The following is a 230,686-nucleotide window of genomic DNA, read 5'->3' on the forward strand; positions in this document are numbered from 1 at the left end:
CTCGTTTTCCTGTTTTTTTTATAAATACTTTGGTATCTATATTGGCAACCAATAAGGTGTCGTCTGAACTAACCAGAGGAGAAAGGCTAGACATCATTTTTAAGTGGCGAGTAGAACCCAAAACAATCAATTGATTGGGTAAAGTCGTATATTTTAAAGGGTTAAATTCAAACCCTTTTGGGTATAAAACTTTACCATTTTTATCTTTAACTTCAAAAGGTAAAGCAGCGGTAGGTGTGTAATAATATGATTTGTCTTCTTGAGCGATTGGCAAATATGCAATTTCCTGAGTAAGCTTCATACTTCTTTGCAATGCTTGCCAATCAACTTGTTTAGCTTTTTTCTGAATTTCAACCAACAAATCGGGTTCAATAATTTTATAAGTTGTGCCCTTTGAAATAGAAATAGCGTTACTAACACCGCTCAACACATATAATAAAATAATAACAATATTAACATAGTTTTTCATTATTTTTTAATTTGCTTATAGTAATCAGTAACACTATCAGTAATATTCTTTTGAATTAAGGAATCTCCTTTAGACTTCATGTCGCCATAGTACTCGGTTAGGTCGATACGACTAAAATCTAATGATTGAAATTCGTCAGGAGTAAAACCACCGCAAGATGGGCTTTTTGCACTACCCCAACTTTTACCCATTTGGGCTCGCCCTTGCTCTTGCAAAATACGGCCAAGTTTTGAATTAAAACAACAATAACTTTTAGATCGTTGCACACAACCAATAGTCCATTCTTTAGAGCAATAAGTACCTATCAAATGACAATAGCCCGATCCATTTAGCATAGCGGCTTCAGTGTCTTGTTGACCGCAAGATATAAACTTTGAAATAACCTGTATTGCTATTACTACAGCAACGGTATAAGGGTCAACACCAACAAATGCAGATTGTGCAGCACTTGAAGCCGCCGCACTTGAGGCTGCGGCTGTTGCTCCAGTTGCGGCTGAGGCAGTATAAGCAGTATATGCTGCAGAAACAGCGCCGTATGTTTGGACTATTGCCATACTTTTAGCAGTATTACTCAACATACTACCCGAAGAATCCCTATAAACAACACCTGTATCTTTGCAGCAATTCTTAGTTATTCCTGAATACTTGCACGATAAATTACGCCCTGAAAACATTAATGCCTGATCCATGCAGGCACCATCCACACTCCTTTCACCATCATCAATTTCTATAACTGATGGTGGCGTAACATCCTTAGGTGGCGTCACATCTAAATCTATACAGGGATTTATAGAGCATTTTTGAATGCCATCAACATTAACGCAACTATTGCCGGCAGTAGGACAGGAGTATGTGTTGTTAATATTGTTTTTAGAGCAATAATTAACTCTAGAAGACTCCATTAAAGTTGTTGCGGTGCCATTGTATTTCAAAATAAAATAAGGTGTGGATGCGTCAGGATAATTCTCTTTTTTTATAAGTAAAACTTTCTTAAACTTGACCTTATCTTTAGTATATTCGTCCCAATTACTACTTGCTGGAAAAAATATAAATTGCCGCCCTTGGAAGCGTACAGCAGAGAACCAAAAAATTGACGAGTTATAGTAGAAAATATCTATAATTTCTATTACTTGTGCATTATTTTTACACGAAGATTTACAAGTGTTTTCATCATCATAAAATGATTCATCAAGGTCGCATTTATAGTTATAAGTTTGCACAACATCACAAGTTTGCGCGCCAACACTACAGAACTGCTCGGTGCCGATGACCTGGCAACTAGCATTTTCACCTATGCCACCAATGTCTCCATTACCATCAATGTCTTGACCACAAACAAAATTACTTGCATGCACTGGATTTAAATAAATAAACACAATGCATAGGGCAATTCGTATTTTGCTATTTAACTTTATCATCTGCTTTTTTCACTAAACGCATTAAATATTCTCCAACATATTAAGACCCCTGCATAGCACCCTAAAACCAACCATCAAAACCCAAAACCCTCAATTTTTGACTTTTCAAAGTCAAAAAACATATAAAACCCAGCTTTCATTAAAAAAATCATCAATATCAACTATAAATCGCTCATTTTTTACTCTTTCCACAAAAAAGACACAATAATCCCTAGGTTGTATTTAATCCCTTGTTAATATAAACATTCGCCGCTCTAACTAGATTATAAGCAATAGCTTTAAGATTAACTTCGCTGGCAACTTTCTCTAAACCAATATAACGACTTCTTGCCAAACCATAAGTGCGTTTGAGCGTACCAAAGGTGCGTTCAACCACAAACCTTCTTTTGCTGATTGCTTTATTGCGTAATTTATTCCAATGACTCATTTGCTTGCCTTTGGGTTTTTTGCGCATAATACCATCTCTTAACTTTTGTGCTTTAAGTGCTTCACTATTAGCTTGAGAGGCTGCTCCTTTGTCGTATAAAACTCTTACGCCTTTTTGATTGCCTGCCTGTTTAACATTTTCTTCAAAATGAGTCATTTCACTATCATTAGCAGGGTGCGTAGTGGCTTTGTTAATTAATCCATTGGCATCAGTTGTTACTACTGATGAATATCCATAAGTGTATTTTCCCGCCTTAAATGTCCATCTTGCATCTTTATCATCTGAATATTGAATTGGGTTACTATCAATCTCATAAACCTCACCAGTTTTGTGTGTTGTAATAATCTTCTTAGTGCGTCTAGCACTTTGAATTAAGGTTGCATCCATGGCAACATGTTTGCCATTAGAGAGTTTGAGTTGATTGTTCTCAAGCATAAGATTGATGCTACTCAAAAGTCTATCAAATAGATTTTGTTTGATTAGTTTGGTTCTAAATCTGCCAATGGTTGTGGCATCAGGTTTGTTGCCACTTAGGCTAAAGTTGCAAAAGTTAATAAAGACTAAATCTCTACTAAGACTATCAGCCAACTTCTCATCAGAGAGATTGTGCCATGTGCCTATTAATAGCGCTTTAAACAGACTAACAGCAGAATAGTCAACTTTAATATGAGACAGATCTTTGGCTATAACTTCCCAATCGATAACTTTGTTAATGATGTCTAGCTGGGAGTTTGGTATGTTGATAAAACTATCAGCAAAGGTTTGTTCTTGAGTGGTTTTAACTCGCATTTTTTTGTAAGTGTCTGATAATTATAGTATTTTATCATAAATGCTAATGTTTGCATAAGGTTTTGAGAGTTGATTTGTGATTTTTTGTTGGGTTTTTTAGTTTAATGCAGGGGTCTTATATTTAATAATTTGACTTCTTTTAAAAAATCCAGGTGTGCTAAATTTAGCAATTTTTCCACTCAACATGTTTTGATAAGTTAATTGGTATGTTGTGCCAGTAAAAACACCAAAATCTAATTTCGTAATTTTTAAATAAATGCCATCTGCACTAGGTTTTGAGTAACTAAGTTTTTTATACTCATTTGCATCTTTTGTCAAAGCAACGATTTGACAATTGTATTTATCGTTTCTTTCCCTGAAAGAATCACACACTTCTTTGGCGTTGACCTCTCCTATTAAAGTATCAAAGCCAATATAAACAGATTGTTTGTTTTTCAACCCATCATCTATCAAGCCAAAATCTTCTTTCGAAAATGAGGTTCTAATTGCATCTGCGCTAACATCGCCGATAATCGCTGGCACTACTGTTTGCAATGTTGTTGCAACACAACCTTGTAATAAAGTTACGCTCAATATGACTACTGACAGTGTTATTTTTGTATTAATGTTTTTCATTTTTTACTCCATTTTTTTGTATTTATATTTTTATTCTCATTTACTTTGAGCAAATAAGTTCCTGTGCGGCTTGGCGTAATGATTGCATCATCGTGCTGGCCGTGTCAAATTCATTTAAACACGAGCAAGAAGTGGTAACTTGTTCACCTGCTTCATTTGGGCAAATATTTTGATTCTCTCCAGTACATTTTCGATAAAGTATTTCCCAATCTTCATTAATTCTGTTGGTAACTGGTCCTTGGGCAGAAACTGAGACTTTGTCTTTTTTGCGCTTCACTTTGCACGCATTAGTACAATTTGATTGTGTTTCAATATCGGGTAAAATCAATTCGTTTACTTTTGTTACGCCATTTATGACATCGTTAAAACCGTCTTTTTTGGCAGAGGTTTGGACAATTGCATTGCGTGCGATACCCTTGCTAAAATCAAATTCTGAATTAGTTATACATTCGTATTCACGCTCTACTTTCCACCAATTGCGTTTTATTTTCGCATCGCAACTATTGCTAATACTGCGCTCACTGGCAATTGGCGTTTTTCCTGTTGGATGATAGTCTTTATAAGTTTGCACGCCATCAATAGTTTCGTTTTTAAGTTTGCAGTTTTTATCTTCATCTATCACTTCACAAGAATTTGCTATCCACTCCTGATCTAACCCACAAGACTCATCAACAAGCACTTGAGCGTAAGCATAACCTTCTCCAGAGCCAGCAATTTGAACATCAATCTTAAAATCAATTCTGCCCTTTTGTTTGATTAAATCTGTAAAGTTAACATTAGGGCGTGCGCTCCAACTAGTTGACCATTCGCACCTCTTACCGTCAATAGTTTGTCCGTCCCAATCGGGATAAGGGTATGCATAAAGTTTTTGATTATTTACGGAAACCCTTATCCAATCATCCCACTTGGCACTTACCAAAGTTGCTCGTTTAATTCTTTCCGGCATATTGACATAAAATGATACTTTTTGATGCCGTATATCGCAATAACCACTCCAATAATCATTACCAATCCTTCCTAATGTTAATTCCAAACAACCATCACCTGCACAACTATGCACACCACCATCACCGCCACTATAACTCACAATATCAGACAGTCGCATCGCCCTATCGCTTGTGTTGCGATTAATTGTGCAAAATTGGCGTGTCGTTAATGAATTTTTGGCAATATCAGAATTAGCAATTAATTGATAAATACCATTCGCATCAGTCTTATAACTATTCGCTGCACTTTCTATATTTTGTGGATTTTGATAATAACTTGCCATCGTTGTTGCGGAACCCTCACCGCAACCTACTAATTTTTGTCCATAAAACTTTGCAATTGACCCAGTTGTTTGTGCTCCGCTGATAGAATATTGCGGATTGTTATTTGCCAAAGCACTAGCGGCAGCAGTACCTAGGTCAGTTACAATAGATGAAATAATTCTTTGACTTCTACTACTGTCGCCACAGGACTGATTAATGCAATAACACCCCCCGAGATTTCCAATACCTGTTTCAATTAACGAAAGATTGTCATCTTTTCCGTTCCATTTATAACCAACACAGTCACTCCAAGTGCCAGGAGTGCAACTAATAAGCCCTGTTGTGCAAACACCACTCACCATTTTTGGAAATCTTTTAACGCTATCAATGACGCCATCCACATCTTTATCTCTACTAAATTGCAAAAATGATATATCTCCAGTCGAGGAGGTCTGTGCCATTACCTCCAAAAAAGCATTAGAGGTAGGACAGGACAAACTCACATCAAATTTAGTGCCACTTGGTGTTGATAGTTGTTTCTCGCCAATCATAGGACTCATATATGCCTTTGAAAAACTTTGGCTATCAACTGGTAATCCCTCGATAGTGTTTTTAGCAAATTCTTTAGTCGTTATAGGGTTGTCGGCATGAATTAACCAGGAAAAGATACCGACAATAAATATAACAATAATTTTGCTATTCGCTAACATTGAGACCTCGTGCTTGTGCGAATTTCTCCAAAGCCTTATCAACCTCTAAGCCTTGCTCTTGATATTGCTCAATTTCGTGAACCTCATCGGCATCTGTAGTTGCAACAGCATGCCCATACGGGCTGACCATTAGACGAGAAATACCAACGCCACCTGGTGTATCCATAAAAATTTCTGAGTAGTGTGGCCTATTTGATTTTAAAGAAAGCAGTAATTCTTTAGCAATGCCGTCATAACTTATTAACTTAGATTCTATAGCCTTAGCATAATCTCTACTCTCTAAATAAAATTGAAAGGCTGCATTGTTACGCATCACTTCTCCAACTCTGCCAAAAAGTTGAGTATCTAAAATTGATTGAAAAATTGTGCCAAAAGAACCATTATATTTTCGTGCCCTCCGATACCCATCTTCCACCACTTTTGCTAAGCGTTGCGATGAACCAAACATAAAGGCAACCTCATCAAAAATAGACATTTTCTTTTCACTGCGATCTCCCTGATACATTTCTTGCGTCATCATATTAATAATTTGCAATGACACAACTTTCATTAACGCTGGCTTAGCACTCAAAGACTCTAGTTCTAATACAACAAAGGGGTTGTCTTGCCACGAATTTTCACTCACACCATTGAAATAATCGCCATAGTCGCCACTAGAGCCGAAATCGCAAAGATTAAAAGATAATTCTTTTGCACGATCATGAAGCGTATTTGGAATACTATCATTAGAACTGTATTTTTCTAAATTCACTAAATAATCTTGCACAAGGTCAATTGAATTCTTAAACTCTCCTTGAGCAACAACATGCTTAACGGCATGTGTTAGCAATCCGATTTCTTCATCAGATAAAGTTATGTCGCTTTTTGAGCAGCACATTTCACCCAAAACCATTGCAATGGTTTCAACATCGGCATTTTTGTCTTCATCATCAAGCCCTTTAATGCTTTGAAAGGGGTTTAAATTAACACTTCTATCTGCTATATCAATATAAACACCATCGACAATAGACGCTATTTTTTTATAACTACCGCCAATATCATTAATTCTGATTTTTACACCTGCGGCAAAATAATGCAAAAGCATCCAGTTGACAAAAAATGACTTTCCAGAACCTGAAGTGGCACAACACAAAAAATTATGGTTATTTGAACCTTTTGAAAATATATCTAGACCTTGTACTTGGCCTTTACGACCAACAAATGGAACAATTGGATAACCAAAGCCAAAAAAATCGGCTTGAATTGGCAATTGATTTGCCACTGCTTTTGCAGGTGCAATAAAGTGTCTATCCATCAGACCAATATTGCTATTATTTTTTCCAGCAATCAGTCCAAATGGTAATGCCGATAAAAACAAAATATGCTTTATGTGGTTTTCATGCTGCATTAGGAAGCCCTGCGATTCCCACAAACGCCTTGCTTTAGTAGTTGCAATTGACAAATCTTCTTCACTATCAGCAAATAAAACTAGCGTTGGAATGAATTTTAGATAATAATCTGAATGTATGTTTTTAGAAGCATGAGACAAAACGCTAATGCGGTCATTGATATTATTCGATTGTTTTGCACCCATTCTTTGAGCGCTAGCAAGTAATGACTTTTGACGAATTTCCCCATCTACTTTATCAAGCAAAATATTGCATGACCACAAAAACCGAGAAGTGATTTGCTCTAAATCGTTAATACCACCTTTGTAAGAACCCAATAACTCGTTAACTTGATTTGCATTTAACTTTTGATCATTCAATGACTCTGGAAAATCTTTTGGCGAAACAACGCTAACAAACTCATCCCCAACAGTTATGTAATCTTTATGTCCAAAGTCAATTTCTGTATCTGACTGAATAACCTGCTTTGCAATAGATGTATTTTCATCATAATGTTTTGAATTATTCTGCGAATTATTAAGCAATTGGCGCAACAGAGAAAGCAACTCTTGAGCTTTAATCTGTCTTGGTGCCAATCCAGCACCAATTAAACTTTCTTCAAAGGCTTTAACAGTCAATTTTTTAAGGCTTTCAGATGTCTTTAAGAAAATAAATAATCTAAAATTCTTAAGCTTGTTTGCTTTAATTTTTTGACCATAAGCCTTTGGATTATTTAAAAAATCAGCGTGATATTTACTCATTTTTTTTGTCAGTGGTGTTTGGCGAATATCGCCCCGTTTTACTTGGCTACAATAATTATCAATGTTAGTATCGGCAAATAAAATAAATTGTAAAACTGCCCCCTTACCGTAATCTTGACGCAAGATTGACGCAATCGTATCAATTGTTTTTGTGCCAATGAAATAAAACGGCGAACACTCAAATGCATAACCAAATGTATTGTCAGCATTAATAAACTCATTTTTGTCTTCATCAAAAGCCAAATGTGGCAAATAATCAGAAAGTTTATTTCGCTCTAAATCTTTTGTAGTATGCGTTTTATTCATTTTCTATCAAAATAAGTTGAAGGAACCTTGTGTTTCCTTATGTTTTTCCACAAGGTCAAGCGCCCATTGTGGTTGTTGCTCAATATAGTAAACATTTGTCGCCTCATGCCATATTTTTGAGTCTGCTGACTTGTATGAATTAATAAAGACTCTATGCACTATCGCAGGTTTTAACAATGGCACTTCTATTGGATTTACTAAATTTTGTGTTTTTTGATAAATTAGTTGATTTTGTGACTTACCATTATTAACATCAATAGCCCTCTTATCATTAACTGCATTAATTTTAGTATTTCGTATTTTTCCATTTACAAAAATACCACCTTGATCAACATCTGTAACCGCCTCTTTGTAGGCTTTATCAATTGGCAAACATTTGCCCAATCCATTAAATTTACAAGAAGATTCTTCTTGATACGGCATAATTGAACAACCCTGAGTGATTACCGTGATTAATAACATTGTTAATAATTTTATTTTCATGATTAAAGTTCCTGTATTTTTAGTTCGACAAGTTCGGTTATAACTACTGATATTTTCTTTGCAGCGCCAATCTCTATAATGGGTGATGACTGTTTGGCTAATTGCAGAAACAATGACCTTACATCTTTGGCACCTGCGGAAATACCGCCACCTAAAGCAGCTTTTGATAAATTACTACTCGGAGTGCTATTAGTGTTACCTAGGGCGGAAATGCTAGTAGTTTGCGCAGAACCCGTAATTGCATTGCCAATACCCTCAAACGCTCCTGCTATCATACTTCTTGCTATTAATGCACCGGCTCTATGTACAGGAACACCTTTAATGCCCCGCTTACCATCGCCATCTTGGACATATCCTTTAATTTTCTCGAATATAACACTATTGCCCCTCAAGTTAATGCAACTTAAACTCCTGAGTCTAGCATCCACACGATGTGTTGCCAGATTTCCATAACCTTCGGCCACCACAAAGCAACCTTTTAAGTTCGCTTTAACATCATTTGGCAGCATGGCAGGCGCTTGAACACGAATCATCATCGGCTCTGGGGTGTCGTTACTACCTTCTATTGTCATTGCGTCCATACCAGTAAGCAGGAAGCCCTTCATGAAACTCGGAGGAAGTTTGATTATTCTTTTTTTTTGAGAATCTTGTTTACTTTTGGCTATTTCTTCTTCTGCTTCATATTCTTCATGCACGATGCCACCAATCCACCGTGGTTGTATTAGTAAATCTGTATTCTGTGAATAATCATTATTCATTCCAGAAATAGGCGGAAAGCTTTGGATTGATTTTTTAGTTTCGACTTCTTTTTCTTTGCTATTTGCTTGTTGATTATCCTGTGTCTGCAAAAGGAACAACTCTTTAAGTTGCTCAATATCTTTAGTTTGTTGCTTTATAATTTCTTGAGATTCTCTTAATTTTTCATCTAGCGCATCACTAATATCATCTTCAAATAATGCCGAATCTGTATTAATAACAAAGTCTTTTTTTGTGTTTTCTCGCGCAACTTTCTGTTCTTTTTCTTTCGTCTTATTGGCGTAAGACAACAACAATACAATCACAACAGCAATTACAATGATTGCCTGTTTGATTCTTAGTTGTGTTGTTTTTTCTAACTTCTTATACTTTTCTTTAAATTTATTCATTATTGTGCTCCCCAATTTTCAACAATCAAATAAAGATATGTCCAATTTTTATCATTATTAAGGTGAAAATCATCTAATGAAATGGCAACAATTGGATACTTGCTTAACTGTGTATTTAGAAATTGCTTTTCAATTAAAGTCACATTATTGCCAATTACCACAAACTTATTTACTTGATAATTGGTGCCATAGATATTCTGTTTATTAAGTAGTTTTACTTGTAAATTATCAAAATAGACGCTGGGTTGATTTTTCATCACACCAGAGATTTTTTTACGAGAAGACTTGATTAAATCAATTAACACCTCCTCGTGTGTCTTAACTGTGTTTTCTTGATTATTTTTGCGAGCCTCAGACTCAAGGCTAGAAGTTTGCAAAAATATAGATTGAGAGTCGATTTTTTGAGGATCTAAAATCAAAGGATAATATTCGTTACCACAACCAATCAGCATGTTAATCTTTGCATTAATGATTTTTCGTGTGCGACCATCATCCAATTGCTTAAACAGTATCACAACATTCTTTTTATTTTTATGTGTTTTATGTGTTAAGCCTGTATTAGAGGCATAATCAATACTACTAATTAACCCACTTTCACAACTAATACGATTAATATCTGCTTGACTTACTGACACGGTTGTTCTAACTTCTGGCATTATATTGACCGTATAAGCGTTAGTGCAAAGTAAGAATAAAGACATTGCAAATAGTTTTAACTTCATAATTTTTCCTCTATAAGTGATGTAACTGAAAAAGTTGCGTTATTGATTTGATAGTCAATTGCAAGTCTGAGTTTTTCTGATGGTTTCTTGCCATCCTTGGTCCAACGAGACCTGACGCCAGTAATAATAATTTTTTTTGTTTTGGTGTTAATCTGTGCTTTCGTTTTTCTGAAACTATAAGAATTGCGGTTGTAACGCTTTATAAGATTTGCCTTTTCTTTTAACGACTTTTTTATAGCCGGGTAGTTCTGAGCATTGACCAGTTCCAACAATTTAGCAAAATTTTGCTCAGTATTTGCTGGAGTGCGATTCTGCCAAAGCTGAACAATATACAAGCCAAGATTGGTTAAATATAATTCGCTGGCTTCGTTGGCGCTAATCCAAAATTGTGAAGATTGGTTCAGCGGAACAATGATGTTACGCTCATTGTTTTTAATGCTTTGTATTGAAACATAATTTATCATACTAATGATAATTACGATAATTAGGACAAACCTCAGTAATGATTTTTCATCGCTAAGTTTTGCTTGAATTTTTCTTAGGTGTGCTATGTTCATTATATTTTTATTGGTGAAACAAAGTAATATTAATGGGAGGATAACCTTCTGCCTTGTCAACGCCAAGAGCGTATAAGGCGTGACGAACAAATCCTCTGTTGGCTTTTTTCTCTTCCATTAAAAAGATAAAAAATAAAGGCACACAAATGAATAACGAATACAGTGTTGTCATTACCACGATGCCATACATTGAAAAAACAAACAGAAAACTATTTAGGTCTAAGCCAAAAATCTTGTGCGCCTTGTTTAATTCATTTGTATATCTCATTTTTATATTAATCCAATAGTAATGCCTACGCTGGTAATAATAGTATCCGCACTAGCAAGCAGCCCACCGCCAACCCCCATAGGGATAGCGTGTCTATAATCTCCCTGGGCTCCAGTGATAATGCCACCAACAAGTAATGATCCACCTGCTATGTAGCCAGGTGCACCCTTTAAGAAGTCATTTATCACCATATCATAGGCTTTAAAGAAGAAAGTTCCTGATGCTGGAGTTGCCCATGCACTTGCATCAGTTCCAATAAGCATTAAAGTTAATCCTAATGCGATATTTCCTTGATTTTTATTTAAAAATTGTTTTGTTTTTTGTAAAGTTTTCATTTTCATATCTCCTGATATTATTTGTTATTAACAGCGTCTTTTTAACGCTTTTCTTGCTTTAAAAGCGGCCACCATTGTGGCAGCGATTTCAATTGTGGCACCATTTTTCGGATTGCAACCCGTGCGTGACACACGATTTCTAACCATAAAATAACCAAAGTTTGTTAGTTGCAATTTGTGCTATTTCATCAATTAATTCTGGTTTTTTCATCTTATTTATTCTCCAATTTAGTAAGTTGTTGTTTTACGATAGCCTCTAGTTTTTGCTGATTAAACCCCTGTATGACTTGTCCAGCAATTATTAAAGTTGGGGTGGCGGATACGCCAAATTCTTTAGCAATTTTTCTATGTTGTACCAATGTATCTTTGCCCTTTTGGCAAGAGTCCATGTCTGCATAAGAAATTTTTGATTCTAATGTTTTGGTTATTGTGACCTCCCATTTATCAGGATTTTGACAAATGATATGCACAGATTCTTTATGTGCGTTTGGATGTAATTGGTCAATCGGTGTTAAAACTAACTTACGAGTAAAAAGATCTTTGCCATATTTACTTTTATAATCGTTATTTTTTGTTGTTATCCACTTGTTAAATCGTAAACAAAACGGGCAATCAGTATCGGTAAATTCAATAATTTCAATTAAACCGTTACCAATAGAAAGCGCAGCGCTTACATCAAGATTGTCCGTTCTTTTTGACTGCCACTTTATGCGTGTTTGTTCTGATAAAGAAACGCCGTTTTTGGTATAAACTTCACCGAAAAACATTAACTCTTGCTTATGGCTAAAATAAACAACTTGATTGCTTATTTCGGCCTGATACCAGCCATCAATTGGTGCGGGCTCAAAATTGGTAAATGTTGTTTGATTGAATGTTGCTTTCAATTGTTCAGCAGCTATTTTTTGAGCGCCCTTATCAATATCTTGAGTGCTTACCACTTCACTTGACAGACATAGTGCTAATAGCACACTGCTAAATATTTTTTTTATGTTATTTGCCATACTTATCTCCTTATTTTTTGAATACTAATCACTTCCTTGGTAGGAAAAAAACACTCTTGCCCATATGCGTCATCAAACCAAAAATGAAGACTGCTAAAAAAACAATCAACCAATTCAGCCTTTGTTTGATGAATATACTGAATTAAAGTAAATGGGTCGATGCAGCGTATTGTTATCCAGTAATGACTTCCAATTTCCATGTTTAAATTCCTTTCTCAATTTTTGAACCATCAGGCAAGATAATAAACTTCGATGGGCTTCTCTGTATTTTTATCATTTTTTGTTTTTTGTTAACTCCAATTGGCATTATTATCCAAACACCATTTTTATTAACAATTTCAAATCTTATTTTTTGGCAATTCGTACTTTTTTTTAAATTTTTTTGGGTTTGTAAATTGACATCCGTTTCTTTGTTTTCCAAATCATTAGAAAATAAAGACAAGCCGATAATTAAAATTAAAATTTCCATAAATTTTTTTGCTCGTTATTTACCTTGTATTATTTCAATCCGCTTAAGGCGCACACTTTCCCAATCATCAATTGGATCTAATTGATGCCAAGCATTCATTAACTTTTTTGTTTGCATTGACAAGTTAAGTCCATATTTTTTAAACATATAAAAATAAATACGAGCGATATCGCCACGCACACTGGGTGCTGGCTCTACTTTTCTTAAATTTCTTGCGCCACTAATATTAATTTCAATATCGCAAGCGCCATAGTTCCTTATTTCGCCTGATACCAATCCAAATTGATAATTTGATCTGTCGCCATTTACTTCGCCAATAGATGGCACTAAATTCATTAAGTCGTTATAAGCCTGTTTGAAAGTTTTATTGGTTTTTAAACAGTATTTACGACCATTCGTGCCTTTGCGCTTTGTGCCTTCTAACCAACAAGAACGACCAAGTGGTGTAAGTTGTGCCAACCAGTACGCAGGCACAATATGCTCAGCTTCAGTTCGGGAAGCCCGAGATTTGTTTTTACGCACTTGGTATCCGCAACTGTTTAGATCAACCTTGCGATTTGAATAATCACAACCACAGTAAAATGTTTTTTGGTTGTCGTAATAAATTTTTCGATACATTAGTTTTTTTGCATTATTAAAACTTGATGGGCTATTGGCAAAACTGGTGTTTGCAACAACCAAGATATTGAGGGTTAAAGCGTATGAAATTATGAAATTTTTCATCTTTTATTTATCCACTAGGTCGGTTTCGATTTTTTCAACTTCATCCATGAAGAACTGATAAACATTGTTATCGTTAATTTCTTCATTTGCCAATGCTCTTAAACATTTATTTGCTAAAGCCAAAAGTACGCCATTGTAATTCTTGAGTTTATCTTGTGCTCTTTCAATGTTTTCGTTGCTTAGTCCAAAACTTTTGAGACAGTTCGCCACTTCGTTTGCTTTAATTTGCACTTGTAATTGAGGCTGTTTGCCGCTTCCCAATATTTTGTAGATATATCCACCAGCATTAGATTTTTTATTTTTTGGTCGATTGAGTGTTTGGGTAATTGCGTTATTCATTGTTTTTTTGCTTAGATTGTTCAACCAAGTGTTAATTTGCTCCTTACTCACACCCCACTCAGTTAACTGCTGGCGAATATTTAACTTATTCCCTTCAATAACTTTTGTATTTTTAATATTTTGAGTGTTGTTTTTTTGTTTTTTAAATTCAGAATGAAACTGATATCCAACAGTTGTGCCAGTTGTACCGTTTTTTTTGATTGGCATTACCATAAGATTTATATCGGTTTTTTTCGTGACTTGCAGGCATATTTGTTTAATTCTCATTGTCAGTGTTCTTGGCACTATATATGCGGTATCAACAACCCTTAGATAAAGTCTTAAATCTGAAATACTGATATTAAAATCAGGTGAATTTTGTTTGGCATAAGGTTGTGTTAACGAGTAAATCACAGTTACTTGATTTCCATTGCAGCCCCTTAGTTGATTAAGTGATTGAATGGTGTAATTTTTTTCAGATTTAAAGACATCAAACATATTTACATCAAAGTGAACTATTAAATCTTTAAACAAATCTTTTGTTAATGCTGTTTTTTGAATCAACCCTTGTCTAATATCTTGCAATCCTGAATTTGGACTATAAAGATTGAAAAAGTTGTGTTTTTCTAAGTCTTTTCTAATTAAATCAATTAAATTATTGATACCAATTTTTAAATCATTTCCTTTGATTAAACTTTTAATTTCTAATCTTGATATGATTACCAAGCCTTCTTTATGTGCACCAATTTTGATTTTTTGAATTGCTAAAGCGATTATTAAAAAACTAATCGGTTTGTCATAATGAAATAAAGATTTGATAATATTGTTGTTACGAGCAAGCGCATCAATTGCTCTTTCTTGTTTTTCTAAGATCAGTGCGTTATCTTGCATATTGCCTTCCTTTGAACTTTAATACTAGTTTTATAAAGAATTTTAGTAGTTTAAGGATTGGCACTGTTTTTGCCTTTAAAGTAGCACCTATAGAGCAACAAGTGCAACTAATTACGGATGAAGTGTAACTAATTACGGGAAAAAGTGTAACTAATTGTGGATGAAGTGTAACTAATTTCGGATAGGTGTAACTAATTGTGGGTGAAGTGTAACTAATTGCGGATGAAGTGTAACTAATTTTTTTAAATGTTGCCACAACAAGATTTTTTAATTGAGCGTGTTTGCTGTTTTCGATACAAAGTGTAACTAATTGCGGATAAGTGTAACTAATTGCAGGTGAGGGGAACTTTGCTTTGGTAACAACGATTTCAATAGACGAAAAGAAACCCGCAAGGTCATTACAGTTCTCTTTAAATATTGATTTTTTTCGCATTTTTATCATACATTTTTTAAATTAATTAAAAAATCGTACAAATTAAGCGAGAATATAAATTATAATTAAAAAGCTTTTTAACTATAATTTATGAGTTTGGCTCCTCGAGCTGGGCTCGAACCAGCGACAAATGGATTAACAGTCCATTGCTCTACCAACTGAGCTATCGAGGAATTAAGTGAGATATTATAACGACAACTGACGCTTATAATCAATTATTTTCACTAAATTAAACAATAAAAAAAAGGACGCAAAAATGCGTCCTTTTTTTATTGTTTTCTAGCGGTAGTTAACGGTTGTTGTTGTTGTTAATACCACCTTTAGCCATAGCATCTGCATAGCCTTTAGCATAAGCGTCTGCTTGGCCTTTGGCAAAAGCGTCTGCTTGACCTTTGGCGAAGCCATCAGCTTGACCTTTGGCGAAAGCATCATAAGAGCCAGAGCCTTTACCATCGGCAGTACCAGAACCGCTAGCGTCGTTTTTATTTTTGGTATCGAATTTAAGTCCAAAATCTGTGTCATTCATCCAGTTGTTAGCACCGTTGAATGGACCCCAATTTGATCCGCCGTTAAATGGGCCAGCGTTAGAGCCGCCGTTAAAAGGACCCCAATTGTTACCGCCACTGAATGGGCCAGCGTTAGAACCACCATTAAAAGGACCCCAATTGTTGCCACCACTCATAGGCCCCCAATTGTTACCGCCATTCATAGGACCCCAATTGTTGCCGCCCCAGTTATCATTACCATTGCCATTGCCAAAGAAACCAGCTGATGCTGATGTTGCTGCAATTGTAGTTGCAATTGCGATTGCTTTTACTAATGTTTTCATCTTATACTCTCCGTATTGTAATTAAGATATTGACAAAAATATCAATATCTACAGATTCAATTGTAATCAAAAAATGATTAAAAGTCAAATGGATCAATATATCAGACATAAAAAAAACCACCCATAAGGTGGTTTTTTTATTGTACTAAAATTAATCAGTAATACTGACTAATTATTTAGCATTTAAAGACTGTGCTTTAGCGGTTGCATCTGCATAACCTTTAGCATAAGCGTCTGCTTGTGCTTTAGCAAAAGCATCAGCTTGACCTTTAGCGTACGCATCAGCTTGACCTTTAGCGGTCATATCTGCAACGCCTGTGCCTTTAGCATCAGCAGAACCAGAAGCTTTAGCGTCATTTTTATTCTTGGTATTGAACTTAAGTCCAAAATCAGTATCGTTTAACCAGTTGTTGCCGCCTTTGAAAGGACCCCAGTTATTAGAACCGTTAAAAGGACCAGCGTTAGAGCCGCCATTGAAAGGACCCCAATTGTTGCCGCCATTTACAGGACCCCAGTTAGAACCGCCATTCATAGGACCCCAATTAGAACCGCCATCAAAAGGACCCCAGTTATTGGAACCGTTGTAATTATTACCATTGTTGCCATTGTTGAAAAAACCAGCTGAAGCTGATGTGGCTACTACGATAGTAGCGATTGCGATAATTTTTTTCATAATATTTCCTAATTTTTTTTAACACACCATTATTGTTGTGTTTTCCGTCAAGCTTTTGTCTTGATAGGTGCGTATTATACTCAAACTATATTAGAAGTCAATTATATTCTAATACATAGTAATATGGAATCCAATAAACCCTTTTGTATCAGCATTAAAACCCCATGAAAAAAATATTATGTAAATAAAAAACTAGATAAAATGAAATTTTTGCGTCAATATGGACAGTTAGAAAAATTCATTTTTTTGCCAATTCGGCAAAAAATCTTACCCCAAGGGAAGTCTCCTACATTAGGCACAAATATCAACTAAAGACCAAATTTTATTCAACGCCCATGTCTAATGCAGAGACTTTCAAAGATAAAAGGTAAATTCTTAATGATTATCCACAAAGACTTCTTTGCAAATAAAAAAAATCCATCTACAAAGAGATGGATTTTTTTACCAACGATTCATTTTTTTCAGTTATGGCAGAGAATCAATCATTGCATCGCCGAACTCAGAGCAAGACAACAAAGTTGCGTCTTGCATCAGTCTTTCTAAATCATAAGTGACGGTTTTATTTTGAATAACCGTTGACATTGCCGTTAGCACCATATCTGCCGCTTCAGTCCAACCCATATAACGCAACATCATTTCTGCTGAAAGAATAATGGAGCCTGGATTGACTTTATCTTGTCCTGCATATTTTGGTGCGGTGCCGTGTGTGGCTTCAAATACTGCTGTGGTATCAGATAAGTTAGCGCCCGGTGCAATGCCAATACCGCCCACTTGTGCGGCTAAGGCATCTGAAATATAATCGCCATTTAAATTAAGGGTGGCAATCACTGAGTATTCCTCTGGGCGCAATAGTATTTGCTGCAAAAAAGCATCAGCGATCACATCTTTAATCGTGATAATGGTGCCTGTGTTGGGATTGGTAAATTGACACCAAGGGCCGTTATCAATGGTTTTGGCGCCAAATTCATCTTGTGCAAGTTGATACCCCCAATCTCTAAACCCACCCTCAGTGAACTTCATAATATTACCTTTATGCACCAAAGTAACGGAATCCTTGTCGTTGTCAATGGCATATTGAATGGCGGCACGAACTAAACGCGCTGTGCCCTCTTGGGAAACAGGCTTAATGCCAATGCTGGAAGTTTGAGGGAAGCGAATTTTAGTAACACCCATTTCATTTTGTAAAAAATCAATAACTTTTTTTACCTTGTCGCCACCTGCTTGGTATTCAATCCCCGCATAAATATCTTCAGAATTTTCTCTAAAAATAACCATATCAACTTTTTCAGGCGCTTTAACAGGCGAAGGCGTACCAACAAAATATTGTACTGGTCGCTGACAAATAAACAAATCCAGTTCTTGACGAATGGCAACATTAAGTGAGCGCATACCGCCCCCTACTGGCGTGGTAAGTGGGCCTTTAATAGAAAGGGTAAACTCTTTAATGGCATCAAGCGTTTCTTGTGGCAAATATTCACCATAAATATCGTTGGCTTTTTCGCCGGCGTAAATATCCATCCATTGAATTTCTTTTTTTCCATCATAAGCTTTATCTACAATCGCATCAATGACTTTTTTCATCACTGGAGAAACATCACTACCAATGCCATCACCCTCAATATAGGTAACAATTGGTTGATCTGGCACTTGAATGACGCCGTTTTTAAAGGTGATTTTTTCGCCATTAACTGGCATGTGGATACGCTTTTGAGTCATTTTTTATTATTAATTACTTATTAGGAAACGCAGTATTTTAGCATCTTCACCATCTGAATAATATTTTTTACGAATGTTAATCACTTTGAACCCCAATTTCTTGTAAAACAACAAGGCGTTATAATTGGTTATACGCACTTCTATAAACACCTCCTTAATATCCGATGTATCTAACAAGTGATTAAATAGTTGAGCGCCCAAGCCTTGGTGTTGATATGTAGGGTGAATACATATATTAAGCAAATCAGTAAACTCTAATGTGTGCAAAGCAATGCTGTAGCCCACTATTTGATTATCTTGCAGGATTAAATGCGCCAAAATATTCGAATTACTCAAACTCTGAATAAATTGCACCTCACTCCAAGGCGTTTTATAAGCAAGTCGTTCTATCGCTAAAACAGCATCTATATATTGTGGGTCAAATACCCTAAAGGAAATATTGATAGGCTTTGTTGTTGGTTTCATTTTGATAAAAGTAGCCGAGTTCGTCAAAACTACGCTCTATAGCTGCAATATCATCCACTTGTAATCCGATTAACACACGGCCAAAATCAGCACCATGATTGCGATAGTGGAACAAAGAGATGTTCCATTTGCTACCGATTTTTTTTAAAAAATTCAACAAAGCACCGGGGCGTTCAGGAAATTCAAAACGATACAAAACTTCATGGCTGGTTTCTGCACGGCCTCCCACCATATAACGAATGTGGGTCTTTGCAATTGAATTGTTACTCATGTCTAATACATCAAACGATTTGGCAAGTTTGCTTAACAACGCCTCTTTTTCGCTTAGCCCTTTGCTCAGTGCCACACCCACAAAAATACGCGCTTGATTAGAAGGCGTATAACGATAATTAAATTCGGTAATTGCATGCTGGTCAAGTAATTGACAAAATTTTAAAAAACTGCCCGGTTGTTCGGGAATAGTTGCAGCAATAATAGCCTCACTATGTTCACCTAAATCAGCACGCTCTGCAATATAACGCAAACGGTCAAAATTAACATTTGCCCCTGACACAATAGCAATCAAGTTTTCGTTTTCAATGTTATTCTGCGCTACATACTTTTTAAGCCCTGCAGTGGCTAAGGCACCAGATGGCTCCGCAATAGAGCGCACATCCTCATAAATGTCTTTAATCGCTGCGCAAATTTCATCGTTACTTACCAATATAACATCGTCCACCACTTCTTTAGCAATTGGATAGGTTTTTTCACCAATTTGCTTAACCGCTACACCATCAGCAAAACGCCCCACTTCAGACAAGATAATGCGTTCTCCAGTTTTGAGTGCTTGGTAAAGGGTTGGTGAGTCGCTTGGTTCAACGCCAATCACTTTAATATTAGGGGCATAATGTTTGAGATAAGTCGCCATACCTGCAATCAAACCGCCACCGCCTACAGGGATAAATACCTTGTCCATATTGGGCAATTGCTCTAACAACTCTTTGGCAATAGTTGCTTGACCTGCCATCACTTCGATATCATCATACGGATGGATAAACACCAAGTTTTGCTCTTGTTCCAATTGCTTGGCATATTGATACGCATCATCATACACATCACCATGCAAAATTACCTTGCCACCTAATTGCTTGACGGCATTAATTTTAATTTTAGGGGTGGAAAATGGCATAACAATGACTGATTTAATACCAAGTTTGGTTGCAGACATTGCCACACCTTGCGCATGATTACCTGCACTGGAAGCAATCACGCCTTTGGCTGCCTGTTCAGCTGACAAACTGGATATTTTTTGATAAGCGCCTCTTAACTTAAAAGCATGAATCGCTAACTTGTCTTCACGCTTTAAGTGAACCTTGTTTTTATTGCGTTCGCTTAACTGATACGCCAAACTCAATGGTGTTGGGCTAATAACATTATAAACGCGTGTTGAATTAACCAAATCAACAATATTCTTCATGCAACTCCTTTAAATAATCAACACTTACATAGGTAGCATCAGTGTCATCACCTTCTATAATAGTAAAAGGCTTATTCGGCTCACCTAGATTATTAAGAACAACCATTGCATTATCAAAACTGTGCGACTTGGTATATTCATTCACAGTAACCAATGTTTTTAAATTGGCATCTGTTGCGGCAACAATGCCATTGTATGAATCTTCGAAAACAATACATTCATTAGCCTCTAAATTCATTTTTGCCAATACCCAATGATAAATATCCCCTGCAGGCTTAAGGTTTGACACCACATTACCTGCGCCAATCACCTCAAACCAATCCAAAGCCTCACGCCCTAAAGTATTAACAATCAACGCATCAACATTCGCAGGCGTGGTGGTGGTAGCAATTGCCAATCTCAGCCCCGCTTCACGCGCCTCATTAAATAAACGCACTACACCGGTTCTTAAAGGAATATCGCCTGCATCTACAAGACGCACATAGATTTTGGTTTTTAGCGCATGTGTTTCTTTGGCAAATACATCAATATCATCACACGCAAACTCAGGCTTGTGCGTTTTTATATAATGCTTGATGCGTAATTGACCGCCCGTTACATCTAGTAATTGTTGATAAAGTTCGTTTGACCAGTGCCAATCAAGCCCTAGCGTTTCAAAAGCAAGATTAAAAGCAATTAAATGCCCATCACGCTCGGTATTTGCCAGTGTTCCATCGACATCAAAAATAAGTGCTTTTAATGACATTTTTAAAAAAAAACAATAAATAAAAATTGCTATTTTAAGGCAGTTTAGGTAAAAAGGTTATTTTTTTCATTAAAAACAAAAAAATACTATGTCAGAACCTTATTTTCAAAATATTCCCAACTATCAATCTAAAAAAAATGAAGAGTTTATGAGTAACGCACAAATTGAACACTTTAAGATCAAACTCAACGCCTGGAAAGAACAGTTAATCAGTGATGCCGAAACAACCATTACCCACATTCAAGAAGACTCCTCAAAAGTGGCTGATATCAACGACAGAGCGACACTTGAAGAGGAGTTTTCGCTTGAATTAAGAACGCGAGACCGTGAAAGAAAACTCATTAGTAAAATCGAAAAAACACTACATATTATTGAGTTAGGTGATTATGGCTATTGCAGGACTTGTGGCGCCGAAATCTCTCTGATGCGCTTAGAAGCTCGTCCAACAGCAGATGAGTGCATAGATTGCAAAACTATTGCCGAAAGAAAAGAAATTTAAAGCCACATAAAGAGCTTTAGAAGGGGTAACTGCTGGATTTTTATACATTTTTTTTAAAAAGTGAGACCTTTGCATAAATATGCATAATCATCAAGAATCCATATTTATGCAAAGGTCTCAAGTATTGCTTTTAAAAATGCTGATAAGACTGGCACCCCCCCTCTAATCCTTTTATTTCTAACCCCCGTTCCTCGGTAATAATGCCAATCTTGGTGATAACGATGTGCAATTTTTCTGCAATGAGCTGAATGGCGTCCATTTGTGTTTTTGGTGCAGTAAAGCACAATTCATAATCATCACCCCCTGCCAATGCTACACACCAATCTTGTGTATTGGCAATATGTACAGTCACCTCTGCTGATAATGGCAAGGCATTTATATCAATGCTGGCACCCACCTTTGAATGTGTCAAAATATGTGATAAGTCTTGTTCCAGTCCATCGGAAATATCAATACAACTATTTGCAATGCCCAACAAAGCCTGCCCTAATTTTACTTGTGGTTGTGGGCAGTTGAATTGCGCCAATAAGGATGTTGATGGAATTTGTTGTTTTTGAATTTGCCACCATGCTAGTGCGGCGTCGCCAAGTGTATTGGAAACAAATACATTGTCGCCCACCTTTGCACCTGAGCGCAACAAGGCTTGATTTTTTCTCAACATTCCTGTGGCATTAATGGTAATACTCAACGCCCCTTTGGTAGTATCGCCACCAATCAAATAAATATTGTGTTGCTGGGCAAGCGCTTTTAATGATTGGGAAAAGCCTTTAAGCCATTGCTCATCAATACTCGGCAAAGTAAGTGCCAACGAAAAATACCAAGGTGTTGCGCCCATGGCTGCCAAATCACTTAAATTAACCGCCAAGGCTTTATAGGCAATATCTTGTGGCGTGGTGTCTATTGGAAAATGTACCCCTTCAATTAAGGTATCGACAGTAATGGCAAGCTGTTGCTGACTACTAACGGAAACCAAAGCGCAATCATCCCCGACACCAAGTCCGTCTAAATCGGAATTTTTCCAAGTAAAATATTTTTCAATTAAAGAAAATTCATTCATTCGCACAAAAACGCTACATATAAGCGTTTTCTTTCTGCGTATGATCCGTTACATCTAAAATATTTTTGATTTCAGGATAAAGGGCTTTGAGTTGCGCTTCTACGCCATTTTTAAGTGTTATCTTAACTGATGAGCAACCTTGGCAGCCACCACCAAAATTTAAAATAACATCCATATCCTTGGTAATTTCTACCAAATCAACAAAACCGCCGTGCGAAGCAAGTTGTGGATTGACTTCAGCGGCAATAGTATATTTGATTCTTTCTTCAAGCGGTGCATCGTCTTTTGGCACTTCACCCTTGGCATTTGGTGCGGTAATAGTGAGTTTTTTACTTGACCCTTCTTCTTTAAGTGCCACTTCAGAATCTTTTAAATAGTCAAAATTGGCTTCATCAATAAAGGCAATAAAACCCTTGTATTCAAATTTAGAATAAGCCTTGCTCAAGTCTTTAGAATAACAAAAGTTAAAGGTAACAGCGGCGGCAGGTGTACCCGCTTTTTCGATATCAACCTTGAGCCCCAAATCCTCTTCACCTTGTTGTGTGAATAAATCAGCCACATAAGTTTCAGCTTCGTCAGTAATGTTAAACATAGTAATCCTTGGTAAATTATTTGGTAAAAATTATATTGTCAAGCAAACGCGTTGATCCTAAAAACACCGCACATAATATCGCAATTTTACTCGTATTATCAGTAATTTGTTTAAGTGTATTTGCATCCAACATTGCCAAATAATCCAATTCAAAGTCAGATTGCAATTGCTCGGTAGCGGATTTTATACCCAATTCCCCCCGTTGCAATTGACGCAGAATTTTATACAAATTTGGTGCAATCAAGCGCTCGTCCATATTCAAATACTGATTACGCGTACTCATTGCCAAGCCGTCTTCTTCCCTTACAATTACCCCTGTAATCACCTTAACGCCCGAAGTAAACCGCTTAATAATTTGCAATTGCTGATAATCTTTTTGCCCGAATACAGCAACATCAGGACGCACAATTTCAAACAAACGACGCACCACCTGCAATACTCCGTAAAAAAAATGCGGACGCGTTTTGCCACACAAAGTTTCAAACAAGTAGCGCTTTTCCTCAAACCCAGCCCGAGTAAAAACCACTTTATCAGGATAAATCACCTCAACATTAGGGACAAATGCACAATCTACTTGATGTTTTTCCAGTAATTTCAAATCACTATCTAGCGTGCGTGGATAATCAGCAAAATCCTCATTTTCACCAAACTGTGTCGGATTCACAAAAATACTCACTACCACCCTATCCGCATTCTCCCTCGCCAAATCAATCAACGACAAATGCCCTTGGTGCAATCCTCCCATCGTTGGCACAAAGGCAACCTTCTCGCCCTCGTTTCGCCACTTTTCCATGACATTTATATCGCTAATAATTTCCATAATTTTACAAAGATTGTGGTTTACTCGTATTTTTAAAAGAAGCAGTTGCTCGTCTAAATGTTATTTTAAGGGGTTTATTGACAATATAAAACCTAAATTGAGAGACTCTTGCATTAAAAAATGTTCTAATTTCAACAAACACACTTAGATTGTTTACTAAAAAAACTTTGCAAAAAAATACACAGTCTCAATAAAAAAATCTTTACCTTTCATCTGCACCAATCCAACATAACTTATTGAACAATATCTGGCAAACTTAAGACACTTGACAAAATATCAGTAATACATTAATATAAAGTTGTCAGTTAAAAAAGGAAAACACAATGAACTTAATGTCTATCAACAAAAATTTCAGTCGTACTTTGCTATTAATATCATCCCTCATCACCGTTACAGCCCACGCTGACAAGGATTCAAACTACAATAATTTGGCCTTCGGCAAACATGCTACTCAATCCAGCGACTATTCTGCCACATCGTACCATGCCACAAATGCAGTTAACGGCAGAACCGAGGGTAAACACTGGCGGAACAATATCACTGTCACCAAAAAAGAACAAGGTGCCTGGTGGAAAGTTGATTTGGGCAATGAACAAAATATCAAGCAAATCATCATCTACAACCGTACCGATTGTTGCTCGGACAGACTAAAAAACTACCAAGTCAGTGTTTCTACCAAAAAAGACTTTAGTATGATCACTTACCAACAAGACTTTCATGTTACGCCTGGCCCCAAACAAACCATTGAATTTGGCGCACAAGGAAAACAAGGTCGATATGTTAAAATTCAACTACTTGACGAGAACTTTCTATCCCTATCAGAAGTCCAAGTAATGGGAGGTAAATTTTGTAGTGCAAAAGCAGAAAATTGGCGTATTGCTGAAACAAATTACTCTAATGTTTATAATGATTTTGGTGGGCGTTGGAATGCACCAAATTACCCCAGTAGTGGCGCCTTTGCCGCCCTTAAAGCTGATGGTTCAATCATGACTTGGGGTTCAACCAAAATCTGGGGTAGTACAGCAAATAAGCGCGCACCTAAGGACAACGGTTATATTAAGATTTATTCGGCTGCCAATGCTTTTGCCGCTCTTAAAGCTGATGGTTCAATCACGGATTGGGGTGACAGAACTTATGTAAGAAAAAGGGCACCCACTGATAATGGCTATACCAAGATCTATTCAACTCATGACGCTTTTGCTGCCCTTAAAACTGATGGTTCAATCACGACTTGGGGCGACACAAGGATTGGAGGTAAAAATGCACCCACCGACAAGAACTACATCAGGATCTATTCAAATTATGGCGCTTTTGCTGCCCTTAAAGCTGATGGTTCAATCACGGCTTGGGGTAGTCCATATCATGGAGGCATAAAAGCACCTGATGACAAGAACTATACCAAGATTTATTCAAATGCGTACGCCTTTGCTGCCCTTAAAGCTGATGGCTCAATCACGGCTTGGGGCGACCCAGAGAAAGGGGGTGAAGGAGCACCTAAAGGCAATGATTATGTTAAGATTTACTCAACTAATAGCGCTTTTGCTGCCCTTAAAGCTGACAGTTCAATCGTAACTTGGGGCGACTCAGATGCTGGAGGCACAAACGCACCTACTGACGATGGCTATACCGAGATTTATTCAAATAATCGAGCATTTGCCGCCCTTAAAACCGATGGCTCAATCTCAGCTTGGGGTAAAAAAATCTTTGGCGGTAATAATGCACCTAAAGATAGCGGTTATACCAAGATTTATTCAACTTACAATTCTTTTGCCGCTATTAAAACCGATGGCTCAATCTCAGCTTGGGGTAGCAGACCCGATGGTGGTAGGGGTGCACCTAAAGATAGCGGTTACACCAAGATTTATTCAAATTTTAGTGCCTTTGCCGCCCTTAAGGCTAATGGCTCAATCAGGGTTTGGGGTCAAGCAACTCATGGAGGTCGAGGTGCACCTGAAGATAGAGGTTATACCAAGATTTATTCAAATTTTAGTGCCTTTACCGCCGTTAAAGCCGATGGCTCAATTACGGTTTGGGGTTATAAGGTTAAATTACCTGATTAACATTCTATATGTTTTTAGATTGACGGATTAAAAATAAAACAATATTTTTTAACTTCAGCAAACAACCCAAGTTTTTTTTACTTGGTTTTTTACTTGGTTTTTTTTGTTGTGTGACAACAAAAAAGTTAAAAAAAGTCTGTATCGCCATTTGTAAAAAATAAAATGCATAATACAATGAAACCTTTGTACTTATAATGTTGAATTCAAGATAAACAATCATCAAGAGTCCACTTTTTTATCTATTTGACATTTTTTCCAGCAACACCCAGCAGTCCTCGCTTTAGATCTGACAAGACGGGCTGTATAAAAAATTACAAAATGAGTGGAAGTTGCGATTCATATCCAATGTCCGTCAAATTTAAAACACTTGACAAAAACTCAATAATACACTATTATAAAGTTGTCAGTTAAATAAGGAAAACACGATGAACTTAATGCTTATCAACAAAAACCTCAGTCGCATTGTGTTACTAACAATGTCTCTCATTGCTGCTACAGTTCACGCTGGTATTGATTTAGCCTACGGCAAACATGCTACTCAATCTAGCCAACACTTCTCTGCACATGGTCAGGCCGAAAATGCAGTTGACGGTAATACTGACGGTAACTGGAGTGACAACAGTATCACCCACACTAACAATGAACAAGGCGCTTGGTGGCAAGTTGATTTAGGCAGTGAACAAAACATTAATCAAATCATCATCTACAACCGCACCGATTGTTGTTCGAGCAGACTAAGCAACTACCAAGTTAGTATTTCTACTAAAGAAGACTTTAGCATTAACTCTTATCAACAAGACTTTCATACTGCACCTGACCCCAAGCAAATCATTAAATTAAACAAACGAGGTAGACAAGGTCGATATGTTAAAATTCAACTACTTGACAAGAACTTTCTATCTCTAGCAGAAGTTCAGGTTATGGGTGGCGATCTTTGTAGTGAGACAATAGAAAATTGGCGTTTTCCTGAAGTAGATTATTCTAGTGCTGGTAATGATTTTGGCGGAATTTCTAATGCGCCATTTCGCCCTAATAAAGGTGCCTTTGCTGTTCTTAAAGCTGATGGTTCAATTACAGCTTGGGGTCGCCCAAATGTAGGAGGTCGAGGTGCACCCACTGATGGTGGTTATGCTAAAATTTATTCAACCGCCAAAGCCTTTGCTGCCCTTAAAGCTGATGGTTCAATTACAGCTTGGGGTGAACCAACTCATGGAGGTGAGGGCGCACCTAAGGGCAAGAGTTACACCAAAATTTTCTCAACTTATGGTGCCTTTGCCGCCCTTAAAGTTGATGGTACAATCAAAGTTTGGGGTAAATCAAACCAAGAATATGAAAATGCACCGCCCACCGATAGTGGTTATACCGACATTTCTTCTTCCAACTTCGCCTTTGCCGCCCTTAAAGCTAATGGCACAATCACGGCCTGGGGTGACACAGACTCTGGAGGTGGGCACGCACCCACCGACAGTGGCTACACCAAAATATATTCAAATGTTTTTGGTTTTGCCGCCCTTAGAATCAATGGCTCAATCGCAACTTGGGGTAACTTAGGGGGAGGAAACAAGTCTGCGCCTAGTGGCCACGACACTGGTTACATCAGAATTTATTCAACCACTAGTAGCTTTGCCGCTATTAAAGCCGACGGCTCAATTACCGCTTGGGGTGGCTTAGGTGCTGGAGGCAAGGGCGCACCTAGTGACAACGGTTATACCGAGATTTACTCAAATGATGCCGCCTTTGCCGCTCTTAAGGCTGATGGCTCAATCACAGCCTGGGGGCATCCAAATTATGGAGGCAAAGGCGCACCTGAAGGCAGTGGTTACACCAAAATTTATTCAACCAGATATGCTTTTGCTGCTATTAAGTCCGATGGCTCAATCACGGCATGGGGGAATCTAAATTATGGAGGAAAAGGCGCACCTGAAGACAAAGGCTACACCAAGATTTTTTCAACTTATGGCACCTTTGCCGCCCTTAAAATTGGTGGCTCAATCACAGGCTGGGGTTGGAATTGGATTGATGCACCTGCTGGCGCTAAAAGTGCGCCCACTGACAATGGTTATATCAATATTTATTCAACTGAAGATGCCTTTGCCGCCATTAAAACCGATGGCTCAATGACGACTTGGGGTAATTTAGGCAAAGGAGGTGCAGGTGCACCCGCTGATTAATTATACTGACAGCTTCCAATTTATATCATTTTATTTTTAAAAGTGATATAAATCCACCTAGCCTAGTAAGATCTAAGAAAGTTGAAAATATGAATCTTTCTAATCCGTTCATATTTATACAGTTGGTGACTAAATGCACAGTTGAAGACTGCTATCATTTTCAAAAATAAAATGAATAATATAGTGCTTAATACTTGGGGTGAGAATGGGGAACATGACATAAGTCAATTAACATCTTATGCTTTAGGCATTTAAGCAAATATTTGACTATATGTGGACGAAAAAAAACCACCCCAAAAGGTGGCTTTATGCTATTTCAAAATAAATAATATGGTGCTTGCAATCACCCAAATATTAACAGTATCAACTATGCTATTAGGGTTGTAAAAATCTCCTGTTTATTTGAAAACACCCTTCATTTTACTTGCGAAAAACAGCCCCTACAACACACCAAAGGCATTTAGAGAAAGCGACTCCACATTATCGAAAAAATGATGGGAGTAAGCCCCTGGCTCTATAAAATAATGGGAGTAAGCCCCTGACCCTATAAAATGATGGGAGTAAGCCTCTGGCTCTATATTGAAATAATCGGGTTTTCCCATAAATATATGATTAATAAGGTCAGCATCAACCTTGTCAATGGGAGCCGTATGGTCACTATTTTTTTCATGACTCTTGCTAGTATCAATTGTTGAATAATTAACCATGCTTGCAAAAGGATATTGGGTAAAAAATGCATGACCTTCTGTATCAGTAATACCAGCCATTAAAGCGTTTGTGAGAGGTGTTCCATTCACTACTAAAGCACCATTGTCACCCGGTGCAACCGTGTAAGTTAATGTTCTAGAATTTTCACCATCAATACCACGCCAAACAGCGTCAACCGCTACACCGCCAACAGTAAAAATGCTATCTGTAAGACCAGAGGTTAAACCTTTAACTGCTTCATTAAAGCCAATAACCACGATAACAGTATCACCAGTATGGAGGTCATCACCTGTACGCTCCATAGACAGTTTTGTTAATTGCAGGTCATTATCAGCAGTGTTAATTGTTGAATAATTAGCCATGTCTGCAAAAGGATATTGGCTAAAAAATGTATTACCTTCTGTATCGGTAACACCAGCCATTAAAGCATCTGTGAGAGAGGTTCCGTTCACTGCTAGAATACCATTGTCGCCCGATGCAACCGTATAAGTCAATGTTCTAGAATTTCCGCCATCAATACCACTCCAAACAGCGTCAACCGCTACACCGCCAACAGTAAAAATGTTATCTGCATGACTAGAGGTTAGCCCTTTAACTGCTTCATTAAAGTCAATAGTCAAGGTAACAATGTCGCCAACACTGGTACCCTCGCCTGTATGCTCCATACGCAGTTTTGTGAATCTTAGGTCGTCACTAACAGTGTTAATTGTTGAATAATTAGCCATGTCTGCAAAAGGATATTGGCTAAAAAATGCATTACCTTCTGTATCGGTAACACCAGCCATTAAAGCATCTGTAAGAGAGGTTCCGTTCACTGCTAGAATACCATTGTCGCCCGATGCAACCGTATAAGTCAATGTTCTAGAATTTCCGCCATCAATACCACTCCAAACAGCGTCAACCGCTACACCGCCAACAGTAAAAATGTTATCTGCATGACTAGAGGTTAGCCCTTTAACTGCTTCATTAAAGTCAATAGTCAAGGTAACAATGTCGCCAATACTGGTGCCCTCGCCTGTATGCTCCATACGCAGTTTTGTGAATTCCAGGTCATTGCTGACAGTGCTAATGACTGAATGATTAACCATGCTTGCAAAAGGATATTCGGCAAAAAATGCATGACCTTCTGTATCAGTAATACCAGCCATTAAAGCGTTTGTGAGGGGTGTTCCATTCACTACTAAAGCACCATTGTCACCCGGTGCAACCGTGTAAGTTAATGTTCTAGAATTTTCACCATCAATACCACGCCAAACAGCGTCAACCGCTACACCGCCAACAGTAAAAATGCTATCTGTAAGACTAGAGGTTAGTCCTTCAACTGCCCCATCAAAGTTGATAACCAAGGTAACGGTGTCACCAACATTGGTACCATTACCTACATGCTCCATAGACAGTTTTGTTAATTGCAGAGTTGAGTGACTAACGACATCCTCTTCCTTAGTTTTATCATGTTTTGCTTTCATTGTATTCTCCAAATTGTTATATTTTTTTAAAACAAATCAAGATCATTTTTAACGCATAAACTCTTCTTACAAAGAAACGCAAACACTTAAAAATCAATCTTTACTTTTACAGAAATGCCATTCAACAAAGAGTAGAACTAGATTTAAAAAACTGCTAAGTTGGTAAGATAAACCCTTGATTAATCAGGCCTATATAGACACTAAAGAATTTAATTATACCTCAATTTATTTTTCTAAATAACGCTATTATCAATAAAAATATTGTGTTAATCAAACGCCTAAATTTAGACGATAATTTTGTTTATAAAAATAAACTAAAATCCAGAAATGGCTTGTAATTCCCCTCTTTCCATCCCGCTAAAAACATTATTTATTACCCTTATTTCATTAAAAACTCAACCACAACATACACGCATATTTTGGGTGCAATTACAGTGATGATAATTTTTAATTCTATTGGATTTTATTTGCTTTATGCTTTCAAAAAAAGGATGGGTTGCAAACCTCTGTCTATGGCGGTTGCATGTATTCCGAAACAAAGACTAGGATCGAAAGCAACCTATTCAAATCTAATCGCCTCAATTGCTTGACTGTATGGCAAATCATATACAATTTAATCAACACCATTATTCATCTCGAAGATCTAAAACAACCAGTGAATTAAACTCTTTAAGTTCATCTTTAAAACTCTCTTTATATTCTTGAGTTTTAAAATGCCCACTCTCCAAGAAACGAGTCACATACGGAGGGATATTATTGGTTTCATACTTACCCAGTTCTTCAGTGTCACTGTCCTTATTGTAATAAAACTTTATATATTCATAGAATGACAGAACTGATGGCTTTCCTTCATGTATTAAACAACACGCCATACAGTGCAATGGTTTTGATTTTGACAATATATCATCAGCCTCCACTTTGGTTTTTCCATTTTTAATATAGCTGTCAAAAAGAACTTGAGCCGATGCAATGAACACACCTTGTTTCTTTGCTGATTTTGGGCAAATTACTTTTTGAGTTTTTGTGGGTGCACAATATAATGCATAGAATGGTATAAAATTATTTGCTTTTGCATCTTGAATTAACTTTTCAATTTGCCGCCCATGTTTATTTTCATAAGCTAAACGCTTATAATTACCCTTATCCTCACCCTCTATAATTTTCTTTGCTTGTATTCTCATGCCAATAGAAAATTTATTACCTATTACCCACCACTCCCAATCTGCTCCTGTAGTGCAACCCTCCTGCTTCCGTGTAAATTTTATATACTTCAACTTTGACTGTGGAAAGTCCGACAAGGTAAAAAGAAGCCAGTCTGTAATAGACTCCTCCCCAGTTGCTGCCTGCTTACCAAGCCATTTATGTATAAATTCAGATGATTTTTTGAATTCTGAGCAATGTGTATTTGTCATCTTGCTTTCCTTAGTTATATTATTTTTTTGCAAAATATTAGATTACTAATGCTAACAATTATTATAACAAAAATGTGGAAATTAACACAGAAAACCTTGGTGTGTACATTTACCTAGAGACCTTTGCTAAATATGGATGATTAGCAAAATTCAATTTTTGCCCACTTGGTAATTTTCTTAAACCTTGTCCTAGCGGGGCTAAGGCTGGGTTTAAGAAAATTACCAAGTGGGTGAAAAGTGGATTCTTAATGATTATTCATATTTATGCAAAGGTCTCACTTATAATAAATAAAAAAATATTTTATATTTAATGCCTTTTTTACACATGTTATCAATTGTCCTTGACGCCCTATGTTGATACACTTTTTTTATTCTGACAAAGGTAAATATATTAATGGCGTCTCACTCCTAAATTGCACCTAAGGATGAGAAATTTATACAATCATGATGCTTGAGTTAAATAAATCCTACATAGGACTTGTTTAAACAATTTGCCACTCTCCTTCTCATTCCAAATAACAATATTTTCAATTTCTGCTTTTTGCAAGATATACCCTTTATCTTGTTGTTTTCTTATCTTATTGCCCATAGACTTTGACAAGCGAGAAATTTGATGCCCATTTTTCATAATGTTAAAGTAAAAATTATTCTTCTTTACTTGCACTTCTTCTCCAGTTACAGGTAAAACTTTGTCAATGCCATTTTTACTGTAATCATTGCTTAAGGCCACATCTTCTAAGCCTACTGACAGGATAATTGTTTTAAGTTCTTTAAGGGCGTCATTGCAAATATCATGTTCAATAAAATTATTAAAAAATGGTAATTTAGAGTGGATGTATAAATTATTTTTTGCCCTAGTAATGGCAACATAAGCCAAGCGTTTATCAACTTCTTTATCATGACTGAAAAAATCTTTATTAACGCAAAAATAAACATCATTCCACTCCTTACCTTTGGCTTTGTGTATAGTCGAAACAACAACTTTGGTTTGACTTTGCTCGAATTCATCAAATTCAATTTCAGATAAATATCGTCCAAAGATGTTAATAAAATGCACTTGACTTTTTTTAATTTCCGCCTGATATTCTTCTTCAAACCTATCCAACACTTGATTTTTTAGCAAATTATTTGTCGATTGTTGATATTTTATATCTGAATATTTTCGACTTTTTTCAAAATTTTTGGTGTCTTTCCAGTCTTGTAAAAAGTCGTGTAATTCAAGTAAGTTGCCTAATGAAAACCCATGATTTTTAATAATATAATGCGCTTTTATCCCATGGGAAACCAATAGTGAATAGATGGACAAAACTTCGTCATTATTTCTTACTAAAATGGCAATATTATTAGATTCATTTTTCTGAATGCTGGCTAATATATTGTCGTAATAATTACTAGGTTCATAATAAGTCAGGGAAACACTTCCTGATAGCCTTTTATGTGCCTGCAATGGTTTATCTTTTAGACGGGTGACAATCGTATTGCTAAACTGAGTAAAAAAATCTACAATAGTAGTGCCACTTCTATAATTGGTCAACAGTTGATATTGAGAAAACTTAACCCCTATTTGTTCGCTAGAAAAATATTGCCCAAATTCTTGAATGTATCTTATATCTGCCTTATCTTCACCAAAGTTTTTAATACACTGGTCATCATCGCCTACCGCAATAATTTTCTTGTCCTTGTCATCTCCCATTTGTTCGTAAATAGCCTTAATAAAACAATAACTTTGTTCGCCCACATCCTGATACTCATCAATTACCAGCATATTGAAAAAAGGTATAGAAATGTGTTTATCGTTAAGCAATTCTGTGGCTCTTGCTAATACTTGTCTCAAAGCATTATCATCGTCAATATTTTTTCCTAATAATAAAATAGCAAAGGCGTGAAAAGTATAAATTTTCACCTGATAAACTTGATTGCCAATCAATTTTTTTAATTTTTCTCTAAAGTCAGCGACTGCGACGCGTGAATGTGCTAACATTAAAAAATACTCTGGCTTATTGTTTTCAATGGTAATAAGAGAGGCTATTTTATGCACTAAAGTTTTGGTCTTTCCGCTACCTGGTCCAGCCAAAACCATGATGGAGTTAGAGTCTTTATCGTCAAAAATTTGCTTTTGTTCTTCATTTAAATCATGCAATATTTGTTTATATTTTTCTTCAGTAACAGGGCGTTGTATTATGGCATTCTTAAACTTGTAAGTCCGCTTAAAATTCCCGTATTCCATAGAAAAATAATCTTTAACAAAAAGTTTGGTATTTTCCCACCCTTCTTGTAATAATTTTTCTAAAAAAGCAATTTGAATATGAATTGCCTCAATTTTTAATTCATAATAATGTTGCAAACTGTCTTTATAGTCGGACTTATAATAAGGCGTTTGCTCTTCTATTTTGTCCTGTTTTTTTAAATCTAAAGTTTGATAATAAATCAAACGACCTCGACGCAGTTCAAAACTCTTTAACATATCATGTAAATACACAAAAGTATGGTGATATACCTCTAGCGTCAACTTATTAGAAGAATAACTTGCTTTTAACTGATTGCTTGAAAATTCGACTTCTTTTCCCTTGTTATTACCCCCTATCTTTTGCAACAATTCAGTAATAATGAAATCGGATAACTTTTTTCTTGCCTCTATTAACCTTTTCAACCTATCCAAATTTTTGCATTCAAAAACACAAAAGTCTTTTTTAAATGTTGCCAACAAATCATTCCTATCTACCTTAGACAAAAGCACCCAACTTTGAATAATTTGCTTAAACAAAGACACCTGATTATCGCCCTCTTTGTTTAATAATCGCAAATTAATGCTCTTTTCATACTCTTGACTTTCCTTAAACGCTTCAAACACCCTTTCCTCTATCTCAAAATGTTTTTCAAACTCTTTTTCAACCGATTTTTTAATAAAAACACTAATATCATTTTCAAATTTCAGCAGCCCGTCTTTCTGCAACTGATACAAAACTTCAAACATTTCTTTTTTCTTAACGCCAACAATATCAGACAAATCATCCACTTCAATCACATCAAGTTTAGAACGCTGAATAACATTTTGCATGACCAAAATCATAGATTGATAAAGTTTTTTATAGGGCTCTTGTTCTTTTTTTGGATCTAAAATTTCATGCACATGGGGCATGCCTTGTTTTTCTTTACTCTGGTTAATTGAGGTTGCAAATATTTTGTACCCATCTCTGCCTCGTTTAATAATTTTATGCTTTTCTAACTCTAATAACGCTGTTTTAATAATCACATCATAATCAACTTTACTGTCTTCAGTATCTACGCCCATTTGTCTGGCAATATCTTTAGGGGATAAATAAAGTTGCTTGTTTTCATGTTTTTTAAGTGCCCTAATAATGCGTTTAATTTCACTAAAATCAACTTTTGAACGGTTAAGCTGGGTAAATGAGCGATCAAAATCATCTTTAGAATATAGGACAAAACATTGTGCCTTTATATCTTCACTACGCGCACCTCGTCCTGATTCTTGCAAATAAGACTCTAGGCTGTCAGACTGTTGATAATGAATAATAGTTTGAATATTGGCCTTATCAATTCCCATACCAAAAGCAGTTGTTGCAATCACAATATCAATCTTATCGTTGATAAAATCTGCCAATATCTCGCTTTTCCCTCTAGCGTTTTCATCTCTTTTATTGTCTTCCTTGTCCTCGTCAAGTTTGGCGTAAAAAGGTTCTATTGTTAAATCTAATAAATGTAAGCGCTCATCTTCTTGTAAGTTTTGACATAATTCTTTACATTGTTTGGCATTTTGAGGAATATAAATAATGGTAGGATTTTTTCCATTTTCATCTCTTTTTAAATCTTCTAAAATTTTAACAAGTTCCTCGTATTTAGATTTTTTATCCTCCACTCTTATGACTTTATATATCAAATTATAACGCTCAACAGAAGAGATAAACTCATTTAAAGTAACGCCTAACTCCTTTTTGAAATATTTTTTAATATCTTCAACCACTTCTGGCTTAGCGGTCGCTGTAAAACAAGACACAGGTATGGTCGGCTGAAATGCAGACTGTTCCAATTCTTTAATAGTTGTTGCTATAAAATGATAATCATGCCTAAAGTCATGCCCCCATGAAGAAAAACAATGTGCTTCATCAATAATAAAGCGTTCAATAATTCTATGCTTCAATGCCTTAAAAATTGTATTAGAACGCAATGATTCTGGTGCTAAATATAAGATATCAACTGCACCATTTTCCACTTCAACAATGGCATTTTTTCGCTCTAAAGGTGTTAAGTACCCGCTAATAGCAATAACTTTAAAATTGTTGTTATTGCGTTTAAAACTATCTACTTGGTCTTTCATTAAAGCCTGAAGTGGAGATATGACCACACTTAAACCTTTGTATGCCTTTGCCTTGATTAAGGCAGGAATTTGAAAAGTCAGTGTTTTTCCGCCACCTGTTGGCAAAATAGCCAACAAGGATTCTGAGCCAATAGAACTCTTGATAATATCCTCTTGGGATATTTTGCCGTTATCCAGTTTATCCTCAAACAAATCGCCAGTGCCATTGGCAATATTTTTATCAAATGCTCTAAACTCACCAATACCAAACTCAGCTATGGAAAACTGATGAATATCGACCACTTTTTCATTAAAAACCAATTGCTTTAGCAATCTTACAATATCAGGGTGCCTATTCAAAATAACGGGCGAAATTGACCCTTTATCTCCAAATAATAAATAAGCAACAATAAAGGCAAGTTCGATTGGATAGTGACTCTCAATATCTAAATATTGCACCCTATCAGATTTAATTAAATGCTTAATTTGCTGATAAATATCAACCGTTTTTCTGGTCATGCTTTTATAAGAAAAAAATCCAGAAAAATACTCGCTATTTTCGAGTAAATAGCAAAATAATTTTTGCTGTTTTTCATCTAATGCATCAAAGTCTTGGTTTAATTTTTCAAATAGTATTTTGGTTTGTTCTGCATCAATTAGAGGGTAATTCTCAATATTAATCAAGTTATCTTTATAAGGTTTATTTAACTTGTGTGTGCTTTTGTTTGGAAACAAGAGCATTGACAAATATAAAGTATCAATAATTTTAGTTTGCTGAAAAACCTGGTTAAAATTAGTTTTTTCTAAAAAATGCTTGTCATGATCAACGAAATTATGTCCGCAAATAAAATGAATATTTTCAAGTAAACAAATCTCTTTTATTTTACTTACTGATGTCTCATCAACATTTGATTGTTCAGATAAATACCCTAGTCTGTCTATTTTGTTGCTGGTTGTTCCAACCTCGATATCTAAAAATGCAATCTGATTAAACACCTAATAACTGTGTTTATCAGTAGGGAAATCTCTATTTTTAACTGCTTGAATAAAATCTTTAGTGGCGGACTGAATGCTGCTATTTGTTAAAAAGTTTTTAACGAATTTTGGTGGGTTTTGGGTGATGCCGAGCATATCGTAACTTACTAATACTTGTCCATCGCAATCAACGCCTGCGCCGATGCCGATGATGGGGATGGTTAGGGATTGGGATATTTGTTTGCCTAATTTGGCGGGGACGCATTCAATGACGATGGTTTTTACACCCCAGTTTTCAAGGGCTTTGGCGTCGGTTAGGATGCGTTCGGCGCTGTGTTGGTCTCGGCCTTGGACTTTGTAGCCGCCTATTTTTAATACCGATTGTGGTTGTAATCCTAGGTGTCCACAGACGGGAATGTTGTGGTTTTGTAAGAGTTTGAAGCATGCTTCGAACTCACGACCACCTTCAAATTTGACCATATCTGCGCCTGCGTTGATTAGGCGTTGGGCGTTTGCTAGGGTTTGTGCGGCGGTGGTGTAACTTTGATAGGGCATATCGGCGATTAGTAGGGCTTTGTTGGTGTTTTTTGCGGTTGCTTGGGTGTGGTAAATCATATCGTCCATACTAACGCCGAGTGTGTTTTTGTCGCCTTGAATGACATTGCCTAGTGAGTCGCCTACTAAGATAATATCAATATTGCATTCATCGAATAATTGGGCAAATGAGGCGTCATAAGCGGTTAAACAGGTGATTTTTTCGCCTGATTGTTTTAGGGTTTTTAGGTCATTAATGTTCATAATTTTTTCAATCCTGAAATGTCTAATTTATCAATCAAATCTTGTACATTGCCTAAAATTGGCACCTTTAAATCGGGTTCAATTTCTGCTAATGGTACGAGTACAAATGCTCTGTTCATCATTTCTGGGTGGGGAATGATGAGCTGTTTTGAGGCAACTACTTGCACGCCGTAAATGATAATGTCTAAATCGATTGTTCTTGCGCCCCATTTTTTCTCACGCACACGGTGCTGTTTTACTTCAATGGCTTGGCAAACATATAATAATTCTAGTGCTGTTAAATGTGTATCCACTTGGCACATGGCGTTAATATAATCGGGCTGTTTTGAACCGTCGATGGGTGGTGATTGGTAGAGGCTTGATAGTGCTACCACCTTCACATCCTGAGTGTCGTTTAGTGCAATTAATGCATTTTTAATTTGTTGTTTTGGGTTGTTTAGGTTTGACCCCAGTCCGATATATGCCAGCATAATCTTTATGTTTGTTTAGTTGAATGATGAACTAGATTGCAAAATAATATGCCATCAGTCATTATAATTTTAGCCATTATACTGTTTTGGGGCTTTGCATAAATACGATTAATCGTCAAAAATTTACTTTTTATCTGCTTGGTATTTTTTAAAACCTGTCTTGATGTTGTTAAAATGAATATACTCAACTGGAGAAAAGTGGATTTTGACGATTGTTCATATTTGTGTAAAAGTTTTATTTATTGATATATACTGTGAGGCTTTTGTATAAATATGGATGATTAGCAAAATTCAATTTTTGCTAAATGGGTATTTTTTATTCAATTTTTTCCTAGTGGGGCTGAGGGGAGTTAAAAAATGGCTAAGTGGATTTTTGATGATTATTTACACAAAGGTCTCACTTTTTTTAAAATAGATTTGTGGAGGCTAGCGTTGCCACAAATAGTATGAAAAAAAATATTAGCGCTTATGTGGATTTAAGGCTAATACAAATACAGGATTTAGCGGTTAAAAAGCATGGTATTTAATTATTGGATAAACGGTATAACAAAGAGGTTTTTAAAGTGATAAATTATCTGAATTGGCTGGTTGTCTTTTTCTTAGGCCTGAGTATTGGCAGTTTTTTAAATGTGATTATTTATCGCTTACCTCTTGCGATTAAAGGCGAAGATATTAGCCTAATTCATCCAAACAGATCTTTTTGCCCAACCTGTAAACATCAATTATCTTGGTACGATTTAATACCTGTTTTCAGTTATGCTATTCAGTATGCCAAATGCAGATACTGTCAAGCAAACATAGCCAAGCAATATCCAATCATTGAATTAACTGCCGGCATATTGAGCGTGTTAATCGTTTATCAATGGGGCTTTACACTACAAAGTGTTTATTTGCTGGCTTTGGCTTATGGCTTGCTCACTTTGTTTGTTATTGATGTTATGCACCAATTATTGCCCGATATAATCACTTTGCCTTTATTATGGCTAGGGCTTTTATACAGCATTAGTTACAAAGAGGCGGAAAGTGCCATTATAGGTGCCATTGTTGGGTATTTATTTTTGTGGGGGATTTATTGGGGATTTAAGCTTATTCGCAATAAAGAAGGCATGGGTTATGGCGATTTTAAACTTACTGCTGCTTTGGGTGCTTGGCTTGGTTGGCAAGCGTTAGATCAATTGCTGTTAATATCCTCAATACTTAGTATTGCATTTGTCTTATTAAGCAAACAATCCAAACATAAGAAAATCGCTTTTGGCCCTTTTTTGATATTAGCAACTGTTTTCATTATGATAACAAATCACTGATTCAAATGCCTTCTTAATATAATAAGAGTGATTGGCAATCATTCAATTTTTTGTCCTTTTAAGGGGTTCAATCTAATTGGAGACCTGCATTAGACATAAATACTAACTAAAAGTCCAACTTTCACTCAGTTGTATTTTTTTTAAACCTTATTCTCGCAGCAAGAAAGGAACGGCTGCAAGTCATTCTCTACGATTGAGTTTACTTTTCTGCAAGGACTGTTGCTGGGAAAAATTGTCAGATAGAGAGGGGTATTTGACGATTATTCATGTTTATACAAAGGTCTTTGCAATGTCAAATAAAAAATTTAGAACCAAGTTTATGTTAAAATATTGCATTGCTTTCATTTGGCAAAAAGAAGCATAAATTTACTACCAATCCTTGCTATCATAATATTTACATTTTTTAGGTTAAACACTGAGGACATTGTGCTATATGTTTAAAATATCCCAATTATTGTTATTATCTTTATTTGTATTTATCGCTAGTTGTAAAAGTGCTAGCGAAAATCCTGTTATGCTAGCGGGAGATAATCCTATGAGAATTGCAGTAGGCACCCCCTATGTTGAACCAGGTCTCATCTTTGGCGTTAACGAAACAAACCTACCTATAATTGACGATTCAGCACTTGATATCAATATAGCAGGCACTTATTCAGTTGTATATACTTATACAAAATCAAATAACTCAAAAATAATACTAAGAAGAGTGGTAATAGTCGGCGATGACGCTATTATCGCTGGAGAGGAAGATCCACTTTATAAATATCAATGGCATTTGCACAATACCAAGCAAAAGAATTTTGCACAAGAGCCAGGTGTTGCAGGCGAAGATATTAATATTAATGGAATCGTTACAAAGGATGAATTCAATGGTGAAGGTATTTTAATTGCTGTAGTAGATACAGGTCTAGAAATTAATCATATGGATTTAAAAAATAATATCGTTCCAGGTGGGTCTAGAGAGTTTACCGAAGGGAGGAATTACCTTACTTCTAATATTTCCCCTTCAAGGCATGGCACCAGTGTTGCTGGCATTATTGCTGCTGAAGGCTGGAATGGCGTGGGTGGCAGAGGTGTTGCGCCAAAGGCCAAAATGATTGGATTCAATTTGTTGAAAAATCAAAATATCGCAAATTTTATCTCTGCATTAGGCGGTGCTGACTTTTCAAAAGAGGTTGATATATTTAATCAAAGTTACAGCACAAATACCAATCATGTCATACACAGTTATCCAGAGATAGAAGCTCAATATAAATTTGGCACTTTGGGTAAGGGAAACATGCCTGCCTTGCGTGAAGGCAAAGGGGCAATTTATGTTAAAGCGGCAGGCAATGGCTTTTCATCAATTAAAGATAGCGACAACAACGATATTTCAGAATGCATTGCCAGTAAGCGACACCAATTAAGTTGTAAAAATACCAATATGGATCCAAAAAACACCTTACCTTACAATATTGTCGTGGGTGCAATCAATGCAAAAGGTAAAAAAAGTAGTTACTCCTCCGCTGGCTCAAGTATTTGGATAAGTGCACCCGGTGGAGAATATGGGGTAACAAATCCAGCAATTTTAACCACTGACCAATCTGGTTGTAACCAGGGTTACTCAGCAAGTAGTGGCAGTAGTAATTGCAACTACACTTTTAAATTTAACGGCACTTCAAGTGCTGCACCTATAGTGAGCGGTGCAATTGCCGTTATACTCAATGTCAACCCTAAGCTGACTTGGCGTGATATCAAATATATTCTAGCAGAAACTGCCGAACAAGTAGATCCTGAGGCAATGGACACCACCATTACAATTAACAGTGAAAATGATTATATCGCCGAATCAAAATGGATAACCAACAAGGCCGAAAGGGGCTCAAAAGGAGGATATAAGTTTCATAACTACTATGGATTCGGACGAATTGATATAGACAGAGCAGTAAAATTTACTCAAAATTATACCATTCCTGATACTCCTGCTCCTTGGGTAGAAAAAGAATGGGTGCATAGCAACGCTATTAATCAACCCATACCTAATAGCGATAAAAATGGGCTCAAGCGTATATTACCCATAGGTATGGCCGATAATCTAACTATTGAAGCGGTGCAAATTAATCTTAATGTTGAACATACTTATGCAGGAGAATTGTCCATTGAACTCACCTCCCCTTTGGGAACAAAAAGTATATTGTTAAATGCCCACAACGGTTTTGAACGCACTTCATGCCCTGTAAATGATTCGAATATAGATAATTCAGATAAAGATTGCTACAAAGACAGAAACTTAGTAGATTTGAAATTACTCTCTAACGCTTTTTATGGTGAAAAATCTCAGGGAAACTGGATACTCAAAATTGTTGATGTCGTAAACTTAGAAGGCGCAACAGAAAGAAATGAGAGCACTGAAAATCCCAAAAGAACAGTGCACACGGGTAAACTTATAAATTGGTCCATTAAAATATTTGGGCATGAGCGTTAAAAAAAGGAGGGCAACATGCGTATATTCAATAAACACCTAATACTTTCATTATCTTTGCTAATTGCGATTAACATCAATGCTTTAACATTAGATAGGGGCGTCAATAGCGTCATACAAAATGACAATGAAGCAATTGGTTTTTCTGTTGCTGGGGATAAATATTGGTTGATTCAAGAAGGCTATGCAACAACTGACGAAGCCACTTGCCCATCTTCAAAAAAAATGGGTTATTATCAAATCGTTATCAGCGGATGCCCAAAACCAAATAATGCCAAAGAAATTGCCGTCAATGAAAGGACGGGAAATATTGCCGTTCTCACAGGACAATTAATCATTAAATTAAAAACATTTAACAATCAAACGCTGACAGCATTAGAAAACGAATACAATTTAACCATCAATAATAAATTTCCACATTTAGACCTTGTATTTGCCACTACCAATAAGGTTGTTACTGCAAGCAAAGAGGTTGCTGAACATGACAATGTTAGTAGTGTCAAAATAGATTTAATAAAATATATGTTGACATTAAATTAACTCTGTAATTGCCGTAGGAAAATGTTATGCCATTTTGAGACCTCTGCATTAGACATAAATATTAACAAAACAACTTTCACTCATTTTTAAAAAAATAGCAAAAAAAAAGTTAGCAATAAATTGAAGTGCCGATGCGTTTACCCGCTTGTAAATGAGTTAGCACATTGTCAATTTTACCTGAGGCAATAATGGTATTGGTGTTAGTCTTAGCGGCAGTTTTAGCGGCCAAAACTTTGGTATACATACCGCCAGACCCTAACGACCCACCCGTTCTGCCAGCAACTTTTTCCAGTTTTTCATCGTTTACATGGATTTCATCAATTAACTTAGCATTGGGATTTTGGCGTGGGTCGGCATCATATACGCCCCCTTGGTCGGTTAAGATAATCAGTTGATCTGCTCCCACTAAATTTGCCACAAGTGCCGCCAAAGTATCGTTATCGCCTAATTTAATTTCATCCGTGGCAACGGTGTCATTTTCATTAACAATCGGTACAATGTTTAATGCTATTAGATGGTTTAAGGTAGCACTAACATTTTCGCTCTGCTTGAGATTGGCAAAATCATCATGAATTAACAACACTTGTGCGGTGTGAATATCGTGTTTAGAAAATAAAGATTCATAAGTTTGCACCAAACCCATTTGCCCAACGGCAGCAGCAGCCTGTAGTTGGTGAATGTTGTTTGGTCGAGTTGTCCAACCTAGGCGTTGCATACCTTCGGCAATCGCCCCACTGGACACCAACACCACATCAATATTCTGATGCTTAAGTTCGCTGATTTGTGCCACCCATGCGGCAATGGCAATTTTATCCAAGCCTTTGCCATCATTCGTTAGTAACGCAGAACCTATCTTAATTACCCATCTTTTATTCATCATTTAGTGATTTTATTAACGCAAACAGTCCTTCGATTAAATCCTTACAGCCCAAGCCATTTAAGGCAGAAATATGGAACACTTCACCTTGGTATTTAATCGCCTTTACAATATCAGCAGTAATCTTTGCTCGCTCATCTTCTGGCAATAAATCCATTTTGTTAATTGCCAATAACCGAGGTTTGCTTGCTAATTCTTGGTCATATTTTGCCAATTCATTTTCAATGATTAAGAAATTTTTCACCGGATCTGAGCCATCAGCAGGCATCACATCTACTATATGTAATAATGCCTTGGCACGAGACAAATGTTTTAAAAATTCAAACCCCAAACCCACACCTTCACTAGCATCCTCAATCAATCCGGGGATGTCTGCCATAACAATATGTTCGTCATAATAAGACACCACACCCAAAGACGGATGCAAGGTGGTAAATGGGTAATCTGCCACCTTGGGTCTGGCACTAGAAATTTGGCGAATTAAACTTGATTTGCCTGCATTTGGCATACCGAGCAAGCCAATGTCTGCCATTACGCTCATTTCTAAACCAATTTCACGCACCTCACCCGGCGAACCCGGTGTGGTTTTTCGTGGTGCACGATTGATACTGGATTTAAATCGTGTGTTGCCTAAACCGTGAAAACCGCCTTTGGCAACCAACATAACTTGCTCGTGTGTAATCATCTCGCCAATTAATTCATCGGTTTCTAAATCATACACCTTAGTGCCTAACGGGATCTCAACAGTTAAATGTTGTGCCGATTTTCCTCTTTTATTTTGACCTGACCCAGGTTGTCCATTTTTAGCTCTAAACAGGCGGTTAAAACGAAATTCACTCAGCGTGTTTAATCCCTCCTGCCCACGAAAATAAATATGTCCACCGTCGCCACCGTCGCCACCGTCAGGCCCGCCATCGGGAATATATTTTTCTCGACGAAAACCCAAACATCCTGCACCACCTTTGCCAGCTTCAATACGAATACTAGCAGAATCTACAAACTTCATAAAAAACCATTAAAATACAATGAATGAAATTATACCATCCATAAATGAATCAAACCCTATACAACCTAATTGGATATTTATTATTACCCATTATGCTATTACGCTTATTTTTTAAAGGCTTAACAACGCCTGCTTACGGCAAAAGAATCGGTGAACGACTGGGGTTTGTCAGTAGCATTCCTGAGGGTGTTATTTGGGTGCATTGTGTTTCAGTAGGGGAATTTAGAGCGGCAACTGTATTGATTGATGCGCTAATAAAGCAATATCCACAGTATCAAATACTGATTACCAGTACAACGCCCACTGGTTCACAGGCCATCCAAGACACTTATCAAAAAAAAGTGCTACATTACTATTTTCCTTTTGATTTACCGTTAATTGTGAATCGTTATGTTAAAAAAATCAATCCAAAAATCTGTATTTTGTTAGAAACGGAAATTTGGCCGAGTTTGTTTTACACTTTACACAAAAACAAAATTCCAAGTTTACTGGTAAATGCCAGGCTTTCTCCTCGCTCACTAGAAAGATACCAAAAATTTGCACCAAAATTGGCAAAAAAAACGCTAAACAAACTCAATGTCATTGCCACACAAAGCCAAAACTCTGCCCAGCGTTTTATCAAACTCGGTGCAAACAAAGACAAAGTTATGATGGCAGGCAATATCAAATTTGAACTAAACCCTACTGTAAACAAAGCCATCTCCAAGCAACTCAATGACTTAGTAGGCAAGCGTAAAGTGGTGGTTTTTGCCAGCACCCACAAAGGCGAGGAAGTGCAAATCATTGAAGCCTACGCCAAACAAAAAAACAAAATTGACGCCCTACTCATCATCATCCCCCGACACCCTGAACGCTTCAATGAAGTTTACAAACTTGCACAAAAAAACAAAATTAACATTATCAACCGTTCCGACAATCAAGTTTGCACCCACTGTGACATACTTTTAGGTGATTCCATGGGTGAAATGATGAATTATTTTGATGTTGCTAATGTGGTTTTTATGGGTGGTAGTTTAGTCAAAACAGGGGGGCACAATATGCTTGAACCTGCCGCCCTCGCCAAGCCCATCCTCTTCGGCACCCATGTCTTTAACTTCGCCGAAATATCAACCGATTTACTCAATCAAAATGCGGCTATTCAAGTGCAAAATGCCGATGAACTGTTTGTCAAAATTGCCCTTTTATTAACCCACGAAGAAACTGCCCAATCCCTAGGAAATAACGCTCAACAATACCTCCAATCCAAACAAGGTGCGACCAGCAAACTTATGCAAAAAATTACTTCATACCATTTTCAAAAATAAAATGAACAATATATTGCTAACACTTAGGCGATTATAAGTGCCATATTATTCATCTTGAGACCTTTGCATAACTAAAGAAATTTTAGCGTAAATGCTTGTTAATAAAATCTGCTGTTCTTTGATTGGCATCTTTGGTTGCCAAATCATCAGCAAATGTTCTGGATTGCATTCTAAAATCAAATCCCCTGCCCACACCCGGATAGACAATCAACTCTGCTGGTACGCCATTATTTTTTAAAATATCAATACCCAAAAAAATGGGGCGCATTCTTTGGTATTGCTCATGCTCGCCGATAAAAACCAGCGTTGGCACTTTAAGTTGATTAAGTTGCGATGCATATTGATACACTTGCTCAACTTCGGGTGCATTTGGGTCTTGCCAATGTGGATAATACGACACATAGCATGCCACCTTGTTTATTTGCCGATTGTGCGTTACTAAAGCCTTAAGCGTCATATAACCGCCACGAGTGTGTGAAACAACGCACGCTTTATCACTGCTAATATCAGTGCGTTGTAATAGCACATCAATACCTTTGGCAACATGCTTGTCGTAAATTTCATTGTGCTGAATTGGCATGGGCGATTGCATATAAGTGCCATACATATCAGGGGCAAGCACAATAAAGCCACGCGCTGCTAAACGCTTTACCCGTGGTAAAACCAAATCATCAAGCCCTCGACGACCATGTTGAAACAACACGGCTGGATATTTACCTGGCTTGATTGGCTTAAACACATAGCCTTCAACAGTTACACCGTCATCGTTATAAGTGATTTCTTCGGTGGTAACTTGATAATTTTTTGGCGTAGGCAATTGCCCTTGCTGCCACCATGCATCGTTCCACCATGATTTGTCTTGGTCTTGCGGGTAGTTAATTTCAATCCAAGGTTTTGACGGATGCACACCTGCAAAAGCCATATTGACAAATAATAACGAAACCAATAAATAAATAATTTTTTCCATACGATTGATTATAATGATTAAATGGATTGTTGCAATGAAAAAATAGACAAAAAACTGCTGTGTTATTGTTTTAACATTAGTGAGCACGCTTATTTCGAAGCCTTAAAACAAAACAAAGCACATATTTTAAAAGAATTCGTGGTTTTTCAAACGAAGCACAATTATTGTCATTGCAAAAATCTTAACCCTTCAAAACAATGCTGTTTGAAAGATTTTAAAGCACTAGAAAAAGCAAAAAGACCAATCCAGCACAAGATAAAGCGCTAGATTGCCATCATAAGTCCATTGACACTATACAAGCACCAAGTTGCCCTCAGCAATCATATCATTCAACAAATTGGCACTATAACCAACATCTGTTAAAGTAATGGTTACTGAGCTATTAAGCACACCAGTGCCGTCATGGTCAATAGTCAGTTTAGTGCCAGTACCACTAGCGGCAGCTGTTACAAAATCACTCAGATGAGAGGCAAAACCATGCCCTATCAACAAATCCTTAAGGTCAATAACATCTGCATTGGCATTTGTATTTGTGTTTCCCACAATAAAGTCGGTAATAATGTCGTTACCTGCGTTTTTAAAACCGTAATCAAAGACATCTCTGCCACCTTCACCCGTTAAAGTATCATTGCCTGCACCACCAACTAAGATATCATTTGTAGCGCCACCTTTCAGCGTATCATCACCGCCTAAGCCATGTATCGTGGTTTTTGTGCTAATTGCAGTAAGTGTATCAGCATCAGCAGTACCTTGTATCGTCTTACTGCCATCAAAGTTGTCATTAATAATCCAACTATAGGTGTCTATCAAATATTGCCTAGCAGTGGCGTCAGTGTAGTTTGCAATACCCCACTCGACATTACTTTGAATGGCAGTCTCTCCTGCCTCAGTATCAAGTTTTGCCCAGCCGCGTAAAATGTTATCCATATTAGCCATTACTGATTTTTCGGTAAACATAGACTTTGCCTTTATTAAACTTGAAATATCCCAACTACCAATGTCTTGGTTAAAGGCGCTTGCACCTGCAAACATCAACTGCATGGTGGTCACTTTGCCAACATTCCAGTTACCAATATCTTGGTTAAAGGCAGTGGCTTCCCAAAACATACTAGTCATATCAGTTACCTTACCAACATTCCAACTGCAAAGATCTTGATTAAAGGTAATTGCTCTAAAAAACATAGAGTCCATATTGGTCACATTGCCAACATCCCAACTGCCAATGTCTTGGTTAAAGACAACTGTACCCCCAAACATAAGAGCCATATCAGTCACTTTGCTAACATTCCAGTTGCCAATGTTTTGGTTAAAGTCAGCTGCATAATAAAACATCCCAAACATATTGATCACTTCGCCAACATTCCAACTGCTAATGTCTTGGTTAAAGACGATCGCCCTGCGAAACATATCGGTCATAATAGTTACATTACCAACATCCCAACTGCTGAGGTCTTGGTTGAAAACATAGGCATTACTAAACATCTGATGCATATCAGTCGCCCCACTAACATCCCAACTGTTAATGTTTTGGTTGAAATCGTCTGTGCGAAAAAACATGCCAGACATATCGATCATATTGCTTACATCCCAACCGCTAATGTCTTGGTTAAAGAGGTTAGAACTGGCAAATGCTCTGCCAGCATTAGTCACATGAGACACATCCCAATCCGTTAAATCAAAGTAAATGACGCCATACTTGCACTTACCTGGCTGAGTATCAACCAGAGTTTTTAAATAGTAAAGTTTGGTGGTATTTTTAGTGGTAGCATTGGCATTACCAGCAATATCTGTAAAGGCGCCTGCTGCAACCGTAATAGCAACATTAGAATGCATTCCGCCTAGGCTTGGGGTTACTGTAATAGTGTATTTAGTGTCACTTACTTTGGTAAATGAACCTGAATTAATAGTGCCATTGACAATATCAATATCATCTACGGTGAACGACCCATGCTTAATAACTTCATTAAAATTAAATGTGATTGTGTTAGCGGCAGCATCTTTACCGCCACAACCCACAATCGTCAGGGTTGGCTTAACAGGCTCAAGCACCAAGTTGCCATTAGCAATCAAATCAATTAACAAGTGAGTGCTATAGGTAACATTTGATAACGCAATGGTTATTGAGTCATTAAAGTCTTTAATACCGTCATGGTCAATAGTTAACCTAGTGCCACCAGTGCTATTAGCAGCCGCTGTTACAAAATCACTCAGATTTACAGCAGAACTATATCCTACCAATAAGTTACTAAGGTTAATAACATCTGCATTAGCATTTGTACTCACCTTGCCCACGGTAAAATCGGTAATAATATCATTGCCTGCATTTTCAAAACCGTAATAAAAGGAATCTCTGCCACCTTTACCCGTTAAAGTATCATTGCCAGCACCGCCAACTAAAGTGTCATCTGTGGAGCCACCAATTAGCGTATCATCGCCGCCTAAGCCATGCAGTGTGGTTTTTGTGCTAATTGTGACAAGTGTATTAGCGGAAGAAGTGCCCTGCATCGTCTTACTGTCATCAAATTTTTCATAGTTAATATACCAATCATATGTGTCTATTAAATATTGTCTAGCAGTGGCATCGGTATAGGTTCCAATACTCCACTTAACCTTCTCCTGAATGGCAGTCTCCCCTGCTGCAGTATCAAGCTTTGCCCAACCACGCAAGATGTCATCCATATTATTTGTAGCACCATAAAACATATCTTCTGCATGTGTTAAACTTGAAATATTCCAATTGCCAATATTTTGGTTAAAGGCGCTTGCCGAATAAAACATACGAGACATATTGGTCACATTGTCAACATTCCACTTGCCAATATCTTGGTTAAAAGAATGTGCCAACTGAAACATCTTAGACATATCGGTCACTTTACTTACATCCCACCTACCAATGTCTTGGTTAAAGGCTTGTGCACCATCAAATGCTTTGCTGGCATTATTTACATGAGACACACTCCAATTCGTTAAATCAGTGTCATGACCTTTGCCATCAATATCAACCCGATCTTTTAAAGTGTTAAGTTTGGTTGTATTTTTAGTGATGACAGTATTGATATCACCAGCAACATCCACAAAGGTGTTTGCTGCAACCATAACAGCAACATTAGAATGTTTTCCGCCTAGATTTGGGGTAACCTGAATGGTGTATTGAGTCTCACTTACTCTGGTGAATGAACCAGCGTTGATGGCGCCATTTTCAATATTGATATTATCGACAGTAAACAACCCATCTTTAATGGCTTTACTAAAATTAAATGTGATTGTGTTAGCAGCAATATCTATCCCGCCACTACCTGCAATCGTCAGAGTCGGACTAACGGCCTCAAGCACTAAATTGCCATTAACAATCAAATTAGCCAACAAGTCATCGCTATAGGTAACATTTTTCAAAGTAATGGTTACTAGACTATCAAGTGCCTTAATGCCATCATAATTAATAATCAATTTAGTGTCATCACCATCAGAAACTGCTGTGATATAATCACTCATAAGAGAATAGGCTTCGTACCATGGAAATGCATTGCCATTAGCCAATTTAGTGCTATCACTAAACATTGATGAGACAAGATCATCAAAACTAAAAGCGGATCTATACCCTATTAATAAATCGCTAAGGTCAATAGTGTCTGCATTTGTATTTGTACTTACATTTCCTATAGTAAAGTCAGTAATAATATCATGGCCTGCGTTTTTAAAACCGTAATCAAAAATATCTCTGCCACCTTTCCCTGTTAGGTGATCATTACCTGCGCCACCAACTAAGACATCATCTGCAGCACCACCAATCAGCGTATCATTGCCACCCAAACCATGCAATGTCGTCTTTTGAAAATTTGCGATGAGTACATCAGGGGTATTTCTACCCTGTATCGCCCTACTACTATCAAAAAATCCACCATCAATAGTCCAGCCATAGGTGTCTATTAAATATTGTTTGGCAGTGGCATCGGTGTAGCTTACGATAGTCCAAGTAACATTGCGCTGAATAGCAGCCTCTCCTGCAAAGGTATCAAGCCTTGCCCAGCCACGCAAGGTGCTGTCCATATCGGCGATATTCATTGCACTACCATGGAGCATATATGTTGCATTTGTTAAACTTGAAATATCCCAATTACCAATATTTTGGCTAAAGGAGCGTGTAAGTAAAAACATCTCACGCATATTAGTCACATTGCTAACATCCCAACTGCCAATGTCTTGGTTGAAGGCAACTGTACTAGAAAGCATTGCCCTCATATTGGTCACATTACTTACATCCCAACTGTCAATGTCTTGGTTAAAGGCGGTTACACCAAAAAACATCTCTTCCATGTTGGTCACATTGCTAACATTCCAACTACCAATGTTTTGGTTAAAGTCGCTTGCTCTATAAAACATCCTATACATATTGGTCATATTACTTACATCCCAACCGCCAATGTCTTGGTTGAAGCCTTTCGCACCATTAAATGTGTTACTTGCATCACTTACATGAGACACATCCCAATTCGTTAAATTAACATCGAGATGAGCGCCGCCTTTACCACCAATATCAAACAGTTTGTCTAAAAAGGGAATTTTAGTTGTATTTTTAACAATGGCATTAGTATTACCAACAGCATCTACAAAAGTGTTTGCTGCAACCGTAATGGCAATATTAGAATGCGATGCACCTAGATCGTGAGATACTCTAATGGTGTATTGAGTTTCACTGACTTTGGTAAACGAACCTGCATCAATAGTACCATTTGCAATACTAATGTCGTCCATAGTAAACGACCGTTTTCCAATAGCTTCATGAAAATTAAATGTGATTATGTTGCGACCTCCACCACCATTGCCTACAATCTTCAGAGTTGGCCTAACCTTCTCAAGCTCTAAGTTACCATTAGCAATCAAATTAGCCAATAGATCTTTGTTATAGGCAACATTTATCAAAACAATGGTTACTTTGCTATGAGATTCTTCAGCGCCGTTATAGTCAACAATCAATTCAGTGCTACCACCATTAGATTCTGCTGTTATAAAATCACTCAGCTTAGAAGCGCTATACCCTACCAATAAGTTGCTAAGGTCAATAATATCTGCGTCGGTATTTTTATTGATATCGCCTACAGTAAAGTCGGTAATGGTGTCTTTACCAGCATTTTCAAAACCAAAATAAAAAATATCTCTGCCACCTTTGCCTATTAGGTGATCATTACCTGCACCACCAACTAAGACATCGTCTGTAGTGCCACCAGTTAGTGTGTCATTACCCCCTAAGCCATGCAGTGTCATCTTTTTGGCATCTGTGTGGAGTGTATCAATTCTATTGCTACCCTGTATTGTCTTGCTGCCATCAAATTTACCACCATTAATATGCCAGCCATAGGTATCCATTAAATATTGTTTAGCAGTAGCATCGGTATAGTTTGCAATAGTCCAGGTAACATGGAACTGAATATCAGTCTCTCCTGCAGCGGTATCAAGCTTTGCCCAGCCACGCAAGGTATTGTCCATACTGACGACAGTCATTGCACTGCCACTAAACATATCTGTTGCATACAATAATCTTGAAATATTCCAACCGCCAATATCTTGGTTAAAGGCAATTGCACCAGAAAACATCTTTTGCATATAGAACACCTTGCTAACATCCCAACTATTAATGTCTTGGTTAAAGGCTCTTGTTCCCACAAACATATCTCTCATATCGACCACCTTGCCAACATTCCAGTCACCAATATTTTGGTTAAACATATTTGCATAGCAAAACATCCAAGACATATCGACTACATTACTAACATCCCAACCACCAATATCTTGGTTAAAGGAAGATGCCTTATAAAATGCTTGACTTGCAATATTCACATGAGACACATCCCAATTCGTTAAATCAACATCAGAGTTACTGCCATCAATAGCAAGCCGATCTTTTAAAACGATAATCGTGGTTGCATTTTCACTAGTAATATTGGAGTTACCAGCAATATCTGTAAAGGTACCTACTGCTACTGTAATGGCAACATTATCATGCTTTCCACCTAGACTTGGGGTTACCGCAATGGTATATAGAGTCGCATTTACCTTAGTAAACGAACCCGGATTAATAGTGCCATTTACGATGTCAATATCATCAACAGTAAACGACCCATCTTTAATGTCTTCACTAAAATTAAATGTAATTATATTGCTAGAACCTGAGTTACCACCGCCTGTAATCCTTAAGATCGGTCTAATAACCCTAAGTACCAAGTTACCATTAGCAATCATATCACTCAACAAACGATCGCTATAAGCAACCTCTGACAGCGTAATAGTTACTAAATTATGAAGCGCTCCATTACCGTCATGGTCAATGGTTAATTTAGTACCAGTGCCTTCGGCAGTCGCTGTTACAAAATCACTCAGCTTAGAATTGGCTTTATACCCTATCAACAAGTCTTTAAGGTCAATAATATCTGATCTAGTGTCTTTTATTACATCTCCTATAAAAAAATCAGTGATAATATCATTACCTGCGTTTTTAAAACCATAATCAAAGACATCTCTGCCACCTGCACCCGTCAAAGTGTCATCGCCTGCACCACCGACTAAGATATCATTTGTAGCGCCACCTTTCAGCGTATCATTGCCTCCTAAGCCATGTATCGTGGTTTTTGTGCCAGTTGTAGCAAGTGTGTTGGCGGCGGCAGTACCCTGTATCGTCTTACTGCCATCAAAATTACCCATATTAATAGTCCAGTTATAGGTGTCTATTAAATACTGTTTGGCAGTGGCATCAGTGTAGTTTGCAATGCCCCAAGTGACATTACCTTGAATAGCAGTCTCTCCAGCAGCAGTATCGAGCTTTGCCCAGCCACGCAAGGTATAATCCATATTAATGATACTCATTGCGTTACCATTAAACATACCTGTTGCATTGATTAAACCCGAGATATCCCAACTGCCAATGCATTGGTCAAAGGCGTGTGCGTTATAAAACATATAAGACATAGTGGCTACCTTGCTAACATCCCAACTGTTAATACTTTGGTTAAAAGCGTGTGCATTATAAAACATGTTGGACATATCAGTCACATTGCTAACATTCCAGCTGCCAATATCTTGGTTAAAAGTGTGTGTATTAGAAAATGCTCTATTTGCATTACTTACATGAGATACATTCCAATTCGTTAAATCAGCATTAGCAGTAACGCCATCAATATCAATTTTATTTTTTAAATAACTAATTTGAGTTATATTTCTAACGACAACAGCATTGGCATTACCAGCAATATCTACAAAAGTGTTTGCTGAAACCGTAATGGCAACATTAGAATGTACTCCACCTGGGTGTGGGGTTACCGCAATGGTATATTGAGTCGCGCTTACTTTGGTAAATGAACTTGGATTAATAGTGCCATTTTCAATATCAATATCATGAATAGTAAACGACCTGTCTTTAATGGCTTTACTAAAATTAAATGTGATTATGTTGGCAGCAGTATTTATGCCACCATTACCTGTAATTATCAAAGTTGGTGCAACTGGCTTCATTGATTTAAAAGTCACCATGATTCGCTCTCCATTGTTGTTCGATAAGTTTATTTTTTAGTTGTATCAATATTTAACTAGGAATAACATTTAGATTGATTGCTATAACACCCTATTTACCCCACTCTTTCCAAACTTTGCACTGGTATTTAATGCACTCTAAAAATATTATTGTTCTCTATGCTACCATAATTATCCTAAGCACATTAGGTTATTTTTATTTTTAATTGAGGTCTTGGTGTCAATATGAATAATTAGCAAAATTCAATTTTTTCCTTTTTTTAAACCTTGCTCTAGAAAGCCCAAGGTTGGGTTTAAAGAATCTACAACTGAATAAAATTCACCCTTTATTCAACATTCATATCTAAGGCAAGGGTCTCACAGACTCATTCGCAGTTTTGCTAGCTTTGTGGACAAGATAGAGTTCAGCAAGGGTGGTAAATTTACCTTTATGGCTTGCACCAATGAGCCAAACCACACCAGTGTCAGCGTAAATATCAATCTTGCTTAGTAAAAAACACCTTGATGGTCGTCTTTACTATAGAATTTTTGATATTTTTTATTGGTGGTGTAGGTGCTTGTAGGGCGAACCACTTAGCACTTTACTTTGCAAGACAAAGTAGCAGATGGCAGTAATAAGGCTATTGATACTATTCAAGCACCAAGTTATGATTAGCAATCATATCACTCAGTAAACTGTCGCTATAAGCAACATTTTCTAAAATAATGGTTACTAGACTATCAAGCTCTCCAGTGCCGTCATGATCAATAAGCAGTTTAGTGTCGTCGCTAGTAAAGACGGTCGCTATTAAAAAATCACTTAGATTAGAAGAAGCGGTATATCCTATTAACAAGTCACTAAGATCAATAATGTCTGCATTAGAATTAACACTTATCTCTCCTACAATAAAGTCGGTAATAACATCATTACTTGCGTTTTTAAAACCATAATCAAAGATATCTCTGCCATCTGCACCCGTCAAAGTGTCATCACCTGCGCCACCGACTAAGATGTCATTTGTAGAGCCGCCGATCAGCGTATCATCGCCACCTAAACCATGTAGTACAGTCTTTGTAGTGGTTGTAGTAAGTGTATTGGCAGTAATAGTACCTTGTATCGTCTTGCTACCATCAAAATTGACATTAGAATCGCCGTCATTAATGTTCCATCTATAGGCGTCTTCTAAATATTGTCTAGCAGTAGCATCAGTATAATTTGCAATACCCCACCAAACAAGATCCTGGATAGCAGTTTCCCCTGCTACGGTATCAAGTTTTGCCCAGCCACGCAAGATATTATCCATATTATCGACAGTTATTGCTGACGCTTCAGAAAACATAAGAGCTGCGCCTTTTAAACTTGAAATATCCCAATTACCAATGTCTTGGTTGAAGGTGCTTGCGTGATTAAACATATTGTGCATATGCACTACTTTACTAACATTCCAATTGCCAATATCTTGGTTAAAACTGGCTGCACCATCAAACATGTGACGCATATCAGTCACATTACTAACATCCCAACTACCAATGTCTTGATTAAAGTTGATTGTATTAGAAAACGCTTGCCTTGTGTCGCCTACATGAGACACATTCCAATTCGTTAAATCGGCATTAGAATCGCTACTATCAATATTAAACAAATCTTTTAAATGGCTAATTTTGGTTGTATTTTTAGTGATGCTAGCATTAGCATTACCAGCAATATCTATAAAGGTGTTTGCTGCAACCGTAATGGCAACATTAGAATGCTTTACACCTAGGCTTGGGGTTACCATAACGGTGTATTTAGTCTCACTTATTTTAGTAAATGAATCTGCGTTAATAGTGCCATTTACAATGTCAATATCATCTACAGTAAACGACTCGTTTTCAATGGCTTTACTAAAATTAAATGTAATGGTGTTGGTGATGGCATTTGTACCACCACTGCCTGTAATCATCAGAGTTGGCTTAGTAGAATTAAGCCTTAAATTGCCATTAGCAATCAATTTATCCAGAAAATCGCTTTTATATTCAACATTTAATAAGGTAATGATTATTAGGCTATCGGACGACCCAGTGCCATCATAGTCAATAGTCAGTCTAGTATCAACACTTTCAAAACCAGTAACTGTTACAAAATCACTTAAATTGGAAGTGGAGCGATACCCTAATAATAAGTTACTAAGGTCAATAATATCTACTTCAGTAGCTTCATTGGTGCCTTCTATAAAAAAGTCACTAATACTGTCATTGCCTGCATTTTTAAAACCGTAATAAAAGACATCTCTACCACCGCCACCGACTAGAAGGTCATTGCCTGCACCACCGATTAAGATATCATCTGTAGTGCCACCTATCAGCGTATCATCACCCCCTAAGCCATGCAGCGTCGTCCGTTTGGCATCTGTGTTGAGTGTATCAACACTATTGCTACCCTGTATCGTTTTACTGCCATCAAATATGCCAACATCAATATCCCAGTTATAGGTGTCTATTAAATATTGTTTGGCAGTAGCATCAGTATAGTTTGCGATACTCCACTTAACATCACGCTGAATAGTAGTCTCTCCTGCAGCGGTATCAAGTTTTGCCCAACCACGCAAGGTATTATCCATATTGGCGATATCCATATTGGTGGAAGCCACTGAGATGCCAGTAAACATACGCTCTGCATTTGTTAAACTCGAAATGTCCCAACTGCCAACATCTTGATTGAAGCCTGTTGCGCTCCGAAACATGCCCTCCATATTAACCACCTTACCAACATTCCAACTGCCAATGTTTTGGTTAAAGAATGCCGTTTCCTTAAACATGTTTTGCATATTAGTCACATTACCAACATTCCAACTGCCAATATTTTGGTTAAAAGCGACTGCACCATTAAACATGTGTTTCATATCGGTCACATTACCAACATTCCAACTGCCAATATTTTGGTTAAAGTTATATGCAGAACGAAACATATCAGTCATATCAGACACTTTAGTGACATTCCAACTGCCAATATCTTGGTTAAAGATGTGTGCGCCATTAAACATGCTTTGCATATTAGTCACATTACTAACATCCCAACCGCCAATATTTTGGTTAAATTTCTTTGCGTTAAAAAATGCTTGAAATGCGCTATTTGCATGGGACACATCCCAATTGGTTAAATCAACATCAGAGCCATTACCATCAACATCAATATACCTTTGTAAACTGTAAAGCGTGGTTATATTTTTAGCGATGGCAGTATTGGCATTGCCAGCAAGATCTACAAAGGTATTTGCTGCAACTGTGATAGCAACATTAGCATGCAGTCCACCTAAGCTTGCTAACGCCACAGCAGTATATTGGCTTGCACTTACTTTGGTAAGTGAGACCGCATTAAGAGTACCATTTTCAATGCCAATATCATCTGTGGTAAACGACCCATCTTGAATGGCTTCACTAAAATTAAATGTGATTGTTCTGGTATCTTCACCACCACTACCTGTAATCGCAAGAGTTGGTGTGCTGGTGTTTAGCGTGAAGGCAATGGTTTGCTCATCGGAAACATTTCCTACTCCATCTGTTTGCCTTACTTTTACTGTGTAAATGTCGTCCTCTGTAGGCTTGGTATAAATTTCACTCCAAGCACCTGTGTTGATTTTGTATTCTACTATTGCATTGGTTTCTACATTGGTAGGAGCGCTGATGGTGGCATCATTAGTGATACCGTCCATTGCATTACTACCACTGTCTGTTAATGTAGCGTTTGGTGTTGCTGGTTTTGTCTTGTCAAACTTTTGGATAAATTGTGTGGCAGCAATATTGGTTCTACCTGAATCTACACTTGTTACTGCATCAGCAGCGATATCAACGGCAATGTTGCCATCTCTTAGCGTCACTTCTGGCGTGACCATCAAGGTAAAAACTTTGTTGTGATCAGTGCCCGAAGATGCTGTCGTTAAAGCGCCTGTACTAATGTTTTTGTCATTGGTGGCACTTGCACTTGTAAAAATAATATCGTCAACCTCAAAGCCGCTTACCTGTTCAGTAAAGGTAAAGGTTAGTTCAAATGCGCCATTGGTACCGTTAGGTTTGTTACTGGTAATAGCAACTATTGGTTTGTCCATTACTGTTATTTCTACATTGTGAGTTTTAGCATTACCTGCAATATCAGTAGCGGTGATGACGATGTTGTCTGTCGTTATACCTGGAATGGTTTTGTAAACAACGATACCGGTATCTACATTGATGTTAAATTTGACCAAATCAACCGCTCTAAGTGTATATTTAACATTTGCATCGCCACCATCAACCTCTGCGTCATAAACGGGGTTATTTTGATTGGCAATACCTGCGCCTGCATTGCTACTGGTGAAAGTAGGATCTGTGCTGTCTACGCTAATTGATAAAGCGCTAGAGATTAGGCTTGTATTGCCAGCAGTATCGGTTGCTTTGGCAGTGATATTTGTTGTTGCGTTTGTCGCTAGAGTAACTTCTTTGCTGAAATTTCCGCTATTGTCAACAATGATTTTTTCACCTAACAAAGTAGTGCCATTAAACAGCTCTACCGTTGAACCTGCTTCTGCTTTACCAGTAATGGTTACAGTGTCTTTGTTGGTTATGTTATCGCTATCGCTAGAACCTGTATCATCAATGGCTGCTAGTGCCAAACTTTCTGGGGCAGCTGGGGTTTTAACATCGTAGGCTTGGATAAAGTTTATTGCTGAGGCATATTTGCCAGATTTGCCGGCAATACTTATTGTTATGTTGCCTTCTGTATCTGTATTTGGAGTAACGATTAATTCATAAACAGTGGTAGTTGCACCTGTTTTAAAAGAACTAGCCGCAGTACCGCCAGCAATGACAATATCGCTAACGGTAAAATCTGATAAATCTATTAACGCTGGACTAAGGGTAAAAGTAAAGATGATTTCGCCAACTGCAGTGCCTGTCTTATTGCTAGTGATAGTAACCAGTGCTTCAGCTGTAATACTACCGCCACTACCATCACTAGTTAACGCTGTATTTAAAGGAACATCATTAATTTCATCATTGTTTGCCACTACTTTTGCAGCGCCATTAACAAATTCTTGTTTTACCACATTCTTAAAGATACCGTCTTTTGTTGCAGCATCCCATTCACCCGTAGTATCGTATTTTTCAACAACATTTTTAATAGTGCCCGCACCAGAAACTGCTGCCAAAACTTGACCATAAGCATCGGCATCCTGAGTGGCTTTACCATCTTTGTCAATCACAGCTTTTGGCACATTGGTAATATCATCAATACCAAATGCCTTACCAACACCTTTATTTTTTGCATTGACGATTGTGTCAGTTAATGCAGTTAAAGAAACGGCAATACCACCAGCCTCAGCCTTACCATCGTCCGTAATACCTGCTTGTTTTGCAGCTATTGTGGTGAGCACGGTAATTGCTGCTTCACTTTTTTCCTCTGTATTAACAACTACCAATAAGGCAATGTCTAAATCCATTTTATCGCCTTTTTCATCTTGATAGTCAACAGTGTCATTGGTGTCATAGGCTTTAAAAATAACAATGCCACTCATCTTGCTCTTATTAAATTTATAACGGCCATTTGTTTGCTTTTCGCCTTCAGCTATAAACTTTCCATCTTTATCATAAGCAGCAATTTTAATTCCCGTGTTATCTAATACTGGGCCCGCTACAAGTGTAACAAAAAAGTTATTATCACCATCATCATTGTCACTGCTGCTGCCAGCAACCACAACGGCTGCAACCACAACGGCAGCTACAATTCCTATATTTGAGGTGATAACATCCATAAAACTTTGATTGTCGCCCATATCTATGGCACTGGATTCTGTAGAAATAATAGATTGTTCGCCGTAGAAATATACAATTTGTGTGCCATCTTCTAAAGTGAAGAAAATATCAGCGACAATATGATAAAGTCCACCGTCTTCGGTAGGAAGAGAAACTAAGCAAGATAAACCAGTTGTGCAAACTTCGAAATAATTATCAAACACAACAACGCTGTCTTCTAGGAAAACCTCTAAGTCGTTACCAACTTTTTTGGCAATTAGGTTTGCCTCTTGAGTGTCAGAGTTTTTAGTGCTTAATTGGTAAGCTATGCCCGCTTGAACTTGGATGTGTTGTTTGCCTTGGGTAACAACAACGACTTCTTGGTTAAGTTGGTCGGCGGTTTTTTGTATCCTGGTTTGCGTTACTTTGATTTGTTTTTGTGTTTGTACTTGCATAACCACCTCTTTTGTTATTTTTATAAGTTGCGATATACTTCATTTAGTTGAATATAATCATTATACCTAAATCCAAAAATAGAGTTATCAACACTCAAAAAACTGTTTTCTAACCAACGCCGTACATACTTGTTTAAACATTTTTTTTCATTGACTGCCTTATTGATAATAATGTCTTTTGAGAATTTGACACATCTTTACACAAGTGGCAAGGCCAATATTTTGATTAACACAAGTAACTGCCCGCTTTCATGTTGGTTTAAATATTTAAAGCTTTGAGTGCACGACTACTATCAAAAAAAACCTGTACCTAGCAACACTACTCAAGCACTAAGTTACCATAAGTCGCTATCTTGCCCACTAATTTGCTTAAAGCCATTGCGTCAACCAAGTTTTATGTGTTTTTTTAATTTCTATATTTGGATTATAGGGCTATTTAAAATTAGTTAGTGTATAATTTTCGAACGCCCATTATAATCCGAATGTAAAAATATACTATAACTATTGGGTTTGCCCTTTTCGAGGGGGAGTGAGTTTTATATTAGAATTTAATAAAGACAGCCCTATAATAATTCGGTAGAAATTATTATAGTTTATAATTAAGGGAGAACAGTGAGAACAATAAAGTTAAGTATTTTGAGTTTGTTACTTTTTGGTGGTTTTAATGCGCGAGTTTTAGCCAATGAATGTAGTCGTGAGACTAGTGAAGGAAATATTCCGCATTCTTTTTATGATGAGAATACGAATCCACCCTCCTGCACATGTATATCTGGGTATGGAGATAACGGGACCATTAAAAGAAACAAAGATGGTAAGTTTAGCGGGACATGCACCCTTATTGAAGACTCCACAAGTTCATCGTCAGCCACATGGGCTGTTCCTGTTGCTGCAATGGCGATTGCAGGCATTGGCGGTGTTGGCTACTACATTTATAGAATCAGACAAGTAAATGTAGAAAGTGGAGGCATAGAAAGTGAAAATATAGAGATCGTAGAGAATGTGGAGAATGTGACAATGACTCCAGAAGAAAGAATTAATATGGAATTTTTGACAAAAACTTTTATGCGATCCATAAACGACAAAAATGTTACTTCCTTTAATACTGATGATTCATATGTCTGGGAGATTGATGACCCAGAATCTGTTACCTCTGAAATCGAACAAATACACTCTGATTTAACCTCTGCTGAATCCAACAGCCTAAGCATGGTAGATGAGACTTACACACTACCAAAATCCATAGACCAACTTCCAATTGAAACACATGAAGTGATGATTCACAACGATCCTTCCTCTGGTGAGCTTCCTGGCCCATCTAATCCAACAGCACCCTCACCTGAAAATGAGGCCAGTGGTGGTGACTATACATATGTCGAAATAGACGAAAATCATCAAGCAGAGTGGGATTTTCGACTTGAAAGTGATTCAGACGATGAAATAAGTTTAGATGGACTCAGCAATCAAGTGAAAGATGTCCAAGAAAATGTTCTTGAAGACGCTAGATTAGATGAAGTAAATGTCGAAGGAGAGGTAAGGGTAAATGTAGGAGATTATTTTGAAAGTCAAACAACTTCCAATCCTGGCGCATCTAATCTTGGTGAAACAGATACCATTATCAGCGATCCCGCATACGAGGATATCAACAAATGGAACAAAGAAAAAGCATTAGAGGATAGCGACTCAGAAGGTTGTGAGTAGCAAACTAAAGGCGCTATATTAAGTTACTTATCGAATTCAACACATTAAACAAAAAATAACGCAAGTTTGATTAGGCTATTTATATTAAAAAAAGCCTATTTTTTTTAAAATTACAATGTGAGACCTTTGCATAAATTATGAATAATTATCAAGAATCTACTTTTCACCCACTTGGTAATTTTTTAAACCCAGCCTTAGCCCTGCTAGGACAAGATTTAAGAAAATCACCAAGTGGGCAAAAATTGAATTTTGCTAATCATCCATATTTATGCAAAGGTCTCATAAAGTATAAAATTGAATCAGAAAAAAGGGCTTCTTGAGGTTTGCCGTATAAGAAAATTTAAAAAGTTGTTTGAAGTTTTGCTAGATTGATAAATTCTGTTTAGGTGGTTATTATTAATATAAGTTGTTGATATATAATATATTTTACTATAAATATGGTTTTTTTTGGTGTTTTATTTTCAACAGTCTCTTAAAATGCTAACAAAGGCTGAGACTTTGAGTGCATGATTACTATCAAGGTTGGAAAAGTGTTGGCCGGTGGCGTTGGGCAAGCCCAATGGCATTGATTGTATAGGCAATGGCAAGCAGTCTAATACGAAAGGTTAAAGTTCATTGACAGGTAGTGTGTGAGACCTTTGATAAATACAGTGCTACTTAGTTGCGTGAAAGAGAGGTGGTTATTTTTGTATATTTACTACTTTTTGGTTAAAACTATATCAACTAAGTTTTTTATATTTGAATTAGGAGGTTAATTATGATTAACCAGTGTATAATTTTCTAAAAAAAAATATAATGCAAAAACACCCTCTTTATCTTTAAAGGGGGTGTTTTTTATATTTGAATTAGAATTTAATTAAAGATACGCCCCATAATAATTTAGTTAGAGACTAAATTATTATAGTTTGTAGTTGAGAAGAATAGTGAGAACAGTGAGAACAATAAAGTTAAGTATTTTGAGTTTGTTACTTTTTGGTAGTTTTAATGCGCGAGTTTTGGCTAGTGAATGTAATAATGGGTCTAGTGAAGCAAATATTCCATATTCTTTTTATGATGAGAATACGAATCCACCCTCCTGCACATGTATATCTGGGTATGGAGATAATGGAACTATTAAAGAAAAAAAAGATGGTAGTTTTAGCGGGACATGCACCCTTATCAAAGACCCCACAAGCGTATCGTCAGTTGCATGGGTTGTTCCCACTGTTTCAATAGGGGTTGCCATTGCTGCTGGCACTGGTTACTATATTTATAAAACCAAAGTAGCGAAAGCAACGGACATAGAGGAGAGCCTACCTGAGGAGACTGAAATGGATACTCTAGGGGAGGAGGTTCAATCTGTTGTTAATCGTGGCTTTGAATTTGAGACAGATGACACAGGATATATTGTTATGTCTGAGGTTCCTCCTGAAGTAAATGAATCAGAATATATTACTATTGACGAAATTAACGAAATACGCGCTGATTTCAACTCCATTAATACCCCGTCCGAACCTCAACTGATAGACAATACTTATTCACTAGAAAAACCCATCAATGAACTTCCAATTGAATCAAATTATTCTACGCCGCAGGATACTGGTCCTGTGACTTCTGAGGTGTCGCCTGAAGGAGATCCTGTGTATGCCGTAGTAAACAAATATCGCAAAGAGTGGGAGCCTCAAGATCTAGATGAAGACAAAATCAATTTAGATGGACTTGGCAAACAAGTAAAAGATGTTAAGGAAAATATTCTTGAAGAAGATAAGTTAGATGAAGCAAGTGGCGACAAAGAGGCAGACATAGATGAATTCTTTGATGAGCAAACAACTTCCGACCCCAACATTTCCTTTAAGACAAATACTATCATTAAAGATCCCGCATACGAGGACATCAACAAATGGAACAAAGAAAAAACATTAGAAGACAGCGAACCAGAAGAGTGTGGCTAGCATCTTAAATTCAAAATAAGTAACCAAAGGCGTTATACTAAGTTACTCATCGAATTCAACACAACACATTAAACAAAAAATAACGCAAGTTTGATTAGGCTATTTATATTAAAAAAAAGCCTATTCTTTTTAAAATTACAATGTAATTTTAATTTTTTAACAAAGATAGTTTTACTAAACAAAGACAGTTTTACTATTTATAACAGAGATTTAATTATGCAAACAGTTAAAACACTAATTATCGGTTTATTTATTTATGGATTGTCAGGTATTGGTATATCAGCAAAATCATTAGAAAACCCGTTTTATTCTGATGTTGTAACATACCAACCTAATGTGCCAATATTTACCCCTTATGACCTTAACGACCCTGCTGAGTCAATAGTACCAACAGTCACTTCTGACAACCCTAGCAATCCTGTTGACAATTCAACACCAAGCAACTTTGTACCAATAGCCACCCCTTATAGCGCTAACCCCTCTATTGAATCCACACCAGGAAATACCTCTCCCACATCAGAACTAATATCAGCACCAACACAGATACCAATACAGATACCAACACCAACACCTGCACCAGCACCAGTGCCAACACCAGGCGACACCACTGATACTGATACCGATGCACTTTCTAGAATTATGTCTGAGATGTTTGTATCCAATATGTTTAAAAACCATGACATATATACAGAATTCCTTGGACATCTGCACACATCGTTATCACTTAACGACAACTTCAAAACACTTGACGATTTTTTAAACACAAGGTGTTATGATAAATGTGACACACAATCAATTTTTGCCGTACTTGAAAAATTAAGAGTTAGAAACTTGTTCTTTTGGATTGGAAAATACCACACCAATTTAAAATTTAACGACAAAGGTCAAACATTCACAGTTTTTATAACAAACGGCGCCAAAGTTAATAACGGCAAAGTCGAAGATGGCTCTGTCTTTATAAACAATATCCCCATTTATAATGCCACATTTATAAACAGACAACTAACTTGGGACTACAACCCCAACTTAATACAATCTAATAAATCTAAAGGCAACCTTACCTTCTCTGATTTTTTCCTTGAAGATTCTTACATAGGCCACAGTTTTCTTGGCACACTGATGGTTAACAGCAAAATCACAGGAAAGGAAGAAACCCATAAATTCATAGGTTTCTCTCATGTTCGCACACCCACCAAATTATCAGCAAAGAAAAAAGGTCACTCAAAAAATGACTCAAGCAACAACTCAGGTGGCACCTCAGGAACAGACAACGCCTCAGGAAGTGGAACAGGCAACGCCTCAAACGACCCAGGCATCTCAGACAATAACCCAGAACACGACTCCGACTTTGGCCCAGGCATCAACTACCGTCCAAAACCAATGGGCGTTGGCGCAATTGACTACAAAACCCACATTTTCGGCTCACAAGTATGGACCGTTGAAAACATGCGTCATTTCCCAGACGGACGCATGACAGGTGTGTCACTTGGCAGCAGCGATGATGTCAAATATTATGAATGGTCTGCCGCCATGAACGCAGAACACAAAGAAGAATCACGAGGCATTTGTGCCTCAGGCTGGCATATTCCAACAGATGCAGATTGGAAAAAACTAGAAGGCTACCTCCAAATGAGTAAAGCCAATCAAGATAAAGACAACGCTTATCGTGGCAAGGATCAAGCCAGCATGCTTCACCAAGGTCGTTTTAACGCTGAATTATTAGGATTTTTCCAAAGTAACAACCTAAAGGAAGAAGGCAACAAAGCTTACTTCACCAGTTCCACCAAATCCACCAAGGCAGGAAACTTTACAGGTCGTAAAATCTCCACTGTGCCTGTATCCGCTACGCGTTTTATATTAATCAGACAAGTTACTTTTAGCGAAATGGCAATAGGCGAAGTAGAAGTAATGTACCAAGGCAAAAACATTGCACTCCATAAAAAAACGACCGCCTATGAAAGTAGCCCCTTACCTTCCAAACCCTCCGCCCTTTCCAAATTCTTCTCTCCCACCCCAAGCAAGACAAATGTTGCCACTGGTGGTAACAAAGATTCCCAGAATGACAAGATAGGTCCCGCACCTTTCGTTCGAGCAAATGTAGATGCCATCGTTGATGGCAAAGTAAGCACCGGCTTCTTAGGTAACACTTACTCAAATGACGGATGGATAGCCATTGACCTAGGTGCAGAATACAAAATTGACAGCATTAAAATTAAAGATTTAATCCGTAATTCCAAGCGCATTTCAGCCAAAGAATTAGCCATCTTTACTTCTAAAAAAGCAATAAGCACTCAAAAAACATTACAAGAACTTAGAGTTGACCCTGAAGTTAGCAGTGTTGGAATCAGCATCATGAGACCTTCAACCGACCCTGATCATAATTTTATCATCGCCGACACAACACTAGACTTGTGGCGTGGTGATATAGACAACAGCATTGGCTCCAGTGTACGCTGTGTTCAAGACGACACCACACCAGCCTTAGTTGCCACTAGCACTGAAAACAATCTTCAAATTGGCAGACCCATGAAATCCCCCATTCGAGTTTTTAATCTTGCATCAGGCTTAATTAACAGCTGGTCAATCAAACCCGCACTTAACAATGGCTTAGCATTTGACATTAAAACAGGCACAATCTCAGGCACTCCTAACAAACTTCAAAACAGAACAAAATATGAAGTTACCGCCACCAATGACAAAGGCGCAAGCCCTATTGCCGTGTATATTACAATTTCACCAATATTTGTAAATAGCATTGAAGTATCAGGCAAGAGTGTTCTAAAAATCGGCGAATCCATCCAACTTAGTGCCACTATCAGCCCTAGCGATGCCAGCAATAAAACCCTTTCATGGTTGGTAGATAAAGCAGCAAGTATTGACAGTAAAACAGGTAAAGTAACTGGCCTTAAAGAAGGTATTGCCAGTATCAGAGCTGTTTCTAATAGCGGCCTTGTAGTCGGCAGATTCGAAATACTGGTTGTCAATTCACGAACCGTTACTATCAATAAAAAACCTTATAAAATTATTTTATCCGAAGCAACAGGAAAAGCTTGGCTAGACAGAAACTTAGGTGCATCTCGAACTTGTAAAACCCTCAAGGACGCTAGTTGCTATGGTAATTTATACCAATGGGGCAGAGGCAACGATGGCCACCAGCTTAAAACATATGTGAAAAAAACCGCGATTTTAGCAAGTAGCATTACACCAAATCATGGCAATTTTATAATGAACAGCGCCACGGACACTAATTCAAACGGCCAAATGACAGCCAACACTGAGGGAGGAGACAACAATTCAATCATTATTGTTACCAGCCCAAGCAACGACTGGACAGCAGCAGGCGTTGACGAATCAGGTGACAAAAGAATAGCAGCTTGGAGCAAAACTGGCGTTAACAACATTTGCCCAGCAGGCTTTAAAGTACCAACTTCCGATGAGTTAAAAGCTGAAACTGAAGCCAGCACCGCAGCCGGAAAAACAGGCGTAAACACTTTATTAAAATTACCATTAAGTGGCAATCGCAACACCAAAGGTAAATTAAAGAATCTTGGACAAAAAGGCTTTTATTGGACCAAAAGCATTGTCAATCCAGCACCTGGCAAATATTTGGTCGATAGCCTTGAACTTGATGACAGCGGCAACACCTCCTTTTTAGGAAAAGATCGCGTTCAAGGTTTTAGTGTGCGTTGCATAAAAGACATTGATTCTAGCGCCCCCATTATTCTCCCTAGTACCAATCAGCTAAACACCCAAATTGGCGAAAACATTACCCCAATTACCTTCGCTAATTTTGGCACCGATGTTACTCAATGGTCTATCAGTCCAATGTTTTACAATGGCCTATCTTTTGACAGCCATACCGGCACAATTTCAGGCAAACCAAATAAAGTAACACCAAAAGCCTACTATAGCATTACTGCCACTAACGACTTTGGCACAGACACTGTAACAGTTGGCATTACCATAAACTCTGTTGAGGTACCCGTTACCAATATTCAACTGAGTCACAACACCATGCAAGTCGCAGGCAAGAATGTTCTTAGAGTAGGAGAAACCGTCCAACTTAATGCTGAAATTACCCCTAATAACGCCACCATCAAAGATGTCTTATGGAAAGTAAAATCTGATCATGCAATCATTTCTGGATCACATGGCGTTGCGACACTTACAGGTATTAGCACAGGTATGGCAGAAGTTTATGCCACTTCTCTAGATGGAGAATATGTGGTTGCCAAACTCACTATCCATGTTATTAACACTGTATTTAAAGGAAAAATCTACAACACAGTTGTCTCGCCAAAAACCAAACGAGTTTGGCTAGATAGAAATCTAGGCGCAAATCAAGTTTGTGTCGATAACAACAGCAGTGAATGTTATGGTGGTTTGTATCAATTTGGACGATCTACAGATGGACACCAACGACGCATAAACACAAACATGAAGCGCAAACAAGCAGACTCCATCCAACCGAGTGGAAATACATTCTACACCAATCAAAATCAAATTACATCTTTGACTTATGAAACAGACCCGTACAACATAACAGTTCTAGAGATGCAAAGGCTCAATTATGATGACAAAATACATGCATCACAAAAATATGATTGGACAGTAGCCGACACAGAAGGTTCTTCTCGCATTAAATTCTGGTCCAACAATAAAAACGGCATTTGCCCAGCTGGTTTCGAAGTGCCCAGCATAGACGAACTAAAAGCTGAAATGGGATATTTCTCAGCATCCAGCAGCACCACAGCACTCCAAGGTTTCTTAAAATTACCAGCAGCAGGTAAACGCCGATTGTATGATGGCGCCATAAAAAGCGAAGGTATTGAAGGATATTACTGGAGTAAAACACCCCTTCAATCTCACCACACACAAAGTTTGGTTTTCTCTCCAGCCAGCATGAAGGTATACAATGATTTCAGCGAGGATCCAAATTACTACATGGATAGGCAAAACCTAGGTAACGAAAGCCCTATTGAAGGATTCTTTGCTGATGTTGGTAATTTCTTTACTGGCAACTCATCCCCTATCATTAATAAATCAGTCACAGGAAAATCCCCCGTCAGAACACACACAGCCAACGCCAATGGTTACAGTGTTCGCTGTATAAAAAGTGAAGTAATGACGGCTGGTGGCATTAACTATAGTGCTGTCAAAATTGCCGGTCAAGTATGGACAATCAATACCATGCGTCATGGCGATGGCACGACCCCTAGCTACAGTAGCGCAAAAGCTGGATTAACAGGAAAAGTATATAAATACGGTGCTGCTGTAAACTATTCAGAAGAAAGCAACACACAAGGAATTTGCGCATCAGGTTGGCATATCCCAAGTAAAAAAGATTGGAACACCTTAAAAGAATACATAAGTGCCAGTCATGACAAAATGGCCTCCTCTTTATTTCCTGGCGTGGAAGCAGGTGTACTTAAACAAGGAAACCATATTATATTAGAAGAAGGCAACAAGCATTTCTTCCTATGGTCTTCTGGCTATCAAAAATCAATGATAAATGTAAAAAATGCCCAAGTGCGTTGCATAAAAGATGTAGAAGCAATGGAAGTAGGCGGCATTCAATACAAAACCGTTAAAATTGGCGCCCAAGTATGGACAGCTGAAAATATGCGCCATATTAGTGGCAGCACCAATGGCGTGCATTCCCATAATAACGACGCAAGTAACGACAAAATATACGGAAAATACTACACTTGGCATGCCGCCATGAAAGGCACCATTAAAGAGGGCGCACAAGGAATTTGCGCATTAGGCTGGCACATCCCAACAGCTCGTGATTGGAGAATATTGCAAGAGTATCTAGGTGTAAATGTTGCTGAATTAAATTCAAACAAAGCATCATGGCGCGGTACCGATCAAGGCAAACAACTCAAAGTAGGCGGTGCCAGTGGATTTGGCGCAATTATGACAGGCATCATCAACAATGGCACTGTACAGTTATTCAGCAAGACCATCAAACAAACCTATTTTTGGTCCTCCAGCCAAAAGTCCTCTGATACCAGCACATCTTGGAAACTGGCATTAGACCTCTCAAAATCTGAAGTCTATTACGGAACTGCTTATAAAAATAGCGGTGCCAGCGTGCGTTGCATCAAGAATAGCGAAGCCGAAATGGAAACAGGTGGCATTACCTACAAAACCATCAAGATTGGCGACCAAATATGGACAGCAGAAAATATGCGCCACGGCACCAACAGTGCAGAAAATGGCATTTATTCTTATGACGACAAACCAAGTAATGATAAATTATATGGCAAAATCTACACATGGTCTGCCGCCATGAAAGGCGCCACTGTAGAAGGCTCACAAGGAATTTGTGCAAAAAATTGGCGCATTGCAACAGACAATGACTGGAAAAAATTAGAAAGTTATTTAGGTATGAGCAAAGAATTCACCAACGCAGAAAACGCTTGGCGTGGCACCGACCAAGGCGCCCAACTCAAAGAGAGTAGCGGCATTGGCTTTAGTTCCCTTCTCCGAGAAGGCGACGGTCCTTTCGGTGTCTCCGCCCTAGTAGCATCCATGTGGACCTCAACATCAGCCAGCGATTCTAGTACCGCTTATTCAAGAACATTAGAAGGTGGAAAAGGCCAAATTTATAGAGGCGCTAATTCCAAAATTTTCCCTCTTGGTGTGCGCTGCATAAAACAACAAGCAATGATAGACACCAATGTGGCTTTGCATCAACTAACCACACAATCTTCTTTCCGCAATAATTCTCACAAGGCTATTGATGGCATAACTCACGGTGACTACTTCAAAGCAGGTGCCGGTACCAGCCATACTGACTCAGAAAAAAATCCTTGGTGGATGGTAGACTTAGGCAAAGAGTATCTTATTGACAAAATCAATATCTTCAATCGAACCGACTGCTGTAAAGACAGATTGGATAATTATCGAGTTGCCATCTCTAACAACCCCGGCATTCATGAACCTAGTTATACACATGATTTCCATGGCTCTCCCGATCCCAAGAAAACAATTGATTTATCCAGACATCATGCAAAAGGTCGTTATGTCAGAATTACACTCCTTGGAGACAACAAACGCGTTTTATCCTTAGCAGAAGTTCAAGTTATGGTGAAAGAAAATATTTTCACCATCACCGAAGATGCAAAGAAAGCATTGTCAGCAAGATCAATAAATATGGCATTGAACAAACACACAGCACAGTCTGCCTTTGGATTGTCTGCTAGCAAACGAGCTGTTGATGGCGACACCAATGGTGACTATTTCCATGGCAGTATCTCCGTAACTGGATCTAGTACACATAACACTTGGTGGTATGTTGATTTAGGGGAGCAAGTGCATATTGAAAAAATCAATATCTTCAATCGAACCGACTGCTGTAAAGGCAGGCTGAAAGCTTATAGAGTTACTGTTTCCGATGATGAAGACTTCCTACAGATTAAGTATATAAACGAGTTCCACACTGCTCCTGATCAAAAAGCAACCATTGACTTATCTGAATATAAGGTAATCGGTCGTTATGTTAGAATTGAGTCAATTAAACTTGTTGGCGAAGAATCATTTTTATCTTTAGCAGAGGTTCAAGTGATGGGCGTTCCCGCTCCCGATTAGAAAACGGGTAATATTTGATTTTTGAAACAGTGTTGCCTGTCAGAAATTGCATAATATAAGACAAATCACAGGCACCAAGAAGCGTAATTGTATTTACAAAGTAATATAGGATATTTTATGATATTAACAAAATTTAATTTTTCAACACTCATTTTTAGTGCTTTATTGACATTCAATATTAATGCCACTATATGCACACCATCAGAGAACGATGAATTTGATGAAGAAATATCGCAACAAGAAGGCGCCGATCCAAGCATTGAAGAAGAAATCATGCCCACAGAAAGTGAGTATGTTAGTTCTGTTGAAGAAAATGTCAGCTCAGTAGCAGCAGAAACCTCTGAACTCTTAGAAGATGCCGTAATGGATACAGCCATGATAACAGCAGAAGAAGCCGTAGCAGTTTTAGGCGTTATTGGCATAGTTGTGGTAGTAGGAATAATGGTTTACCGAGTGGTAACAGTCTTTTCAAACCCTGCATCAACCACAAAGGACAAAGTAATAACTGTGCTTTCTGTACTCTCTCCAGTCGCTGACTTCTTTTCGACAATAGTTAACGATTTTGGTCTTTCACCAGGCGACAAGGCAAGAAAAAAAGTTGACGATGCATTATCTGACGCTACCACTGATAGATACAGTTACAAGGTCAACACTCAAGAGACCTCAAACCTAGATTCATTGGTATCAAAAATCGAAAAACACCTTACAGACTCAATAAACAACACAAGCAGCATAAGAGGAGTTCGAATTAATTATGACCAAATATTACTGCGTCATTATGCAGAAAAATATTTGTTAACCGCTAAAAACATGTATAGCAGTTTACCCAATATATACGCAAGACAATGGATGAAAGCCTCACCAGATTTTATCGCCCTAGATAACGCCCTTGAAAGCGCAGTTAAAGGTGAAAAATTTGACTTACCCGATATCATTTCCAGCAAAACGCGCACACTTTGTGGCATCAACGACGACAATGATTCTCTAAGTCTTAGTAACAAATCTGCCAATCAAGTAAAGAGATGTGTAAACGGTATTTTTTATGATTATAAAACCCATTTCAGCGCCTATTCTTTAGACGATTTAATCACAATCAGCACACCTGACCTTGGACAAACCCCTCCCGTGGAAGTTGTTAAAAGTACCACATTTCGTGACTTCCTAGTCGCTTATGCAGGAACTTATAATCATTTTTTAAGCACTATCAAAGTCAGTTATGCCAGTGGCATCTATAAAGAAAAAGCCAGAGTAGAAAGAATGATTTGCGTCAAACAAAAAACTGCCGCAGAGGACTTCTTAGTAAAAGCAAAAGCAAATGTATGGAGCCTAGCAAGCCTTATATTTAGTGCAGCCAATAACATTGATGGCTCTGGACGAAGCAAAGCCCCTATTTGTTGGGATGGTAAACGCTATATGTGTAGCTCATATATCAAATATAATCGCTCTAAGGACCCCTCCGTTCCCCTAGCATTAGATAAAATAGACACACTACAAGTATTAATAGATGACGCATACAATAGCTGTACTGAAGGAGAATATGACGGCGGAGCCTCCCATGGCGCACTTATCTATGCCTTAAATACAGATCGTTTTTACCCCATGCTTGATAAAGGCGATACCGCCAAGTTATTCACCAATATATTCCGTGGCGTCAAAACAAACCTCGTGCTTTCTGTTAAACAAAAACTCAAAATCTTGTATGAAAGCAAAAAACAGAAGTAGTATAGGCAAGTTTGATTCTATAAGTACTACAGTGCTGTTTAAATAAATATAGGTTTTTTAGGGGCTCTATTCTATATGGCTTTATGTGAATTTATGTGATTCTATATTGAATTTTGCTAATCATCCATATTTATGCATATGCAAAGGTCTCTATATGTTTTATTTGTTAAAGATTTTGAGCTGAATACAACAACAAAGTGTATTGTTGTGTGATGTGCTTATTCCTGAGATTTTGTTTGGGGGTGTTTTTAGTGTGAGGAAATGTAAGGTGGTTTTTTCTTTTGAATATTTGAGTGATTAAAACTCCTGCATTAGGCATAAATATTAACCAAAAGCCAACTTTTACTCAGTTGTAAATTTTTATAAAGCCCATCTTGACCCCCGCTAGAATAGACTTTATAAAAATTTACAACTGAATAAAAAATTTCTAATACAAACCTCCAAGGCTGTCACCACTACTCAAGCACTAAGTTACCATAAGTCGCCATATTACTCACCAAATTAGGATGATAATCAACACCCTCCAGGGTGATGGTTATCAAGATATCCTCTGCTCCAGTACCGTCGTGGTCAATCGTTAGTCTGGTGAAAATGTTATCTGCAGTACTATCAGCAGCGGAGGCTGTTACAAAATCACTTAGATAAGAAGCAGAGCCATATCCTATCAATAAGTCACTCAGGTCGATAACATCTAAATCATATTTATCGCCTACAACAAAGTCTTTGATCCAGTCGTTACCTGCATTTGTAAAGCCGTAATCAAAGGTGTCACTACCACCACCACCGGTTAAGATGTCATTGCCAGCACCGCCAATCAAAATATCGTCTGTGGTGCCTCCATTTAGGTTGTCGTTACCTCCTAAGCCGTGTATGGTGGTTTTTGTGCTAGTGGTAAAGAGTGTGTCACTTTGAGTATTGCTGCCTTGTATTGTTTTGCTGCCATCAAAATTTCCAGAAGCAAGTTTTATTCTCTTCGCACCACGATAAGTGGCAGCCTCAACAGTCCAATTATAGGTGTCTATTAAATATTGCTTGGCAGTGGCATCGGTATAGTTTGCGATATCCCACGCAACATCTCTCTGGATGGCAGTCTCTCCTGTGGTGGTATCAAGCTTTGCCCAACCACGCAAAACATTATCCATATTGACGGTAGTCATTGAGGTTGCAACAAACATGCCTTCTGCATCTATTAAACTCGAAATATCCCAACTGCTAATGTCTTGATTAAAAGCAGTTGTTTCATTAAGCATCTTATGCATATTAATCACCTTGCTAACATCCCAACTGCTAATGTCTTGGTTAAAGGCGGTTGCTTTAAAAAACATCCATTCTGCATTAGTCAAGCTACTAACATTCCAACTACTAATGTCCTGATTAAAGGTGGTTGCGTCAAACATACCCAGTGCAATGGTCATTTTGCTGACATCCCAACTGCCAATATTTTGGTTGAAGTTAGATGCTTCAGAAAACGCATAAGTTGCATTACTTACATGAGACACATCCCAATTCGTTAAATCAACATCAGAACCGATACCATCAATATCAACATGAGTTATTAAATTGTGAAGTTCGGTTATGTTTTTAGCGATAGTAGTATTAGCATTGCCGGCACTATCTGTAAAGGCATTTTCTGCCACTGTGATGGCAACATTACCATGTATTCCACCCAGGCTTGAGGTTACCGTAATGGTGTATTGAGACTCATTTACTCTGGTAAATGAACCCAGATCAATAGTGCCATTAATAATATCAATATCATCTACGGTAAATGACCCATGTCCAATGGCTTCACTAAAATTAAATGTGATTATTTTATTAACAACACGCCTACCACCACTACCTGTAATCGTTAGGATCGGTTTGACAGTTCCAAGCACTAAGTTACTATTAGCAATCATGTCATCCAATAAATTAGCCCTATAAGCAATATTCCCTAAAATAATGGTTACTGGACTATTAAGCTCTCCAGCGCCATCATGGTCAATAGTCAATTTCGTGCTAGCACCATCAGCAGTTGCTGTTATAAAATCACTCAAATTAGAAGTAGATTCATACCCTATCAACAAGTCTTTAAGGTCAACAATATCTGCATCAGCATTTGTGTTTATGTCTCCTACAGTAAAGTCACCAATGAGATCATTGCCTGCGTTTTCAAAGCCGTAATCAAAGGTATCTCTACCACCTTCGCCAATTAAGGTGTCGTTGCCAGCACCGCCAACTAAGATGTCATCTGTGGTGCCGCCAATCAGTGTGTCGTTGCCACCTAAGCCGTGTAGTGTAGTTTTTGTGCTAGTTGTAGCAAATGTGTCGGAGATGGCAGTGCCCTGTATCGTCTTACTGCCATCAAAATTGCTGTCACTAATAGTCCAGTTATAGGTATCTATTAAATATTGTCTAGCAGTGGCATCGCTGTAGTCTTCAATACCCCACTCAACATTACTTTGAATGGCAGTCTCTCCTGTAGTAGTATCAAGCTTTGCCCAACCACGCAAGGTGTTATCCATATTAGCGGTACTCATACTATTGGTTCTAACAAACATGCCACTTGCATTTGTTAAACTCGAAATATCCCAACTACCAAAGTTTTGATTTATCATGGTTACCCAATCAAACATTTCAAACATATTGGTCACCTTGCCAACTTGCCAACTACTAAGATCTATGTTGGTGAAATACGATCTCTTAAACATACTGGACATATTAGTCACATTGCTGACATCCCAACTGCCAATGTCTTGTTCAAGACTCCTATTGCTATTATGAAATGCATGGCTTGCATCTGTTACATGAGACACATCCCACATCGTTATATCGGTATTATCGTATTGATATTTATCCCAATAAAGATCAAACAATTCTCCTAAACGATTAATTCTAGTCTCATTCTTAGCAACAACAGTATTAACATTACCAACAATATCCGCAAAAGCGCCTGCTGCAACCGTAATGGCAACATTAGAATGCTTTCCGCCTAGGTTTGGGGTTACTTTAATGGTGTATTGAGTTTCATTGATTTTGGTTAATGAGCCTGCATTAATTGTGCCGTTGATAATGTCAATATCATCTACGGTAAATGAGCCGTCTTTGATGGCTTTACTAAAATTAAATGTGATTGTGTTGGCGGCGCTATCTTTGCCACCACTGCCGCTAATAAGTAGGGTTGGTCCGGCGGCATCAAGTACTAAGTTGCCGTTAGCAATCAAATCATTTAATAAGTGGGTGTTGTAAGTAATATTTTTTAAGGTAATGGTTACTGGGCTGTTAAGTGTGCCAGTGCCGTCATGGTCGATAGTCAACTTGGTGCCAACGGTGTTAGTGGTGGCAGCAGCGGTGACAAAGGCGTTTAGATTGGAAGTGGTGCTATATCCGATTAACAAATTGCTAAGGTCGATAACATCTGCGCTGGTGTTGGTATTTATATTGCCTACGGTAAAGTCGGTAATGGTGTCGTTGCCTGCGTTTTCAAAGCCGTAATCAAAGATGTCTCTGCCACCTGCACCGGTTAAGGTGTCGTCGCCTGAGCCACCGACTAAGGTGTCATTTGTGGTGCCGCCAATTAGTGTGTCGTTACCGCCTAAGCCGTGGAGTATAGTTTTTGTGCTGGTTGTGTTCAGTGTGTTGCTGGCAGCAGTGCCTTGTGTTGCTATGTAGCGGTCAAAACTGCCCATATTAATGGTCCAGTTGTAGGTGTCTATTAAATATTGTTTGGCGGTGGCATCGGTGTATTGTGCAATGCCCCAAATAACATTTCTTTGAATGGCGCTTTCCCCTGCACTGGTGTCAAGTTTTGCCCAGCCGCGTAAAATATTATCCATGTTGTCGATGCTGATTGCGGTGTCATCAAGCATCCACTCTGCGTATTCTAAATTTGAAATATCCCAGTTGCTAATGTTTTGGTTAAAGGCGCTTGCGGCATTAAACATCGCATGCATACTGATCACTTTGCTGACATCCCAGTTGCTAATGTTTTGGTTAAAGGTGCTTGCACCTCTAAACATCTGAAGCATACCGGTTATCTTGCTGACATCCCAATTGCCAATGTCTTGGTTAAAGCTGGTGTTAATGAATGCATTGCTGGCATTGTTGGCATGTGATACATCCAAATCTGTTAAGTTGTTACTATTGACATTAAGCCAATCTTTTAAATCGCTAATTTCAGTTGTATTTTTAGCAATGGCAGTATTGACATTACCTGCAAGGTCTTCAAAGGTGCCCGCTGCCACTGTGATGGCAACATTGGCATGCTGTCCGCTAGGGCTTGGGGTGACTGTCATGGTGTATTGGTTGGCACTGACTTTGGTCATTGAACCTGCGTTAATCACGCCATTGACAACACTAACATCATAGGCGGTAAATGAGCCGTCTTTGATGGCTTCATTAAAGTTAAATGTGATGGTGTTACTGGCAGTATCTCTACCGCCATTGCCTGTAATTATTAGAGCAGGTCCAATGGACTCAAGTATTAAGTTGCCATTGGCAGCCATATTATTCAACAAATTGGCGTTGTAGGCAACATTGGATAAAGTGATGGTAACGAGGGCATTAAGTGCTTCTGTGCCACCGTAGTTAATGGTTAGTTTGGTGCCAGTACCAGCGGCAGTGGCTGTTATAAAATCACTCAGATAAGAAGTGGATTTACATCCTATCAATAAGTCGCTAAGGTCGATAGTGTCTGCGTTGGCATTTGTCCTGATGTTTCCGACGGTAAAGTCGGTGATGGTGTCATTGCCTGCATTTTTAAAACCGTAATCAAAGGTGTCATTGCCATTGCCACCAGTTAAGGTGTCGTCGCCTGCACCACCGACTAAGGTGTCATCTGTGGTACCGCCAATTAGGATATCGTTACCGCCTAAGCCATGTAGTGTGGTTTTTATGCTGGTTGTGGTGAGTGTGTTGGCAGTGGCAGAGCCTTGTATTGTCTTGCTACCATCAAAAGTGCCAACTTTGATAGTCCAGTTGTAGGTGTTTATTAAATATTGTCTGGCAGTGGCATCGGTGTAGTTTGCAATGCTCCATACAACATTTCTTTGAATGGCAGTCTCTCCTGTAGCGCTATCAAGTCTTGCCCAACCACGCAAGGTGTTGTCCATATTGGCGCTGGTCATTGCTAGGGTATTGGTGAACATGTGATTTGCATTGGTTAAACTTGAGATGTCCCAGTTGCCAATGTCTTGATTAAAGGCGTATGCGTCAAAAAACATTCTATACATACTGGATACTTTGCCAGTGTCCCAATTGCCAATGTCTTTATTAAAGACACTGGCGCTTAAAAACATCTCAGACATATGGGCTACTTGGTCAACTTGCCAATTGCCAATGTCTTGGTTAAAGGCGCTTGCATAGGCAAACATCTTGTACATATTAGTTGCGCTACCCATTTGCCATTTGCCAATGTTTTGGTCAAAGGTGGTGGCTCTATAAAATGCATAACTTGCATCGCTTGCATAAGACACATCCCAATGCGTTAAATCCACATCAGAACTGCTACTATTAATGTTAAACCAATTTTTTAAATTGCTAATTGTGGTTGTGTTGCTAGTAAGGGTGGCATTGGTATTACCTGCAATATCTGCAAAGGTGTTTGCACCAACTATGATGGCAACATTGGCGTGTTCTCCTCCTAGGCTTGGGATTGCGATAACGCTGTATTGGGTTGCACTTATTTTGGTAAATGAGTTTGCATTGAGGGTGCCATTTATAATGTCAATATCACCAATGGTAAATGATCCGTCTTTGATGGCTTCGCTAAAATTAAAGGTGATGGTGTTGGAGGTGTATTTGCCACTACTGCCTGTAATCGTTAGAGTGGGTCGAATGCTTTCAAAGATTAAGTTGCCATTGGCAACCATATTGTTTAACAAATCGGTGTTATATTCAATACCCTCTAAGGTAATGGTTACCAAGATATCCTCTGCTCCAGTGCCGTCATGGTCAATCACCAGTCTGGTGAAAATATCATTTGCAGTACTATTAGCAGCGGAGGCGGTTACAAAATCACTTAGATTGGAAGTGGCACTATACCCTATCAATAAGTCTTTAAGGTCTATAACATCTGCATTGTCGCTTGTTCCCATGGTGAAGTCTTTGATCCAGTCGTTACCTGCATTTGTAAAGCCGTAATCAAAGGTGTCATTGCCAGCACCACCCGTTAAGATGTCATTGCCAGCACCGCCAATCAAAATATCGTTTGTGGCACCTCCATTTAGGTTGTCGTTACCTCCTAAGCCGTGTATGGTGGTTTTTGCGCTAGTGGTAGAGAGCGTGTCATTTTGAGTATTGCTGCCTTGTATCGTCTTTTTGTCATCAAAGGTGTCAGCATTAATATTCCAGTTATAGGTGTCTATTAAATATTGTCTGGCAGTGGCATCGGTGTAGTCTGCAATGCCCCATACAACATTGTTCTGAAGGGCGGTTTCTCCTGCGGCGGTATCAAGCCTTGCCCAGCCACGCAAGGTGTTATCCATATTGGCAACTGTTATGGCACTGTGCTTAAACATATCTTGTCCGTTGGTTAAACTTGAAACATCCCAACTGCCAAGGTCTTGGTTAAAGGTGCTTTTGAAGGCAAACATTCTGTACATACTGGTTACACTGCTAACATTCCAAAAGCCGATGTCTTGGTTAAAGGCAGTGGCGTTTTCAAACATTCGATTCATATTGACTACATTGCCAACATTCCAATTACCGATGTCTTGGTTAAAAGATGTGGCATTGAGGAACATACTTTGCATATTGACTACATTGCCAACATTCCAATGTCCGATGTCTTGTTTAAAGGTGGTGGCATTAAAAAATGCTTGTATTGCACTGCCTGCATGGGACACATCCCAATTTGTTAAATCAACATCAAAGCCGTTGCCATCAATATCAATGTGATTGCTTAGTTGAAAAAGTTTGGTGGTGTTTTTAGCAGTGATATTAGTATTGCCAGCCAAATCTACCAAAGTGTTGGCTGCAATTGTGATGGCAATATTGTCATGTTGCCCCCCTAGGCTTGGGGTAACGATAATGCTGTATTGGGTTGCGCTTATTTTGGTTAATGAATCTGGGGTAATAATACCATTGACAATGATGATGTCATCTATGGTAAATGACCCATCTTGAATGGCTTCACTAAAATTAAAAGTGACTTCACTGCCGCCAGTACCGCCACTACCTATGATTGTTAGTGTGGGTGCTTGTGTGTCAATGTGAATTTCATTGTTGCTGGTATCGGTGATTTTGTTGCCTGCTGCATCGGTTATGGTGGCAACTACACTGTAGTCGCCATCAGTGAGTGCTGTTAAAGTGCCACTGATTGGGTTGATGTTCAAATCAACACGCCAAACACCATTACTATTTGGAACGGCGTTGTAAGTTGCACCAGAGATGGTTACACTTAGGCTTTCACCGGTGGCAAGTGCGGCGTTGGTGCCCATTGTGCCTGTAATTATTGGCAAGGTGTTGTTGGTGATAAGTGTGTCAACTTGTGGTGCTACGGTGTTAACAACAAGGCCTATTGTGGTTCCTAGCAATTGAACAGCATCAATTTCATTAAAGACATCGGTGCTGTCGCCAACTGTTAAGCGAATGGTGTTTGATGAGTAGTCAAGTTTGTTGTTAAGTGAGATTTTTGTGTTGCTAACCTGACCTTCGACAACACCTGACATGATGCCCCCTGTTTCGGCGCCATTAGATTTGGCATAAACTATTACAAAGACACCTTCTCTCATTACCTCTACTTTACTAATGGTTCCTGCATTGTATGTTTCTCTAACGATAATATCTTTGATATAAACCGATTGGTCGTAGGTTAGGATGAGCGTGTTTGCTTTGGCTCTGTCACTGGTGTTTTCTGCCCATGCATTTTTATGTTCGGCCTGAGAATCGCCGACATTTAATCCAGTATCGGGTGCACCTTCTACTTTGTTGTCGCTATAAGAGTCTAGGCTCCATTGGCTACTGGCCACAGTTGTTTTGGCCCATTGCATACTATCATTTGTAATGGCAGGTGTTGTTAGTGAGGCGTTATAACCTATATTATTTTTAAGTGTGCCGCCTGCTAAGAGTAATGCATCAACGCCAGCGGTAATATTGCCAGTGGGGTTGCTGTCGCCAGAAACAATGGTGTAGTTGAAGACCAAAGTAGTGCTAGAGGGGCTTGAGGTGTAAGTAGCGGTTTTTTCTACACCGCCTACGTTAATCGTATAAGTAGGTGTGCCAGTTACCACAACGGCCTCATCCATCGTTAGGGTAACAACAATTTTATCGCCTATACCCAGTGTGCTTGTCTTGGCGGTGCCAGTGGCGTTTGTTGCGGTAATTACTACGGTGCTAACTGTAGGTACATTACTGTCAATGGTAATCTCATTGTGGCTGGTGTCATTGATGCTGTTGCCTACTAGGTTGGTTACAGTGGCAACCACGCTGTAGTTGCCATCAGTGAGTTGTATTAAGGTGCCGTTGGTGGCGGGTGTGCTTAAATCAATGTGCCAAATGCCTTGGTCATTTGGGATAGCACTATAAGTGGCACCAGAGATAGTCACACTTAGGCTTTCACCAGTGGCAAGTGCGGCGTTGGTGCCTGTTGTGCCTGTAATTATTGGTGTGGTGTTATTGGTAATGAGTGTGTTAACTGTTGGTGCTGTTGGAGGGGTGGTGTTTAGTGTAAAGGCTTGAGTGGCATCACTTGTATTGCCAGCAATATCTGTTACAACTACTTTCACTGAATAATTGCCATCTTTGTTGCTGGTGGTGATATAAGTGGTGTATTCTGCTGCTGTCATGGTAGCAAGTGGTGTTCCGTTGTTTTTGGTAACAATGTAGGTTAAGGTTGCATCGTTTGCTACATTGGTCACTGTTAATCTGCCATTGTTGGTAATGCCGTCGTTGTTTAAGCCAGTGTCTGTAAAGGTAAGTGTTGGCGCTGCTAGGGGTGTGGTGTCTAGGGTAAATGTTTTAGTAACATTGCTTGTATTGCCAGCAATATCTGTTGTGACTATTGTTACTGAATAGTTGCCGTCTTTATTGTCTCCAGTTATGTAGGTGTTATACTCTTCTGCTGTCATGGTAAGAGGGTCTTCATTGTTTTTGGTAACAAGGTAAGTAATGGTGTTGTCGTTTGATGCATTGGTAACGGATAATTTGCCATTCTTGGTAATGTTATCGTTGGCGAGTAGTCCGGTGTCTGTAAAGGTAAATACTGGTGTTTCTGGGGGAGTGGTGTCTAAGGTAAATGTTTTGGTTATGCTGCTTGTATTGCCAACAATGCTGGTTGCGACTATGGTTACCGAATAGTCACCGTCTCTATTGTTTTCAGCAATGTAAGTGTTATACGCTTCTATTGTCATGGCAACAGGATCTGCATCGTCTTTGGTAACAAGGTAAGTGATGCTGGTGTTGTTTGATGTATTGATAACAGGCAATTCACCATTTTTGGTAATACCATCGTCACTTGATGAACCCGTGTCTGTAAAGGCAAGTATGGGGGTTGCTGGAGGGGCGGTGTTTAAGGTAAAGGTTTTGGTAACTTGGCTGGTGTTGCCTACCGTGTCTGTTATAACCACTTCTACTGAATAGTCGCCGTCTTTGTTGCTTCCAGTAATGTAGGTGTCATATTCTTCTACTGTTAGGGTAATGGGGCTTTCGTTGTTTTTGGTAACAAGGTAAGTGACAGTGTCGTCGTTTGATGCATTGGTAACGGGTAATTTGCCATTGTTAGTAATGTTGTCGTCATTTAAACCTGTGTCTGTGAAGTTAAATGTTGGTGTTGCTGGAGCGACGGTATCAATTGTTACTGCTGTTGTTGTTACGCCTTGACCTGTAACACTGCTATTGTTGCCATTGTTGTTGTTATTGTTGTTGTTACTGTTACTGTTGTTATTATTACCAGCAAGATTAACGGTTACTGTGTAACTGCCGTCATTAAGTTGTGAAGTCCAGGTGGCGTTATTGGCTAATGTCCAAGTGCTGTTATCGGCACTTGTAATGATATTTGGGAGGTTGGAGTCAAGTGTATAAGTAGAGTCTGTACCTTTTTGTTTGAAGACGATACTGGTAATGCTTAAGTTGGTTATTGTGCCAATGATATTAACTGTGCCACTTAAAGTGGCTGTTGCCAGTTCACTGCTGTTGATATAATTGTCATCGCCAATATTGTTCCAAGTCACTGAGGTGGATAAGCCGATATCTGTTGCCAATACTTTAACCACTTGTCTGGTCTCATTGCCTGCACTATCGGTGGCAACAATAGTAACATTGTGATTTTCTATTTGAGTTTGTTTTTCTTGATATTTTAATTCACCGGTATCGTGCTTAATCGTAAACTTGTTATTTTGATTGCCATCTAAAGTGTAAGTGACTGGAGTGTCGTCTGTTGCTACGGCTGTGTATATTATTTCTGAAATGGCTGTGTTTATTTCGACCTGAACCGTAGTTGTGCTGGTAAATACAGGACCTGTGGTGTCGACTATAATGGTTGCGGTGTTTTCAGCAATGCTTGAGACATTGCCAGCGATATCGGTTTGTTTAATCTGAATGGCATTCTTAGCGTAAGTGCCTTCATCTAGCGTAAAACTATGACCTGTGCCATCAATAAAGTTGGTGCCGCCATCAACAGAGTATTGCCAAGTGGCACCGGGTTCTAGTTTTTCAACGGTTATTGTGTTGTTATTGGTAATGCCATCATTATCTGATGAACCTGTATCTGTCAACTTAAAGATGGGTGTTGGAGAGTTGGTGTCTAAGGTAAATGTTTTGATTGCATTACTGGTATTGCCAACTGTATTTGTAACAACCACTAGCACAGAGTAATTGCCATCTTTATTGTCCCCAGTAATGTAGGCTATATATTCGGCTGCTGTCATGGTGGCCAGTGGCTCTTCGCTGTCTTTGGTAACAATGTAGGTTATGGTGTCGTCATCTGATACATCGGTAACAGTCAATTGGCCATTGTTGGTGATGTGATCGCTTGTTAATCCGCTGTCTTTTTGTAAAGTGACTATTGGCGAACTTGGGGGAGTGTGGCTTAATGTAAAGGTTAGTGTGTTACTGCGAATACTGATATTACCTGCGTTGTCTATGTCGGTAATAGCAAGTGTGTAAGTGGCTTCATCTGCATTTGCCATATAGGCAATATAGCTTTCTTCATTGGTAACATTGGTAACTTCGACATCGCCTTTTTTTAAGTGATAAGTGCGAGTGCCGTTTACTTCAAGAACTGAGATGGCAACTGCACCGTCTTTGGTGATATTGGGCGTGTTGTTTGTGCTATTCGTTAAAGCAACAGTAGGTTGGGTTGGGGCAATTGTGTCAATTGTTGTTGTTAAGGTGCCTGAGCCTTCAATTGTGGTACTGTCGCTATTGCCAGAGAGGTTAACGACAATGGTGTAATCGCCGTTAATCAGTTTTGAGGCCCAAGTGTCATCATGAGTTAAAGTCCAAGTGTTGTTGTTATCGACATTGGGGAGGTTGGTGTTGATTTCATGAACGGTATTGCCATTTTTTTTGAAGACAATGCTGGCAATGCTGATTGAGTCAACGGTACCAGTAACAAAAACTGTGCCGCTTAAAGTAACTGTTGTTAGGTCACTAGTGCCGATAATGTTGTCATTATTGCTAATATTGCCCCACACAATGGAAGTAGTCAAACCAATATCTTGTACTGAGACAGTAATAAGTTGTTCTGTGGTATTGCCTGCGTTATCGGTGGCAATAATGGTAGCCATATCGTTGTTATGTGCTGATGTTTGTAGGGTTTTGTAGGTTACTTTTCCAGTGTCGGCGTTGATCTTAAATTTACTGCTTGTTGCCTCTTTTAGGCTATAAGTAATGCCATTATCTGCATTGCCACCCTTTAGATTGATTGCTTGGGCGTCATAAACAGGGGTTGTAATGGGGGTGTTGGTGGCGATATTGATTATAGTGGGAAGTGATAGCTCAAATGTGGGGACTGTGGTGTCCACTGTGATGACCTTGGTGTTTGATAGGGTTACTTTTTTGTCAGCATCAGTTGCTGTTGCGATGATACTGACGGTTTTGCCTTCTATGGCAGTAATGTCGGCATTTGTTAAGGTGTAATGCCAAGTTGTGCCTGAGACACTTGTATTTTTGTCTCTGCCATTAATAGACAGTACAACAGTGCTGCCAGCTTTTACTGTGCCGGTGATGCTTGTGTTGTCTTTTTCAGAAAAGTTAATGACATCATCTGTAGCCACTGTTGCAATTACTGGCATAACCTCTATTGCCTGCAGGTTGTTAAAGTGGTCGTTGGGCACCATGTCATATCTTATATCTGCCATGGCCTCTGCCTTTCTGAGTTCCATTCTCATGTTATTATCGGCAATGTTGACCTTTGTAGTACTTGTGTTTGCATTGACAATGTCAATGGCATCAGCAATGTCTTTATTAATATCGCTGGTACTTATGGTGTTGTTGTGTTCTTTGGCATTTTTTTCAAAATAAGAAACAATGGCCAGTGCTTTGCCATAGGCATTACCAGCAACGACTTCTCCCTTGTTGTTGATAACGGTTTTAACCATTTCCGTGGTGACATCACCAAATATGTTAAAGACTTCTCCTACTTGGGCATTAATACTAGCAACAAGTTCTTCGGTAAGACTTGTTTCTTTGTCCATGATTTTGGCAGCAATATCGGTTAATGGTGTGATATTGACTTTTGTATTATTAGATTGAATGACAATAATTGCTTTTAAATCACTGTTTAAGTCTTCGGCAATACCTGAAGCTTCGTTTATATAATCTGCAGTGGTTGTGGTATCTGTTAATTCAAGGGTAACAATCGTACCTTGGCTATATAACTTGTTTAAGGTAATGGTAAATTTACCATTGTCGTCAACGACAAATTTTTCAGAAATGGCAGTTCCATCAACAAAAGCCTGAATCTTTAAACTGTTGCTAGTAACTAACCCCAGATTAACATCACCTGTAATGAGTGTTTTATTCTCATTATCGCCACCACCACTACCACCACTGCCACTACCGCTGTCGCTACCACTACCCACAACAACAGCCGCAATGGCAACAGCCGCAACTGCAGCTACGATTCCCATATTAGCAGTAATCATATCTTCAAATGAAGTAACAACATCCTTTGAACTTTGATTGTCATCTGCACTTACTGCACTAGATTCTGTAGCAATAATAGATTGTTCGCCATAAAAATACACAATTTGTGTACCGTCTTCTAAAGTGAAGAAAACATCGGCAACAATATAATAAAGTCCACCGTCTTCAGCAGGAAGAGAAACTAAGCAAGATAAATCAGTTGTGCAAACTTCAAAATAATTATCAAATATAATAACACTGTCTTCTAGCGTTACTTCTAAATCATCGCCGATTTTTTTGGCAATTAAGTTTAACTTGTTAGTGTTAAAGTCTTCGGTGTTTAATTGATAAACTGTACCTGCTTGGACTTGAATGTGTTGTTTACCTGGGGTGGTGGTGATGACTTCTTGGTTGAGTTGGGTGGCGATTTTTTGTGCTTTGGTTTGTAGTGTTTGGATTTGTTTTGATGTTTTTGCTTGCACAATTGCCTCTCTGGTGAGTTGATAAAATAAAGTGTAACGAGCTCAACCCATAAGTACAACACTTCCATTTAAAAACAGTCTTTACCAGCCATCTGTGCAAAAACCTTAAATGAGGCTTTAAATCCCAAACATTTACTAGGCGTATATTATTCATTAAATTCACTATCATAAACACTTTTTTACTGATTTTATCTAGCATTATTCACTCTAACAAACTATTAAACTTTGCTTTTCCCCTGATGCCGCTCACAAGTAAGCCTACTGGTTTGCTTGTATTAATAACCTTTTTTACCCGTATTGGGAGATAATTCTCTAGAAATGGTTAACTCGTTGCCCATTGATTTAGCAATCAAAATTTAACCATACCCTTGTTTATTCAAATTAAGGCACCAAAAACTAAACATCTTTTATGTAAATTTCACTGTCATTGGCTAAAAATTCTGCGGATTTATTGTCCATTTCGATTTGAATGGCGTTGATTTTTGCGATCTCTTCATCGTCCATGGTTTTGATTTCTTGAGTGATTTTCATTGAACAAAATTTTGGCCCACACATTGAGCAAAAATGTGAAGTCTTTGCGGCTTGCTTAGGTAGAGTTTCATCATGATATTTGCGAGCAGTGTCTGGGTCTAAACCGAGATTAAATTGATCTTCCCATCTAAATTCAAACCTTGCTTTTGACAAAGCGTTGTCACGAATTTGTGCACCCGGATGACCTTTGGCAAGGTCGGCGGCGTGGGCTGCAATTTTGTAAGCAATAATACCTTGTTTCACATCGTCTTGATTGGGTAAACCTAAATGCTCTTTTGGCGTAACATAACAAAGCATTGCACAACCATACCAGCCGATTTGTGCCGCACCAATGGCACTGGTAATATGGTCATAACCGGGGGCAATGTCAGTGGTAAGTGGGCCTAGGGTATAAAATGGCGCTTCACCACACTCACGCAATTGTTTGTCCATATTTTCTTTAATCATTTGCATTGGCACATGTCCTGGGCCTTCGATAAAGGTTTGTACATCGTGCTTCCAGGCGATTTTGGTAAGTTCACCCAGTGTTTCTAATTCGCCAAATTGGGCGGCATCATTAGCATCAGCAATACAGCCGGGGCGCAGTCCGTCGCCTAAGGAAAAAGTAATATCATAAGCTTTCATAATTTCGCAAATTTCTTCAAAATGCGTATAAATAAAACTTTCTGTGTGGTGCGCTAAACACCACTTTGCCATAATTGAACCGCCTCTGGAAACAATGCCTGTAATTCTATGAATGGTAAGCGGCACATGCTTAAGACGCACACCCGCATGAATCGTAAAATAATCCACACCTTGCTCGGCTTGCTCAATCAAGGTGTCACGAAACACTTCCCAAGTTAGGTCTTCTGCGACGCCATTCACTTTTTCCAAAGCTTGATAAATTGGCACGGTGCCAATTGGCACAGGAGAATTGCGAATAATCCATTCACGGGTTTCATGAATATTTTTACCTGTAGATAAATCCATAATCGTGTCAGCACCCCAGCGAATGCCCCATACCATTTTATCAACTTCTTCATCGATACTTGAACCCAGTGCAGAATTGCCAATATTACCGTTAATTTTAACCATAAAATTGCGCCCGATAATCATCGGCTCGCTCTCAGGGTGGTTAATATTAGCAGGAATCACTGCGCGCCCACGGGCAACTTCATCACGCACAAATTCAGGGGTGATCTCATTGGGAATGCTGGCACCGAATGACTCGCCTTTTTGTTGTCCAATTTGGTCTTTGTAATCTTGCCATTTGCAGTTTTCACGAATAGCAATATATTCCATTTCAGGCGTGATAATACCTTGGCGTGCGTAGTGCATTTGTGATACATTCTTACCTTGCTTGGCGCGTCTTGGTGCTTGCAAGTGTTCAAAACGAAGTTCGTCCAACGCTTCGTCATCACGGCGTTGGTTGGAGAAATTTGAACTTAATTCACCCAATAATTCTGTATCGTTGCGCTCTGCAATCCAATTTGAACGAATATTATCCAAACCTTTGCGTAAGTCAATGTCCGCTTTAGGATCTGTGTAAGCACCTGAGGTGTCATACACATGGATAGGGTCGTTTTTTTCAGCCAATTCACCGATGGTATCGGTAAGGGTAATCTCACGCATTGGCACTTGAATGTCGGGGCGAGAGCCTTCAACATAGATTTTGTGAGAACTGGGAAATGCGTTTAAGTATTTTTGGTTTATTTTATTCATATTTTTTTTATTGTTTAATAGGCTTTATTATGTGTCAATGCTGATAAGGTTTATTACCTTGCCAGCAATCATTTTTATGTAAAGGTCTCTCTAAAAATTATAGGTGTCCAGAGGTGAAACGAATTGTGCAATAATCAGGTCTTTCGAACGCTTTCATTATTACCTCGTGCATTTTCAACTCCTGTATAATTTTTCAACTATGAACATTTTAACCCATAGACCTCGTCGTATGAGAAAACACGCACATACCCGTGAATTAATGCGTGAAAATACTTTAACAACGGACGATTTAATTCTGCCAATTTTTGTCATAGAGGGGGAAAGCCAACGCCAAAAAATTGACTCTATGCCTGATGTTGAACGCCTAAGCATTGATGAGTTATTAATTGAAGCGCAAGAATTAGTCGCATTAGGCATTCGTGCCGTGGCATTATTCCCTGTCGTTAGCGAAGAGAAAAAATCACTAGATGCCAAAGAAGCATTTAATGCAAACGGCTTAGCCCAGCGCGCTGTGCGGGCGTTAAAAGAACAATACCCTGAATTGGCAGTCATTACCGATGTTGCGCTTGACCCATTCACCACGCATGGTCAAGATGGGTTAATCAACAATGAGGGTTATGTATTAAATGATGAAACCGTTAAGGTTTTAGTCAAGCAAGCGCTTTCTCATGCGCAGGCAGGTGCTGATATTGTTGCCCCAAGTGATATGATGGACGGTCGCATTGGCGCTATTCGGGATGCCTTGGAAGAAAATGGTTTTATCCACACCAACATCCTTGCCTATTCTGCTAAATATGCCTCAAATTATTACGGCCCCTTTCGAGATGCAGTTGGCTCGGCTAAAAACTTAGGAAAATCCAGTAAAGAAACCTATCAAATGCACCCTGCTAACTCCGACGAAGCCATTCGTGAAGTTGGTTTAGATATTGACGAAGGTGCTGATATGGTAATGATTAAACCCGGCTTGCCTTATCTTGATATCGTTTATCGCATTAAACAAACTTTTGGCATGCCAACCTTTGCCTACCATGTCAGTGGCGAATATGCCATGCTCAAAGCTGCCAGCCAAAACGGCTGGATTAACGAGGAAAAGGTCGTGTTAGAGACATTGTTGTCTTTTAAGCGAGCAGGTGCGGATGCGGTGCTAACTTATTATGCTAAGCAAGCGGCAATTTGGTTAAAAAATTCTTAGAGACAAATTAGCGTTACACCCTCTTATTACTTCTTAATACCATTTTCAAAAATAAAATGAATAATGTAGCGCTTATAATCACCCAATTGTTTGGTTTACTTTTAAAGATGGTACAATATTTATTCAAGAGTACCTCTAAAAACCCCAATACAATTTATGAAAAGTATAAAACAGCACCTTTTTCATCCAAAAATTCATCAAATAGCGGGCTATTCTCCTCATTTTTGGCTAAAAAATGCACTATTTTTTAATTTCCCTAAATCGCACTGGGGTTTCTGGAGGTGTCCTCAACTTTATTTTTAATAAGACTTTCCACCACTTCTGGCTCTGACAGCGTAGAAATATCGCCTAAATTATCATAATCATTTTCAGCAATCTTGCGCAAAATACGACGCATAATCTTGCCACTGCGAGTTTTTGGCAATCTAGGTGCAAATTGAATTTTATCCACAGTGGCAATCGCTCCAATCTCGCTACGCACCAACATTACCAATTCGGCTTTAAGCGCATCTGTTGGCTTGATTCCGTTCATAAGGGAAACATAAGCATAAATCCCCTGCCCTTTAATCTCATGTGGATAACCAACTACCGCCGCCTCAGCAACACCTTTATGCAACACCAAAGCCGACTCAATCTCAGCTGTGCCTAAACGATGTCCTGAGATATTTAACACATCATCCACTCTGCCTGTAATCCAATAATAGCCGTCTGCATCACGCTTCACACCATCACCTGAAAAATATTTACCTGGAAAAGTTGAAAAATATGCCTCCATGAAGCGCTCGTGATTGTTATAAAGTGTGCGCATTTGCCCTGGCCAAGACTTGGCTATTACTAAAATACCTTCAGCCTCACCTTCCAGCACTTCGCCCTGCTCATTTACCACTTGTGGTTCAATGCCAAAAAATGGTTTACTGGCTGACCCCGGTTTCAGCGCAGTGGCATACGGAAATGGTGTAATCATTTGTCCACCCGTTTCTGTTTGCCACCAAGTGTCAACGATTGGACATTGGCCTTTGCCGATTTTATGATAATACCACTCCCACGCCTCAGGGTTGATTGGCTCACCTACTGAACCCAAAATTCTTAAACTAGAGCGATTACTTTTATCCACAAATTCATCCCCTGCACCCATTAATGCTCGAATGGCAGTGGGTGCGGTGTAAAAAGCATTTACCTGATGTTTGTCAATCACTTGCCAAAAACGAGCGGCATCTGGATAAGTGGGAACCCCCTCAAACATCAGTGTCGTTGCGCCATTTGCTAACGGCCCATAAACAATATAGGAATGCCCTGTTACCCAGCCAACATCAGCAGTACACCAATAAACATCACCTTCTTGATAATCAAACACATATTTATGCGTCATTGCCACATACAATAAATAACCACCTGTGGTATGCAACACGCCCTTAGGTTTTCCCGTTGAACCTGAAGTGTAAAGAATAAATAAGGGTGTTTCCGCATCAAACGGCTCACACGGACATTCATTTGACATATTTTCAACCAAATCATGGTACCAAACATCCCTATCATTCCATGCCACTTTCCCCTCAGTATTACGCACAACAATCACATTATCTACACAATCACAAGTGGCAATCGCCTGATCAACACTTGCTTTAAGCGCTGTTGTTTTACCGCCACGCATACCTTCATCAGCTGTAATGACAATTTTACACTCAGAATCTAAAATCCTGTCTTTTAAAGCCTCGGGTGAAAACCCGCCAAACACAACTGAATGAATTGCACCAATTCGTGCGCATGCCAACATTGCATAACTTGCTTGCAAAATCATCGGCATATAAATACATACCCTATCGCCTTTTTTAACACCCAACTGCTTCAGTCCGTTGGCCAGTTTTGCCACTTCATCATGCAATTGTTGGTAAGTAACTTTTTGACTCACTTCGGGGTTGTCACCCTCCCAAATAATCGCCGTCTGCTCCGCACGCTCAGGCAAATGACGGTCAATGCAATTATAAGCCACATTCAACTCGCCCCCTTTAAACCACTCAATCAAGCCCTGATGATAATCCACATTAGAAGTAACCTCCCAATCCTTGTCCCAATCTAAAAATTCCTTGGCTTTCTGAGCCCAAAATTTATCAGGATTCTGAATTGAATGCTGATACATTTTTGCGTAAGTTTTTTCATCAATAAGTGGGGTTTTGTCTGATTTTGCAATTGGATACATGGGTTAAGATACCTTTAAATAAACATCGGTAAATAATACCTAAAAATCATTTTTTTACAAAACAATTTTTTAAGAGACCTTTGCATAAATATGGATGATTAGCAAAATTCAATTTTTGCCCACTTGGTGATTTTCTTAAACCTTGTCCTAGCAGGGCTAAGGCTGGGTTTAAAAAATTACCAAGTGGGTAAAACGAGGATTCTTGATGATTATTCATATTTATGCAAAGGTCTCGGTGCTTATAATCGCCCAAGTGTTGGCGCCAGATTGCTTGGTTTATTTTTGAAAATAACATATGGCAAAGGCCTTATGGAAAAGGCGCTTTATAAATAAAAATTGCAGGAATTTCAGCATAAAAAACACTTTCATTAACAGAGATTGCAAATTGCAAATAATCCGATTTTGTAACATTGATCTGCGATGATTGCCAAGCGGTATAAGCCGCATTAAGTGCCGTCATTGAATATGGTTCAGAAGTTTTATTTTGCGCCTCAACCACAGCAAATTTAATGCCTCGCAAATTATTTGAAGCATCAACAAACAGTCGGTTAAGCCCATAAGTTTGCGAATCTGAGGTTATGTTAATTTTTAATTCTCCATTAATCAAATCGCACACACCACTTTCCCAGCGACAATTAGATTTGACCAGCATTTTATACGCCTGCCCTTGTTTGGCTTTATGTGGCACTTCAGCAACATAATAATCCACAGCAAAATAACTAATAAGTGCCAAAATTGGCGCAACAATCAATGAGGTAATAATGTGTTTATTTTTAAAAAACATAAGCAAGACTCATTTCAACAAAAAAAAACGCCCAGTAACACCGAGTGCTTAGAATAGTATTTAACAAAAATATCAATTAGACGCTGGAATACGCATATTTTCAACCATTTGCTCCACCTCTTTAGGCACTTTGCCTGTGCGACTCATAACCAAAAATGCCACTGCAAAGTTGACCATTGCACCAATTGCACCAAAGGCATTCGGTTCAATGCCTAAAAACCAGTTAGGGTCCATATCGCCTAAAAACGAAGTTGACTGCACAAACATAATGCCTTTGTGTTGAAAAACATACAGCAGCGTGATGCCAATACCTGAGAGCATACCTGCAATTGCCCCTTCTTTATTCATTTTCTTAGAAAAAATACCCATCATTAATACTGGGAAGAGACTTGATGCCGCCAAACCAAAGGCTAATGCCACTGTCCCTGCGGCAAAATCTGGTGGATGAAAACCATAATAACCCGCAATCAAAATAGCGCCAATCATTGATATTCTGGAATACATCAACTCATCTTTTTCAGAAATATTGGGTCGCCAAACACCTTTTAGTAAATCATGCGAAATTGATGAGGCAATCGCCAACAACAAGCCAGCAGCCGTTGACAATGCTGCCGCCAAACCACCAGCTGCCACAATGGCAATCACCCAATTTGGCAAACCTGCAATTTCAGGATTGGCCAACACCATAATGTCTTTATCTACTTCAACCATTTCATTGGTTTTCTTGTCGCCCGTGTATTGAATTAAACCATCGTTGTTTTTGTCTTCAAACTTTAATAAGCCTGTTTTTTCCCAGTTTTTAAACCATGCTGGTCGATCTGCATACGCCAAGTTTTGCGCTTGAGTCGGCTGGTCAATAGTGGTGATTAAATTAAGGCGCGCCATAGCTGCAACCGCAGGTGCTGTCGTATAAAGCAGAGCAATAAATACCAACGCCCAACCCGCAGACTCACGAGCCGCCTTCACCGAAGACACTGTGAAAAATCGCATAATAACATGTGGCAAACCCGCTGTACCAATCATCAAAGACAATGTGTAAACAAACATATTGGTTGTACTCAGTCTTGTGTGTGTGGTGTATTCAGAAAATCCAAGTTGGACAACAACCTGATCAAGTTTATCCAATAAATAAGTTCCATCTGCCATTTCACTGCCTAATCCCAATTGTGGAATCGGATTACCTGTTAGCATAAATGAGATAAATACCGCTGGAATTGTATAGGCGATAATCATAATTACATATTGTGCAATTTGCGTATAAGTAATTCCCTTCATACCACCCATCACCGCATAAAATGCAACAATAACCATGCCCGTTACCAATCCAGTTTCGTAATCAACTTCTAAAAACCTAGAAAATGCCACGCCAACACCTTTCATTTGACCAATAACATAAGTTACAGAGACAATAATCAAGCAAATGACGGCAACAATGCGTGCAGTCTTTGAGTAATAACGATCAAAAATAAACCCCGGCACTGTAAATGAACCGTGTTTTCTTAAATAAGGCGCAAGCAACATCGCCAAAAGCACATAACCGCCTGTCCAGCCCATTAAAAATACCGAGCCGCCATATCCGTAAAAAGCAATTAAGCCTGCCATCGAAATAAAAGACGCCGCACTCATCCAGTCTGCCGCCGTTGCCATCCCGTTTGCTACAGGATGAATGCCACCGCCTGCTACATAAAACTCATGTGTAGATTTGGATCTCGCCCAAAAGGCAATACCAATATAAACTGTAAAGGTTATGCCTACAAATAAAAATGTTAGTGCTTGTAAATCCATAACTACCCCTCTTTATTGCTCGTGAACATTAAATTTTTCATCAATTTTTCCCATGCTTTTTGCATAATAAAAAACCAATATTACAAATACATAGATCGAACCTTGTTGCGCAAACCAAAATCCAAGTTTGTAACCGCCAATCTTAATGGTATTAAGTGCATCTACAAATACGATACCACACAGGTATGACACCACAAACCAAACGCACAAACACTTTAAAATTAATGCAATATTGGCTTTCCAATACTTATTATTAGACATTTAACACCCCTCTTTTGTTAATCATTTTCAACAAGACCCTTGCGTCAATATGAATCATCAAAATCCATATTTATGCAGAAGTCTCAATCTGGCAATTAAATATCGCACCTTTGAGGTCTTTAATAAAAACCTTGTTATAAACAAGCCAATATTTAATAAGCAAAAAAAATGACGCGTCTGCGTCATTTTTAAACAATAACCAAATAAATTAAGCGTCTACCACTTCACTCATTTCATCCGCTGACTCATCAACTGCAGTTACCGATAACTCTTTTTCAATTTCTACCATTTTAGCATTATCTACTTTTTTCTCTTGTGCTGATAGCTCTGTTTCCATTGCATGGGCTTCAGTTAAGATTGATGCATTAACCAAACCTGCTTCAATTTCCCTAAGCGCAACAACAGTTGCCTTATCTTTGCCAACATCCAAAGTTGATTTATATCCACCAGAATTTAATTGGTGTGCACGCTTAGCTGCAACCAACACTAATTCAAAACGATTATCAACAAACTCTAAACACTCTTCAACAGTTACTCTTGCCATGACTTTAACCTTCCGCTTCAAATACGATAAAATGAAGCAATTTTACACGAAAAACAAAGGCAAAAAAATACAATGGAACGACTAATTGTTTTAGATACCGAAACTACAGGCATTGAACCTTCTGAAGGTCATCGTATTATTGAAATCGGCTGCACAGAAATCATCAACAGAGAAATCACCAAAGACAACGAATATCATCAATACATTCAGCCAGACCGTTTGGTCGGTGACTCTGAGCGCATTCACGGTATAAAAGATACTTTCTTAAAGGGTAAGCCAAAATTTGAAGAAATTGCCGAAGAATTTTTAGACTATATTGAAGGGGCAACTTTGGTTATTCACAATGCACCCTTTGACCTTGGTTTTTTAAATCACGAATTAAAATTAATGGGCGCTGAACAGCGTATTGAAGACAATTGCACGATTATTGACTCGCTAGAAGTCTCCAAAAAACAACGCCCCGGTGGTATGCACAACCTTGACACTTTGTGCAGACGCTTTGAAATTGACGCCAGTGAACGGACTGTTCACGGTGCATTGTTGGATGCAAAAATCTTGGCACAGGTTTATCTTGCCATGACTGGCGGTCAATTTAACTTATTCGGAGAAGGAGACAACACGCAAAAGAGCAGTGTTTCAATCTCCAAAGTCGACTCTAATCGCGCTCAAATTAAAGTAATTTTTGCCAATGAAGCCGAACTTAAAGAGCATGACACTTATTTTGAACATTCTTAACATTCAATTTTTGAGACCTACATTAAGCATGGATGTTGCGTAAAAGAGCAAATTTTATTTCGTTATAATTTTCTATAAAGCCCACCCTAGTTAGAGTTGAAATGAACTTTATAAAAATTTACCAATGGGTGAAAGTTGGCCTTTAATCAATATTTATACTTAACACAGGGGGTTCATTTTTTGCCAAATTAGTGATTTTCCAATAAAATCAAGGTGAATTTTAAAAATAAATAAATCAAACACTCAATCGTTTAACTAAAGTATAATTGCTGTTTTTTCGGAGTGTAGCGCAGTTTGGTAGCGTACCTGGTTTGGGACCAGGTGGTCGGGGGTTCAAGTCCCTCCACTCCGACCATTTTATTTGTCGCTTTTTGAAACCCTTTATACACTTGTTATTAATAACAAGTGCAACCTCTTAAGGCACCAATTTGCGCCCTTAGCTCAGCTGGATAGAGCAACGGCCTTCTAAGCCGTAGGTCAAACGTTCGAATCGTTTAGGGCGCACCATCTAACTAACCCTTGTTTTTACAAGGGTTTTTTTTACCCGTCTTAATATGGCTGTATATGCCATTTTCAAAAATAAACTAACGCCCATTCTCATCTCAAATATTGAGCACCATTGAGACCTTTGCATAGATATGGTTAGTAAAATTTAATTTTTGCTAAATTAGCGAAAGGTGAATTTTTGATGGCTATTCATAGTTGTGCAAAGATCTTAATAGATTTTATTGATTAATATTGTTCTTGATTATCCCTATAATTTTATCACTACTAAATTGCGTTGCAAATTTAACAGAAATGCTGTTATCAATATTATTAAAAAACTGCTCTGCATGCTTTATTCTTTGGTTTTCATCAGTGGATAATCCTCTTTTTTCTTTACCCTTAGTTTCCACGATTAAATTTAGACTTTGATTGCCTTGTGAATCTTTAACCACATAAGCAAAATCAGGTGAATAACTAAAGCCGCCAACAACAGGTATTCTGATAGAATTTTTAGGTATTTTTGTAAAAACTATTATCTCTTGCACATTTTGTAAGATGTTTTCTTTTTCCAGATTTGAGTCATAAAACAACTCTTCAAACAAATAATTATCAGCAACTCTATCATTACCATCAAAAACACCTACATCAATTGCGTTAATCTCTTCCAATGCATTACCCTTGCCATCAGTTAGTTTTGTCGGGTGAATTGTATTGGATATTTTCTTGTATCCAATATGAAATTTATCTATCGCATTATCTAGCAGGTATTTATTAAATCCCTTTTCAATAATGCGCACAGTTTGTTCATTCATATAGTCATTAATATTAAATTCATTTTTTAAAGCAATTAGCACTCGGTGAATGGTATTAATATTGACATTAATTGTAGTTGCAAGTTTTGTTAAAAAAACTTTATAACTCATTGTTGTAATAGGCAATAATTTATTTTTAACAATGTCTAAATCTTGATGGTAAGCAACAGAATTGTTAAATTGTATTTTTTGAGTTGTGGACAATATACCTTGCGACTTAAATTCATTCAAATTATCTTTAAAATAATGTTTTAATAAATCGAAAAACCCTTGCTCATTATCTATCTTATATTCCAAAACAACCTTTTGATTAATCGCCTCCCATAAGGCTTTTAGCTCTTGATACTTCGCTTGTCTTATGGTGGTTTTTGATTTTATTGTGTTGGCAGTCCTAACTTTGCCTTTGTTTAGTGCGTTATTAATTGGGTATAAGTTTTGTAATTTTCTATACCCACCATCTTTAAAATTATTACTTCGTTCAATCGCACCTAATGCATCTAACTCTTCTAGCAAAGTGTTTTCATCAACACCATAAGTGCTGGAAATATCATTTATCATTGCTTGGGTTAGCTTGGATGCTTCTTCTATCCAGTCATTATGAGATTTTTTATTTATCTCACTGACTAAATTATCAACAAAATCACTTTCAGTGAAATCTACATAATAATGAAGGTCAAAATCTTCATCCTTAACCCGTGCCATATATTCATTCACGGGCAATCGCAAACCCCTACCAACTTCTTGTAATTTTGAAGTAACACTGCCGCTACTTCTTAATTTGCAAATTTGAAAAACATTGGGGTTATCCCAGCCTTCTCGCAGAGTCCACTTTGAGAAAATAAAACGGCGTGGATTGTCCAAACTTAGCAGAGTCTCTTTATCGTGCAAAATTTCATTAATCTCTTTTTGGATTTTTTCATCTTTATCGGTGTTGTCTTTAGAAAAATAACCGCCACTGACATTTGATATATCAGTCAAAGATTTTTGCAAATATGCTTTATAAAAAGCATTAGTTTCGGTTATTAAAAGTTTTTTAATGTGCGCTTTTACCGTTTTCTCAAAATAAGTTCTTAATTGCCCCTCTTTACTTCTAAAGCCTTCAATATCATCAATAAAAAATAGCGTCAAAGGCTTTATTTTGACATTTCTAGTCAAGAGATCCTTTTCTATTTCAAAATGTTTGGCTATAGCCTCGCCCATCATTTTTTCTTGAATACTTTGGGCATAACTATATGGGTTTATTTTGTTGCCTTTTTTTAATTCTAAGCCATTAGATAAAAGCACAATAGTTTTGTTTAAATTCTCAATAGTTAAACCAGTCATTTCAGGATGAATAGCTTTTAAACTGTCTTTTTTTAATAATTTATGTGTGGTTTTTTTGCCCGCTAAATTAAGTTCAAATTCTGCCTCTGTGCCATTGGTTTTTTTTAAAGTAACAAAACAATTTTTGCCGTCGCTAAATTTTTCTATATGAGCAATGACACCTTTAACCAAATTTTTATTAAAAGACTCAACGGCAGTTAATTGGTATAAAAGATTTTCGTAATTTTCATTAAAAGTTGCCCCATATCTAAATATATATTGAGATTTTAATTTTTCAATATTACCCCATGTTTTCTTGCCTTTGGCAAACTTATGTGGTTCGTCTACAATGGTTATCGGCTTGATTGATTGAATGGCTTCAAACGGACTAGAATATTTATCAAACAAACTCACATCGAAAATCTTATTCATCGTGTCGGAATTAATCATTCCTCCGTTGATAATGAGAATATGAATATTGGCATTCATACTGCCCCTAGCCTCTACAAATTCTCGCACTGCTTGAGGTATTACATCTTTTTTGCATTTGCTGGATTTTTTACTTTCAACAATATAAGTTTTTATCTCTTTTTGATAATCTTGCCTAAAATGTTCTTTGGTGGCTTTGGCATTTAAAAAATTCACCGTACCTGCTTTGATTGACAAAGTAGGCACGACAATAATAAATTTTGAGAGTTTTAGCGTTTTATTTAACTCAAAAATCATCTTAGTATAGGTATAAGTCTTACCTGTACCTGTTTCCATTGATATGTCAAGCACATTGCTTTCTCGATGACTATATTCTGGATTTATTGCGTTATCTTTCTGTATTTTTTTAATGTTTAGATAAAAACCTGCAGCATCATCAAACGCCAGCATAGGGTTAGATATATTGGCTTGCGTGGTATCTTCTAATGGTTGTGCCGATACTTCGTTAAACACTTTAAGCACGCTATCCACAGCCTGTTGTTGGTGCGGTAAATCCCGTTCAAAATTAAAACCTGCCATGTTAATACCTAATTATTCTATCTAATTCAATTTGTTTTTTATTGGTGTAATTATTAAGTGCCTCGCTAATTTCTCTTTGGTGTTTACTTTTAAAATTATAACCAAATAATACTAATTTAGTAGGTTGAAAGTTTTTATTATCTCCATCAACACTGTCTAGTTTTTCAAGCAAAAATTTTAAATCATCAGTGGTAAAACCTTTGTCCATTAAATACAGGTTTTTATCTACATAACAAGCAGTGTATTTATCCAAAACAACTTTCTCTACTTTGGCAGTAAGTTTAACGCCATCATTCGCCATCCACGAAGTTAAGAGTGTTTGTAATTCATCATCTGATAATTGCGAGCCATCAAATAAAGCCTGTTGTTCGTCTAATTCATCCATCTCACCAAAAAAACCTTCGAACATTGGCAATATCTCAAATACTTTAAAACCAAAATCTTGTTTAGACAAATCCTTCGGCTCTTTGCTTGCTTGATTGTCTTTTTGGATTTTTGCCCCTGCGCGTAAAATTCGCTCTTTGGTAATATCGAAAATCGTCGGGTTGTCTTGCTCTAATTCGTCTTTAACAAAATCATAAGCAATTTTATTTTTCTTTTCATTAATTGACTCATCTAATTGCACAGAAATACACCTTCGCTTACCGCCATCAACTGCATTAAATTGCATAACTGCATCAGCAGTTGTCCCACTTCCAGCAAAAAAATCTAAGACAACATCTTCTTTACTGTTAGATACAGACAAAGACAACAATCTGTTTATCAAATTTACTGGTTTAGGGAAGTCAAATATTATTCTATCTTCAAACAGTTTTTTCAATTGATTCTTACCTGTTATAGATGTTTTACATTCATTGAAAATTGAATTTTGAATACTAAAAGACGGTTCATTTTTGAACATCTTTAATCTTGGAACGCCATCACCATTACGGGCAAAATAAATCTTATTATCATTTAATAAGTCAATATACTCTTCTTTTGATAAAGTCCAATTTCTTGTGTATTTCCTGCCTGTCGGCGTTGTAATTGTAAAATATTGACTTCCAGTAGTACTTTTTATTCCATTTCTTGAAATATTGCCTGAAAACCACTTTCCCCTTGGGTCATTATCTATATTTGACAAATCCTCTCTTTCTCTTAACCTATATTCTTTATATTTCCCTAATTTTTTATGTTTTTTATAGCAAGCTATTATATATTCATGCTCAACTCTTACTGTGTGCGATGCTGTTTTTGTAAAAGAGCTTTCTGTGAAATCAGAAAGATTCCAAATGTACGCTTCAACATTTTTTTCCCCAAAAATCTCATCACAAAGCATTTTTAATTGCGTTTGCTCATTGTCATCAATACTAATAAAAATTACACCATCATCGCTAAGTAGCTCTCTAGCAACATAAAGCCGTGGGTACATAAAAGTAAGCCACGCACTATGTGAGTTTGATTTTGAGTTAGTAAACTCCAGTATTCGTTGAGCCTCATCTTCATCAATACCTGCAAGTTGTGATAGTTGCTCAGTGGTAAATTTACGATTATCAGCATAAACAAAACCATCATTCCCAGTATTATAGGGTGGGTCAATATATATCATTTTTACGCTTTCACTATAAGCATGACGCAGGTGTTTTAATACCTCTAAGTTATCACCTTTAATGAGTAGATTTTCACTGTTTTCATTTTCAGGTTTTTGGTTATGCTCTGCGTCTTCTTTTAACAAAGTGAGTGGCGTTTCATTTGCCAGTAGTCTTGCATAAGATTTACCCAACCAATTAAGGCTGTAACTTTCTTTTGAGAGATTAACACCCTCTTTAGACACAACTTCTTGCATTTTATGTGGGATAAAATCACCATTTTTATCAAAGCACTGTGGGAAATTGGCTGTCAATATTGCCAATTGCCTGCTGTTGATTGTGGTATTTGAATTGTCAGATGTTTTTTCTTTTTTCATATTTTTTATAGGTAAAATTTTTCATTTTTTTCAACACAAATTCAGCCTATGAGACCCCTGCATTAGACATTAACGCCGAATAAAGAGCAAATTTTATTCAATTGTATTTTTTTTAAAGCCCATCTTAACAGGGCTAAGATGGGCTTGATAAAAATTTACAAATGAGTAAAAATGGCCTTTAGTTAATATTGTATGTCCAATACAGGGATCTCCCTATGTTGAATTTAAAAAAAATATTTTAACATAGTTAAAAGTTATGTTAATTCTACATTCCCCCTTCTTAGCCCTGTTAAAAGCTCAATATTAATATGAGACCTTTGCATAAATATAAATAATCATCAAGAATCCTTGTTTTACCCACTTGGTAATTTTTTAAACCCAGCCTTAGCCCTGCTAGGACAAGATTTAAGAAAATTACCAATTGGACAAAAATTGAATTTTGCTAATCATCCATATTTATGTAAAGGTCTCAATATAAAAATTACTATTTTTTTATTTTGGTATTTTACCTCCCTAAATACGCTATTTAATGCACCCAATATACATTTGCACTCAAGTCCAAACTCGTGTCTGAACTATTGCAAAACGAACAAACCTTAGTGTGGATTGCCAGCAAGTTGGTTAGAGAAGGCATAAAATAGACAACAATCTAAGTCAACAATAGAGAATAATAGCCTAAATCACATTTAAATCTTGATCAATCCACAATTCTGCAGTGGTGGCTTTAGAATTGCTATAAACATTATAAGTAACACCATCTTCTGTTGCTGAAGGGCCCATCATAAAATCATAGATGCCATGCTGTATATTAACTGTATCGCCTGTATTGCCAATGATTTTAAGAACATTGGTTTCGCTGGAAATGTCCAGCAAGTCACTAAGATTAAGGTCTAAACTGTTGTTTCCTGAACCTGTTAAATCAATGATTTCAATGTCTTGAATGCGACCATTGTCTATTTTGGCAAGGTTAAGGTTGAGATTGCTGCCTTCTAATTTTAGAGTGTCGGTATTACTGCCGCCGTCAATACGAGCGAGTAAATCGCCACTAAGTTTGTTGCTGTAAAGTTTGCTAAGGTTGTTACCATTAATGATAATGGTGTCATTACCTGCACCTGCATTAAAGACATCGGTGCCGCCGTTGCCTATTAAGATATCGTCGCCTATGCCGGCAACAAATAACTCGTTGGCGAAGGTACCTACCAATGTGTCGTCTTTATTGTCGTAGTAAGTGTCACCTTGGAGGTCAATTTCATGGGAAATGATGCGTTTGTCATTGTTAATATTGTTAATGTCCATTAAATCAATGGCTTGTGTATCGGTTTTTCCAAATACTACAAAAGATTTACCTGCATCAGCATGACCAACAGGGTCTGCCCAATAAGCGCCGACTATTAAATCATCTAAGCCGTCGCCATTAATATCACCTGCTGAGGAGACTGAGATGCCATTTTGATTCCAAGCATTCTCGCCATTGATAACAAAGCCACCTGTGCCAGCTGCTATGGCTGATAAATTGACGGCAGTTGTGTCAGTTTTGCCAAATACTACAAAAGCTTTACTTGCGGTATCATTGCCAGCGGAATCTATTTGATCAGCACCAACGATTAAGTCATCTAGGCCATCGCCATTGACATCGCCTGCGGAGGAGACTGACCTGCCGCTGTCATGAGCCATTTCGCCATTGATGACAAAGCCACCTGTGCCAGCTGCTATGACTGATAAATCAATGGCAGTTTTGCTACTCTTGCCAAACACCACATAAGATTTACCTGCACTAATCCCACTAGTGGGGTCTGCACGATAATCGCCAATAATCAAATCATCTAGTCCATCGCCATTGACATCGCCTGCTGAGGAGACTGAGTTTCCGTTATTGTTATAAGCACTTTCACCATTGATAACAAAGCCACCTGTGCCAGACACTATGGCTGATAAATCAATGGCAGTTGTGTCATTTTTTTTGCCAAACACTACATAAGACTTAGCTGCATTAGTGTGAGTAATAATGATATCTGTGTAAAAAGAGCCGATAATCAAGTCATCTAAGCCGTCGCCGTTGACATCGCCTGCGGAGGAGACTAAGTAACCACCGAAATTCATTCCATTCTCTTCATTAATAACAAAGCCACCTGTGCCAGCTGCTATGGTTGATAGGTTAATGGCAGTTGTGGCAGTTGTACCAAACACGACGAAAGATTTATTTGTATTGGTGCCAATAATCAAATCGTCTAAGCCGTCGCCGTTGACATCGCCTGCGGAGGAGACTGAGGTGCCAATATTGTCATTGGCATTCTCGCCATTGATAACAAAGCCACCTGTGCCAAAGGCTATGGTTGATAGGTTAATGGCAGTTGTGGCAGTTGTGCCGAACACCACGAAAGATTTGCCTGCATTGACGCTGCTAGTGGAGTTTTCCCAATAAGTGCCAACAATCAAATCATCTAAGCCATCGCCGTTGACATCGCCTGCGGAGGAGACTGAGTAGCCACTCTTATCATTAGCATTCTCGCCATTGATAACAAAACCACCTGTGCTAGAGCCTGAGGCTATCTCTGATAAATCAACAGCAGTTGCGCTAGTCTTGCCAAATATCACAAAAGATTTGCCTGCTTTGTTGCCACCAGCAGAGTCTGCACGATAAGCACCAACAATCAAATCATCCAAGCCATCGCCGTTGACATCGCCTGCGGAGGAGACTGAGAAGCCACTATAATCTCCAGTATTCTCGCCATTCATAACAAAGCCTTGTGCGATAGAAGTAGAAACGATTAAGTTTTGTTGTACCCATAATTTTGCAGTAGGGGTGTCTGTGTGGGAATAAACTTGATAGGTAACGCCATCCACTGTTTTATCGATATTTGATTTTTCAAATCCAACTGCCTCAACATTGGCGCCTGAATCGCCAATAACTTTAAGAATATTGGTTTCACTGGAGAGGTCTAACAAGTCATTAGAACTAAGTTTTAAGGTGTTGCTGCTTAAACTTAAATCAATAATTTCAATGTCTTGGATGCGACTGTTGTCTATTTTAGTTAGGTTTAAAGAGAGGTTGTTGCCCTCTAATTTTAGGGTGTCAGTGTTGCCACCACCGTCAACACGGGCGAGTAAATCGTCACTAAGCTTGTTACTGTAGAGTTTATCAAGGTTGTCGCCATTAATGATAATGGTGTCATTACCTGTGCCTGCATTAAAGACATCGGTGCCACCGTTACCTCTTAAGATATCGTCGCCTAGTCCAGAAACAAACAACTCATTAGCAAAGGTGCCTACTAGCATGTCGTTTTTGTTGACATGAATGTCGCCTTGAAAATCAATGGTATGAGCAACGATACCTTTGCCAGCGTTAACATTTGCTAAATTAACAGCTGTTGTGTCGGTTTTACCAAACACCACATAAGATTTACCTGCGTTGGCACCACTAGTGGGATCTGCCTTATGGGCACCAACAATCAAATCGTCTAAGCCGTCGCCGTTGACATCGCCTGCGGAAGAGACTGAGGCGCCACTTTGATTCCAGGCGTCCCCACCATAGATAACAAAGCCACCTATGCCAGCGACTATGTTTGAGAGATTAATGGCGGTTTCATCAGCCTTGCCAAATACCACGAAAGATTTGCCTACTTTACTGTTACTAGCAGAATCTGCTTGAGCGGCACCAACAATCACATCATCTAAGCCGTCGCCGTTGACATCGCCTGCGGAAGAGACTGAGTAGCCACTGTTGTCTCCAGTATTTTCACCATTGATAACAAAGCCACCTGTGCCAGCTACTATAGTGGATAGATTGATGGCAGTTGTGTCGGTTGTGCCAAATACTACATAAGATTTGCCTATGTTAGCACTGCCAGTGAGGCTTGCCCAAAAAGCACCAACAATCAAATCATCTAAGCCATCGCCGTTGACATCGCCTGCTGAGGAGACTGAGATGCCGCTTTGATCATCCCTATTCTCGCCATTGATAACAAAGCCACCTGTGCCAGTAGCTATAGTTGATAGATTGATGGCAGTTGTGTTGGTTGTGCCAAATACCACATAAGATTTGCCCGTCTCGTTGCTTGCCCCAGGAGTGCCAACAATCAAATCATCTAAGCCGTCGCCGTTGACATCGCCTGCTGAGGAGACTGAGATGCCGCTTTGATCATCCCTATTCTCGCCATTGATAACAAAGCCACCTGTGCCAGTAGCTATAGTTGATAGATTGATGGCAGTTGTGTTGGTTGTGCCAAATACCACATAAGATTTGCCCGTCTCGTTGTTTGCTTCAGGGGCACCAATAATCAAATCATCTAAGCCATCGCCGTTGACATCGCCTGCTGAGGAGACTGAGATGCCGATCTGATCATTGGCATTCTCGCCATTGATAACAAAGCCACCTGTGCCAGCGGCTATGGTTGATAAGTTAATAGCAGTTGTATCGGTTGTGCCAAATACGACGAAAGATTTGCCTGCTTTGCTTTTGCCAGCAGAGTCTGCCTTGTAAGCACCAACAATCAAATCGTCTAAGCCGTCGCCGTTGACATCGCCTGCTGAGGAGACTGAGAAGCCACTATAGTCCTCAGCATTCTCGCCATTGATAACAAAGCCACCTGTGCCAGAGTTTGAGGCTATATCTGATAAATTAATGGCAGTTGCATTGGTTTTGCCGAATACCACATAAGATTTGCCTGCTTTGCTTTTGCCAACAGGGTCTGCCTTGTAAGCACCAACAATCAAATCGTCTAAGCCGTCGCCGTTGACATCGCCTGCGGAGGAGACTGAGCGTCCACTATAATCATAAGCATTCTCGCCATTCATAACAAATCCTTGTGCGATAGAAGTGGAAACGATTAAATTTTGTTGCACCCATAATTTTGCAGTGGGGGCGTCTGTGTGGGAGTAAACTTGATAAGTAATGCCATCAACTGTTTTGCTGGTATTTGATTTTTCGAATCCGATTGCTTCAACATTGGCATTTGAATTGCCAATAACTTTAAGAGTATTGGTTTCACTGGAGAGGTCTAGTAAGTCATTAAGTTTAAGTTTTAGGGTGTTGCCGCCTGTGCCTAAATTAATAATTTCAATATCTTGAATGCGACCGTTGTCTATTTCAGCAAGGTTTAAGATTAGGTTGTTGCCGTCTAGTTTTAAGGTGTCGGTGTTGCCACCGCCGTCAACACGGGCTAATAAATTGCTGCTAAGTTTGTTGCTGTAGAGTTGGGCGAGGTTGTCGCCGTTGATGATGATGGTGTCGTTGCCTGCGCCTGCATTAAAGACATCGGTGCCGCCGTTGCCTGTTAAGATGTCGTCACCTAAACCAGCAACAAACAATTCATTGGCAGAGGTGCCTGTTAGTGTGTCGTTTTTATCGGTATTGGTGTCGCCTTGGAAATCAATTGTATGGGCGGTGGTGCCTCTGCCTGCGCTAATATCTGATAAATTGATGGCTTTTGTGTCGGTTTTGCCGAATATTACATAGGATTTGCCTGCTAAACTTTTACCAGTAGAGTCTGCCCAATCAGCACCAATAATCAAATCATCTAAGCCGTCGCCGTTGATATCGCCTGCGGAGGAGACTGAGTAGCCACTAAGATCATTAGACTCCTCACCGTTGATAACAAAGCCACCTGTGCCAGAGTTTAAGGCTATATCTGATAAATTAATGGCAGTTGCGTTAGTCTTGCCAAATACCACATAAGATTTACCTGCCCAGTATTTACCAGCAGAGTTTGCCATATAAGCGCCAATAATCAAATCGTCTAAGCCGTCGCCGTTGACATCGCCTGCTGAGGAGACTGATTGGCCATTAGAGTCCCTATTAGCATTCTCGCCATTGATAACAAAGCCACCTGTGCCAGAGTTTGAGGCTATATCTGATAAATTAATGGCAGTTGCGTTGGTCTTGCCAAATACCACATAAGATTTACCTGCTGAGTCACCCCCCCTCCCATAACAAGCACCAACAATCAAATCATCTAAGCCGTCGCCGTTGACATCGCCTGCTGAGGAGACTGAGTAGCCACTAGAGCCCCCAGCCTTCTCACCATTGATAACAAAGCCACCTGTGCCAGAGTTTGAGGCTATATCTGATAAATTAATGGCAGTTGCATTGGTTTTGCCGAATACCACATAAGATTTGCCTGCTTTGCTTTTGCCAGCAGAGTCTGCCCCGCGAGCGCCAACAATCAAATCATCTAAGCCGTCGCCGTTGACATCGCCTGCTGAGGAGACTGAGATGCCGCTTTGATCATCTTCATTCTCGCCATTGATAACAAAGCCACCTGTGCCAGAGTTTGAGGCTATATCTGATAAATTAATGGCAGTTGCGTTGGTCTTGCCAAATACCACATAAGATTTACCTATTGAATTTTTGCCAGCAGAGTCTGCCCCAAAAGCACCAACAATCAAATCATCTAAGCCGTCGCCGTTGACATCGCCTGCTGAGGAGACTGAGTGTCCATTACAATCTCCAGCCCCCTCACTATTGATAACAAAGCCACCTGTGCCAGAGTTTGAGGCTATATCTGATAAATTAATGGCAGTTGCGTTGGTCTTGCCAAATACCACATAAGATTTACCTATTGAGTCAACCACCCCATAATAAGCACCAACAATCAAATCATCTAAGCCGTCGCCGTTGACATCGCCTGCTGAGGAGACTGAGACGCCACTACGCTCATAAGCCTCCTTACCATTGATAACAAAGCCACCTGTGCCAAAGTTTGAGGCTATATCTGATAAATTAATGGCAGTTGCATTGGTTTTGCCGAATACCACATAAGATTTGCCTGCTTCGTCTTTGCTAGCAGATTTTGCCATATGAGCGCCAATAATCAAATCATCCAAGCCATCGCCGTTGACATCGCCTGCGGAGGAGACTGAGTTTCCACTACAATCATAAGAATTCTCGCCATTGATAACAAATCCTTGTGCGATAGAAGTGGAAACAATTAAATTTTGTTGCACCCATAATTTTGCAGTAGGGGCATCTGTGTGGGAGTAAACTTGATAAGTAATGCCATCAACTGTTTTGCTGGTATTTGATTTTTCGAATCCGATTGCTTCAACATTGGCATTTGAATTGCCAATAACTTTAAGAGTATTGGTTTCACTGGAGAGGTCTAGTAAGTCATTAAGTTTAAGTTTTAGGGTGTTGCCGCCTGTGCCTAAATTAATAATTTCAATATCTTGAATGCGACCGTTGTCTATTTCAGCAAGGTTTAAGATTAGGTTGTTGCCGTCTAGTTTTAAGGTGTCGGTGTTGCCACCGCCGTCAACACGGGCTAATAAATTGCTGCTAAGTTTGTTGCTGTAGAGTTGGGCGAGGTTGTCGCCGTTGATGATGATGGTGTCGTTGCCTGCGCCTGCATTAAAGACATCGGTGCCGCCGTTGCCTGTTAAGATGTCGTCGCCTAAACCAGCAACAAACAATTCATTGGCAGAGGTGCCTGTTAGTGTGTCATTTTTATCGGTATTGGTGTCGCCTTGGAAATCAATTGTATGGGCGGTGGTGCCTCTGCCTGCGCTAATATCTGATAAATTGATGGCTTTTGTGTCGGTTTTGCCGAATATTACATAGGATTTGCCTACGTCGCTTTTACCAGCAGGATTTTCCCCATGAGAACCAACATCTGCCCCATAAGAACCAACAATCAAATCGTCTAAGCCGTCGCCGTTGATATCGCCTGCGGAGGAGACTGAGTGTCCACTATAATCATAAGCATTCTCGCCGTTGATAACAAAGCCACCTGTGCCAGCCACTATGTCTGATAAACGAATGGCAGTTGTGTTAGTCTTACCAAATACGACGAAAGATTTTCCTACCCAAAATTGACCAGCGGAAGCTGCCCCAGAAGCACCAACAATCAAATCATCTAAGCCGTCGCCGTTGATATCGCCTGCGGAGGAGACTGAGATGCCACTAAAATCTCCCCTATTCTCGCCATTAATAACAAAACCACCCATACCAAACGCTATGTCTGATAAATTAACAGCAGTTGTGTTAGCCTTGCCAAACACCACATAAGAGTTGCCTACTAAGCTTTTGTCAGCAAGATTTGCCATATAAGCACCAACAATCAAATCATCCAAGCCGTCGCCGTTGATATCGCCTGCTGAAGAGACTGAGTAGCCACTATTGTCCTCAGAATTCTCTCCACTGATAACAAAACCGCCTGTGCCAGAGGCTATGTCTGATAAATTAATGGTAGTTGTGTTGGTCTTGCTAAATACCACATAAGATTTACCTATCTGCTCTTTATCAGCAAGATCTGCCCCATAAGCACCAATAATCAAATCATCTAAGCCGTCGCCGTTGATATCGCCTGCGGAGGAGACTGAGTAGCCATTATAGTCCTTAGCGTTCTCGCCATTGATAACAAAGCCACCTGTGCCAAGTGCTATTTTTGACAAATTAATGACATCTGTATTGGTCTTACCAAACACAACATAAGACTTACCCACATTAACCAAGCCAGTAGAGTCTGCATAAAAAGCACCAACAATCAAATCATCCAAGCCATCGCCATTGATATCGCCTGCGGAGGAGACTGAGAAGCCACTAGAATCTCCAGCATTCTCTCCATTGATAACAAAGCCACCTGTGCCAGAAACTATGGTTGATAAATTAACAGCAGTTGTACTAGTCTTACCTAATACCACATAAGATTTACCTTTATTACTGTTGTTATCAGTGGGATCTGCTAGCCAAGCGCCGACGATCAAATCATCCAAGCCGTCGCCGTTGACATCGCCTGCTGAGGAGACTGAACGGCCACTATTATCCTCAAAATTCTCACCATTGATAACAAAACCTCCTGTGCCAGAAGCGATGTTTGATAAATTAATGGCAGTTGCATTGGTTTTGCCAAACACGACGAAAGATTTACCTGCTTTATTACCAGAAGCGGGATCTGCCCCAAAAGCACCAACAATCACATCATCCAAGCCATCACCATTCACATCACCTGCTGAAGAAACTGAAAAGCCACTATAATCCTCAACATTCTCCCCATTCATAACAAAACCTTGCGCAACAACAGTCACCACACTACGACTATTAAAAGCCTGAGGTACCGCAATAGTAAAAGGATTTTCAAGATTGATTACAATGTTTTTGTTACTGGCATTACCAGCGGCATCCGTGGCGGTGATGGTAATATGGTGTGTTGCGGTGGTGCCTTCGCTTACTGTGGGTTGTTTGGCATTGTATTTAATTTCGCCACTGTTTTTATCAATACTAAATTTATCTGCATCTGCACCGCTTAATTTGTAAGTAACGGCATTGGCATCAGTGGTAACTGCGATGTAAATAACAGTTGCCTCAAGGTTTTCGTTTTGCGGGATATCTATTGTGGATGCATTGCTAGTATCAAATACTGGGGCGCTGCTGTCATAGATGTAATTGTGACTGGCGATACCGCCGTCTATATCGTCTTTAATCTCTGAGGGGGTGGCGGTTGTGGTGGTGAGTGTTTTTGTAATGGCGAATTGAACGGAACTGTTGGTGTCTGCTGTTAGGGTTTGGCGCCAAGCAATTGTTTTGTTGTCGTTGCTCCAGATGATATCTGTATTGGTGGTGCTAATGTCTGTCCAAGTTTCGCCGTTATCGATGGAGCCCCAGAGTTTTTTGCCTGTGGATAGTGCGTTGTCTAAGGTGGCGCTAATTGTTAGAGTGCTGTCGTTGGTGATAAAACTAACAACGCCTGTATTGTTGCTAATAGTGATGTTTGAAATGGGGATTATTAGATTGTTAAAATGAGTAACGGTGTTGGTGGCTAGTTTGACAAAACTTGTGGCTTCTTGGTTGGCGCTAACGGCTTTGTTGTATGCTTCTTGAGCGGTGGCAAGGGCTTGTTTTTGTGCGTTTGTAGCGGTGGTGCTGGCTGTTGTTACTGCGTCTTTAGCAATTTTTAATGCTGCTGCTGCGCTGCCAGCATGGGTTTCGTCGATATCGGCGGTGGTGATGGCTTTGTTTGCTTGTGCTTGTGCTTGAACGGCAATGGCGCCAGTTGCGAGTGCTGTGGAGGTGGCTTTGTTTAAAGCGCCGTTGTTGGCGATGACATCGGCTATTTGCTCGATTACTTTTTCGAATGTGTTGGTGGCGGTGGTGTTTCTCATGCCGGAGAGTGCGGCGGCTACTTGTCCTGCTTGTTTGGCGAGTGTGTTGCTTTCATCGCCTGAACTGTTAATGGTGTCAACATTGGTGTCAATTGCGCTGCCTGATAGGCCAAATGCTGCGTTGACTTCTTCGTTGCATTTGTTGATATCTGTTTCGTTTAAGGTGATGGCTGTGGTGGTTTTATCTACGCCGAGGATTTTGGCGGCGATGGAGGAACGGACAGTGATGTTAATGGTGTTTGCGCCTGAGTTGAGATAGGCGACAGCGAATAAATCGCTGTCTAGTGCTTCGGTGCCGTTGAGTTCGTCTTGGTGGGAGATGCCAGTTTTTGTTAGTTTGATGTAGACGGCGCCGGTGTAGTTGGCGTTGGTGCCGGTTAAGGTGATTGTGATTTGGCCGTTGTCGTTAAAAGAGCCGGTGCCTATGAGTGTGCTTGAGCCGTCGGCTTTGTATACTTTAATTGAGTTTGTGTCGCCTTCTATGTATTTGCCTGCTGAGAAAGTGCCTGTAATGGTGGTGGGGTTATTATTATTGTTGCTAGTTGTGGGGGTTTTAATTGTGGGGGTTGTATTGTTGCTAATGTCTGAGGTGGTAATTTCAGAAGGGCTTTGATTGGTGCTTGTGCTTACGGTGGAAGTGCTAGATTGCTTGTCGTGAAAGTGAACGGTTTGTGTGTCGTTTTGTAAAGTTGTTTCTGAGTTGTCGTTAGTTTTTTTGGTTATTGGGTTTGGGTTTTTAGAATTGAAGTCTTTGGTGTCTGGTTGTTGGGTTGTGTCTATTTGATTTTGAGTGTGTTGTGTGTTGTGGGTTTTAAAATCGATGTCTTTATGGGCTTTTTTTGTAGTTGATTGTGCTGTGACTTGGGGTGCTTTTGATTGTGTTGTTTTCATGGTTTTTATTCCTAATTTTGATAAATGATAATGCTTTATTTTTAAATTAGAGACTTTTGCATAAAATATTAAATAATTATTAAAACTTACTTTTAACTCACTTGGTGATTTTTTTAAACTTTAACTTGACTTTTTTAGGGTAAGGTTTAAAAAAATTATTAAGTTGACAAGGGTTGAATTTTGCCAAATTATTTATGTTTATACAAAAATTTCTATGTGAAAAATTAGGATTATACTACAAGAATTTGATTTGAAATGTAACTTTATTAATGTTTTTTTAATTGAGGATTTTGCATAAATATGAGCGGCTGGCAAAATTCAATTTTTACCCTTCTTTAGAGGATTACTATCTAGTATTAACTTTTTTAAACCTTGTTCTGGCAAGAGAGGATCGGTTACAAACCACTCACTACGACTGGGTTTACCCTCCTAGGGGCTGCTGTGTGTTGTTGGAAAAATTACCAAGTGAACGAAAAGTAGATTTTTAATGATTATTCATCATTTATGCAATGATCTTGAATAATCTAACACCCTCTTTAAAGAAAGTTTTTTTTGATTTTTTAGTTTGACATTGATTTGAATACCCATTTCCTTATTGCACACTCGTTTAGCTTACTTGGGGTGAAAAAATTTAGATTATTATCTAGAATTACTGAAATATAGTTTGAGTTGTTTAGACAAAGAAGTCTAGTATAATTTGCAACAATTGTTTCTTTTTCAAAGGAGTTAGATATGGATTTCATAATACAAAACTGGTTGTTAATTACAATTGTTGGAATTTTGGTTATTTGGGTGGTTAAAATTTATAACAATTTGGTGTCTTATAAAACACAGTATCAAAATGGTTTTGAGCAAATTTCAGTACAACTTAAACGACGCTTGGATTTGATTGGTAATTTGGTCGATGCAGCCAAAAAGTACATGGAGCATGAAAAAGAAACATTGATGGCAGTAACACAAGCAAGGTCTGGCTTACTACAAGCTACGCAAGCGGCTGAAAATAATCCAACTGATGCCAATGCAATGGCAACACTAGCAAGTTCACAGGTAGCGTTAGAAGGGGCAATGGGTGGGTTTAACTTAAAAATGGAAGATTATCCAGAGTTAAAAGCCAGTGAAAATATGATGCAGTTGTCAGAAGAATTAACTTCAACAGAAAATCGCATCGCTAGCGCTCGTCAAGGTTATAACGATTTGGTGCAAAAGTTTAATGAATATAAAAAATCTTTCCCGAATGTTGTTTTGGCAGGAATGTTTGGTTTTGGTGCCGATGCACAAAATTTAGAATTTAACGAAAGCGTCCAAGAGCTTAACGAAGCACCAAAAGATTTATTTAAATAGCGATCCTTAAATAGAGGGCTTTATATAAAGGGCGCCTCCAAAAACCCTAATACAATTTATGAAAAGTATAAAACAGCACCTTTTTCATCCAAAAATTCATCAAATAGCGGGCTATTCTCCTCATTTTTGGCTAAAAAATGCACTATTTTCTAATTTCCCTAAATCGCACTGGGATTTCTGGAGGTGCCCTAAATATGGATTTTAGAGAGCACCAAGACCGTGCTAAAAAAAACAGCCGAATTATTTGGTTTTTGTATCTTTTATTGCTGTTACTTTCTTCCTTTCTAATTGGCTGGACTCTTGCGGTCGGGCTGAATTTGGCAGAACTTTATCAACCCGGTTATGAGCAATATAGTTTTGGACAAAAATTCATTTCTAGTAATGCTTATGCTTTTGACGAAAACCGTATCCAAATTTTAATCGGTTTTTCTGCCATTGCCTTTATTGTCCAAGGTCTAACCACAGTATTTGGCTTTATCAAAAAATCAAATGGGCATAAGGTTGCACTTGCATTTGGTGGCAGTCTATTAACCGAAGACACAGTGGATTCCTTAGCGCAAAAACAAGCCTTAAATATTGTTACCGAGCAAGCTTTGGCAGCCAGCATACCGACCCCCAGTTTGTATCTTATCCCAGAACAAGGTATCAATGCTTTTGCCGCTGGAAAATCTAGCGAAAACGCCATAGTTGCTATTACACAAGGTGCATTGGATAACTTTAGTCGCAACGAACTTTCAGGTGTTATTGCTCACGAAATAGGACACATTACCAATCAGGATATTAAATTAAATATTCAAATATCTGCTTTTGTTTTTGGCTTTACCGCTCTGTTCTTTTTAGCAAGATTCATCTTTTACAACGCAGCGTATAACCGTAGAATGGACGGACGCGCCAAAATGGTTATGTTTGCTATGGCAGCCATTATTGGTATTATTGGCGCACTCACTGTATGGCTTGGTAGAATTTTGCAAGCCGCTATGAGCAGACAAAGAGAATATTTAGCTGACGCTTCTGCGGTACAATTTACACGCTATCCCGAGGGTTTGGTGCAAGCCTTTGAGGTGCTGGAAAAGGGAGGAAAGTCAAGTAAAATAGAAAACCCTTCTGCCAAAGAATACGCTCATGCCATGATGTTTGGCATTGGTGGTGAGTTATTTGCTACACACCCACCGCTTAAAGAACGCATCGCTAGAATTCAAAATAAAAAAACACATGCCAATTGATATTAAATCTACTATTGAAATAGAAAAAATGCGCACTGCCGGTCATTTGGCAGCTGCTGTGCTGGATATGATTGCACCTTATGTTAAATCAGGTGTTAGCACTGGAGAATTAGACAAAATCTGCCATGACTATATTGTCAATGTTCAAGACGCCATTCCTGCACCACTCAATTACCACGGGTTTCCAAAATCAATTTGCACTAGCGTCAATAACACCGTGTGTCATGGTATTCCCAATGAAAAAATACTAAAAAAAGGCGATATTATCAATATTGATATTACTGTTATTAAAGACGGTTATCACGGCGACACTTCCAAAATGTTCATTATCGGCAAATCCAGCGTCAAAGCGCAGCGCATTTGCCGTATCGCACAAGAATGTTTATATATTGGCATTGAAAAGGTTAAACCCGGTGTTCATTTGGGCGAAGTTGGTAAGGCAATTGGCGCACATGCAATCAAAAATAATTGTGCCGTTGTGCGTGATTATTGTGGGCATGGCATCGGTAGTATATTTCATGCTGAGCCACAAGTGGTGCATTATGATAATGGAGAATCTAACATTAGCCCTATTCTTGAAGCGGGCATGACCTTTACCATTGAGCCAATGATTAATCTCGGTAGTTTTGAAGTTACCACTTCTAAACTAGACGGTTGGACGGTAACCACAAAAGACCGTTCACTTTCTGCCCAATGGGAGCACACAATTTTGGTCACAAAAGACGGCTGTGAAATCCTAACACTTAGAGAGGAAGAAAGTTTAAAATGATATTCTATTTGCAAATATCGCTATACAAGTGTTGAAAAAACTCAGCAACTATTTTATCGCTGGCTTGCTTTTTTGGATTCCATTAGGGTTAAGCATCGTTCTTATCAAATTCTTTTTAGAATTTGTCGATGGCATAATACCTGAGCAATACCTACCCAAGGAATTGCTGGAATTTAGTAACATCGTCCCCGGCTCTGGCATTATTTTAATCTTAATGATTATGCTTGTTACAGGTGTATTGGTAAACAATTTTATTGGGCGCAAAGTGTTGCAACTGTGGGATGGATTGTTAAATAAAATTCCAGGTTTTCGTGGGATTTACAACGCCTTAAAACAATTATCAGACACGGTACTAAGCCCGTCTAGCAATAGCTTTAAAAAAGCATTGTTGGTCGAATACCCACGCAAAGGCATGTGGACAATCGCCTTTCAAACAGGGGATTATCATGGTGAAATTGAACAAAAAATTGGCAAAGATATTGTCAATATTTATGTACCAACGACACCCAACCCAACCTCTGGATTTTTTATCATGCTACCCAAAAAAGAGGTTATTGAATTGGATATGCATGTCGATGACGCATTTAAACTGATTATTTCTACCGGCGTAGTAACGCCAAACAACATTAAAAAGGACTAAAAATGAGAACATATTGTGGTGAATTAAACAAAGAACATATTGACCAAACCGTCGAAATTTTCGGCTGGACAAACCGTCGCCGTGACCATGGTGGCGTGATTTTCTTGGATGTGCGTGACAAACGAGGCATTGTGCAAGTTGTCATTAATCCAGATAACAAAAATTTTACTTTAGCTGAAACCATTCGCAACGAGTTTGTATTAAAAATTAGCGGCAAAGTTATTGCCAGAGATGACAATCTTATTAACCAAAAACTTGCAACAGGCGAGATTGAAATCGTTGCCGACACCATTGAAATTCTGAACGCCTCTAAACCGGTACCTTTTCAAATTGATGCTGTAGATACTTCAGAAGAAGTGCGCCTCAAATATCGCTTCTTAGATTTACGCACCAATGTCATGCAACAACGCATGCGCTTACGCTCAAAAGTTACACACTTTATGCGTGATTTCATGGAAAAGCATGATTTCTTAGACATTGAAACCCCATTTTTAACCAAAGCAACCCCCGAAGGCGCACGCGATTATTTGGTGCCTTCACGCACTTACCCAGGTGAATTTTTCGCTTTGCCACAATCGCCACAATTATTTAAGCAATTATTAATGATGTCAGGTTTTGAGCGCTATTACCAAATCGTAAAATGCTTTAGAGACGAGGATTTGCGTGCCGACCGCCAACCAGAATTTACCCAACTTGATGTTGAAACTTCGTTCATGAATGAAGACGAAATTATGGCACTGATGGAGGCACTGACTCGTGGACTGTTTAAGTCAGTTATTGATGTCGATTTAGGTGATAAATTCCCCACCATTACTTACGCCAATGCTTTGGATAAGTACGGCGTTGACCGTCCCGATATGCGTATTCCACTTGAAATTATCGGCATTGATGAGTTACTTGAAAACATCGAATTTAAAGTTTTTGCCGAACCTGCTAAAAACCCAAATTCTCGTGTAGCAGCCATGAAAATTACTGGCGGTAGCAACATTTCACGCAAACAAATCGACAATTACACCAAATTCGTCAGTATTTATGGCGCCAAAGGCTTGGCATATATTAAGATGAACGAAGAAGGGCCTGTCTCCCCTATTCTTAAATTCCTAGGCACAGAAGTAACCCAAAATATCATCAATAAAGTCGATGCAAAAACAGGCGACATTATTTTCTTTGGTGCCGACAAAATTAAAATCGTCAACGAAGCCCTAGGCAACTTGCGTGAAAAAATCGCCAAAGATTTAGATCTATATACCTGCAAATGGGCACCAATTTGGGTAGTCGATTTCCCTATGTTTGATGCCAATGATGACGGCTCTTTGAGTGCCATCCACCACCCATTTACCGCACCCAGCGTTGATGCCAAAACCCTAGAATCCACTGCCACTACCGCCCTATCTCGTGCTTACGATTTGGTCATTAACGGCTCCGAAGTCGGTGGTGGATCCATTCGTATTCACCAAGTTGCAATGCAGCAAACCGTATTAAAATTATTAGGCATTAGCGACGAAGAAGCACAAGACAAATTCGGCTTTTTACTCAATGCACTTGAATACGGCTGCCCCCCTCACGGTGGTATGGCATTCGGCTTAGACCGTCTGGTTATGATTATGACCGGCAGCGATTCCATCCGTGATGTCATCGCCTTCCCCAAAACCCAAACCGCCGCCTGCTTACTCACCAACGCCCCTGCCAGCGTCCCAAACAAGGTGTTAAGAGAATTGGGTGTTAAAATAAGTTTGCCTGAAAAAGACTAACAAACACAAAAAAACACTTAAAATTAAATTATTTATCCTTGAAGTGCAATGAAACTAACCATAAAAAATATTGGCGTTATTAAAGAAGCAGATATTGAATTATCGGGTCTAACCGTTATCGCTGGTGAAAATGATAGCGGAAAAAGCACTGTTGGTAAATTAATGTTTTCCATTACCAAAGCAATTGGAAGATATGAAGATGAGCTAGAAGAAAGCAAAGAGAGTGATATTGAAAAAGCAGTAGAGAGAATTTATTTTTCCATTAGAATAGTTATATTTAGGGGTAACAAGCACGAATATGAACAATTAAAAAAAATGTTTCATCCGCACTATTTCATAGATGAAGTAAATGACAATGGTATTGAAGCGATAAAAAGCAGAATTGAGTACCTAAAAGAAAAAAATATTTACAACGATAGAATCGAAGAATTATTTACCAATCTGCAAGATGTTGTCAGGCGAGACTACGATAAAAAATCCGCCATTAAAAGAGCCTTTAATAAAGTTGCTTATTCAGAGTTTAAGGGGGTAATTTCCAGCAATAAAACTAAAACCTCTAGTATAAAAATCACCGAAGGGAATAATTGCATTTTAAATATAGAACTTCACCAAAATCATGTGTCTGAATTTGATTTACAAGATGATTTATATTTTAACGACAGTGTCATCATTGAAACGCCAATGATACTTAACTTTAACGAATCAATCCAAAATTCAAAATCACTCTTCGATTCACAAGATAAACAAAGTCGTTTACGCTCACTAGGTAGAGCCAATATTGCCTTCCATGTTAAAGATTTGGATGCAAAACTTAAGAATTCTGCCTATGAAGAAGGTTTATTTCTTAATCTAAAAGACAATCAATTATATGAAAAAATCACTGGAATTATAAATGGAGAAATAAAATTCGTTAAAGAGCGTGACGAATTTATATATTTCAAAGGCGAAGAAAGTCACAACATTATTAATGTGGCTAGCGGAATTAAGTCGTTCGGTATATTGCAAATGTTGTTATCGGCTAATTTTTTAGATGAAAGAACATTGGTTGTATTAGATGAACCTGAAGTACATTTGCACCCTAAATGGCAACTAAAATATGCCGAAATTATTGTGCTTTTAGTTGAAAATAATATTAGTGTTCTTGTAACAACACATAGCCCGTATATGATTGAGGCATTAGAAAGATACAGCGAAAAATACAAAGTAGGGGCAAACTTTTATTTAGCCGAAGAGGCTATGATTAAATCAGAAAATAACAACAAAACTTTATCAAAAACAGTGGCTAAACTTTCGGAGCCATTTTCTGTTTTTGATAAAATGGATGCAGAAAAATTATAATGAGTGCAGAAACTAAATTTCGAACTAAGTATCAAGATTGTTTGACAGACCTCAAGACATTGAGTTACGACTCAGACAATGACGAATATTTATGCCAAAACACAACATATAAATCTTATAATTTTGATGAGATTGTTAAAGCAAGAAACCCTAAGTGCACCCCTGCCTCACCTGATACACTTATCTTTAAAGGAAATAAGGTATATTGTGTAGAATTCAAAAACTCATTCAAAAAAAGAGTTGACTCTGGAGTAATCAAGAAAAAACTTGAAGATGGATATAAAGTTTTATCAGAGATTTTTATAGAATTAGGTTTGCAGCTTACGGATTACCAACTTATTTTTTGTGTTGTGCATAAAGGTTTTAACGAAAGTGAGTTAGAAAAAAAAGAAACAAAGTGGAGGGAAATACGCTATAGAACTGAATATAAGCGCATTGCTCAGTTCGATTTAGAGCAGTATAAAGGCAAAGGCAAATATTTTGACGATATCCTTACCAACGATGTCGATTTTTTCAGAAAAGAATTTATAGAAAAAATAAACCCAACTTTACCATGCTAACTTCAATGATAACCCAAATCAAACAACTTCTAAAACAAAAAAACGCCGTATTGGTCGCACACTATTATGTTAGTGGCGATTTGCAAACTTTGGCGGAGGAGACGGGAGGGATTGTTTCTGATAGTTTGGAGATGGCACGATTTGGGCGGAATTGTGTGGCTGATACTATTATTGTGGCAGGGGTTAAGTTTATGGGGGAGACGGCAAAAATCCTGTCGCCTGAAAAAACTGTTTTGGTACTTGATGATAAAGCGACTTGTTCGTTAGATGAGGATTGTCCGATTGCTGAATTTTCAGCGTTTTGTGATCAGCATGCTGATAGAACAGTTGTGGTTTATGCCAACACTTCTGCCGAGGTTAAGGCGCGTGCGGATTGGGTGGTTACTTCGGGTAGTGCACTGAGTGTGGTTAAACATTTGCATCAGCAAGGGGAGAAAATTCTTTGGGCGCCTGACAAACATTTGGGCAACTATGTCAACAATGAAACAGGTGCGGATATGTTACTTTGGCAAGGTTCTTGCGTGGTGCACGAGCGTTTTAAGGCGGATGCTTTAATTGCTTTACAAAAGCAACACCCTGAGGCTGCCACTTTGGTACACCCAGAATCGCCACAAGCGGTGGTGGAATTAGCCACCGTAGTTGGCTCAACTACTGCACTGATTAATGCCGTTAAAAACAGAGAGGAACAAACTTTTATTGTGGCAACAGACAACGGTATTTTTCACAAAATGCACGAGGTAGCGCCGCACAAAAAATTAATTGAAGCGCCTACCATGGGTACAGGTGCGGATTGCGAAAGTTGTGCGCATTGTGAGTGGATGGCAATGAATACATTAGAAAAATTGTTAGAAACTTTAAACAACCCACAAAATGAAATTAAAATTGACAAAAATATTGCACAACAAGCACAATATTCAATACAAAAATTGTTAGACTTCACGGAGAAATAAACATGGCAGGACACAGTAAATGGCACAATATTCAACATCGAAAAGGTGCGCAGGACGCTAAACGAGGCAAAATTTTTACCAAACTAATTAAGGAAATTGTCATCGCCGCTAAAGCAGGTGGCGGTGTGATTGAAAACAACCCTTCTCTTAGAATGGTGATTGACAAAGCCTTAGCAGCAAACATGAAACGCGACACCATCGAAAGTGCCGTTAAACGAGGCAGTGGCGACCTTGATGGTGAAAATTATGACGAAGTGCGTTACGAAGGTTACGGCCTAGGTGGCACGGCTATTATGGTGGACACTTTAACGGATAATCGCAATCGCACTGTGGCAGATGTGCGCCATGCTTTTTCTAAACACGGGGGCAATTTAGGCACAGATGGCTCAGTGGCTTATTTGTTTAACAAACAAGGTTTTATCAGTTTTGCCTCAGGCGATGAAGATCAAATTATGGAAGTGGCATTGGAAGCAGGTGCACAAGACATTATTAGCAATGACGATGGCTCGATTGATGTCGTTACCGAACCCGAAGATTTTTTCACCGTAAAAGACGCACTCACCAATGCTGGACATGAACCCAGCCACGCTGAAGTGACTATGGAACCTGACAATCGTGTAGAACTCAATCTCGGCGATGCAGAAAAATTCATGAAACTCATCGACCGCTTAGAAGACTTAGACGATACGCAGGAAGTGTATCACAATGCAGATATTTCCGATGAAGTAATGGCGCAATTGTAAGTTAGAATCTTTACACGAGATGTTGGGGACGAAAAAATCCAAGCAATTACCAACAAAGACTGAGATAAATTGAAGCAACCAAAAACGCTAAATAATCCAACAAAAAACCAGTATTTTTAGGATAAAGTTATCTGTATAAATTGGAATCAGAAGAGAAAAAATGGTATTTTTCAGTGGCATTATTGCAATTACTGAAGTCATTTTTTAGGTTAATTCACTCTATGAGAGGCTTTTGCATAAATATGAACAATCATTAGGAATTCACTTTTCACCAAATTGGCAAAAATTGAATTTTGCTAATCATCCATATTTACGCAAAGGTCTCTATTAAAATGAACAAAAATATTTTAATTAATAAAAAACACAATAATGATTAAAACAATTAAAAACATTCAGGCACTCAGTGGTTTCAAGCAAGAAGGGTTAAACAAAAAACTTGCCACTTTAAACATTAAACTCAGTGGTGCAGAATTTGTGCATTTTGCAGATTGTACACATACACTGACGGCAACTGAGAGAGAGGTTTTGTCGGAACTTTTAAGTTATGAAGCACCATTTACAGAAGTGAATGAGACGCAAATTATTGTCATACCACGGCTTGGCACGATTTCGCCTTGGTCATCTAAAGCCAGTGATATTTTGCATTTGTGTGGATTGGAAAAAGTTAAGCGCATTGAGCGGGGGATTGTTTATCATTTTGAGGGGGAAATCACAGATAAAAAGGCTGTTTTGTCAATTATTATGGACAAAATGACGGAGTCTGAACTGGTGTCAATTGATGCGGCACACAGTATTTTTGATGATTTTGTGCCACAGCCTTTTAAGCAAATAGATATTTTGGCGGAGGGAAAATCGGCGTTAGAGCATGCGAACGCTACTTTAGGTTTGGCGTTGTCTGCGGGTGAAATTGCGTATTTGCTGGACAGTTTTAACAAATTACAGCGTAATCCGACTGATGTGGAATTAATGATGTTTGCACAGGCAAATTCTGAACATTGTCGGCATAAGATTTTTAATGCCGATTGGACAATTGACGGTGTGGCACAAGCGAAGAGCTTGTTTTCAATGATTCGCAATACTTACCATCAGCACCCTGAGGGGTTGTTGAGTGTTTATTCAGACAATTCAGCGGTAATGGCAGGCTATAAGGGTAAGCGCTTTTATGCGGATGACCAAGGGCGTTATGTTAGTTCGATGGAGCATAGGGCGATTTTAATGAAGGTGGAAACGCACAACCACCCTACTGCTATCGCACCGCATCCGGGGGCGGCAACGGGTTCTGGAGGGGAGATTCGTGATGAAGGAGCAACGGGTCGGGGGTCAAAACCTAAGGTGGGCTTGTGTGGATTTAGTGTGTCTAATCTTAAAATTAACCAAGCGTTACAACCATGGGAAGTTGATTATGGCAAGCCTAATCAAATTGTTTCAGCGTTAGATATTATGCTTGAAGGTCCGATTGGAGCGGCGGCGTTTAACAATGAATTTGGTCGCCCCAATATCTTAGGTTATTTTAGAACTTATGAACAACAAGCCCCTGATGGCGATGTGCGAGGCTATCACAAGCCGATTATGCTGGCGGGTGGATTGGGGCATATTCAAGAACAACATATTGAAAAAGGCAATATTCCTGTGGGTAGTTTGATTATCGTTTTGGGCGGTCCAGCAATGTTGATTGGCTTGGGTGGTGGTGCGGCATCGTCTATCAATAGTGGCGAACAACATGAAGATTTGGATTTTGCCTCGGTGCAACGAGCCAATCCAGAAATGGAGCGCCGTGCGCAAGAAGTGATCGACCGTTGTGCCAATTTGGGTGATAAAAACCCCATTATCTCCATTCACGATATTGGCGCTGGTGGTTTGTCAAATGGCTTGCCTGAATTGGTGAATGATGCAGGCAAAGGGGGGCGATTTAAACTGCGCAATATTCCCAATGATGACAAACAAATGTCGCCATTGGAAATTTGGTGTAACGAGTCTCAAGAGCGTTATGTACTGGCAATTAGCGCCGAAAGTCTTGATTTATTCAGCAAACTTTGTCAGCGAGAGCGTGCGCCCTTTGCGGTATTAGGCGAATCTACCAAGGCGCAAGAATTGATTTTAAGCGATACTTTGTTTGACAACGATCCCATTGCAATGCCGATGGCGGTATTACTTGGCAATCCACCAAAAACCACAATTGATGCACACACACAACCGCTTCATTTAAACGCCTTAGATACCAGTGCCATTCAACTGGATGAGGCAATTACAAGAATTTTACAACTGCCAACCGTTGCCAGCAAAAATTTCTTAATTACCATTGGCGACAGAAGCATAACAGGCATGGTGGCGCGCGATCAATGTGTTGGCCCATGGCAAGTTCCAGTGGCAGATTGTGCGATTTCACTGGCAGATTATGAGGGCTATCAAGGGGAAATTATGTCTTTGGGCGAGCGCACACCTTTGGCGTTGTGCGATGCCAATGCTGCTGCCAGAATGACGATTGGTGAAGCGTTGACCAATATGTTGGGTGGTTTTGTTGCCGATATTCATCACATTAGCCTTAGTGCTAACTGGATGAGTGCCAGTGGCCATACTGGCGAAGATGCCAAATTATTTGAGGCAGTTCGAGCAGTAGGCATGGATTTGTGTCCAGAATTAGGCTTAACAGTACCTGTGGGTAAAGATTCAATGAGCATGAAAAGTGCTTGGACGGAAAACGGCAAAGACAAATCTGTTACCGCCCCATTATCGCTCATTATTACCGCCTTCTCCAAAACCCCTGATGTGCGTACACAAATTACCCCTTTGTTAGACACGACAATTGACAGTGAATTGCTACTCATTGATCTAGGATTGGGCAAAAACCGTATGGGTGGTTCGTGTTTGGCGCAAGTTTATAACCAAATTGGCAATATAGCGCCAAATCTTGATGATGCCACTTTGTTTAAAAATTTCTTTACCACCATCAATCAACTCAACAAGGATGGACTCATTAGTGCTTACCACGACCGCAGTGATGGTGGCGTTATTACCACCCTACTAGAAATGGCATTTACCACACATTGTGGTTTGGACATTTTTGAAGATGCTATCAATGCACTGTTTAATGAAGAATTGGGCTGTGTTATTCAAGTAGCAAATAACAACAAGGTGGCAGTAGAAAATGCACTGGCTCAAGCAGGACTCGCAAACTGCACTCGCATCATTGCCAATATCAACCATACCGATACCATTAATATTGGCAATTTCAGCGAACAACGCAGCATCCTGCAACAACTGTGGAGCAAGACTTCTTACGAAATCGCCAAACTGAGAGACAACCCTGAATGCGCCAAACAAGAATTTGATTTAATCGGACAAGCAACAGCAGGATTGCAAATACACCCCTCATTTGACATAAACCAAGCCCCAGCAATTTTAACCCAACGCCCAAAAGTTGCCATTCTGCGTGAACAAGGGGTAAATGGTCAAATTGAAATGGCAGCCGCCTTTGACAAAGCAGGTTTTGAAGCAATTGATGTCCACATGAGCGATATTTTAGCGGGTCGCCTCTCGCTTTCTGCTTTTAGCGGTTTAGTCGCTTGCGGTGGTTTTTCGTATGGCGATGTGCTGGGTGCTGGGCGCGGTTGGGCCAGTTCCATTCTTTACAATCCACGCACCAAAGATGAATTTGAAACTTTCTTTAATCGCACCAACAGTTTTGCCCTAGGCATTTGTAACGGTTGTCAAATGATGTCTAATCTAACAGCCATCATTCCTGGTAGTCAAGATTTCCCCACTTTTAAACGCAATACCTCCGAACAATTTGAAGCCCGCTTCTCTTCGGTGAAAATCGGTGCCAGCCATTCCCTCTTTTTAAACGATATGCAGGATTCTATCATGCCAATTGCACTTGCTCACGGAGAAGGTCGCGCCATTTTTACGGGCAATCAAAACAACAATATCGCCTTACAATATGTTGACCATAACGCCAACCCAACGCAAAACTATCCACACAATCCCAATGGCTCGGACAATGCAGTGGCTGGTGTTACTAACGACTCTGGTAGGGTAACCATTATGATGCCACATCCAGAACGCGTTATTAGAGCGGTACAAAACTCTCACCATCCAAAAGAGTGGGAAGAACGCAGCCCTTGGATGCGGATGTTTGAAAATGCAAGGGCTTGGGTAGATTAAGAATCTGTAACGCCCACCTCTTTACAGATGCAATCCTATCAACTCATTCGCTCAAAACGCAAAACTTTATCCTTGCAAATTGATAAAAATGCCCAACTATTAGTGCGTGCGCCGATGCGTCTCAGTATTAAAAAAATTGAGGATTTCGTCAATGAAAAACAAAAATGGATTCAGGAAAAACAAGCAGAAATAACAAGAAAAATACCACCTAAACAAAATTATGAAAATGGCAATAAGTATTTATTTTTAGGGAAATCATACCCTTTGCAATATGTTGAATCAGGTGATCCGCTCACCTTTAACGGGCAATCGTTTCAATTTAACCATCAATATGATGGTTATAACGCCTTTCACTGGTTTTACAAGAAAGAATTTATCGAAACCGCTGTGCCAATCCTGAATCAACTGGCTGAAAAATACACATTAAATTACCAAAAAGTGCGCTTTAAGGCACAAAAAACCCGCTGGGGCTCATGCAGTGCCAGCAACAATATCAATCTTAATTATTTGTTGATCATGGCACCAATATCAGTAATTGAAGCAGTCATTGCCCACGAATTGGCACACATAAAGCACAAAAATCATAGCAAAGATTTTTATCAACTGCTAGACAGCATGATATCCACACGCAAACAAACGGATATTTGGCTCAAAGACAACGGTCAACAACTACACAATTTATAAATAAAGATATTGGTAAATATGATTATTTACTAGAAAAAGCATTGTGCAATTCTGCTTTAGAAGAAGCGATAATCCGCCATGCAGAGCGCAATAAAAGTCCTGATAAGATAATAGCAACAAAGATATCTGGCCAAAATGAATGGGTCAACCAAACTGCAATTGAAGTGATTAGTACAGAGAAATTAACCATAATATCGTTTTTAGAACATTCCCAAACCGAAGTCATATTAATGTCCTCATGACGATGACGCCATAAAATCAAAAAACAGATGCTATTTGCCACCATACTCAACAAACTAAAGGCACCCATCACCTCAAAAATAGGCACACTGGGAACAAACAATTTATAAACCACTTGCCCAATAATAAACACAGCGCTGGCAAAAATTAAAACCCCTTTTAAATAAGCGACTTTTGCCTTGAAAATCATCCCCTGAGTCAGGGCGTACAAACTTAATGCATAAGTAACTGCATCGCCAAAATTATCTAAACTGTCTGCAAGCAATGCACTGGTATTCGCATATATTGCCGCCGAACCAATGACAAAAAACATAACAACATTGATGGCGAACACCCATCTTAAACTGGTTCTCTGATTGGCTTTGGTTGTATCTAGAGAACAATTTCCTTCGCAACATTTTCCCATTGGCTTTTAAGTAGAATTATGCAGCACTAAACTTTGTGGTCGCCTCTTCCATTGCCGCTTTTAAAGTACCCATTTCTGCCATTTCGACAATAATATCACCGCCACCAACGAGTTCGCTGTTCATATAGATTTGCGGAAAAGTTGGCCAATCGGCAAAAGCCGGTAGATTTTGCATAACTTCTTGGTCGTCAAAAATATTCACATAAGCAAATTCAACCCCTGTTGAAGCCAATGTTTGTGCGGCGGTCGATGAAAAACCGCATTGTGGAAATTGCGGTGTGCCTTTCATATATAAAACGATTGCCGCACTGTCCACCTGCTTTTGAATTCTTTCCATTACTTCCATATCTATCTCCTTAATAAGTTTAATACCTGAGCATTTTACCCCAATCAAAATATAGAAATTAAAAAAACGCAGAAAGCCCTGTTGGTGTAACTTAAAAAAATGCTAAGTGAGGCATAGAGGCTGAATGAAGGATAAACTTTATTCCGTTGTCCTTTTTTATAAAGGCTATCCCGATAGAGTTAAGATGAGTTTATAAAAATTTACAACTGAGTGAAAGTTGGCCTTTAGTTAATATTTATGCCTAATGCAGGAAGCTCCAAATGGATAAAAAATTGGATGCTTAATAATTATTTATATTTGTGCAAAGCTTTTTATGCGTAGGAGTGGGCATCATTTCCACCTACAAGCACCTTGAACATCGGGCTCCCTTTGCCAACCCTGATCCAAGTAATACTGGTCTCTTATAGAATAAAGTCAAACTCTCTGATCACCTCTGTTGTTAAATATTTTAAGCTCGTAATCTAAAAGTGATGACCTTGCCCCCCCTTGACACTCCCTGTTTGACCCACTCTCATCCCCTCTGGGCTTGCTACAAGTGTATCAATTTCAGGCACCCTAGGTACTTTATTTGTCACATAAGACACGGCTTCTATGCGATCTTCATAAGTAGCAATATGAACTTCTCCTAACGAATCGCCACCAGATGCGCCATCAATTTTTTTCACTAAACCGCCTGATAGCAACGAGGAAGAATTAGATTCTTCCTCAAACGGTCTAATTTTTATTTCCCACTTAAGTAAAGTAGGCCTAACTTCTGCATTGTACAACTCTAGATCGGCTTTCAATCTTAAATTATAAGTTTTGAATCGAAAACTATCCTCTTTGATTATCTTCACTAAGTTGCCTGTCGTTGAATCTATTTGAAAGAAGTAAGGAGGAGGGCTATTGGCTAAAGGTTGATAATTTTGAAAATCAAAAAAAAGTAGTCCTCAGCAGAAAGCAAACTGCTATAAAATATGACTACTAGTAATAAGGCCTTTAAAAAACCAAAAAAGATGTTTTTAACCTTCATTGATACGCCAAAAAACTTCCAATACGATTTAAAAAACAGTGTGTTTTCATTCAAAAAATAAAAGATATATTTGTGCAATGCCTTTTTTTGTAATTTTCTACCGAAAGTGGCATTATATAACTTTCTATCAAAGACAATAAGGTCTTTGCGCAAATATGAATGATGAACAATATTCAATTTTTGCCCTCTTATAAAGATGGCTGTGTAGTGTTGAAAAAATTGGTGATTTTTTTAAACTTTGTGCAGAGAAAAGGCGATTACAAGCCACTCTCTACGCTTGGATTTATCTCCCTAGAAGGCTACTGGTGTCGCTGGAAAAATTGCCAAGAGGTTGAAAATAAATTCTTAGTGATTGCTCATATTTATGCAAAGGTCTCTAGGGGTAGAAGTGGGCATCATTTTCACTTACAAGCACCCCGACTACCGATCCTCCCTTTCCGACCCCGTTCCAAGTCCCTTTGCCAACCCCGGTCCAAGTAATACTGGTCTTTTATGGAATAAAGTCGAACTTTCTGATCGCCTCTGTTGCTAAATATTTTAAGTTCGTAATCTAAAAGTGATGACCCTGCTCCCTTGACATTTGCTGTTTGACCTATTCTCAAGCCCTCTGGGTTTGCTACAATTGTATCAATTTCAGGCATTCCAGGTACTTTATTTTTCACATAAGACACAGCTTCTATACGATCTTCATAAGTGGCGACATGAATTTCTCTTGACAAAAAGCCGTCACCAGATTCGTTATAAACTTTTTTCACTAAATCTTCTGATAACAGCGAGGAAGAATTAGATTCTCCCTCAAACGGTCTAATTTTTATTTCCCACTTAAGTAAAGTAGGCCTAACTTCTACATTGTACAACTCTAGATCGGCTTTCAATCTTAAATTATAAGTTTTGAATCGAAAACTATCCTCTTTGATTATCTTCACTAAGTTACCTGTCGTTGGATCTATTTGAAAGAAGTAAGGAGGGGGGCTATTGGCTACAGGTTGATAATTTTGAAGATCAAAAAACATGTAGTCCTTAGCAGAAAGCAAACCGCTATAAAATATGACTACCAGCAATAAGGCCTTTAAAAAACCAAAAAAGATGTTTTTAATTTTCATTGATACACCAAAAAAACTTCCAATACGATTTAAAAAACAGTGTGTTTTCATTTAAAAAATAAAAGATATGTTTGTGCAATGCCTTTTTTGTAATTTTTTACTAAAAGTGGCATTATATAACTTTCTACCAAAGTCAGTGAGACCTTTGCGTAAATATGAATGATGAGCAATATTCAATTTTTGCCCTCTTAAAAAATGACTGTGTAGTGTTTCCTTGCGCAGAGAAGGAGCGATTATAAACCACGCCCTACGGCTGGATCTATATTCCTAGAAGACTGCTGCTGTCGCTGGAAAATAGGAGTAAACATCATTCTCCCCCACAAGCACCTTGATCATTAAAATCCTCTACCTCTATCTGATAATTAGGCTCTATTTTCCAACCCCGATCCAAATAATATTGGTCCCTTATAGAAAGAAGTTGAACGCCCCTTGCACCTCTGCCTTTAAATATTTTAAGTTCATAATCCAAAAGCGCTGATCCTGCCCCCTTAACATTCGTCGTTTGACCTATTCTCATTCCCTCTGGATTTGCTGTAAGTATATCAATTTCAGGCGTTCTAGGATTTGCATTATCCACATAAGACACGGCTTCTATACGATCTTCGTAAGTAGCAACATGAACTTCTTTTGGAGGTGGACTCTTGCTAGATTGCTCTTCAACTTTGTCCACCAAATCGCCTGAAAAAAATGAGGAATAATCTGAGTCTTTCTCTAAAGGGATAATTTTTTCTTTCCACCTAAGCAAAGTAGGCTCAACTTCTATCTTATACTGCGCCAAATCAGCTTTCAATTGCAAATTGTAAGTTTTAAATTGAAAACTACCTTCTGTATCAGTCAATCTAGCCAAATTGCCTGTTGCTGGATCTCTTTGAAAGAAATAAGGAGGAGGGCTATTGGCTGTAGGTTGATAATTTTGAAGATCAAAAGTCATGTATTCAGTGGCGCAAAGCAAACCAATATAAAATACAACAGTCAGTAATAAGGTTTTTAAAAAACCAAAAAAGATATTTTTAAATTTCATTTGAGACCTTTGCGTAAATGGATAATGAACAACATTCAATTTTTGCCTCTCCTAAAAAGATGGTTGTGAGAGGTGTTGCTGGAAAAATTGTCAAGCGGGTGAAAAGTAAATTCTTAATGACTACTCATATTTGCACAAGGGTCTCTATGGATAAAAATGAGCATCAATCTCGCCCACAAGCACCCTGATCGCCAAACACATCCGTCCAACGAGCAGGCTCGCTTTTCCAGCCCCGATCCAAGTAATACTCATCTCTTGTAGAAAAAAGTCGAACTTTCTCTGCGCCTCTGCCTTTAAATGTTTTAAGTTCATAATCTAAAAGCGCCGACCCTGCTCCCTTAACATTCATCGTTTGACCCACCCTCATTCCCTCTGGATTTGCTGCAAGTATATCAATTTCAGGCATTTCAGGTTCTGTATTTTTCACATAAGACGCGGCTTCTACACGACCTTTGTAAATGGCAACATGAACTTCTCTTGGAAGTGAACCTTCAAGAGATCCGTCATTAACTTTGTTCATTAAATCGCTTGACAAAAATGAGACAGAATCTGAGTCATACTCAGAGGGGGAAATTCTTACTCTCCATCTAGACAAAGTAGGCTCAACTTCTTCCCTATACCATTCTAAATCAGCTCTCAATTTTAAATTATAAGTTTTAAATTGAAAACTATTTTCTAGGTCGGTTACTTTAGTCAAGTTGCCTGTAATTGGATCTCTTTGAAAGAAGTAGGGAGAGGGGCTATCAGCTGCAGGTTGGTAATTTTGAAGATCAAAAACCATATATTCATTGGCATAAAGTAAACTGCTGCAGAATGCGACTACCAGCAATAAAGCCTTTAAGAAACCAAAAAAGATGTTTTTAACTTTCATTGATACGCCAAAAAAACCAATACGATTTAGGCGTGGCGTGTTTTTATTTAAAAAATAAAAGATATATTTGTGCAATGCCTTCTTTATATAATTTTCTATTGGAAATGGCATTATATAACTTTCTATCAAAAATAATGAGCACTTTGCATAAAATATGGACGATGAGTAACATTTAATTTTTTTCTTCCTGGGGGATGACTGTGTAGCACTGGCTCAATTGGTGATTTCTTTAAACTTTGCCCTAGTATTACCGATGCCCCCCCTGCGTTAAGACGGCCCTCCACAGGCACCCTCCTCTGGCTCCATTTTCCAACCTCGTTTGGCATAATACTCGCTCTCTATGGCATAAAGTTGAATTCTCTCTATGCCATCCTCTTGGTAGGATCGAACGATATTCTCTAAAAGAGCCGAACCCCCTCCTTTAACAATCGTTGTTTGACCTTCCAATAATCCCTCAGGGTTTGCTATAATTGTATCAATTTCAGGCGTTTGTTTGGCATCGTACACATAAGACACAGCCTCTATATTGTCGTCGTAAATAGCAACATGGACTTCTCTTGAAGATTTACTATCTAGTGCAATATTCGTCTCCATCTGACCTGATAAATCTATGGAAAGGTCGGCATCAGTGTCGGGTGGTGCATCTTCGTTTTTCCATCGGCGTAAAATAGGCCTAACTTCTCGCCTATACAACTTCATATCAGCTGGCAAGTCTAAATCGTAAGTTTTAAATGTGAAACTATTTTGTGTGTCGGGTATTTTAATTAAGTCACCTGTACTCTCATCTCTTGCAAAAAAGTAAGGGCGGAAATCATTATTTGTATATGGATAATTCCGCAGATCAAGAAACATATGCCCACCAGTGGCATAAAGTAAACCACTGTAAAATATAACTGCCAGTAATAAGGTTTTTAAAAAACCAAAAAAGATATTTTTAAATTTCATTTATACGCCAAAAAAATTTCAATACAATTTAGGCAACGGTGTGTTTTTATGTGATGCCTTTTTGTGTCATTTTCTATTGAAAGTAGCATTATGAGACTTTTGCACAAACATAAATAATCATCAAGAATCCACTTTTTACCCACTTGGTAATTTTTTAAACCCAGCCTTAGCCTTGCTAGGACAAGGTTTAAGAAAATCACCAAGTGGGTAAAAATTGAATTTTGCCAATCATCCATATTTATGCAAAAGTCTCATTATATAACTTTCCATCAAAAGCAATGATTATTCATATTTATGCAAAGGTCTCCATGAATAGGAACAAACATCACTCTCCCCCACAGGCACCATCTTCTTGCCAAGGATCGGGTTCTCTTTGCCAACCCCGATCCAAGTAATACTGGTCTCTTTCAGAATAAAGTCGGGCTTTCACTGCACCCCTGCTTCTAAACTTTTGAAGTATATAATCTAAGAGCGATGAACCTGCCCCCTTAACATTCGTTGTTTGACCTTTTATCATCCCCCAGGGGTTTGCTACAATTGTATCAATTTCAGGGACTTCGTCTGCTGTATTTGGCACATAAGATATGGCTTCTATACGACCTTCGTAAGTGGCAACATGAACTTCCCCTGAAAATGGGCCACTACGAAGGTCATACCTAAGATCGGCAAGCATACCATCTGACAGCGATGAGGAAGAATGGAATTCTTCATCAAATGGCTCAATTTCTTCCCTCCATTTAAGTAAAACAGGTTCAACCTCTTCGATATACGATTCTATATCAACGGTTGTTCTGAAATTGTAAGTTTTAAATTGAAAACTATTTCCTGTATCGACTACTTTAATTAAGTTACCTGTAGTTGAATCCACTTCAAAAAAGTAAGGAGGGGAACCATTGTCTGCAGGTTGATAATTTTGAAGATCAAGAGTCATATAGCCATCGGCATAAAGCAAACTGCTGCAAAATATGACTGCCAGTAATAAGGTTTTTAAAAAACCAAAAAAAATGTTTTTAAATTTCATTTATACATCAAAAAAACTTCAATACGATTTAGGGGGCAGTGTATTTTCATTCAAAAAATAAAGGATGTGTTTGCACAGTGCCTTTTTGTGTAATTTTCTGTTGAAAACGGCATTATATAACTTTCTATCAAAGATAGCGAGACCTTTGCATAAATATAGATGATGAGCAATATTCAATTTTTGCCCGCCTATAGATATTATCTCCCACAAGCACTATAATCATCAGATTCCCTTTGCCAGCCTCGATCTAAATAATATTGGTCTCTTACAGAATAAAGTCGAGCTTTCACTGCACCCCTACTTCTAAACTTTTGAAGTATATAATCTAAGAGTGATGAGCCTGCCCCCTTAACATTCGTTGTTTGACCTTCTATCATTCCCCAAGGGTTCGCTACAATTGTATCGATTTCAGGCACCACAGCTTCTGCCTTTGGTACATAAGATATGGCCTCTATGCGACCTTCGTAAGTGGCAACATGAACTTCTCCTGAGAACGGGCCATCACCAAAGTCATGCCTAAGATCGATAAGCATAGCGTCTGACAGGGATGAGGAAGAATGAAATTCTTCATCAAATGGCTCGATTTCTTCTCTCCATTCAAGTAAAACAGGCTCAACTTCTTTGATGCACGACTCCATATCGGCTGTTACTCTAAAATTGTAAGTTTTAAATTGAAAATCATTCTCTATGTCGAAGACTTTTATTAAATTACCTGTGACTGGATCTACTTCAAAAAAGTAAGGAGGGAGATTGTTAGCAGGTTGATAATTTTGAAGATTAAGAAACATAAGGCCGTCGGCATAAAGCAAACTGCTACAGAATACGACGACCAGTAATAAGGTTTTTAAAAAACCAAAAAAAATGTTTTTAAATTTCATTTATACCAAAAAAACTTCTAATATGATTTAGAGAACAGCGTGTTTTCATCTAAAGAATAAAGAATAGGTTTGATGCCTTTTTGTGTCATTTTCTATTGAAAGTGGCATTATGAGGACTTTACATAAATACGGATGATTGAAAAAATTGAATTTTTGCTCAAGTGGCAATTTCTTTAAACTTTATCCTAACAAGGTTAAGGCTGGGTTTAAAAAATTACCAAGTGGGTAAAAAGTGAATGTTTGATAATTGTGCATATTTATACAAAGGTCTTATTATAACTTTCTATAAAAATAGTATGATACACCAAATTTAAACATCCAATTCAAAATATAGAGACCTTTGCTTTAAAAAGGAGGGGTATTACCACAGGCACTTCTATTTGGTTCTGCTTGCCAGCCTCGTTTACTATAATATTTGTCATTTATAGAATAAAGCCGAACTCTCCCCCTGCCCTCCGCTTGATAGCCTCGAACGATACCCTCCAAAAGAGACGAGCCTCCCCCCTTAACAATCGCTGTTTGACCTTCTAACATGCCTTCAGGATTTGCTGCCATTAGCTCAATTTTAGGCACTGGATCAGCATTATTCACATAAGACACAGCCTCTACATTGCCTCTGTAAGTAACAATATGAACTTTTCTTAAAGGCAATTTCTCCTTCAGGCAAAAATCAATACTGTCTGCCATACTTCCTGATAAAAATGAAGCGGAATCGGCCTCACTGTCAAGCGGTGCAATTGTTCCCCTCCATTCAAGTAGAACAGGTCTAACTTCTACTCTATACAGAGCCGCATCGTCTAGTGATTCTAAATTGTAAGTTTTAAATTGAAAACTGTTCTGCACATCGGGCACTCTAATCAAGTTACCTGTAGCCAGATCCCTTTCGAAGAAGTAGGGGCGGAAATCATTCGATATATATGGATAATTCTGCAGATCAAGAAACATATATTGATCAGCATAAAGCAAACCGCTATAAAATACGACTACCAGTAATAAGGTTTTAAAGAAATCAAAAAAAATGTTTTTAAACTTCATTTACGCCTCCAAAAACTCCCAATACGATTTAGGGAATATAAAAAATAGTATGTTTTCCTCTAAAAATAAAACCTCTTGATAGATTATTCATATTAATGCAAAGACCTCACTGTATAACTTTCTGTCGAAGATGATATGATACCCCAAAACCTAAACATTTAACACTTGCAATCTAGGCATGATGTTGTCTCTATAATTTGACAGCCCCCTGCATTAACCAAAGGTCAAATTTTATTCAACATTTATGCTTAATTATATTTATGCAAAAATATAGATAGAAGGGGTGTTAACGCCCACAAGCGCCATTACCAATCCCTCTTTGCCAGCCCCGATCCAAGTAATACCTGTCTCTTATAGAATAAAGTCGAACTCTTTCTGCACCTCTGTTTTTAAACTTTTGAAGCATATAATCTAAGAGCGATGACCCCGCTCCTTTAACATTCGTTATTTGACCCTTTATCATTCCCCAAGGGTTTGCTACAATTGCCTTAATCTCAGGCACTTCAACTACTATATTTTTCACATAAGAGACCGATTCTATACGACCTTCGTAAGTGGCAACATGAACTTCTCCTTGAAACAAACCTTTGATATCATGCCTAACATCGCTTACCAAAGTCTCTGACAAAGATGAGGCGCTATAGAAGTCCTCATCAAGTGGAGCACCCCCTTCCCCCCATCTAAGTAAAACAGGCCTAACTTCTGCTTTATACAACTCTACATCGGCTGTTAACCCCAAATTGTAAGTTTTAAATTGAAAACTATTGTTTGCGTCAATTACTTTAACTAAGTTACCTGTAGTTGGATCTATTTCAAAGAAGTAAGGGGAATTATTGGTTACATGTTGATAATTTTGAAGATCAAGAAACATGTGTCCATCAGCATACAGTGAACCGCCGTAAAACACGGCTACCAGTAACAAGGTTTTTAAAAAACCAAAAAAGGTGTTTTTAAATTTCATTTATACGCCTCCAAAAAAAACTGCCAACACACCAACAAGAGACCTTTGCATAAATATGAATAATCATCAAGAATCCTCGTTTCACCCACTTGGTAATTTTTTTAAACCCAGTCTTAGCCCTGCTAGAACAAGGTTTAAGAAAATTACCAAGTGGGCAAAAATTGAATTTTGCTAATCATCCATATTTATGCAAAGATCTCTATAAGAAATAGTGTGTTTTTAAGCGTGTAATGTCTATTTACATAATTTCCTGTTAAAAGTAGCAGTGTATAACTTTCCGCCAAAAACAACATAATACACCAAATTAAAACACGCTTAACTCAAAACATAGAATTAGTCAAATCTCTACTTTAATAGCCACAGGCACCTTCTACTTTCCAGCCTCGTTTAGCGTAATACCCACTATGTACAGCATAAAGCCGAACCCGCTCTATGCCTTCTTCCTGATATGTTCGAACGATACGCTCTAAGAGTGCCGACCCTCCTCCTTTAACAATCGTTGTTTGACCCTCTAACATTCCCTCAGGATTTGCTGCAATGATATCAATTTCGGGTGTTTGCTTGGCGTTGTTCATGTAAGACACAGCCTCTATATTGTCCTCGTAAATAACAACCCTAACTTCTCTTGAAGGTAAGCGATTAGTCAAGTCTCGCCTAACATATCTTTCCATCTGACCTGATAAATCTGAAGCGAGTTCGGAGTCGGTATCAGGCTCTGTAATTGTCGCCTTCCATTTAAGTAAAACAGGTTTAACTTCTGCTTTATACAGAGCGACATCGCTTTTCAAGTCTAAATTATAAGTTTTAAATTGGAAAATATTTTGTGTGTCGGGCACTTTAATTAAATTACCTGTAGTCGCATCCATAGTAAAGAAGTAAGGGCGAAAATCATTGGCCGTATATGGATAATTTTGAAGATCGAGAAACATGAAGATAGAGGCATACAGCAAACTGCTGTAAAAAATAACTGCCAATAACAAGGTTTTTAAAAAACCAAAAAAGATATTTTTAAATTTCATTAATAACATTTTTAAAACTGCCAATTAAAGCAGAGGCTGATTGTATTTTGGCAAAAATAGCGTAACAAGATGAATGTAAACAAGTCAAACTCCACTTTAAAATAGTTCAGGAAATAGAGGGGGTATCTCCAACCCTCCACAGGCGCCATCCTCTGTATCCGATTGCCAACCTCGATTAGCATAATAATTGTCATGTCTTGAAGAGTAAAGCCGAATCCTATCCACACCCTCCTCTTTATATGTTCGAGCCATACTATCTAAAAGCGCCGACCCTCCTCCTTTAACAACCGTGGTTTGATCTGTTATTAATCCCGCAGGGTTCGCTGCAATTGTCTCAATTTCAGGTGCTGTAATTTCTGGACTTTGCGCATAAGACACAGCCTCTATGCGACCTTCGTAAGTAGCCACATGAACCTCTTTTGAAAGCATACCATTATCAAGGTCTCGCTCAACATCTTGCACAATGTTGTTCGATAGGCGTGAAGCATAAACGGATTCTTGCTCAAACGGATCACCCTCTTCTGACCATTCAAGCAAAACAGGTTTAACTTCTGCGTTATACGAATCTATATCGGCTTGTATTCCTAAATTGTAAGTTTTAAATTGAAAACTATCCTGGGTGCCCGGTATTTTAATTAAGTCACCAGTGGTCGCATCTTTAGTAAAGAAGTAAGGACGAAAATTATGATTTGTATATGGGTAGCCCTGAAGTTCAAGGAACATATTTCCAGCAGCGTAAAGTAAACTGCTATAGAATATGACAGCCAGTAATAAGGTTTTAAAAAAACCAAAGAAAATATTTTTAAATATCATTCGTATCCTCTAAAAAATTCCAACACGATTTAAAGGATATAGAAAACAAGAGTATGGTCGGTCGATGCACGGTGCCTTTTTGTATATTTTTTTATTGAAGGAAAAATTATACACTGAGATACAGGGGATTGGTAAAATTCAATATTTGTCCCATGAAAAATTTCTTCAACTCTTGTTTTGGTAGAACCAAGACTGGGGTTAAAAAATACCCCTGTATTGGACATAGATGTTAAATAAAGCGCAAATTTTATTCAGTTATAATTTCCTATAAAGTCCATCCTAGTAGAGTTAAGATGAACCTTAGTTACTTTAGACTGGTTTTACTTTTTTATGGCTTGAGAAATGGTGTATTTCTGCCCTTGCTTAAGTTTTTTATAATTACCAAAAACAGATTTGAAGTTATCTTTAATAAAGTGTCGCAAGCCATTGATGGTAACAAAAGTAATCTTACCACCAGGTTTAAGCGCATCAAAAGCATCGTACAAAATAATACTTAATTGCTCTCTACCAACTTTGGCAGGAACATTTGAAATAATTTGATCAAAATACAAGTCTTTTTGAACACTCAAAAATGCATCGGATAAATAGGCTTTGGCATTATCAATATGATTCAATTTAGCGTTAATATTAGACAATTCAACAGCAACAAAATCTTTATCCACCAAATGCACTTCACCTTTGGGACAAGATTTGGCAACGGCTAAACCAATAGGACCGTAGCCACAGCCGAGGTCTAAGCACTTATCAGTTTCATTCACTTGCACATATTTCATTAACAATATCGTACCATCATCAATGGCACGAGGTGAAAATACGCCCCAGCGAGTTTTAAGGGTCAAATCGTGATTCAATAAATTCGTTTTGATACTTAAATCTTGCTTGAGTTTGTTGATGTCGTTGCGCATAAACATATTATTTTTGCGCCTCTTTTTTAGCCCGTTTTTTCGCTTTGGCATTAATTATTTGTGCGGCATTGTCGCCAATGTGTTCTTCACCACGGGCTTTTGCCAATTCAATTTGGCGTTGTCTTTCTTGATAACGATTGATTTGCTCCGCAGAACGCGTGCCGTGACAACGAGGGCAAGAAACGCCTTTTTCATAATGCTGATGATCTTTATCAGCCTTGGTAATGGGATAACGGCAAGCATGACATTGATCGTATTGCCCTTGCTCTAAATTGTGCTTTACAGCAACTCGTTCGTCAAACACGAAGCATTCGCCATCCCAAAGACTATCTGCTTCATCAACTTCTTCTAAGTATTTCAACACGCCACCATGCAGATGATAGACAGTTTTAAAACCTTGTGATTTTAAATAGGCAGTGGATTTTTCACAACGAATACCGCCAGTGCAAAACATGGCTACTTTTTTGTCACGATATTGCTCTAAATTTTCTTTGGTATAAGCAGGAAATTCTCTAAAAGTTTCAGTATTTGGATTAATGGCGCCTTTAAAACTGCCAATGCCATATTCGTAATCATTACGAGTGTCAATCAACACCACATCGGGGTCGCTAATAAGGGCGTTCCAATCCTTGGGTTTAACATAAGTACCAACCGAAGAAAGTGGGTCTATGTGTTCCACGCCTAGCGTTACGATTTCTTTTTTAAGTTTAACTTTAAGGCGTTTAAATGGCAATTTTTCACTATAAGAAAACTTAATCTCTAATCGGTTAAAACGCCCATCATTTTCCAAAAACTCAACCAACTTATCAATGGCATCTGGTGTGCCAGCAACCGTGCCATTCAAACCTTCTAACGCCAAAAGTAGCGTGCCTTTTATTTCTAAATCCACCATTAGCGCACGCAAAGGCGTGCGAAATTCTTTAAAATCGTCTAAACGCACGAATTGATAAAGAGCGCAAATAGTAAACACAGGCTTTATTGAAAACCTTTGTGTGAATATAAATGCTGGAGAGCGCTCATTTTTTGATGATTATTCATATTTATACCAAGATTCTCTTTTAATAAAAAAGAAACTATTTTACAATAAGGGTTAAATGTTTGTCGGCGTATAATACAGGTCTTAAAAAAAATATTTTAACAATGCGTGCTTGATTCAATCAATTATCCAAAAGATATTAAACAACTAGATTTAAGGCAACTACAGTCTTTAGCGGATGAAATTCGTGCCTTTTTAATCGAAAATATCCAAAAAACAGGTGGGCATCTTGCGCCTAATCTTGGCACAATTGAAATGTCAATTGCCATGCATTATGTATTCAGCACACCAAAAGACAGTTTTGTTTTTGATGTGGGGCATCAGGCTTATACTCACAAAATTCTCACGGGTCGCAAAGACAGAATACACACATTACGCCAAAAAGGCGGTATTTCAGGGTTTACCAAAAGAGCAGAAAGCGCACACGATAGTTTTGGTGCCGGACACTCTTCTACTTCAATTAGTGCTGCATTGGGTATTTCTATTGCCAATGGTATTCAGTGTAATCATCACAAATCAATTGCCGTCATTGGTGATGGGGCACTCACAGGTGGTATGTCGTTTGAGGCGCTCAATCATGCCGGTGATAGTAATGCAGATTTGCTGATTATCCTCAATGATAACGACATGAGTATTTCAAAAAATGTCGGGGCAATGAGCAAATATTTAACCAAACTTATTTCTGGCAAGATGTATTCAACCATGAAAAATAAATCATTGGGGTTTTTACAGAAAATGCCCCGTATGCACGAATTTGCCAAGCGCTCAGAAGAGCATCTTAAAGGTATGGTGTTACCCAGCACTTTGTTTGAAGAATTGGGACTTGATTATTATGGGCCAATTGACGGACATGATTTGCCAACTTTAATCAAAACACTGCAAAATTTAAAAACACAAAGCAAGCCTAGGTTACTTCATATTATTACCAAAAAAGGCTATGGTTTAGACAGTGCAGAAAATGACCCTTGCAAATTCCATGGCATCGCACCTGCAGCAGATGGGTCAAGCACATTAGACAGTTATAGTAATGTTTTTGGGCGTTGGCTAATCAATACTGCTGCCAACAACAAAGACTTAATTGCCATTACTCCAGCAATGTGTACGGGTTCTGGAATGAGTGAATTTGAACAAAAATTCCCCGAACAGTATTTTGATGTGGGTATTGCCGAACAACACGCTGTTACTTTTGCAGGCGGTTTAGCCACACAGGGACTAAAGCCTGTTGTTGCTATTTACTCAACTTTTTTACAGCGTGGTTACGACCAACTTATTCACGACATTGCTTTGCAAAATCTAAATGTTATTTTTGCCATTGACCGTGCTGGTTTGGTGGGTGCTGATGGTGCAACTCATGCGGGATGTTTTGATTTGAGTTTTTTAAGATGTATTCCAAATTTAACGATTATGGCGCCAAGTAATGGATTGGAAATGTATCAAATGTTAAACACTGCCTTTAATATGCAATCACCTGTTTGCATTCGTTATCCTAGAGGTGTGGCCAATGTAGAAAAATATGAAACTCAGGACACGGTAGAAATTGGCACAGCAAAGGTTTTGTTGAAGGGTGAAAAAATAGCTATTTTTGCTTTTGGCAATAAAGTTGACATTGCCCTTGAAGCAGGCGCAGAATTGGGCGCCAGTGTGATTGATATGCGTTTCGTAAAACCACTGGATACGCAATTGATTAAGGAAATGGCAAGCACACATCAGCGGTTGATTTCCATTGAAGACAATGTTATTTCGGGAGGTGCTGGTAGTGCTATTAGCGAATATTTACATCAGCAAAAAATAACCACGCCTTTACACCTCCTAGGCTTGCCCGATGAGTTTACCGAGCAAGGCACACAAGCAGAGTTATATCAACAATACGGATTAACAGCCAAAGATATTATTAATGCCACTAAAATATGAAAAAACTCCTAAAACACTACAGCCCCAACCAAAATGAACTTAAAAACCACAAATCACTTGGCTGGTTAAGTCAATATTTAACCAATCCCAGTTTATGGAATTTCAATCGAAAATCTGTTTCTAAGGCCTTTGCAGTAGGCTTGTTCTGTGCCTTTGTTCCCGTGCCATTCCAGATGCTATTAGCAGCACCCAGTGCCATTATTTTTTCAGCTAATTTGCCTGTGGCAATCGCATTGGTGTGGATTACCAATCCCATCACCATGCCACCGATTTTTTATGCCTGCTACAAACTTGGTGCTTGGGTTTTGGGGGTCGGGGTTGAACAAGATTTTGTTATGTCATTAGCGTATGTATGGCAGGTATTTGATGTGATTTGGCAGCCGTTTTTATTGGGCTGTTTGATTGTGTCTGTTGTTAGCTCAATCATTGGCTATTTTTCTATTCAGTTTATTTATCGGCTAAGGGTTTATAAAAGAAAATCAAAAAAAAATTAATCCTTTGGGTGCTTTAATTTACTTCTAATTTGCGCCTCAAGCTCATCAACCAAATTTTCATTGCTCACTTTGGAGTGTGTTAGCCCATCAATATACATTAAATTAGGATCACCGCCTGTTAGCCCAACTGAAACTGCTTTGGCCTCACCCGGCCCATTAACCACACAGCCAATCACTGCTGCATCAATAGGCTCATTGATATCTTCAAGTCGGGCTTCCAATTCATTGACCACCTTAATAACATCAAACTTTTGTCGTGAACAAGAGGGGCAGGCAATCAAATTAACGCCTTTTTGCCGCAAACTCAATGATTTTAAAATATCAAAACCTACTTTAATTTCATCTACCGGATCTGAGGCCAACGAAACACGAATGGTATCACCAATACCTTCTGAGAGTAACAAACCCAATCCAATAGAAGACTTCACCGAACCTGCTCTGAGTGAGCCAGCCTCAGTAATACCCAAATGCAGTGGGTTGTCAATTTGTGTTGCTAATTGCTGGTAGGCAAAAACGGTCATAAATACTTCGGAAGCTTTTAGAGAGATCTTGTAATTATCAAAATTCAATTTGTCCAAAATATCAATGTGCCTAAAGGCGCTTTCTACCATCGCCTCAGGCGTTGGTTCGGTGTATTTTTTTTGCAAATCTTTTTCTAAAGAACCTGCATTTACACCAATACGAATGGGAATATTGTGGTCTTTAGCGGATGCCACCACTTCTGCCACTCTGTCTGCTCGTCCGATATTGCCTGGGTTAATACGCAAACAATCGGCACCATATTCTGCCACTTTGAGTGCAATTTTGTAATCAAAATGAATGTCGGTAATCAATGGAATGTCCACTTGTTTTCTAATGGCTTTAAAGGCTTCCGCCGCCGCCATCGTGGGTATAGAAACACGCACCAAATCAGCACCTGCATTTTGAATGGCTTGTATTTGTGCGACAGTTGCCTCGATATCATTGGTGTCCGTATTGGTCATACTTTGCACAGAAATTGGTGCATCGCCGCCAACTGCTACATTGCCAACAAAAATTTGCTTGGATTTTCTTCTAACGATAGTGTGAGTAGATTTCATTTTTAAATAATTTCATCCAAATATTCTAAAGTTTCAGATTCTTTTGGCTGCACCTTGCGCATCTTAATGATAGGGACAACTTTGGTTTTTTCGGTTTCTGGCTCTTTAATGACAATTGAACTTATGTTTGGTTTTTTCGGTATTTTTTCATCGTAAAAAAGATAATATGCAACAATCAGGGTTATTAGCACAAGCAACAAGATTATTGTCAATTTAATAAAGCCCTTTTTGTTTCTTCGTTTTTTTTGCTGGGGGTAATAATCAATACCGTCTATCATTCCTGCGTCCGTTTGGTCTTATCAACAACCCTACCAGCCAATTGCCCACAAGCCGCATCCACCTCTTCTCCGCGTGTACGCCTAGTGGTGGTGCGAATGCCATTGTCAAATAAAACATCTTGAAAAGAGGCAATTGTAACCTTTTTTGAGGTTTGATATTGGGTTTTTGGAAAAGGGTTAAAGGGGATTAAATTCACCTTGGCTGACAATCCTTTTAACAAAGTGGCTAATTTTTTAGCCTGAGCGGTACTGTCATTTACCCCCTCCAACATAACATATTCAAATAAAATATGGCGTTCTTGAGTGCCAGCTGTTAAATAATTTTGGCAAGCTAATAGCAGTTCTTTAATAGGATATTTTTGATTAATCGGCACCAGTTCATCACGCAAAGTATCATCGGGTGCATGCAAGGAAATTGCCAAACTCACTGGCGTTCTGTCTGCCATACGCAACAATGCTGGCACCACACCTGAAGTTGAAATAGTCACCTTACGCCTAGAAAGTCCAAATGCCAAATCATCCAACAACAAATCACAAGCAACATACACTGCCTTTTCATTTAATAGCGGCTCCCCCATACCCATAAAGACCACATTGGAAATACGCTTATCTTTGGTACTCAAATACTGCTTGGCAATCATTACTTGGGCGATAATTTCTGCTGTGCTTAAATTACGATTAAAACCTTGCATCCCTGTTGAACAAAAAGTGCATGCCAATGAACAGCCTACTTGGGAGGAGATACACAATGTGCCCCTATCTTTCTCAGGAATATACACCGTCTCTATAAAATTATTTTCCCCCACATCAATAACCCACTTAATCACACCATCAAGTGCTTGATTCTGTTCGCTCACTTCAGGAAAGTTAATGCAAGCAATGTCATTCAGTTGTTGCCTCAGTTTTTTACTGAGATTTAACATTTTGTCAAAATCAAACTCGTGATATTTGTAAATCCACTGCATAATTTGCTTAACACGATAGGGCTTCTCCCCCAAAGATTCAAAAAGCTTAGTGAGCGCTTGTTGGTTTAAATTTAAAAGATTTGTCTTATATTGATTATTTGGCATAAAAGGCGTAAAAAAAGCACCCGAAGGTGCTTCTTTCAAAAAGAATTAAACTTTAACTATTTACCGCTTCTTTAAGTGCTTTTCCTGCCTTAAACGCAGCCACTTTAGAGGCAGAAATTTGAATAGTAGCACCTGTTTGTGGATTACGACCTGTGCGAGCAGCACGGTCTCTAACCACAAAAGAACCAAAGCCAGTTAATTGCACACTGTCACCTTTAGCCATAGCACTAGTGATAGCGTCAGTTGTTGCATTTAATGCGCGGCCTGCTTCTGCTTTAGAAAGATCTGTTGCTGATGCAATCGCATCAATTAGTTCTGATTTGTTCATATTTATATCCTCGAGAGTTTAAAAAAAATACTAAAAGTTTTGTTTATTTGTCAGAAGATGGAATAAAATAAAAATAAAAAATATTACTAACACCTCACTATTTTAGTGATACTGATTATAAACACAAATGTAGCTGTGTCAACGGTTTTTTAATAAAAAAGATAAGGTTGTTATTTAAAACTCTCTTTTAGCGCTCTTTGCTTATCCCTTTTCCAATCTTTTTCTTTAATATCTTGTCGTTTGTCGTGTGCTTTCTTTCCCTTAGCCACACCAATTTCTAACTTGACTTTGCCTCGAAGCCAATATAATTTAAGCGGCACTACTGTGGCTCCTTTTTGATTAATCTTATCCTTGATTCGATTAATTTCTAGGCGATGCAACAATAATTTTCGAATTCGAGTGGGGTCTGTATTGACATGCGTAGAGGCGTATTTCAATGGAGAAATGTGACTGCCAAACAAAAACAGCTCGTTATTTTTTAAAATAACATAACTCTCTTTAATTTGTACTTTATTGTCTCGCAAACTTTTTACCTCCCAACCTTCTAAAGAGAGTCCAGCCTCTAGACTTTGTTCTATAAAATAGTCGTGTCGTGCTTTCTTATTAACGACAATCGTATTTGAATTTATTTTTTTATTTTTTTTTGCCATGCATAAAATCTCTAAAAGTGCTATCGTGCCTTACTCTTGTAAGAAAATGTATCAGTTGGTTAATCAAATTGATGAATATCCAGCTTTTTTGAAGTGGTGTTCTTCTGCCAATATTTTAAATCAAACTGAAGAGGAAATCATAGCTTCGGTTACGATTAATAAAAGCGCCTTTAATCAGGCCTTTACCACCATTAATCGCTTAACCGTTGATGCGCGCATTGATATGCAACTCAAAGAAGGGCCTTTTAAACAGTTAAATGGTGCTTGGATTTTTATGCCGCTGGGTGAAAATGCTTGCAAAATTAGTTTAGAATTAGAATTTAGTTTTTCCTCTAAGTTGGTGGATATGACGATTGCCCCTATTTTTACTGCTATTTCTAACGCACAACTGGATGCCTTTGTTGAGCGTGCCAAGCAAGTTTATGCTGTTGTTTAATAAACCATTCGGCATACTTTGCCAGTTTAGTGGCGAAGAAAAAAACCTATCTAATTACATTGATGTAAAAAACTTTTACCCAGCGGGGCGACTGGATAAAGATTCTGAAGGATTGTTGTTGTTGACTGATGATGGCAAATTACAACATCAAATTTCACACCCAAAATTTGACAAAGAAAAAACTTACCTTGTTCAAGTGGAGGGGGAAGTAACAAACCAAGCCATTATTCAATTGTGCCAAGGAATAACACTCAAAGATGGATTGACCAAACCTGCCAAAGCAAAAATCGTCAAACAACCCGACTGGCTATGGGACAGAAACCCACCTATACGCCAACGGAAAAATATTCCCACATCATGGATTGAACTCAAAATTACTGAGGGTAAAAATCGTCAAGTTCGGCGTATGAGTGCTGCCGTTGGCTTTCCAACACTTAGACTGATTCGCACACAAATAGGCGCTTGGAAACTGGGTGATATTCAATTAGGGCAATATCAATATGGATAAAATGAATGGATTTGAGCTGGCATATCACGCTTTAATGAATAATACCATTGAAGAAAAAATCAAACTCACTCAGCAATTGTATGCGCTAAGTGTCAATCATCAACTGGATTATAGCGACGCTTTTCCTATTCAAAAAACGCCCAATCCTGGCAGGCCACAAAAACCTGAATTAGTAAGATTTCAATCGGTACCACGAAGAGACAGTTCAGACCTTGGCTTTATTAACACCATTCATGCTATTTGCCATATTGAATTTAATGCAATTAACTTGGCTTTAGACGCTATTTACCGCTTTCAAGATATGCCCGAACCCTTCTACCAAGATTGGATTCAAGTCGCATTTGAAGAGGCAAAACATTTTTCTTTGCTGAGTGCATATTTGCTCAAATTAGGTTATCAATACGGTGATTTTGATGCACATGATGGATTGTGGCAAATGACAACAGATACCGATTACGATGTGTTGGCACGCATGGCACTTGTGCCTAGAGTATTGGAAGCCAGAGGCTTGGATGCCACACCTAAAATTCAAAAGCGTTTTAAGCATTCAAACTTTAGTCACATGGTTGACATCTTGGATATTATTTTTAAAGATGAAATTAACCATGTAAAAATCGGCAATACTTGGTTTCATTACTTATGCCAACAAAGGCAGGTTGACCCCTTAACAACCTTTGATAAACTGGTTAAAAAACACATTGGCGCTCAACTGCGTGGCCCATTCAACATTGAGGCTAGAAAACTGGCTAATTTTTCCCAACAAGAATTAGACTACTTGTGCCATTTTCAAAAATAAATAGAGACCTTTGTTATAAATATGGGTGATTAGCAAAATTCAATTTTTGCCCACTTGGAAATTTCTTAAACCTTGTTCTAGCAGGGCTAAGGCTGGGTTTAAAAAATTACCAAGTGGGTGAAACGAGGAGTCTTGATGATTATTCATATTTATGCAAAGGTCTCTCAATATGCAAGTATTCCATTGTCAGCATAAGAAACAATAACAAAGTTGCTAAACTGCAATTATTTTTTATAAATTGCACAATCCATTCGGGACTGCATTAAACATTAATTTTATTTCCATACATATGTTGTATATTTTTCTTCCTTGCTGTTTATTTTTACATCAAAATTAAAAGAAAAATTGGTGGTTTCGGCTGCTTTTCCAGCCTTGTCAACATTGACTGGAATTTCAAGCAACTGAATATTTAGGTGTACTTGTTCGTAAATAAACTTTTTAAAGTCCTTATTGGTAAAATTCCCGTAATTAAACGCCAAAAATCCTTTTTTTGTTCTTCCAGGTAAAACCTTAAAATCGTGATCAATCAAATGAATAAGCAACAAATCTGAATGCAAATCCGCAATATTTACCGCACTATTTATCTTATCATTTGGTGCATTTTTTGCTATAAGAGCCGATCTTAGGGCTTGTTTTACATATTGCCTTGCATCTTTTTTGTTTAGCGCATCAAATATATTACCAGCACTGTCTTCTAATGCCATAATCGCATTAGAAAGTTTCATCACATGTTTGGTGCTATTGGTTATTGAAACCTCAAAGATTGGCAATGGCAACATTGGAAAATTTACAAGATTTCCATTGTGCTTTATGTTTTTCCATACATTTTGTTTGTATTTATGCGACCACCTTTTTTCTTTCTTTACAAAATTAAAAGGGATAGAGGTTTTTATAAGTTGAGGGAATTGACTTGTTGCTTTTCCGAAAATTGGCTTCATTGTAATCTTAATACCTTCATTGCGTAGTGGATTAAAATTCACCTCATTAAACTTTATTTCGGCAGTTTTAACAATTCTAGTTTTAATGACTGGAACTTTTGTTGGCAGGCAACCAGATATAACCATTGATCCAATGATTGCAATAGACAGTAATTTTATGTTCATTTTATTCTTTAAAAAATCCTCTAAAAAACAGAAGGGCGTAAAACAACGACCCAACATCAATTTATCGTAAAACATCAATGCCCTACTTTGATTATGCTCGTAATGCACGCTTAATAAAGAACCAGCAGGTTTTTTTTAATCGCCTGTGTTATTTGAATACTAAAAATAGCAAAAAAAACACAAGGTGCACACAAAAAATTAGGTGCTTCTATGTAAGACCTTTGTCAATCTTTTAAAATTTCTTATAGAGACCTTTGCATAAATATGGATGATTAGCAAAATTCAATTTTTGCCCACTTGGTGATTTTCTTAAACCTTGTCCTAGCAGGGCTAAGGCTGGGTTTAAAAAATTACCAAGTGGGTGAAAAGTGGATTGTTGATGATTATTCATATTTATGCAAAGGTCTCTTATAGAGCACTTAGTTTCAAACTTGATTTTATACCCTCTTAATACCCGTCCATTGGTTTTTTAATCTAAATAAAATGAGTCCTATAATCGTCCAAATATTAGATTTACAATGTATTCAACCAGTGAGCAACTTTAGCAGTTAAGCGCTCGGCTGCATGAGGGGTTTTATAATAATGATCTGCATTTTTCACTGTCATTTGTGTGGATTTAGTATGGTTTGCTGCTTTAATTAATCGCCCTCTATAGTTTGCCAATTTTCTCACGCCAGAAAAATCTTGCTCGGCATAAATGTCCAAAATAGGGGTTGTCATTTTATACAACGGAAAACCATTCACCAATTTTTGCTTATAATCTGTTGCCCCCATCCCAATTCCTACAAATCCATTAATCTTGCCATCGCCATATTTATCCACATAACTCATTGCCATATGTACACCGCAACCATGGGCAATCAGCACAATATTGGTAATCCCTTGTTTTTTATAAAAATCAATCGCCGCATTGATACGCGCATGTGAATAAGGGAAAATTGGCACATAGTCATAGTATTTGGCTTGCTTGCCTAGTACCGGCATTTGCACTGACAATGTATGCCAACCTGTTTTTGCTAATCCTATGCGTAAGGGTTTAATGGTGTCATTCCAATTTGCATGTTGCCCCCGATTGTGCAAGATAATCACGCCGCCTTTGGGCTTGTCTGCCTCACTTTCCATAAAGATACTGAACACTTCTTTGCCATTTTTGAGGGGTAAATATTCTACATCGCCATCCATTACTGCATCGGCTATTTCATTAACCACTCGTTGTTCTCTGGCAAAATCTGGTTCAACGCCTACAAATTGATTGAATTCAGCACGCAATTTATTTGGATTAAAATCACCAAACATAGGTAAATGTGGCAAACTTGGCATACTGGGTATTGGGAACATCGCATACGATACTTGTGTAAACAGTAAACTTAATGCCCATATTGTTTTTTTATTTAACATACTTCTTTTCCTTTAATTTCTCTAATGCAACTTGTGCATTCGGGTGTTTATTTTGGTTGGCTTGTTGAAACCAGTAATACGCTTTTTTTAAATTTTTTTGCTCTAAAAATAACGAAGCCAAATTAAATTGTGCATACTCATCATTCGCATTTGCTGCTATTAGCCACCATTGTTGCGCTTGTTTAATAGCACCTTGTCGATAATACAACATCGCCAATTCACTTTGTGCATACGGTAACCCCTGTTTTGCTGATTTTTTAAACCATTCAAATGCTTTTTTATCATCTTGTTTCACACCCAATCCATATAAGTAACTCAGTCCAATATTATTCTGAGCCGCCATATGTCCCGCCTCAGCTGCACGCATCATCCAATGAAATGCATCATCATTGCGCCCTTGCTGAGAATAATCATAACCAGTTTGATACCATTTATCAGCACGAAAATCAGCGCCAATAACTGATGTTGTAAACAATCCTAATGCGAAAAAAAAGGGCGCTATTAACGCCCTTTTTTCCATTAATAAGGTAATCAAAAAATTACTTACCAACAGTACTAAGACCTAATGAGTGCCATGCATTCATACCCTCACGATAGTACTTAAGCTTGCTCGCTGGATAACCCAAAGTAAGTAAAGATTTGATTGCTGCAGGCGATTGACCACACCACAAACCATTACAGAACAAGTACAAGGTCTTGGCTTTACCAAAGTCCAAAACGCCTGAACCGTTATCAACAGCACCAAATCGTTTGGTAAGAATATCCGTTACTGCATCTGGGTCTTTAGCAACTGCCTTAGAATTTAACTTCTTAAAGGAAATATTCACCGCACCTTTAATAGTACCACCTTTCTTAGCAGTGGTCCAAATAGGTGTTCTGGCATCAATTACCATCGCATTAGCCCCATTAGCAATATCACGAAGTGCATAGATAATGTCTAATTCAGTGACTGTATCAACGGGCGCAGGTGCAAACGGATGCTGTGGTTGAATGCAGAATGGCGGACAAGGACGAGAAGTCTTTGCAAATGCTGGATGAATCGTATTTTTACCATTTTGATTACGATAAATACCTGCAATTTCCATCACATCTTTAACAATTCCAACCGGTTTAGAGCTGGTCTTCTTAACCTCTGCAGCACTACTTTTTTTAGTATTTGTAATGCCACAAGCAGTTAGGGATAATGCAGTGGCAGCAATCAATAATAATTTTATTTTCATCATAATTTCCTAAGTTAACAGTGGTTATTTACCAACAGTGCTAAGACCTAATGAATGCCATGCATTCATACCTGAGCGGTAATATTTAAGCTTGCTTTCTGGGTAACCTAAAGCAAGTAATGCTCTAATTGCTGCAGGCGATTGACCACACCACAAACCATTACAGAATAAATACAAAGTCTTGGCTTTACTAAAGTTTAAAATACCTGAGCCATTGTCAACAACACCAAATTTACCTGTTAAAATATCTATGACTGCATCTGGATCTTTGGCAACTGCCTTAGCATTTAACTTCTTAAAAGAAATATTCACTGAACCTTTAATAGTGCCGCCTTTCTTTGCAGACATCCAAACTGGCGTACGCGCATCAATGACCATCTTGGATTTATCACCTTTGGCAATATCACGAAGTGCATGGATAATGTCTAATTCACTAACTGTCTCAACCGCTGCAGGTGCAAATGGATTGGTTGGTTGAATACAGAATGGTGGGCAAGGACGCGAAGTCTTAGCGAATGCTGGATTGATAGTGGCTTTGTTATCTTGGTTGCGAGAGATACCTGCAACTTCCATAACGCCTTTAATAATGCCAACTGGCTTAGCGGTTACAGTCGTTGACGCTAACAATGCTACTGATGCAGCGCTTATTACTAATGTTTTAAGTTTCATTTTATTTTCCTTCTTTGTTATAAAAATAACTCTTTCGAGTTGGTTATTGATAGCCTTCTAATGTAAGCAGTGCTAAAAATTCTTGTTGTTAGTCGCAACTAGGCTCTTCTTCTAAATTGTGTTGTGCAAAATAATCAACCACACAAACCTCACGCTTATCCTCATCATCAATGTCTTCGCAACGATTTTTAGCACCATCACGCACTGTTTGCATTTGTTTTTCAGTTGCATCATCATTTAAAACGGCAACCCCATCTTTCGCATCAGCAAATATATTAAAACTCAATAATAACCCAAATAATATCGCTAACTTTTTCATTCTTACTTCCTATGTTTTGACTAATTAAAAACCCCCATTATTCATAAGAAAAAATACTTTGCAAGTCTATCTACATTCAATAATATTATGATAAATTAATATTATCCATTGCTTGATTAGCCAGCAAATCTGCCATATCATTACCTTTGTCGCCACTATGACCTTTGACCCAACGCCAATTGACTTGATGTTTTTGATTGAGCTTGTCTAATTGTTGCCAAAGATCTGCGTTTTTAACGGGCTTTTTTGCAGCTGTTTTCCAATTTTTCTGCTTCCAACCAACAATCCATTGAGTAATGCCGTTCATCACATATTTTGAATCGGTGTATAAATCAATGTCTATATTTGCCGATTTAATCGCTTCTAACGCCTTAATCGCAGCCATTAATTCCATGCGATTATTGGTGGTGTCTTTTTCCGAGCCGTTGAGTTTTTTCTCACGCTTACCGTAACGCAACCACACGCCCCAACCGCCAATACCTGGGTTGCCTCGGCAGCCGCCATCTGTGTATATAATTATTTTATCCATCAATATTTATTTGTAGCCAATATTCTAATAATGCCAAATGCCATAGGCGTGAACCATTCAATGCGGTCATATAATCCTCGGGTTTGTTAATCACTTTTTTGATAAATTTTTGCTCAAACACGCCACGATTTTTGCACGCACTTGAGGTGAGAATATCACCCATAAAATCCAAAAACTCGCCACGCACATATTTCAATGCTGGCATAGGGAAATAACCTTTTTTGCGGTCAATGACACTGTCAGGTAATAATCCACGGGAAATATATTTAAGCGGATGTTTACCCTCCTCTGCCATTTTTAAACTTGGTGGCATACTCAGCGCATGCTCAACCAATTGCGTATCCATAAACGGTACGCGTGCCTCCAAACCCCATGCCATCGTCATATTATCCACGCGTTTAACAGGGTCATCAACAATCAGGCGAGTAATATCAGTGCGAAAAACCTTGTCCATAAATTCATCTGCATTGGCTTTGGCAAATTCTTTATTAAGCCATTCTTGCGTGTGATTGCCTGTGTGGTATTTGGCATTCACAGTTTGTAAATATTCCTCATACGGTCTATCAACATAGTGTTTGGCAAAGCGTTCAAATTCATTGCCCGATTCTTTTTGCATGCGTGAATACCAAAAATACCCTGCAAATGCCTCATCTGCCCCCTGCCCTGACAACACCACTTTAATGTGCTTTGACACTTGCTCAGACAATAAATAAAACGCCACTGCATCTTGTCCCACCATGGGTTCTGCCATATTCGCCACCGCCTCACCCAGTCGGGGCAACACTTGCGAATTGGCAATAACATATTTTTCATGCGTGGTGTTGAATTGCTTAACAATTTGGTCTGAATATTCAAACTCCGAGCCTGCTTCATCATCAATATCCTCAAAACCAATCGAAAAAGTGTGAATATTTTGATGCCCTGCTTCGTGCAACAAGCCCACCAATAACGAAGAATCTAGCCCACCTGACAGCAATACGCCAATCGGAACATCTGCTGCTAACATTCTTTTATCCACTGCCTTGATTAACAATTCATGGGTTTTATCGAGATAATCTTGGTTACTCAAATCCGTTCTTTGCGCACTCGGTTGCCAATAAGTTTTTTCGTCAATATTGCCTTGCATATCAATCGTTAGCGTGGTGGCAGGTTTGATTTTATGCACCCCGTTGAGAATTGTATTAGGTGCAGGCACCACGCCATGTAGTGACAATTGCTGTTGCAATGCCACTGAATTAATACTGCATTCCGCACCAATCGCCAGCAAAGCTTGGGTGTTGGAAGCAAAACTAAAAGCGTTGTTACTAAGGTTAAAATACAGCGGTTTAATACCCATTCTATCCCGTGCAACAAACAATTTTTTACCATTCCAAACACAAAAAGCAAACATACCATCTAAATGCGTAACACAATCCTCACCCCAACAATGATAAGCCTTGAGTATAACTTCGGTGTCAGAAGTAGAAAAAAACCGATACCCCTGTTTCCTTAAATCCGTGCGTAACCTTTGATAATTGTAAATCGTGCCATTAAACACCAAAACCAAACCAAGGTTATCATCCACCATAGGTTGGTGTGCATGATTAGACAAATCAATAATACTCAAACGCTGATGCCCGAATCCTATGGTTTTGTCCAGCCAAACACCCTTGTCATCAGGGCCTCTGCGTGCAATTTTTTGCATCATCGCTTGCAAGTCGGTTTGCACCACTGCTTGATTGTCAAATCTTAATTGTCCACAAAGTCCACACATATTAGAGTTACAAAGAATGTAAAATAATCTATTTTATCAAGTATTGCTACCAGTAATGACACAAACACTTTACGACAAATTGATGAGCGCACACATTGTGCGTGAAGAGGAAACCACAGCACTTATTTATATTGATCGGCAACTCATTCACGAGGTAACTTCGCCACAAGCCTTTGAAGGCTTAGCCATAGCGGGCAGAAAACCATGGCGCATTCAAGCAAATTTAGCAGTGCCTGATCACAATGTCCCAACGACTGAACGATCAAGTGGCGTAGACAGCATCACCGACCCAATTTCAAAACTGCAAGTACAAACTTTGGATGAAAACTGCAAGAAATTTGGCATTAATGAAATTCAGATGAATGACATTCGCCAAGGCATCGTGCATGTAATTGGCCCTGAGCAAGGTGCGACACTGCCTGGCATGAGTATCGTTTGTGGTGATTCACACACCTCCACTCATGGTGCATTAGGGGCTTTGGCCTTTGGCATTGGTACCAGCGAAGTTGAGCATGTATTAGCCACAGGTTGCTTGTGGCAATCTAAAGCCAAAAATCTCAAAATCGAAGTAACCGGCACACTCAACAACACGGTCAGCGCTAAAGATGTGGCACTTTATATCATTGGACAAATCGGCACAGCGGGTGGCACAGGTTACGCCATTGAATTTACAGGTAGTACCATTCAAAATCTGTCCATAGAGGGTAGAATGACCTTGTGCAATATGGCAATCGAAGCTGGCGCACGCGTCGGCATGGTTGCCGTTGACGACAAAACTATTGACTATGTCAAAGGCAAGCCACTTGCACCAACTGGCGAGGAATGGGACAAAGCCGTTCAATATTGGCGCACTTTGCATTCTGATAAAGAGGCAATTTTTGACAAAACACTACATTTTTCAGCCAGCGACATTAAGCCCCAAGTTACTTGGGGTACTTCCCCAGAAATGGTGGTGGCAATTGATGAAAGCGTACCAAATCCCAAAAATGCCAAAAACGAAGTACAGAAAACCAGCTGGCAAAACGCACTTGATTACACCCATCTAGCCGCCGACACCAGCATATCAGACATTAAAATCGACAAAGTTTTTATTGGCTCTTGCACCAACTCACGCATTGAAGATTTACGCATTGCTGCCAGCGTTGCCAAAGGTCAGCACATTGCCGATAATATTAAATTAGCACTGGTGGTACCGGGTTCTGGCTTAATCAAAAAACAAGCCGAAGAAGAAGGGTTGGACAAGATTTTTACCGATGCAGGTTTTGAATGGCGTGAAGCCGGTTGCTCAATGTGCCTAGCCATGAACGCCGATAAACTAGAAGCAGGCGAAAGATGTGCCAGCACCTCAAATCGTAACTTTGAAGGCCGCCAAGGAAAAGACTCGTTCACACATTTGGTTAGCCCCTATACGGCTGCAAAAAGTGCGATTTGTGGGCATTTTTGCTAAAGGGTACCTCCACCCCAGTGCGATTTAGGGAAGGTAGAAAATAGTGCATTTTTTAGCCAAAAATGAGGAGAAATAGCCCGCTATTTAATAAATTTTTGGATAAGAAAGATGCTGTTTTATGCTTTCCATAAATTGTATTGGGATTTCTGGAGATTCCCTAAACCCAATTTTCAACTTTTAAACCGTGAACACGCTTAAATTCTTTTTCATTATTCGTAACCAGAATCAAGCCTTCACTTATTGAATGCCCTGCAATATGCAAATCATTAACGCCTATTATGACACCTTTTTTCTCTAAATCCGCTCTAATAATGCCATATTGTTGAGCGGATTTTTGCGTGTAATCAAGGACATTTAAATGTGAAACAAAATCTTCAAGAATAAGTCGATTATTCTTTTGTTGTTGAGATTTTTCCACCCCATGAATAAGTTCAGATAAAGTAATACTAGAAATTGCCATTTGCCCTGCATTTTCATTAAAAATTTCAAGCAAATCAATAGGTTTACGCTTCATTACATAAATACAAATATTGGTATCCAATAAATATTTATTCATCAAACGATTCCCTTTCACACTCCAACTGCACCGCTCTTGTGACTAAAAAATCATCGCTAACTTGGGCATCCGAGAGAAAAAAATTGTCCCAAACACTGTCAATTGGCGATATAATCCTGTCTTTATTATTTTTACGAATAAACACTTTTTTAACCGAACTGTCCAAACGCATAGCCATTGGCAATCTGACTGCCTGAGTTTTGTTGTTAAGAAATACCGAACTAGTTATCATAATCAATCCTTTATTAAAGTATACTTGTAGTATATACCAATTTAAAAAATATATGCAAAAATCTACCCACACCTTAAATCGTAACTTTAAAACCCACCAAGGAAAAAACTTGTTTACGCATTTAATCAGCCCTTATACTGCCCCCAAAAGTGCGACTTGCGGAGTTTTGCTGATGGGTGATTTTATTAAAAAGACAGAAAGCCGCATTTGCATTCTAATTGCAACTATCATTATGAGTCATTTTTTAGGTATTTAAATATGTCATTTCTTACTATGGAACCCAGCAATCGAACCTTTAAAGCCTTAATGAGCAATGGGGTTAAGTACTATGTGCCTCGTTTTCAGAGGGACTATTCATGGGATCAAGAACAATGGGAAGATTTATGGGAGGATATTAAAAATTTAGAGGAAGAAGAACATTATATGGGCTATATCGTTCTGCAGCGTGATGAGGAAGATAAAAATAAATTCTCAATCATCGATGGGCAACAACGCCTCATTACCTTATCTTTGTTAGTTTTATCAGCAATGAATAAAATTCAAAACCTTATTGATAATGATCAAGATGCTGAAAATAATAAAATACGATTAAACGAAATGAGAAGAGGTTTTATTGGCACATTAAGTCCTGCCACACTTATCCCTTATAACAAGTTAATTTTAAATAGAAATAATGACGCCAAATTTAAAAAATTGACTGAAGATTTACAATCCCTTATCAGTAGGAATTTAACTAAAACAAATAAGCTAATGTCAAATTGTTTTAAATTTTTCTGCACAAAAATAACACATGATTCTGGCGTTAATATTGTTAATTTTATTGAACAAATAACAGACAGCATGTTGTTTACCAATATTATCGTTAATGATAACTTAAATGCTTATAAGGTCTTTGAAACACTTAATGCTAGAGGCGTTCAACTTTCAACGCCTGATTTACTTAAAAACTATTTATTTTCTCAAGTTGTTGCTAACAATCAAGCAATTGACAGTAACGAACTAGATGCTATGGATGAAAAATGGAGCGTTATTATTTCTGAATTGGGTGAAGAAAATTTTACCGATTTTGTGCGTTATTATCACAATGCTCATTACCCTTTGGTTACCAAGAAAAAACTGTTTTCAAGCATCAGGAGTAACATTCAACAAACACAAGCGGCACAAAGTTATTTAAAAAGCCTATCACAATATGCCAACATATATGCAGCACTTAACAATCCAGAAGATGAGTTGTGGAACAATTCAGAATATTTTAAAGTTAAGCCTTATTTAAAAGCATTTAAGTTATTCAATATCAAGCAACCTTTTTTATTGTTATTAACTGCTTATGATAAATTTAGTGCGGATGAATTTGTCAAACTTGCTGAATACTTATATGTATTGTCAATTCGTTACAATGTTATTGCCCATTACTCTCCCAATAAATTAGACAAAGTTTATAATGCATTGGCAATGAAAATTTCAAGTCAGGCGTTGAAACGGGCAAATCATGTTAAAAATCAACCAGAATTTAAAAACTTATATCCTGATGACAAAGCATTTCAAGCGATATTCAAATATCACACCATGCCTAGTCGACAAAGTCATAAAAAAATCCGCTTTTTATTGACCGCAATTGAAAATAAATTAGCAAAGTCCAATGTAGATTATAGTAATTGGACTTTAGAACACATTACCCCTTACAATATAACTGAAGAATGGGCGGAATACTATGAAGGACAATATCAACAAGATATTGACAGAATGGGGAATATAATATTATTAACGCCCTCAGACAACAAGGAGTGTGGAGCCCAACTGTTTGATAAAAAGAAAGTCATTTATCGACAATCCAATGTCGAACTTGCTAAAAAAATATCTACCTACGATCAATGGAACAGTGAAACACTTGAGCGCCATCAAGATTGGCTAGCACAACAAGCAACAAATACCTGGAGAATAAATTATGAATAAATTTACCACACTAACATCAATCAGTTTGCCGCTTAACCGTGCCAATATTGACACTGATGCGATTATCCCAAAACAGTTTTTAAAATCAATTAAGCGCTCAGGTTTCGGGGTTAATTTATTTGATGAATGGCGTTACTTAGACCTTGGTGAAGTGGGAATGGACAATAGCAAGCGCTTGCTTAATGCAGATTTTGTGTTAAATAAGTCAAAATATCAAGGGGTAAAAATACTTTTGGCACGGGAAAATTTTGGCTGTGGATCGAGTCGCGAGCATGCGCCTTGGGCGCTGGAAGATTATGGGTTTCGGGTGATTATTGCACCAAGTTTTGCCGATATTTTTTACAATAATTGCTTTAAAAATGGCATTTTACCTATTGTGCAAGACGATGAAATAATGGACAAATTATTTGCAATAACGAATGAAATCACCATTGACCTTGGGGCGCAAAATATTTATGCTGATGGTGAAAATTATCCTTTTGAAGTAGATTTAGAACGAAAAAGACGATTGCTAAATGGTCTTGATGACATTGATTTAACTTTGCAATATAAAGACGATATTAAGGCATTTGAAAAAAACTATTTTAGTCAATACAGCTGGCTATGATTGGCAAGCTTACCGGTGTTATTTTAGACAAAAACCCACCTGAAATTTTGCTTGATGTTGCTGGCATTGGTTATGAAATTCTCTGCCCAATGTCCAGTTTTTACGCCATGGGGGATGAAAAACAACTTTCGTTATATACCCATCTGTCCATCAAAGAAGATGCACACACTCTATACGGCTTTGTCTCCAAAGATGAAAAAACTTTATTCAGAGAACTCATTAGAGTCAACGGCATTGGCCCTAAAGTAGCACTGGCGATTTTGTCTCATCTTGACATTGTTTCACTGATGAGTGCCGTTGCCAATGAAGACGATATTTTGCTGGCAAAAACCCCCGGTATTGGCAAGAAAACTGCTCAAAAATTGATTGTTGAACTCAAAGACCGCCTAGTAAAACTGGAGCTCAGTAATAGCAGTAATCAAGTGATTAAGCCTAGTAACAATCCAAATATCAGCAAAGCGCTGTCTGCATTGCAAGCACTTGGCTTTAAGGCGAAAGAGGCGGAAAAAATGCTGAGTGTCATTACCGATTATACTTTGAGCACTGAAGAACTCATCCGTCAAGCATTGAAAAACAAGTAATCATTTGAGTGCACCCATGTCTGTCTAAAATATAGATTGAGGACTTGGAAAAATGCAATTTTTGCCCTTCTGGAGAAATGCTGTATAGTGCTTTTTGTTGAACCTTATGCAGAGAAGGAACGGTTATAAACCGTTCCCTACGGTTAAGACTTGCCCTTGTCTCAAATTGACAAAAATTTTTATTTTTTGCTAAATTTAGTTATCCAATTCACAAATTGAAAATTCATTAAATAAAGACACGGCAACAAAATAAGCGTCATTACTGTGCCGAATAATAAGCCATAACCCAAAGACAATGCCATTGGTTTTAAAATAAAATCTGTGCCACCGATACCGTAAGCCAAAGGAATGATGCCTGCCAAAGTGGTTAAACTGGTGAGTATTACTGCGCGCAAGCGGTCTTTTGCACCTTGAACAATCCATTCAAGTGCTGGCGTGGTGGCAGATAATTTCTGTTTCAAATAATTTAAATGAGTAACCATCACCAAAGAATCATTCACAATCACCCCAACCAATGCCAGAGTGCCTAGCAATGCGAAGAAACTCAGTGGCTCGCCGTGTAAAAAGAACGCCCAAATGACACCAATAACTGAGAAAGGAATAGCACTAAGCACCAATAACGGCTGGGTATAAGAATCAAATAACAAAATTAACAAAAAGAAAATGACGAAAATAGCCATAACAAATGCCTTTAGGAAACTTTGCATTGATTTTTTTGACTCTTTCGCGCCACCTTCGCTCAAAACTCGAACAGCAGGATATAAATTATCGGCATCAAATGACTTGAGAACCTGCTTAATAACCACGGGCGTACTGGCAACTTCATCATCAATACTGGCGCTGATTTTTACCGAGCGTTGTCCATCAAAATGGTTAAAATCAGGCTCGCCAACAATATGGCGAATATGGGAAAATTGCTTAAGCGGCACAGGCCTAGACTGGCGGTTATTAATTTTAAGTGTGCTGATAACTGCCTCTGATTGTTTCGGCTCACCTAAATAAATCCTAAAATCAACATCGGTATCGCCATAACGAATATCCGTCACATTAATACCGCCAAAGGTGGCTTTTAAATAGCGATTAACTGTAACAAAATCCACATTCAGCCTTGCCATTTTTTCAAAATCCAATACCACTTCAATGCGTGATTTACTTGGCTCATCGTCTCTATCAATATTGTCCACACCCTTTATTTGCTTAAGAATTTCAACCAAAGCATTTGCAGCAGTTTGACGCTGGTCATCATTATCACTCACCAACTGAATTTCAATATCTTCACCTTGTGGTGGACCAGGGCGACGCACGGAAAAAGTGAGATTTTCCGCTTCAACAACCTCTGTAGCGCGTGCTTTTAAGCGTTGAAGTTGTTCCTTAGCTTGAATTTTTCGCTTACTACTCGGTACCAAAGCAATGCTAAAATTTGCCACATGAGAAAACGATTGACCGACATTATTAGTTAAAGAATCCAAATCTACGCCAACCACATCCTTAATTAACGCCTCAACTTTATGACTCACACTTGCCGTATATTGCAACGAACTGCCCGGTGGCATCTTGAGTTTTGCAGTAATAATATCAGCACCTACTGTTGGAAATAAAGTAAGGCGCATTTGTGTTGCAGCGAAAAAAATCGATGCCCCCAATAATGCAAGAAATCCTATTACTATTAAATAGCGTATTTTTAAGATCCCCTTAAGCACTTTTTCAAACCAGTCTTCAATTGCATTAAACCAATTTTTCTTTTGAGGTTTTTCGCTCAAACCAGCAAGATGTGCAGGTAAAGCAATCGTTACTTCTAAAAAAGACAAAGTTAAGGCAAAAATTACCACCAATGGAATGACATAAATAAACTTGCCCATTGTCCCTTCCATTAAAAACATAGATGAAAATGCCAAAACCGTGGTCAATATGGTGGTGATAACTGGCATGATAACCCGTTTAAAACCAGTTACAGCAGAATGATACTTATCCTTGCCTGTTTGCTTGTGATGATGGATACTCTCTGCCACAATAATGGAATCATCCACCACAATGCCCAGCACCAAAATCATTGCTGCCAGTGATATCAAATTAATCGTCTCGCCTGCCACCCCTAATAACGCCACCGAACCCAGTAACGACACAGGCAAACTCACTGCCACCCAAAACGCTGTTTTTAGTGACAAAAACACCCCCAATACCACCAATACCAACAACAATCCAATTATGCCGTTGTTGGTCACAATCTCCAATCTATTGCGCACATATTTAGACGAATCAGAGGAGTAAAAAATGTGTACTTGCGGATATTTTTTCGCTTGCAATGCGTGTAGTTTTTCTTTGATTAAATCAACTGTGGTAATAATATCGGCATGTGCTTGCTTACGAATTTTTAAAATAAACCCCTTGGTGGCGTTAACGCGTACAATTGATTTTTCCTCAACATTGCCATCACTAATAGTAGCAATGTCTTTTAACCGCACTACTGGGCCGTCAAAACTTGATTTTATGATCACATCCCCCACTGCTTGTGCTTGGTCAAATTGTGCCAGCACTACAATGGTTTTCTCATTCTTGATATCATTATTACTACCAACGGTATAACGCTGATTACGCTTCTGAATTGCACTGATCACTTGTGGCAAAGACAATTTATATTGATACAATTTATCGGTGTCAATGCGTATCTGAATTTCACGGTCTAAATACCCTTCTTTGACCACCTCAGAAACCCCATCAACCAACGCTAATTCATCAGCAATTGCATCAATGTTGTTGCGCAATTGGGCAAAAGATAGACTGTTACTGTTGATATTAACTTTTAAAATGCTTTGCAATGAACTTTTCATGTCCACCACTTTAGGCAAATCCACCACCTCAGCTGGTAGTGATTTAATTCGGTCAACCGCATTTTGAATGTCTTGTTTTAACGCACCAACATCATCCACATCGGGCGACAGCGTTACCAAAATAACAGAAGACCCTTGGCGAGAAATGGAGTTAAATTTTTCAATTCCTATTACACTGCTTAATTCATCCTCAATTGGATTGGTGATATTTTGCTCAACATCTTCAGGAGATGCACCTGGATAACCAGTAACAATGGTTACCAATTCAAAATCAACCGCTGGAAACTGGTCTCTCTGAATATTGTTAAACGCCAACAAGCCAACCGCAATAATACTTACGGTAAAAACCAGTGCCAGTTTTTTTTGCTTAACAAAAAAATTAAAAAGATTATCCATAGAAATATCAGTATACCCAAATAGACGCCAGTTAATTTATTTACCGCGCGCCCTTTTGCGTGCCGTTTCACTCAATAAACGCTTGCGAATACGGGTGTTATTCGGCGTTACTTCCACCAATTCATCGTCATCAATAAATTCTAACGCTTGCTCAAGATCAAGTTTAATCGCTGGTGTGAGTGATACCGCTTCATCAGTACCAGAGGCACGAACATTGGTAAGTTGCTTGCCCTTCATGACATTGACAACCAGATCTTTATCTCGTGTATGAATACCAACCACCATACCTTCGTAAATATCAGTATTGTGCTCAACAAAGAATTTACCCGATTTTTGCAAATTAAAAATCGCATACGCTACTGCTTGCCCTTGCGTCATTGAAATCAGTGAGCCGTTATTGCGTTGACCGATTTCACCGTCTTTTCTAGGCTTGTAAGCATCAAATGAAGAATTCATTAAGCCTGTACCTGTAGTTGCAGTTAAAAATTCTGTCCTAAAGCCGATTAAACCACGGGCAGGAATGTTAAAGTCTAATTTCACCCTACCATTACCATCAGGCACCATATCACTAAGTTCACCTTTGCGCTCACCTAACTTCTCCATCACTGTGCCTTGATGCTGAGATTCAACATCAACGCTCAAATTTTCAAACGGCTCACAAATCACCCCGTCAATCTCTTTTAAAATTACTTGTGGACGACCTACTGCCAACTCAAATCCTTCACGGCGCATGGTTTCAATCAAGATAGACAAATGCAACTCTCCCCGACCTGATACCAAAAATTCAGAAGGATCTTCAGTATTTTCAACACGCAATGCCACATTGTAAATCAGTTCTTTGTCTAGGCGATCACGAATATTTCTTGAAGTAATATACTTGCCATCTTGACCTGCAAATGGCGAATCATTGACACGAAATGCCATTGACACTGTCGGCTCGTCCACACTAAGTGGCGGTAAAGCTTCAACGGTTTCAACATCGCAAATCGTATCAGAAATAGAAATACCTTCAATACCTGTAACACAAGCAATATTACCCGCTTCAGCACTGTCAGCCTCCACTTTCTCTAAACCCATAAAACCCATTAAACCTGCAATTTTAGCCTTGCGTTCAGTGCCATCAGCACTCACCACTATCACTTGTTGGTTTTTCTTAACAGTGCCACGGGTAATCCGTCCAATGCCAATTGCCCCAATAAATGAGGAATAATCAAGTGCTGTGATTTGCATTTGCAACGGTGCATTTACATCCACTTCTGGTGCTGCTACTTTGGCAATAATGGTTTCAAACATAGGGGTCATATCACCCGAACGCACATCGTCTTCTAGCGATGCGTAACCATTAATACTTGAAGCATAAATAATAGGGAAATCCAGTTGCTCATCAGTTGCACCTAGTTGGTCAAACAAGTCAAATACTTGGTCAATCACCCAATTAGGACGCGCCGCATCTTTGTCAATTTTGTTAATCACCACAATTGGGTTAAGCCCCTGATCAAAGGCTTTTTTAGTTACAAAACGCGTTTGTGGCATTGGCCCTTCTTGTGCATCCACCAACAACAAAACCGAATCCACCATCGACAATACCCGCTCTACTTCACCACCAAAGTCGGCGTGTCCGGGGGTATCAACAATATTAATATGATAATCGTTCCATTTAATTGCCGTATTTTTACTGGAAATAGTGATACCCCGCTCTTTTTCCAAATCGTTAGAATCCATCATTCTATCCGTGGACTCAAAACGGTCATCAAAAGTTTGTGATTGCTCTAAAAGTTTATCAACCAGCGTGGTTTTTCCGTGGTCAACATGGGCAATAATGGCAATATTTCTAAGTTTGTCGTTCATTAGATGATAATTAGTGTTTTAAAAAAATCGCTATTATCCCCTAAAGAGTGCCACCATATTAGCATTAAATAATATAAATGGTAACTTTTACATAATTCATAATTTTTCACTCTGATTTTAATGTTTGTATTTATGAGGTTTTTACACAATATAGAAACCTTTGCATAAAGCATAAAAGTATGGATGATTAGCAAAATTCAATTTTTGTCCAATTGGTAATTTTCTTAAATATTGTCCTAGCAAGGCTAAGGCTGGGTTTAAGAAAATCACCAAGTGGGTGAAACGAGGATTCTTGATGATTATTCATATTTATGCAAAGGTCTCGAATAATATGCTGTCAATACTGGGGATGAGGATAGGTGCTAGGTTGTTTGGTTTATTTTTGAAAATGGCATTAGATATGGATGCTGAATAAAAGTTAGCCTGTGGTTAATATCCCTGTCTAATGCAATGGCTTCGACTTGAAGGAGGTATTTTTTTTGCCGCCCATCATCCATTTTTATTATCTAAAAACAAATGCTTGATTTGCATCATTCAAAAAAATAAAATTAAGGTATAATTCAATTTTTATTGAAGTCTTTGCATAAAGGTGCAAGTGGTTGACAGAATTCAATTTTTGCCTAATTATTCTTGATGAATATTCATATTTATGCAGAGATTTCTTATTTACAGGAATTTACCCTGTACTTCAAAAAAATCCAATTAATTTAAGTTAGGTACGAAAAAACTAGGGGAATAAACCATGCAAATAAAAACACAAAAACAAATCACAATATTACAAAATAAAGCGCAAAAAGTCGCTGACCAACTCAACGAAGAAGTTGTTGCCATTGCCAAAGGCATTCAGCACATCCAAACCCAAACAGGTGTGGTTTACCAATTAAATGCCGAAAATTTTGACGCTAAAAAGTTAACCCTAATTGCCAAAAAAATTGGCGATGATTTAGAGGTAACACTAGAGGAAAGTGTTGTTGTCTTTGACAACTATTTTAATGTTTGTGGAACTGATTTATCCTGTTTAGTTTCTCTACCTACCGAAGATGGCGGGCTTTACCACATTGTTGCTGATGCGTTCTTTACTTTAGAAGATGGCACGCAAGTTGTGTATTTTTATGGCGAGCAATCTATTGTCACTACAGAGTCTAGTGCAGCAAGCACAAAGGGCAATCAAAGTTTTTTCGATGTTATTAATTCAAATATAAAAATCGTAGCCATAGTTACAGCTGTAGCGGTTGTGGTTGCTAGTAGTGGTGGCAGTGGTGGTAGTGGTAGTGATGATGGTGATGATAGTGATGATGATAACAAAACTCTGGAACAGCCAATTGTTCAAGTAGCAGAAGTAAACGCCACAGAAAATGAAGCGAAAGATGAAAATCACATTACGGTAAAGGCAGAACTAGGTAGTAAGGTAACCATCACCTTTTCTGCAAATGGAAAAACGGTTACCAAGATAATTGAATCTGCCTCAGGTAATCATGACAAAGTTTCTGTTTTAACAGTTGACGAACTTAACGCATTAGGTGATGGCTCGATCAGTATTTCAGCCGTTGCCGCTAAAGATGGTGTAATAAGTTCTGCTGGCACTGGTAGTTTTACACTTGATACTGTGGCACCAATATTTGATCAGCAACCTACTGCAATCAACACTGATATTAACACCCCTATTACAACCACTATTTATGATGCACAAGCAACCGACCAGAATGGCAATGCAGATGAAGGTATTACTTATAGTATAAAAGGTACAAATGCCAATAAATTTGAGATTACTGCTAACACTGGAGTGGTAACTTATAAAACAATGCAAACATCAGTGCACATTGATGCAATTACCATTGTTGCTACCGATGTCGCAGGTAACGAGAGCTTACAAAATATAACCGTTTCGGTTGTCAACAATCCAACCATTCAAGTGGCAGAAGTAAACACCACAGAAAATGAAGCACAAGATGAGAATCAAATTACGATAAAGGCAGAAGCAGGTAGCAAGGTAACCATCACCTTTTCTGCAAATGGAAAAACTGTTATAAAGGTAATTGAATCTGCCTCAGGTAATCATGACAAAGTTTCTGCTTTAACAGTTGACGAACTTAACACATTAGGTGATGGTTTGATCAGTATTTCAGCCGTTGCCGTTAAAGATGGTGTAACAAGTTCTGCTGGCACTGGTAGTTTTACACTTGATACTGTGGCACCAATATTTGATCAACAGTCCACTGCAATCAATACGAATACTCACGCCCCTATTACCACTATTTATGATGCACAAGCAACTGACCAGAATGGCAATGCAGATGAAGGTATTACTTATAGTATAAAAGGTACAAATGCCGATAAATTTGAGATTACTGCTGACACTGGAGTGGTAACCTACAAAACGATACAAACATCAGAGCACGATGACACAATTACCATTGTTGCCGCTGATATTGCGGGTAATACGGTTGAGAAAGTCGTTACTGTATCAGTAAAAAATTTGATGCACGGCTTTACTATTGATGGTGGAAATGGTGGTTATGCAAGTGGCTGGTCAACCTCCTCAGCAGGCGATGTTAATGGCGATGGCTTAGATGATTTAATTGTTAGCTCTTATTTGGATGGTACCACGCCTGATGGCTCAAGGAATCGTTCAGGTAATTCTTATGTCGTGTTTGGTAAAATTGATGAAACTATTGTTGATTTATCAGCCGTAGTCTCTGGTACGGGTGGCTTTGTTGTTCATGGTGATGGCACGTATCCAGGTGATTGGAGTGGCTGGTCAGTCTCCTCAGCAGGCGATGTCAACGGTGATGGTTTAGATGATTTGATTATTGGTGTTCGTAATGCTTGGGGGAGGAGTCCTCCAGGAGAAGACCCTAGGCAGTTTTCAGGTAATTCTTATGTCGTGTTTGGTAAAACTGATGGAACTGCTGTTAATTTATCAGCCATAGGCACAGATGGTTTTTCTATTGAGGGTGCTTCTAATCTAGAACAGAACGGCTTCTCGGTCTCCTCAGCAGGCGATGTCAATGGCGATGGCTTGGATGATTTGATTGTTGCTTCTGCTTATTTTAACACAGCAGAAGGTAGGGTTTATGTCGTATTTGGTAAAACTGATGGAGTTACCGTTGATTTAGCAAACATAGGCACAAGTGGCTTTGTTATTAAGGGCGAAGAGGTTCAGAATTGGTGGACTGGCCGATCAGTTTCCTCGGCAGGCGATGTCAATGGCGATGGTTTAGATGATTTAATTATTAGCGCTTATTATGCAAACCTTGAAGCAGGTAAATCCTATGTCGTGTTTGGTAAAATTGATAAAAATGACATTAATTTACTAGACATAGTGTCAGGCACAGGTGGTTTTGTTATTAATGGTGAAAATGATGGTGATTTGAGTAGTTGCTCAGTCTCCTCAGCAGGTGATGTCAATGGTGATGGCTTGGATGATTTAATCGTTGGTGCTCATAAAGCAACTTCTAATAATAAAGCCGAAACAGGAAAAACTTATGTCGTGTTTGGTAAAACTGACAAAAATGCCGTTAATTTATCAACTATAGCTTTAGGCACAGGTGGCTTTGTTATTAATGGTGAAAATGCTGGTGATTGGAGCGGCTGGTCAGTCTCCTCAGCAGGCGATGTTAATGGCGATGGCTTAGATGATTTGATTATTGGTGCTAAAAAAGCAAATTCTGGCAATGGTAAATCTTATGTCGTGTTTGGTAAAGCTAATGAAGACTCTGTTAATTTATCAGCCATAGTCGCTGGCACGGGTGGCTTTGTTATTAATGGTGAGAGTGCTGAGGATGAGAGTGGCCACTCAGTCTCCTCGGCAGGTGATGTCAATGGCGATGGCTTGGATGATTTGATTGTTGGTGCTTATTTGGTAAATCATAGCCTTCAAGAAGGCAAAGGTAGATCTTATGTTGTGTTTGGCAAAACCGATACAGCAGCCGTTCATTTAGCAGATGTTAGTGCTGGTCGGGGTATCATTGGGCATGCAATTGATTTTCAAGGAAATCAGAGCGAATATAGTGGCACCTCTGCTGATGAATTGTTTGTTGCTGGTGAAGGTGACAATATCTTAATAGGCAATGGTGGTACCGATGTCTTTAATGCAGGTGCGGGCAATGATACTATTATCATTGATAGCAACAACCTTACTAAACTCTACAGCAACACATTGAGCAATAATTTACTTGCTCGTGTTGATGGTGGTGGTGACATTGATATTCTAAAATTAAGTGGTAGCAACCTTAGACTAGACCTTACTCACATAGACAATGGTCGTATTCAAGATATTGAAGTCATAGATTTAACAGGATCAGGTGACAATACTTTGATACTTAATCTGAATGACTTGCTAGATATTTCAAGTTCAACTAACATTCTTAAAGTTATTGGTAATTCAGGCGATAAAGTTGATATAGAACTTAATGACAATGCCTTTGTTCAAAATTCTGCATCAGAAACAAAGGATGGTATTACTTATCATGTTTATAGCAATGCTAACGCCTCCACTGCAGAATTATGGATAGATCAAGGTTTAGGGGTGATTTAACAACTGTTCTCTACCGTTGTTCTGAGCTATCGTTTGCTTCACCCTTTCAATTAAAGGGTAATGATATTCTTAAACCTTGTCCTAGCAGGGTTAAGGCTGGGTTTAAAAAATTACCAAATGGGTGAAAAGTGGATTCTTGATGATTATTCATAATTTATGCAAAGGTCTCATAGTGCCAATACTTGGAATAAAAATGGACGCTAGACTGTTTAGCTTATTTTTTGAAAATGATATAGGATATAATTCAACTTCTTTCATTGTAGGAATTTACCTGCATTTCAAAAAAAAAGTAAACATCAAGAGGAATCAATATGCAAATAAAAACACAAAAACAAATCACAATATTACAAAATAAAGCGCAAAAAGTCGCTGACCAACTCAACGAAGAAGTTGTTGCCATTGCCAAAGGCATTCAACACATCCAAACCCAAACAGGTGTGGCATATCAATTAAACACTAAAGATTTTGACACTAAAAAGTTAAACTTAATTGCCAAAAAAGTCGGTGATGATTTAGAGGTAGCACTAGAAGAAAGTGTTGTTATTTTTGATAACTATTTTAATGTTTGCACCACTGATTTATCTTGTTTGGTTTCTTTGCCCACCAAAGACGGTGGACTTTACCATATTGTTGCTGATGCTTTCTTCACTTTAGAAGACGACACCCAAGTGGTGTATTTTTATGGCGAACAATCTATTGTTTCCACAGAATCTAGTGCCGCAAGCACAGGTAACAAACAAAGCTTTTTTGATGTTGTTACCTCTAACATAGGGATCGTGGCTGCAGTTGCGGTTGTAGCCGTTGTAGTTGCCACTAGTGGCAGTGACAAGAATGATAATGATAATGAAGATGAAACATCACTAACATTTACCTTAGCAGACACAGGTGGTGCTACCAACGATACCACGATTACTGTTAGTGGTATGAAGGAAGGGGCAACTTGGCAGTATTCTATTGATGGTGGCGCTAGTTTTACCGATGGCACAGGTAGTAGTTTTGTGTTGAGAGAAGGCACTTATGCTGAGAATATCATTCAGATTAAACAAACTGATACAGCTGGTAATACCTTAACCGTCATTAAGAATACTTCCCCTGTTGTTGTGGACACCACAAATCCTTTATTTACCAGTGCAACGACAGTTGATGTTGAAACAAACACCGAAGCATCGGAAACGATATATGAAGCAACAGCAACAGACAATAATGCAGTTACTTACACCTTAGAAGATGGCAATCAAAAAGACAAATTTACGATTAGCAAGGAGGGGGAACTAAAATATAAGCAAAAACAAACGACAGCACATAATGACGACAAAGTTACTATTATTGTCACTGATGTTGCAGGCAATAAAACAAAGCAACTTATTACCGTGTCGGTGAAAGATTCTATTTTAACCACCTCAGTTGTTTGGAATAATATTGGTGATGATAATAACATCAATATTGAAGAATTGGCAACAGTTACTTTAAGTGGTACAGTTACTTCCACTGGTAGCACACCTGCTGACTTAAATATTGCCAGTATTGTTTTCAAACAAAATAATGCCATTGTCCACACGATTAACACCGCTCTTCCCGTTATCAATAACAACACTTGGACTTTAGACCACGACAACGCTTGGACTTCAAAACTTGTTAATGGCAATTGCACCGTTATTGTTAATCTTTCTGCTAATAGTAACAGTATCACAGGTCAGGGGGAAACGGTAGTAGTAATTGATATAGTTATTCCAGGTGCACCAGTATTGAGTTTTACAGATACAGGTTTATCAAATGATGGTGTTACCAAAAATGGCACAATGACTGTTAGTGATTTAGAGACAGGTGCAACTTGGCAGTATTCTATTGATGGTGGCACTAACTTTACCAGTGGCACAGGCAGTAGTTTTATACTGAATGAAGGCACTTATACTCAAAATACCATTCAGATCAAACAAACTGATGCAGCTGGCAATGTTTCAAGCGTGGCTGCAAACACTTCAACTGTTGTTGTGGATACCACAGATCCTTTGTTTCTTAACACAGACAATACTGTTAGTGTTGAAATAAATTCAACTGTTACAACTACTGTTTACGATGCTCAAGTAGTCAACCATACTGGTGGCAATGCAGATGAAGGCATTACTTATAGCATAAAAGGAGCGAATGCCAGTAAATTTTCGATTACTACTGACACTGGAATAGTAACCTATAAAACAATACAAACGGTAAGGCGCAATGATGCAATTACCATTGTTGCTACCGATGTTGCAGGCAACGAGAGCTTACAAGATGTAACCGTTGTGGTTGTCAACAAACCAATCGTTCAAGTGGCAGAAGTAAACGCCACAGAAAATGAAGCGAAAGATGAGAATCAAATTACGGTAAAGGCAGAACTAGGTAGCAAGGTAACCATCACCTTTTCTGCAAATGGAAAAACGGTTATCAAGATAATTGAATCTGCCTCAGGCAATCATGACAAAGTTTCTGCTTTAACAGTTGACGAACTTAACACATTAGGTGATGGTTTGATCAATATTTCAGCCGTTGCCGTTAAAGATGGTGTAGCAAGTTCTGCTGGCACTGGTAGTTTTACACTCGATACTGTGGCACCAATATTTGATCAGCAGCCTACTGCAATTAACACTAATATTAACACCCCTATTACAACCACTATTTATGATGCACAAGCAACTGACCAGAATGGCAATGCAGATGAAGGCATTACTTATAGCATAAAAGATGCAAATAACAGTAAATTTACGATTACTACTGACACTGGGAAAGTAACCTATAAAGAAATACAAACATCAGTGCATAGTAACGATACAGTTACCATTATTGCTACCGATACTGCGGGTAACGCAACAGAAAAAGTCGTTACTGTTTCAGTGGTACCTCCTGCACAAGGCTTTGTTATCAATGGCAAGAGTTTTGCAGATAATGCTGGATTCTCAGTCTCCTCAGCAGGTGATGTGAATGGTGATGGACTAGATGATTTGATTGTTGGTGCCCCTCATAATCTGGTCTACAGCGATCCTACCAAGAAGGCAAGTGAATCTTATGTAATATTTGGCAAGACTAGCGCAACTGCTGTTAATTCATCAGACATAGCCTCTGGCACGGGTGGATTTATTATCAATGGCGAGGGGATTGAGGATCTAAGTGGCTGGTCAGTTTCTTCAGCAGGCGATGTGAATGGTGATGGCTTAGATGATTTGATTGTTAGTGCCACTTGGGCAAACCACTCCGTTGATAAAACAGATGCTGGCAAGTCTTATGTTGTATTTGGCAAGATTGACACAATCGCTGTTGATTTATCAAATATGGGTACGGGTGGCTTTGTTATTAATGGCGAGAATAAGGATGATCAGAGTGGCCACTCAGTTTCCTCAGCAGGTGATGTTAATGGCGATGGTCTAGATGATCTGATTATTGGCGCCCCTATAACAGGCTTAGAATTTTCAGGTAATTCTTATGTGGTATTTGGCAAGGCTAACACAACTGACATTGATTTGTCAGATGTTGTTACTGGCATGGGTGGCTTTGTTATTAATGGTGGGAATGTTGGTGATTTTAGTGGCTACTCAGTCTCCTCAGCAGGCGATGTCAATGGTGATGGCTTGGATGATTTGATTATTGGCGCTAGTAGAGCAAAAAAAGAGGCAGGTAAAACTTTCGTCGTATTTGGCAAGCAGGACACAACTACTGTTAATTTATCAGATGTAGCCTCTGGTACGGGTGGTTTTGCTATCAATGGTGAGCATATTGAGGAACAAAGTGGCTGGTCAGTTTCCTCAATATATGATATCAATGGTGACAACTTGGATGATTTGGTTATTGGCTCTTCTTTTATAGTCAAGGCATATGAGGATAGGAAAAGTAGAACTTATGTTGTGTTTGGCAAGAAGGACGACACAGATGTTGTTAATTTATCAGATGTAGCCTCTGGCACAGGTGGCTTTGTTATTATTAGTGAGAAAATTAAAGATCATGGTGGCTACTCAGTCTCCTCAGCAGGCGATGTCAATGGCGATGGCGTGGATGATTTGATTATTGGTGCCCATTCAGCTGACAACACAGGTAAATCTTATGTGGTATTTGGCAAGGCCAACACAGATGCTATTGATTTATCAGACATAGCTGCTGGCACAGGTGGTTTTGCTATTAATGGTGAGGCTGAGGATGCTAAGGATGATAGTGGCTTTTCAGTCTCCTCAGCAGGTGATGTCAATGGTGATGGCTTGGATGATTTGATTATTGGCACCCCCAGAGTAGACCCTAACGGTGACGTTACTATCGCAGGAAAATCCCATGTAGTATTTGGAAAAACCGATACAAAGACCGTTTATTTAGCAGATGTTAGCAAAGGTGAAGGTATTGCCGCCCATACAATTGATTTTCAAGGTGATACCAATACCGATAACAATGACACGCTAACAGGTACCTCTGCTGACGAGTTGTTTGTTGCCGGTTTAGGCAACGATGTCTTAAGGGGTAACGGTGGCACGGATGTCTTTAACGCAGGTGCAGGTGATGACACCATTATCATTAATGACGACAATCTTGCCAAACTTTCCAGCAATACACTTAGTAGCGATTTACTCGCTCGTGTTGATGGTGGTGGCAATACTGATACTCTGAAATTGGAGGGTGGCAATCTTAGTTTAGACCTTACCAATATAAGTAGTAGGCGCATTCAAGATATTGAAATCATTGATTTAACAGGCTCAGGTAATAATATCTTAAAACTTAATCTTAATGATTTACTGGATATCTCTAGTTCAACCAATGTTCTTAAGGTTATTGGCAATTCAGGCGATAAAGTTGATATAGAGCTTAATGCCAATGATTTTACTAGGGGTATTGTAAAAACAGAGGCTGGTATAGATTACTATATTTATAGCAATATTAACGCCTCTACTGCAAAGTTATGGGTAGATCAAGATTTAGATGTGATTTAACAACTATTCTTTACTGTTGTTCTGAGTTATCGTTTGCCCTACCTTTCAATTAAAAGGTGGAGTCTGACATAAATTGACCTTGAAAAGTTGGCGTTCAAAATAACCAAAAAACATAATTTTTTGCTCTATTTTTATGTTTTACATATTTATGAGTTTGAGAATAAAGGGCAATGATATTCTTATACCATTTTCAAAAATAAAATGAATAATATAGAGACCTTTGCATAAATATGGATGATTAGCAAAATTCAATTTTTGCCCACTTGGTAATTTCTTAAACCTTGTCCTAGCGGAGCTAAGGCTGGGTTTACAAAATTACCAAGTGGGTGAAAAGTGGATTCTTGATGATTCATATTTATGCAAAGGTCTCAATATAGTGCTAATACTTGGAATGAGGATGAGTGCCAAATTGTTTGGCTTATTTTTAAAAACAGTATAAGGTATAATTCAACTCCTTTTATTATAGGGGTTTACCTGCATTTCAAAAAAAATCCAATTAATTTGAATCAGAAATGCAAAAAAGTAAACATCGGGAGAAGTCAATATGCAAATAAAAACACAAAAACAAATTACAATATTACAAAATAAAGCGCAAAAAGTCGCTGACCAACTCAACAAAGAAATTGTTGCTGTTGCCAAAGGTATTCAGCATATTCAAGTTCAAGCAGGTATGGCTTACCAATTAAGCGCTAAAGAGTTTGATGTTAAAAAGTTAAATCTAATTGCCAAAAAAAATGGCAATGATTTAGAAGTGGCACTAGAGGAAAATGTTATTATTTTTGACAACTATTTTGCTGTTTGTGAGACTGGTTTGTCTTGCTTAGTTTCTTTGCCCACCGAAGACGGCGGGCTTTATCATATTGTTGCTAATACATTCTTCACTTTAGAAGATGGTACGCAAGTTGTGTATTTTTATGGTGAACAATCTATTGTTACCACAGAGTCTAGTGCAGTAAGTGCAAATAACAATCAAAGTTTTAAAGATATTATCACTTCAAATATAGAAATTGTAGTCGCGGTTGTAGCCGTTGCGATTATTGCTAGCAATGGTAACGATGGCAACAAAACTTTGGAACAACCAATCATTCAAGTGACAGAAGTAAACGCCACAAAAAATGAAGCACAAGATGAGAATCAAATTACGGTAAAGGCAGAACCAGGTAGCAAGATAACCATCACCTTTTCTGCAAATGAAAAAACCGTTACCAAGATAATTGAATCTGCCTCAGGTAATTATGACAAAGTTTCTGTTTTAACAGTTGACGAGCTTAACACATTAGGTGATGGTTCGATCAGTATTTCAGCCGTTGCCGTTAAAGATGGGGTAATAAGTTCTACTGGCACTGGTAGTTTTACACTTGATACTGTGGCGCCAATATTTGATCAGCAGCCTACTACAATCAACACTAATATTAGCACCCCTATTACAACCACTATTTATGATGCACAAGCAACCGACCAGAATGGCAATGCAGATGAAGGTATTACTTATAGTATAAAAGGTACAAATGCCAATAAATTTGAGATTACTGCTGACACTGGGAAAGTAACCTATAAAGAAATACAAACATCAGTGCATAGTAACGACACAGTTACCATTATTGCTACCGATACTGCGGGTAACACAACAGAACAAATCGTTACTGTTTCAGTGGTACCCCCACAAGGCTTTGTTATCAATGGTGAGAATGCCGAAGATGTTAGTGGACACTCGGTCTCCTCAGTAGGCGATGTCAATGGCGATGGCTTGGATGATTTGATTATTGGCGCCCCTCATCATCTAGACCTCAGTACACCTAACGCTAAATATACAAGTAAATCTTATGTGGTATTTGGTAAGACTAACGCAACTGCTGTTAATTTATCAGACATAGCCTCTGGCATAGGTGGCTTTGTTATCAATGGCAAGGATGCTGGGGATTATAGTGGTTTCTCGACCTCCTCAGCAGGCGATGTTAATGGCGATGGCTTAGATGATTTGATTGTTGGTGCCAATTATTCAACAAACTCTGCTGGTAAAAACCAAGCAGGCAGGTCTTTCGTCGTGTTTGGCAAAATTAACACAACTGCCGTTGATTTATCAAACATGGGTATGGGTGGCTTTGTTATCAATGGTGAAAATGCTGGAGATCGAAGTGGGGCGTCAGTTTCCTCAGCAGGTGATGTCAATGGTGATGGTCTAGATGATCTGATTATTGGTGCCCCTGCAGCAAGCACAGATTCTGTCAATTTTTTAGGCAATTCTTATGTGGTATTTGGCAAGGCTAACGCAACTGCCATTGATTTATCAAACATAGCCACTGGTACAGGTGGCTTTATTATCAGGGGCATAAATACTTGGGAGTTTAGTGGCACTTCAGTCTCTTCAGCAGGCGATGTCAATGGTGATGGCTTAGATGATTTGATTGTTGGTTCTCATGGAGCATTAACTTCGGCAGGCAGGTCTTTCGTTGTGTTTGGCAAAAAGGATGACACAAATACCGTTAATTTATCAGATATAATCTCTGGCACAGGTGGCTTTGTTATTAATGGTGAGAATGCTAAGAGTCAAAGTGGTTGGTCAGTTTCCTCAATAGATGATATCAATGGCGATGGCTTAGATGATTTGATTGTTGGTGCTTATTTGGCCGATTCTAATGATGATGATAACATAGGTAAGTCTTATGTTGTGTTTGGCAAGAAAAATGACACCACTGCTGTTAATTTATCAGATGTAGCCTCTGGCACGGGTGGTTTTGTTATCAATGGTGAAAATACCGAGGATCGGAGTGGCTTCTCAGTCTCTTCAGCAGGTGATGTCAATGGCGATGGCTTGGATGATTTGATTATTGGTGCCCATTCGGCTAACAACACAGGTAAATCTTATGTGGTATTTGGCAAGGCCAACACAGATGCTATTGATTTATCAGACATAGCTGCTGGCACGGGTGGTTTTGTTATCAATGGTGAGGGTGCTGAGGATGATAGTGGCTTCTCAGTCTCCTCAGCAGGTGATGTCAATGGTGATGGACTAGATGATTTGATTGTTGGTGCCCCTAAGGCAGACCCCACTGGTGGCACTAACGCAGGAAAATCCTATGTAATATTTGGAAAAACCAGCACAAAGTCTGTTTATTTAACAGATATCAGTAAAGGCGAAGGGGTCGCTATTCATGTAATTGATTTTCAAGGTGATGCCAATGCCGATAAAAATGACACACTAACAGGTACCTCTGCTGACGAGTTGTTTGTTGCCGGTTTAGGTAACGATGTCTTAAGGGGTAACGGTGGTACTGATGTCTTTAATGCAGGTGCAGGTGATGATATTATTATCATTAATAATGACAATCTTGCCAAACTTTCCAACAACACACTTGGTAGCCATTTACTCGCTCGTGTTGATGGTGGTGGTGGCACTGATACTCTGAAGTTAGAGGGTGGTAATCTTAACTTAGACCTTAGCAATATAAACAATGGCCGCATTCAAGATATTGAAATCATTGATTTGACAGGCTCAGGTAACAATACTTTGAAACTTAATCTTAATGATTTACTGGATTTCTCTAGTTCAACCAATGTTCTTAAAGTTATTGGTAACTCAGGTGATAAAATTGATATAGAATTGAACGATAACGCCTTTGTTCAAAATTCTGCATCAAAAACAGAAAATGGTATCAACTATCATATTTATAGCAATGCTAACGCTTCTACTGCAGAATTATGGATAGATCAAACTTTAGAGGTGATTTAGCAACTATTCCCTGTTACCCTGAGTATTCTTGCTAACCAAAAAAAAGGTAAAGCTTGGTGTAGATTGACTTTGAAAAATTGGCGTCCAAAATAACCAGAAAGCATAACTTTTGCTTTGTTTCCAAGCTTTCTTAGGTGTGTAAGTTTTGGAATGACTTAATGCTATTTTCAAGGATAAAATGAATAATATGTGTTCGTACTTGAAATGAGGAGATTGTTTGGTTTATTTTTGAAAAATGGCATAAGTATCAATGATTAGCAGAATTCAATTTTTGCCCTCCTGAAGCATTGCCATGTGGTACCAAGCCCAATTGAAATTTCTTTAAATCTTGTTTTAGCAGAAGTTTCTAAGTAAAAAGACTCGATAACTATTCATATTAAGACCTTTGCATAAAGATTTTAATTGGGCAGTATAAAAATAGCGAAACAATAAGTTAAAACATTAGAGGAGACAAGTATGCAAATTAAAACACAAAAACAAATCATAGCATTACAAAATAAAGCGCAAAAAATCGCCAGTAAACTTAACGAAGAAATTGCTGTTGTTGCCAAAGGTGTTCAGCATATTCAGGTTCAAACAGGTGTGGCTTACCAATTAAGTACTAAAGATTTTGATGCTAAAAAGACAGGTCTAATTGCCAAAAAGGTCGGTGATGATTTAGAAGTAGCATTAGCAGAAGATGTTATTATTTTTGACAACTATTTTACTATTTGTGGCACTGGTTTATCCTGCTTAGTTTCTCTACCCACCGAAGATGGCGGACTTTACCACATTGTTGCGGATGCGTTCTTCACTTTAGAAGATAGTGCGCAAGTTGTGTATTTTTATGGCGAACAATCTATTATTACTACAGAATCTAGTGCAGTAAGTTCAGGCAGTCAAAGTTTCTTCGAGGTTATCACTTCAAATATAGGAATCATAGCCGCAGTTGTGGTTGTAGCTGTTGTGGTTGCCAATAATAGCAATGATGATGGCAGTGACAATGATACAACATCTCTAGCACAAGGCTTTGCCATCAATGGTGAGAATGCTGAAGAGGTTAGCGGATACTCAGTCTCCTCAGCAGGCGATGTCAATGGCGATGGCTTAGATGATTTGATTATTGGCGCCCCTCATTATCAAAACTCCAGCTCACCTGATGGCAAATATGTAGGTAAATCTTATGTGGTATTTGGCAAGACTAACGCAACTACTGTTAATTTATCAACCATAGCCTCTGGCATAGGTGGCTTTGTTATCAATGGCGAGAATAATGGGGATCAAAGTGGCTACTCAGTCTCTTCAGCAGGTGATATTAATAGCGATGGCTTAAATGACTTGATTGTTGGTGCATTCGCTGGCAGCACTAGTGCAAGTGAAACTAATGCAGGTAAATCTTTCGTCGTGTTTGGTAAAAAGGATGACTTGAATGCTATTAATTTATCAGATGTAGCCTCTGGCACAGGTGGCTTTGTTATCAATGGTGAAAATGCTGAAGATCAGAGTGGACGGTCAGTTTCCTCAGCAGGTGATGTCAATGGTGATGGCATAGGTGATCTGATTATTGGCGCTCCTACAGTGAGCACAGATTCTGTCAATTTTTTAGGTAACTCTTATGTGGTATTTGGTAAAACTAACGAGACTACTGTTAATTTATCAGACATAGCCTCTGGCACAGGTGGCTTTATTATTAAAGGCATAGGTAATCAAGATCTTAGTGGAAACTCAGTCTCCTCAGCAGGTGATGTCAATGGTGATGGCTTAGATGACTTAATTGTTAGCGCTCACGGAGCAGAGTCTAGGGCAGGTAAATCTTTCGTCGTGTTTGGCAAGAATAATACAGAAGCTATTAAGTTATCAGATATAGCCTCTGGCACAGATGGCTTTGTTATCAACGGTGAGAATGCTGGAGATCTGAGTGGCCAGTCAGTTTCCTCAGCAGGCGATGTCAATGGCGATGGTTTGGATGATTTAATCATTGGTGCTTATGGGGCAAACTCAAATGCAGGCAAATCTTATGTGGTATTCGGCAAGAACAACGCAGAAGCTATCAACTTATCAACCATAACCTCTGGTACGGGTGGTTTTGCTATCAATGGTGAGAGCGCTTTGAATTATAGCGGATACTCGGTTTCTTCAGCAGGTGATGTCAATGGTGATGGCTTGGATGATTTGATTGTTGGCGCTTATTTGGTCAACCATTGGGCAGGAAGATCTTATGTGGTATTTGGCAAGGCTAATACAGATGCTATTGATTTATCGAACATAGCTGCTGGCATAGGTGGCTTTGTTATCAATGGTAAGGATGCTGGGGATTGGAGTGGATTCTCAGTCTCTTCAGCAGGCGATGTCAATGGCGATGGATTGGATGATTTGATTGTTGGCGCCCCCAAGGCAAACCTTATTGATAACGCTAACATGGGTAAATCTTTCGTTGTATTTGGTAAAACCAATACAAAATCCGTTCATTTAGCAGATATTGACACTGGCAAGGGTGTTGCTGCTCATGCCATTGATTTTCAAGGAGATCAGAACGAATATAACGGTACCTCTGCTGATGAATTGTTTGTTGCTGGCGCAGGTAACAACATCTTAATAGGTAATGGTGGCACCGATGTCTTTAATGCGGGTGCAGGCAATGATGCCATTGTCATTAATGGTGACAACCTTGCTAAACTCTCCAGCAACACATTGAGTAGTAATTTACTTACTCGTGTTGATGGTGGCAATGGTATTGATACCCTGTCTTTAAGTGGTAGTAATCTTACCTTAGACCTCACTAATATAGATGATGGTCGCATTCAAGACATTGAAATCATTAAAATATCAGGTTCAGGCAACAATACTTTGAAACTTAATCTTAATGACTTGCTGGACATTTCTAGTGAAACCAATGTGCTTAAAATCGTTGGCAATTCAACTGGTAAAGTTGATATAGAACTTGGTTATAATGATTTTATTAGAGGTGCTAAAATAATAGAAAATAGTATAATTTATTATATTTATAACAATACTAACGCCCCTACTGCAGAATTATGGTTAGATCAGGTTTTAGAAGTGCTTTAACTATTCTGTGTTATTATCCGCTCCACTCTTTTTAAAAATTTTCATTTCATTGAGACCTTTGCATAAATATGGATGATTAGCAAAATTCAATTTTTTCCCACTTGGTAATTTTCTTAAGCCTTGTCCCAATAGGGATAAAGCTGGGTTTAAAAAATTACCAAGTGGGTGAAAAGTGGATTCTTGATGATTATTTATACAAAGGTCTCATAGTACTTATACGCCCAAGTATTTTTACTGCTAATACTTGGGATAAGGATGGGCGCTAGATTGTTTAGTTTATTTTTAAAAATGGTGCTATATAGAGAACTCATTGTGTCTAATTTTTTATAGATAGCGCTTTTGTGCTAAAATTTGGTGCTATTAAATATATAAAACCATGAAAAAACTGAATTTAATTATCCCCTTCATTGTGATTTCTATCTATAGCACGACACACGCATCGACTTCTGCTGCTGTTTGCAAGACAGGAAAAGACCAAAAAACTTCAAAATCAATCTATTTTTCTTGTTGTTATAATCGGCACACATCTGACTATGGCCACTGGCTTCCATCATTGGCAAACAACAAAGTTTGTGAAGTTTATGGTGGATATAAGGCAGGAAATTGTGAGCTAACAGGCAATGTTCCTTTGGTAAATAGAAAAACACTAGCGAGTTTAGAGGAACAGTGCAAAAAGATTGGATATCCGTATATTTCCACCCCTTAAAATAATAATTCTATGACAAAAAAAGGCTCTTCTGGTCGCTGGATGAATGAACACCTAAATGATGAGTATGTCAAACGCTCACAAAAAGAAGGGTATCGGTCGCGTGCAGTGTATAAACTCACAGAAATTGTTGAAAAATATCGGTTTATCAAGCGTGGCGACACGGTGCTGGATCTTGGTGCAGCGCCCGGCGGCTGGAGTCAGGTGGCAATTAAAATGGTTGGAAAATCAGGGCAAGTGATTGCCAGTGATATTCTGGATATTGAGCCGATTGAAAATGTGGATTTTCTGTGTGGTGACTTTACCGAATTAGAAGTTTATGAAGCATTATTAGCGCTCACGCAAGGTAAAAAAGTAGATGTGGTTTTGAGCGATATGGCGCCAAATATGAGCGGGCAACTCTCAGTTGACATTCCAAAATCCCTATATTTATGCGAATTGGCACTGGATATGGCAATCAAAACCCTTACGCCAAACGGTTATTTCTTTATCAAAGTATTCCAAGGTGCAGGTTTTGATGCGTATGTTAAAGCCTGTCGAATGGCTTTTTCCAAAGTAGTAATTCGCAAACCTAAAGCGTCTCGTGCACGCTCTAAAGAAGTATATTTATTAGCCAGTAGTTTAAAATAGCAAACTATGGAATCATTTGCAGATATTCAAAATTTAATTAAAGCTGATGTTGAGAAAACAAATCAAGTGCTGATTCAACACTTGAGTTCAGATGTGGCACTTATCAATCAAATGAGTGGGTACATTATTAACGCTGGCGGTAAGCGCTTACGCCCCTTGTTGTTACTATTGTGCGCACGCGCTAGTAATTATCAGGGCAATCACCATTATTTAATGGCTGTGGTCATTGAGCTAATTCACACAGCCACCCTATTACACGATGATATTGTCGATGAATCACATAGTCGCCGTGGCAAGGAGACTGCTAACGAAGTTTGGGGTAATGCTGCCAGTGTTTTAGTGGGAGATTTCTTGTATTCTCGCGCTTTTGAAATGATGGTTGAGCCCGATTCAATGCAGATAATGAGAATCCTCTCTAAAGCCACTAATGAGATTGCACAGGGTGAAGTTTTACAATTGTTAAACTGCCAAAACGCCGCACTTACCGAAGCCGAATATTATCAAGTAATTGAACGCAAAACAGCCGTACTATTTCAGGCAGCCACACAAATTGGCGGTATTTTATCAGAGGTAGACGCCGCACAAGAGCAAGCACTAAGAGCGTATGGTTTACACTTGGGCAATGCCTTTCAAATTATTGACGATGTGTTAGATTACCAGTCAGATGCTGACACTATGGGTAAAGAAGTTGGTGATGATTTGAGCGAAGGAAAAGCCACTTTACCAATGATTTACGCACTCAAAAACGCCTCACCCAAAGACAGGCAACTACTTGAAGAGGCAATCAACAATGCAGACAATAGCAAAATTGAACAGGTGATTAATATTTTACAATCGGTAAATGCTTTTGATTACACTCACAAACAAGCGCAAAAATCAGCCGATCTTGCAAAACAATCCTTAGACTCACTGCAAGATTCTAAATACAAAGAAGCACTCATTCTGCTCTGCGACTTGTCGTTACAAAGAAAGTCTTAGTATATGCTCTCAGATGAATTAAAAACCCAAATTCGTAACTCATTCATTGCGTTAAAATCGGATATGGACGGCTTTCAAGCGCGTGGATCACAAAACAAAATGATGGCAGAAATCTCCAAAACTTTAACAGGAGAATATGAAAAGAGCAACAGAATCCTATGTGTAGAAGCACCCACTGGCACTGGCAAAACTTTTGCCTATTTACTCAGTAGCATCCCCATCGCTAAGGCCAATAAAAAAAAACTGATTGTCTCCAGCGCCAATGTTGCCCTACAAGAGCAATTGCTACTTAAAGACCTGCCCGAAGCGCAAAAATATTGCGCCGTAGATTTTGAATACACACTGGTTAAAGGGCGTTCTCGCTATGTGTGCATTCGCAATTTAATCAATTTAACCGAAGACAACGCTAGCAATAACAGCGATTTACTGTTTAATGAACCACCACAAGCCTACCAACTAAAACAAATGAGCGAATTGCTGGAAGATTATTCCGCCAAACAATGGAATGGCGAGATTGATGATTTAGCACGCATGCCTGATTCTACACTGTGGCAAAAAATTGCTTGCAATCGTTTCACTTGCACAGCGAGAAACTGTGAATTTTATGCCGAATGTGCTTTTTTTAAATCTCGCAAAAAAATCTCTCACGCCGATGTTATTGTCGCTAATCACGATTTGGTGCTGGCAGATTTGTCAACTGGCAATACAGTTTTACCCGATGTGGCCGATTCTATTCTCATCTTCGATGAAGCGCACCATCTCAATACCAAGGCACTATCACACTTTTCACTCAGCACCAACACTGAGTTTATCAAAAATAGCATTCGCCAAGCTCAAGGCACCAGTGAGCAAATCGCCAAACTCATGGAACAAGAGCCTATTGAAATTGATATTAAGCAAGTGGATGACTACCTGCAAGACTTGATTGAACTGCTAAAAATGCTGTCTTTTGAAGAGGATGTGTTTTTGTTTAACCAAGGGCAAATAGATGACAGTATTGCCAAAGTTAGCGCACAAATCAGCACACTCATCACTCAAATATTATCCAGATTTGCCATCTTGAAAGACACATGGACAGATTATCTACGGATTCAACCCGTTGAAAAAAGCATTGCCGACCCACTTAACAATGCCATTGGCGAATGTGAGCAGCACTTAATTGGTATTATTGAATTATTTTCATCTTTTTTGCAAACCGACGATGCCAGCAAAAGTCCGCATTCTCGTTGGATTAGCAAAAATATCGCCAATAAAAAAACCAATTACAGTTTACACAGTGCGCAAACAGACATTTCCACTAACCTTGATAACCTGATTTGGTCTAAAGCAGCAGGCTGCATTTTGACCTCTGCCACCCTCTCGTCACTCGGTAGTTTTGATAGACTCAACCAGCAACTGGGTTTAATCAAAAGTGATAACCAATATTTACGCTTACCATCGCCCTTTGCTTTTGATCAAGTAGATTTTGTGATTGCCAAGTTCGATGCCGCCCCTCAACAAGTTTATGAACATACACAAGAGGTAGCAAGGCAACTATTACAGCGCATCAATGCTAATGAAGGTTCACTGGTTTTATTCGCCTCAAACAAGCAAATGCAACTGGTAGCAGACTTGGTTGAAAACAAATTAGAGCCACATTTGTTGGTACAAGGTGAATTTTCCAAAAAACTCATTTTAGAAAAACACATCAACCTGCGCAAAAAAAACCAAGGTAGTGTGATTTTTGGCCTAGACAGTTTTGCCGAAGGCGTGGATTTAAAAGGGGACAACCTCACCCATGTGGTTATCGTTAAATTGCGCTTTAGCGTCCCCACTTCGCCGATTGACAAAACTTTAGCAGGTTATTTAGAATCACAAAAACGCAATCCATTTATGGAAATCTCCTTACCCGATGCATCACTCAAACTCATTCAAGCCTGTGGCAGACTCATTCGCACCGAAACTGATACCGGTAAAATCACCATTTTTGACAATCGCCTGGTAACCAAATTCTACGGCAAACAACTGCTTGCCGCCCTACCAAACTACAATATAGTTACTGAATAACGCTATTTTTGAAAATAAAATGAATAATATAGTGTCAATACTTGAGATAAGGATAGGCACTAGATTGTTTGGTTGATTTTTGAAAATGGCATTATTCCAATTGCCGACTAAGCCTCAGTTCTCGTGCTTTTGCTATCGCATTCTTAATTAAACCTTGTTGCTCAAAATCAAGTAATATTTTATCAACAATAGGGATGCTTTGCTTGACGCTCATACCAATTCTAAGGCGCTGGTCATATAATATCTTCAACATTAAATAATCTAGCCCTGACAATAAATCCAATACACTTTTGTCATTTGCCACCGAAGGGTTAACCCAATCAGAATCATTTGGTAAACCCATGGCTTGAGCAAGCTCCTCTACGATACAAGCAGGCAACAAACCATAACGCATAGCGTGATCAACAGGAATAATAACGGTAGCATCGACCAATTCATAATGCCTGTGTTTAATAAACAACAAGCAATTAGATTTAGTGTCAATATTTTTTATTGTAGTGCTGGTGTATTTCTCAATGGCTTCTTTGTAATATGAACGCTTGGTGAGAATAATTTTAAAGTTGGCATAATAATCACTTTTGACAATCGGCAAGGCAGTAATATCAGACAAGTCTTTAAAATGCTCATCAATCAAATTTTCAGCCATTTCAAAATCTGCTGGAAGTTCAAAATACTCAACTTTATATTGAATACGATTTTTCCAGCGCCTTAGATTACTTGCTCCTTTACGGTATTCATTTTTGTAGGCGATTTCAAAAAAGGCTTTTTTTATATAGTCTTTAGATTGCCACGATGCACCTTGCCAATTACTGGCATAAGTTATTGATAAAAAAACAACCGATAAAAACCCTAACCCAATTTTAAATAGAGCGGATTTAATAACCACTTACTTTTCGTTAAGCGCGCCGCCAAATCCACGAGAGATAGGCTTGATAAGGTAGGTAAACAAAGAGCGCGTACCAACTTTAACATCAACCGTACCTGACATACCAAGCTTCGGCTTAATTAACTTAGATTTTTCGTTTTCATCATGCTCTGGACCTTCAATTTTAATGTTAACTTGATAAAAAGCCGTTTCTCTGCCCGAGGGGTCTTTATCTAACAAAGTATCCGAACTAATATAAGTCACTGTGCCCTTTAAGCCACCAAAAATCGTATAATCAAAAGCATCAAGTTTAATCGTTGCTAACATACCAGGAATTAATCGACCAATATCTACAGGGGCAATTTTTGCCTCTAAAATCACACCACCTTGTGAGGGAGATATTTCCATCAACTGCTCACCCGAACGCAACACGCCACCTACGGTTGTTACCTTTAAATCTTTAACAATACCATTCACAGGAGAATGAACACTGGTGTATTCCAAAACACTTTGTTGTTTTTTTAACTTATGCAAAACACCTGCCAACTCGCCTTCTATTTTTTTAACTTCGGTACTGGCTTTTTCATAATACTTGTTTTCAGTATCGGCCAATCTACGCCTAAAGTCTAGCATTTTTTGCTTAACTCTTAACACTTCTAATTGCCCCACATCACCATTTTTTTCTAAGGTTTCATTGATTCTCCACTCTTCAATGCTAATATCAAGACTCTCTTTTAGAATGGATACTTCTTGTTCTAGGGAATGTTTTTGTTGTTTATACAAAGCAGTTTGAGCCTTTATAAAATCAGGATATTTTTTTGTTAGTTTGTCAAATACCAGTGGTGCTCTTAGCAAAATAGCTTGCGATCTTGCCAACTCTGACTTTAAATGTGCTACTTGAGATTCAATTTCGTAATAACCCGCTTGTGCACGGTCATTCTCTAGCGTTGCCAATAATTGACCTTGGATAACCTTCTCACCCTCTTTCACCAAAAGCTTAGACAAAACACCGCCATCTGCCACTTGAATAATTTGATTACTGCCATTTGCCACTACTTTACCTTGGGAGCGCACAGTTTCATCAATATCAAAGATGGTTGCCCACAAGATAAAAGCAAACAAGGCGCTCAACAATACATAAGGTACCGAAAACGAATGCTCAATTTTTAATAAAATTTTCTCTAGACTCATGATTTTTCCTCTTTTGGTTGCGCTTGCGTTACTTGTGCTTGTTGAGCTTGCTGCTGTGGCTGCCCTTGTTGTGACGCGCCCCCTTGTGACTTACCAGAGAGTGCTGCAATCACTTCTGCTTTTGGACCATCCATAATAATTTGATTTTTATTAACCACAATCAAGCGATCAACCAATTCTATCATTTCCATCTTATGAGTAACCAAAACCAGCGTATCTTCTGGTCTAATGGTTTTCTTAAACATAGCAATTAACAAAGCCTCTAGATTTCTATCAACCGATGCTGTTGGCTCATCTAACAACCATATTCTTGGCTCTCTCAATACCACACGAGTAAGATTTAATAACTGCTTTTGACCGCCAGACAACCCCAATCCGCCTTCAGAAATTTCATGCTCCAACCCTTTTTCACTGGCAGAAATAACGCTATCTAGTAATCCCGTTATTTTTGATACCGCTAAAATCTTTTCATCACCGGGATCAACCAGCCCAAGGATTAGATTTTCTCTCACAGTACCTTTAAACAAACGACCTTCTTGCTGTAAAAAACCAATATTTTCAGATAATACAGGTTTTGAGATGTGTGCCAAATCAATGTCATTCATTAAAATCCTGCCTGCATTGGGCTTATACATACCACTCAGCAAACGAAGTAATGAGGTTTTTCCCGAGCCAATTGGCCCTAAAACACCAATCTTCTCACCTGATTTAATAGTCATTTCTGGTAATGCCAATGCCACCTTATTGCCATAATTAAACTGTGTTTTTTCCTCAATAAAGAAATCAGTTTTTAAATTATCGGGCACAATAGGTTGTTCAATGCCATCATGGTCGCACTTTAATTCCCAAATCACATCTAGAGATTTAATCGCCGACTTGGTGTTTGCCCACTGCACTAACTGTGCTGGAATTTGCGCAACAGGTGCTAAAATTCTACCTGATAGAATCGAACAAGCAATCAATCCACCCATGGTTAAACCGCCACCACCAATCATCATTGCACCAAATGCCACCATAATCACAAATGAGGACTGCTGAAACAATGCCACCATATATTGAGATTGGTCGGTCATACGCTTCATTTCTAAGTCGTAGCCACGCCCTTCATCAGTCACATTCATCCAATTTGAAAGCATACGCCAACCGCCTTGCCCTGATTTAATGGTTTCTGCCCCTTCAACTGACTCCACCAACATACCCACTCTAAGGTTAACTGATTCGTTAATATTGTCTGCTAATTTTTCAATCTTTGCATGAAAATATAAGCCTGTTGCAGTGGCAACAAAGAAAAATGCAACCGGCACAAATGCCAATTTACCTGCAATAACAACAATCAATAAAACATAAAATAAAACAAATGGCACATCCACAACTAAATAAGTGGTAATAGAAGACAAGAAAGAGCGTACCGATTCATAGCCACGCATTTGCGATGCTAAACTACCCACACTTTTTGGCAATTGATCCATACGCAATGCTAAAAAGCGTTTATACACATCTCTGGACAGTCGTCTATCAATGTTTTCAATCAGTTTTTCATACAAACCTGCACGCGTTAATTTAGCAATAAAATCTAATAGCGTCAACACCAGCACACCAATGGTTAATACCATTAAAGTTTGGGCAGCACCTGTCGGCACAACTCGGTCATATACTTGCATTGAATAAAAAGCACTGGCTACCGCAACAATATTAATAAATACGCCTGCCACAGAAGCGTTAATCAGCCATTTTTTATGAATAATAATTTCATTCTTAACCATCTGAAAAATTCGACTTTTGCCAACATCAAGTTTTTTCTTCATATTGAGGGCAAATAATTCGTACTCCTCTAAATCCTCAATGACCAACTCTAACCAAGTGTGTTGATCCGCAGAAAACCACTCGCCAATCCACTCGCCCTTGGCATTATGACTTTTAAGCACACCCCAGCCCTGATCTTTATCAAAAATCAACATGGGTAATATTGATGGATCGTTAATAGTTTTTATTTTTTTAGGCGTTCGCAGGAGTAATTCTGAGCAAATGCCTTTTAACATTGCCAACTTGGCAACCGACTCATTAAATTCATCCTCAACGACTTGTTGAAGTTCCACCCTATCAAAACGGGAGCGCTGGAGTTGTGCTAAACGCTGAAGGCTAGTAAGTAAACTGTTTCTCATTGAATGTCCTTAATTATATTAATATTTGTCATTATTTATTTTTCACCTTTTGGCGAGAATTGAATAGACTTGTCAGATGTTTTTTTACTTGGTGACCAGTTGTCCATTTTTTTGATAAAATTACTAAAACCATTGTCTTTTACTGTTTTGATAATGTTTTGATGTGTTTCAACATCAGCAGACCAAACAATTTTATCCACTTCATCTTCATCTTTAGTAAAGATGAGATCCAATACTTTATCAGAAATACCTGCCTGAGGCACATTCTCTACCCCCGGTCGCCACAATGTTTTACTTGAATTAAGCGTCCTTTTAGGTTTGGTGTTAGAAAATGGCTTAAGAATGTTATTCATACGCTTCACATAAATAAAAATCCGCCAATTAACAGTTGCCGTTTCAGCGTAAACATTCGCTAATTGCGCTTCTAATTGCGATACCTCGCGAATGGAAGTCATCACATCGTTCCATTGCTTTCTACCTGCTAAAAACTGCCGATACCAAGACTTCTGCACTTCTTTTATATTTTCTAATGAGATCAACAACAATTCTTGTTGTTGCTTGTAAGATTTGGAAGATGCCCAATCTAATTCAATTTGCTGTGCAATTTTATTTTTTGCGTCTTGAATTTTTGACTGTGCAGATTTGTAACGATGTTTGATTTGTTTAACCTGTGACAAACTAGACAAACCAGCGCCAAAACTACTGTTTAACTCAAGGAATATACGATCCTGTGGACTGCTTTCAGCCCGCGTAAAATCACCCCATTGGCGTTCAACTCTTAGATTAATACCAGGATAAAGGCTGGCTTTGGCTTGTTTTAATTCAGACTTTAATGCCCGACTTTCAGCTTGATTTTTTTTAATTTGAGGGCTAAGTAATAAGGCTCTACTTTTAAGTTTTTCCAAGTTATTGCCAAACTCAATAATATAAAAATCTCTAATTAGCGCTTCTGGATCAAGTTTTAGGCCTAACAATTCCTCTAAATTACGCAAAGCATTTTCATGCTGAATAATCGCAGAATTTAAATTTGTACCCGATTGAGTGGTGCGTGAAGTCGCCAACTTCAGATCACTTATCGAAGACAAACCTTGTTCAATACGACGCTTTAGACGCACATTAAGCATATCATGCTCTTTTTTGCTTTTGCCATAAGCCTCTTTCTTTAAAAAACTGTCATACCAACGACTGTAGGCTTTAATTACTTTTAATGCCAAGTCACGCTCCGCAATTCTCGTTGACTCATGTGCGACAGAGAATTTTTCTCTAGAATTTTCTAATCTCGCATCAATTGCGCCACCTGCCCATAAAGGCTGAGAAAAACTAAGCAGCGCAATGCGCTCATCACCACCATAATTAATATCTGTACTAGAGGCTTTAACTTGTTTAACTGAGAAACTAGGTGTGGGAAAATAACGCCACTTAGCACCAGTTATCTCATCCTTGGCAGAATTCTCTAAAAAAACGCTACTTTTAATACTGGGATGATAAGCAATCGCTTTGTTGATTAAATTTGGCAAACTAAACGCACCATTAGTTCGCGCATTGGCATTCATCACTAAAGCGCAAAGCAAAAGTGCAGTAATTGTTATTTTATTATTTAAAATCATAAAACGATTAAATCACCATTATTTATCATAGTGGTTAAATCAATACCTGTAACGCCAGTTAAAGTAATCTCAATATCAGCCACAAATGAGCCGTCATTACCTATAGCACCATTAGCATCAACTTTTACCACTGTTTTTCCACCACTATCCTCGCTCCTGATAAAACTATCCAAAGTAGAATTTGAATCATAGCCATCCAATAAATCTTTAAAATCCAACTTATCACTACCATTGGTAAAGTTATCAATGGTATCGTTACCATCAGTTGTGGCGTTATAATCAAAGGTATCAATACCAGTGCCACCACTCAAAGTATCATTACCGCCATTGCCAATAATTGTATTGTTAACACCCGCCTTAGCTGTCAAATTATCAGCACTTGAGTCACCCACCTTGAAATCATCAACCAAATTACCTGCTTTGTCTTGCAAACTATATTTTTGATCAGTGGTACTCCCATCAGCAATTTCAGACTGTTGATACTCAATTGTTATTGTATCGTTATCTTTAAAATTTGAGCTCAGGGTAAGTATTGCATTTTTACCATTATATGCCACTTTGACAACAGTAGTTGTGATGTCATTAATCTTAACCACAAAAGCGCTTGTTACATCTGAGTCACTCGTTCCTGATGTGCTGTAAACATATAAATCTTCACTAAAACCTAATGCAATTTGTTTGCTATTTGCCAATCTTGTTTGTGACTGGTATTCAGGACTTATGTTGTCAGTTGTAATTTCTTGGGAAAAATGAGAGATAGCAGTATGATCAGAATCACCATTTGTATTACCTGTGCGATCTGTTTGTCGAACTTGAATATCTTGACTGTCATAAGTTTTATTTTGCTCCAAATCAAAAGAAAACTCATCGGTTAATGAGTGACTGGTTTTACCCCCATTACCCTCTTTCCAATTATCGCCACCATCAACAGAATATTGCCAAGTTGCGTCTTTTTCGATATTGCTTACTTCAATCTCAGCACTACTGGTTATTCTATCTGAAAAATTAACACCTGTATCAAATTTAAGATTGATAGTTGCCTGAGCAACTTGAGCATCAACAGTAAATTCTTTTAATTCAGACATGTTACTCATATTACCTGATTTATCACGAATTCTAACGCCTAATTTATAAGTTTCTCCTTCTGCTGAAGTGTCAAAATTCAATGTGAGTGATGCAATTTTGTTGTCAACATCTTGAGCAGTAAGTTCGTAGATCGTTTCTAAATTCTTCCCATCATTGTAAAAAAATAAAATATCACCTGCAACAGCATTGACCTGACTATCCTTTTCAAGAGAAACTTGAATCTGCAAAGAACTGTCATCTGTTATTTGTCCAACACCCACTTCGCCAGTAGTTGTTCCTCGATCGTCTATAATGCTGACAATACTTGGCTGTAGAGGATTTACCTTGTCAATGCTGTAACTTTTCTCTACTATGGGGGCAATACTATTGCCTGCTATATCTTGTAAATTTTCCTTAATGTCGGCTTGAACCTCATAGGCTATACTGATTTCATTTGTTGCTGATGATGACATTATGTCACCTGAGAAATAAATAGATACTTTTTTATCAATAACTTCAACTCTATCTATTGCTTGCATTGATTCACTATCACCAACTTTGATAGCGAAAGACTCCTTTCTAAAAGTAGCGGGCTTTATAATGTTCTCATCAAATGTCAATGTAATCTTAGTCTCTTTCACCGTACTCTGATCATCTTCAAAAATTCTAACAAAATCTAATTCACTGTCTAACTCATAAATGGCCTTTGTGTTATCTATTTGCCAATCATTCAAATTCCTTACATTGCTTACATTGCCAGCTTCATCAGTCTGTTTCGCCCTAATAGAGCCACGGCTATAATTACCATTTTCTTCTAAATTAATCGTGAATTTACTTGCGTTACTTGCGTTATTGATCGTTATCCAATCTCTATTGTTCAAAGTATATTCCACCACCGCATCTTCTTCAATATTATCAATTACTATCGTTTTACTATTAGTGATACCGTCATCATCTCTAAACCCTGTATCATTCAAGCGCAACTCTAACCCAGTAACTTTAGTATCGTAAGTAATTAAAAACTTCTCTGACAATATCCCTAGGTTACCCACTTGATCAATAACTCTCGCTTCGAAAATATAGGTTTTATCATCTTGGTTATCGCCAGAACTTAATGATGGTAAGTTAATATTTTTATATTTATTACTAATATCATTTTCACTCAGTGTTACATACATAGAGTGAGAACCATCTTGTAATATCTGAATTTTATCGTCTGATTTTGCATCAGTGCCTTCTAAATTAACACGAATTATTATTAAACTGTTGTTGGTTGTGTCTCCATTAGCAATATTATTTTTGTCATTAGAGGTTGCTTTTTCAATCGTTACCTTTGCTGGTTTTGTATTATCTAGCGCATAGGAACTTGCTTCAATATTGGCAATAGAATTGCCTGCTTTATCTTGCAAAAAAACTATATTATTGGCTCTTGAAGAGGACAGTTTAATGTTGTTTTCACTTATATCACCTGACACATAAATCATAACTTTTTTATCGTTTATCTCAACCCTATTGATTACTTGATCTGTAAGAGAGTCTTCGCTGTCAAAACTCTGAACAATAAAGGAATTGTTACTAAAATCAGTGGGCTTGATAATCTCTTCATCAAATTTTAGCGTAATGCGAACTTCTTTCACTTTAGTGCTATCGTTACTATTATCATCTCCTAAAATTCTGACAAAATCCAATGTATCGTCTTTTTCATAGGTGGGTGCTGTATTGTCTATTTGCCATGCTTTTGTATTGTTAACACTACTCACATTGCCAGCTTTATCAGTCTGCCTCACCTGAACACTACGACTTTCGTAACTACTGTTCTCTCCCAAACTAAACGAAAAACCATTGTTATTATTAAGTGTTATCCAATCAGTATTATTTAAACTATATTCTACTGTGGCTCCATTTTCGACATTGTTAATTTCTACTATCCTATTATTGCTAATGCCGTCACTATCATCAACTCCTGTATCATTCAAGTGCAATGTCAATGCATCAACATGACTGTCATAAGTAATTAAAAACTCAGATGACAAGGTGCCTATATTACCCGATTGATCAATAACTCTTGCTGTAAAAATATAGGTTTCATCACTATTACCGCCACCTGTATTGAATTCTAACAACTCTACAACTTTGTATTTATTGTTAATATCAACTCTATCTAAGGTTACATATTGAGAATGAAAGCCATCTTCTAGTATCTGAATTTTATCACCTGATTTTGCTCTCGCATTTTCTGGCAAATTATCGGTGTTTAAATCAATACGAATACTTACTGAACGGTCATTGGTTGTTTTTCCACTACTAAGGGAATTATTGTTATTAGCGATTGCTTCTTGAATTGTTATCTTTCCTGGTTCGTCCTGATCTAATGAATAAATACTTTGGGCAATCGTAGCAATGGCATTGCCTGCTTTATCTTGCAAAGGCTGTGCGTCAACGATTAACTTATACAATAAAGTAATATTCTTTTCAGTTACATCACCTGAAATATAAATGACAACTTTTTTGCTGTCTGTGTCATCTATTTCAACCTTGCTAATTGTTTTAGATGTTTCTACTCCGTTATTAAAACCAGAGATTTCAAAAGAATCCTTATTAAAATTATCGGGAATTTCAATGTCTTCATCAAATTTTAGTGTGATGCGAACTTCTTTCACTATAGAACTATCATCATTTCCAAAAATTCTGACAAAATCCAGTTTATCGTCTTTTTCATATTTGGCCGCTGTCTTGTCAATTACCCAATTCTCCGCATTTTTTGCAATGTCATTACTCGTATTGGTATTACCTGCACCATCTGTTTGTCTGACTTTAACGCTGCCCATTTTATAAATGGCATCTTGTGCCAAATCAATCTGCGCTATGCCTTTATCATCAGCATAATTAATCTTATTACTTGCAAGTGTTTGCCATTCGTCACCACCATCTAAAATATATTCAACTTTAGCGCCTTCTTCAATATTGCCAATTATTATTGTTTTATTGCTGGTAATTTCATCCGTAGTGCTTACACCTGTGTCTTCTTTTAATGCCAGCGTTAAAGCCTCAACCTTACCATCATAGATAATTGAATACTCGTCTGCTAATTCATTCTTATTGCCTGCTTGGTCAATTATATATGCTTTAAATTTATATTCCTTATTGTCATTATCTTCACTTGAATTCAAGGGGTTTAACTCAATTTCTTTCCAGCCTTTCTCAATATCATTCTCACTCAGTGTTACATATTTAGAGTGGGTGTAGCCCGTTCCGTCATCTACTTTTATCTGAATTCTATCGTCTTTTTCTGCAATAGTATTGTTACCATTCTTTAAGGAAATGCGAATAATTGGCGTTTCATCGTTAGTTGTTTCGCCACTAGCAAGATTAATATTGTCTTCGGTAATCACTTTTTCAATCGTCACCTTTTCTGGTGCTGTGGTATCTAATGTATAAGATTGTAAAGCAATTTCGCCTTTAACATGATAATTTACCGTTTCTTTTGTTGCTGTATCTGCAGTAATTGCAAATTGAATAATGTATTCACCCTCTTGCAAATCTACATTCCATGAAATATCACGATCACTAATTTCATTATTTTTATTAATATTTTTCCAAGTTGCACCGCTGTCTACACTACCCCAAAGCTCTTCATCGCCTGACAATGCCACCTTAAGGGTTGCAGTGATAGTCTGCTGTTCGGTGTTCGTAAGAAAATCATTGTCATTCTCACCTAATGCGTCCTTATCGTTGCTAATTTTTATTCCAGCGTAGGTAATAATGCTCTTAAATTGTTCACTATAACTGCTGGGTACATCATCTTCACCTGGGTTTGTCTCTTTATCTGCTTGATTTAAACCTGCTAAAAAATCTGCTTTTACAATTTCTTTTAGCACGCCATTATCATCAATTGCCTCAACTATTGTTTTTAAAACTTCAGCAGTGTCTTTTTCGCTGTCTAATTTACCCTTGCGGTCATAGGTTTCCATGCCAGAAATACCTGATAATATATACCCCAATGCCTTGGCGTTAGTGCTGGCAGAACTGTCATAACTATCAGCATTAATTATCGCAGGTTGAGTACTACTAATGTCTACATTGTCCATTTGGAATGCTTTGTTGACCGCAGTATTGGCAGTGGCAAGACTAGCCTCTACATCATCCACATCCTTTAACTCCCCTTGACCATTGGACGCTCCATCTACTTCGCTAAATATTTTACGCACCACAATCTCAGTTAGCGGATTTACCATGACGGTAATATCTTTTGTGCCTTCTGCTTTAATAATTGCTCTAAATGAAGTGGATAAACTTTTTTCTTCATTAGTGCCTTCATCGAGATAGTCTTTTTTTCCACCACTACTGGTAACTTTGACGATTAAATACCCTGTATATTCCTTTGTAATATTGATAGAAAACGAGCCATTGTCTTCAATAGTTGCTTTATCAGAATCTACCTCTTCGTCATATTTATCATAAACTCTTAATGTTAAATCGTGCCCTTCAACCACTTGTCCAGCACTAATATTGCCTGAAACAGTAAATTTAGTTGAGCCATCGTCATCATCAGAATTATTACTTGCTACAAATGCAATGACAGCCAATGCACCTAAACCTAATGTCGTATATGAATAAAGAGAAGAACTCTCTTCTTTATACTGCTCAACAAAATCTGCTAGAGTACCGTTATCAGGAGAGTCCGCAAGAATACCTTTTAAGGCACTAGGGTCGCCGTAAAAATAAACCAATTCGGTGCCATCATCAAGCACCTTAAATTGCGCATCAGAAACATGATACAAGCCACCTTCAGAAGGTAAAGACACCACACAACCTAAAGCGCCATCTAAGCAAACTGTAAAATAATCATCGAAGATAACTGTGGTTTGATCATCCAATAGCAGCACCAAATCACTGCCTTGTTTTTTTGCCAAGACATTAAAATCTATTTCTAGCGAAGTGTCGTGCTTTTGTAAAATTACTTGATAAGCATTGCCCGATTCAACTTTAATGTGTTTGGATTGTGTCTGTTCTATAACAATGTTTTGCTGTTGAAGCGATTCTAATTTAACAGTTTTAACCGCTCTAATTACTTGCTCTTTAACTTCCACTTGTTGCTTAACTTCCATAAAATAATCCTAAATAATCCTAAATAATATCGCCCATGCTCAATAAAATAACAAGTATGCAAACACTTCACCCTAACTTAAATTTATAAAAAAAATAAGCATTAAAGAAATAATAAAAATCAATCATTATACAGTCAATCAATTCATTATTTAAAACATCTTAAAAAAATTAAAAACGCCAAAAAGCCCTGTGTAAAAGCGCCATCAAGGTTAAAATTTCCAAACGCCCAAGAAGCATAGAAAAACTCAAAATCCATTTGGCACTATCACTAATACTACTGTAATTGGCAGCCACTTTGCCCAATCCTGGACCCAGATTATTGATACTGGCAGCAGTAGCTGAAAAACTACTAACTTGATCAAGCCCTGAAAGCATTAGTGCGACCATAATAAAAACAAAGGCGATAATATACAGAGAAAAGAAGCCCCAGACCGATACTAGCGTGTTTTCAGCAACACTACGCTTATTCAGTTTGATGTTAATTTGGGCATTAGGATGGATGAATTTTTTGATTTCTTTGGCGGCAAGTTTAAACATTAGCAATATTCTAACGACTTTAATACCGCCGCCTGTTGAACCAGCGCAAGCACCCACAAAACTAGAAAAAATTAACAATACTGGCAACATAAATGCCCATGCTGAAAAATTGGCAGAAGCAAAACCCGTGGTGGTTGCCATAGAGACGCTTTGAAAGATACTGTATCTTAGTGCTTCAAAGGGGCTTTGATATTGCCCTGTGTTGATTAAGTAAAGGGATATTACCACAATCAAAAGACTTAAAAACACCACATAAGCTCTAAATTCTGAATCGTGATAATAATGATTAATATGATTGGAACGCCAAACAAAAAAATGCAGTGAAAAATTGATACCTGCTAAGAACATAAACACCACTGCAACCGACTCTACGGCAACGGAATCAAAATACCCAATAGAAGCATCATGGGTAGAAAAACCCCCTATTGCAACGGTGGCAAAACTGTGTCCAACGGCATCAAAAACATTCATTCCTGCCAAATAATACCCCAATGCACAAGCAATGGTAAAACCGATATAAATCAACCATAAAACTTTGGCAGTTTGAGCAAGTTTTGGCGTTAATCTGTCTTTGGAAATGCCACTAGATTCAGCATGGTAAAGCTCTACCCCGCTAACCCCTAACATCGGCAAAATTGCCAATGCCAAGACAATAATACCCATGCCACCGAGCCATTGAAGTTGTTGACGATAATATAGGATTGCTTTAGGCAATTCATCCAGCCCAACAATCACAGTGGCGCCCGTAGTGGTAAGCCCTGACATTGATTCAAAGAATGCATCGCTAAAGGACATTTGCAAGGCATCTGAGAGTAAAAATGGAATGGTGGCAAAGAGTGACAATACAAACCAAAAACTTACTACCACTAAAATACCTTCACGAATCCTAAACTTTTCTTTGGTATTTTTAAATTTTAACCACAACAACAACCCGCTGCCTAATGTGAGTAATAATGCGATTAAAAAAACAGCATATTGTTGCTCGGCATAAATCAAATCCACCAATATCGGCGGCAATTGCGTTAAACTAAAAATCATTAGTAACAGGCCGATGGTTTTGAATACGATATTAAGTTGCATAAGAATTAAAAATTAATGGTTAATCAAAGTACCCCTCGAACAATTCTTCTATTTGGTGAATCTTGTTAACATCACTTAACACCAAAAGTACATGGTCGTTTTCTTGAATGACCAGTGTTCTTGATGCCATTATAACTTCATCGCCACGAACAACAGAGGCAAATACAGCACCTTCGGGTAATTTAATTTCTTCAATTGATTTACCAATCACATCAGAATGGCTTTTATCGCCATGAACAATAACTTCAATGGCTTCTGCTTTCCCTTGTCGTAGAGAATGCACCATCATGGTATCGCCTTTACGAATATGTGACAAAATACCGCTGGTGGTAATTTGGTCGGGAGATATAACCATATCTACGCCATCACTTTGAGTGGCCAAATCTTTATATACATTGCGTTTAACCAAGGCGACTGTTTTATGCGCACCAAGGCGCTTTGCCAAAATTGAAACAATAACATTAATTTCATCCGAATCGGTAAGTGCCAAGAACAAATCGGTACTTTCGATCCCTTCTTCTGTTAATAGATCTTGATCAGATGCATTGCCATGCAGAACAATGGTATCTTCTAACTCATCAGCAATTTCTTTAACCCGCTGCTTGTTGAGTTCAATAATGCGAACCCGATGGTTTTTTTCTAAAAATTTGGCTAAATTCAACCCAATCAAACCACCACCAGCGATGATGATATTCTTATAAGGTCTGTCTAAACGCCTAAACTCTTTCAACACTTCAGCAACGCTGCCTTTTTTGGTAACAAAATACACTCTATCGCCGTCTTTAATAACGGTATCTCCATACGCTGGAATGGCTTCACCATTGCGATAAATAGCAACAATACGCACGCGCGTTTTGGGTAAATGTTCGTGCAATTCTTTAATAGGTCGCCCAACAATAGGCGTGCCTTTGTAGGCTTTGGTTTCTACCAATTGTATTAATCCATTGTCAAATTCAAAGATTTGTTCAGCACCCGGCTGTTCAACCATGCGTTTGATAAAATTTGTTACCAAAACTTCTGGCGTGATAACAAAATCAATGGGAATGGCGTAATCAGAAAATAATTTATCATGATATAAGTATTCAGCAGTACGAATGCGGGCGATTTTTTTACCTACATTGTAAAGCGTGTGTGCCATTTGACAAGCCAACATATTGCCTTCATCAGATTTGGTAACCGCAATCAGCATATCCATACTTCTGATTTCTGCTTGTTCTAAAATATTAGGATATGAGCCATGCCCACAAATGGTTTTAACATCTAAATGACGCGCGATATCTGATAAATTTACCTCATCTTTGTCAACAATAGTAATATCATTTTCGGTGTCTCTGCTTAAATATCGTGCAAGTGATGCGCCAACCTGTCCTGCACCTAAAATTAGAATTTTCATTTTTTATCAATCCCTAAATCTTTTAATTTACGATAGAGCGTGGTTCGTTCTAATCCAGCTAATTCTGCCACCTTGGCAATGTTGTGGTTATTTTGCGCCAAATGGTAGTTAAAATATTGTGCCTCAAAAATATTTCTGACGGTTTTAAGGGGCAAATCAAAATTAATGCCGCTAATTTTCTGCTCGTCATTGCGATTGATTTTTTCAGACAAAAATTTACGCACTAACGGCAAAATATCATGCAACGGTTTTTTCAAAAAATCAACCGCACCGAGCTTAATCGCCTTCACCACATCTTGATGTTCTGCATGACCTGACATCATTACCACTGGCATGGAAAAATCTGCCTGCATCCATTCTTCTAACAATGACATACCATCCTGTCCTGGCATCCACACATCCATCATAATCAAATCAAAAGTTTGCTCTTTAACGATAAGTTTCGCTTGTGCAGCATTGCTCGCCAAAACAACCTTGTAATTCACATCTTCTAAAGTATCTTTTATTGTTTCAGAATTAATACTTTCATCATCAATAATAAGAATATTACCAATCACCATTTATACTCTCCTATATTTTTAAGACGAACCAATTTTAAACTCAATAGTAACAATAGCCCCGTGTGGGCTTACATTACCAGCAAAAATTTGCCCATCATGTTGTTCAATAATATTTTGCACAATTGCCATTCCCAATCCACTACCCTTCTCTTTGGTAGTAACATAAGGCTCAAAAACAGACTCAAGCACCGACCCATCAAAACCATTGCCATTGTCTTTAATGCTCAAGCGGACTATACGCTCATCTGGTAAATATTGAGTGGCAATGGTAACAATCAAATCATGTGCTTCTTTGTCTGCTTCCACTGCATTTTTAACCAGGTTAATCAACACCCGAGAAATACTGTTAAAATCCAGCAATAATTCTGGCACATCGCCCGATAAATCAAACTCAATACTCACATTTTTTTGCGCATCATACAAGGCAATTGTTTGGTTAATCAAGGTATTTAAATCTATTAATTTTCGCTCAATTTGCGGGGTATTGGCATAATCAGCAAACGCACTCACCATGGCATCTATAGACTTCACTTGGTCGATAATAACACTGGTGGTTTTGTCAACAATTTCTAAATCCTTGCCATTAAGTTTTTCTAAAAACTTATTTCTTAGGCGTTGAGCTGATAATAAAATTGGCGTTAACGGGTTTTTAATTTCGTGCGCCATACGCACTGCCACGCCACCCCAAGCGGCTTTTTTCTGTGCACGATGAAGTTTAGAAATGTCTTGAATAATAATCACATAGCCCAAAGTTTTATCACTCACATCTAACACCGCCCCTTGGCAAGATAGAATAACAGACCTGTCCGGCAATGCCAATTCAATCTCTACACTCCACTCATTTTCGCCTTGATCAAAGCGGTCTTGAATGATGAAAAATAAAGGCTCAAGATAAGTATTTTTTGCAGTAATACCCTCACACAGCCCACCCACGAATTGTTGCTCATTCTTAACCCCTAATATTTTGCCAATAACAGAGTTGATGAATTGAATATCCTTGTTTCGATTGAGTCCAATCACACCAAAAGAGTATTTTAAAATCGTCTCTAAATATAAATTATGCGTACTCAATCCTTGTCGTGATTGTTGGACTTGTACTGACATTTCATTAAATTGTTCAATTAAGCGATAAATGTCTTTATTTTCTTTTTCGCCATGGGACACAAAGCCATAGTTGCCTTTGGCAATTTCTTTGGTAGCAAGTGAGAGGTTGTGCATGGGGCGCATCAGTTGGTCAATCATTCTAAATACAATCAACAGCACACTGAGAATCGTTAATAAAATAGTGGACGAAAAATCCAATAAAAAGCGTTTTTGCGTGAGGGAAGTATTAACATCAAAAGTAAGGGTACTGGCAAAAGTATAAAAATCTTTTACCTTGGCTAAAAAACGCAATAAATGCGGGTCTGTCGCATATACTGCGGTTAGATTCAGCACTTTCTTATTGAGTTTTTCGTCTAAGTAATGACTTGACATTTGCACTTGAAACAACTTCGGCTCTTCCCCGTTAAAAGCAATAAAATCTTGCTTATTCGAAAGCGATTGATTGTCCTCTACCGCACAAGTATTGCTTTGATTGAACTCCGCAATCACTTCCTCTTTTTCATTCTTCAATATCAATAAACACGCATATTTCTTCTCAATCAAACTTTGAATGAAGATTTGCATCTTATCTTTATAATCATCCGGATTTTGTTGAAACCTAGAATAACCCTCGATCTGCTGTAACAACACCTTCGTAAAATCAATATAACGGTCATCTCTAACAACCTGCAAGCCTTGATACAAAGTATTCACTTGGTCAAGAAAAATCTTATTAAAGTTATTGTAAGTATCTTCAGAACGCTCAACATTGTCCTGCACGGTTTGAAAAGAAAACATATAAAAAGAAAAAACCGGTGCAATCGTCAACAACGGAATAATTTTAATAAACGACCAAGTGAAACGCGCACCAACAACCCCATCTTTGTTGTCTTGTTGTAATTTAACAACCGCAACAAACACATAGTAACTGGCAACAATAATGGCAACAACATTATAAGACACCAGCACCCACCACCAATCTTTAATCAGATGCGGATTGAGTCCTATATACGATAAACCACTGAGCGAAATTAGAAAAACAATCGCCCAAATCCATTTATTAGCCACTCTTCTATTGGGAAAATCTTGCTTAAAAATCATTTGCTGATTATCTCATAAAAAAACCTTAATTGTTGCCAAAATACAACAAGAGGCCTTTGTATAAATATGCGGTAACGCACATTTTTCAAAACCATAGAAGTGGGTTTTTTTTGGTAGCATATCTTTTTAAAAGGGGCTTTCTTGGTTGCCATATAACAAAAAAACCCAAGTAAAAAACTTGGGTTGTTGCTGAAATTAAAAAAATCACTCACTCACTTAAAAAAATGAGTTAATGAATATCAATCAGTAGGTGCATTTGAACCCCCTCGATTTGAATCACCCCAAGCCGTGATTGAACCGTCGGACTTAAGGGCGGCAAAAGCACTATTGGTTGAATAAATCTTGATATAACCATTGTCAGTAGGTGCATCTGAGCCACCATAAGTTGAATTTTTCCAAGCTGTGATCGAACCATCGGACTTAAGGGCGGCAAAAGCACGAAGCGTTGAATAAATCTTAATATAACCACCGTCAACAGGTGCATCTGAGCCTCCATAAGTTGAGTCACCCCAAGCTGTAATTGAACCATTGGCCTTAAGGGCAGCAAAAGCACGATCAGTTGAATAAATCTTGATATAACCATTATCAACAGGTGCCCCTGAACCTCCAGAACCTGAGCCACCCCAAACTGTAATTGAGCCATTAGCCTTCAGAGCGGCAAAAGCAAAACCAGTTGAATAAATCCTGATATAGCCACTGTCAATAGGCGCACCAGAGCCTCCAGAATCTGAACTACCCCAAGCTGTAATTGAGCCATTAGCCTTAAGGGCGGCAAAAGCACGATCAGTTGAATAAATCTTGATATAACCATTGTCAAGGGGTGCACTTGAGTCTCCAGAACTTGAGTAACCCCAAGTTGTGATTGAGCCATCGGATTTAAGAGCGGCAAAGGTATGAATCGTTGAATAAATCTTAGTATAGCCGTTGCCAATAGGCGCACTTGAACCTCCATAAGCTGAACTACCCCAAGCTGCGATTGAACCATTGGCCTTAAGAGCGGCAAAAGCACGCTCAGTTGAATAAATTTTAATATAACCATTGTCAACGGGTGCGCCCGACCCCCCATAACTTGATTCCCCCCAAACGGTAATTGAACCATCAGCCTTCAGAGCAGCAAAAGCACGCTCAGTTGAATAAATCTTGACATAACCACTGCCAGTAGGGGCATCTGAGCCCCCAAAATCTGAATGACCCCAAGCCTTGATTGAGCCATCAGCTTTAAGGGCAGCAAAAGCATAAGTGGTTGAATAAATCTTGGTATAACCACTGCCGGTAGGTGGGTTTGCACCTCCATAAGTTGAATCACCCCAAACTGCAATTGAACCATCAGCTTTAAGAGTGGCAAAGGCCTTACCATTAGAAAAATTTGGCGCATTATAAAATCCACCGAAATTATTATGAACACTAGAAACATCTATTTCAGAAAAACGCCAACGCCCTACTGGCACACTGCCAATATTCTGCCAAATATGTGCATTACAAAACTCAAGTAAATTGCTAATGGTGTTATAACGAATTGCACCTATATTGTTGACATCACACTGGCTGTTACTATTACCAACTTTAATATTTCCAGTTACCGCTAAGTCACTTGCCCCTTGAAGGCTAACTTCATCACCTATTTGAGCAAAGAACGAATCGCCATCTGCTCCATCTGCTCCATTTTCACCCTTATCTCCTTTAGGGCCCACACTGCCTGTTAATCCTCGAGGGCCATCCATACCTTGATGCCCTCTAGGGCCTTCAAACCCTCTACGGCCTTGTTCGCCTTGTTCTCCTTGTTCGCCTTGTTCGCCTTGCTCTCCCTCGGTAAGCGGACCCATAACCTCTACTTCTGCTAGAGATAAGTAGTTATTACCCAATAGGTAAATTGAAACATATTGACCTCGTATACCTTCGCCTAGATCAACAACATTTACAGGATTAGGGGCAGAAGCAAAGTTTTTGGCATAAGTGGTATACACAGCTCTGGGGGGTACTGTTCTAGGAAATGTTCGTGCAGAAATAACAACTCGATAGTTACTCAGTCTCTCTTTACAACAATCAACACGGTTATAAACAATGATTTTTTTAATGAGTCTGAGAGAGCCTAAGTCAACCTGCCACCAAGCACCTTCCTCTTTCTTCGTATGAGTAGTACTCGCATTTAAGAAGTAACCATTAATATTGCCATCTACTGCTTTGTCAGAACTAGGGTTAACAGAATGTACATGTGTGCTAGATTGCGAAGTAAATCTATGATAGGCTAAATTGACATCATAGGCATAAACGGTCGCTGGTAAAACAATGAGAATTGTTAGTATTAAAGTACGGCAAAACTTCTTTCTAGTGTTAATTGAATTCATTACAAGCTCTCCTGTTTAAAAAAAATATTTATTAAGTGATTTTTGAGACCTTTGCATAAATATGGATGATGAGCAAAATTCAATTTCTGTCCAATTGGTAATTTTCTTAAATCTTGTTCCAGCAGGGCTAAGACTGGATTCAAAAAATTACTAAGTGGGTGAGAAGTGGATTCTTGATGATTGTTTATGCAAAGGTCTTTTTTTTATTCTAGTACGAAGCTGTTAATCAGTTTAACGCCATTTTTCAAAAAACAAAATGAACAATATAATACTTATAATCACCCAAATATTAGCAGTAAAAAACTGTACTAACTTACTGCCAATACTTGGGATAAGAATGGGTGCTAAATTGCTTAGTTTATTCTTGAAAATGGTATAAGATTCACTAAAGAAATAAAAATTATTCATCATACCTTAGCAATTGTGTTTTTTACGCTTATTTCAATCCAAATCTCTGGATAGGCTTCAATCAATGTTTTAAAATCACGGTTCTTTTTAAAATAAGACCTTTGTCTCAATCAACATCCACTTTACTCTTATCCATCGCATTTTTTCAGTCAAAAAATCCAACTATAACGCAAAATACTCTTTTCCAATAAAACCAAGCAAAGCCCGCCCAAAACAAATAACAAAAAAACCCTTAAATCCGCCACCCTAAAACTAAAATTCACCCAACCAAGCAGGTCAATTCTGCCACATCACCGACCGCTACAGCATTAACAAGGCACAGTTGGCACTTACAACACACCACTTTATTTCGCCATTACTTAACAATAACACAGTAAAATGGTCATTAATTATCAGTCTTAAAAACTTTATTATGAACACATTTAATCGCTTTATTATTACCGCTTTATTGACTTTATTTGCTTCGCAAGCGTTTGCCGTTGAGCCAATGGTTATAGAAATTGAAAGAACAGACGAAACTACACTTGCCATTACGCATGACCAGCCTATTAAGCAAATACATGATGGAGGGTATTACAATATACTCATAGAGATTAATAAGAAAGTGTATGTGGGTATTAGGGACAGCCATGGTAATCTTGTAGCAGATAACAGTAAAACAATAACCGCTGTTGCCCCAGATAGCGATGGCTTTGCTGTTATTTGGAAAATGACTGTACCAGAATTTATTGATATGGATCGTGACAATCTAACGACTATTGACGACATATTCATCGCTGGCCTTGGTTGGGCTAATAATTCTAATGAATATGTGTCAAGTTATTCGATTACTAACTTTTCTCTTTGTTACCAAAATTGTAGCCTCACCATCACTTCCACCAGCGCATTCTCCACCAATGAAAAAGTAAAAAGCACCACCCACACCCTCACCGCCAGCGACCCCGCCGCCACTTTCAGCATTATTGAAAACACCAGCCACTTATTCAAACTCAGTGGCACCAACAACAAAATCTTAACCTTCGATGGCACCAATACCGACTATGAAGGCAAAAGATTCTACACCGTCAAAGTCAAAGCCAGCACAGGAGATGGAGACGATAAAAACACCGAACAAACCATCACCGTTACCATTGACAATGTCCTTGAAAAAACCATCACTATCAACAACCAACAACTATCCGTTAACGAAAATTCACCCATAAATACCGATGTTGGCACCGTCAATGCCTCAGGCGAAATAACAAATTACACCATTACGGATGGCAATAACGCTGGCTTCTTTAAAATCAACGCCACCACAGGGCAAATCCAAGTGGCAGCAACAGGCTTAAATCACGAAACCATGCCAAGTTACACCCTCACTATCAAAATCACTGGCACTGATGCCGAAGATGCAAGCGCCCAAATCACCATTAACATCAACAATGTGGACGACACCGTCCAAAAGGCCATCACCCTAACAAAACACAGTATTGCACTTGGTAGAAATGCTCACACAGTCATAGGTGTCTTGTCCACATCCAATACAGAGAGTGCCAATTTAACTTACAGCGTCAATGACACTGAGAATTTTGAAATTACAGGCAATAGCCTAAAAATCAAAACAGTTACCCAAGCAACAGGCACACACCCAATCACCATTACTGTCAGTAACGGCACTCAGAATATTGCCACACAAAACTTCACTATTACCATAACCGCTGCCCTTGCTATGCCAATAGTTGAGCAGTTCACTGTTATTCAAAATGGAAACAAAGGTCGTTTAATTAGTAAAAATGGTGGCACTGTTACTGTCAGTGTCACAACAAGTGCAGAGTCTTATGTTTGGCGTTCTGAACTTGCTAATATGGAGAGTAACAGTGGCACAACTTTTGTTTTTGATCCCAGTTCTTTGGATATTGGCACTAAAACAATTAAGTTAAAAGTTACCGCTGGCGATCTGTCATCAACAAGAGTTTTGCAACTTCAATTAGTTGCCAGTTATCCTAACGATCGAGTAGATGCAAACAGTAATGGTATTGCTGATGACAAAGAAGCAAGATATAGCGGCCATGAATTTGAATTACTCGCAGGAACGAATAAAAAAATCACCAGTTTAGCAAACACCAGAATATTGCTAGGTGCCATGGGTAAAGATTCTGGACTCTTGACCCTTGAGCAAATGAAAGAATATATCCAAAATAACGAGGCGTTGACTGATAAGTCTATGGATACATTAACCACTGGTGATATTTACGACTATGTCGTTGAAGACTTAAGCGCCGCTGGCGCTTCTGCTGAAGTGATTATTGAACTCACCACCGCAACCTCTAAAAATGCAAAGTTACGCAAATATTCGCTAGTCAATGGTTGGTCTGATTTTGTGGTTGATAATAACAATACAATTCAATCCAAAACAAGCACAACTTGCACTGATAGAAACTGGCAAACTGGGTTAATCACAGGCGCAACTTGCCTTAAGTTAACCATCAAAGACGGTGGTGAAAATGACACCGATGGTGAACAGACCAGCAACACTGGTAATGCCAATGGCGTGGTTGAAAGCACCATTTCAATAGCAACACCTATTTCTATTGATGACGATGGTAATAATAGCAGTGGCAGTGGTGGTGGTTGTGTTTATAACCCTAATGCACCTGCTAGATTTGATATGGGCTTTATTTTATTAATGACATTGAGTGCTTATTATTTAATCAGAAGAAAGCGTCGTTTTATTCGTTAAGTTATTAGCCAAAAAAAAAGCCGCTATTTAGTGGCTTTTTTGTTTAGGCTTTGGATTATTTAAAGGTTAAAAACTTGAATTATTGCTAAAATACGACGAATGAGGATGATATCGAAAGACCTTTGCATAAATTATGGATGATTGGCAAAATTCAATTTTTGCCAAATTGGTAATTTTATATAACTTTCAAAAAAATGGTATTTAAGCACAATTATCTCAAGCAAAATCCGTCCAAAACAAATAACAAAAAAACCTAAAATCCGCCACCCTAAAACTCAAATTCACCCTCAACCAAGCAGGCCAATTCTACCACATCATCGCCTGCTACGGCATTAACAACAGCACAGTTGGCACTTACCAGCACACCAATTTCTTTTGCCATTAATTATCAATAACACAGTAAAATAGTTATTAATTATCAGTCTAGGAATTTATTATGAACATATTTAATCGCTTTATTGTTACCACTTTATTGGTTTTGTTTGCTTCGCAGGCATTTGCCTATAGACCAGAGATTGCAAAAGTTGAAAGAATAGACAGCAAGACAATTCTTATTACCTTTGACCAACCCGTTGAGCCACTTCCGTTTTTTGACGCAACAGTGGGGGTAAAACTATATTCTGACACTACATACTACTTAGGCACTAGCAATTCTGGTCGCACTTATCCTTCAGAATTCATAAATCCTGTTAATAATTACAGTCAACAGATGAAAATCACACTTGAAGACGATAGCTTTAGATTAGCTGATGCTAGCGGTAAAACTTCAGTAACCGCATACCTAATTGACATTTACGTTAAAAATGCAATAGATCAATCCAATACAGATATCCACATTAAAGATCTTGTTCTTGCTTTTAATCATAGCTTCACCATAACTTCCACCAACACATTCTCCATCAATGAAAAAGTAAAAAGCGCCACCCACACCCTCACCGCCAGCAACCCCATTGCCACTTTCAGCATTATTGAAAACACCAGCCACTTATTCAAACTCAGTGGCACCAACAACAAAATCTTAACCTTCGATGGCACCAATACCGACTATGAAGGCAAAAGATTCTACACCGTCAAAGTCAAAGCCAGCACAGGAGACGGAGATGATAAAAACACCGAACAAACCATCACCGTTACCATTGACAATGTCCTTGAAAAAACCATCACTATCAACAACCAACAACTATCCGTTAACGAAAATTCACCCATAAATACCGATGTTGGCACCGTTAATGCCTCAGGTGAAATAACAAATTACACCATTACAGATGGCAATAACGCTGGCTTCTTTAAAATCAACGCCACCACAGGGCAAATCCAAGTGGCAGCAACAGGCTTAAATCACGAAACCATGCCAAGTTATACCCTCACTATCAAAATCACTGGCACTGATGCCGAAGATGCAAGCGCCCAAATCACCATTAACATCAACAATGTGGACGACACCGTCCAAAAGGCCATCACCCTAACAAAACACAGTATTGCACTTGGTAGAAATGCTCACACAGTCATAGGTGTCTTGTCCACATCCAATACAGAGAGTGCCAATTTAACTTACAGCGTCAATGACACTGAGAATTTTGAAATTACAGGCAATAGCCTAAAAATCAAAACAGTTACCCAGGCAACAGGCACACACCCAATCACTATTACTGTCAGTAACGGCACTCAGAATATTGCCACACAAAACTTCACTATTACCATAACCGCTGCCCTTGCTATGCCAATAGTTGAGCAGTTCACTGTCATTCAAAATGGAAACAAAGGTCGTTTAATTAGTAAAAATGGTGGCACTGTTACTGTCAGTGTCACAACAAGTGCAGAGTCTTATGTTTGGCGTTCTGAACTTGCTAATATGGAGAGTAACAGTGGCACAACTTTTGTTTTTGATCCCAGTTCTTTGGATATTGGCACTAAAACAATTAAGTTAAAAGTTACCGCTGGCGATCTGTCATCAACAAGAGTTTTGCAACTTCAATTAGTTGCCAGTTATCCTAACGATCGAGTAGATGTAAACAGTAATGGTATTGCTGATGACAAAGAAGCAAGATATAGCGGCCATGAATTTGAATTACTCGCAGGAACGAATAAAAAAATCACCAGTTTAGCAAACACCAGAATATTGCTAGGTGCCATGGGCAAAGATTCTGGACTCTTGACCCTTGAACAAATGAAAGAATATATCCAAAATAACGAGGCGTTGACTGATAAGTCTATGGATACATTAACCACTGGTGATATTTACGACTATGTCGTTGAAGGCTTAAGCACCGCTGGCGCTTCTGCTGAAGTGATTATTGAACTCACCACCGCAACCTCTAAAAATGCAAAGTTACGCAAATATTCGCTAGTCAATGGTTGGTCTGATTTTGTGGTTGATAATAACAATACAATTCAATCCAAAACAAGCACAACTTGCACTGATAGAAACTGGCAAACTGGGTTAATCACAGGCGCAACTTGCCTTAAGTTAACCATCAAAGACGGTGGTGAAAATGACACCGATGGTGAACAAACTGGCAACACTGGTAATGCCAATGGCGTGGTTGAAAGCACCATTTCAATAGCGACACCTATTTCTATTGATGACGATGGTAGTAATAGCAGTGGCGGTAGTGGTGGTGGTTGTGTTTATAACCCTAATGCACCTGCTAGATTTGATATGGGCTTTATTTTATTAATGACATTGAGTGCTTATTATTTAATCAGAAGAAAGCGCCGTTTTATTCGTTAAGTTATTAGCCAAAAAAAGCCGCTATTTCAGCGGCTTTTTTTTGTTTGGGCTTTGGATTATTTAAAAAACATTTGCTGGTTAAGAACTTTAATTATTGCTAAAATACGACGAATGAGGATGACATTAAAATGATTACAAACGACAAGCAATTGTGCGATTTTTTGCACAACATTAAAGACGAAACCGAACTGGCGATTGACACTGAATTTAAGCGCATCAATACTTATTATCCAATACTATGCTTGGTGCAAATTGCAACCAAAAGCGCCACAGTTTGCATTGATGTTTTGGCACTTAAAAATCTACAACCTTTATTTGACAAACTCTATCAAGCAGATTGCCTATGGATTGTACACAGTGCAAGACAAGATATTGAAGCCATGCACTGCCTCTCTGGAAAATTACCCAAACAACTGTTTGACACTCAAATTGCACTAGATTTATTAAAAGACTTACGCCCTGAGGCATGCAAACCAGGCACACAAATATCTTACCAAATACTCACTGAAATCCTACAAAATGTGCATTTGGAAAAAGCCTATACTCGACTTGATTGGACAATGCGACCACTGCCTGATGGGGCAATAGAATATGCACTGGATGATGTGCGTTATTTGATTAAAAACTACCACCAACTTAAAGCACGATTAGAAAATGAACAAAAATTATCGTGGCTACTGGAAGAAGGTCAATCTTTATTAAATCCTAATTTGTATGAAATTGATATTACACAAGCATGGAAACGCATTAAAGGCCTTTCACAATTACCCAAGAAATTGCACCCCATTGGCATACAACTTTGTGCTTGGAGGGAAGGTACAGCAATTGACAAAAACACACCTAGGAAATGGATATTAGCCGACAAAGATTTAATCAATATCGCCCTAGGGAAAGATAATTTTAGCGCTGAAATGCAGTCATCATTTGAACATTTTTTAACGCAGTATCCGCACCTGTGTGATATTGAAATTGACGCCAAACAACACACGCCAGCAACACCTGAAGAGAAAGCACAAAGGATTATTTTGCAAAAAAGCATTCAAGAAAAGGCAAATCAGTATAATCTAACCCCAGAAGTCATTGCCAGTAGCAAAACTTTGTTAAGATATATTCGTGGTAACAAATCGGTGAATTTTCTCAGCGGTTGGCGTTATCAAATACTAAAAGAGGAGTTAGAAAAATGCAAAATAGTTTAAAACCCGTCTCAGCGGGCAACATTCCCGACGAAATCAATGTAATTATTGAAATCCCTGCCCACTCATCACCCGTCAAATACGAGATTGACAAACAAACAGGCGCCATGTTTGTTGATAGATTTATCTCCACACCTATGTTTTATCCCTGCAATTATGGCTTTGTACCTGAAACGCTGGCTGATGACGGCGACCCTGCTGATGTATTGGTCATTACCCCTTATCCGTTAATTCATGACGCCGTCATTACAGCACGCCCAATTGGGGTTTTGCGTATGACCGATGAGGAAGGCAAGGATTACAAAATTTTAGCAGTGCCAACGGACAAACTTTGTAAATCTTATCGCAACATCAAAAGCATTGACGACATTGATGTCACACTAAAAGACCAAATCGAACATTTTTTTACTTATTACAAAGACCTTGATGAAGGCAAATGGGTAAAAATTGACGGCTGGGGTGATGCCAAAGAAGCCAAAGAAGAATTGACCCACTCTTTTAATACCTATAAAAAATAGTTTAAAAGTCAATCCCAGATGACAAATAGTTTCCAAATTATTGGCGGGAAACATCGGAGTAGAAAATTTAGTTTTGCCGATGCCGAAGGGTTGAGACCCACACCAAGCAAAGTGCGAGAAACTTTGTTTAATTGGCTACAGTTTGAAACTCATGGAAAAACCTTTTTAGACTTATTTTCTGGCAGCGGTGCCTTGAGTTTTGAGGCACTTTCTCGTGGTGCAAAACAAGTGGTAAGTGTGGAGAAAAACACAAATGCCTTGCGTTTTCTTGAGCGCAATAAGCAATTATTAAAAGCAGATAATTTGACGATTTTTCAACAGGATGCCTTTGAATTTTTAGACAACAAACCCAAGGCACCATTTGATTTAATTTTACTTGACCCCCCTTTTAACAAAAACTATCTAGCCAAAGCACTAAAATTAATCTCAGCACATAATTTTGTTACTGCTGGTGGTAAAATTTATATAGAATCTGAATTTGAAATAACAATGGAATTTTTGACAACACACTTTTTAACAAAAACCAACATTAGCAAACAAAAAAAATCTGGCGTCGTTCACTACTGTTTATTAGACCTTATAAAAACCTGTGTATAAATATGAATAACCCCCAAAAACTAAATTTTTCTCGCCCATATTTATACGAAGGTCTCAATTAAAAACAATGAAAAAAATTGCAATCTATCCCGGCTCTTTTGACCCAATTACCAATGGACATATTGACTTAATTAAACGCGCCAGCAAACTGTTTGATAGCGTGATTATCGGCATTACACAAAACAGCAAAAAATCGGCTTTCTTAACCATTAACGATAGGCTAAAAGGCGCCAAAGATGCTTTAATGGGTATTGATAATATTGAAGTTATAAGTTTTGATACTCTATTAGTAGATTTTGCCAAAGCACAGAATGCGCAGATTATTTTGCGTGGTTTGCGAGCGGTAAGTGATTTTGAATATGAATTCCAACTCTCAGGTATGAACAAGCACCTTAACCCTAATATCGAAACATTGTTTATGACTCCAGCAGAACAATATGCCAATATTTCTTCTTCCTTGGTCAGGGAAATCTTATCTCTTGGCGGTGATATTAGTAGCTTTGTACCTGTCAACATTGAAATTTTATTAAAAGAAAATTGCGCATAAATGAAGCCTTTACATAAATATGGATGATTAGAAAAATTCAATTTTTGCTCAATTGATAATTTTCTCAAACCTTGTCCTGGCAGGGCTAAGGCTGGGTTTAAAAAATTACCAAGTGGGTAAAAAGTGGATTCTTGATGATTATCCATATTTATGCAAAGGTCTCTATGTAAAGGTCTCTAAATAAGTAGAATTATACAAACAGCCTTAAAAGAGAAAAATTAATGTATTTTTTTACTTGAATTTAATTTTTATGCCCCTAGATATGGTTCATAATTATTTAAAAAGGAGCAGAAAATGTCAAAAATTATCGGTATTGACTTAGGAACAACAAACTCATGTGTCGCCATTATGGATGGTGGCAGTATAAAAATCATTGAAAATTCTGAAGGTGATCGCACCACACCCTCTATTATTGCTTTTCCAAAAGATTCAGAGGAAGTTTTAGTTGGTCAAAGCGCCAAACGACAAGCGGTTACCAACCCTGAAAATACACTATATGCAATTAAACGCTTAATCGGTCGTCGTTTTGACGAAGAAGCAGTACAAAAAGACATTGATTTGGTGCCTTATAAAATTGTTAAGGCAGACAATGGTGATGCTTGGGTTGAAGTGAATGGTAAAAAAATGGCAGCACCTGAAATTTCAGCAAAAGTCATTGAAAAGATGAAAAAAACAGCGGAAGACTACTTAGGCGAAAAAGTAACGGAAGCCGTTATTACCGTCCCTGCTTACTTTAACGATTCACAACGACAAGCAACCAAAGATGCCGGAAAAATTGCAGGTTTGGATGTTAAACGCATTATCAATGAGCCAACTGCAGCAGCATTGGCGTATGGTGTGGACAAATCTAAAGGTGACAAAACAGTTGCTGTATATGACTTAGGTGGCGGTACCTTCGATGTTTCTATTATTGAAATGGAAGACATTGATGGTGAAAAACACTTTGAAGTTTTGTCAACCAATGGCGACACTTTTTTAGGTGGTGAAGATTTTGATCAACGCATCATTAATTACTTAATAGATGAATTCAAAAAAGAACAAGGCGTTAATTTAAAAAACGACCCAATGGCACTACAACGCTTAAAGGAGGCAGCAGAAAAAGCCAAAATTGAATTGTCCTCTTCTGAGCAAACCGAAGTCAACCTTCCGTATGTTACTGCTGACGCCTCAGGTCCTAAGCACTTAAACATCAAAATCACCCGCTCTAAGTTAGAATCTTTAGTAGAAGATTTGATTCAGCGCTCAATTGACCCTTGTAAGATTGCCTTAAAAGATGCAAATTTATCCGCTAAAGACATTGATGAAGTAATTATTGTTGGTGGTTCTACGCGTATGCCTAAAGTGCAAGAAGCAGTGAAAAAATTCTTTGGCAAAGAGCCGAAAAAAGATGTTAATCCTGATGAAGCCGTGGCCATGGGTGCCGCAGTACAAGCAGGCGTACTTGGTGGCGATGTTAAAGATGTCTTACTTTTAGATGTAACCCCTTTATCATTAGGTATTGAGACCATGGGTGGCGTAATGACTAAGTTGATTGAGAAAAACACCACCATTCCAACGAATGCATCGCAAACTTTTTCCACTGCAGCGGACAACCAATCGGCAGTAACGGTTCATGTTTTACAAGGTGAACGAGAAGTGGCAAGTGCCAACAAATCACTGGGTCAATTCAACCTTGAAGGTATTCCTAATGCGCCTAAAGGTCAACCGCAAATTGAAGTTACTTTAGACATTGACTCTGATGGTATTTTGAATGTTTCTGCCAAAGATAAAAACACAGGCAAAGAACAAAGCATTACCATTAAAGCATCCAGTGGCTTGTCTGATGAAGAAGTTGAAAAGATGATTAAAGATGCAGAAGCAAACGCCGAGGAAGACAAAAAATTCCAAGAGCTAGTAACCACACGCAATATGGCAGACTCTTTAATCCACTCCACCAATCAAATGTTGGACGAACTCAAAGAAGAAGTTGCAGAAGACGAGAAAACTGCAATTGAAACAGCGATGACCGAACTGGAAGAAGCCATGAAAGGCGACGACAAAGAAATCATTGACGCCAAAGTGCAAAGCCTAAGTGAAGCCGCCCAACCTTTGGCTGAAAAAGCACAAGCAAAAGCAGGCACAGAGACTGATGGCAATGGCTTTACTGATGCTGCTAATGCGGGTGCTGAAGACGCTGATGTGGTGGATGCTGACTTTGAAGAAGTTAAGGACGACGATAAGAAATAAATCGTTTTATTTAAACTCATAAAAAACCTTCTGTTAAAGAGGGTTTTTTGCTTTACGAGAAATTAGACTATGTCAGAAAGAGATTATTACGAAGTGCTTGGTGTTAGCAAAAATACCGATGCAAAGGCCATTAAAAAAGCCTATAAACGATTAGCGATGAAACACCATCCTGACCGCAACAAAGACAATAAGGAGGCAGCGGAAAAGACCTTTAAAGAAATACAAAAGGCTTATGGCGTCTTATCCGATGAGCAAAAACGCCAAGCCTACGACCAATTTGGCCATGCAGGCGTCAATGGCAATGCAGGTGGTGGTGGTTTTGGCGGTGGAAATCCATTCGGTGGCGGTGGCGGTTTTGGTGATATTTTTGGTGATATTTTTGGCGGTGGTCGTCAAGCCCAACCTGATAATCGCGGCTCAGACTTACGCTATGATTTAGAAATTGACCTTAAAGAAGCAGCCGAAGGTAAGACCGTACAAGTACGCATTCCTAAAGGCGAAAAATGTAACACCTGCCATGGTACTGGCGCTAGAACAGGCACCAGTGCCAAAACTTGTGGCACTTGTCATGGTGCAGGACAAGTGCATATGCAACAAGGCCCTTTTACCGTGCAACAACCCTGTCCACAATGTAAAGGTGCTGGTCAAGTAATCGAATCACCTTGTGGCGATTGCCACGGCAAAGGCGTGGTTCGCAGACAAAAAACACTCTCAGTAAAAATCCCTGTCGGCGTTGACTCAGGCAATCGCATTCGCCTAACTGGCGAAGGCGAAGCTGGCACTCGTGGCGGACCAAGTGGCGATTTATATGTAGAAATACATGTTAGACCACACAATATATTTGAACGCCGTGGCAACGACCTTTATTGTGGTGTACCCATTGATTTTGCCTCAGCAGCATTGGGTGGTGATATTGAAGTACCAACATTAAATGGAAAATTCAAAATTAAGATCCCCTCAGGCACACAAACGGGCAGACAATTCCGCTTAAAAGGCAAGGGTATCACTGGCTTACAAGGCAGCGGCACAGGCGATTTAATTTGCCAAGTCAAACTTGAAACACCTGTTAATCTCAACGGCAAACAAAGAAAATTACTACAACAGTTTTCAGCCTCATGTGGCAAAAAACAACACCCTGAGTCAGATTCCTTCTTTGGTAAAATGAAATCGTTTTTTGAATAATGCCATTTTCAAAAATAAACGAAACAATCTAGCACTCGCCCTCATTCCAAGTATTAACCGTAAAAATCCCCGTGCTATCAATAAGTAGCACGGGGATTTTTACGGCTAATACTTGGACAATTATAAGCGCCATAATCATTCATTTTATTTTTAAAATGGTATAAGAGACCTTTGCATAAATATAAATAATCATCAAGAATCCTCGTTTCACCCACTTGGTAATTTTTTAAACCCAGCCTTAGCCCCGCTAGGACAAGGTTTAAGAAAATCACCAAATGGGCAAAAAATGAATTTTTCTAATCATCCATATTTATGCAAAGGCCTCTATAAGGCAAAAAACTATTTAGCAAGGCGCCCCTTGTTTAAAATAAAAGAGCATACAATAATTCTTAAAATTGGTATAACCCCCAACAAACTAAACACCAAATTTCATCTGCTGTTCTTTCATATCAATAGAGAAAAATAATACCATTTTGACCCCTGCACTAGACATAAATATTAGCCCAAGGATAACGGAACAATTTTTGACTAAATTTCTCGCGACATCGGTTAAAAATGATGCTTAAAAAAATAGTTTAGCAATTTTTAGAATACTGATCAGGGGCTATCCAAGGATTTGGAATGTAATTAACAGTGTCATTATTATTATATATAGTATAATCACCGCTTCACTCACAATGAGAATACCACCATGTCAATTAGACAAATAAACACAACCACGCTTAACCAAGTTAAAGCAGAGAAAGTTGCCCGTGTATCAACACCTTTACCAAACAAGCCTTGTGATAAACTGCAAGGATTAAGTACAAGTGAGGAAAGCCTGAAAGCCGCTGCTAATGCTGGAAAAAAATTGGCTAAATTATTCTCTTAGGCATTTATTATGAATTCTAAAAACACTAGTCTCAGAGTGTTTATTGGCAATATTTATGAAAATATTACTGGCATAGGAGGAGAGTTTCGAGATATTACTATAGGGCATCCATCAATTTCTCAGGACTGTGATGACATTGTCAAATCAAGTGAAGAAAAAGCTTTTATTGATTTAAATCAAGCAAGTGTCTATAAAAAATGTGCAAATATAGCCATACATATTCTATATGCTTCTCCATTAAAAACGCCAATTTCTAGAGAACCATTAAACCAGTATTTAAAAATTGAAGAATTTAAAATATTAAAAGCAACACCCAATCATCAAAATGCTATTATTGCAATCTTTTATGCGCTGCATTTATTAAATCAAGAACAGGAGACTAAACATAAAATTGAAATTTCCTGTCATTCAATGATTGAATTAACTCAGGTTTTATGTGAAATAGATCTTGATGATAAAAATGAAAACAATTTATACCAATTTTTAATTGCATCAACTAGGCATTTAGCGTTACTATTTGAGCAAGTGGTTTATAAAAACAATGCTAACTTACAATATAAACTTTGTCCAACAACAAATCTATGAAAATACAACAAATTAAAGCAAGAGAAATTCTTGATTCTAGAGGTAATCCGACTATTGAAGCGGATATTATTCTTAACGATGGCACTATCGGCAGTGCAATGGTACCGTCAGGTGCCTCAACAGGTGCACGAGAAGCATTGGAATTGCGTGATGGGGATAAATCTCGCTATTTAGGCAAGGGTGTGTTAAAGGCGGTTGCCTTTATTAATACTGAAATTGCTCAGGCATTGGTAGGTTTTGATATTGCGGATCTTGCTAAAATTGATGCAACAATGATCGCCTTAGATGGCACGGAAACAAAATCTCGTTTAGGGGCAAATGCTATTCTAGCGGTCTCTTTAGCGGCGGCTCATGCAAATGCAAACGGGCAAAACAAACCTTTGTATGACACACTTAATTTGGGTGCAAAATATAAATTACCAGTGCCAATGATGAACATTATCAACGGTGGTGAGCATGCCAATAATAGTGTGGATATTCAAGAATTTATGATCATTCCTGCAGGGGCGCCAAGTTTTAAAGAGGCATTGCGTTATGGTGCTGAAATTTTCCATCATTTAAAGGCAGTATTAGAGGCCAAAGGACTAAATACAGCGGTGGGTGATGAGGGTGGATTTGCCCCTGATTTAGCCTCAAATGAAGAGGCAATTAAGGTAATTTTAGAAGCAATTGAAAAAGCAGGCTACACTGCAGGTAAAGATATTTTTATCGGTATTGATGCCGCCAGTTCTGAATTTTATGAAAATGGCACTTACCATCTTGCGTCTGAAAATCGTTCGCTCACTTCTGCGGAGTTTGTTGATTATTTGGCAAATTGGGTGGAAAATTATCCGATTATTTCTATTGAAGATGGAATGGATGAAGGCGATTGGGATGGCTGGGATTTGTTGACTAAAAAGATTGGCGATAAAGTACAATTGGTTGGCGATGATTTATTTGTAACAAACAGCAAAATTCTTGCCGAAGGTATTGATAAGAATATTGCCAATTCAATCCTCATAAAAGTTAATCAAATTGGTACATTAAGTGAAACTTTTGCTGCCATGGAAATGGCAAATAAAGCAGGCTATACTTGCGTTATGTCGCATCGTTCTGGCGAAACTGAAGACACCACAATTGCAGATTTGGCTGTGGCAACAGGCTGTGGTCAGATTAAAACGGGTTCGCTTTCTCGTTCCGACCGTTTGGCAAAATACAACCGCCTACTCCGCATTGAAGAAGCATTGGGTGCAAATGCCATTTACCCTGGGCTTGCGGCGTTTAATCACTTGAATTAAACACAGTCATTTGGACGCACTTTCAATTTCTTGGTTAATTGCTCTTCTTGTAGGGCTTATTTTAGCTTCCGCTTTTTTTTCATCAACAGAAACTTCCATGATGGCGATTAATCGTTATCGCCTGAAAGCACTCGCCAAAACCAATAAAAATGCCAAACGCACTGAGCGTTTATTAGAGAATTTAGACCCTTTAATTGGCACGATTTTGTTGGGTAATAATTTGGTGAATATTTTTGCCTCAAGCATTGCCACCATATTGGCGATTAAATTATGGGGAGATGGTTCGGTAATATTGGCATCACTGGCACTGACTTTTATCATTCTTGTTTTTGCCGAAACCACACCCAAAACTTTTGCCGCTAAAAACCCTGAAAAAATCGCCCTACCCGCTTCGATTGTCATTGAAGCATTTATTCAAATTTTCAAACCTTTTGTTTGGCTAATTGCACAATTAAGCCAAGGGATTCTTGCAATTTTAGGCATTAAAGAAAAAAGCGACACTGGAGACATTAGTTCAGAAGAATTAAAAATGGTGGTGAACGACGCCAAACCGATTATTGCTTCAAATTATCAAAAAATGTTACTCAACATTATCGATTTAGAAAAGGTTAAAGTTGAAGACATTATGATTCCTCGGCACGAACTCATCAGCATTGACACCAGCAAACCTGATGAAATCATCAAACAACTACAGCGTACACAGCATACACGACTACTCACTTACGACACATCGAGTAACAATATTACAGGCGTATTGCATATGCGCAATGTGGTTAACTTATACGCCAAGGATGCATTCAGTGTTGAGAATGTCTTGGCACTGATTCGCAAACCGTATTTCGTGCCAGAAGGCACTTCTTTGGCACACCAATTAAAGCATTTTCAAATGCAAAAAAGACGCTTAGGATTGGTGGTTGATGAATATGGTGAAATACGCGGTTTAATTGTCTTGGAAGATATTTTAGAAGAAATTGTGGGGCAATTTACCTCCAATCAAAATGAAAGCATTGACGAAGTTATTAAACAAGAAGATGGCAGTTATTTGGTCGATCCAAGGGTTAGCATTCGAGAGCTCAATGCTCTGTTAAACACCAATCTTAGCGTTGACAAAGCCAAAACGCTAAATGGGCTTATTTTAGAAGAATTACAAAGCATTCCAAAGCGTGATGTCAGTATAAAAATTGACAACATTTTAATTGATATTATACAAATTACCGACAGAACCATTAAATTGGTTAAGCTGACAAAGATTGACCCATCTTAACCACCTGCCCAGATTGCAAATCAAATTGATGGGTATTGCTCAGTAAAATCACGGTTGAACCCATATTAAAGCGCCCCAGTTCATCACCTTTTTTAAGATATATGTCTTTGTCACTATAATCCACACTAAATTGCTTGCCATAAGGCGGGGTAATTTGACCCTGCCACACAGTCTCCATACTGCCCACAAAAATCGCACCCACCAAGACAATTGAATAAGTGTCAAAATAACAAATAACACGCTCATTTCTGGCGAAAATATTATCCACCGAACTAACGGTTTGCTGGTTTACCGAAAACAAATCGCCGCCAATATAATCCATTCTTAACAATTTACCATCAAGTGGCGCATGAATGCGATGATAGTTACTTGGGGATAAATAAATGGTGGCAAAATCTTGGAACTTTTTCTCATCATCAAGCAAAGCCTTTAAACTAAATTTTTTGCCTTTTGCCTGAATTAAATCGCCATTTTTAATGTTACCAGCTTGCGATACTGTTCCATCCACAGGGCTAATGAGTCCCACACCAAGCGGGCGCGCACTAGCTTTTAACTTGCGGGTGAAAAAATCATTAAAACTGTGATAATCTTTTATGTTTTCACGCACCGCCTCGGACAAATCAACCTGATACGATTTCACAAACCAAGCAATAAAATTATTCTTAATCCAAGTATTTTCAATGCGTGCAAAACGGAACATTAACTTTGAAAGCAAATGCTGTGGTAATAAATATTGTAGCCAAGTCATCATAATTTTGATTGAATGAAGGTAAGTGCGTCATCAAACTGCACTTCGATTTTATCTGGTTCACTTCTCGCCTTGTATTCCACATTGCCATTATCAGCATGTGTATCACTCAGCACCAGACGATGAGGAATGCCTAAAAGTTCGCTATCCGCAAACATAATACCAGCCCGTTCTTTTCTATCGTCAAGCAAAACTTCAATACCCGCAGTCAAACATTGCTGATACAACTCATCTGCCAAAGCTCTAACACGGGTAGATTTGTTATAATTAATCGGCACAATAACCAGTTGAAAAGGGGCGATACTGGCAGGAAAAACAATGCCTTTATCGTCATAATTTTGCTCAATTGCCGCTGCCACAATACGGCTTACACCAATACCATAACAACCCATTGTTACCGTTACCGCTTTACCAGATTCGCCAATAACATTGGCATTCATCGCCTTAGAATATTTATCACCTAACTGGAAAATATGCCCAACTTCGATGCCTCGTTTAATCACCAATTTACCTTTGCCATCAGGAGCATCATCACCTGCAACAGCATTGCGTAAATCGGCTGTTTCAAATTCAATATCTCCCCAATTGGCACCCGTTAAATGATAATCCCACTCGTTAGCACCACAAACAAAATCACACATAACTTCGGCAGTATAATCTACGACCAAATCAAGGCTTAATGCATTAACGCCAATAAACCCTTGCTTTAAATCTAAGCGCTTAATTTCATCATCTGTGGCAAATTCAAACTCGCCCCATAAGTTTTGCACCTTGATTTCATTCAGTTCGTGGTCGCCACGAAGTGCCAAGGCTTTATAACCGTTGGTGGTTTTAATGATTAAAGTCTTAATGCAATTTAATGGTTTGATATTTAAAAACTCAGCAACCTCTTCAATGCTGGTTTTTTTCTTAGTCAAGACTTTTTCCTCTACCGCCTTAGGAGTGCAAACACGCACTTGCTTAGAGAAAGCTACTTTTTCAATATTGGCAGCATATTCTGATTCATCTGAAAAACAAATTGCATCTTCACCACTGTCTGCCAACACATGAAATTCAATGGAATTTTCACCACCAATACTGCCACTGTCGGCTAATACTGGACGATAATCTAAACCAAGGCGTTCAAAAATTGCACAATAAGTGGCATGCATTTTGTCAAATTCTACTTGCAAACTGTCTGCGTCTAAATGAAAAGAATAAGCATCTTTCATAATAAATTCACGCGAACGCATCACTCCAAAACGAGGGCGAATTTCATCACGAAACTTAGTTTGAATCTGATAAAAATTTATCGGCAACTGCTTATAACTACGCAAATATTGCGCCGCCAAATGCGTAACCACTTCTTCATGTGTTGGCCCTAGGCAAAATTCACGCTGATGCCTATCGCTAAAACGCAACAATTCTGCCCCATATTGATCCCAGCGACCCGATTCTTGCCACAATTCTGCTGGTTGCGCCACAGGCATCAATATTTCTTGTGCACCTGCGTTGTTCATTTCTTCACGGATGATTTTTTCTACTTTTTGCAAGACTCTTAGCCCTGCTGGCAAATAGGAATACAAACCTGATGCCAATTTAGAAATGAGCCCTGCACGAATCATCAACTGATGTGAAATGATTTGTGCATCATTTGGCGCTTCTTTTTGTGTTGGGATGAGAATTTGACTGGTTTTCATTATATAATAGTGAAATTTAAAACAAACAATTTTACCTATGCTTGATTTCGCCATGCCTAATTTTCAAACTCTTTTAATTTATATTGTCCCTCTCATTTTTGCCATCACCATCCATGAAGTTGCTCATGGATGGGTAGCCAATCAACGGGGCGACTCTACTGCTAAAATGCTTGGTCGGCTGACTTTAAACCCTATTAAACATATTGACCCAGTAGGCACGATCTTAGTGCCTGGCGTTTTGTTTTTTACCGGATCGCCTTTTCTATTTGGTTGGGCAAAACCTGTTCCCATTAACTTTAACGCCCTTAAATCTCCGAAGAAAGATATGATTGCAGTCGCTCTTGCTGGACCTATTTCTAATTTTATGATGGCGCTATTTTGGCTTTTGATTCTCTCCTTTGTTCTAAAGATACCCAACCAATTTTTATTTGAAATGGCAAAATTCGGTATTGCCATTAATTTGGTTCTAGGTGTGTTCAATCTACTGCCACTCCCTCCGCTTGATGGCTCTAGAGTAGTTGCCGCCTTGTTGCCCAATTATTTGGCATATCAATACAACAAATTAGAGTATTACGGCTTGTATATTCTCCTAGGCTTGTTATTCCTAGGTGTTTTTGAACATGTTGTGCTACCAATCGTAAATATGATACGGTATGCTATGTTTACTTTAATCTAAAAAAGTTTATTCATTCTCAATTACCAAGGACATTAAGCCAATATGCACACAGAAGAAGATCTAAATAATGCTGTAAAACAAGATATTATCAGCCAATCATCCGTTGATAATTTCAAGCAATTTATAGACAAAAACAAGATTATCAATCAAATTGATGAGGAAAATTTTAAATTGATTGGCGGTTTTAATGACATTTTTGTTGTTATTGCTTGCTTAATGTTATTGTTTTCTTCGCTCTGGACATTAAATTCTATTCAGCCCCATAGTGGCAATATTGTATTTCCCATCATTGCATGGGGCTTAAGTGAGTTTTTTGTGCGCAAAAGAAAAATGTCCTTGCCTGCCATTGTTTTGTTAATTATGTTTATTTTCGGCATATTCTATCTATCTATGCTCTCGCTATTACCGCTAGCCGATGATTCTTTTAAGATAATCTACATAATTACTATTGCCGCTTCAATCTCAACACTCAGCGCATATCTACATTGGTTGCGCTTTAAGGTGCCTATTACCATTGCCATTGGCACTGTGTCGCTCATTGGTTTTTTGATTGCATTCAGTATTTCTATTTTTCCAGTAATGGAAAATTACTTATTAAGCATTTTACTATTTTTCGGCATTGTTACTTTTATGCTGGCTATGTTTTGGGATTGCGCTGATATTAATAGAGTTACCTATAAATCTGATGTTGCCTTTTGGTTGCATTTAACATCAGCACCCTTGATTATTCACCCTGTTTTTTCAATGATTGGTGTACTAGAGGGCAATAACAACATAAACAGCATGGTCATAGTCATTGCTTTGTATGTTTTTATGAGTTTAATCTCCATTGCCATTGATAGGCGGGCTTTTATGGTTTCTTCTCTGGTGTATGTCTTGTATGCCATCTCAAGTATTTTACAAACTTATGAAGACAATGGCTACAACCTCGCCTTAACAGGTATGTTAATTGGCGCTATGCTGTTACTTTTATCAGCTTATTGGCATCAAACTAGAGGTATGTTATTGAATTTATTGCCCGCATCAATTAATCAGTATTTGGCACGAACTTAATACCAGTTTCAAAAATAAAATGAATAATAATCGCTCAGGTGTGAGAATGAGCGCTAGATTGTTTGGCTTATCTTGTGAAAATAGTAAATACTACGAAGAACAACTTACCTCTAAATTTTGCGCCCAATCTGGGGCTTCATTGGTGTATTTTTCTAAGTTTGGTTGCACTTCAAAAGGTTGACTAAGTAGATTAAATAGCGTGTCAATCTCGCTATAATCTTTGTCATTTTCTGCTTTTTTAATGGCCACTTCTGCCAAATAATTACGCAGAATATAATGAGGGTTTATGCTGTTCATCATCTCAATTCTATTGGGATTATTTTCTTGTGCAATGCGCTTATCATATATTTTAATCCATTCGTTAAAATCGGCATCCTGTTCCAATTTATCCATATTGGACAACTGCCTCAATGAATTACTATAGTCTTTTTTATGTCGATACAACACTTCAAAAAATTGACCAATTAGCACATTATCTTGCTCGTCCTTTTGAACAAGTCCAAACTTTTTTCGCATCAATTCTGAATAATCCTTAACCAAATATTGCTGATAATTATCTAAGACAGTTTTGGCTTGTTTGCTTTCTATTAAACTACTCAAACTATCTGCTAATCGAGATAAATTCCACAAACCAATACCTGGTTGTGCCTCAAAAGCATACCGCCCTTCATGGTCGGAGTGATTGCAAATGAATTTAGGATTGTAAGTTTCTAAAAATCCAAAAGGCCCATAATCAATTGTTAAGCCAAGAATGGACATATTGTCAGTATTCATTACCCCGTGTGCAAAACCTTGGGCTTGCCAATTGGCAATCATTGTGGCAGTGCGTTTAACCACTTCATTGAAAAAATCAACATATTTTTGCGCACCCTGACACTGTGGATAATAATGCTCAATAACAAAATCAGCCAATTTTTTAACCTCTGTTTTTTGCCCCAGAGTGGCAAACCACTCAAAATGGCCAAACCGAATATGGCTAGGTGCAGTGCGCATCACAATCGCCCCCGTTTCAATATCTTCCCGATAAACTTCAGTATCACTCCCCACCAAAGTTAATGCCTCAGTGGTTGCAATATTCAGCCCTTGCATTGCAATGGAGCAAAGGTATTCACGAATTGATGAACGCAATACCGCACGCCCATCTGCCCCTCTTGAATAAGGCGTTTTCCCTGCTCCTTTAAGTGAAAGTTCGTGGCTATTTATCTGCCCTTTCAAAGGGGGGTTGTGCGACACTTGCCCAATAAGGCAACTGCGCCCATCGCCCAACTGCCCTGCAAAATGCCCAAATTGATGCCCTGCATAAACACTGGCAATGGGCGATATTCCTTGAAAAGATTGTTCGCCTGAGGCGATTTTAAGTAAAGTTTGATCATTCCAATCTAAACCAAGCTTATTGTAAAGCGCCTGATTTTTATGAATTAAGAAGGCGTTTTTTAACGGTTGGCACGCAATTTCTGAAAAAAAATTCTCACCTAGCGTGGCAAAATCTACAGTGCTATTGCCCAAGTTTTGACCTGAGCAATTCGTTCAATAATTTTGGATTTGCCTTACCTTGCGTGGCTTTCATCGCCTGACCCACAAAGAAGCCTAAGATTTTTTCATTGCCTGATTTAAATTGTGCAACTTGCGGCGCATTATTTTCAATAATCTCATCCACAATCTGCTCAATTGCACCCGTGTCTGTCATTTGTTTAAGTCCTTTGGCATCAATAATCTCATCTGCACTGCCCTCGCCATTCCACATGGCTTTAAACACATCTTTGGCAATTTTGCCTGAAATGGTATCGTCGCCAATACGCGCAATCAATAGTGATAAATCTTGTGCCAATATAGGGGATTTTTCGATTTCAATTTGGTTTTTATTGAGTGCGGCACTCAATTCACCCATTACCCAATTGGCACACAATTTGGCATTTGATTCGTTGCCTTTTAACATAATTTCAAAATAATCAGCCAACGATTTCTGCGAAGTCAGCACATCTGCATCATACTCACTTAACCCCAATTCCTTAATAAAGCGTGCCTTTTTTTCAAGCGGTAATTCTGGCAATTGTGCTTTAATTGTTGCCAATAACTCATCTGAGATTTCAACAGGCAATAAATCTGGATCTGGAAAATAGCGATAATCATTCGCTTCTTCTTTGGAGCGCATAGAACGAGTTTCGTGCTTGACCGAATCATACAAACGGGTTTCCTGCGCCACTTTGCCACCCTCTTCCAGAATATCTTGCTGTCGCTGTACTTCCAAATTAATGGCTTTTTCCAAAAATTTAAAGGAATTAATATTTTTAAGTTCTGCCCGAGTACCCAATTCCTCCTGTCCCATCGGACGAATAGAAACATTGGCATCGCAACGAAACGAACCTTCTGCCATATTGCCATCACAAATATCAATATATTGCACCAACGCATGGATTTTCTTGGCATACGCCACCGCCTCTTTGGCGCTTCGCATATCAGGGTCAGAAACAATTTCCAGCAAGGGTGTTCCTGCACGATTTAAATCAATGGCCGTATCAGTATCAAACATATCGTGCACCGATTTACCCGCATCCTCTTCCAAATGCGCACGAGTAATGCCAATGGTTTTCACCTTGCCATCTATCCCAATATCTATTTCTCCCTCACCCACAATCGGTAAATCCAATTGTGAAATCTGATAGCCCTTAGGTAAATCAGGATAAAAATAATTCTTCCGATCAAACACATTGCGTTGATTAATATGTGCATCAACCGCCAAACCAAATTTAATCGCCTTATTCACCACCTCAACATTCAATACTGGCAACACGCCCGGTAACCCCAAATCCACTGCACAAGCCTGCGAATTCGGTTGTGCACCAAACTTAGTCGCTGCCGCTGAAAATATCTTAGATTTTGTATTAAGTTGAGCGTGAATTTCTAGCCCGATAACTGTTTCCCATTCCATATTTAATATTTAATATTTAAACTTTAATGCATTATACCATTTTCAATAGAAAGTTATACAAAAAGGGGTTGCCTACCTGCCTTACCTTTAGAGGTAAAATCCACTGTTTTTTTACATCCTTAGAGACCCCTACATTAGATATAAATACAGAATTAAAAAGCAAAATTTACAACTGAGTGAAAACTGTATTTATGCCTAATGCAGGAGCCCCACTTGGCAAAAATAATACCATTCCAAGCATTGCAATATTTATACAAATGTCTCAAATGCGGTATGCAACAAAGGATAGCGCCCACTATAATCCCCATATTTGAGTTATGAAATTTCCCCACACTTAATATTTTTTTTATTATATAATCTATGGGCAGTAGTAAATTCTTTATTCTATTTAAAGGAAAATTATGCTTGTAATTAAATCTTT

General features: G+C 38.4%; 153 protein-coding genes and 3 tRNA genes (1 of these 156 running past the window's edge). 58 read left to right on the forward strand and 98 right to left on the reverse strand.

The window, feature by feature from the left end; all coding sequences use genetic code 11:
* From MS2017_RS06830 to MS2017_RS06955, 26 genes are all read right to left on the reverse strand, one after another.
* Nucleotides 1-469, reverse strand: partial view of a hypothetical protein gene (locus MS2017_RS06830; RefSeq protein WP_122951723.1) — the 5' portion only. It extends 116 nt beyond the left edge of the window; 469 of the gene's 585 nt are visible here — the first part of the coding sequence; the start codon lies at nucleotides 467-469; its stop codon lies off the left edge, out of view.
* Nucleotides 469-1,887 carry a conjugal transfer protein TraN gene (traN, locus tag MS2017_RS06835; RefSeq protein WP_122951724.1) on the reverse strand — a complete coding sequence of 473 codons (1,419 nt, stop codon included), beginning with the start codon at nucleotides 1,885-1,887 and terminating at the stop codon, nucleotides 469-471. The genes MS2017_RS06830 and traN overlap by 1 nt, the downstream gene beginning before the upstream one ends.
* Before the next feature lie 211 nt (nucleotides 1,888-2,098).
* Complete coding sequence (locus MS2017_RS06840) at nucleotides 2,099-3,103, reverse strand: IS5 family transposase (RefSeq protein WP_122950936.1); 1,005 nt, start codon at nucleotides 3,101-3,103, stop codon at nucleotides 2,099-2,101.
* Nucleotides 3,104-3,199: 96 nt separating this feature from the next.
* Nucleotides 3,200-3,718, reverse strand: coding sequence for a hypothetical protein (locus MS2017_RS06845; RefSeq protein ID WP_122951725.1), 519 nt, complete (start codon nucleotides 3,716-3,718; stop codon nucleotides 3,200-3,202).
* Between the two features lie 40 nt (nucleotides 3,719-3,758).
* A complete protein-coding gene (locus MS2017_RS06850; RefSeq protein ID WP_122951726.1) occupies nucleotides 3,759-5,678 on the reverse strand; it encodes a hypothetical protein in 1,920 nt (639 codons plus the stop codon).
* On the reverse strand, nucleotides 5,665-8,112 hold the full coding sequence (locus tag MS2017_RS06855; RefSeq protein WP_071563303.1) for a TraC family protein: 2,448 nt from the start codon (nucleotides 8,110-8,112) through the stop codon (nucleotides 5,665-5,667). The genes MS2017_RS06850 and MS2017_RS06855 overlap by 14 nt, the downstream gene beginning before the upstream one ends.
* A gap of 6 nt (nucleotides 8,113-8,118) precedes the next feature.
* Nucleotides 8,119-8,595 carry a TraV family lipoprotein gene (locus tag MS2017_RS06860; protein WP_071563302.1) on the reverse strand — a complete coding sequence of 159 codons (477 nt, stop codon included), beginning with the start codon at nucleotides 8,593-8,595 and terminating at the stop codon, nucleotides 8,119-8,121.
* Nucleotides 8,596-8,597: 2 nt separating this feature from the next.
* The gene (locus MS2017_RS06865; RefSeq protein ID WP_122951727.1) at nucleotides 8,598-9,740 is read right to left on the reverse strand and encodes a TraB/VirB10 family protein; all 1,143 of its coding nucleotides are present in this window, start codon (nucleotides 9,738-9,740) and stop codon (nucleotides 8,598-8,600) included.
* A complete protein-coding gene (locus tag MS2017_RS06870; RefSeq protein WP_071563300.1) occupies nucleotides 9,740-10,462 on the reverse strand; it encodes a TraK domain-containing protein in 723 nt (240 codons plus the stop codon). Before MS2017_RS06870 ends, MS2017_RS06865 begins: the two co-directional genes overlap by 1 nt.
* Nucleotides 10,459-11,019, reverse strand: a complete 561-nt coding sequence (locus MS2017_RS06875; protein ID WP_071563299.1) for a TraE/TraK family type IV conjugative transfer system protein — start codon at nucleotides 11,017-11,019, stop codon at nucleotides 10,459-10,461. Before MS2017_RS06875 ends, MS2017_RS06870 begins: the two co-directional genes overlap by 4 nt.
* A 7-nt stretch (nucleotides 11,020-11,026) precedes the next feature.
* The gene (locus MS2017_RS06880; protein ID WP_122951728.1) at nucleotides 11,027-11,287 is read right to left on the reverse strand and encodes a hypothetical protein; all 261 of its coding nucleotides are present in this window, start codon (nucleotides 11,285-11,287) and stop codon (nucleotides 11,027-11,029) included.
* 2 nt (nucleotides 11,288-11,289) lie between these two features.
* Nucleotides 11,290-11,622, reverse strand: a complete 333-nt coding sequence (locus tag MS2017_RS06885) for a hypothetical protein (protein ID WP_122951729.1) — start codon at nucleotides 11,620-11,622, stop codon at nucleotides 11,290-11,292.
* A gap of 27 nt (nucleotides 11,623-11,649) precedes the next feature.
* Nucleotides 11,650-11,796 carry an HU family DNA-binding protein gene (locus MS2017_RS06890; protein ID WP_420886037.1) on the reverse strand — a complete coding sequence of 49 codons (147 nt, stop codon included), beginning with the start codon at nucleotides 11,794-11,796 and terminating at the stop codon, nucleotides 11,650-11,652.
* A 38-nt stretch (nucleotides 11,797-11,834) separates the two neighbouring features.
* Nucleotides 11,835-12,623: a disulfide isomerase DsbC N-terminal domain-containing protein gene (locus MS2017_RS06895; RefSeq protein ID WP_122951731.1), complete on the reverse strand. Its 789-nt coding sequence runs from the start codon at nucleotides 12,621-12,623 to the stop codon at nucleotides 11,835-11,837.
* A gap of 2 nt (nucleotides 12,624-12,625) precedes the next feature.
* Nucleotides 12,626-12,823, reverse strand: a complete 198-nt coding sequence (locus MS2017_RS06900) for a hypothetical protein (protein WP_122951732.1) — start codon at nucleotides 12,821-12,823, stop codon at nucleotides 12,626-12,628.
* A 2-nt stretch (nucleotides 12,824-12,825) separates the two neighbouring features.
* A complete protein-coding gene (locus MS2017_RS06905; protein ID WP_122951733.1) occupies nucleotides 12,826-13,092 on the reverse strand; it encodes a hypothetical protein in 267 nt (88 codons plus the stop codon).
* A gap of 15 nt (nucleotides 13,093-13,107) precedes the next feature.
* On the reverse strand, nucleotides 13,108-13,815 hold the full coding sequence (locus MS2017_RS06910; RefSeq protein WP_122951734.1) for an endonuclease: 708 nt from the start codon (nucleotides 13,813-13,815) through the stop codon (nucleotides 13,108-13,110).
* Nucleotides 13,816-13,818: 3 nt separating this feature from the next.
* Nucleotides 13,819-15,024: a hypothetical protein gene (locus tag MS2017_RS06915; RefSeq protein WP_071564098.1), complete on the reverse strand. Its 1,206-nt coding sequence runs from the start codon at nucleotides 15,022-15,024 to the stop codon at nucleotides 13,819-13,821.
* On the reverse strand, nucleotides 15,014-15,457 hold the full coding sequence (locus MS2017_RS06920) for a hypothetical protein (protein ID WP_122951735.1): 444 nt from the start codon (nucleotides 15,455-15,457) through the stop codon (nucleotides 15,014-15,016). The genes MS2017_RS06915 and MS2017_RS06920 overlap by 11 nt, the downstream gene beginning before the upstream one ends.
* 97 nt (nucleotides 15,458-15,554) lie before the next feature.
* Nucleotides 15,555-15,630 (reverse strand) — tRNA-Asn (locus MS2017_RS06925).
* Between the two features lie 116 nt (nucleotides 15,631-15,746).
* A complete protein-coding gene (locus MS2017_RS06930; protein ID WP_122951736.1) occupies nucleotides 15,747-16,286 on the reverse strand; it encodes a hypothetical protein in 540 nt (179 codons plus the stop codon).
* Nucleotides 16,287-16,458: 172 nt separating this feature from the next.
* Nucleotides 16,459-16,959 (reverse strand): hypothetical protein, encoded by a 501-nt coding sequence (locus MS2017_RS06935; protein WP_071563437.1) that lies wholly within the window; start codon nucleotides 16,957-16,959, stop codon nucleotides 16,459-16,461.
* A gap of 465 nt (nucleotides 16,960-17,424) precedes the next feature.
* Nucleotides 17,425-18,675, reverse strand: a complete 1,251-nt coding sequence (gene icd / locus MS2017_RS06940) for an NADP-dependent isocitrate dehydrogenase (protein ID WP_071563436.1) — start codon at nucleotides 18,673-18,675, stop codon at nucleotides 17,425-17,427.
* 9 nt (nucleotides 18,676-18,684) lie between these two features.
* Nucleotides 18,685-19,140 carry a ribosomal protein S18-alanine N-acetyltransferase gene (rimI, locus tag MS2017_RS06945; RefSeq protein ID WP_084032261.1) on the reverse strand — a complete coding sequence of 152 codons (456 nt, stop codon included), beginning with the start codon at nucleotides 19,138-19,140 and terminating at the stop codon, nucleotides 18,685-18,687.
* Nucleotides 19,103-20,596, reverse strand: coding sequence for a threonine ammonia-lyase, biosynthetic (gene ilvA / locus MS2017_RS06950; protein ID WP_071563435.1), 1,494 nt, complete (start codon nucleotides 20,594-20,596; stop codon nucleotides 19,103-19,105). The genes rimI and ilvA overlap by 38 nt, the downstream gene beginning before the upstream one ends.
* Complete coding sequence (locus tag MS2017_RS06955) at nucleotides 20,580-21,341, reverse strand: HAD-IA family hydrolase (protein WP_122951737.1); 762 nt, start codon at nucleotides 21,339-21,341, stop codon at nucleotides 20,580-20,582. Before MS2017_RS06955 ends, ilvA begins: the two co-directional genes overlap by 17 nt.
* 88 nt (nucleotides 21,342-21,429) lie before the next feature.
* Here MS2017_RS06955 and dksA point away from each other — a divergent pair, with 88 nt between their 5' ends.
* The gene (dksA, locus tag MS2017_RS06960) at nucleotides 21,430-21,840 is read left to right on the forward strand and encodes an RNA polymerase-binding protein DksA (protein ID WP_071563433.1); all 411 of its coding nucleotides are present in this window, start codon (nucleotides 21,430-21,432) and stop codon (nucleotides 21,838-21,840) included.
* Nucleotides 21,841-21,970: 130 nt separating this feature from the next.
* On the opposite strand, the gene thiL is transcribed toward dksA, so the two are convergent.
* The 3 genes from thiL to panC are packed head-to-tail and all read right to left on the reverse strand — an operon-like array spanning nucleotide 21,971 to nucleotide 24,309.
* A complete protein-coding gene (gene thiL / locus MS2017_RS06965; RefSeq protein WP_122951738.1) occupies nucleotides 21,971-22,897 on the reverse strand; it encodes a thiamine-phosphate kinase in 927 nt (308 codons plus the stop codon).
* A gap of 13 nt (nucleotides 22,898-22,910) precedes the next feature.
* Nucleotides 22,911-23,489 carry an NfuA family Fe-S biogenesis protein gene (locus tag MS2017_RS06970; protein WP_071565393.1) on the reverse strand — a complete coding sequence of 193 codons (579 nt, stop codon included), beginning with the start codon at nucleotides 23,487-23,489 and terminating at the stop codon, nucleotides 22,911-22,913.
* A gap of 16 nt (nucleotides 23,490-23,505) precedes the next feature.
* Nucleotides 23,506-24,309 carry a pantoate--beta-alanine ligase gene (gene panC / locus MS2017_RS06975; RefSeq protein WP_122951739.1) on the reverse strand — a complete coding sequence of 268 codons (804 nt, stop codon included), beginning with the start codon at nucleotides 24,307-24,309 and terminating at the stop codon, nucleotides 23,506-23,508.
* Between the two features lie 323 nt (nucleotides 24,310-24,632).
* On the opposite strand from panC, the gene MS2017_RS06980 reads away from it, so the two are divergent.
* Both MS2017_RS06980 and MS2017_RS06990 read left to right on the forward strand, forming a co-directional pair.
* Nucleotides 24,633-26,369: a galactose-binding domain-containing protein gene (locus MS2017_RS06980; protein ID WP_071565395.1), complete on the forward strand. Its 1,737-nt coding sequence runs from the start codon at nucleotides 24,633-24,635 to the stop codon at nucleotides 26,367-26,369.
* A gap of 425 nt (nucleotides 26,370-26,794) precedes the next feature.
* Nucleotides 26,795-28,540 (forward strand): galactose-binding domain-containing protein, encoded by a 1,746-nt coding sequence (locus MS2017_RS06990; protein ID WP_122951741.1) that lies wholly within the window; start codon nucleotides 26,795-26,797, stop codon nucleotides 28,538-28,540.
* A 440-nt stretch (nucleotides 28,541-28,980) separates the two neighbouring features.
* Here MS2017_RS06990 and MS2017_RS06995 read toward each other — a convergent pair whose 3' ends face one another.
* The 5 genes from MS2017_RS06995 to folK all read right to left on the reverse strand — a co-directional run bounded on the left by MS2017_RS06995 (nucleotide 28,981) and on the right by folK (nucleotide 38,684).
* Nucleotides 28,981-30,714 (reverse strand): autotransporter outer membrane beta-barrel domain-containing protein, encoded by a 1,734-nt coding sequence (locus MS2017_RS06995; protein WP_122951742.1) that lies wholly within the window; start codon nucleotides 30,712-30,714, stop codon nucleotides 28,981-28,983.
* A gap of 626 nt (nucleotides 30,715-31,340) precedes the next feature.
* Nucleotides 31,341-32,126 (reverse strand): DUF6615 family protein, encoded by a 786-nt coding sequence (locus tag MS2017_RS07000; protein WP_122951743.1) that lies wholly within the window; start codon nucleotides 32,124-32,126, stop codon nucleotides 31,341-31,343.
* Nucleotides 32,127-32,568: 442 nt separating this feature from the next.
* A complete protein-coding gene (locus tag MS2017_RS07005; protein ID WP_122951744.1) occupies nucleotides 32,569-37,437 on the reverse strand; it encodes a RecQ family ATP-dependent DNA helicase in 4,869 nt (1,622 codons plus the stop codon).
* Nucleotides 37,438-38,214: a 3-methyl-2-oxobutanoate hydroxymethyltransferase gene (gene panB, locus MS2017_RS07010; RefSeq protein WP_122951745.1), complete on the reverse strand. Its 777-nt coding sequence runs from the start codon at nucleotides 38,212-38,214 to the stop codon at nucleotides 37,438-37,440.
* Nucleotides 38,211-38,684, reverse strand: a complete 474-nt coding sequence (gene folK / locus MS2017_RS07015; RefSeq protein WP_071563711.1) for a 2-amino-4-hydroxy-6-hydroxymethyldihydropteridine diphosphokinase — start codon at nucleotides 38,682-38,684, stop codon at nucleotides 38,211-38,213. Before folK ends, panB begins: the two co-directional genes overlap by 4 nt.
* Before the next feature lie 563 nt (nucleotides 38,685-39,247).
* On the opposite strand from folK, the gene MS2017_RS07020 reads away from it, so the two are divergent.
* The 3 genes from MS2017_RS07020 to MS2017_RS07030 all read left to right on the forward strand — a co-directional run bounded on the left by MS2017_RS07020 (nucleotide 39,248) and on the right by MS2017_RS07030 (nucleotide 42,989).
* Nucleotides 39,248-39,988 carry a prepilin peptidase gene (locus MS2017_RS07020; RefSeq protein ID WP_122952236.1) on the forward strand — a complete coding sequence of 247 codons (741 nt, stop codon included), beginning with the start codon at nucleotides 39,248-39,250 and terminating at the stop codon, nucleotides 39,986-39,988.
* Nucleotides 39,989-40,421: 433 nt separating this feature from the next.
* Nucleotides 40,422-42,452, forward strand: a complete 2,031-nt coding sequence (locus tag MS2017_RS07025) for a S8 family serine peptidase (RefSeq protein ID WP_122951746.1) — start codon at nucleotides 40,422-40,424, stop codon at nucleotides 42,450-42,452.
* A 15-nt stretch (nucleotides 42,453-42,467) separates the two neighbouring features.
* The gene (locus tag MS2017_RS07030) at nucleotides 42,468-42,989 is read left to right on the forward strand and encodes a hypothetical protein (protein ID WP_122951747.1); all 522 of its coding nucleotides are present in this window, start codon (nucleotides 42,468-42,470) and stop codon (nucleotides 42,987-42,989) included.
* A gap of 109 nt (nucleotides 42,990-43,098) precedes the next feature.
* Here the strand turns inward: MS2017_RS07030 and proB are convergent, their stop codons facing one another.
* Nucleotides 43,099-43,869 carry a glutamate 5-kinase gene (gene proB / locus MS2017_RS07035; protein ID WP_071563708.1) on the reverse strand — a complete coding sequence of 257 codons (771 nt, stop codon included), beginning with the start codon at nucleotides 43,867-43,869 and terminating at the stop codon, nucleotides 43,099-43,101.
* Complete coding sequence (cgtA, locus tag MS2017_RS07040) at nucleotides 43,859-44,872, reverse strand: Obg family GTPase CgtA (RefSeq protein ID WP_071563707.1); 1,014 nt, start codon at nucleotides 44,870-44,872, stop codon at nucleotides 43,859-43,861. The genes proB and cgtA overlap by 11 nt, the downstream gene beginning before the upstream one ends.
* 44 nt (nucleotides 44,873-44,916) lie before the next feature.
* Between cgtA and waaA the strand changes: the two genes are divergently transcribed.
* On the forward strand, nucleotides 44,917-46,176 hold the full coding sequence (gene waaA, locus MS2017_RS07045; protein WP_122951748.1) for a lipid IV(A) 3-deoxy-D-manno-octulosonic acid transferase: 1,260 nt from the start codon (nucleotides 44,917-44,919) through the stop codon (nucleotides 46,174-46,176).
* 82 nt (nucleotides 46,177-46,258) lie between these two features.
* On the opposite strand, the gene MS2017_RS07050 is transcribed toward waaA, so the two are convergent.
* The 3 genes from MS2017_RS07050 to MS2017_RS11815 form a co-directional block, all read right to left on the reverse strand.
* Nucleotides 46,259-47,143 (reverse strand): dienelactone hydrolase family protein, encoded by an 885-nt coding sequence (locus MS2017_RS07050; protein ID WP_098008826.1) that lies wholly within the window; start codon nucleotides 47,141-47,143, stop codon nucleotides 46,259-46,261.
* A gap of 291 nt (nucleotides 47,144-47,434) precedes the next feature.
* Nucleotides 47,435-54,664, reverse strand: a complete 7,230-nt coding sequence (locus MS2017_RS11810) for a BspA family leucine-rich repeat surface protein (RefSeq protein ID WP_122951750.1) — start codon at nucleotides 54,662-54,664, stop codon at nucleotides 47,435-47,437.
* 629 nt (nucleotides 54,665-55,293) lie between these two features.
* Nucleotides 55,294-60,843 (reverse strand): BspA family leucine-rich repeat surface protein, encoded by a 5,550-nt coding sequence (locus MS2017_RS11815; RefSeq protein WP_122951751.1) that lies wholly within the window; start codon nucleotides 60,841-60,843, stop codon nucleotides 55,294-55,296.
* A gap of 612 nt (nucleotides 60,844-61,455) precedes the next feature.
* Between MS2017_RS11815 and MS2017_RS07070 the strand changes: the two genes are divergently transcribed.
* From MS2017_RS07070 to MS2017_RS07090, 5 genes are all read left to right on the forward strand, one after another.
* Complete coding sequence (locus MS2017_RS07070; RefSeq protein ID WP_122951752.1) at nucleotides 61,456-62,541, forward strand: hypothetical protein; 1,086 nt, start codon at nucleotides 61,456-61,458, stop codon at nucleotides 62,539-62,541.
* Nucleotides 62,542-62,678: 137 nt separating this feature from the next.
* Complete coding sequence (locus MS2017_RS07075; protein ID WP_122951753.1) at nucleotides 62,679-62,861, forward strand: hypothetical protein; 183 nt, start codon at nucleotides 62,679-62,681, stop codon at nucleotides 62,859-62,861.
* Nucleotides 62,862-63,473: 612 nt separating this feature from the next.
* Nucleotides 63,474-64,472 carry a hypothetical protein gene (locus tag MS2017_RS07080; RefSeq protein ID WP_164707651.1) on the forward strand — a complete coding sequence of 333 codons (999 nt, stop codon included), beginning with the start codon at nucleotides 63,474-63,476 and terminating at the stop codon, nucleotides 64,470-64,472.
* A gap of 216 nt (nucleotides 64,473-64,688) precedes the next feature.
* Nucleotides 64,689-72,068 carry an FISUMP domain-containing protein gene (locus MS2017_RS07085; protein WP_164707652.1) on the forward strand — a complete coding sequence of 2,460 codons (7,380 nt, stop codon included), beginning with the start codon at nucleotides 64,689-64,691 and terminating at the stop codon, nucleotides 72,066-72,068.
* A 117-nt stretch (nucleotides 72,069-72,185) separates the two neighbouring features.
* Entirely contained in the window at nucleotides 72,186-73,790 is a 1,605-nt protein-coding gene (locus MS2017_RS07090) for a hypothetical protein (protein ID WP_122950934.1), read from the forward strand.
* A 455-nt stretch (nucleotides 73,791-74,245) separates the two neighbouring features.
* Here MS2017_RS07090 and MS2017_RS11625 read toward each other — a convergent pair whose 3' ends face one another.
* On the reverse strand, nucleotides 74,246-87,316 hold the full coding sequence (locus MS2017_RS11625; RefSeq protein WP_122951755.1) for a BspA family leucine-rich repeat surface protein: 13,071 nt from the start codon (nucleotides 87,314-87,316) through the stop codon (nucleotides 74,246-74,248).
* Nucleotides 87,317-87,712: 396 nt separating this feature from the next.
* Nucleotides 87,713-89,548 (reverse strand): phosphomethylpyrimidine synthase ThiC, encoded by a 1,836-nt coding sequence (thiC, locus tag MS2017_RS07100; RefSeq protein ID WP_071564806.1) that lies wholly within the window; start codon nucleotides 89,546-89,548, stop codon nucleotides 87,713-87,715.
* 199 nt (nucleotides 89,549-89,747) lie between these two features.
* On the opposite strand from thiC, the gene hemB reads away from it, so the two are divergent.
* Nucleotides 89,748-90,740, forward strand: a complete 993-nt coding sequence (gene hemB / locus MS2017_RS07105) for a porphobilinogen synthase (protein ID WP_122951756.1) — start codon at nucleotides 89,748-89,750, stop codon at nucleotides 90,738-90,740.
* A gap of 256 nt (nucleotides 90,741-90,996) precedes the next feature.
* Here hemB and acs read toward each other — a convergent pair whose 3' ends face one another.
* The 6 genes from acs to rpoZ form a co-directional block, all read right to left on the reverse strand.
* Nucleotides 90,997-92,937, reverse strand: coding sequence for an acetate--CoA ligase (gene acs, locus MS2017_RS07110; protein WP_122951757.1), 1,941 nt, complete (start codon nucleotides 92,935-92,937; stop codon nucleotides 90,997-90,999).
* Between the two features lie 46 nt (nucleotides 92,938-92,983).
* Entirely contained in the window at nucleotides 92,984-93,154 is a 171-nt protein-coding gene (locus tag MS2017_RS07115; RefSeq protein WP_164707653.1) for a hypothetical protein, read from the reverse strand.
* Between the two features lie 90 nt (nucleotides 93,155-93,244).
* On the reverse strand, nucleotides 93,245-93,721 hold the full coding sequence (locus tag MS2017_RS07120) for a hypothetical protein (protein ID WP_122951759.1): 477 nt from the start codon (nucleotides 93,719-93,721) through the stop codon (nucleotides 93,245-93,247).
* Nucleotides 93,722-93,793: 72 nt separating this feature from the next.
* Nucleotides 93,794-95,506: a sodium:solute symporter family protein gene (locus MS2017_RS07125; protein WP_122951760.1), complete on the reverse strand. Its 1,713-nt coding sequence runs from the start codon at nucleotides 95,504-95,506 to the stop codon at nucleotides 93,794-93,796.
* A gap of 12 nt (nucleotides 95,507-95,518) precedes the next feature.
* The gene (locus MS2017_RS07130) at nucleotides 95,519-95,767 is read right to left on the reverse strand and encodes a DUF4212 domain-containing protein (protein WP_071564812.1); all 249 of its coding nucleotides are present in this window, start codon (nucleotides 95,765-95,767) and stop codon (nucleotides 95,519-95,521) included.
* 208 nt (nucleotides 95,768-95,975) lie between these two features.
* Complete coding sequence (gene rpoZ, locus MS2017_RS07135) at nucleotides 95,976-96,311, reverse strand: DNA-directed RNA polymerase subunit omega (protein WP_071564813.1); 336 nt, start codon at nucleotides 96,309-96,311, stop codon at nucleotides 95,976-95,978.
* Nucleotides 96,312-96,383: 72 nt separating this feature from the next.
* Between rpoZ and dnaQ the strand changes: the two genes are divergently transcribed.
* The 3 genes from dnaQ to MS2017_RS07150 all read left to right on the forward strand — a co-directional run bounded on the left by dnaQ (nucleotide 96,384) and on the right by MS2017_RS07150 (nucleotide 97,553).
* A complete protein-coding gene (dnaQ, locus tag MS2017_RS07140; protein ID WP_122951761.1) occupies nucleotides 96,384-97,046 on the forward strand; it encodes a DNA polymerase III subunit epsilon in 663 nt (220 codons plus the stop codon).
* A gap of 278 nt (nucleotides 97,047-97,324) precedes the next feature.
* Nucleotides 97,325-97,401: transfer RNA gene (locus MS2017_RS07145), tRNA-Pro, on the forward strand.
* A 75-nt stretch (nucleotides 97,402-97,476) separates the two neighbouring features.
* Nucleotides 97,477-97,553, forward strand: a tRNA-Arg gene (locus tag MS2017_RS07150).
* Nucleotides 97,554-97,771: 218 nt separating this feature from the next.
* Here MS2017_RS07150 and MS2017_RS07155 read toward each other — a convergent pair.
* The 3 genes from MS2017_RS07155 to MS2017_RS07165 all read right to left on the reverse strand — a co-directional run bounded on the left by MS2017_RS07155 (nucleotide 97,772) and on the right by MS2017_RS07165 (nucleotide 113,585).
* Nucleotides 97,772-100,654, reverse strand: coding sequence for a type III restriction-modification system endonuclease (locus tag MS2017_RS07155; protein ID WP_122951762.1), 2,883 nt, complete (start codon nucleotides 100,652-100,654; stop codon nucleotides 97,772-97,774).
* Between the two features lies 1 nt (nucleotide 100,655).
* Nucleotides 100,656-102,599: a site-specific DNA-methyltransferase gene (locus tag MS2017_RS07160; protein WP_122951763.1), complete on the reverse strand. Its 1,944-nt coding sequence runs from the start codon at nucleotides 102,597-102,599 to the stop codon at nucleotides 100,656-100,658.
* 675 nt (nucleotides 102,600-103,274) lie between these two features.
* The gene (locus MS2017_RS07165; RefSeq protein ID WP_122951764.1) at nucleotides 103,275-113,585 is read right to left on the reverse strand and encodes an integrin alpha; all 10,311 of its coding nucleotides are present in this window, start codon (nucleotides 113,583-113,585) and stop codon (nucleotides 103,275-103,277) included.
* 732 nt (nucleotides 113,586-114,317) lie between these two features.
* Here MS2017_RS07165 and MS2017_RS07170 point away from each other — a divergent pair.
* The 11 genes from MS2017_RS07170 (at nucleotide 114,318) to MS2017_RS07220 (ending at nucleotide 127,745) form a co-directional block, all read left to right on the forward strand.
* Nucleotides 114,318-114,926, forward strand: a complete 609-nt coding sequence (locus MS2017_RS07170; protein WP_071564453.1) for a LemA family protein — start codon at nucleotides 114,318-114,320, stop codon at nucleotides 114,924-114,926.
* Between the two features lie 194 nt (nucleotides 114,927-115,120).
* Nucleotides 115,121-116,149, forward strand: a complete 1,029-nt coding sequence (locus MS2017_RS07175) for a M48 family metalloprotease (RefSeq protein ID WP_122952237.1) — start codon at nucleotides 115,121-115,123, stop codon at nucleotides 116,147-116,149.
* On the forward strand, nucleotides 116,139-116,918 hold the full coding sequence (gene map / locus MS2017_RS07180; RefSeq protein ID WP_122951765.1) for a type I methionyl aminopeptidase: 780 nt from the start codon (nucleotides 116,139-116,141) through the stop codon (nucleotides 116,916-116,918). Before MS2017_RS07175 ends, map begins: the two co-directional genes overlap by 11 nt.
* Nucleotides 116,919-116,946: 28 nt before the next feature.
* Entirely contained in the window at nucleotides 116,947-117,558 is a 612-nt protein-coding gene (locus tag MS2017_RS07185; protein WP_306821998.1) for a DUF502 domain-containing protein, read from the forward strand.
* A gap of 2 nt (nucleotides 117,559-117,560) precedes the next feature.
* On the forward strand, nucleotides 117,561-119,309 hold the full coding sequence (gene aspS, locus MS2017_RS07190; protein WP_122951766.1) for an aspartate--tRNA ligase: 1,749 nt from the start codon (nucleotides 117,561-117,563) through the stop codon (nucleotides 119,307-119,309).
* Between the two features lie 48 nt (nucleotides 119,310-119,357).
* Nucleotides 119,358-120,647, forward strand: a complete 1,290-nt coding sequence (locus tag MS2017_RS07195) for an AAA family ATPase (RefSeq protein ID WP_122951767.1) — start codon at nucleotides 119,358-119,360, stop codon at nucleotides 120,645-120,647.
* Complete coding sequence (locus tag MS2017_RS07200) at nucleotides 120,647-121,207, forward strand: hypothetical protein (RefSeq protein ID WP_122951768.1); 561 nt, start codon at nucleotides 120,647-120,649, stop codon at nucleotides 121,205-121,207. The genes MS2017_RS07195 and MS2017_RS07200 overlap by 1 nt, the downstream gene beginning before the upstream one ends.
* Complete coding sequence (nadA, locus tag MS2017_RS07205; RefSeq protein WP_071564445.1) at nucleotides 121,201-122,157, forward strand: quinolinate synthase NadA; 957 nt, start codon at nucleotides 121,201-121,203, stop codon at nucleotides 122,155-122,157. The genes MS2017_RS07200 and nadA overlap by 7 nt, the downstream gene beginning before the upstream one ends.
* 2 nt (nucleotides 122,158-122,159) lie before the next feature.
* Nucleotides 122,160-122,900: a YebC/PmpR family DNA-binding transcriptional regulator gene (locus MS2017_RS07210; RefSeq protein WP_071564443.1), complete on the forward strand. Its 741-nt coding sequence runs from the start codon at nucleotides 122,160-122,162 to the stop codon at nucleotides 122,898-122,900.
* A gap of 372 nt (nucleotides 122,901-123,272) precedes the next feature.
* Nucleotides 123,273-127,061: a phosphoribosylformylglycinamidine synthase gene (purL, locus tag MS2017_RS07215; RefSeq protein WP_122952238.1), complete on the forward strand. Its 3,789-nt coding sequence runs from the start codon at nucleotides 123,273-123,275 to the stop codon at nucleotides 127,059-127,061.
* 27 nt (nucleotides 127,062-127,088) lie between these two features.
* A complete protein-coding gene (locus tag MS2017_RS07220; protein ID WP_122951769.1) occupies nucleotides 127,089-127,745 on the forward strand; it encodes a M48 family metallopeptidase in 657 nt (218 codons plus the stop codon).
* A gap of 22 nt (nucleotides 127,746-127,767) precedes the next feature.
* Here the strand turns inward: MS2017_RS07220 and MS2017_RS07225 are convergent, their stop codons facing one another.
* From MS2017_RS07225 to trhO, 16 genes are all read right to left on the reverse strand, one after another.
* Nucleotides 127,768-128,391, reverse strand: coding sequence for a cation efflux transmembrane domain-containing protein (locus MS2017_RS07225; protein WP_122951770.1), 624 nt, complete (start codon nucleotides 128,389-128,391; stop codon nucleotides 127,768-127,770).
* A gap of 16 nt (nucleotides 128,392-128,407) precedes the next feature.
* A complete protein-coding gene (grxD, locus tag MS2017_RS07230; protein ID WP_071564438.1) occupies nucleotides 128,408-128,737 on the reverse strand; it encodes a Grx4 family monothiol glutaredoxin in 330 nt (109 codons plus the stop codon).
* 461 nt (nucleotides 128,738-129,198) lie between these two features.
* The gene (locus tag MS2017_RS07235; protein ID WP_164707654.1) at nucleotides 129,199-129,522 is read right to left on the reverse strand and encodes a hypothetical protein; all 324 of its coding nucleotides are present in this window, start codon (nucleotides 129,520-129,522) and stop codon (nucleotides 129,199-129,201) included.
* A gap of 628 nt (nucleotides 129,523-130,150) precedes the next feature.
* A complete protein-coding gene (locus MS2017_RS07245; protein WP_071564434.1) occupies nucleotides 130,151-130,852 on the reverse strand; it encodes a hypothetical protein in 702 nt (233 codons plus the stop codon).
* Between the two features lie 307 nt (nucleotides 130,853-131,159).
* Entirely contained in the window at nucleotides 131,160-131,912 is a 753-nt protein-coding gene (locus MS2017_RS07250; protein ID WP_164707655.1) for a hypothetical protein, read from the reverse strand.
* Nucleotides 131,913-132,036: 124 nt separating this feature from the next.
* The gene (locus MS2017_RS07255; protein WP_143108741.1) at nucleotides 132,037-132,873 is read right to left on the reverse strand and encodes a GNAT family N-acetyltransferase; all 837 of its coding nucleotides are present in this window, start codon (nucleotides 132,871-132,873) and stop codon (nucleotides 132,037-132,039) included.
* Between the two features lie 138 nt (nucleotides 132,874-133,011).
* Nucleotides 133,012-133,689 (reverse strand): hypothetical protein, encoded by a 678-nt coding sequence (locus tag MS2017_RS07260; RefSeq protein WP_071564428.1) that lies wholly within the window; start codon nucleotides 133,687-133,689, stop codon nucleotides 133,012-133,014.
* Nucleotides 133,686-133,925 (reverse strand): hypothetical protein, encoded by a 240-nt coding sequence (locus MS2017_RS07265; protein WP_122951774.1) that lies wholly within the window; start codon nucleotides 133,923-133,925, stop codon nucleotides 133,686-133,688. Before MS2017_RS07265 ends, MS2017_RS07260 begins: the two co-directional genes overlap by 4 nt.
* Nucleotides 133,926-134,014: 89 nt before the next feature.
* Complete coding sequence (locus MS2017_RS07270; protein ID WP_164707656.1) at nucleotides 134,015-134,620, reverse strand: hypothetical protein; 606 nt, start codon at nucleotides 134,618-134,620, stop codon at nucleotides 134,015-134,017.
* Nucleotides 134,621-134,907: 287 nt separating this feature from the next.
* Nucleotides 134,908-135,588: a hypothetical protein gene (locus MS2017_RS07275; RefSeq protein WP_122951776.1), complete on the reverse strand. Its 681-nt coding sequence runs from the start codon at nucleotides 135,586-135,588 to the stop codon at nucleotides 134,908-134,910.
* A 345-nt stretch (nucleotides 135,589-135,933) separates the two neighbouring features.
* On the reverse strand, nucleotides 135,934-136,533 hold the full coding sequence (locus tag MS2017_RS07280) for a hypothetical protein (RefSeq protein WP_143108855.1): 600 nt from the start codon (nucleotides 136,531-136,533) through the stop codon (nucleotides 135,934-135,936).
* A gap of 376 nt (nucleotides 136,534-136,909) precedes the next feature.
* Entirely contained in the window at nucleotides 136,910-137,584 is a 675-nt protein-coding gene (locus tag MS2017_RS07285) for a GNAT family N-acetyltransferase (protein WP_122951777.1), read from the reverse strand.
* A 350-nt stretch (nucleotides 137,585-137,934) separates the two neighbouring features.
* Nucleotides 137,935-138,513: an N-acetyltransferase gene (locus tag MS2017_RS07290; protein WP_139458274.1), complete on the reverse strand. Its 579-nt coding sequence runs from the start codon at nucleotides 138,511-138,513 to the stop codon at nucleotides 137,935-137,937.
* 186 nt (nucleotides 138,514-138,699) lie between these two features.
* Nucleotides 138,700-139,326: a hypothetical protein gene (locus MS2017_RS07295; RefSeq protein WP_164707657.1), complete on the reverse strand. Its 627-nt coding sequence runs from the start codon at nucleotides 139,324-139,326 to the stop codon at nucleotides 138,700-138,702.
* 410 nt (nucleotides 139,327-139,736) lie between these two features.
* On the reverse strand, nucleotides 139,737-140,327 hold the full coding sequence (locus MS2017_RS07300) for a class I SAM-dependent methyltransferase (RefSeq protein ID WP_071564960.1): 591 nt from the start codon (nucleotides 140,325-140,327) through the stop codon (nucleotides 139,737-139,739).
* Between the two features lies 1 nt (nucleotide 140,328).
* Nucleotides 140,329-141,291, reverse strand: a complete 963-nt coding sequence (gene trhO / locus MS2017_RS07305; RefSeq protein ID WP_071564959.1) for an oxygen-dependent tRNA uridine(34) hydroxylase TrhO — start codon at nucleotides 141,289-141,291, stop codon at nucleotides 140,329-140,331.
* Nucleotides 141,292-141,465: 174 nt separating this feature from the next.
* Here trhO and dxs point away from each other — a divergent pair, with 174 nt between their 5' ends.
* Together dxs and MS2017_RS07315 are read left to right on the forward strand one after the other, a co-directional pair.
* Complete coding sequence (gene dxs, locus MS2017_RS07310) at nucleotides 141,466-143,268, forward strand: 1-deoxy-D-xylulose-5-phosphate synthase (protein WP_122951780.1); 1,803 nt, start codon at nucleotides 141,466-141,468, stop codon at nucleotides 143,266-143,268.
* Entirely contained in the window at nucleotides 143,265-143,762 is a 498-nt protein-coding gene (locus tag MS2017_RS07315; RefSeq protein WP_071564957.1) for a DUF2062 domain-containing protein, read from the forward strand. Before dxs ends, MS2017_RS07315 begins: the two co-directional genes overlap by 4 nt.
* Here MS2017_RS07315 and ispG read toward each other — a convergent pair.
* The 5 genes from ispG to smpB form a co-directional block, all read right to left on the reverse strand.
* Nucleotides 143,759-144,841, reverse strand: a complete 1,083-nt coding sequence (gene ispG / locus MS2017_RS07320; RefSeq protein WP_122951781.1) for a flavodoxin-dependent (E)-4-hydroxy-3-methylbut-2-enyl-diphosphate synthase — start codon at nucleotides 144,839-144,841, stop codon at nucleotides 143,759-143,761. The genes MS2017_RS07315 and ispG overlap by 4 nt on opposite strands.
* 2 nt (nucleotides 144,842-144,843) lie before the next feature.
* Nucleotides 144,844-145,119 (reverse strand): hypothetical protein, encoded by a 276-nt coding sequence (locus MS2017_RS07325; RefSeq protein WP_122951782.1) that lies wholly within the window; start codon nucleotides 145,117-145,119, stop codon nucleotides 144,844-144,846.
* Nucleotides 145,116-146,189 (reverse strand): dual-specificity RNA methyltransferase RlmN, encoded by a 1,074-nt coding sequence (rlmN, locus tag MS2017_RS07330; protein ID WP_122952239.1) that lies wholly within the window; start codon nucleotides 146,187-146,189, stop codon nucleotides 145,116-145,118. The genes MS2017_RS07325 and rlmN overlap by 4 nt, the downstream gene beginning before the upstream one ends.
* 52 nt (nucleotides 146,190-146,241) lie before the next feature.
* Entirely contained in the window at nucleotides 146,242-146,517 is a 276-nt protein-coding gene (locus MS2017_RS07335) for an HU family DNA-binding protein (protein WP_071564954.1), read from the reverse strand.
* Nucleotides 146,518-146,687: 170 nt separating this feature from the next.
* Nucleotides 146,688-147,167, reverse strand: a complete 480-nt coding sequence (gene smpB, locus MS2017_RS07340) for an SsrA-binding protein SmpB (protein ID WP_071564953.1) — start codon at nucleotides 147,165-147,167, stop codon at nucleotides 146,688-146,690.
* Here smpB and MS2017_RS07345 point away from each other — a divergent pair.
* From MS2017_RS07345 to MS2017_RS07355, 3 genes are read left to right on the forward strand one after another with little or no spacing between them, the layout of a single operon-like run.
* Nucleotides 147,166-147,603 (forward strand): type II toxin-antitoxin system RatA family toxin, encoded by a 438-nt coding sequence (locus MS2017_RS07345; RefSeq protein ID WP_071564952.1) that lies wholly within the window; start codon nucleotides 147,166-147,168, stop codon nucleotides 147,601-147,603. The genes smpB and MS2017_RS07345 overlap by 2 nt on opposite strands.
* Nucleotides 147,590-148,111 (forward strand): pseudouridine synthase, encoded by a 522-nt coding sequence (locus tag MS2017_RS07350; protein ID WP_122951783.1) that lies wholly within the window; start codon nucleotides 147,590-147,592, stop codon nucleotides 148,109-148,111. The genes MS2017_RS07345 and MS2017_RS07350 overlap by 14 nt, the downstream gene beginning before the upstream one ends.
* A gap of 1 nt (nucleotide 148,112) precedes the next feature.
* A complete protein-coding gene (locus MS2017_RS07355; RefSeq protein WP_071564968.1) occupies nucleotides 148,113-148,907 on the forward strand; it encodes a ferritin-like domain-containing protein in 795 nt (264 codons plus the stop codon).
* Nucleotides 148,908-149,182: 275 nt separating this feature from the next.
* Here the strand turns inward: MS2017_RS07355 and MS2017_RS07360 are convergent, their stop codons facing one another.
* The 9 genes from MS2017_RS07360 to MS2017_RS07395 all read right to left on the reverse strand — a co-directional run bounded on the left by MS2017_RS07360 (nucleotide 149,183) and on the right by MS2017_RS07395 (nucleotide 155,898).
* Nucleotides 149,183-150,010: a hypothetical protein gene (locus MS2017_RS07360; protein ID WP_164707658.1), complete on the reverse strand. Its 828-nt coding sequence runs from the start codon at nucleotides 150,008-150,010 to the stop codon at nucleotides 149,183-149,185.
* A 232-nt stretch (nucleotides 150,011-150,242) separates the two neighbouring features.
* A complete protein-coding gene (locus MS2017_RS11425; RefSeq protein ID WP_158009419.1) occupies nucleotides 150,243-150,401 on the reverse strand; it encodes a hypothetical protein in 159 nt (52 codons plus the stop codon).
* A 122-nt stretch (nucleotides 150,402-150,523) separates the two neighbouring features.
* Nucleotides 150,524-151,408, reverse strand: coding sequence for a DUF3530 family protein (locus MS2017_RS07365; protein ID WP_122951785.1), 885 nt, complete (start codon nucleotides 151,406-151,408; stop codon nucleotides 150,524-150,526).
* Nucleotides 151,398-151,883 (reverse strand): tetratricopeptide repeat protein, encoded by a 486-nt coding sequence (locus MS2017_RS07370; protein ID WP_158009418.1) that lies wholly within the window; start codon nucleotides 151,881-151,883, stop codon nucleotides 151,398-151,400. Before MS2017_RS07370 ends, MS2017_RS07365 begins: the two co-directional genes overlap by 11 nt.
* A gap of 64 nt (nucleotides 151,884-151,947) precedes the next feature.
* The gene (locus MS2017_RS07375) at nucleotides 151,948-152,631 is read right to left on the reverse strand and encodes a rhodanese-like domain-containing protein (RefSeq protein ID WP_237731971.1); all 684 of its coding nucleotides are present in this window, start codon (nucleotides 152,629-152,631) and stop codon (nucleotides 151,948-151,950) included.
* 21 nt (nucleotides 152,632-152,652) lie between these two features.
* Complete coding sequence (locus tag MS2017_RS07380) at nucleotides 152,653-153,297, reverse strand: rhodanese-like domain-containing protein (RefSeq protein WP_071564947.1); 645 nt, start codon at nucleotides 153,295-153,297, stop codon at nucleotides 152,653-152,655.
* 88 nt (nucleotides 153,298-153,385) lie between these two features.
* Nucleotides 153,386-153,616 (reverse strand): hypothetical protein, encoded by a 231-nt coding sequence (locus tag MS2017_RS07385; RefSeq protein WP_071564946.1) that lies wholly within the window; start codon nucleotides 153,614-153,616, stop codon nucleotides 153,386-153,388.
* 85 nt (nucleotides 153,617-153,701) lie between these two features.
* Entirely contained in the window at nucleotides 153,702-154,145 is a 444-nt protein-coding gene (rnhA, locus tag MS2017_RS07390; RefSeq protein WP_071564945.1) for a ribonuclease HI, read from the reverse strand.
* Nucleotides 154,138-155,898 carry an N-acetylglutaminylglutamine amidotransferase gene (locus MS2017_RS07395; protein ID WP_071564944.1) on the reverse strand — a complete coding sequence of 587 codons (1,761 nt, stop codon included), beginning with the start codon at nucleotides 155,896-155,898 and terminating at the stop codon, nucleotides 154,138-154,140. Before MS2017_RS07395 ends, rnhA begins: the two co-directional genes overlap by 8 nt.
* A gap of 55 nt (nucleotides 155,899-155,953) precedes the next feature.
* Between MS2017_RS07395 and leuC the strand changes: the two genes are divergently transcribed.
* The gene (gene leuC / locus MS2017_RS07400) at nucleotides 155,954-157,345 is read left to right on the forward strand and encodes a 3-isopropylmalate dehydratase large subunit (RefSeq protein WP_122951786.1); all 1,392 of its coding nucleotides are present in this window, start codon (nucleotides 155,954-155,956) and stop codon (nucleotides 157,343-157,345) included.
* Between the two features lie 157 nt (nucleotides 157,346-157,502).
* Here the strand turns inward: leuC and vapC are convergent, their stop codons facing one another.
* Together vapC and vapB are read right to left on the reverse strand one after the other, a co-directional pair.
* On the reverse strand, nucleotides 157,503-157,901 hold the full coding sequence (vapC, locus tag MS2017_RS07405) for a type II toxin-antitoxin system tRNA(fMet)-specific endonuclease VapC (RefSeq protein ID WP_071564942.1): 399 nt from the start codon (nucleotides 157,899-157,901) through the stop codon (nucleotides 157,503-157,505).
* On the reverse strand, nucleotides 157,894-158,133 hold the full coding sequence (gene vapB / locus MS2017_RS07410) for a type II toxin-antitoxin system VapB family antitoxin (RefSeq protein WP_071564941.1): 240 nt from the start codon (nucleotides 158,131-158,133) through the stop codon (nucleotides 157,894-157,896). The genes vapC and vapB overlap by 8 nt, the downstream gene beginning before the upstream one ends.
* A 258-nt stretch (nucleotides 158,134-158,391) precedes the next feature.
* Here vapB and MS2017_RS07420 point away from each other — a divergent pair, with 258 nt between their 5' ends.
* From MS2017_RS07420 to ruvA, 3 genes are read left to right on the forward strand one after another with little or no spacing between them, the layout of a single operon-like run.
* Nucleotides 158,392-160,086: a DUF262 domain-containing protein gene (locus tag MS2017_RS07420; RefSeq protein ID WP_241156917.1), complete on the forward strand. Its 1,695-nt coding sequence runs from the start codon at nucleotides 158,392-158,394 to the stop codon at nucleotides 160,084-160,086.
* Nucleotides 160,079-160,693: a 3-isopropylmalate dehydratase small subunit gene (leuD, locus tag MS2017_RS07425; protein ID WP_071564938.1), complete on the forward strand. Its 615-nt coding sequence runs from the start codon at nucleotides 160,079-160,081 to the stop codon at nucleotides 160,691-160,693. The genes MS2017_RS07420 and leuD overlap by 8 nt, the downstream gene beginning before the upstream one ends.
* Entirely contained in the window at nucleotides 160,690-161,274 is a 585-nt protein-coding gene (ruvA, locus tag MS2017_RS07430; protein ID WP_071564937.1) for a Holliday junction branch migration protein RuvA, read from the forward strand. Before leuD ends, ruvA begins: the two co-directional genes overlap by 4 nt.
* A 179-nt stretch (nucleotides 161,275-161,453) precedes the next feature.
* On the opposite strand, the gene MS2017_RS07435 is transcribed toward ruvA, so the two are convergent.
* Nucleotides 161,454-164,498, reverse strand: coding sequence for an efflux RND transporter permease subunit (locus tag MS2017_RS07435; protein ID WP_122951788.1), 3,045 nt, complete (start codon nucleotides 164,496-164,498; stop codon nucleotides 161,454-161,456).
* 36 nt (nucleotides 164,499-164,534) lie between these two features.
* Nucleotides 164,535-166,346, reverse strand: coding sequence for a translational GTPase TypA (gene typA, locus MS2017_RS07440; RefSeq protein WP_122951789.1), 1,812 nt, complete (start codon nucleotides 166,344-166,346; stop codon nucleotides 164,535-164,537).
* A gap of 742 nt (nucleotides 166,347-167,088) precedes the next feature.
* Here typA and MS2017_RS07445 point away from each other — a divergent pair.
* From MS2017_RS07445 to dinG, 8 genes are all read left to right on the forward strand, one after another.
* Complete coding sequence (locus MS2017_RS07445) at nucleotides 167,089-170,883, forward strand: beta strand repeat-containing protein (protein ID WP_122951790.1); 3,795 nt, start codon at nucleotides 167,089-167,091, stop codon at nucleotides 170,881-170,883.
* A gap of 311 nt (nucleotides 170,884-171,194) precedes the next feature.
* On the forward strand, nucleotides 171,195-175,826 hold the full coding sequence (locus MS2017_RS07455; protein WP_122951791.1) for a beta strand repeat-containing protein: 4,632 nt from the start codon (nucleotides 171,195-171,197) through the stop codon (nucleotides 175,824-175,826).
* 544 nt (nucleotides 175,827-176,370) lie between these two features.
* Nucleotides 176,371-179,556, forward strand: coding sequence for a beta strand repeat-containing protein (locus MS2017_RS07465; protein WP_122951792.1), 3,186 nt, complete (start codon nucleotides 176,371-176,373; stop codon nucleotides 179,554-179,556).
* 456 nt (nucleotides 179,557-180,012) lie between these two features.
* A complete protein-coding gene (locus MS2017_RS07470) occupies nucleotides 180,013-182,601 on the forward strand; it encodes an integrin alpha (RefSeq protein ID WP_122951793.1) in 2,589 nt (862 codons plus the stop codon).
* Between the two features lie 376 nt (nucleotides 182,602-182,977).
* Complete coding sequence (locus MS2017_RS11430) at nucleotides 182,978-183,307, forward strand: hypothetical protein (protein WP_164707659.1); 330 nt, start codon at nucleotides 182,978-182,980, stop codon at nucleotides 183,305-183,307.
* Nucleotides 183,308-183,319: 12 nt separating this feature from the next.
* Entirely contained in the window at nucleotides 183,320-183,937 is a 618-nt protein-coding gene (gene rlmE / locus MS2017_RS07475) for a 23S rRNA (uridine(2552)-2'-O)-methyltransferase RlmE (protein ID WP_076982483.1), read from the forward strand.
* Between the two features lie 6 nt (nucleotides 183,938-183,943).
* Complete coding sequence (locus MS2017_RS07480) at nucleotides 183,944-184,915, forward strand: polyprenyl synthetase family protein (RefSeq protein ID WP_122951794.1); 972 nt, start codon at nucleotides 183,944-183,946, stop codon at nucleotides 184,913-184,915.
* Between the two features lie 3 nt (nucleotides 184,916-184,918).
* Nucleotides 184,919-186,961 carry an ATP-dependent DNA helicase DinG gene (gene dinG, locus MS2017_RS07485; protein WP_122951795.1) on the forward strand — a complete coding sequence of 681 codons (2,043 nt, stop codon included), beginning with the start codon at nucleotides 184,919-184,921 and terminating at the stop codon, nucleotides 186,959-186,961.
* A 91-nt stretch (nucleotides 186,962-187,052) separates the two neighbouring features.
* On the opposite strand, the gene MS2017_RS07490 is transcribed toward dinG, so the two are convergent.
* From MS2017_RS07490 to MS2017_RS07540, 10 genes are all read right to left on the reverse strand, one after another.
* Nucleotides 187,053-187,847, reverse strand: a complete 795-nt coding sequence (locus MS2017_RS07490) for a DUF2927 domain-containing protein (protein WP_071563536.1) — start codon at nucleotides 187,845-187,847, stop codon at nucleotides 187,053-187,055.
* The gene (locus tag MS2017_RS07495) at nucleotides 187,848-189,017 is read right to left on the reverse strand and encodes a beta-barrel domain-containing protein (RefSeq protein ID WP_122951796.1); all 1,170 of its coding nucleotides are present in this window, start codon (nucleotides 189,015-189,017) and stop codon (nucleotides 187,848-187,850) included.
* The gene (locus tag MS2017_RS07500) at nucleotides 189,014-191,179 is read right to left on the reverse strand and encodes an ATP-binding cassette domain-containing protein (RefSeq protein WP_122951797.1); all 2,166 of its coding nucleotides are present in this window, start codon (nucleotides 191,177-191,179) and stop codon (nucleotides 189,014-189,016) included. The genes MS2017_RS07495 and MS2017_RS07500 overlap by 4 nt, the downstream gene beginning before the upstream one ends.
* Before the next feature lie 35 nt (nucleotides 191,180-191,214).
* The gene (locus MS2017_RS07505; protein WP_164707660.1) at nucleotides 191,215-192,732 is read right to left on the reverse strand and encodes a TolC family protein; all 1,518 of its coding nucleotides are present in this window, start codon (nucleotides 192,730-192,732) and stop codon (nucleotides 191,215-191,217) included.
* Nucleotides 192,733-192,782: 50 nt separating this feature from the next.
* Nucleotides 192,783-198,959, reverse strand: a complete 6,177-nt coding sequence (locus MS2017_RS07510; protein ID WP_122951798.1) for a calcium-binding protein — start codon at nucleotides 198,957-198,959, stop codon at nucleotides 192,783-192,785.
* Between the two features lie 169 nt (nucleotides 198,960-199,128).
* Nucleotides 199,129-200,577: a TrkH family potassium uptake protein gene (locus tag MS2017_RS07515; RefSeq protein ID WP_071563532.1), complete on the reverse strand. Its 1,449-nt coding sequence runs from the start codon at nucleotides 200,575-200,577 to the stop codon at nucleotides 199,129-199,131.
* Between the two features lie 19 nt (nucleotides 200,578-200,596).
* Nucleotides 200,597-201,970, reverse strand: coding sequence for a Trk system potassium transporter TrkA (gene trkA, locus MS2017_RS07520; protein ID WP_071563531.1), 1,374 nt, complete (start codon nucleotides 201,968-201,970; stop codon nucleotides 200,597-200,599).
* On the reverse strand, nucleotides 201,967-202,530 hold the full coding sequence (locus MS2017_RS07525; protein WP_071563530.1) for a response regulator: 564 nt from the start codon (nucleotides 202,528-202,530) through the stop codon (nucleotides 201,967-201,969). Before MS2017_RS07525 ends, trkA begins: the two co-directional genes overlap by 4 nt.
* An 18-nt stretch (nucleotides 202,531-202,548) precedes the next feature.
* Nucleotides 202,549-204,714 (reverse strand): sensor histidine kinase, encoded by a 2,166-nt coding sequence (locus MS2017_RS07530; protein WP_122951799.1) that lies wholly within the window; start codon nucleotides 204,712-204,714, stop codon nucleotides 202,549-202,551.
* Between the two features lie 239 nt (nucleotides 204,715-204,953).
* A complete protein-coding gene (locus MS2017_RS07540; RefSeq protein WP_122951801.1) occupies nucleotides 204,954-207,059 on the reverse strand; it encodes a galactose-binding domain-containing protein in 2,106 nt (701 codons plus the stop codon).
* An 820-nt stretch (nucleotides 207,060-207,879) separates the two neighbouring features.
* Here MS2017_RS07540 and MS2017_RS07545 point away from each other — a divergent pair.
* The 12 genes from MS2017_RS07545 (at nucleotide 207,880) to MS2017_RS07605 (ending at nucleotide 223,180) form a co-directional block, all read left to right on the forward strand.
* On the forward strand, nucleotides 207,880-210,189 hold the full coding sequence (locus MS2017_RS07545) for a cadherin repeat domain-containing protein (RefSeq protein WP_122951802.1): 2,310 nt from the start codon (nucleotides 207,880-207,882) through the stop codon (nucleotides 210,187-210,189).
* Nucleotides 210,190-210,625: 436 nt separating this feature from the next.
* Nucleotides 210,626-212,920, forward strand: a complete 2,295-nt coding sequence (locus MS2017_RS07550) for a cadherin repeat domain-containing protein (RefSeq protein ID WP_122951803.1) — start codon at nucleotides 210,626-210,628, stop codon at nucleotides 212,918-212,920.
* 128 nt (nucleotides 212,921-213,048) lie between these two features.
* Nucleotides 213,049-214,116 (forward strand): ribonuclease D, encoded by a 1,068-nt coding sequence (locus MS2017_RS07555; RefSeq protein ID WP_122951804.1) that lies wholly within the window; start codon nucleotides 213,049-213,051, stop codon nucleotides 214,114-214,116.
* Nucleotides 214,101-214,631: an inorganic diphosphatase gene (gene ppa / locus MS2017_RS07560; protein ID WP_122951805.1), complete on the forward strand. Its 531-nt coding sequence runs from the start codon at nucleotides 214,101-214,103 to the stop codon at nucleotides 214,629-214,631. Before MS2017_RS07555 ends, ppa begins: the two co-directional genes overlap by 16 nt.
* An 18-nt stretch (nucleotides 214,632-214,649) precedes the next feature.
* Entirely contained in the window at nucleotides 214,650-215,228 is a 579-nt protein-coding gene (gene rsmD, locus MS2017_RS07565) for a 16S rRNA (guanine(966)-N(2))-methyltransferase RsmD (protein WP_071565282.1), read from the forward strand.
* Nucleotides 215,229-215,295: 67 nt separating this feature from the next.
* Nucleotides 215,296-215,775, forward strand: a complete 480-nt coding sequence (coaD, locus tag MS2017_RS07570) for a pantetheine-phosphate adenylyltransferase (RefSeq protein ID WP_071565281.1) — start codon at nucleotides 215,296-215,298, stop codon at nucleotides 215,773-215,775.
* A 294-nt stretch (nucleotides 215,776-216,069) separates the two neighbouring features.
* Complete coding sequence (dnaK, locus tag MS2017_RS07575; RefSeq protein WP_071565280.1) at nucleotides 216,070-218,001, forward strand: molecular chaperone DnaK; 1,932 nt, start codon at nucleotides 216,070-216,072, stop codon at nucleotides 217,999-218,001.
* 69 nt (nucleotides 218,002-218,070) lie between these two features.
* Nucleotides 218,071-219,183, forward strand: a complete 1,113-nt coding sequence (dnaJ, locus tag MS2017_RS07580; RefSeq protein WP_071565279.1) for a molecular chaperone DnaJ — start codon at nucleotides 218,071-218,073, stop codon at nucleotides 219,181-219,183.
* Between the two features lie 691 nt (nucleotides 219,184-219,874).
* Nucleotides 219,875-220,054: a hypothetical protein gene (locus tag MS2017_RS07590; protein WP_122951807.1), complete on the forward strand. Its 180-nt coding sequence runs from the start codon at nucleotides 219,875-219,877 to the stop codon at nucleotides 220,052-220,054.
* 9 nt (nucleotides 220,055-220,063) lie between these two features.
* Complete coding sequence (locus MS2017_RS07595; RefSeq protein WP_122951808.1) at nucleotides 220,064-220,639, forward strand: hypothetical protein; 576 nt, start codon at nucleotides 220,064-220,066, stop codon at nucleotides 220,637-220,639.
* Nucleotides 220,636-221,916: a phosphopyruvate hydratase gene (gene eno / locus MS2017_RS07600; protein WP_071563228.1), complete on the forward strand. Its 1,281-nt coding sequence runs from the start codon at nucleotides 220,636-220,638 to the stop codon at nucleotides 221,914-221,916. Before MS2017_RS07595 ends, eno begins: the two co-directional genes overlap by 4 nt.
* A gap of 10 nt (nucleotides 221,917-221,926) precedes the next feature.
* The gene (locus MS2017_RS07605) at nucleotides 221,927-223,180 is read left to right on the forward strand and encodes an HlyC/CorC family transporter (protein ID WP_122951809.1); all 1,254 of its coding nucleotides are present in this window, start codon (nucleotides 221,927-221,929) and stop codon (nucleotides 223,178-223,180) included.
* On the opposite strand, the gene asd is transcribed toward MS2017_RS07605, so the two are convergent.
* Together asd and MS2017_RS07615 are read right to left on the reverse strand one after the other, a co-directional pair.
* Nucleotides 223,152-223,928, reverse strand: a complete 777-nt coding sequence (gene asd, locus MS2017_RS07610) for an archaetidylserine decarboxylase (protein WP_237731974.1) — start codon at nucleotides 223,926-223,928, stop codon at nucleotides 223,152-223,154. The two genes, MS2017_RS07605 and asd, sit on opposite strands and share 29 nt — an antisense overlap.
* Nucleotides 223,928-225,607, reverse strand: a complete 1,680-nt coding sequence (locus MS2017_RS07615) for a proline--tRNA ligase (protein ID WP_071563226.1) — start codon at nucleotides 225,605-225,607, stop codon at nucleotides 223,928-223,930. The genes asd and MS2017_RS07615 overlap by 1 nt, the downstream gene beginning before the upstream one ends.
* Nucleotides 225,608-225,659: 52 nt before the next feature.
* Here MS2017_RS07615 and MS2017_RS07620 point away from each other — a divergent pair, with 52 nt between their 5' ends.
* Nucleotides 225,660-226,283: a site-2 protease family protein gene (locus MS2017_RS07620; RefSeq protein ID WP_122951810.1), complete on the forward strand. Its 624-nt coding sequence runs from the start codon at nucleotides 225,660-225,662 to the stop codon at nucleotides 226,281-226,283.
* 42 nt (nucleotides 226,284-226,325) lie between these two features.
* The gene (locus MS2017_RS07625) at nucleotides 226,326-227,336 is read left to right on the forward strand and encodes a hypothetical protein (RefSeq protein ID WP_122951811.1); all 1,011 of its coding nucleotides are present in this window, start codon (nucleotides 226,326-226,328) and stop codon (nucleotides 227,334-227,336) included.
* A gap of 90 nt (nucleotides 227,337-227,426) precedes the next feature.
* Here MS2017_RS07625 and MS2017_RS07630 read toward each other — a convergent pair whose 3' ends face one another.
* Nucleotides 227,427-228,842, reverse strand: a complete 1,416-nt coding sequence (locus MS2017_RS07630) for a protein adenylyltransferase SelO (protein ID WP_122951812.1) — start codon at nucleotides 228,840-228,842, stop codon at nucleotides 227,427-227,429.
* Nucleotides 228,832-230,265 (reverse strand): Asp-tRNA(Asn)/Glu-tRNA(Gln) amidotransferase subunit GatB, encoded by a 1,434-nt coding sequence (gene gatB, locus MS2017_RS07635; RefSeq protein WP_122951813.1) that lies wholly within the window; start codon nucleotides 230,263-230,265, stop codon nucleotides 228,832-228,834. Before gatB ends, MS2017_RS07630 begins: the two co-directional genes overlap by 11 nt.
* Between the last annotated feature and the right edge of the window lie 421 nt (nucleotides 230,266-230,686).

Origin of the sequence: Bathymodiolus thermophilus thioautotrophic gill symbiont, assembly GCF_003711265.1 — a bacterium.
GTDB lineage: Bacteria > Pseudomonadota > Gammaproteobacteria > PS1 > Pseudothioglobaceae > Thiodubiliella.

Excerpts from the sequence above, each read along its gene's own strand:
- rpoZ (WP_071564813.1), bottom strand. The coding sequence starts at position 96,311 with ATGGCAAGAGTAACTGTTGAAGAGTGTTTAGAGTTTGTTGATAATCGT.
- MS2017_RS07225 (WP_122951770.1), bottom strand. The coding sequence starts at position 128,391 with ATGGGAAAATGTTGCGAAGGAAATTGTTCTCTAGATACAACCAAAGCC.
- MS2017_RS07375 (WP_237731971.1), bottom strand. The coding sequence starts at position 152,631 with ATGATGAAAATAAAATTATTATTGATTGCTGCCACTGCATTATCCCTA.
- MS2017_RS06935 (WP_071563437.1), bottom strand. The coding sequence starts at position 16,959 with ATGAAAAAAATTATCGCAATCGCTACTATCGTAGTAGCCACATCAGCT.
- ppa (WP_122951805.1), top strand. The coding sequence starts at position 214,101 with ATGCAAAATAGTTTAAAACCCGTCTCAGCGGGCAACATTCCCGACGAA.
- MS2017_RS07500 (WP_122951797.1), bottom strand. The coding sequence starts at position 191,179 with ATGAGAAACAGTTTACTTACTAGCCTTCAGCGTTTAGCACAACTCCAG.
- MS2017_RS07555 (WP_122951804.1), top strand. The coding sequence starts at position 213,049 with ATGATTACAAACGACAAGCAATTGTGCGATTTTTTGCACAACATTAAA.
- MS2017_RS07120 (WP_122951759.1), bottom strand. The coding sequence starts at position 93,721 with ATGTTTTTTAAAAATAAACACATTATTACCTCATTGATTGTTGCGCCA.
- MS2017_RS07050 (WP_098008826.1), bottom strand. The coding sequence starts at position 47,143 with ATGGAAAAAATTATTTATTTATTGGTTTCGTTATTATTTGTCAATATG.
- thiC (WP_071564806.1), bottom strand. The coding sequence starts at position 89,548 with ATGAATAAAATAAACCAAAAATACTTAAACGCATTTCCCAGTTCTCAC.
- MS2017_RS06885 (WP_122951729.1), bottom strand. The coding sequence starts at position 11,622 with ATGAAAACTTTACAAAAAACAAAACAATTTTTAAATAAAAATCAAGGA.
- MS2017_RS06845 (WP_122951725.1), bottom strand. The coding sequence starts at position 3,718 with ATGAAAAACATTAATACAAAAATAACACTGTCAGTAGTCATATTGAGC.
- MS2017_RS07625 (WP_122951811.1), top strand. The coding sequence starts at position 226,326 with ATGCACACAGAAGAAGATCTAAATAATGCTGTAAAACAAGATATTATC.
- MS2017_RS07130 (WP_071564812.1), bottom strand. The coding sequence starts at position 95,767 with ATGTCTAATAATAAGTATTGGAAAGCCAATATTGCATTAATTTTAAAG.
- aspS (WP_122951766.1), top strand. The coding sequence starts at position 117,561 with ATGAGAACATATTGTGGTGAATTAAACAAAGAACATATTGACCAAACC.
- MS2017_RS07165 (WP_122951764.1), bottom strand. The coding sequence starts at position 113,585 with ATGAAAACAACACAATCAAAAGCACCCCAAGTCACAGCACAATCAACT.
- smpB (WP_071564953.1), bottom strand. The coding sequence starts at position 147,167 with ATGGCAAAAAAAAATAAAAAAATAAATTCAAATACGATTGTCGTTAAT.
- MS2017_RS07175 (WP_122952237.1), top strand. The coding sequence starts at position 115,121 with ATGGATTTTAGAGAGCACCAAGACCGTGCTAAAAAAAACAGCCGAATT.
- MS2017_RS07260 (WP_071564428.1), bottom strand. The coding sequence starts at position 133,689 with ATGAAATTTAAAAATATCTTTTTTGGTTTTTTAAAAACCTTATTACTG.
- MS2017_RS07380 (WP_071564947.1), bottom strand. The coding sequence starts at position 153,297 with ATGAAACTTAAAACATTAGTAATAAGCGCTGCATCAGTAGCATTGTTA.
- MS2017_RS07455 (WP_122951791.1), top strand. The coding sequence starts at position 171,195 with ATGCAAATAAAAACACAAAAACAAATCACAATATTACAAAATAAAGCG.
- MS2017_RS07595 (WP_122951808.1), top strand. The coding sequence starts at position 220,064 with ATGAATTCTAAAAACACTAGTCTCAGAGTGTTTATTGGCAATATTTAT.
- MS2017_RS11425 (WP_158009419.1), bottom strand. The coding sequence starts at position 150,401 with ATGAATAATCATCAACAATCCACTTTTCACCCACTTGGTAATTTTTTA.
- coaD (WP_071565281.1), top strand. The coding sequence starts at position 215,296 with ATGAAAAAAATTGCAATCTATCCCGGCTCTTTTGACCCAATTACCAAT.
- MS2017_RS07115 (WP_164707653.1), bottom strand. The coding sequence starts at position 93,154 with ATGAATAATCATCAAGAATCCTCGTTTTACCCACTTGGTAATTTTTTA.
- MS2017_RS07355 (WP_071564968.1), top strand. The coding sequence starts at position 148,113 with ATGAATGGATTTGAGCTGGCATATCACGCTTTAATGAATAATACCATT.
- rsmD (WP_071565282.1), top strand. The coding sequence starts at position 214,650 with ATGACAAATAGTTTCCAAATTATTGGCGGGAAACATCGGAGTAGAAAA.
- MS2017_RS07200 (WP_122951768.1), top strand. The coding sequence starts at position 120,647 with ATGAGTGCAGAAACTAAATTTCGAACTAAGTATCAAGATTGTTTGACA.
- rlmE (WP_076982483.1), top strand. The coding sequence starts at position 183,320 with ATGACAAAAAAAGGCTCTTCTGGTCGCTGGATGAATGAACACCTAAAT.
- MS2017_RS07280 (WP_143108855.1), bottom strand. The coding sequence starts at position 136,533 with ATGTTTCTTGATCTGCAGAATTATCCATATATATCGAATGATTTCCGC.
- MS2017_RS06910 (WP_122951734.1), bottom strand. The coding sequence starts at position 13,815 with ATGAAAAATTTCATAATTTCATACGCTTTAACCCTCAATATCTTGGTT.
- MS2017_RS07615 (WP_071563226.1), bottom strand. The coding sequence starts at position 225,607 with ATGAAAACCAGTCAAATTCTCATCCCAACACAAAAAGAAGCGCCAAAT.
- asd (WP_237731974.1), bottom strand. The coding sequence starts at position 223,928 with ATGACTTGGCTACAATATTTATTACCACAGCATTTGCTTTCAAAGTTA.
- thiL (WP_122951738.1), bottom strand. The coding sequence starts at position 22,897 with ATGAATGAATTTTCTTTAATTGAAAAATATTTTACTTGGAAAAATTCC.
- eno (WP_071563228.1), top strand. The coding sequence starts at position 220,636 with ATGAAAATACAACAAATTAAAGCAAGAGAAATTCTTGATTCTAGAGGT.
- MS2017_RS07395 (WP_071564944.1), bottom strand. The coding sequence starts at position 155,898 with ATGTGTGGACTTTGTGGACAATTAAGATTTGACAATCAAGCAGTGGTG.
- traN (WP_122951724.1), bottom strand. The coding sequence starts at position 1,887 with ATGATAAAGTTAAATAGCAAAATACGAATTGCCCTATGCATTGTGTTT.
- MS2017_RS07420 (WP_241156917.1), top strand. The coding sequence starts at position 158,392 with ATGTCATTTCTTACTATGGAACCCAGCAATCGAACCTTTAAAGCCTTA.
- MS2017_RS07125 (WP_122951760.1), bottom strand. The coding sequence starts at position 95,506 with ATGGATTTACAAGCACTAACATTTTTATTTGTAGGCATAACCTTTACA.
- MS2017_RS07025 (WP_122951746.1), top strand. The coding sequence starts at position 40,422 with ATGTTTAAAATATCCCAATTATTGTTATTATCTTTATTTGTATTTATC.
- MS2017_RS07155 (WP_122951762.1), bottom strand. The coding sequence starts at position 100,654 with ATGGCAGGTTTTAATTTTGAACGGGATTTACCGCACCAACAACAGGCT.
- MS2017_RS07300 (WP_071564960.1), bottom strand. The coding sequence starts at position 140,327 with ATGTTTATGCGCAACGACATCAACAAACTCAAGCAAGATTTAAGTATC.
- MS2017_RS07365 (WP_122951785.1), bottom strand. The coding sequence starts at position 151,408 with ATGTTAAATAAAAAAACAATATGGGCATTAAGTTTACTGTTTACACAA.
- MS2017_RS06900 (WP_122951732.1), bottom strand. The coding sequence starts at position 12,823 with ATGGAAATTGGAAGTCATTACTGGATAACAATACGCTGCATCGACCCA.
- dnaK (WP_071565280.1), top strand. The coding sequence starts at position 216,070 with ATGTCAAAAATTATCGGTATTGACTTAGGAACAACAAACTCATGTGTC.
- MS2017_RS07550 (WP_122951803.1), top strand. The coding sequence starts at position 210,626 with ATGAACATATTTAATCGCTTTATTGTTACCACTTTATTGGTTTTGTTT.
- hemB (WP_122951756.1), top strand. The coding sequence starts at position 89,748 with ATGAACATTTTAACCCATAGACCTCGTCGTATGAGAAAACACGCACAT.
- MS2017_RS07360 (WP_164707658.1), bottom strand. The coding sequence starts at position 150,010 with ATGAACATAAAATTACTGTCTATTGCAATCATTGGATCAATGGTTATA.
- ilvA (WP_071563435.1), bottom strand. The coding sequence starts at position 20,596 with ATGAAGAATATTGTTGATTTGGTTAATTCAACACGCGTTTATAATGTT.
- MS2017_RS07350 (WP_122951783.1), top strand. The coding sequence starts at position 147,590 with ATGCTGTTGTTTAATAAACCATTCGGCATACTTTGCCAGTTTAGTGGC.
- MS2017_RS07540 (WP_122951801.1), bottom strand. The coding sequence starts at position 207,059 with ATGAATTCAATTAACACTAGAAAGAAGTTTTGCCGTACTTTAATACTA.
- MS2017_RS07435 (WP_122951788.1), bottom strand. The coding sequence starts at position 164,498 with ATGGATAATCTTTTTAATTTTTTTGTTAAGCAAAAAAAACTGGCACTG.
- MS2017_RS07210 (WP_071564443.1), top strand. The coding sequence starts at position 122,160 with ATGGCAGGACACAGTAAATGGCACAATATTCAACATCGAAAAGGTGCG.
- MS2017_RS07265 (WP_122951774.1), bottom strand. The coding sequence starts at position 133,925 with ATGGATGATTGGCAAAATTCAATTTTTACCCACTTGGTGATTTTCTTA.
- rimI (WP_084032261.1), bottom strand. The coding sequence starts at position 19,140 with ATGAAACCAACAACAAAGCCTATCAATATTTCCTTTAGGGTATTTGAC.
- MS2017_RS07245 (WP_071564434.1), bottom strand. The coding sequence starts at position 130,852 with ATGAAAATTAAAAACATCTTTTTTGGTTTTTTAAAGGCCTTATTGCTG.
- MS2017_RS06955 (WP_122951737.1), bottom strand. The coding sequence starts at position 21,341 with ATGTCATTAAAAGCACTTATTTTTGATGTCGATGGAACACTGGCAAAT.
- MS2017_RS07275 (WP_122951776.1), bottom strand. The coding sequence starts at position 135,588 with ATGAAATTTAAAAACATTTTTTTTGGTTTTTTAAAAACCTTATTACTG.
- ispG (WP_122951781.1), bottom strand. The coding sequence starts at position 144,841 with ATGAAATCTACTCACACTATCGTTAGAAGAAAATCCAAGCAAATTTTT.
- vapC (WP_071564942.1), bottom strand. The coding sequence starts at position 157,901 with ATGAATAAATATTTATTGGATACCAATATTTGTATTTATGTAATGAAG.
- MS2017_RS11815 (WP_122951751.1), bottom strand. The coding sequence starts at position 60,843 with ATGCAAGTACAAACACAAAAACAAATCAAAGTAACGCAAACCAGGATA.
- MS2017_RS07270 (WP_164707656.1), bottom strand. The coding sequence starts at position 134,620 with ATGACTCTTGATCTTCAAAATTATCAACCTGCAGACAATGGTTCCCCT.
- MS2017_RS06875 (WP_071563299.1), bottom strand. The coding sequence starts at position 11,019 with ATGAACATAGCACACCTAAGAAAAATTCAAGCAAAACTTAGCGATGAA.
- panB (WP_122951745.1), bottom strand. The coding sequence starts at position 38,214 with ATGAACATTAATGACCTAAAAACCCTAAAACAATCAGGCGAAAAAATC.
- dksA (WP_071563433.1), top strand. The coding sequence starts at position 21,430 with ATGTCAGAACCTTATTTTCAAAATATTCCCAACTATCAATCTAAAAAA.
- MS2017_RS07000 (WP_122951743.1), bottom strand. The coding sequence starts at position 32,126 with ATGACAAATACACATTGCTCAGAATTCAAAAAATCATCTGAATTTATA.
- cgtA (WP_071563707.1), bottom strand. The coding sequence starts at position 44,872 with ATGAAGTTTGTAGATTCTGCTAGTATTCGTATTGAAGCTGGCAAAGGT.
- ruvA (WP_071564937.1), top strand. The coding sequence starts at position 160,690 with ATGATTGGCAAGCTTACCGGTGTTATTTTAGACAAAAACCCACCTGAA.
- MS2017_RS07480 (WP_122951794.1), top strand. The coding sequence starts at position 183,944 with ATGGAATCATTTGCAGATATTCAAAATTTAATTAAAGCTGATGTTGAG.
- MS2017_RS07465 (WP_122951792.1), top strand. The coding sequence starts at position 176,371 with ATGCAAATAAAAACACAAAAACAAATTACAATATTACAAAATAAAGCG.
- MS2017_RS06995 (WP_122951742.1), bottom strand. The coding sequence starts at position 30,714 with ATGAAAGCAAAACATGATAAAACTAAGGAAGAGGATGTCGTTAGTCAC.
- vapB (WP_071564941.1), bottom strand. The coding sequence starts at position 158,133 with ATGATAACTAGTTCGGTATTTCTTAACAACAAAACTCAGGCAGTCAGA.
- MS2017_RS06970 (WP_071565393.1), bottom strand. The coding sequence starts at position 23,489 with ATGTTTAACATTACTGACGAAGCTGAAACTTATGTGGCTGATTTATTC.
- MS2017_RS07170 (WP_071564453.1), top strand. The coding sequence starts at position 114,318 with ATGGATTTCATAATACAAAACTGGTTGTTAATTACAATTGTTGGAATT.
- MS2017_RS06880 (WP_122951728.1), bottom strand. The coding sequence starts at position 11,287 with ATGAGATATACAAATGAATTAAACAAGGCGCACAAGATTTTTGGCTTA.
- MS2017_RS07030 (WP_122951747.1), top strand. The coding sequence starts at position 42,468 with ATGCGTATATTCAATAAACACCTAATACTTTCATTATCTTTGCTAATT.
- MS2017_RS06905 (WP_122951733.1), bottom strand. The coding sequence starts at position 13,092 with ATGGAAATTTTAATTTTAATTATCGGCTTGTCTTTATTTTCTAATGAT.
- MS2017_RS07075 (WP_122951753.1), top strand. The coding sequence starts at position 62,679 with ATGAATAATTATCAAGAATCTACTTTTCACCCACTTGGTAATTTTTTA.
- MS2017_RS06840 (WP_122950936.1), bottom strand. The coding sequence starts at position 3,103 with ATGCGAGTTAAAACCACTCAAGAACAAACCTTTGCTGATAGTTTTATC.
- MS2017_RS07335 (WP_071564954.1), bottom strand. The coding sequence starts at position 146,517 with ATGAACAAATCAGAACTAATTGATGCGATTGCATCAGCAACAGATCTT.
- map (WP_122951765.1), top strand. The coding sequence starts at position 116,139 with ATGCCAATTGATATTAAATCTACTATTGAAATAGAAAAAATGCGCACT.
- MS2017_RS07620 (WP_122951810.1), top strand. The coding sequence starts at position 225,660 with ATGCCTAATTTTCAAACTCTTTTAATTTATATTGTCCCTCTCATTTTT.
- MS2017_RS07510 (WP_122951798.1), bottom strand. The coding sequence starts at position 198,959 with ATGGAAGTTAAGCAACAAGTGGAAGTTAAAGAGCAAGTAATTAGAGCG.
- MS2017_RS07515 (WP_071563532.1), bottom strand. The coding sequence starts at position 200,577 with ATGCAACTTAATATCGTATTCAAAACCATCGGCCTGTTACTAATGATT.
- rlmN (WP_122952239.1), bottom strand. The coding sequence starts at position 146,189 with ATGCCAAATAATCAATATAAGACAAATCTTTTAAATTTAAACCAACAA.
- MS2017_RS06895 (WP_122951731.1), bottom strand. The coding sequence starts at position 12,623 with ATGGCAAATAACATAAAAAAAATATTTAGCAGTGTGCTATTAGCACTA.
- panC (WP_122951739.1), bottom strand. The coding sequence starts at position 24,309 with ATGGAAATTATTAGCGATATAAATGTCATGGAAAAGTGGCGAAACGAG.
- MS2017_RS11810 (WP_122951750.1), bottom strand. The coding sequence starts at position 54,664 with ATGGTGACTTTTAAATCAATGAAGCCAGTTGCACCAACTTTGATAATT.
- MS2017_RS07285 (WP_122951777.1), bottom strand. The coding sequence starts at position 137,584 with ATGAAATTTAAAAACACCTTTTTTGGTTTTTTAAAAACCTTGTTACTG.
- dinG (WP_122951795.1), top strand. The coding sequence starts at position 184,919 with ATGCTCTCAGATGAATTAAAAACCCAAATTCGTAACTCATTCATTGCG.
- MS2017_RS11430 (WP_164707659.1), top strand. The coding sequence starts at position 182,978 with ATGAAAAAACTGAATTTAATTATCCCCTTCATTGTGATTTCTATCTAT.
- dnaQ (WP_122951761.1), top strand. The coding sequence starts at position 96,384 with ATGGAACGACTAATTGTTTTAGATACCGAAACTACAGGCATTGAACCT.
- waaA (WP_122951748.1), top strand. The coding sequence starts at position 44,917 with ATGAATCAAACCCTATACAACCTAATTGGATATTTATTATTACCCATT.
- MS2017_RS07530 (WP_122951799.1), bottom strand. The coding sequence starts at position 204,714 with ATGATTTTTAAGCAAGATTTTCCCAATAGAAGAGTGGCTAATAAATGG.
- icd (WP_071563436.1), bottom strand. The coding sequence starts at position 18,675 with ATGACTCAAAAGCGTATCCACATGCCAGTTAATGGCGAAAAAATCACC.
- acs (WP_122951757.1), bottom strand. The coding sequence starts at position 92,937 with ATGTATCCAATTGCAAAATCAGACAAAACCCCACTTATTGATGAAAAA.
- MS2017_RS07345 (WP_071564952.1), top strand. The coding sequence starts at position 147,166 with ATGCATAAAATCTCTAAAAGTGCTATCGTGCCTTACTCTTGTAAGAAA.
- leuC (WP_122951786.1), top strand. The coding sequence starts at position 155,954 with ATGACACAAACACTTTACGACAAATTGATGAGCGCACACATTGTGCGT.
- MS2017_RS06980 (WP_071565395.1), top strand. The coding sequence starts at position 24,633 with ATGAACTTAATGTCTATCAACAAAAATTTCAGTCGTACTTTGCTATTA.
- typA (WP_122951789.1), bottom strand. The coding sequence starts at position 166,346 with ATGAACGACAAACTTAGAAATATTGCCATTATTGCCCATGTTGACCAC.
- MS2017_RS06850 (WP_122951726.1), bottom strand. The coding sequence starts at position 5,678 with ATGTTAGCGAATAGCAAAATTATTGTTATATTTATTGTCGGTATCTTT.
- MS2017_RS06930 (WP_122951736.1), bottom strand. The coding sequence starts at position 16,286 with ATGAAAACATTAGTAAAAGCAATCGCAATTGCAACTACAATTGCAGCA.
- MS2017_RS06990 (WP_122951741.1), top strand. The coding sequence starts at position 26,795 with ATGAACTTAATGCTTATCAACAAAAACCTCAGTCGCATTGTGTTACTA.
- MS2017_RS07385 (WP_071564946.1), bottom strand. The coding sequence starts at position 153,616 with ATGAAAAAGTTAGCGATATTATTTGGGTTATTATTGAGTTTTAATATA.
- MS2017_RS07195 (WP_122951767.1), top strand. The coding sequence starts at position 119,358 with ATGAAACTAACCATAAAAAATATTGGCGTTATTAAAGAAGCAGATATT.
- MS2017_RS06855 (WP_071563303.1), bottom strand. The coding sequence starts at position 8,112 with ATGAATAAAACGCATACTACAAAAGATTTAGAGCGAAATAAACTTTCT.
- MS2017_RS07315 (WP_071564957.1), top strand. The coding sequence starts at position 143,265 with ATGAAAAAACTCCTAAAACACTACAGCCCCAACCAAAATGAACTTAAA.
- MS2017_RS07445 (WP_122951790.1), top strand. The coding sequence starts at position 167,089 with ATGCAAATAAAAACACAAAAACAAATCACAATATTACAAAATAAAGCG.
- nadA (WP_071564445.1), top strand. The coding sequence starts at position 121,201 with ATGCTAACTTCAATGATAACCCAAATCAAACAACTTCTAAAACAAAAA.
- MS2017_RS07295 (WP_164707657.1), bottom strand. The coding sequence starts at position 139,326 with ATGTTCCTTGAACTTCAGGGCTACCCATATACAAATCATAATTTTCGT.
- trkA (WP_071563531.1), bottom strand. The coding sequence starts at position 201,970 with ATGAAAATTCTAATTTTAGGTGCAGGACAGGTTGGCGCATCACTTGCA.
- leuD (WP_071564938.1), top strand. The coding sequence starts at position 160,079 with ATGAATAAATTTACCACACTAACATCAATCAGTTTGCCGCTTAACCGT.
- MS2017_RS07090 (WP_122950934.1), top strand. The coding sequence starts at position 72,186 with ATGATATTAACAAAATTTAATTTTTCAACACTCATTTTTAGTGCTTTA.
- MS2017_RS06860 (WP_071563302.1), bottom strand. The coding sequence starts at position 8,595 with ATGAAAATAAAATTATTAACAATGTTATTAATCACGGTAATCACTCAG.
- MS2017_RS07220 (WP_122951769.1), top strand. The coding sequence starts at position 127,089 with ATGCAATCCTATCAACTCATTCGCTCAAAACGCAAAACTTTATCCTTG.
- grxD (WP_071564438.1), bottom strand. The coding sequence starts at position 128,737 with ATGGAAGTAATGGAAAGAATTCAAAAGCAGGTGGACAGTGCGGCAATC.
- MS2017_RS07160 (WP_122951763.1), bottom strand. The coding sequence starts at position 102,599 with ATGAAAAAAGAAAAAACATCTGACAATTCAAATACCACAATCAACAGC.
- MS2017_RS07545 (WP_122951802.1), top strand. The coding sequence starts at position 207,880 with ATGAACACATTTAATCGCTTTATTATTACCGCTTTATTGACTTTATTT.
- gatB (WP_122951813.1), bottom strand. The coding sequence starts at position 230,265 with ATGGAATGGGAAACAGTTATCGGGCTAGAAATTCACGCTCAACTTAAT.
- MS2017_RS07290 (WP_139458274.1), bottom strand. The coding sequence starts at position 138,513 with ATGTTTCTCGATCTTCAAAATTATCCATATACGGCCAATGATTTTCGC.
- MS2017_RS06865 (WP_122951727.1), bottom strand. The coding sequence starts at position 9,740 with ATGAATAAATTTAAAGAAAAGTATAAGAAGTTAGAAAAAACAACACAA.
- MS2017_RS07525 (WP_071563530.1), bottom strand. The coding sequence starts at position 202,530 with ATGGTGATTGGTAATATTCTTATTATTGATGATGAAAGTATTAATTCT.
- MS2017_RS06915 (WP_071564098.1), bottom strand. The coding sequence starts at position 15,024 with ATGCAAGATAACGCACTGATCTTAGAAAAACAAGAAAGAGCAATTGAT.
- MS2017_RS06870 (WP_071563300.1), bottom strand. The coding sequence starts at position 10,462 with ATGAAGTTAAAACTATTTGCAATGTCTTTATTCTTACTTTGCACTAAC.
- MS2017_RS07505 (WP_164707660.1), bottom strand. The coding sequence starts at position 192,732 with ATGAATGCCAATGCGCGAACTAATGGTGCGTTTAGTTTGCCAAATTTA.
- dnaJ (WP_071565279.1), top strand. The coding sequence starts at position 218,071 with ATGTCAGAAAGAGATTATTACGAAGTGCTTGGTGTTAGCAAAAATACC.
- MS2017_RS06920 (WP_122951735.1), bottom strand. The coding sequence starts at position 15,457 with ATGCGAAAAAAATCAATATTTAAAGAGAACTGTAATGACCTTGCGGGT.
- MS2017_RS07085 (WP_164707652.1), top strand. The coding sequence starts at position 64,689 with ATGCAAACAGTTAAAACACTAATTATCGGTTTATTTATTTATGGATTG.
- MS2017_RS07325 (WP_122951782.1), bottom strand. The coding sequence starts at position 145,119 with ATGATAGACGGTATTGATTATTACCCCCAGCAAAAAAAACGAAGAAAC.
- rnhA (WP_071564945.1), bottom strand. The coding sequence starts at position 154,145 with ATGGATAAAATAATTATATACACAGATGGCGGCTGCCGAGGCAACCCA.
- MS2017_RS07470 (WP_122951793.1), top strand. The coding sequence starts at position 180,013 with ATGCAAATTAAAACACAAAAACAAATCATAGCATTACAAAATAAAGCG.
- MS2017_RS07590 (WP_122951807.1), top strand. The coding sequence starts at position 219,875 with ATGTCAATTAGACAAATAAACACAACCACGCTTAACCAAGTTAAAGCA.
- folK (WP_071563711.1), bottom strand. The coding sequence starts at position 38,684 with ATGCTGGCATATATCGGACTGGGGTCAAACCTAAACAACCCAAAACAA.
- proB (WP_071563708.1), bottom strand. The coding sequence starts at position 43,869 with ATGATGAATAAAAGATGGGTAATTAAGATAGGTTCTGCGTTACTAACG.
- MS2017_RS07495 (WP_122951796.1), bottom strand. The coding sequence starts at position 189,017 with ATGAGTCTAGAGAAAATTTTATTAAAAATTGAGCATTCGTTTTCGGTA.